185 protein-coding genes and 2 pseudogenes (2 of these 187 cut by a window edge) are annotated in these 230,686 nt (G+C 72.8%); 119 read left to right on the top strand and 68 right to left on the bottom strand.

The window, feature by feature from the left end:
- Nucleotides 1–2,170 carry the 5' portion of an ATP-binding protein gene (locus tag ACIPPS_RS08180; RefSeq protein ID WP_401428311.1) on the bottom strand. The gene continues 737 nt to the left of window position 1, outside the view, so the window shows 2,170 of its 2,907 coding nt (coding positions 1–2,170); the start codon lies at nucleotides 2,168–2,170; the stop codon falls past the left edge of the window.
- 201 nt (nucleotides 2,171–2,371) lie between these two features.
- Between ACIPPS_RS08180 and ACIPPS_RS08175 the strand changes: the two genes are divergently transcribed.
- From ACIPPS_RS08175 to ACIPPS_RS08155, 5 genes are all read left to right on the top strand, one after another.
- Nucleotides 2,372–3,265 (top strand): helix-turn-helix domain-containing protein, encoded by an 894-nt coding sequence (locus tag ACIPPS_RS08175; protein WP_401428309.1) that lies wholly within the window; start codon nucleotides 2,372–2,374, stop codon nucleotides 3,263–3,265.
- Entirely contained in the window at nucleotides 3,262–4,848 is a 1,587-nt protein-coding gene (locus tag ACIPPS_RS08170; RefSeq protein WP_401428307.1) for an AAA family ATPase, read from the top strand. The genes ACIPPS_RS08175 and ACIPPS_RS08170 overlap by 4 nt, the downstream gene beginning before the upstream one ends.
- A 168-nt stretch (nucleotides 4,849–5,016) precedes the next feature.
- Nucleotides 5,017–6,066: a helix-turn-helix domain-containing protein gene (locus ACIPPS_RS08165; RefSeq protein WP_401428304.1), complete on the top strand. Its 1,050-nt coding sequence runs from the start codon at nucleotides 5,017–5,019 to the stop codon at nucleotides 6,064–6,066.
- A 126-nt stretch (nucleotides 6,067–6,192) separates the two neighbouring features.
- The gene (locus ACIPPS_RS08160; protein ID WP_401428301.1) at nucleotides 6,193–7,086 is read left to right on the top strand and encodes an alpha/beta fold hydrolase; all 894 of its coding nucleotides are present in this window, start codon (nucleotides 6,193–6,195) and stop codon (nucleotides 7,084–7,086) included.
- A gap of 58 nt (nucleotides 7,087–7,144) precedes the next feature.
- Nucleotides 7,145–7,987 (top strand): alpha/beta hydrolase, encoded by an 843-nt coding sequence (locus tag ACIPPS_RS08155; RefSeq protein WP_401428299.1) that lies wholly within the window; start codon nucleotides 7,145–7,147, stop codon nucleotides 7,985–7,987.
- 126 nt (nucleotides 7,988–8,113) lie between these two features.
- On the opposite strand, the gene ACIPPS_RS08150 is transcribed toward ACIPPS_RS08155, so the two are convergent.
- Nucleotides 8,114–10,840 (bottom strand): BREX system ATP-binding domain-containing protein, encoded by a 2,727-nt coding sequence (locus ACIPPS_RS08150; protein ID WP_401428297.1) that lies wholly within the window; start codon nucleotides 10,838–10,840, stop codon nucleotides 8,114–8,116.
- A gap of 228 nt (nucleotides 10,841–11,068) precedes the next feature.
- Here ACIPPS_RS08150 and ACIPPS_RS08145 point away from each other — a divergent pair, with 228 nt between their 5' ends.
- The 6 genes from ACIPPS_RS08145 to ACIPPS_RS08120 all read left to right on the top strand — a co-directional run bounded on the left by ACIPPS_RS08145 (nucleotide 11,069) and on the right by ACIPPS_RS08120 (nucleotide 17,384).
- Nucleotides 11,069–12,040, top strand: a complete 972-nt coding sequence (locus ACIPPS_RS08145) for an alpha/beta hydrolase (protein ID WP_401428295.1) — start codon at nucleotides 11,069–11,071, stop codon at nucleotides 12,038–12,040.
- 33 nt (nucleotides 12,041–12,073) lie between these two features.
- Nucleotides 12,074–12,742, top strand: coding sequence for a hydrolase (locus tag ACIPPS_RS08140; RefSeq protein ID WP_401428293.1), 669 nt, complete (start codon nucleotides 12,074–12,076; stop codon nucleotides 12,740–12,742).
- A gap of 4 nt (nucleotides 12,743–12,746) precedes the next feature.
- Nucleotides 12,747–13,256, top strand: a complete 510-nt coding sequence (locus tag ACIPPS_RS08135) for a DoxX family protein (RefSeq protein ID WP_401428290.1) — start codon at nucleotides 12,747–12,749, stop codon at nucleotides 13,254–13,256.
- Between the two features lie 218 nt (nucleotides 13,257–13,474).
- Entirely contained in the window at nucleotides 13,475–14,335 is an 861-nt protein-coding gene (locus tag ACIPPS_RS08130) for an ABC transporter ATP-binding protein (RefSeq protein ID WP_401428287.1), read from the top strand.
- Nucleotides 14,332–15,312, top strand: a complete 981-nt coding sequence (locus tag ACIPPS_RS08125; RefSeq protein ID WP_401428285.1) for an iron-siderophore ABC transporter substrate-binding protein — start codon at nucleotides 14,332–14,334, stop codon at nucleotides 15,310–15,312. The genes ACIPPS_RS08130 and ACIPPS_RS08125 overlap by 4 nt, the downstream gene beginning before the upstream one ends.
- A gap of 5 nt (nucleotides 15,313–15,317) precedes the next feature.
- Complete coding sequence (locus ACIPPS_RS08120; RefSeq protein WP_401428282.1) at nucleotides 15,318–17,384, top strand: iron ABC transporter permease; 2,067 nt, start codon at nucleotides 15,318–15,320, stop codon at nucleotides 17,382–17,384.
- Nucleotides 17,385–17,477: 93 nt separating this feature from the next.
- On the opposite strand, the gene ACIPPS_RS08115 is transcribed toward ACIPPS_RS08120, so the two are convergent.
- Entirely contained in the window at nucleotides 17,478–19,868 is a 2,391-nt protein-coding gene (locus tag ACIPPS_RS08115) for an ATP-binding cassette domain-containing protein (RefSeq protein WP_401428280.1), read from the bottom strand.
- Nucleotides 19,869–20,007: 139 nt separating this feature from the next.
- Nucleotides 20,008–20,364: a VOC family protein gene (locus ACIPPS_RS08110; protein ID WP_401428278.1), complete on the bottom strand. Its 357-nt coding sequence runs from the start codon at nucleotides 20,362–20,364 to the stop codon at nucleotides 20,008–20,010.
- Between the two features lie 486 nt (nucleotides 20,365–20,850).
- Between ACIPPS_RS08110 and ACIPPS_RS08105 the strand changes: the two genes are divergently transcribed.
- The 3 genes from ACIPPS_RS08105 (at nucleotide 20,851) to ACIPPS_RS08095 (ending at nucleotide 24,093) form a co-directional block, all read left to right on the top strand.
- A complete protein-coding gene (locus ACIPPS_RS08105; protein ID WP_401428275.1) occupies nucleotides 20,851–21,939 on the top strand; it encodes a sugar ABC transporter substrate-binding protein in 1,089 nt (362 codons plus the stop codon).
- A 76-nt stretch (nucleotides 21,940–22,015) separates the two neighbouring features.
- Entirely contained in the window at nucleotides 22,016–22,795 is a 780-nt protein-coding gene (locus ACIPPS_RS08100) for an ATP-binding cassette domain-containing protein (protein WP_401428273.1), read from the top strand.
- Nucleotides 22,792–24,093, top strand: coding sequence for a sugar ABC transporter permease (locus tag ACIPPS_RS08095; protein WP_401428271.1), 1,302 nt, complete (start codon nucleotides 22,792–22,794; stop codon nucleotides 24,091–24,093). The genes ACIPPS_RS08100 and ACIPPS_RS08095 overlap by 4 nt, the downstream gene beginning before the upstream one ends.
- A gap of 3 nt (nucleotides 24,094–24,096) precedes the next feature.
- Here the strand turns inward: ACIPPS_RS08095 and ACIPPS_RS08090 are convergent, their stop codons facing one another.
- A complete protein-coding gene (locus tag ACIPPS_RS08090; protein ID WP_401428269.1) occupies nucleotides 24,097–25,005 on the bottom strand; it encodes an oxidoreductase in 909 nt (302 codons plus the stop codon).
- A 156-nt stretch (nucleotides 25,006–25,161) separates the two neighbouring features.
- On the opposite strand from ACIPPS_RS08090, the gene opcA reads away from it, so the two are divergent.
- Nucleotides 25,162–26,106 (top strand): glucose-6-phosphate dehydrogenase assembly protein OpcA, encoded by a 945-nt coding sequence (gene opcA / locus ACIPPS_RS08085; RefSeq protein ID WP_401428267.1) that lies wholly within the window; start codon nucleotides 25,162–25,164, stop codon nucleotides 26,104–26,106.
- A gap of 90 nt (nucleotides 26,107–26,196) precedes the next feature.
- Here the strand turns inward: opcA and ACIPPS_RS08080 are convergent, their stop codons facing one another.
- Complete coding sequence (locus ACIPPS_RS08080) at nucleotides 26,197–26,634, bottom strand: hydrolase (RefSeq protein ID WP_401428265.1); 438 nt, start codon at nucleotides 26,632–26,634, stop codon at nucleotides 26,197–26,199.
- Between the two features lie 178 nt (nucleotides 26,635–26,812).
- Between ACIPPS_RS08080 and ACIPPS_RS08075 the strand changes: the two genes are divergently transcribed.
- From ACIPPS_RS08075 to ACIPPS_RS08050, 6 genes are all read left to right on the top strand, one after another.
- Nucleotides 26,813–27,643, top strand: coding sequence for a glycoside hydrolase domain-containing protein (locus ACIPPS_RS08075; protein WP_401428262.1), 831 nt, complete (start codon nucleotides 26,813–26,815; stop codon nucleotides 27,641–27,643).
- A gap of 207 nt (nucleotides 27,644–27,850) precedes the next feature.
- The gene (locus ACIPPS_RS08070) at nucleotides 27,851–28,591 is read left to right on the top strand and encodes an amino acid ABC transporter ATP-binding protein (protein WP_401428259.1); all 741 of its coding nucleotides are present in this window, start codon (nucleotides 27,851–27,853) and stop codon (nucleotides 28,589–28,591) included.
- Between the two features lie 37 nt (nucleotides 28,592–28,628).
- Nucleotides 28,629–29,471 (top strand): glutamate ABC transporter substrate-binding protein, encoded by an 843-nt coding sequence (locus ACIPPS_RS08065; protein ID WP_401428257.1) that lies wholly within the window; start codon nucleotides 28,629–28,631, stop codon nucleotides 29,469–29,471.
- 10 nt (nucleotides 29,472–29,481) lie between these two features.
- Nucleotides 29,482–30,147 carry an amino acid ABC transporter permease gene (locus ACIPPS_RS08060; protein WP_401428254.1) on the top strand — a complete coding sequence of 222 codons (666 nt, stop codon included), beginning with the start codon at nucleotides 29,482–29,484 and terminating at the stop codon, nucleotides 30,145–30,147.
- A complete protein-coding gene (locus tag ACIPPS_RS08055) occupies nucleotides 30,144–31,058 on the top strand; it encodes an amino acid ABC transporter permease (RefSeq protein WP_401428252.1) in 915 nt (304 codons plus the stop codon). Before ACIPPS_RS08060 ends, ACIPPS_RS08055 begins: the two co-directional genes overlap by 4 nt.
- Nucleotides 31,059–31,110: 52 nt before the next feature.
- A complete protein-coding gene (locus ACIPPS_RS08050; RefSeq protein ID WP_401428250.1) occupies nucleotides 31,111–33,210 on the top strand; it encodes an ATP-binding protein in 2,100 nt (699 codons plus the stop codon).
- A 132-nt stretch (nucleotides 33,211–33,342) separates the two neighbouring features.
- On the opposite strand, the gene ACIPPS_RS08045 is transcribed toward ACIPPS_RS08050, so the two are convergent.
- Nucleotides 33,343–36,333 carry a carbohydrate binding domain-containing protein gene (locus ACIPPS_RS08045; protein WP_401428247.1) on the bottom strand — a complete coding sequence of 997 codons (2,991 nt, stop codon included), beginning with the start codon at nucleotides 36,331–36,333 and terminating at the stop codon, nucleotides 33,343–33,345.
- 394 nt (nucleotides 36,334–36,727) lie between these two features.
- Between ACIPPS_RS08045 and nadE the strand changes: the two genes are divergently transcribed.
- Nucleotides 36,728–37,555 (top strand): ammonia-dependent NAD(+) synthetase, encoded by an 828-nt coding sequence (gene nadE, locus ACIPPS_RS08040; protein WP_401428245.1) that lies wholly within the window; start codon nucleotides 36,728–36,730, stop codon nucleotides 37,553–37,555.
- A gap of 74 nt (nucleotides 37,556–37,629) precedes the next feature.
- On the opposite strand, the gene ACIPPS_RS08035 is transcribed toward nadE, so the two are convergent.
- Nucleotides 37,630–38,412 (bottom strand): TSUP family transporter, encoded by a 783-nt coding sequence (locus tag ACIPPS_RS08035; protein WP_401428243.1) that lies wholly within the window; start codon nucleotides 38,410–38,412, stop codon nucleotides 37,630–37,632.
- Between the two features lie 194 nt (nucleotides 38,413–38,606).
- Between ACIPPS_RS08035 and ACIPPS_RS08030 the strand changes: the two genes are divergently transcribed.
- From ACIPPS_RS08030 to ACIPPS_RS08010, 5 genes are all read left to right on the top strand, one after another.
- Entirely contained in the window at nucleotides 38,607–39,002 is a 396-nt protein-coding gene (locus ACIPPS_RS08030; protein WP_401428240.1) for a VOC family protein, read from the top strand.
- Between the two features lie 158 nt (nucleotides 39,003–39,160).
- A complete protein-coding gene (locus tag ACIPPS_RS08025; RefSeq protein ID WP_401428238.1) occupies nucleotides 39,161–39,433 on the top strand; it encodes a DUF6381 family protein in 273 nt (90 codons plus the stop codon).
- Nucleotides 39,434–39,644: 211 nt separating this feature from the next.
- Nucleotides 39,645–40,325, top strand: a complete 681-nt coding sequence (locus ACIPPS_RS08020; protein ID WP_401428236.1) for an ABC transporter permease — start codon at nucleotides 39,645–39,647, stop codon at nucleotides 40,323–40,325.
- Nucleotides 40,322–40,996 (top strand): ABC transporter permease, encoded by a 675-nt coding sequence (locus tag ACIPPS_RS08015; RefSeq protein ID WP_401428234.1) that lies wholly within the window; start codon nucleotides 40,322–40,324, stop codon nucleotides 40,994–40,996. The genes ACIPPS_RS08020 and ACIPPS_RS08015 overlap by 4 nt, the downstream gene beginning before the upstream one ends.
- Nucleotides 40,993–41,949 (top strand): ABC transporter substrate-binding protein, encoded by a 957-nt coding sequence (locus tag ACIPPS_RS08010; RefSeq protein WP_401428232.1) that lies wholly within the window; start codon nucleotides 40,993–40,995, stop codon nucleotides 41,947–41,949. Before ACIPPS_RS08015 ends, ACIPPS_RS08010 begins: the two co-directional genes overlap by 4 nt.
- Before the next feature lie 72 nt (nucleotides 41,950–42,021).
- Here the strand turns inward: ACIPPS_RS08010 and ACIPPS_RS08005 are convergent, their stop codons facing one another.
- Nucleotides 42,022–42,576, bottom strand: coding sequence for a DinB family protein (locus tag ACIPPS_RS08005; protein WP_401428230.1), 555 nt, complete (start codon nucleotides 42,574–42,576; stop codon nucleotides 42,022–42,024).
- Between the two features lie 47 nt (nucleotides 42,577–42,623).
- Between ACIPPS_RS08005 and ACIPPS_RS08000 the strand changes: the two genes are divergently transcribed.
- Nucleotides 42,624–43,169: a GNAT family N-acetyltransferase gene (locus ACIPPS_RS08000; RefSeq protein WP_401428228.1), complete on the top strand. Its 546-nt coding sequence runs from the start codon at nucleotides 42,624–42,626 to the stop codon at nucleotides 43,167–43,169.
- Nucleotides 43,170–43,289: 120 nt separating this feature from the next.
- Here ACIPPS_RS08000 and ACIPPS_RS07995 read toward each other — a convergent pair whose 3' ends face one another.
- Entirely contained in the window at nucleotides 43,290–44,453 is a 1,164-nt protein-coding gene (locus tag ACIPPS_RS07995) for an ABC transporter ATP-binding protein (protein ID WP_401428225.1), read from the bottom strand.
- 102 nt (nucleotides 44,454–44,555) lie between these two features.
- Between ACIPPS_RS07995 and ACIPPS_RS07990 the strand changes: the two genes are divergently transcribed.
- The 5 genes from ACIPPS_RS07990 (at nucleotide 44,556) to ACIPPS_RS07970 (ending at nucleotide 50,265) form a co-directional block, all read left to right on the top strand.
- Nucleotides 44,556–46,100, top strand: a complete 1,545-nt coding sequence (locus tag ACIPPS_RS07990; protein ID WP_401428223.1) for a cellulase family glycosylhydrolase — start codon at nucleotides 44,556–44,558, stop codon at nucleotides 46,098–46,100.
- Between the two features lie 71 nt (nucleotides 46,101–46,171).
- Nucleotides 46,172–47,470: an alpha/beta fold hydrolase gene (locus ACIPPS_RS07985; protein WP_401428221.1), complete on the top strand. Its 1,299-nt coding sequence runs from the start codon at nucleotides 46,172–46,174 to the stop codon at nucleotides 47,468–47,470.
- A gap of 128 nt (nucleotides 47,471–47,598) precedes the next feature.
- The gene (locus tag ACIPPS_RS07980; RefSeq protein WP_401428219.1) at nucleotides 47,599–48,498 is read left to right on the top strand and encodes an SIS domain-containing protein; all 900 of its coding nucleotides are present in this window, start codon (nucleotides 47,599–47,601) and stop codon (nucleotides 48,496–48,498) included.
- Between the two features lie 19 nt (nucleotides 48,499–48,517).
- Nucleotides 48,518–49,273 carry a PIG-L deacetylase family protein gene (locus ACIPPS_RS07975; protein ID WP_401428217.1) on the top strand — a complete coding sequence of 252 codons (756 nt, stop codon included), beginning with the start codon at nucleotides 48,518–48,520 and terminating at the stop codon, nucleotides 49,271–49,273.
- A gap of 158 nt (nucleotides 49,274–49,431) precedes the next feature.
- Nucleotides 49,432–50,265: an enoyl-CoA hydratase/isomerase family protein gene (locus tag ACIPPS_RS07970; RefSeq protein WP_401428215.1), complete on the top strand. Its 834-nt coding sequence runs from the start codon at nucleotides 49,432–49,434 to the stop codon at nucleotides 50,263–50,265.
- 18 nt (nucleotides 50,266–50,283) lie between these two features.
- Here the strand turns inward: ACIPPS_RS07970 and ACIPPS_RS07965 are convergent, their stop codons facing one another.
- The 3 genes from ACIPPS_RS07965 to ACIPPS_RS07955 all read right to left on the bottom strand — a co-directional run bounded on the left by ACIPPS_RS07965 (nucleotide 50,284) and on the right by ACIPPS_RS07955 (nucleotide 53,271).
- Nucleotides 50,284–51,063, bottom strand: a complete 780-nt coding sequence (locus ACIPPS_RS07965; RefSeq protein ID WP_401428213.1) for a VOC family protein — start codon at nucleotides 51,061–51,063, stop codon at nucleotides 50,284–50,286.
- Nucleotides 51,064–51,180: 117 nt separating this feature from the next.
- Nucleotides 51,181–52,086: an SDR family oxidoreductase gene (locus ACIPPS_RS07960; protein WP_401428211.1), complete on the bottom strand. Its 906-nt coding sequence runs from the start codon at nucleotides 52,084–52,086 to the stop codon at nucleotides 51,181–51,183.
- A gap of 219 nt (nucleotides 52,087–52,305) precedes the next feature.
- Nucleotides 52,306–53,271 (bottom strand): NAD(P)/FAD-dependent oxidoreductase, encoded by a 966-nt coding sequence (locus ACIPPS_RS07955; RefSeq protein ID WP_401428209.1) that lies wholly within the window; start codon nucleotides 53,269–53,271, stop codon nucleotides 52,306–52,308.
- A gap of 75 nt (nucleotides 53,272–53,346) precedes the next feature.
- Here ACIPPS_RS07955 and ACIPPS_RS07950 point away from each other — a divergent pair, with 75 nt between their 5' ends.
- From ACIPPS_RS07950 to ACIPPS_RS07895, 12 genes are all read left to right on the top strand, one after another.
- Nucleotides 53,347–53,952, top strand: coding sequence for a helix-turn-helix domain-containing protein (locus ACIPPS_RS07950; protein ID WP_401428207.1), 606 nt, complete (start codon nucleotides 53,347–53,349; stop codon nucleotides 53,950–53,952).
- A 132-nt stretch (nucleotides 53,953–54,084) separates the two neighbouring features.
- Nucleotides 54,085–55,050, top strand: a complete 966-nt coding sequence (locus ACIPPS_RS07945; protein ID WP_401428205.1) for an NADPH:quinone oxidoreductase family protein — start codon at nucleotides 54,085–54,087, stop codon at nucleotides 55,048–55,050.
- On the top strand, nucleotides 55,050–56,246 hold the full coding sequence (locus ACIPPS_RS07940; protein WP_401428203.1) for an acyl-CoA dehydrogenase family protein: 1,197 nt from the start codon (nucleotides 55,050–55,052) through the stop codon (nucleotides 56,244–56,246). The genes ACIPPS_RS07945 and ACIPPS_RS07940 overlap by 1 nt, the downstream gene beginning before the upstream one ends.
- Nucleotides 56,243–57,319, top strand: coding sequence for an acyl-CoA dehydrogenase family protein (locus ACIPPS_RS07935; protein ID WP_401428200.1), 1,077 nt, complete (start codon nucleotides 56,243–56,245; stop codon nucleotides 57,317–57,319). The genes ACIPPS_RS07940 and ACIPPS_RS07935 overlap by 4 nt, the downstream gene beginning before the upstream one ends.
- Nucleotides 57,320–57,418: 99 nt before the next feature.
- On the top strand, nucleotides 57,419–59,026 hold the full coding sequence (locus tag ACIPPS_RS07930; protein ID WP_401428198.1) for an ABC transporter substrate-binding protein: 1,608 nt from the start codon (nucleotides 57,419–57,421) through the stop codon (nucleotides 59,024–59,026).
- 23 nt (nucleotides 59,027–59,049) lie between these two features.
- Nucleotides 59,050–60,015, top strand: a complete 966-nt coding sequence (locus ACIPPS_RS07925) for an ABC transporter permease (RefSeq protein ID WP_401428196.1) — start codon at nucleotides 59,050–59,052, stop codon at nucleotides 60,013–60,015.
- Entirely contained in the window at nucleotides 60,008–60,844 is an 837-nt protein-coding gene (locus tag ACIPPS_RS07920; RefSeq protein WP_401428194.1) for an ABC transporter permease, read from the top strand. Before ACIPPS_RS07925 ends, ACIPPS_RS07920 begins: the two co-directional genes overlap by 8 nt.
- 101 nt (nucleotides 60,845–60,945) lie before the next feature.
- Nucleotides 60,946–61,848 carry an ABC transporter ATP-binding protein gene (locus ACIPPS_RS07915; protein ID WP_401429531.1) on the top strand — a complete coding sequence of 301 codons (903 nt, stop codon included), beginning with the start codon at nucleotides 60,946–60,948 and terminating at the stop codon, nucleotides 61,846–61,848.
- Nucleotides 61,849–62,042: 194 nt separating this feature from the next.
- On the top strand, nucleotides 62,043–62,744 hold the full coding sequence (locus tag ACIPPS_RS07910; protein ID WP_401428192.1) for an ABC transporter ATP-binding protein: 702 nt from the start codon (nucleotides 62,043–62,045) through the stop codon (nucleotides 62,742–62,744).
- A 239-nt stretch (nucleotides 62,745–62,983) separates the two neighbouring features.
- The gene (locus tag ACIPPS_RS07905; protein ID WP_401428189.1) at nucleotides 62,984–63,823 is read left to right on the top strand and encodes a phosphatidylinositol-specific phospholipase C/glycerophosphodiester phosphodiesterase family protein; all 840 of its coding nucleotides are present in this window, start codon (nucleotides 62,984–62,986) and stop codon (nucleotides 63,821–63,823) included.
- Between the two features lie 113 nt (nucleotides 63,824–63,936).
- Entirely contained in the window at nucleotides 63,937–64,131 is a 195-nt protein-coding gene (locus ACIPPS_RS07900) for a hypothetical protein (protein ID WP_137991798.1), read from the top strand.
- Between the two features lie 140 nt (nucleotides 64,132–64,271).
- Nucleotides 64,272–65,855: a hypothetical protein gene (locus ACIPPS_RS07895; protein WP_401428187.1), complete on the top strand. Its 1,584-nt coding sequence runs from the start codon at nucleotides 64,272–64,274 to the stop codon at nucleotides 65,853–65,855.
- Between the two features lie 226 nt (nucleotides 65,856–66,081).
- On the opposite strand, the gene ACIPPS_RS07890 is transcribed toward ACIPPS_RS07895, so the two are convergent.
- Complete coding sequence (locus ACIPPS_RS07890; RefSeq protein ID WP_401428185.1) at nucleotides 66,082–66,882, bottom strand: VOC family protein; 801 nt, start codon at nucleotides 66,880–66,882, stop codon at nucleotides 66,082–66,084.
- Between the two features lie 193 nt (nucleotides 66,883–67,075).
- Entirely contained in the window at nucleotides 67,076–68,233 is a 1,158-nt protein-coding gene (locus ACIPPS_RS07885; protein WP_401429528.1) for a phosphodiester glycosidase family protein, read from the bottom strand.
- A gap of 260 nt (nucleotides 68,234–68,493) precedes the next feature.
- On the opposite strand from ACIPPS_RS07885, the gene ACIPPS_RS07880 reads away from it, so the two are divergent.
- Together ACIPPS_RS07880 and ACIPPS_RS07875 are read left to right on the top strand one after the other, a co-directional pair.
- Entirely contained in the window at nucleotides 68,494–69,573 is a 1,080-nt protein-coding gene (locus tag ACIPPS_RS07880) for a dihydrodipicolinate reductase (RefSeq protein ID WP_401428183.1), read from the top strand.
- Complete coding sequence (locus ACIPPS_RS07875) at nucleotides 69,570–70,049, top strand: carboxymuconolactone decarboxylase family protein (protein ID WP_401428181.1); 480 nt, start codon at nucleotides 69,570–69,572, stop codon at nucleotides 70,047–70,049. The genes ACIPPS_RS07880 and ACIPPS_RS07875 overlap by 4 nt, the downstream gene beginning before the upstream one ends.
- Before the next feature lies 1 nt (nucleotide 70,050).
- Here ACIPPS_RS07875 and ACIPPS_RS07870 read toward each other — a convergent pair whose 3' ends face one another.
- On the bottom strand, nucleotides 70,051–71,628 hold the full coding sequence (locus ACIPPS_RS07870) for a GMC oxidoreductase (protein ID WP_401428178.1): 1,578 nt from the start codon (nucleotides 71,626–71,628) through the stop codon (nucleotides 70,051–70,053).
- 160 nt (nucleotides 71,629–71,788) lie between these two features.
- Here ACIPPS_RS07870 and ACIPPS_RS07865 point away from each other — a divergent pair, with 160 nt between their 5' ends.
- Nucleotides 71,789–72,370 (top strand): hypothetical protein, encoded by a 582-nt coding sequence (locus tag ACIPPS_RS07865; protein ID WP_401428176.1) that lies wholly within the window; start codon nucleotides 71,789–71,791, stop codon nucleotides 72,368–72,370.
- A gap of 91 nt (nucleotides 72,371–72,461) precedes the next feature.
- Here ACIPPS_RS07865 and ACIPPS_RS07860 read toward each other — a convergent pair whose 3' ends face one another.
- Complete coding sequence (locus tag ACIPPS_RS07860; protein ID WP_401428173.1) at nucleotides 72,462–73,190, bottom strand: VOC family protein; 729 nt, start codon at nucleotides 73,188–73,190, stop codon at nucleotides 72,462–72,464.
- A 192-nt stretch (nucleotides 73,191–73,382) separates the two neighbouring features.
- On the opposite strand from ACIPPS_RS07860, the gene ACIPPS_RS07855 reads away from it, so the two are divergent.
- Nucleotides 73,383–74,603: an aromatic acid exporter family protein gene (locus tag ACIPPS_RS07855; protein WP_401428171.1), complete on the top strand. Its 1,221-nt coding sequence runs from the start codon at nucleotides 73,383–73,385 to the stop codon at nucleotides 74,601–74,603.
- A 36-nt stretch (nucleotides 74,604–74,639) separates the two neighbouring features.
- Here ACIPPS_RS07855 and ACIPPS_RS07850 read toward each other — a convergent pair whose 3' ends face one another.
- On the bottom strand, nucleotides 74,640–74,831 hold the full coding sequence (locus ACIPPS_RS07850) for a hypothetical protein (RefSeq protein WP_315890115.1): 192 nt from the start codon (nucleotides 74,829–74,831) through the stop codon (nucleotides 74,640–74,642).
- A gap of 200 nt (nucleotides 74,832–75,031) precedes the next feature.
- On the opposite strand from ACIPPS_RS07850, the gene ACIPPS_RS07845 reads away from it, so the two are divergent.
- Nucleotides 75,032–75,310: a hypothetical protein gene (locus tag ACIPPS_RS07845; protein ID WP_401428168.1), complete on the top strand. Its 279-nt coding sequence runs from the start codon at nucleotides 75,032–75,034 to the stop codon at nucleotides 75,308–75,310.
- Here ACIPPS_RS07845 and ACIPPS_RS07840 read toward each other — a convergent pair.
- The 3 genes from ACIPPS_RS07840 to ACIPPS_RS07830 form a co-directional block, all read right to left on the bottom strand.
- The gene (locus ACIPPS_RS07840) at nucleotides 75,304–76,926 is read right to left on the bottom strand and encodes an alpha/beta hydrolase (protein ID WP_401428166.1); all 1,623 of its coding nucleotides are present in this window, start codon (nucleotides 76,924–76,926) and stop codon (nucleotides 75,304–75,306) included. The two genes, ACIPPS_RS07845 and ACIPPS_RS07840, sit on opposite strands and share 7 nt — an antisense overlap.
- Nucleotides 76,927–77,141: 215 nt before the next feature.
- Entirely contained in the window at nucleotides 77,142–78,338 is a 1,197-nt protein-coding gene (locus ACIPPS_RS07835; protein ID WP_401428164.1) for a sensor histidine kinase, read from the bottom strand.
- Nucleotides 78,339–78,505: 167 nt separating this feature from the next.
- Nucleotides 78,506–79,171: a winged helix-turn-helix domain-containing protein gene (locus tag ACIPPS_RS07830; protein WP_401429526.1), complete on the bottom strand. Its 666-nt coding sequence runs from the start codon at nucleotides 79,169–79,171 to the stop codon at nucleotides 78,506–78,508.
- Nucleotides 79,172–79,402: 231 nt separating this feature from the next.
- Between ACIPPS_RS07830 and ACIPPS_RS07825 the strand changes: the two genes are divergently transcribed.
- Entirely contained in the window at nucleotides 79,403–81,235 is a 1,833-nt protein-coding gene (locus ACIPPS_RS07825) for a S8 family peptidase (protein ID WP_401429524.1), read from the top strand.
- Here the strand turns inward: ACIPPS_RS07825 and ACIPPS_RS07820 are convergent.
- The 3 genes from ACIPPS_RS07820 to ACIPPS_RS07810 all read right to left on the bottom strand — a co-directional run bounded on the left by ACIPPS_RS07820 (nucleotide 81,232) and on the right by ACIPPS_RS07810 (nucleotide 82,644).
- Nucleotides 81,232–81,453, bottom strand: a complete 222-nt coding sequence (locus ACIPPS_RS07820; protein WP_401428162.1) for a hypothetical protein — start codon at nucleotides 81,451–81,453, stop codon at nucleotides 81,232–81,234. The two genes, ACIPPS_RS07825 and ACIPPS_RS07820, sit on opposite strands and share 4 nt — an antisense overlap.
- A gap of 37 nt (nucleotides 81,454–81,490) precedes the next feature.
- The gene (locus ACIPPS_RS07815) at nucleotides 81,491–82,036 is read right to left on the bottom strand and encodes an EF-hand domain-containing protein (RefSeq protein WP_401428160.1); all 546 of its coding nucleotides are present in this window, start codon (nucleotides 82,034–82,036) and stop codon (nucleotides 81,491–81,493) included.
- Nucleotides 82,037–82,182: 146 nt separating this feature from the next.
- Nucleotides 82,183–82,644 (bottom strand): RrF2 family transcriptional regulator, encoded by a 462-nt coding sequence (locus ACIPPS_RS07810; RefSeq protein WP_401428158.1) that lies wholly within the window; start codon nucleotides 82,642–82,644, stop codon nucleotides 82,183–82,185.
- A gap of 197 nt (nucleotides 82,645–82,841) precedes the next feature.
- On the opposite strand from ACIPPS_RS07810, the gene ACIPPS_RS07805 reads away from it, so the two are divergent.
- Complete coding sequence (locus ACIPPS_RS07805; protein WP_401429522.1) at nucleotides 82,842–85,511, top strand: FAD/NAD(P)-binding protein; 2,670 nt, start codon at nucleotides 82,842–82,844, stop codon at nucleotides 85,509–85,511.
- A 9-nt stretch (nucleotides 85,512–85,520) separates the two neighbouring features.
- On the opposite strand, the gene ACIPPS_RS07800 is transcribed toward ACIPPS_RS07805, so the two are convergent.
- A complete protein-coding gene (locus ACIPPS_RS07800) occupies nucleotides 85,521–86,750 on the bottom strand; it encodes a Tm-1-like ATP-binding domain-containing protein (RefSeq protein ID WP_401428156.1) in 1,230 nt (409 codons plus the stop codon).
- A gap of 106 nt (nucleotides 86,751–86,856) precedes the next feature.
- Between ACIPPS_RS07800 and ACIPPS_RS07795 the strand changes: the two genes are divergently transcribed.
- From ACIPPS_RS07795 to ACIPPS_RS07785, 3 genes are all read left to right on the top strand, one after another.
- Entirely contained in the window at nucleotides 86,857–87,435 is a 579-nt protein-coding gene (locus tag ACIPPS_RS07795) for a Type-2Aa cytolytic delta-endotoxin (RefSeq protein WP_401428154.1), read from the top strand.
- A gap of 86 nt (nucleotides 87,436–87,521) precedes the next feature.
- Nucleotides 87,522–88,142 carry an L-threonylcarbamoyladenylate synthase gene (locus ACIPPS_RS07790; protein ID WP_401428152.1) on the top strand — a complete coding sequence of 207 codons (621 nt, stop codon included), beginning with the start codon at nucleotides 87,522–87,524 and terminating at the stop codon, nucleotides 88,140–88,142.
- Nucleotides 88,143–88,172: 30 nt separating this feature from the next.
- A complete protein-coding gene (locus tag ACIPPS_RS07785; RefSeq protein WP_401428150.1) occupies nucleotides 88,173–88,826 on the top strand; it encodes a DUF4232 domain-containing protein in 654 nt (217 codons plus the stop codon).
- A 156-nt stretch (nucleotides 88,827–88,982) separates the two neighbouring features.
- On the opposite strand, the gene ACIPPS_RS07780 is transcribed toward ACIPPS_RS07785, so the two are convergent.
- On the bottom strand, nucleotides 88,983–90,668 hold the full coding sequence (locus tag ACIPPS_RS07780) for an FAD-dependent oxidoreductase (RefSeq protein WP_401428148.1): 1,686 nt from the start codon (nucleotides 90,666–90,668) through the stop codon (nucleotides 88,983–88,985).
- Nucleotides 90,669–90,826: 158 nt separating this feature from the next.
- The gene (locus ACIPPS_RS07775; protein ID WP_401428146.1) at nucleotides 90,827–91,747 is read right to left on the bottom strand and encodes a diiron oxygenase; all 921 of its coding nucleotides are present in this window, start codon (nucleotides 91,745–91,747) and stop codon (nucleotides 90,827–90,829) included.
- Between the two features lie 253 nt (nucleotides 91,748–92,000).
- On the opposite strand from ACIPPS_RS07775, the gene ACIPPS_RS07770 reads away from it, so the two are divergent.
- The 4 genes from ACIPPS_RS07770 to ACIPPS_RS07755 all read left to right on the top strand — a co-directional run bounded on the left by ACIPPS_RS07770 (nucleotide 92,001) and on the right by ACIPPS_RS07755 (nucleotide 98,885).
- Complete coding sequence (locus tag ACIPPS_RS07770; RefSeq protein ID WP_401428144.1) at nucleotides 92,001–94,841, top strand: hypothetical protein; 2,841 nt, start codon at nucleotides 92,001–92,003, stop codon at nucleotides 94,839–94,841.
- Nucleotides 94,842–94,906: 65 nt separating this feature from the next.
- On the top strand, nucleotides 94,907–95,704 hold the full coding sequence (locus ACIPPS_RS07765; RefSeq protein WP_401428142.1) for an N-formylglutamate amidohydrolase: 798 nt from the start codon (nucleotides 94,907–94,909) through the stop codon (nucleotides 95,702–95,704).
- Between the two features lie 40 nt (nucleotides 95,705–95,744).
- Entirely contained in the window at nucleotides 95,745–97,340 is a 1,596-nt protein-coding gene (locus ACIPPS_RS07760; protein ID WP_401428140.1) for a molybdopterin-dependent oxidoreductase, read from the top strand.
- A gap of 99 nt (nucleotides 97,341–97,439) precedes the next feature.
- Nucleotides 97,440–98,885, top strand: a complete 1,446-nt coding sequence (locus tag ACIPPS_RS07755) for a glyceraldehyde-3-phosphate dehydrogenase (RefSeq protein WP_401428138.1) — start codon at nucleotides 97,440–97,442, stop codon at nucleotides 98,883–98,885.
- A gap of 126 nt (nucleotides 98,886–99,011) precedes the next feature.
- On the opposite strand, the gene ACIPPS_RS07750 is transcribed toward ACIPPS_RS07755, so the two are convergent.
- The 3 genes and pseudogenes from ACIPPS_RS07750 to ACIPPS_RS07740 form a co-directional block, all read right to left on the bottom strand.
- Nucleotides 99,012–99,491 carry a hypothetical protein gene (locus ACIPPS_RS07750; RefSeq protein ID WP_401428136.1) on the bottom strand — a complete coding sequence of 160 codons (480 nt, stop codon included), beginning with the start codon at nucleotides 99,489–99,491 and terminating at the stop codon, nucleotides 99,012–99,014.
- Between the two features lie 22 nt (nucleotides 99,492–99,513).
- Nucleotides 99,514–100,296 (bottom strand): hypothetical protein, encoded by a 783-nt coding sequence (locus tag ACIPPS_RS07745; protein ID WP_401428134.1) that lies wholly within the window; start codon nucleotides 100,294–100,296, stop codon nucleotides 99,514–99,516.
- 282 nt (nucleotides 100,297–100,578) lie between these two features.
- A pseudogene (locus tag ACIPPS_RS07740) lies at nucleotides 100,579–101,628 on the bottom strand (AI-2E family transporter); the annotation flags it as partial.
- Between the two features lie 151 nt (nucleotides 101,629–101,779).
- Between ACIPPS_RS07740 and ACIPPS_RS07735 the strand changes: the two are divergent.
- Both ACIPPS_RS07735 and ACIPPS_RS07730 read left to right on the top strand, forming a co-directional pair.
- A complete protein-coding gene (locus ACIPPS_RS07735; RefSeq protein WP_401429520.1) occupies nucleotides 101,780–102,631 on the top strand; it encodes a DMT family transporter in 852 nt (283 codons plus the stop codon).
- Nucleotides 102,628–103,851 (top strand): MFS transporter, encoded by a 1,224-nt coding sequence (locus tag ACIPPS_RS07730; protein ID WP_401428132.1) that lies wholly within the window; start codon nucleotides 102,628–102,630, stop codon nucleotides 103,849–103,851. Before ACIPPS_RS07735 ends, ACIPPS_RS07730 begins: the two co-directional genes overlap by 4 nt.
- On the opposite strand, the gene ACIPPS_RS07725 is transcribed toward ACIPPS_RS07730, so the two are convergent.
- From ACIPPS_RS07725 to ACIPPS_RS07710, 4 genes are all read right to left on the bottom strand, one after another.
- Nucleotides 103,839–106,721: an NHLP bacteriocin export ABC transporter permease/ATPase subunit gene (locus tag ACIPPS_RS07725; protein WP_401428130.1), complete on the bottom strand. Its 2,883-nt coding sequence runs from the start codon at nucleotides 106,719–106,721 to the stop codon at nucleotides 103,839–103,841. The two genes, ACIPPS_RS07730 and ACIPPS_RS07725, sit on opposite strands and share 13 nt — an antisense overlap.
- A 1-nt stretch (nucleotide 106,722) precedes the next feature.
- Nucleotides 106,723–109,005, bottom strand: coding sequence for an NHLP family bacteriocin export ABC transporter peptidase/permease/ATPase subunit (locus ACIPPS_RS07720; protein ID WP_401428128.1), 2,283 nt, complete (start codon nucleotides 109,003–109,005; stop codon nucleotides 106,723–106,725).
- Nucleotides 109,002–109,808, bottom strand: a complete 807-nt coding sequence (locus tag ACIPPS_RS07715; RefSeq protein WP_401428126.1) for an HlyD family efflux transporter periplasmic adaptor subunit — start codon at nucleotides 109,806–109,808, stop codon at nucleotides 109,002–109,004. The genes ACIPPS_RS07720 and ACIPPS_RS07715 overlap by 4 nt, the downstream gene beginning before the upstream one ends.
- 97 nt (nucleotides 109,809–109,905) lie before the next feature.
- Nucleotides 109,906–110,157: a hypothetical protein gene (locus ACIPPS_RS07710; protein WP_401428124.1), complete on the bottom strand. Its 252-nt coding sequence runs from the start codon at nucleotides 110,155–110,157 to the stop codon at nucleotides 109,906–109,908.
- Nucleotides 110,158–110,518: 361 nt separating this feature from the next.
- Here ACIPPS_RS07710 and ACIPPS_RS07705 point away from each other — a divergent pair, with 361 nt between their 5' ends.
- The 11 genes from ACIPPS_RS07705 to ACIPPS_RS07655 all read left to right on the top strand — a co-directional run bounded on the left by ACIPPS_RS07705 (nucleotide 110,519) and on the right by ACIPPS_RS07655 (nucleotide 126,129).
- Complete coding sequence (locus tag ACIPPS_RS07705; protein WP_401428122.1) at nucleotides 110,519–112,561, top strand: prolyl oligopeptidase family protein; 2,043 nt, start codon at nucleotides 110,519–110,521, stop codon at nucleotides 112,559–112,561.
- A gap of 259 nt (nucleotides 112,562–112,820) precedes the next feature.
- The gene (locus ACIPPS_RS07700; RefSeq protein ID WP_401428120.1) at nucleotides 112,821–114,071 is read left to right on the top strand and encodes a globin domain-containing protein; all 1,251 of its coding nucleotides are present in this window, start codon (nucleotides 112,821–112,823) and stop codon (nucleotides 114,069–114,071) included.
- On the top strand, nucleotides 114,068–114,874 hold the full coding sequence (locus ACIPPS_RS07695; protein WP_401428118.1) for a pyridoxamine 5'-phosphate oxidase family protein: 807 nt from the start codon (nucleotides 114,068–114,070) through the stop codon (nucleotides 114,872–114,874). Before ACIPPS_RS07700 ends, ACIPPS_RS07695 begins: the two co-directional genes overlap by 4 nt.
- Before the next feature lie 287 nt (nucleotides 114,875–115,161).
- Nucleotides 115,162–115,755: a DUF998 domain-containing protein gene (locus ACIPPS_RS07690; protein ID WP_401428116.1), complete on the top strand. Its 594-nt coding sequence runs from the start codon at nucleotides 115,162–115,164 to the stop codon at nucleotides 115,753–115,755.
- A gap of 29 nt (nucleotides 115,756–115,784) precedes the next feature.
- Nucleotides 115,785–117,116 (top strand): MFS transporter, encoded by a 1,332-nt coding sequence (locus tag ACIPPS_RS07685; protein ID WP_401429518.1) that lies wholly within the window; start codon nucleotides 115,785–115,787, stop codon nucleotides 117,114–117,116.
- Between the two features lie 159 nt (nucleotides 117,117–117,275).
- Entirely contained in the window at nucleotides 117,276–118,289 is a 1,014-nt protein-coding gene (locus ACIPPS_RS07680) for a LacI family DNA-binding transcriptional regulator (RefSeq protein ID WP_401428114.1), read from the top strand.
- Between the two features lie 232 nt (nucleotides 118,290–118,521).
- Nucleotides 118,522–119,766, top strand: a complete 1,245-nt coding sequence (locus ACIPPS_RS07675) for an extracellular solute-binding protein (RefSeq protein ID WP_401429516.1) — start codon at nucleotides 118,522–118,524, stop codon at nucleotides 119,764–119,766.
- Nucleotide 119,767: 1 nt separating this feature from the next.
- Nucleotides 119,768–120,712, top strand: coding sequence for a carbohydrate ABC transporter permease (locus tag ACIPPS_RS07670; protein WP_401428112.1), 945 nt, complete (start codon nucleotides 119,768–119,770; stop codon nucleotides 120,710–120,712).
- Nucleotides 120,713–120,723: 11 nt separating this feature from the next.
- Nucleotides 120,724–121,608, top strand: coding sequence for a carbohydrate ABC transporter permease (locus ACIPPS_RS07665; protein WP_401428110.1), 885 nt, complete (start codon nucleotides 120,724–120,726; stop codon nucleotides 121,606–121,608).
- Between the two features lie 202 nt (nucleotides 121,609–121,810).
- Nucleotides 121,811–124,375 carry a carbohydrate-binding protein gene (locus ACIPPS_RS07660; protein WP_401428108.1) on the top strand — a complete coding sequence of 855 codons (2,565 nt, stop codon included), beginning with the start codon at nucleotides 121,811–121,813 and terminating at the stop codon, nucleotides 124,373–124,375.
- A gap of 140 nt (nucleotides 124,376–124,515) precedes the next feature.
- Nucleotides 124,516–126,129: an alpha-amylase family glycosyl hydrolase gene (locus tag ACIPPS_RS07655; RefSeq protein ID WP_401428106.1), complete on the top strand. Its 1,614-nt coding sequence runs from the start codon at nucleotides 124,516–124,518 to the stop codon at nucleotides 126,127–126,129.
- A 47-nt stretch (nucleotides 126,130–126,176) separates the two neighbouring features.
- Here ACIPPS_RS07655 and ACIPPS_RS07650 read toward each other — a convergent pair whose 3' ends face one another.
- The 3 genes from ACIPPS_RS07650 to ACIPPS_RS07640 all read right to left on the bottom strand — a co-directional run bounded on the left by ACIPPS_RS07650 (nucleotide 126,177) and on the right by ACIPPS_RS07640 (nucleotide 129,277).
- Entirely contained in the window at nucleotides 126,177–126,947 is a 771-nt protein-coding gene (locus tag ACIPPS_RS07650) for a hypothetical protein (protein WP_401428104.1), read from the bottom strand.
- A 123-nt stretch (nucleotides 126,948–127,070) separates the two neighbouring features.
- A complete protein-coding gene (locus tag ACIPPS_RS07645; RefSeq protein ID WP_401428101.1) occupies nucleotides 127,071–128,330 on the bottom strand; it encodes a serine hydrolase domain-containing protein in 1,260 nt (419 codons plus the stop codon).
- A 143-nt stretch (nucleotides 128,331–128,473) separates the two neighbouring features.
- Nucleotides 128,474–129,277, bottom strand: a complete 804-nt coding sequence (locus tag ACIPPS_RS07640) for an endonuclease I family protein (protein WP_401428098.1) — start codon at nucleotides 129,275–129,277, stop codon at nucleotides 128,474–128,476.
- A 326-nt stretch (nucleotides 129,278–129,603) separates the two neighbouring features.
- Here ACIPPS_RS07640 and ACIPPS_RS07635 point away from each other — a divergent pair, with 326 nt between their 5' ends.
- Nucleotides 129,604–130,941 carry a flavin-containing monooxygenase gene (locus tag ACIPPS_RS07635; RefSeq protein ID WP_401428095.1) on the top strand — a complete coding sequence of 446 codons (1,338 nt, stop codon included), beginning with the start codon at nucleotides 129,604–129,606 and terminating at the stop codon, nucleotides 130,939–130,941.
- Between the two features lie 18 nt (nucleotides 130,942–130,959).
- Here the strand turns inward: ACIPPS_RS07635 and ACIPPS_RS07630 are convergent, their stop codons facing one another.
- The 6 genes from ACIPPS_RS07630 to ACIPPS_RS07605 form a co-directional block, all read right to left on the bottom strand.
- On the bottom strand, nucleotides 130,960–132,189 hold the full coding sequence (locus ACIPPS_RS07630; protein WP_401428092.1) for a DMATS family aromatic prenyltransferase: 1,230 nt from the start codon (nucleotides 132,187–132,189) through the stop codon (nucleotides 130,960–130,962).
- A gap of 104 nt (nucleotides 132,190–132,293) precedes the next feature.
- Nucleotides 132,294–133,643 carry a cytochrome P450 gene (locus ACIPPS_RS07625; protein ID WP_401428090.1) on the bottom strand — a complete coding sequence of 450 codons (1,350 nt, stop codon included), beginning with the start codon at nucleotides 133,641–133,643 and terminating at the stop codon, nucleotides 132,294–132,296.
- Between the two features lie 8 nt (nucleotides 133,644–133,651).
- On the bottom strand, nucleotides 133,652–134,245 hold the full coding sequence (locus tag ACIPPS_RS07620) for a GTP-binding protein (RefSeq protein WP_401428088.1): 594 nt from the start codon (nucleotides 134,243–134,245) through the stop codon (nucleotides 133,652–133,654).
- Entirely contained in the window at nucleotides 134,220–134,597 is a 378-nt protein-coding gene (locus ACIPPS_RS07615; RefSeq protein ID WP_401428085.1) for a DUF742 domain-containing protein, read from the bottom strand. The genes ACIPPS_RS07620 and ACIPPS_RS07615 overlap by 26 nt, the downstream gene beginning before the upstream one ends.
- On the bottom strand, nucleotides 134,594–134,995 hold the full coding sequence (locus tag ACIPPS_RS07610) for a roadblock/LC7 domain-containing protein (RefSeq protein ID WP_362010740.1): 402 nt from the start codon (nucleotides 134,993–134,995) through the stop codon (nucleotides 134,594–134,596). Before ACIPPS_RS07610 ends, ACIPPS_RS07615 begins: the two co-directional genes overlap by 4 nt.
- Nucleotides 134,992–136,161 carry an ATP-binding protein gene (locus tag ACIPPS_RS07605; RefSeq protein ID WP_401428082.1) on the bottom strand — a complete coding sequence of 390 codons (1,170 nt, stop codon included), beginning with the start codon at nucleotides 136,159–136,161 and terminating at the stop codon, nucleotides 134,992–134,994. The genes ACIPPS_RS07610 and ACIPPS_RS07605 overlap by 4 nt, the downstream gene beginning before the upstream one ends.
- A 382-nt stretch (nucleotides 136,162–136,543) precedes the next feature.
- Here ACIPPS_RS07605 and ACIPPS_RS07600 point away from each other — a divergent pair, with 382 nt between their 5' ends.
- Both ACIPPS_RS07600 and ACIPPS_RS07595 read left to right on the top strand, forming a co-directional pair.
- Nucleotides 136,544–137,065, top strand: a complete 522-nt coding sequence (locus tag ACIPPS_RS07600) for a cupin domain-containing protein (RefSeq protein ID WP_401428080.1) — start codon at nucleotides 136,544–136,546, stop codon at nucleotides 137,063–137,065.
- A gap of 309 nt (nucleotides 137,066–137,374) precedes the next feature.
- Nucleotides 137,375–138,541 carry a Cmx/CmrA family chloramphenicol efflux MFS transporter gene (locus ACIPPS_RS07595; RefSeq protein ID WP_401428077.1) on the top strand — a complete coding sequence of 389 codons (1,167 nt, stop codon included), beginning with the start codon at nucleotides 137,375–137,377 and terminating at the stop codon, nucleotides 138,539–138,541.
- A 37-nt stretch (nucleotides 138,542–138,578) separates the two neighbouring features.
- Here the strand turns inward: ACIPPS_RS07595 and ACIPPS_RS07590 are convergent.
- A pseudogene (locus tag ACIPPS_RS07590) lies at nucleotides 138,579–138,803 on the bottom strand (ROK family protein); the annotation flags it as partial.
- Nucleotides 138,804–138,842: 39 nt separating this feature from the next.
- On the bottom strand, nucleotides 138,843–139,538 hold the full coding sequence (locus tag ACIPPS_RS07585) for a 4'-phosphopantetheinyl transferase family protein (protein ID WP_401428074.1): 696 nt from the start codon (nucleotides 139,536–139,538) through the stop codon (nucleotides 138,843–138,845).
- A 147-nt stretch (nucleotides 139,539–139,685) separates the two neighbouring features.
- Here ACIPPS_RS07585 and ACIPPS_RS07580 point away from each other — a divergent pair, with 147 nt between their 5' ends.
- From ACIPPS_RS07580 to ACIPPS_RS07570, 3 genes are read left to right on the top strand one after another with little or no spacing between them, the layout of a single operon-like run.
- Entirely contained in the window at nucleotides 139,686–141,191 is a 1,506-nt protein-coding gene (locus ACIPPS_RS07580; protein ID WP_401428072.1) for a uracil-xanthine permease family protein, read from the top strand.
- Complete coding sequence (locus tag ACIPPS_RS07575) at nucleotides 141,188–142,594, top strand: amidohydrolase family protein (protein ID WP_401428069.1); 1,407 nt, start codon at nucleotides 141,188–141,190, stop codon at nucleotides 142,592–142,594. The genes ACIPPS_RS07580 and ACIPPS_RS07575 overlap by 4 nt, the downstream gene beginning before the upstream one ends.
- Nucleotides 142,591–143,301, top strand: coding sequence for a sulfite exporter TauE/SafE family protein (locus tag ACIPPS_RS07570; protein ID WP_401428067.1), 711 nt, complete (start codon nucleotides 142,591–142,593; stop codon nucleotides 143,299–143,301). The genes ACIPPS_RS07575 and ACIPPS_RS07570 overlap by 4 nt, the downstream gene beginning before the upstream one ends.
- A 39-nt stretch (nucleotides 143,302–143,340) precedes the next feature.
- Here the strand turns inward: ACIPPS_RS07570 and ACIPPS_RS07565 are convergent, their stop codons facing one another.
- Nucleotides 143,341–144,399, bottom strand: a complete 1,059-nt coding sequence (locus tag ACIPPS_RS07565; protein WP_401428065.1) for a LacI family DNA-binding transcriptional regulator — start codon at nucleotides 144,397–144,399, stop codon at nucleotides 143,341–143,343.
- Nucleotides 144,400–144,457: 58 nt separating this feature from the next.
- Complete coding sequence (locus tag ACIPPS_RS07560; RefSeq protein WP_401428063.1) at nucleotides 144,458–145,843, bottom strand: FAD-binding protein; 1,386 nt, start codon at nucleotides 145,841–145,843, stop codon at nucleotides 144,458–144,460.
- 412 nt (nucleotides 145,844–146,255) lie between these two features.
- Here ACIPPS_RS07560 and ACIPPS_RS07555 point away from each other — a divergent pair, with 412 nt between their 5' ends.
- From ACIPPS_RS07555 to ACIPPS_RS07535, 5 genes are all read left to right on the top strand, one after another.
- Nucleotides 146,256–146,729, top strand: a complete 474-nt coding sequence (locus tag ACIPPS_RS07555; RefSeq protein ID WP_401428061.1) for a sterol desaturase family protein — start codon at nucleotides 146,256–146,258, stop codon at nucleotides 146,727–146,729.
- Between the two features lie 110 nt (nucleotides 146,730–146,839).
- Nucleotides 146,840–156,550 (top strand): amino acid adenylation domain-containing protein, encoded by a 9,711-nt coding sequence (locus tag ACIPPS_RS07550; protein WP_401428059.1) that lies wholly within the window; start codon nucleotides 146,840–146,842, stop codon nucleotides 156,548–156,550.
- Nucleotides 156,540–158,210, top strand: coding sequence for a phytoene desaturase family protein (locus tag ACIPPS_RS07545; RefSeq protein ID WP_401428056.1), 1,671 nt, complete (start codon nucleotides 156,540–156,542; stop codon nucleotides 158,208–158,210). The genes ACIPPS_RS07550 and ACIPPS_RS07545 overlap by 11 nt, the downstream gene beginning before the upstream one ends.
- A gap of 74 nt (nucleotides 158,211–158,284) precedes the next feature.
- Nucleotides 158,285–159,964: a phytoene desaturase family protein gene (locus tag ACIPPS_RS07540; RefSeq protein WP_401428054.1), complete on the top strand. Its 1,680-nt coding sequence runs from the start codon at nucleotides 158,285–158,287 to the stop codon at nucleotides 159,962–159,964.
- Entirely contained in the window at nucleotides 159,961–161,166 is a 1,206-nt protein-coding gene (locus ACIPPS_RS07535; RefSeq protein ID WP_401428052.1) for a cytochrome P450, read from the top strand. The genes ACIPPS_RS07540 and ACIPPS_RS07535 overlap by 4 nt, the downstream gene beginning before the upstream one ends.
- Before the next feature lie 45 nt (nucleotides 161,167–161,211).
- On the opposite strand, the gene ACIPPS_RS07530 is transcribed toward ACIPPS_RS07535, so the two are convergent.
- Complete coding sequence (locus tag ACIPPS_RS07530) at nucleotides 161,212–162,396, bottom strand: serine hydrolase domain-containing protein (RefSeq protein ID WP_401428050.1); 1,185 nt, start codon at nucleotides 162,394–162,396, stop codon at nucleotides 161,212–161,214.
- Nucleotides 162,397–162,613: 217 nt separating this feature from the next.
- Here ACIPPS_RS07530 and ACIPPS_RS07525 point away from each other — a divergent pair, with 217 nt between their 5' ends.
- The 3 genes from ACIPPS_RS07525 to ACIPPS_RS07515 all read left to right on the top strand — a co-directional run bounded on the left by ACIPPS_RS07525 (nucleotide 162,614) and on the right by ACIPPS_RS07515 (nucleotide 169,990).
- Nucleotides 162,614–164,452, top strand: coding sequence for a glycoside hydrolase family 15 protein (locus tag ACIPPS_RS07525; protein ID WP_401428048.1), 1,839 nt, complete (start codon nucleotides 162,614–162,616; stop codon nucleotides 164,450–164,452).
- A 208-nt stretch (nucleotides 164,453–164,660) separates the two neighbouring features.
- Nucleotides 164,661–168,566 (top strand): Pls/PosA family non-ribosomal peptide synthetase, encoded by a 3,906-nt coding sequence (locus ACIPPS_RS07520; protein WP_401428045.1) that lies wholly within the window; start codon nucleotides 164,661–164,663, stop codon nucleotides 168,564–168,566.
- Between the two features lie 44 nt (nucleotides 168,567–168,610).
- On the top strand, nucleotides 168,611–169,990 hold the full coding sequence (locus ACIPPS_RS07515; RefSeq protein ID WP_401428042.1) for a M1 family metallopeptidase: 1,380 nt from the start codon (nucleotides 168,611–168,613) through the stop codon (nucleotides 169,988–169,990).
- Nucleotides 169,991–170,006: 16 nt separating this feature from the next.
- Here ACIPPS_RS07515 and ACIPPS_RS07510 read toward each other — a convergent pair whose 3' ends face one another.
- From ACIPPS_RS07510 to ACIPPS_RS07485, 6 genes are all read right to left on the bottom strand, one after another.
- Nucleotides 170,007–170,207, bottom strand: a complete 201-nt coding sequence (locus ACIPPS_RS07510; RefSeq protein WP_401428040.1) for a DUF5988 family protein — start codon at nucleotides 170,205–170,207, stop codon at nucleotides 170,007–170,009.
- A gap of 78 nt (nucleotides 170,208–170,285) precedes the next feature.
- On the bottom strand, nucleotides 170,286–171,584 hold the full coding sequence (locus ACIPPS_RS07505) for a ricin-type beta-trefoil lectin domain protein (RefSeq protein WP_401428038.1): 1,299 nt from the start codon (nucleotides 171,582–171,584) through the stop codon (nucleotides 170,286–170,288).
- A gap of 69 nt (nucleotides 171,585–171,653) precedes the next feature.
- Nucleotides 171,654–173,033, bottom strand: coding sequence for an AMP-binding protein (locus ACIPPS_RS07500; protein ID WP_401428036.1), 1,380 nt, complete (start codon nucleotides 173,031–173,033; stop codon nucleotides 171,654–171,656).
- A gap of 305 nt (nucleotides 173,034–173,338) precedes the next feature.
- The gene (locus tag ACIPPS_RS07495) at nucleotides 173,339–174,676 is read right to left on the bottom strand and encodes an MFS transporter (protein WP_401428034.1); all 1,338 of its coding nucleotides are present in this window, start codon (nucleotides 174,674–174,676) and stop codon (nucleotides 173,339–173,341) included.
- 266 nt (nucleotides 174,677–174,942) lie between these two features.
- Nucleotides 174,943–176,604 (bottom strand): amidohydrolase, encoded by a 1,662-nt coding sequence (locus tag ACIPPS_RS07490; protein WP_401428032.1) that lies wholly within the window; start codon nucleotides 176,602–176,604, stop codon nucleotides 174,943–174,945.
- 233 nt (nucleotides 176,605–176,837) lie between these two features.
- Nucleotides 176,838–177,737: an Lrp/AsnC family transcriptional regulator gene (locus tag ACIPPS_RS07485; RefSeq protein WP_401428030.1), complete on the bottom strand. Its 900-nt coding sequence runs from the start codon at nucleotides 177,735–177,737 to the stop codon at nucleotides 176,838–176,840.
- Between the two features lie 225 nt (nucleotides 177,738–177,962).
- On the opposite strand from ACIPPS_RS07485, the gene ACIPPS_RS07480 reads away from it, so the two are divergent.
- Complete coding sequence (locus tag ACIPPS_RS07480; protein WP_401428027.1) at nucleotides 177,963–178,955, top strand: C-terminal binding protein; 993 nt, start codon at nucleotides 177,963–177,965, stop codon at nucleotides 178,953–178,955.
- Nucleotides 178,952–179,740 carry a class II aldolase/adducin family protein gene (locus tag ACIPPS_RS07475; protein ID WP_401428025.1) on the top strand — a complete coding sequence of 263 codons (789 nt, stop codon included), beginning with the start codon at nucleotides 178,952–178,954 and terminating at the stop codon, nucleotides 179,738–179,740. Before ACIPPS_RS07480 ends, ACIPPS_RS07475 begins: the two co-directional genes overlap by 4 nt.
- On the opposite strand, the gene ACIPPS_RS07470 is transcribed toward ACIPPS_RS07475, so the two are convergent.
- Nucleotides 179,728–180,906 carry a PP2C family protein-serine/threonine phosphatase gene (locus ACIPPS_RS07470; protein ID WP_401428023.1) on the bottom strand — a complete coding sequence of 393 codons (1,179 nt, stop codon included), beginning with the start codon at nucleotides 180,904–180,906 and terminating at the stop codon, nucleotides 179,728–179,730. The genes ACIPPS_RS07475 and ACIPPS_RS07470 overlap by 13 nt on opposite strands.
- A 171-nt stretch (nucleotides 180,907–181,077) precedes the next feature.
- On the opposite strand from ACIPPS_RS07470, the gene ACIPPS_RS07465 reads away from it, so the two are divergent.
- The 5 genes from ACIPPS_RS07465 to ACIPPS_RS07445 all read left to right on the top strand — a co-directional run bounded on the left by ACIPPS_RS07465 (nucleotide 181,078) and on the right by ACIPPS_RS07445 (nucleotide 185,401).
- The gene (locus ACIPPS_RS07465; RefSeq protein WP_401428022.1) at nucleotides 181,078–181,716 is read left to right on the top strand and encodes an ArsR/SmtB family transcription factor; all 639 of its coding nucleotides are present in this window, start codon (nucleotides 181,078–181,080) and stop codon (nucleotides 181,714–181,716) included.
- Nucleotides 181,713–182,459, top strand: a complete 747-nt coding sequence (locus ACIPPS_RS07460; protein WP_401428020.1) for an SRPBCC domain-containing protein — start codon at nucleotides 181,713–181,715, stop codon at nucleotides 182,457–182,459. The genes ACIPPS_RS07465 and ACIPPS_RS07460 overlap by 4 nt, the downstream gene beginning before the upstream one ends.
- A gap of 155 nt (nucleotides 182,460–182,614) precedes the next feature.
- Nucleotides 182,615–183,187 carry a dihydrofolate reductase family protein gene (locus tag ACIPPS_RS07455; RefSeq protein ID WP_401428018.1) on the top strand — a complete coding sequence of 191 codons (573 nt, stop codon included), beginning with the start codon at nucleotides 182,615–182,617 and terminating at the stop codon, nucleotides 183,185–183,187.
- A gap of 48 nt (nucleotides 183,188–183,235) precedes the next feature.
- Entirely contained in the window at nucleotides 183,236–183,481 is a 246-nt protein-coding gene (locus tag ACIPPS_RS07450; protein WP_401428016.1) for a hypothetical protein, read from the top strand.
- 111 nt (nucleotides 183,482–183,592) lie between these two features.
- Nucleotides 183,593–185,401, top strand: a complete 1,809-nt coding sequence (locus tag ACIPPS_RS07445) for a SpoIIE family protein phosphatase (RefSeq protein WP_401428014.1) — start codon at nucleotides 183,593–183,595, stop codon at nucleotides 185,399–185,401.
- A 62-nt stretch (nucleotides 185,402–185,463) separates the two neighbouring features.
- Here the strand turns inward: ACIPPS_RS07445 and ACIPPS_RS07440 are convergent, their stop codons facing one another.
- Together ACIPPS_RS07440 and ACIPPS_RS07435 are read right to left on the bottom strand one after the other, a co-directional pair.
- On the bottom strand, nucleotides 185,464–187,632 hold the full coding sequence (locus tag ACIPPS_RS07440) for an OmpL47-type beta-barrel domain-containing protein (protein WP_401429514.1): 2,169 nt from the start codon (nucleotides 187,630–187,632) through the stop codon (nucleotides 185,464–185,466).
- 53 nt (nucleotides 187,633–187,685) lie between these two features.
- Nucleotides 187,686–190,181, bottom strand: coding sequence for a ThuA domain-containing protein (locus ACIPPS_RS07435; RefSeq protein ID WP_401428012.1), 2,496 nt, complete (start codon nucleotides 190,179–190,181; stop codon nucleotides 187,686–187,688).
- Nucleotides 190,182–190,375: 194 nt separating this feature from the next.
- On the opposite strand from ACIPPS_RS07435, the gene ACIPPS_RS07430 reads away from it, so the two are divergent.
- The 16 genes from ACIPPS_RS07430 to hypE all read left to right on the top strand — a co-directional run bounded on the left by ACIPPS_RS07430 (nucleotide 190,376) and on the right by hypE (nucleotide 206,663).
- Nucleotides 190,376–191,395: a multicopper oxidase domain-containing protein gene (locus ACIPPS_RS07430; protein ID WP_401428010.1), complete on the top strand. Its 1,020-nt coding sequence runs from the start codon at nucleotides 190,376–190,378 to the stop codon at nucleotides 191,393–191,395.
- Between the two features lie 217 nt (nucleotides 191,396–191,612).
- Nucleotides 191,613–193,313: an enoyl-CoA hydratase-related protein gene (locus ACIPPS_RS07425; RefSeq protein WP_401428008.1), complete on the top strand. Its 1,701-nt coding sequence runs from the start codon at nucleotides 191,613–191,615 to the stop codon at nucleotides 193,311–193,313.
- A 54-nt stretch (nucleotides 193,314–193,367) separates the two neighbouring features.
- Nucleotides 193,368–194,450, top strand: a complete 1,083-nt coding sequence (locus ACIPPS_RS07420; RefSeq protein WP_401428006.1) for a hydrogenase expression protein HypE — start codon at nucleotides 193,368–193,370, stop codon at nucleotides 194,448–194,450.
- 105 nt (nucleotides 194,451–194,555) lie between these two features.
- Nucleotides 194,556–196,340, top strand: coding sequence for a nickel-dependent hydrogenase large subunit (locus ACIPPS_RS07415; RefSeq protein ID WP_401428004.1), 1,785 nt, complete (start codon nucleotides 194,556–194,558; stop codon nucleotides 196,338–196,340).
- Nucleotides 196,337–196,897, top strand: coding sequence for a hypothetical protein (locus ACIPPS_RS07410; protein WP_401428002.1), 561 nt, complete (start codon nucleotides 196,337–196,339; stop codon nucleotides 196,895–196,897). The genes ACIPPS_RS07415 and ACIPPS_RS07410 overlap by 4 nt, the downstream gene beginning before the upstream one ends.
- Before the next feature lie 128 nt (nucleotides 196,898–197,025).
- Complete coding sequence (locus tag ACIPPS_RS07405) at nucleotides 197,026–197,634, top strand: DUF5947 family protein (protein ID WP_401429511.1); 609 nt, start codon at nucleotides 197,026–197,028, stop codon at nucleotides 197,632–197,634.
- Nucleotides 197,631–198,269, top strand: coding sequence for a DUF6084 family protein (locus ACIPPS_RS07400; protein ID WP_401428000.1), 639 nt, complete (start codon nucleotides 197,631–197,633; stop codon nucleotides 198,267–198,269). The genes ACIPPS_RS07405 and ACIPPS_RS07400 overlap by 4 nt, the downstream gene beginning before the upstream one ends.
- Complete coding sequence (locus ACIPPS_RS07395) at nucleotides 198,266–199,669, top strand: hypothetical protein (RefSeq protein ID WP_401427998.1); 1,404 nt, start codon at nucleotides 198,266–198,268, stop codon at nucleotides 199,667–199,669. Before ACIPPS_RS07400 ends, ACIPPS_RS07395 begins: the two co-directional genes overlap by 4 nt.
- The gene (locus ACIPPS_RS07390; protein ID WP_401427996.1) at nucleotides 199,666–200,181 is read left to right on the top strand and encodes a hydrogenase maturation protease; all 516 of its coding nucleotides are present in this window, start codon (nucleotides 199,666–199,668) and stop codon (nucleotides 200,179–200,181) included. Before ACIPPS_RS07395 ends, ACIPPS_RS07390 begins: the two co-directional genes overlap by 4 nt.
- A gap of 98 nt (nucleotides 200,182–200,279) precedes the next feature.
- A complete protein-coding gene (locus ACIPPS_RS07385; protein ID WP_401427994.1) occupies nucleotides 200,280–200,399 on the top strand; it encodes a DUF6893 family small protein in 120 nt (39 codons plus the stop codon).
- A 127-nt stretch (nucleotides 200,400–200,526) separates the two neighbouring features.
- On the top strand, nucleotides 200,527–200,985 hold the full coding sequence (hypA, locus tag ACIPPS_RS07380; RefSeq protein ID WP_401427992.1) for a hydrogenase maturation nickel metallochaperone HypA: 459 nt from the start codon (nucleotides 200,527–200,529) through the stop codon (nucleotides 200,983–200,985).
- On the top strand, nucleotides 200,973–201,668 hold the full coding sequence (gene hypB / locus ACIPPS_RS07375; RefSeq protein WP_401427990.1) for a hydrogenase nickel incorporation protein HypB: 696 nt from the start codon (nucleotides 200,973–200,975) through the stop codon (nucleotides 201,666–201,668). Before hypA ends, hypB begins: the two co-directional genes overlap by 13 nt.
- Entirely contained in the window at nucleotides 201,665–204,100 is a 2,436-nt protein-coding gene (gene hypF, locus ACIPPS_RS07370; RefSeq protein WP_401427988.1) for a carbamoyltransferase HypF, read from the top strand. The genes hypB and hypF overlap by 4 nt, the downstream gene beginning before the upstream one ends.
- Before the next feature lie 10 nt (nucleotides 204,101–204,110).
- Nucleotides 204,111–204,428 (top strand): HypC/HybG/HupF family hydrogenase formation chaperone, encoded by a 318-nt coding sequence (locus tag ACIPPS_RS07365; protein WP_401427985.1) that lies wholly within the window; start codon nucleotides 204,111–204,113, stop codon nucleotides 204,426–204,428.
- Nucleotides 204,425–205,573: a hydrogenase formation protein HypD gene (gene hypD / locus ACIPPS_RS07360; protein ID WP_401427983.1), complete on the top strand. Its 1,149-nt coding sequence runs from the start codon at nucleotides 204,425–204,427 to the stop codon at nucleotides 205,571–205,573. Before ACIPPS_RS07365 ends, hypD begins: the two co-directional genes overlap by 4 nt.
- 49 nt (nucleotides 205,574–205,622) lie before the next feature.
- Nucleotides 205,623–206,663: a hydrogenase expression/formation protein HypE gene (gene hypE / locus ACIPPS_RS07355; protein ID WP_401429508.1), complete on the top strand. Its 1,041-nt coding sequence runs from the start codon at nucleotides 205,623–205,625 to the stop codon at nucleotides 206,661–206,663.
- Nucleotides 206,664–206,691: 28 nt separating this feature from the next.
- On the opposite strand, the gene ACIPPS_RS07350 is transcribed toward hypE, so the two are convergent.
- Together ACIPPS_RS07350 and ACIPPS_RS07345 are read right to left on the bottom strand one after the other, a co-directional pair.
- Nucleotides 206,692–206,919, bottom strand: a complete 228-nt coding sequence (locus ACIPPS_RS07350; RefSeq protein WP_401427981.1) for a hypothetical protein — start codon at nucleotides 206,917–206,919, stop codon at nucleotides 206,692–206,694.
- Nucleotides 206,903–207,154, bottom strand: coding sequence for a DUF6400 family protein (locus ACIPPS_RS07345; RefSeq protein ID WP_401427979.1), 252 nt, complete (start codon nucleotides 207,152–207,154; stop codon nucleotides 206,903–206,905). The genes ACIPPS_RS07350 and ACIPPS_RS07345 overlap by 17 nt, the downstream gene beginning before the upstream one ends.
- A 218-nt stretch (nucleotides 207,155–207,372) precedes the next feature.
- On the opposite strand from ACIPPS_RS07345, the gene ACIPPS_RS07340 reads away from it, so the two are divergent.
- On the top strand, nucleotides 207,373–208,326 hold the full coding sequence (locus tag ACIPPS_RS07340; RefSeq protein ID WP_401427977.1) for an aldo/keto reductase family oxidoreductase: 954 nt from the start codon (nucleotides 207,373–207,375) through the stop codon (nucleotides 208,324–208,326).
- Between the two features lie 114 nt (nucleotides 208,327–208,440).
- Here ACIPPS_RS07340 and ACIPPS_RS07335 read toward each other — a convergent pair whose 3' ends face one another.
- On the bottom strand, nucleotides 208,441–208,614 hold the full coding sequence (locus tag ACIPPS_RS07335; protein WP_401427975.1) for a CsbD family protein: 174 nt from the start codon (nucleotides 208,612–208,614) through the stop codon (nucleotides 208,441–208,443).
- Nucleotides 208,615–208,818: 204 nt separating this feature from the next.
- Between ACIPPS_RS07335 and ACIPPS_RS07330 the strand changes: the two genes are divergently transcribed.
- The 5 genes from ACIPPS_RS07330 to ACIPPS_RS07310 all read left to right on the top strand — a co-directional run bounded on the left by ACIPPS_RS07330 (nucleotide 208,819) and on the right by ACIPPS_RS07310 (nucleotide 217,755).
- Nucleotides 208,819–208,980 (top strand): hydrophobic protein, encoded by a 162-nt coding sequence (locus ACIPPS_RS07330; protein WP_355114277.1) that lies wholly within the window; start codon nucleotides 208,819–208,821, stop codon nucleotides 208,978–208,980.
- A 406-nt stretch (nucleotides 208,981–209,386) separates the two neighbouring features.
- The gene (locus tag ACIPPS_RS07325) at nucleotides 209,387–213,409 is read left to right on the top strand and encodes a HAMP domain-containing protein (RefSeq protein WP_401427973.1); all 4,023 of its coding nucleotides are present in this window, start codon (nucleotides 209,387–209,389) and stop codon (nucleotides 213,407–213,409) included.
- Between the two features lie 226 nt (nucleotides 213,410–213,635).
- Nucleotides 213,636–216,098 carry a SpoIIE family protein phosphatase gene (locus ACIPPS_RS07320; RefSeq protein WP_401429506.1) on the top strand — a complete coding sequence of 821 codons (2,463 nt, stop codon included), beginning with the start codon at nucleotides 213,636–213,638 and terminating at the stop codon, nucleotides 216,096–216,098.
- 71 nt (nucleotides 216,099–216,169) lie between these two features.
- Complete coding sequence (locus ACIPPS_RS07315; RefSeq protein ID WP_401427971.1) at nucleotides 216,170–216,538, top strand: STAS domain-containing protein; 369 nt, start codon at nucleotides 216,170–216,172, stop codon at nucleotides 216,536–216,538.
- 32 nt (nucleotides 216,539–216,570) lie between these two features.
- Nucleotides 216,571–217,755, top strand: coding sequence for a PP2C family protein-serine/threonine phosphatase (locus ACIPPS_RS07310; RefSeq protein ID WP_401427969.1), 1,185 nt, complete (start codon nucleotides 216,571–216,573; stop codon nucleotides 217,753–217,755).
- Nucleotides 217,756–217,937: 182 nt separating this feature from the next.
- Here the strand turns inward: ACIPPS_RS07310 and ACIPPS_RS07305 are convergent, their stop codons facing one another.
- On the bottom strand, nucleotides 217,938–218,444 hold the full coding sequence (locus ACIPPS_RS07305) for a MarR family winged helix-turn-helix transcriptional regulator (RefSeq protein WP_401427967.1): 507 nt from the start codon (nucleotides 218,442–218,444) through the stop codon (nucleotides 217,938–217,940).
- A gap of 111 nt (nucleotides 218,445–218,555) precedes the next feature.
- Between ACIPPS_RS07305 and ACIPPS_RS07300 the strand changes: the two genes are divergently transcribed.
- The 3 genes from ACIPPS_RS07300 to ACIPPS_RS07290 all read left to right on the top strand — a co-directional run bounded on the left by ACIPPS_RS07300 (nucleotide 218,556) and on the right by ACIPPS_RS07290 (nucleotide 221,334).
- Nucleotides 218,556–219,731, top strand: coding sequence for a PP2C family protein-serine/threonine phosphatase (locus ACIPPS_RS07300; protein WP_401427965.1), 1,176 nt, complete (start codon nucleotides 218,556–218,558; stop codon nucleotides 219,729–219,731).
- Nucleotides 219,732–219,887: 156 nt separating this feature from the next.
- A complete protein-coding gene (locus ACIPPS_RS07295) occupies nucleotides 219,888–220,331 on the top strand; it encodes an ATP-binding protein (protein ID WP_401427963.1) in 444 nt (147 codons plus the stop codon).
- Between the two features lie 157 nt (nucleotides 220,332–220,488).
- Nucleotides 220,489–221,334: an RNA polymerase sigma factor SigF gene (locus ACIPPS_RS07290; RefSeq protein WP_401427961.1), complete on the top strand. Its 846-nt coding sequence runs from the start codon at nucleotides 220,489–220,491 to the stop codon at nucleotides 221,332–221,334.
- 154 nt (nucleotides 221,335–221,488) lie between these two features.
- Here the strand turns inward: ACIPPS_RS07290 and ACIPPS_RS07285 are convergent, their stop codons facing one another.
- From ACIPPS_RS07285 to ACIPPS_RS07275, 3 genes are all read right to left on the bottom strand, one after another.
- Complete coding sequence (locus ACIPPS_RS07285) at nucleotides 221,489–221,746, bottom strand: WhiB family transcriptional regulator (protein ID WP_401429504.1); 258 nt, start codon at nucleotides 221,744–221,746, stop codon at nucleotides 221,489–221,491.
- Nucleotides 221,747–221,800: 54 nt separating this feature from the next.
- On the bottom strand, nucleotides 221,801–222,259 hold the full coding sequence (locus ACIPPS_RS07280) for an SsgA family sporulation/cell division regulator (RefSeq protein ID WP_401427958.1): 459 nt from the start codon (nucleotides 222,257–222,259) through the stop codon (nucleotides 221,801–221,803).
- Between the two features lie 163 nt (nucleotides 222,260–222,422).
- Nucleotides 222,423–223,721, bottom strand: a complete 1,299-nt coding sequence (locus tag ACIPPS_RS07275) for a DUF2254 domain-containing protein (RefSeq protein WP_401427956.1) — start codon at nucleotides 223,719–223,721, stop codon at nucleotides 222,423–222,425.
- 211 nt (nucleotides 223,722–223,932) lie between these two features.
- On the opposite strand from ACIPPS_RS07275, the gene ACIPPS_RS07270 reads away from it, so the two are divergent.
- Nucleotides 223,933–225,780 (top strand): glycoside hydrolase family 15 protein, encoded by a 1,848-nt coding sequence (locus ACIPPS_RS07270; RefSeq protein WP_401427953.1) that lies wholly within the window; start codon nucleotides 223,933–223,935, stop codon nucleotides 225,778–225,780.
- Nucleotides 225,781–225,802: 22 nt separating this feature from the next.
- Here ACIPPS_RS07270 and ACIPPS_RS07265 read toward each other — a convergent pair whose 3' ends face one another.
- From ACIPPS_RS07265 to ACIPPS_RS07250, 4 genes are all read right to left on the bottom strand, one after another.
- On the bottom strand, nucleotides 225,803–227,578 hold the full coding sequence (locus ACIPPS_RS07265; protein WP_401427951.1) for a cation:proton antiporter: 1,776 nt from the start codon (nucleotides 227,576–227,578) through the stop codon (nucleotides 225,803–225,805).
- Nucleotides 227,579–227,660: 82 nt separating this feature from the next.
- Entirely contained in the window at nucleotides 227,661–228,500 is an 840-nt protein-coding gene (locus ACIPPS_RS07260) for an SDR family oxidoreductase (protein ID WP_401427948.1), read from the bottom strand.
- A 274-nt stretch (nucleotides 228,501–228,774) separates the two neighbouring features.
- Nucleotides 228,775–230,379 (bottom strand): GMC oxidoreductase, encoded by a 1,605-nt coding sequence (locus tag ACIPPS_RS07255; RefSeq protein ID WP_401427940.1) that lies wholly within the window; start codon nucleotides 230,377–230,379, stop codon nucleotides 228,775–228,777.
- A gap of 130 nt (nucleotides 230,380–230,509) precedes the next feature.
- Nucleotides 230,510–230,686 carry the 3' portion of a cyclase family protein gene (locus ACIPPS_RS07250; RefSeq protein ID WP_401429502.1) on the bottom strand. Its footprint extends 744 nt past the window's final position, so the window shows 177 of its 921 coding nt (coding positions 745–921); the start codon falls outside the window, past its right edge — the gene reads right to left on this strand; it ends in the stop codon at nucleotides 230,510–230,512.

Below are 230,686 nucleotides of genomic sequence, written 5' to 3'. Positions count from 1 at the left end.
ACAGCCCCTGCCGCTCCGCCTCCCCGATGACGGTACGCGCGGTGTCCAGGTCCCCGAGCAACGCGGCGAACTGCGCCTTCGCGATCCGGGCGCCCGTCAGCCAGCGCGGCTGGGCGTTCTCCTCGGCGAGCCGGATCGCCTCGGCCACGCTCGGCAGGCCCGTCTCCCAGTCGACGGTACGGACCGCGGTGAACGCCAGGGAGACGAGCGTCGGGGCCAGGAGACCGAGCCGTCCCTGCGCGCGCAGCCCGGCCGCGGCGTGCTGGAGGAGGCCGCCGGCGTGGTCGTACGCGTTCGCCATCGTGGCCGCCGTGCCCAGAGTGGCGGCGGCCGGCACGTCGTACCCGCCTTCGCGTGCGAGGCGGTCCAGACGTTCCAGCACGGTCGCGCCGCGCTCCACCGGGGTCGCGGCGGCGAGGGTGTACACGAGGTCGGGGTGGAGCTCGGGCACGGGCAGCCGTTCGGCCGCGGCGACCACCCGCTCCCGCAGCGCCCGCTCGGGCGCGGACCACCAGCACCGGCGCGCGGCCGTGCGCAGCAGCCGCAGGGCGAGTTCGGGATCGCCGGCCTCGGCCGCCCGCTCCGCCGTCGCGACCAGCAGGTGCAGTCGGGGCGTGCTCGTCGCGACGTCCGTCTCCAGGCCCTCCCGCAGCAGGAGCAGCCGGGCCCGTTCGCGTACCCCGAGCTCCAGCGGTTCCGCCTGCTGGAGCAGGCCCTCCGCCCGCTCCGCCTTGCCCAGTTCGAGCGCCAGCTCGGCGGCGTCCAGCAGGCGTGCGGCCCGGCCCGCAGTGAGCTCGCTCAGGGTGGTGGCGCGCTCCAGGGCCGTGAGGGCAACGGCGATGGCGCCGCGCCCGCGCGCCCGCAGTGCGACCTGGTCCAGTTGGCGCGCGACCGACTCGTCGCGTCGGCCGATGGCCGCCGCCCTGTGCCAGGCCTGCCGGTCGGGCTGACCGTGCAGGACGTCCGCGAGCGCGCCGTGCGCGGCGAGCCGGTCGCTGAGGGAGGCCGCGCCCAGGACGGCGGAGCGCACCAGGGGGTGGGTGAAGGCGATGTGGAACGCGTCGGCGGTCACCATGCCCGCGACGACGGCCGGTTCCAGGGCCCGGGTGGAGACCTCCGTGCCGGCGAACGCCGACGCGGCGGCGAGCACCTCGGCCAGCGCGCCGCCGTCGTCGGCGGCCGTGACGAGCAGCGCCCCGCGCGTCTCGGGAGGCAGTTCGGCGAGGCGGGAGACGAAGGCGGCTTCGAGCCGGGCGGTCAGCGGCAGCGCCGCCGAGGCCGTCAGCCGGCCGGCCGACGGGTCCGCCGCGAGCGCGACCGGCAGTTCGATCAGTGCCAGCGGATTCCCGGCGGAGGCCTCCAGGACGCGGCGGCGCGGGCCGGGGTCGAGATCGGGTGCGACGGTGTCCAACAGCGCTTCGGCGGCGGCCGGTTCGAGGGGCTTCAGCCGGAGTTCGGGTATGCCGCACATCGACAGCGGGGAGACGTGGCCCTCGCGCAGGACGAGCAGCAGGCCCAGAGGCTCCGCCTGGAGCCTGCGGGCGAGGAACCCGAGCACGTCCAGGGTCGGGGCGTCCAGCCACTGCGCGTCGTCGACGGCGAGCAGCACCGGCGCCTCGGCGGCGCACTCGCCGAGCAGGCTCAGCGTGGCGAGGGCGATCATGAAGAACTGGGGCGCCACGGCACCCCGGGGCGGCGAGGCCAGCCCTTCGTACGGATCGACGGCCCCTTCGCGCGGACCTGTCACGCCCTCGTGGGGAGCGGTCATGCTCCCGTGCGGACGGGCCACCCCTTTGTACGCGCCACCCATGACCCCCGCCGGATCGGCTGCCGTTCCCTCCGGCGTGCGGGGCGGATCCGCCAGACCGAACGCGCTCCGCAGCGCCTCCGCCTGGGCGGTGGGAAGGCGCGGTACGCGATCCAGCAGCGTACGGGTCAACTGGTGCAGCCCCGCGAACGGCAGATGCGTCTCGGCCTGGACGCCCGAGGCGCGGAGCACGGAGATCCCGCCACCCCGCGCGCGGTCGACGGCGTGGTCCAGGAGGGCGGACTTCCCTATTCCCGGCGGCCCTTCGAGCAGGAGCGCCGCTCCGGTCACCGGCAGCGCGTCGACGAGACCGTCGACGATCGCCGACTCCGCCGCCCTGCCGAACAGTTCGCCGCCTGACACCTGAAGCTCCCCGCAGCGGTGATCCCATCTGACGTCGCATTCTACGTTTCGCAGTCGCGGCGCAGCGCATCGCAGTCGCATCGCAGTCATCGTGCCGACGACGTAGGTCATCCGGTGGGACACGCTGGTCGGAGGGGTGCCGGAGAACCACGGACGCGCTGTCGGAACGGGAGCGGGCACCCGTGAACGGCGGGAGAACCCATGACACTCGTGATCGACACCCAGCGCCTCGGCCCGCTCCTCCTGGCCACCACGGACGCGGCTCCGCAGGCTCTCACCGGCGGACGGCTCGGGCGCTTCCGATGGCCCGTGGGCCAGGTCGTGGTCGCCGTCGTCGGCGCCGCAACTGCCCCGGACGCCCCCGGCGCCGTGGTGCGACAGGACGGAAGGACCGCCGAGCCCGCAGCCGGCGCGCTCGTGCTCTGGGACACCACCCGCCCGCACGTGGTCGACTTCCCGTCGGGTGCGTGGGCGACGGTCTGCCTCGTACCGCGCGGCGTCCTTGCGGTCACGGACGACCAGTTGGTACGGGTCACGGCCACCGTCGTCCCGGCGGACGGCCCGGTGGCCTCCCTGGTCTGGCCGCTGCTCCTTCGGCTGGCGACGACGGCGGAGCACTGCCCCGCGCGGGTCGCCGACCAACTCGCGGGCAACGTCGTCGACCTGCTGGCCACGCTGATCGTCGAGCGGGCGGAGGAGGGTGACGGGGGCGCCGGCGAAAGCCGGGGCTCATGGGCCGCGTCCGGCGTCCCGCGCGACGCGCGGACCGTGGACATCCGGGCCTTCGTGGACCGGAACCTCGGGGACCCCGGCCTCGCCCCCGAGAACATCGCCGCCGCCCACCACATCTCCGTCCGTACCCTTCACAAGCTCTTCGAGGCGGAGGGCGTCACGGTCGCCCGGCTGATCCAGCGACGCCGCCTGGAGGAATGCGCCCAGGACCTCGCCCGGGGCGACGGTTCGGCCTACGGGGTCTCCGAGGTGGGGCGGCGGTGGGGCTTCGGCAACGCCGCCCACTTCAGCCGGGTCTTCCGCGCGGCCTACGGCGTGCCGCCGTCCGCCTGGCGCGGCTCCGCGAGCGGGACGGGACGGTGACGGAGCTCGTCGTGGGGCGGGGCGCGCAGTGGGCCGTCCTGCGCGAAGCCCTCGCCTCCGTACGGGAGTCGGGGCGTGCGCTCTGGCTGTGCGGCGAGGCCGGGAGCGGGAAGACCCTCCTGCTGGACCGCCTCGCGGAAGCGGCGGGCCCGCTCGGCCAGGGGGTGCTGCGCGTCGCCGGGACGGAGGCGGAGGAGCCGCTGCGCGTCGCCGGGGCGGAGGGGGAGGGGTCGCTGCGGGCCGCCGGGACGGAGGCGGAGGGGTCGCTGCGCGTCGCCGGGGCGGAGGCGGAGGGGTCGCCGTTCGGCGCCCTGCGGCGGCTGCTCGCACCGCTGATGGATCACGCCGGGCACCTGCCCACCGCGCACCACGCCGCGCTGCGACAGCTCCGTGGCCGCCAGACCACCGAAGGCCCGGCGACGGCGACCGGTACGCGTGCCGTCTCCTTCGCCGCCCTCGCCCTCCTCGGTCACGTCGCACAGGACCGGCCGCTGCTGGTCCTCGTCGACGACCTCCACCGGGCCGACGCGGCCAGCGCGTCGGTGCTGCACTTCCTGCAGCGCCGGCTCTCCTCCCTGCCGGTCGTCATGGTCGCGGCGGTACGGGAGGACGCCACCGGCCGCCTCGACTCCGCCGGGGCCGTGCTCCTCCGCCTCGGCCGGCTGGGCGAGGCGGATGCCGAGGACCTCCTCCGCGACCGGCACCCGGAGCTGACGGACGGGGTCCGCGCCCGGCTGCTCCGGGAGTCCGAGGGCAACCCGCTCGCGCTGGTCGACCTGCCCGCACAGCTCGACCTGGCGCAGCGGGCGGGGGAGCGGCCGCTGCCCGAGCACCTGGCCCTGGGCGCGCGGTGGGAGCGACTCCTCGACCGTCAGGTCGGCGCACTCACGCCGGCGGAGCGGTTCGCCCTGCTGCTGTGCGCCACGGCCGGGCCCGACGGCGGGTCGATCCACCTCGTGGCGGCGGCCGCGGCCGCGGCCGCCGTGTCCGGCATCGAGGACGACCTGGCCGCCGTGGAGGCGCGCGGCCTGATCGTCACCGAGGGAGAACCGCCCCGGGTACGGATCCGGCATCCGCTGCTGCGCGCGTTCCTGCTCCACCCGGCCCCGGCCGCCGCACGTCACAGCGCCGCACGTCACAGCGCCGCACGTCACCGCGCCGAGCGAGCCAGGGCCGAGCGCGCCTGGGCCGCCGTGGTGCCGCCCGCGTACCCCGTACCTCCCGCACCGCCCTCGTCTCCCGTGCCCGCCGAACAGGAGGCGGACGGCGCGCGGAAGATCGCACGGAACAGGCCCTGGCCTCCCGCGCCCGCGGAGCGCCTCGGCTCGGCGGCGCGGGGAGCGTCACGGCCCGTCGCCGAGGGGAAGTTCGCCCGCGGGGGAGAGCCGGAGCCGGCCGCAGCCCGGCTCAGTCCCGAGGAGCTGCGCATGGCCGAGCTGGTGGCCGGCGGGCTCACCAACCGGGAGATCGGGGCGCGGCTGAACCTTTCGCCCCGGAGCGTCGCGAGCCACCTCTACCGGCTCTACCCCAAGCTCGGCGTCACGGACCGGGCGGCCGTCGGAGAGGCGCTGCGCGCGCGGTAGCGGACCCGGGCGGAGCGTCGTACCCCGTGCACAGTCAGATGACCTAACCCTCTGCGTACGCGTGTCAGCAGACTCGGGCGTACGGGCCGGGAACCACACCCCGAGCCCTTCCGGCCGCCGATCGGCAGTCGGTGTTCCGCCGAACACACCTCGCACCAGGGGGCTTTCGTGAGCCTGGCGTTCACCACCATGTCGGCCGCCGGAGCGCGGTCGCACGCGTACGAGAAGCAGCTCGACGTTCCCACCGGCCTTTCTTTCGTCGGCCGCAGCACCTCGCACCGATGCGGGTTCCTGCGTGTCAGCACCACCGAGGGCGCCCCGCAGCGAGTGGTGGGCCCGCCGACCGTGTCCTCCGTACCGCTCCCGCTCGGGACGACCCCGCCGTACGACCTCGACGACGTCGTCGGGGTCGGCATCCACACCGCGGGGACCGCCCGGATCACCACGGACGACCGCGCACTCCTCTGCGGACCGGGCGACGTGTTCGTCCTCGACATGACCCGCCCGTACGCGGTCTCCGAGCTGGACGACTTCCGCCTTCACCTCTTCCGGTTCCCCCGCGTCGTCCTGGGGCTGCCCCTCGCGCGGACGGACGTGCTCTGGGGCGTCCACCCGCGGACCGGCGACGGGGTCGTCCCCCTGCTCGCGCCGCTCCTGGAGACCCTCGCCGATTCCGTCGCCTCGTACGCGCGCCCCGTCGCGCACCGACTCGCCGGCACGGTGACCGACCTGCTCGGCACACTGTCCTCGGAACTGGCCGACTTTCCCCGCCCGGGCACGGAAGCCACGGGCGACAGCGCCCCGCGCGCCGTCGCACCGCACGCCGACGCCCCGCACGGCGACGCCGTCCGCCGCGCGATGGCGCGCCGCATCCGGCACCACGTCAACGAGAACCTGGGCGATCGCACCCTCTCCCCGGAGACGATCGCGGCCCACCACCATGTGTCGGTCCGCTACCTGCACAAGGTCTTCGCCCACGAGGGCACGACCCTCAGCCGATGGATCCAGCAGCGCCGACTGGAGGAGTGCCGCCGCGAGTTGGGCGCGACCGGGCACACCTCGGTGTCCGTCTCGGCGGTCGCCAAGCGCTGGGGCTTCGTCAACTCCGCCCACTTCAGCCGCCGTTTCCGCGCCGTGTACGGCATCTCGCCCCGCGAATGGCACCGCGTCCGATCCGGCGACCAGGTCCCGTCGACGGTCCCGACCACGCCGTCCTAGACCCCGCCGCCCCCGCTCCCCAGGTGTGCGTCGTCGGGACATCCCCGTGCGCGGTCCGTCATCCGTCGCGGGCGGCTCCTTCCTAGCGTGGAGGCGACAACCCACCCACCCGAGGAGCGGAACCCCATGACCGAATCCCAGCCGGTGAGCCGCCGCGGCATCGTGGCCGCAGGAGCCGCGATGGCGGCGGGCGTCGCCACGGCAGGGCTGTCCGCCGCACCCGCAGAGGCGGCGGCGGACGGCGCATCCGCCCAGGCGGCGGCTACCGGCGCGGCCGGTAGTCCGCATCACGACAGAGCGAAGCCGACGGTCGTCCTCGTCCATGGAGCCTTCGCGGACGGCTCCAGTTGGGCGCCCGTGACCGAGCACCTCCAGCGGTGGGGGTACACCGTGCGCTCGGTCGCCAACCCGTTGCGCGGACTGGCCGCCGACGCCGCCCAGTTGCGGTCCGTCCTCGCGACCATCCCGGGGCCGGTCGTCCTGGCCGGGCACTCCTACGGCGGCGCCGTGGTCACGGAGGCGGCCGCCGGTGTCGCCCACGTCAAGGCCCTGGTCTACGTCGCCGCGTTCGTGCCGGACGCGGGCGAGGTCCTGGGGGAGCTGTCGGCGCGCTTCCCGGGCTCCCTCCTGGACCCCGCGCTCACGGCCGTGCCCGCGCCCGGTCCTGACGGGACACCCGGCCTCGATCTGTACATCCGGGCGGACCGGTTCCACCCGGTCTTCTGCCAGGACCTCCCGGCCTCCACGGCCCGCGAACTGGAGGCCGTGCAGCGGCCGGTGAGCGCGAGCGCGTTCGGAGACCGGGTCACGGCGGCGGCCTGGCGGACGATCCCGTCGTGGAACCTCGTCGCCACGCGCGACCGGGGCATCGTCCCGGAGCTCCAGCGCTTCCAGGCGAAGCGCGCCGGCTCGCGCACCGTGGAGATCCCCAGCTCGCACCTGCCGCTGCGGAGCCGACCCGGCACGGTGGCGGAACTCATCCGGACGGCCGCCCGCTCCGTCCCCGTGTCCCCGGTCTGACAGACCCAGCCCTCCCGGACCTACGCCCGCCGCACCCTTCCCAGTGAGGACATGAACCATGAGCGCATCGGCCGACCTCGAGAGCATCGAGCGGATCAACGCGGGAGACCGCACCCCTGTCGTGTTCGTCCACGGTCTCTGGCTGCTCCCCAGCAGCTGGGAGCGGTGGGCGCGGGTCTTCGAGGACGCGGGGTTCGCGCCCCTGACGCCCGGCTGGCCCGACGACCCGGAGACCGTGGCCGAGGCCCACGCCCACCCCGAGGTCTTCGCGGGCAAGAGCGTGGGTCAGGTCGCCGACCACTTCGCCGACCTGATCGGCCGTCTGGACCGCAAGCCGGTCGTCGTCGGACACTCCTTCGGCGGCCTCATCACACAGATGATCGCCGGCCGCGGTCTTTCTGCCGCCTCGGTGGCCATCGACCCCGCGCCGTTCCGGGGCGTCCTTCCGCTGCCGATCTCCTCGCTGCGCGCGGCGAGCGTGGTCCTCGGCAACCCGGCCAACTACCACCGTGCCGTACCCCTCACGTACGACCAGTTCCGCTACTCCTTCGCGAACGCGGTCGGCGAGGAGGAGGCCAAGGAGCTGTACGAGCGGTTCGCCGTCCCCGCCCCCGGTGAGCCGCTGTTCCAGGCGGCCGCGGCCAACGTCAACCCGTGGACCGAGGTGAAGGTCGACACCCTCCACCCCGAGCGGGGACCGCTGCTGGTCATCTCGGGCGAGAAGGACAACACCGTGCCCTGGGCCATCGCCCACGCCTCCTTCAAGAAGCAGGAGCGCAACGAGAGCGCGGTCACCGAGATCGTGGAGATGAAGGGCCGCGGGCACGCGCTGACCATCGACAACGGCTGGCGTGAGGTCGCCGACACGGCGCTCGCCTTCGTCCGCCGTTTCGTCGGCTGACGCGGAGGAACTCCCGGTCGGGGGTGGCGGGGTGGGGACACACCCCGCCGCCCACCCTCCGCCGCCCCCCGATCGCCTCCGAGAGTCGCCCAGCTGCCGTCAGCCGCGGCCGAGCTGCCGAGCTGCTCAGCGGCTCTTCAGCGCCTGTGCGATGGCGGCCCTGGAGGTGATCCCCAACTTGGGGAAGATCTTGTACAGATGGGCGGCGACCGTACGCGGAGAGAGCCGCAGCAGCGCGCCGATCTCCTTGTTCGACAGGCCCGTCGCCGCGAGTTCGGCGATCCGCAGCTCCTGCCCGGTCAGCACGCCCGGCCCGCTCGTCGCCGGCCCCACCGGGTGGCCGGCGGCCCGCAGCTCCTGATCGCAGCGCTCCACCCAGGGCGCGGCCCGCAGTTCGCGGAACGTACGGCGCGCCTCGCCCAGCACGTCCCTGGCCTCCGCGCGGCGCCGGCGCCGCAACCAGGAGCCGTGCGCGAGCCGCAGCCGTGCCCGTTCGAAGACCCACTGTCCGGAGCCCGGCACGGCGTATGCGTCCCGGAAGCGGGCGTCCGCCTCCTCGTCGGGGGCGGCGAGGGCGACGGCGGCGGCGAAGAGGAAGGCGTGGTGCGGCGAGATCTCCGCCATCCGGGCCTCCCGCCCGGCCGCCACGTGCGCCTCGGCCTCCCGCCGCCGGCCGGTGTGCACGGCCGCCTCGACGACGTCGAGGAACGGCAGGTGGAACCAGGGCACGCCGCGCGGCAGGACGCCGGGCGGGGTCAGGGCGCAGACGTACGACCAGGCCTCCTCGTACCGCCCGTGCGCCAGCGCGACGAGCCCGCGCAGATGGGTGAGCCGGTCCGTGACGAACCGCATCCGGGCCCGCAGCGCCTCCGGCCGGATGGCCTTCTCGGCCGCGTCCAGGCCCGCGCCGTCCCCGCGGCCGGCGAGGAAGTGCGCGTGGTGGAGCCGGAACATCAGCGCGTTGCAGTGGTAGCCCAGCTCGTCGGCGGCCTCCGCCTCCCGCAGGCAGTCCTCCGCCGTGTCCCAGCGGCCGTGCAGGAAGTCCTGGTAGCTCCTGGCCTTCGCGATCGAGCCCTGTGTGGCGTACGCGTGCTGCCCGGTGAAGCGCCGCCACAGCCCGCCCTGCGCGATGTCGACGGCCGAGGCGGTCCACAGCAGCAGCCAGGCACCGCCGGCCTCCTGCTCGGCGCTCATCCCCTCGGCCAGCGCCCACAGTTCCTCGGAGACCCCGTGGGCCGTACGGGCCGGGTCGGACCAGGCCCGGTGACAGAGCCGGGCCAGCGGGGAGACCTGGTCCCGATGGTGCTCCAGGGCGCGCCAGCCACGGGGGTCGTCGGTGTACGTGGCGGCGAGCAGCAGCTTGAAGTACACCTGTTCGGCGAGGCCGCCGAACGCCTCCGGGCCCTGCGCCGCCAGCGCGTCCAGCGCCTCCGGCAGCAGGGTGAAGGAGGAGGAGAAGTCGACCCGGTGGCTCTGGTCCACGTACACGGTCGCGTACGCGAAGAGCGGGGCGATGTCCGCGGGCACCGGGCCCCGCTTCACCTCCTCGACGAGCCGCGCGGTGTACCGCAGCCGCCCGCTGCGGGCCGCCGTGACCGCCGCCCAGGTCAGCCGCCGGGCGCGGGCGTCCGGGTCGGTGCTCAGGGCGGCGGCGCGGTCCAGGAGCAGCGCCCCCTCCGCGTCCCCGCCGCGCCGCGCGATCCGTCGGCCCGCTTCGTACAGCCGCCCGGCGAGCTCCTCGTCGGGCAGCAGGGCGGCGGACGCCTCGTGGACGAGCCGGCGCGGATCGTCCGCGGGCAGCCCGTCCGCGAGCGCCCGGTGCGCCCCCCGCTGCTGCGTGCCCGAGGCCATGGAGACGACGGCGCTGCGGACCAGCGGGTGGCGGAACGCGAGCCGGCCCGCGCCGTCCAGCCGGGCCAGACCGCTGGCCGCGATGCGTTCGAGCACCTCCTCGGAGTCCTCACCCGCGACCGCCCGCAGCCAGGTCCCGATGCTCCGGGTCGCCGCGCCGCCGCCGAGCGCGCCCAGCAGCAGGACGCGGGCGGCGTCGTCCGAGAGCGAGGCGAGCCGGTCGGCGAACATCCGCTCCAGGCGCTGCCCCAACGGCAGTCGCTCCGGCAGCGGGACGATGCCCCGGACGTGGTCCTGATGCAGTTGCAGCGGCAACTCGACCAGGGCCAGGGGGTTGCCGCCCGCCTCCGCCAGCACCCGGTCGGCCGTCACGGCCGCGAGCCGGGGGTGCGACCGCCGCAGCAGCACGTCCGCCTCCGCGTGCGCGAGCGCCTCGACGTCCACCGGGGGAGCGGGCCAGCCCTCCACGGCGGCGCCGTCCGGACGGGTCGCGCTCACGATCGCCAACGGCAGCTCGCCGACCCGGCGGTGCAGGAACGCGAAGACCGCGGCGCTGGAGGAGTCCACCCAGTGCAGGTCGTCCACGAGCAGCAGCAGGGGCCGCGCCCGTGCCGCCTCGGCGAGCAGCGCGAGCGCGGCCGCGCCGACCATGAAGCCGCCGGGCGGCAGCCCCTCGCGCAGTCCGAGGGCGCACTCCAGGGCCTCGCGCTGCCGGGGCGCGAGCGCCCGGGACCGTTCGAGCAGCGGCCACAGGATCTGGTGGAGCGCCCCGAAGGGGAGCTCGGCCTCGGCCTCGGCGCCCACGGCCCGCAGGACGGCGAATCCACGCTCCCGCGCACGGGCCTCGGCCCACTCCAGCAGGGCGGTCTTGCCGATCCCCGCCTCGCCCCTCAGCAGGGCCACCGAACCGCCGGCGCCGCTGAGGACCTCGTCCAGAGCACGCCCCAGCAGCGCCGTCTCGCGCTCCCGGCCCACCAGGCACGCTCCACCGGACAACGACACCACGGCCCCCTCATGTCCCCCCGCGCACGGGTGAATGTCCCTCAATCGGCGCGAACGTCAGATTATCGTCCGCGCGTCCGAGGGGCGGGCGCGCGAGGGGCCCGCGAAGATCACGGCTGTTCCCTGGTGGGCATGGCCCGTGCACGGACGGCACACCGCGCCGCTCTCCCGGCTCCTAGCGTGAGGTCGTCCCCCTGCCCGGGGCCCGTAGGAGAAAGGCAGTTCGTGATGGACGACGAGCAGAGCAGGAACCGGCCCGTGCTGGAGCAGGCGGCGGCGGAGTTCGCCGCGGCGACCGCCCAGCCGCCGTACCTGTACGAGATTCCGGTGAGCGAGGGCCGCAAGGCGGTCGACGAGGTGCAGGGCGGCGCCGTCGCCAAGCCGGAGATCGACGAGGAGTGGGTGACGGTCGAGGGCGGCCCGACCGGACAGGTCCGGGCGCGGATCGTGCGCCCGGCCGGCCACGAGGGACCGCTGCCCGTCGTCCTCTACATCCACGGCGCCGGCTGGGTCTTCGGCAACGCCCACACCCATGACCGTCTGGTGCGGGAACTCGCCGTCGGCGCCCGCGCGGCCGTCGTCTTCCCCGAGTACGACCTCTCGCCCGAGGTCCGCTACCCGGTCGCCATCGAGCAGAACTACCGGGTGGCCCGGTGGGTCGTGGACGAGGGCGCGGACCACGGCTTCGACGCGACCCGGATCGCGGTCGCCGGCGACTCGGTCGGCGGCAACATGTCCGCCGCGCTGACGCTGATGGCGAAGGAGCGCGGAGACGTGTCCCTGGCCGCGCAGGTGCTGTTCTACCCGGTGACGGACGCGGCCTTCGACACCGCGTCGTACCACCGGTTCGGCGAGGGCTACTTCCTCCGCCGTGACGCCATGAAGTGGTTCTGGGACCAGTACACGACGGACGAGACGGAGCGCGCGCAGATCACCGCCTCCCCGCTCCGTGCCACCACCGAGCAGCTCACCGGGCTGCCCCCGGCGCTCGTCGTCACGGCCGAGGCCGACGTGCTGCGCGACGAGGGCGAGGCGTACGCGAACAGGCTGCGGGAGGCCGGAGTCCCGGTCACCGGAGTCCGCGTCCAGGGCGTCATCCACGACTTCGTCATGCTCGACGCACTGCGCGGAACCCAGGGCGCGGAGGCCGCGATCACGCTGGCCGTCGACGCGCTCCGCAAGGCCCTCTACACGGTCTGACCACCCCTCACCCCACCCTTCTTGGAGCCACCCATGCCCGAACTCGACCTCGACCGCGTCGCCGCGGTGCCGAGCCCGGACCTGCTCACGCCCGACAACGCGATGATGCTGTTCGTCGACCACCAGCCCCAGATGTTCTTCGGCACCGGCAGCGGCGACCGCAGCGCCATCATCAACAACACGGTGGGCCTCGCCAAGGCCGCGAAGCTCTTCGACGTACCGGCCGTGATCACCACGGTGGCGGCGGACTCCTTCTCCGGCCCGGCACTGCCGCAGCTCGTCGACGTCTTCCCCGACCACAAGCTCGTCGACCGGACCTCGATGAACGCCTGGGAGGACGAGAACCTCGTCGAGGCGGTCCGCGCCACCGGACGCCGCAAGATCGTCATATCCGGTCTGTGGACCGAGGTGTGTCTCGTCCTGCCGGTGCTGTCCGCGCTGAGCCAGGGGTACGAGGTGTACGTCGTCGCCGACGCGTCCGGCGGCGTCACCCCGCAGGCCCACGAGCACGCCCTGGAGCGCATGAGCCGGGCCGGCGCCGTCACCGTCACCTGGGTCCAGGTGCTGCTGGAGCTCCAGCGGGACTGGGCGCGCACCGGGACGTACGACGGCGTCATGGAGATCGTCAAGGCGCACGCCGGCGCCTACGGCCTCGGGGTCGTCTACGCGAAGCACTTCATCGGCGCCCACGCCGCCGGCTGACCCGGTGGAGCTCGGTCTGCTGATCCTGCGCGTGGTGACCGGCCTGCTGCTGGCCGGTCACGGCGTGCAGAAGGTGAGCTTCCACCTCGGCGGCAGGGGACTGGCGGGCGGCACCGAGGAGTTCCGGCGCGACGGGTTCCGCGGGGGAGCGCTGACCGCGCTCGCCGCGGGCGCCACCCAGATCGGCTCGGGTGCGCTCCTCGCGGCCGGAGCGCTCACGCCACTCGCCGCCGCGGGCGCGATCGGCGTGATGACCGTGGCGCTGACCGTCAAACGCCCGCACGGGCTGTGGGCGCAGAACGACGGTTACGAGTACCCGCTGTTCCTGATCGTCGTCGCCGCCGTCCTGGCGTCGACCGGCCCGGGCGCCTGGTCGGCCGACCAGGTTCTCGGGCTCCTGCCCTGGCCCCCCTGGTGGCTCGGCTGCGCCCTGCTGCTCGGCGGGGGCGGCGGTCTCGCCACCCGGGCGGCCCTGCACCGCCGCCCCACCCGCCGGGCGGACGCCCCCTCCTGACCGCCCCACCCGCCCGGAGGACGCCCCCTCCTGACCGCCCCGCCCGTGCCGCGCGCGCCCGTGCCGCGCGTGTCCGCGTCGCCCGTCAGATCGCCGCCCTCGCGCGCGTCTGGCGGGCTCGCGCGCGTGGGTCCGCGCCGGGGCCCCGGGCAACCGACCGATCTTGGCCAAAGAACCCCTGGTTCAGGCCAGAATTAGGTTAGGCTAACCTGTGTCACGTGAGAGTTGGTGAAGAAAGCCCGCAGGCCACGCCCGTGCGTGGCCACGCGCTGTCGGCCACGGACGTCACCGTCGCCTACGACGGTGTCGATGTCGTGCACGGCGCGTCCGTGACCCTGCGGCCCGGCGACGTGACCGTGCTGGTCGGCCCGAACGGCAGTGGCAAGTCCACGCTCCTGCGGACGATCGCGCGGTTGCAGCGTCCCCGGAGCGCCACCCTGACGATCGACGCCGACACCGACGGCCTCGCCCTGACACCCCGCGAGTTCTCGCGGCACGTCGCCCTGCTGACGCAGGGTCGCCCCACCCCCAGCGGGCTGACCGTGCGCGACGTGGTCGACTTCGGCCGCTATCCGTACCGCGGTCGCTGGGGCAAGGCGGACCCGGGCGGCCGGGACGCCGTCGACCGCGCGCTCCGTATGACGGGCGTGGACGAGTTCGCCGAGCGCGGCGCCGAGCACCTCTCCGGAGGACAGCTCCAGCGCGTCTGGCTCGCGGGCTGCCTCGCCCAGGAGACCGGAGTGCTCCTCCTCGACGAGCCCACCACCTACCTCGACCTGCGGTACCAGGTCCAACTCCTCGACCTCGTCCGCGACCTGGCCGACGACCACGGCATCGCCGTCGGCGTCGTCCTGCACGACCTCGACCAGGCCGCGGCCGTCGCCGACCGGATCGTGCTGCTCCGCGAGGGCCGGATCATCGCCGAAGGCCGCCCCGAGGACGTCCTCACGGCGCCGCGGCTCACCGACACGTACGGCATCCGCATCGAGGTCGACACCGACCCCTCGACAGGGCGGCTGCGCACCCGCGCCGTCGGCCGCCACCACACGCGAAGCGAAAGGCTCAGCCCCACCCCATGAGACGCCTCCTGCTCACCGCCGCGGTCGCCACCGCGGCGGCGCTCACCCTGACCGCCTGCGGCACCACCGAGCCCGCCAAGGACGACGCGAAGAAGTCCGCCGAGCCCCTCACGCTCACCGACGACACCGGCGCCGAGGTGGAGCTCGACGGACCCGCCAAGAAGGTCGTCGGCACCGAGTGGAACGTGGTCGAGACCCTGATCTCCCTCGGTGTCGACCCCGTGGGCGTCGCCGACGTCAAGGGCTACAAGACCTGGGACTCCGCCGTCCCGCTGAAGAACGACCCCAAGGACATCGGCACGCGCGGTGAGCCGAGCGTGGAGACCATCGCCGGTCTCAAGCCCGACCTCATCGTCGCCACCAGCGACCTGCCGCCGGCCGCCGTGAAGCAACTGCGCGGGATCGCCCCGGTCCTGAACCTCAAGGCCGCCGACGCCGCCGACCCGATCGGCCGGATGACGAAGAACCTCGACGCCATCGCGAAGGCCACCGGCACCACGGCCCGGGCCGACACGCTCAAGAAGGGCTTCGAGGCGAAGCTCGCCGAGGGCAGGAAGGCCCTCGCCGACGCCGGTCTCGGCGGCGCGAAGTACGCCTTCGCCGACGGCTACCTCGTCTCCAACCAGGTCCAGATCCGCCCGTTCACCAGCGGCTCGCTCATCGGCGCCGTGAACGAGAAGCTCGGCCTGAAGAACGCCTGGTCGGTCAAGGGCGACCCGGCCTACGGCCTCGGCACCACCGACGTCGAGGGCCTCACCAAGCTCGGTGAGGGCGTGCACTTCGCGCACATCAGCAACAACGACGACGACAGCAGCAACCCCTTCCAGGGCGCCCTCGCCAAGGACAAGGTGTGGACCTCGCTGCCGTTCGTGAAGAAGGGCGACGTGCACCGGCTGCCCGACGGCATCTGGATGTTCGGCGGTCCCGAGTCGATGAACCAGTACGTCGACGCCCTCGTCAAGGCGCTGACGAAGTAACCCCGATGGCCGTCACCGCACCTTCCTCCGCCACCCTCCCGTCGGCGGCCGCGTCCCGGTCGGGCGCGGCCGCGGTGACGGCCCTCCTGCTCCTCCTCGTCGCGGGCCTCGCGCTCGTCGACATCACCCAGGGCACCGCCGCCGTCGGGGCCTCGGAGGTCTGGAAGGCGTTCACGGGCCGGGCCGACCCGGCCGACGCGTCCGTCGTCGTCGCCTCCCGCCTGCCCAGGATGGCCGCCGGGCTGTTCGTCGGCGCCGTCCTCGGCATGGCGGGCGCCGCCCTCCAGGCCGTCAGCCGCAACGTGCTCGCCTCGCCCGACACCCTCAGCGTCAACGCGGGCTCCTATCTGGGTCTCGGACTCGTCTCGGCGAGCGGGCTCTCCCTCCCGCTGCTCGCCTCCTCCGGAGTCGCCTTCGTCGGCGGCCTCGCGGCGGCCGCCGTCGTCCTCGGGCTCTCCGGCCTCGGCGCCGGCACCGTGCGGCTCGTCCTCGCCGGCTCCGCCCTCACCCTCGGCCTCACCGCCGTCACCGAGGGCCTGATGCTGCTCTTCCCCCAGGAGACGGAAGGACTGTTCACCTGGAACCAGGGCAGCATCGCGCAGAACGGCTTCGACGGCCTCCTGCAGATGGTGCCGATCGGACTCCTCGGCCTGGTCGGGCTGTTGCTGGTCTCCCGCAAGGTCGACGCCCTGGCCCTCGGCGACGACGCGGCCCGCGGCCTGGGCGTCCCGGTACGCGCCACCCGCGTCACGGCCGTCGTGCTCGCCGCGCTGCTCTCGGCGGCGGCGGTCACGCTCGCCGGGCCCATCGGCTTCGTCGGCCTGTGCGCCCCCGCCCTCGTCCGGCCCCTCGTCCGCCGGGTCCGCGCCCTCTCCCGCGCGCGTGCCGCGCTCCCCGTCGCCGGTCTGGCCGGCGCCGCGCTCGTGCTCGGCTCGGACGTGCTGCTGCGCGCCGTCATCCCGGCGGACACGGCGGTCGCCGTGCCGACGGGTGTGGTCACCAGCCTGGTCGGCGCCGTCTTCCTGATCGCCATGGCGACACGGGTCCGGGACACCGCCGGAGCCGCCGCCGTCGACCGGCTGCGCCTGCGCAGCCGGGCCGTCTTCCTGACCACCACCGCCGTGCTCGTCGGCGCCCTCATGGCCGTCACGATCGGCGCCGTCCTGCTCGGCGACAGCAAGCTGCTCCTCGGCGACGTCGTCAACTGGGCGCAGGGCAACGCCGGCAGGACCGTCTCCTTCGTCCTCGACACACGCGTGCCCCGGGTCCTCGCGGCGCTCCTGGCGGGCGCGGCACTCGCCCTGGCCGGCACGCTCGTACAGGCCGTGACCCGTAACCCGCTCGCCGAACCCGCGACGCTGGGCGTCTCCGGCGGAGCCGCGCTCGGCGCCGTCCTTCTCGTCACCTCGGTGCCGCTGGCCGCGTCGTGGAGCGTGGCGGGTGCCGCGTTCGCGGGCGCGGCCGTCAGCTCCCTCATCGTCTTCGGACTGGCCGCGCGGGGCGGGTTCCAGCAGAACCGGCTGGTCCTCGTCGGCTTCGGCGTCGCCACCGGCTCGGCCGCGCTGATCAGCCTGCTGATCGTCCTCACCGACCCGTTCAACGCCACCAAGGCCCTCACCTGGCTGTCCGGTTCGACCTACGGGCGGACCATGCCGGACATCGTGCCGCTCGCGCTCGTGCTCGCCGTGGGCGTGACGGCCGCCTTCGCCCGGCGTACCGAACTCGACCTGGTCTCCCTGGACGAGGACACCCCCCGGCTCCTCGGCCTCAGCCTCGGCCGGGGCCGCCTGGGCTTCCTCGCGCTGAGCGTCCTGCTGAGCGCCACCGCCGTCGCCGCCGCGGGCACGATCGGCTTCGTGGGCCTCGTCGCCCCGCACGCGGCCCGCGCCCTCGTGGGCCGGCAGCACGCGCGCGTGGTCCCGGTCGCGGTCCTCCTCGGCGCCGTACTGGTCTGCACGGCGGACCTGTTGGGCCGCACGGTCATCGCGCCGGCCCAGCTCGGCGCCGGTCTGATGACGGCCGTGATCGGCACGCCGTACTTCCTCCACCTGCTGGTGCGCAGCCGCCGCTAGCGGCGCGACCGGCGGCCACGCGCGCGTGAGCCCCGCCCCGGGAGACCTCCCAGGGGCGGGGCTCACGCGTTCTCCGTGTTCCGGCGCGGGCGTTCAGCCTCCGACGTAGGCCGCGAGGTGTTCGCCGGTGAGGGTGGAGCGGTCGGCGACGAGCTTGGCGGGCGTGCCCTCGAAGACGACCTTGCCGCCGTCGTGCCCGGCGCCGGGGCCCAGGTCGATGATCCAGTCGGCGTGCGCCATCACGGCCTGGTGGTGCTCGATGACGATCACCGACTTGCCGGAGTCCACGAGCCGGTCGAGCAGGCCGAGCAGCTGCTCCACGTCCGCGAGGTGCAGCCCGGTCGTCGGCTCGTCGAGCACGTACACGCCGCCCTTGTCGGCCATGTGGGTGGCGAGCTTGAGCCGCTGCCGCTCGCCGCCGGACAGCGTGGTGAGCGGCTGGCCGAGGGTGAGGTAGCCGAGCCCGACGTCGGAGAGCCGTTCGAGGATCTTGTGCGCGGCGGGCGTCCGCGCCTCGCCCTCGCCGAAGAACTCCACGGCCTCCGCGACCGACATCGCGAGCACCTCGCTGATGTCCCGCCCGCCGAGCTTGAATTCGAGCACCTCCGCCTGGAACCGCTTCCCCTCGCAGTCCTCGCACGGGGTGGCGACACCCGCCATCATGGCCAGGTCCGTGTAGATGACGCCCGCGCCGTTGCAGGTCGGGCAGGCGCCCTCGGAGTTGGCGCTGAAGAGCGCCGGCTTGACGCCGTTCTCCTTGGCGAAGGCCTTGCGGATCGGCTCCAGCAGACCGGTGTACGTCGCCGGGTTGCTCCGCCGCGAGCCGCGGATCGGCGTCTGGTCCACCGACACCACGGTCTCGCCCGCCGGGATCGACCCGTGGACCAGGGAGCTCTTGCCGGAGCCCGCGACCCCGGTGACGACCACCAGCGCCCCGAGCGGGATGTCCACATCGACGTCCCGCAGGTTGTTCGCCGTCGCGCCGCGGATCTCCAGGGCGCCGGAGGGCGTACGGACCGTCTCCTTCAGCGAGGCCCGGTCGTCGAGGTGACGGCCGGTGATCGTGCCGCCGGCCCGCAGCCCCGCGACGGTGCCCTCGAAGCAGACGGTGCCGCCGCCCGTACCGGCGCCCGGACCGAGGTCGACGACGTGGTCGGCGATCGCGATCGCCTCCGGCTTGTGCTCCACGACGAGCACGGTGTTGCCCTTGTCGCGCAACCGCAGCAGCAGGTCGTTCATCCGCTGGATGTCGTGGGGGTGCAGACCGATGGTCGGCTCGTCGAAGACGTACGTGACGTCGGTGAGCGAGGAGCCGAGGTGCCGGATCATCTTGACGCGCTGCGCCTCACCGCCCGACAGCGTGCCCGCCGGCCGGTCCAGGGACAGGTACCCGAGCCCGATCTCCACGAACGAGTCCAGGGTCCGCCGGAGGGCTTCCAGCAGCGGCGCCACCGACGGCTCCTCGAGACCGCGCACCCACTCGGCGAGGTCCCGGATCTCCATCGCACAGGCGTCCGCGATGGAGATCCGCTTGATCTTCGAGGACCTGGCCCCTTCGCTGAGCCGCGTGCCGTCGCACTCGGGGCAGGTGGTGAAGGTGACCGCCCGCTCGACGAACGCCCGGATGTGCGGCTGCATCGCCTCCTTGTCCTTGGACAGGAACGACTTCTGGATCTTGGGGATGAGCCCCTCGTAGGTGAGGTTGATGCCGTTGACCTTGATCTTCGTCGGCTCGCCGTAGAGGAAGGCCTGCATCTCCTTCTTGGTGAACCTGCGGATCGGCTTGTCCGGGTCGACGAAGCCGGACTGGGCGTAGAGCTGCACGGTCCACTGGCTGTCCGACTTCCAGCCCGGGATGGTGAACGCGCCCTCGGACAGCGACTTGGAGTCGTCGTAGAGCTGCGTGAGGTCGATGTCGGAGACCTTGCCCCGGCCCTCGCAGCGCGTGCACATGCCGCCGGTGCGCTGGAAGGTCGCCTTGACCGTCCTGGTCTTGTCGGCGCCCCGCTCGACGGTGATCCCGCCGCTGGCGCGGACCGACGCCGTGTTGAAGGAGTAGGCGCTCGGCGGGCCGATGTGCGGCTTGCCGAGCCGGCTGAACAGGATGCGCAGCATCGCGTGGGCGTCGGTGGCGGTGCCGACCGTCGAGCGCGGGTCGGCGCCCATCCGCTGCTGGTCGACGGTGATCACCGTCGTCAGGCCTTCGAGGACGTCGACCTCGGGGCGGGCGAGGGTCGGCATGAACCCCTGGACGAAGGTGCTGTACGTCTCGTTGATGAGCCGCTGCGACTCCGCCGCGATCGTGTTGAACACCAGCGAGCTCTTTCCGGAGCCGGACACTCCGGTGAAGACCGTCAGACGGCGCTTCGGGATCTCGATGCTGACGTCCTTGAGGTTGTTCTCCCGCGCGCCGTGCACGCGGATCACGTCGTGACTGTCGGCACCGTGCGGGGCGGGCGGCTGCGCGCTCTTCCTCGTGGCCATGCTGATCGTGCTCTCCATCCATGAGGGGGGGGCCGCGGACCCGCGGCCTCCCTCGTCCCGACATACCGTGCGTCTCTCCACCCCGGTTCTACGCCGCCGGGGTGGCCGACGGCAACGGTTCACGGCCGCGCCGCGGCGTTCACCGGTCCTGGACCAGGCCCAGTACGTTGCCGTCGACGTCCGTGAACGTGGCCACGAGACGGCCGCCGCCGACATCCTTGGCCGCGTCCTTGACGGACGCGCCGGCGGCCGTCACCTCCGCCAGCTTCGCCTCGATGTCGGGCACGTGCCAGTAGGCCACCGGCGAGGTCATGCCCTGCGGGCCGCCGTTCGGCACGAGCCCGATGTGCTGGCCCGCGACGTCGAAGCCGACGTAGTACTCGCTGTCGGCCTGCGGCTGGACGCCGAGCAGCGCGGCGTACACCTCCTTGGCCTTCGCCAGGTCGGACACGGGGTGCAGCACGGTCCTGATGCCCTCGGTGGGGGTGCCGGTCATGATCGCTCCTGAGGTCGTGGGTCGCCCGGACCCGGTCCGTGGCGTTCGGACGTCGGCCCTCCGACGTCCACGCGAGCCACGCTACGTGCGGCCACGGGACGACGCTTCTCGATTCCTGACCGGTTCGGCCGGGTCCGGATCGAGGCCGAGGACGGTGAGGAAGGCGGTGGCCGCGGGGGTGCGGCCGGCGGCGTTCCAGACGGCGTACTCGACCCGGGTCGGCGCGTCCGTGGCTCGCTCGTGGTGACGCCGGTGAGCTGGGGGACGTACGCGGCGGGGAGCAGGGCGACGGCCAGGCCCTGCCCGACCGGACGGGCCATCCCATCCCGCCTGAACTGGATAAACGTCAGGCAGCCCGGTCAGGGGCCGTTCACCCGCTTGCCGGACATGGAGTTGCCGCTAATGTCGTATTAAGGCCACATGTGCACCCCCTTGTCACCTGTGCTCTCCCGGGCAAGGGAAGGGGGCGTACGGAAGGAGCCCCCCATGACCCGCACATTGCGTGGCGCGATCGCCCTGGCCGGAGCCGCGGCCCTGTCCCTGGGTGCGGTCTCGATGAGCGCGGCCCAGCCGGGCGCGGCCGCCGCCAAGCAGGGCGAGGTGAAGATCGGCCTGCTGCTCCCCGAGAGCAAGACCACGCGCTACGAGAAGTTCGACCGGCCGTACATCGAGCAGAAGATCAAGGAGCTGGCACCGGACGCGCAGATCGACTACTACAACGCGGCCGAGAGCGCCACGACCCAGCAGCAGCAGGTCAACACCGCGCTCGCCAAGGGCGACCAGGTACTGATCCTGGACGCCGTGGACTCCAAGTCCATCCAGTCCTCCGTGCAGAAGGCCCGTGACGCGGGCGTGAAGGTCGTCGCGTACGACCGCCTCGCGCAGGGCCCCGTCGACGCCTACGTCTCGTACGACAACCGCAAGGTCGGCGAGTTGCAGGGGCAGGCGCTGCTCGACGCGCTCGGCGACAAGGCCGACAGTGGCCAGATCGTGATGCACAACGGCTCACCCACCGACCCGAACGCGGCGGAGTTCAAGGCCGGCGCGCACTCCGTCCTCGACGGCAAGGTGAAGATCGGCAAGGAGTACGACACTCCCAACTGGGACCCGAACAACGCCAACCAGCAGATGTCGGGTGCCATCAGCGCCCTGGGCAAGGACAACATCGTCGGCGTGTACTCGGCCAACGACGGCCTCGCCGCCGGTATCGCCACCGCCCTCAAGGCGTCCGGCATCAACGTGCCCTTGACCGGTCAGGACGCCCAGCTCGACGCCATCCAGCGGATTCTCCTCGGCACCCAGACCATCACGGTCGAGAAGCCGTACAAGCCGGAGGCCGACATCGCCGCCACCATGGCCGTCGATCTCGCCGAGGGCAAGGAGCTCCCCGAGTCCCTGACTCCGACCACCGTCACCAGCGGCAGCGGCGAGAAGGTCCCGGCCAACCTGCTGACCCCGATCGTGGTCGACAAGAACAACATCAAGGACACCGTCGTCAAGGACGGTCTGTACACGGTCCAGGAGATCTGCACACCCACCTACGCGGACGCCTGCAAGCAGGCCGGCCTGCAGTAGCCGGCCGTGGGCCCTGGAGCCCTGTCCGAGCATCCGCGCGCGAGCGCAACGGGGGCCGGGTAGGAGGCGGTTGACGGTGTCGGAAGCACCTGTGCTCAGTCTGCGAGGAATCTCCAAGCGGTTCGGCGCCGTGCAGGCGCTGTCGGAGTTCGACCTCGACGTCCACCCCGGTGAGGTCGTCGCCCTGGTCGGCGACAACGGCGCCGGCAAGTCGACCGCCGTCAAGGCGATCGCCGGGGTGAACCCACCGGACGAGGGCGTCATCACCTGGGAGGGCCGCCCGGTCACCGTCCACCGTCCGCACGACGCCCAGAGCCTCGGCATCGCCACCGTCTACCAGGACCTGGCGCTCTGCGACAACCTCGACGTCGTCGGCAACCTCTTCCTCGGCCGCGAACTCAAACGCTGGGGCGTGCTCGACGAGGTCGGCATGGAGCAGCGCTCGCGCGAACTGCTCGACACCCTCTCCATCCGCATCCCCAGCGTCCGCATCCCCGTCGCCTCGCTCTCCGGCGGCCAGCGCCAGACCGTGGCGATCGCCCGCTCCCTGATCGGCGAACCGAAGGTCGTCATCCTGGACGAGCCCACCGCCGCGCTCGGCGTGGAACAGACCGCCGAGGTCCTCGACCTCGTCGAACGGCTCCGCGAACAACGCCTGGGGACCATCCTGATCAGCCACAACATGGAGGACGTGATGGCGGTCGCCGACCGCGTCGCGGTCCTGCGCCTCGGCCGCAACAACGGCTTCTTCGACAGGCGCTCCACCACCACCGAGGAGATCATCTCCGCCATCACCGGGGCCAGCGACAGCGCGGTCACGCGCCGCCAGGCCCGTAAGCGCGAGGAGGAGCGATGAGGCGTGACCGAGGCCGTCACGACCCCTCCGCCCCGGGCCCCGGCAACGGCGGTGCCCAAGGGCCGGCCCACGACGCCATGCCCGCCGTGGACACCCGGCTGATCGTCCGCGAGGAGGGCATCAAGGGGTACCTCGGGGAGTTCCGTCGCAAGCTGCGCAGCGGCGAACTGGGCTCGATCCCGGTCGTCGTCGCCGTGATCATCATCTGGACCGTCTTCGGCACCCTGGACAGCGCCTTCCTCTCGGCGCAGAACCTCTCGGACCTCAGCCAGCAGATCGTCGGCACCGGGATGATCGCGATCGGCATCGTCTTCGTCCTGCTGCTCGGCGAGATCGACCTGTCCGTCGGCTCGGTCAGCGGCCTGTGCGCCGCGATCTTCGCCGTGCTCAACGTGCAGAACGGCATGAACGAATGGCTGGCCCTCCTGGTCGCCATCGCCGGCGGAGCGGCCGTCGGGCTCATCCAGGGCTTCTTCTTCGCCAGAGTGGGCGTGCCCGCGTTCGTCGTCACCCTGGCGGGCAACCTCGCCTGGAACGGCCTCATGCTGCAGGTGCTCGGCACCAGCGGCACCGTCAACATCCCGGGCGAGAGCATCGTCTCGGAGCTGTACTCGAAGATCTTCCACAGCCCGGCCGCCGCGTACATCGCGGCGGCCGTCGGCGTCGGGCTCTTCCTCGTCACGGCGCTCCTCGACGCCCGGCGCCGCCGGCGCGCCCGGGTGCCGTTCCGGCCGGTCGCCGAGATCGTGATCCGTACGGTCGTCATCGCCGCGATCGCGTTCGTCGCCGCCTACATCCTCAACCAGTACCAGGGGCTCCCGCTGGCGCTCCTGATCTTCCTGGTCGTCCTGGTCCTCATCGACTTCGTTCTGCGCCGCACCACGTACGGGCGGCAGATCTTCGCCGTCGGCGGCAACATCGAGGGCGCCCGCAGGGCGGGCATCAGCGTGCCGTTCGTCCGGATGTCCGTCTTCTCGATCGCCGGCACGATGGCGGCGGTCGGCGGCCTCTTCCTGGCCGGGCAGATCCAGTCGGCGAGCCAGACCTCCGGCGGCGGCAACCTGCTGATGAACGTGATCGCCGCCGCCGTCATCGGCGGCACCAGCCTCTTCGGCGGACGCGGCTCGGTCTGGTCGGCCCTGCTGGGCGCGCTGGTGATCGGGTCGATCCAGTCGGGCATGAACATCATGGGCGTCAGCAACGCCGTCCAGTTCATGATCACCGGCTCGGTCCTGCTGGCCGCGGTGGTCGTCGACTCCCTGTCCCGCCGGAGCCAGAAGGCCGCCGGCCGCGCGTGAACGCTACGCGCCGCGGCGGTGCAGGGCGTCCAAGGCGGCCAGTTCGTCCTCGCCCAGGCGCAGTGCGCCCGCCGCGACGTTGGCGGCCAGGTGGTCCGGGTCGCCGGTGCCGGGGATCGCCAGGACGTGCGGACCCCGGTGCAGCGTCCACGCGAGCCGGACCTGCGCCGGGCTCACGCCGTGCGCCCGGGCCACGGTGAGCACCTCGTCGTCCGCCCCACCGGTCGCGCCGCTCTCGCGGCCCGTACCCGCGATGGCGTAGAACGGCACGTACGCGATGCCCTGTTCGCCGCACTCCCGGACGAAGTCGTCGTGGTCGGGCCGTACGCCGATCCCGTACTGGTTCTGTACGCAGACCACCGGGGCGATCGCGCGGGCCTCCGCCACCTGGTGCGGGTGGACGTTGGAGAGGCCCAGGTGACGGATGAGCCCTGCCTCGCGGAGCTCGGCCAGGGCGCCGAAGCGCTCGGCGACCGAGTCGGTGCCGACGACCCGCAGGTTCACCACGTCGAGGTGGTCGCGGCCCAGCTGCCGCAGGTTCTCCTCGACCTGTCCGCGCAGCTGCTCCGCCGTCGCGTGCGGCAGCCAGCGGCCTCGCGGGTCGCGCGCCGGACCGACCTTGGTGGCGATGACCAGGTCGTCCCCGTAGGGGGCGAGGGCGCGGTTGATCAGCTCGTTGGCGGAGCGCAGCGGGGAGAAGTAGAAGGCGGCGGTGTCGATGTGGTTCACGCCGAACTCGACCGCCCGGCGCAGCACGGCGACGGCCTGCTCCCGGTCGCGCGGCACAGCGTCCTCGACGAGGGCCTCGCCCGTCTGCGGCAGGCGCATCGAGCCGAAGCCGATGCGGTGGACGGGGAGGTCGCCGAGCGTCCAGGTGCCGGAGGCGGCGGCGGTGATCGTTTCTGTGGTCATCCGGGGATGATCCCCCGCCGGGAGCCCGAACGCCAGTGCGGCTCCGCCCGCGCGGCCTGCTCGGATCCCGGGCGTCAGCGGGAACGTCGCCGCCCGCGTAGGCTCGGTGGGACAGCCACGGTGATCACGGACGGCGGAGGGAACGGGGCGCGGGTCATGAAGATCGATCTCACGGACACCACATCCAGCAAGATCAACAAGGCGATCGTCCAGGGCCGCAGGGCCGTCGGCACGCCCGCCGTCGGCATGGTGCTCACCCTCGTCATCGTCACCGACGAGGAGAACGCCTACGACGCGCTGAAGGCGGCCAACGAGGCGTCCCGCGAGCACCCCTCCCGCACGCTCGTCGTCATCAAGCGCCACGACCGTACGCCCCGGCGGCGCAACGAGGCCCGGCTCGACGCGGAGGTCCGCGTCGGCAGCGACGCGGGGTCGGGGGAGACCGTCCTGCTCCGGATGTACGGCGAACTCGGCGCCCGCGCCGACTCCGTGGTCCTCCCGCTGCTGCTGCCCGACGCCCCCGTCGTCCTCTGGTGGCCGGTCGACGCCCCCGAGGTCCCGTCGGCCGACCCGCTCGGCTCGCTCGCCCAGCGCCGCATCACCGACGCGTACGCCGTCGAGGACCCGCTGGCCGCGCTGGACGTCCGCGCCGCCTCCTACGCCCCCGGCGACACCGACCTCGCCTGGACCCGGCTCACGCCGTGGCGCTCGATGCTGGCCGCCGCCCTGGACCAGGCCGGGGCGACGGTCGTCTCGGCCGCCGTGGAGAGCGAGCCGGACAACCCGAGCGCCGAACTGCTGGCCCGCTGGTTCGAGGACCGGCTGCGGGTCCCGGTCGAGCGGGTGGACACGGCCGGTCCGGTCGTCACCGCCGTACGCCTCGGCACGCCGGACGGCGAGATCGTCATCGACCGGCCCGAGGGCCCGGTGGCGCGGCTGTCCATCCCCGGTCAGCCGAGCCGGGTCCTCGCCCTGAAGGTCCGTACGACGGCCGAGCTGATCGCCGAGGAGCTGCGCAGGCTCGACCCCGACGAGACCTACGCCTCGGCCCTGCGGGCCGGAGCGGCGCGGTCGCAGCCCGCGTCCACGACGGCGGCGTAGCCCAGGGCCACGGCTGAGCCCAGGGCGGCAACCGGCAACCGCTCGTAGCCCTCGGCCGGTTCGGCGGCCGCGTGCGGGCACGGAAGCGCGCTACCCGCCGGACGCCGGCCGGGGGAGGACCCGCTTGGCTCCGAGCCGGACGGCGTAGCGCTCCCGTGCCGCGAAGTCCGCCGCCCCCCACACCGCGGGGCGCCCGACCTCCGCGCACAGGTGGAGGATCGCGTCGTCCCCGACGTGGACGCCGACATGCGCCCCGTACGCGTCGGCCGTGCGGTTGAACAGGACCAGGTCGAGGCGGTCCGCGACCGGCACGTGGACCGTGGCCCCGGTGTCGCTCCAGAGCTCCGAGGAGCGCAGGTCCGGAGGCGTCAGACCGAAGTGCCGCAGCACCTCGTACGCGAACACCTGGCAGTTGGCACCGTCTGCGAGCCCCGGACGGGCGGCCACGGACGCGGCACCCGGGAAACGCGACCCCACGTACCGGACGGTCCAGAACTCCGCAGGGAGGCCGGTGATCATCGCCCTCATCTCCTCGTCCTTCCGCGCTGTCGTCGGACTGCTCCGCCTTCTCCATGACTGTGTCACGGGGAAGTTGGCGCCGGGCGTCCCGGCCGACCCTCGCGGTCGCGGCCCCGCCGGGTAGGGTGATCACGCTCCGGGGGGTCGGAGCCGCAATCCGTGGAACGTCGTACACAAGGGGTGGGACATGGCCAAGCACCGGCTGTCCAGAAGAGGTCGCTACATCGCACTGGCGACGACCGGCGTCGTCGTCGTGGCCGGCGCCGGCATCGCGGCGCAGACCTCGATGGCCGCCCCGGCGTGGCCGGCCCAGAAGACCTACACCGGCCGGGCGTTCGACGCCTGCACGGCGCCCTCGCTCACCGCGATGAAGGCGTGGAAGAAGGACGCCTACTACGGCGGCGTCGCGGTCTACGTCGGCGGCAAGAACCGCGGCTGTGCCCAGCCCAACCTGACCAAGTCCTGGGTGAAGTCGGTCGACACGCTCGGCTGGCGCGTCATCCCCCTGTACGTGGGCGCCCAGCCGCCCTGCCAGAAGAGCCGGAACAAGGAGAGGTTCACCGCGGCCACCGCGACCTCGGTCGGGGCGAGCAACGCCAACGACGCGATCGCCAAGGCCTCGGCGCTCGGCATGAAGGCCGGCAGCCCGATCTACCTCAACATGGAGTCGTACGACATCGCCGACAAGGCCTGCAACGACGCCACCCTCGCCTACGTGCGGTCCTTCACCAAGACGCTGCGCGCCAAGACCTACCGCGCCGGCCTCTACGGCTTCAGCAGCTCCAGCGCCAAGGCGATCGCCACCGCCAAGGACCGCAAGGACCTGCCGGGCAACCTCTGGTACGCCCTGTGGAACGGCCAGGAGACCACCACCAGGGACTGGCCCTGGGACCCGAAGCTGTACACCGACCACAGCCGCGGCCACCAGTACAAGGCCAACAGCAAGGAAACCCGCGGCGGCCACACGATCACCGTCGACCGCAACGCCTGGGACGCCCCGGTCGCCATCGTCGGCTGACCAGCGGTCGCCGAAACGGCACGATCCCGGCGTCCGGGCGGCGCGCCGCAGCGGCCTCGCCGCCCGCCCGGGCGGCCCGCCCCACCGACGGCAGCGGTCGACAACCGTTTTCATCACGGTCGCCCGCCCCCGCCCGGCGTGCAGGACATCGCCCGAGGGCGGAGCATGAACATGAGGAGGGTCGCGGGGCGGCGACAGGAGGCTGCCATGCCCGACGCGCTCGTCGTGTTGAAGGACGTCGACAAGCACTTCGGCGCGCTCCACGTGCTCCAGTCCATCGACCTGACCGTCGGCCGGGGTGAGGTCGTCGTCGTGATCGGCCCGTCCGGGGGCGGGAAGTCGACCCTGTGCCGGGCCATCAACCGGCTGGAGACCATCGACTCCGGCGAGATCGTCATCGACGGCAAGCCCCTGCCCGCCGAGGGCCGCGAGCTCGCCGCGCTCCGCGCCGACGTCGGCATGGTCTTCCAGTCGTTCAACCTCTTCGCGCACAAGACCGTGCTGGAGAACGTCACCCTCGGCCAGGTCAAGGTCCGCAAGAAGGACAAGAAGGCCGCCGAGCGGCGGGCCCGGCAGCTCCTCGACCGGGTCGGGGTCGCGAGCCAGGCCGACAAGTACCCCGCCCAGCTCTCCGGCGGCCAGCAGCAGCGCGTGGCGATCGCCCGGGCACTGGCCATGGATCCGAAGGTGATGCTCTTCGACGAGCCGACCTCCGCGCTCGACCCCGAGATGATCAACGAGGTCCTCGAGGTCATGCAGCAGCTCGCCCGTGACGGAATGACCATGGTCGTCGTCACCCACGAGATGGGCTTCGCCCGGTCCGCCGCCAACCGCGTGGTCTTCATGGCCGACGGCAGGATCGTGGAGGAGACGACACCCGAGCAGTTCTTCAGCAATCCCAGCAGCGACCGTGCCAAGGACTTCCTCTCGAAGATCCTGCACCACTGACCGCGGCCGCCGCGCCCCCAGCCCCAGGGGTGACCCCATGAACCCTCGCAAGCTCACCAAGGCCGGCGTCGCCGCGGCCGCCGCGCTCGCCCTCTCCTTCTCGCTGGCCGCCTGCGGCGACGACGGGAGCAGCGGTTCGAGCGCCGACAGCGACAGGATCACCGTCGGCATCAAGTTCGACCAGCCCGGCGTCGGGCTGAAGACGCCGGACGGCACGTACACCGGCTTCGACGTCGACGTGGCGACGTACGTGGCCGACCAGCTCGGCTACGAGCCCGGCGACATCGAGTGGAAGGAGGCCAAGAGCGCCGACCGGGAGACCCTGCTCCAGCGCGGTGACGTCGACTTCATCGCGGCCTCGTACTCGATCAACGACGAGCGGGCGCAGAAGGTCGACTTCGCCGGGCCGTACCTCCTGGCCCACCAGGACGTGCTGATCCGCGCGGACGACAACTCGATCACCAAGCCCGAGGACCTCAACAACAAGAAGCTCTGCTCGGTCACCGGTTCCACCTCCGCGCAGAACGTCAAGAGCGAGATCGCCCCGCAGGCCCAACTCCAGGAGTACGGCGGTTACTCGGAGTGCCTGACCGGCCTGGAGAACGGCGTCATCGACGCCCTGACCACCGACGACTCCATCCTCGCCGGCTACGCCTCACAGCCCGAGTTCGAGGGCAAGTTCAAGCTCGGCGGCTTCGAGCTGAGCAACGAGAACTACGGCATCGGCGTCCAGAAGGGCAGCGAACTGAAGGAGCAGATCAACGACGCCCTGGAGAAGATGGTCGCGGACGGGTCCTGGGACGCGGCCGTGAAGAAGAACTTCGGACCCGCGGAGTACCAGAACGAACCCGCACCGGAGATCGGCGTCGTCGTGAAGTGAGTGGGCCGCCGTGTTCGACTTCCTCGAAGGCTACGACCTGCTGGGAGCGTTCTGGGTGACGGTGCAGCTCACCGTCTACTCCGCGATCGGCTCCCTGATCTGGGGGACGCTGCTGGCCGCCATGCGCGTCAGCCCCGTCCCCCTGATGCGGGGCTTCGGCACCGCCTACGTCAACGTCGTCCGCAACATCCCGCTGACCGTCATCATCGTCTTCACCTCGCTCGGCCTCTTCCAGACCCTCGGCGTCGACATGGGCGCCAAGGACTTCACCACGATCAACTTCCGCCTCGCCGTCCTCGGACTGATCGCCTACACCTCCGCCTTCGTCTGCGAGGCGCTGCGCTCGGGCATCAACACCGTCCCCCTCGGCCAGGTCGAGGCCGCCCGGGCCATCGGCCTCAACTTCCCGCAGATCCTGCGCCTCATCGTGCTCCCGCAGGCCTTCCGCTCCGTGGTGGGGCCGCTGGCCAACGTCCTGATCGCCCTCACCAAGAACACCACCGTCGCCGCCGCCATCGGCGTCGCCGAGGCCGCCCTGCTGATGCGCGAGATGATCGAGAACGAGGCCCAGCTGATCCTCATCTCGGTGATCTTCGCCGTCGGCTTCATCTGTCTCACGCTGCCCACCGGGCTCTTCCTCGGCTGGCTTGCCAAGAAGGTGGCGGTGAAGCGATGAAGGAGCGCCCCACCGTCCTCTACGACGTCCCGGGCCCCCGCGCGAAGCGCCGGAACCTGCTCTACACGCTGCTCTTCCTGATCGCCTTCGCCGCCGTCGTCTGGTGGGTCCTGGTGAGCCTCGCCGGCAAGGACCAGCTGGAGGCGGACAAGTGGGAGCCCTTCGTCACCGACTCCCGCGTCTGGACCACGTACATCTTCCCGGCCCTGGAGAACACCCTGATCGCCGCCGGGCTCTCGATGGTCATCGCGCTGCCCCTCGGCGCGATCCTGGGCATCGGCCGACTCTCCGACCACCGCTGGGTGCGGGGCGTCGCCGGGACGGTCGTGGAGTTCTTCCGCGCCATCCCGGTCCTGATCCTGATGCTCTTCGCCAACGCCGCGTACTCCGAGTTCACCGACGTCAGCCCGGAGAGCCGGCCGCTGTACGCCGTCGTCACCGGCCTCGTCCTCTACAACGCCTCGGTCCTCGCCGAGGTGGTGCGGGCCGGGATCCTCTCCCTACCGAGGGGCCAGACCGACGCCGCCAAGGCGATCGGCATGCGCAAGGGCCAGACCATGTCCCACGTGCTGCTGCCCCAGTCGGTCACGGCGATGCTCCCCGCGCTCGTCAGCCAGCTCGTCGTCATCGTCAAGGACACCGCGCTCGGCGGCGCCATGCTCGGCTTCTCCGAGCTCCTCGCCTCCGTGCGCCCGATGAGCGCGAACTACGGGGCCAACACCATCGCGAGCTTCACCGTCGTCGCCGTCATCTTCGTCATCCTCAACTTCGCGCTGACCACCTTCGCCGGCCGGCTGGAGCGCCGGCTGCGGCGCGCCAAGAAGTCGACAGGCGCGGTGGTGGGCGTCGACGCGGTCGAGGACCTGAACCGCCCCGGCGAGCACCTCGGCCCGGGAGACACCACCAAGTGAGGCGGCCCGTCATCGGCGAATGACCCGTTCACGGGGTCCGTTCGGGCGCGTCATGGGGGAGACTGCTGCCGTGCGTGGACATCTACCCGACGAGAACACCAGCTTCGTGGGGCGCGGCAAGGAACGGGACCGCCTCGCCGCGGAGCTGGCGGACCACCGTCTCGTCACCGTCACCGGGGTCGGAGGCGTCGGCAAGACGCGCCTCGCCCTCCACACGGCGCGGCGCCTCGCCGACGGCTACCCGGACGGCGCGTGGTGGGCCGACCTCACCCCGCTCCAGGGGGACCGCCTGCTCGTCGCGAGCATCGCCGACGCCGTCGACCTGACCATCCACACGCCCGGGATGCCCGTCGACATCCTCGGACGCTGGCTGGCCGGAAAACGCCTGTTGCTCGTCCTCGACTCCTGCGACCACCTGGCGGACCCCTGCGCCCGGCTCGTCGGCGACCTCCTGGCCGCCGCGCCCGGCCTCACCGTGCTCGCCACCAGCCGACGCCCCCTCGGCGCGCCCCAGGAGCGGGTGCTCGCCCTGGAGCCCCTCGTGTCCCGGGGCCGTGACGCGATGGACCTGCTCCGGCAGCGCGCCGGTGTGCCCCCCAGGGGTCGCCCGCGCGTCCCCGCGCAGTGGCAGGCGGGACCCGCCACCGAGATCTGCGCCCGGATGGAAGGCATCCCCCTCGCCCTCGAACTGGCCGCCGCCCAGATCCGCCTCCAGGGCGTCGAGGCCGTCCGGGACCAGCTCGGCTCGCGCTTCGAACTCCTCGTCCACCACGAGCGCGTCTGGCCGCAGCGCCACCAGACGCTGCGCGCGGCGATCGGCTGGAGCCACGAGCTGTGCGGCCCGCTGGAACGGCTGCTGTGGGCACGGCTCACGGTCTTCCGCGGGCCCTTCGACCTCGCCTCGGCGGACTTCGTGTGCGGGGGAGGCCCGCTGACCCCGCAGACCCTGCCGACCGCCCTCGACACGCTCGTCCGCATGTCCGTGGTCCGCAGGGAGGGCGACCGCTACCGGCTCCTGGACACCATCCGCGAGTACGGCGCGGGGTGGCTGAACCGGCTGGGAGAGACCGAAGCGGTCGCCGACCGGCACGCCGCCTTCTGCCTGGACCTGGCCCGGCGTGCCGACGCCGGCTGGCTCGGCCCCGACCAACTGCACTGGTACACCACGATCGACGAGCACTACACCGACCTGTGCACCGCGCTGGACCGGCTGCTGCGCACCGACCCCGACAGCGCGCTGGCGCTCGCCGGAGCGGTCGGGTTCTTCTGGTCGTGCTGCGGCCGGCTGCGCGAGGCCCGCGACTACCTGGAGCAGGCGCTGGTGCTCAGCGAGGCCAGGGGCCCCGACCGGGCCCGGGCCCTGTGGGCCCTCGGCGTGTCTCTCACCCTCCAGGGCGACTTCGGCCCCGCCCAGGACGTGAGCGAACGCTGTGCCCGGGCCGCGCGGCACGCCGAGTACGCGGCGAGGCCCGCGGCCGGGAGAGGCGGCGCGGTGGGCCTGGGGGCGAGAACGCTGGACGCCGCCTATCTCGCGGGGCTGCTCGCCCTGATGACCGGCCGCCCCAGGGCCGCGCTCGTCGTGGTCGGCCACGTCCTCGACGCCGCCCCCGGCGGTCCGACGGACTCCGCCGAGCGCCTGCGCTGCCTCCTCGTGAGGGTCTTCGGGCTCACCGGCCTCGGCCGTCTCGACGAGGCCCGTGGGGAGGCGCTCGCCCTGCGGGACGCCTGCACCGCGCAGGGGGAGCACTGGACCCGCGCGTACCTCGACTACCAGCTGGCGCTGATCGGCCTCCTCGAAGGAGAGCCCGAGTCGGCCGTCGGCCACGCCAGGGCCATGCTGGAGGGGAAGCGGAAGCTCGGCGACGGCTTCGGGGTCGCCCTCGGCCTCGACATCCTGGCCGCCGCGCTCGCCGCCTCCGGGGACGGCGAACTCGCCGCCGACGTCTCCGGCACGGGTGAGGCGTACTGGCGGTCCACCGGCCAGCCACAGCGCGGCATGCCCGAACTGCACGCCCTGCGGGAGAAGTACGCGCACACGGCCCGCGCGACGATCGGTTCCCCCACCTACGAGGAGATCTTCCTGCGCGCCCTGTCCGGGCTCCCGCAGGAAGGCCTCGACCGTGCCCTGCGAGGCGGCTCGCGGAGCGGCTGAACCGGCTCGGCGGGGAGCGGCGGGCGAGCGGGCCGCGGCGCCGGATGCCGCGGCCCGCCCGTCGTCCCCGCACGAGGCCCGCCCGTCGTGCCCGCACGCGGCCCGCCCGTCGTCCCCGCCCGCGGTCCGCGCCTACTTCAGGTACGGGCCCGCGGTTCCGATGCGGCCCGGTCCGTTCCGTACGTACACCCGCAGGTTGCCCTTGCCCGGCGCCGCCACGGTCAGCGTGCCGTCGGTGACGACCCGCTGGTCGCCCGTGACGGCGTCGGTGTAGGTGCCGTTCGGGATGCCGGTGTACGTCGCGCCGTCGGTGACGGTGACGAGCGCGAAGCTGTCCGTGGAGCCGGAGGTCCAGCGGCGCTTGAAGGCCATCGACCCGCTGACGCCCTCGGTGGAGTACTGGCCCGTCTGCAGGGCCGGGACCGCCCGGCGGATCTGGTTGAGCCGCTGGACGTGCCGGGCCAGTGGCTGGGCGAGGGTCTGGGCGACGGCGCCGCTCGCGGACTCGACGGAGGAGAAGCCGGACGCCTTCACGTCCCCGGCGAGGTGGTCGCCGAAGTAGGCGCGGCCCGTGGTCGCCAGCGGGCAGGTGGGCCCGCAGTCGATCTTCTTCCCTTTCTGGAACTCGATCTCGGAGCCGTAGTACAGCGTCGGGATGCCGCGGAAGGTCCACATCAGCGACATGTTCTCCGCCCAGGCGTCCGTGCCGCCGGCGTACCGCTCGCTGCTCTTGTTGGGTCCGTAGTCGTGGCTGTCGACGTAGACGACGTTGTAGGTGGCGTCGTTGTAGCTGTCGTCGGAGTCCTTGCCGTTGCCGAAGGCGTTCCGCGCGTCGCCGAAGTTCATGTGCATGCGCATGTCGATGACGTGCATCCCGGAGAACCGGCTGTGGTCCGGCTCGTGGTAGTCGTTGCCGTTCAGGAAGGCGTTGGTCGACGTGGGCTGCCCGGCCGGGCCGAGTCGCTGCTCGTGCGCGTACATCTCCAGGGCGGCCCTGGTGTCGTCGGCGTCGTACTCCGCGCGCTCCTTCCAGGTGTAGAACTGGGCGGAGTGGTTGACCGAGCCGCGGTTCCACTTGTCGTTGACGAAGGCGGCGACCTCGCCGAAGACGAAGAAGTTCTTCGCGACCTCCGCTCCGAACTTCCTCGTGACGCGCTCCTGGATGGCGGGCAGGAAACGGCGGTTCCAGGTGGTGCGCGGGATGTGGACGGCCGTGTCGACGCGGAAGCCGTCGACGCCCATGTCGATGTACTTGTCGTAGGCGCCGATCAGATAGTTCTGCACGGCCGTCGACTCGGTGTTGAAGTCCGCGAGGTCGTCGTGGAGCCAGCAGGAACGGGAGTCCTCGCCCTCCCAGTTGCCGATCCAGCAGGTGTGGTAGAGCGCCTTCGGGAACATGCCGGAGGTGGGGTTCGGCCACTGGCAGTTGTAGATCCGGTACCCCTCCGGCGAGGTGTACGTGGTCGCGGTGCCCCAGTTGACGCAGGTGTTGCCGGTGGGCTCGGCCGTCGACCACAGGTCGCCGTTGTAGTACGACTTCCCGGACTTCGGCTCGACGGTCAGGCCGTCGTACTCGAAGGAGGCGTTCGGCTCGTCGTAGTGCCAGCTCCACTGGCTGTCGCGGACGCCGTACGTCCTCGGTGTGAACAGGCCCTTGGCGCCCCAGCGGGAGGAGTGGTTGTAGACGACGTCCTGGTAGATCTTCATGCCCTTGGCGTGGGCCGCGTTGATCAGGTCCTGGTACGAGGCGCCCGCCGATTCGAGGCGGGCGTCGACCTGGTAGAAGTCGTAGCCGTGGTACCCGTGGTAGTCGTAGTCGGACCGGTTGAGCACCACCGGGGTGATCCACACGGCGGAGAACCCGAGGCCCTTGATGTAGTCGAGCTTGTCCACCAGGCCCTTGAAGTCGCCTCGGAACATGGGGTCGCCGTTCGCGGCGTTGCCCGACTTCGTGTGCTGGCTGCCGCCGCGGTCGTTCGAGGGGTCGCCGTCGTGGAAACGGGCGGTCAGGACGAAGTAGATCGGGTCCTTGCGGGGGTCGGTGCCCAGTGGTCGGCCCTCGGCGGGCGCCGGGGGCGCCGTCCCCGTGGTCGCCCGGGCGGGCGCCGAGGCGGCGGAGGTGTTGCCGGCGGCGTCGAGCGCCCTGACGGTCCAGGTGTAGGCGGTGCTCTCCTCCAGGTCCGTCTCGGAGAGCACGGTGGAGCCGACATCGGTCACGGCCGTGCCGCGCGTCCCGCCGGTGCGGGTCACCTGATAGGCCGTCACTCCTCGGTCGTCCGAGGCGGGTTGCCAGCTGAGGACGGCCGAGGTGCCGTCCGCGCGCGCGGTGACCCCGGTGGGCACGGTGGGGGCCCGCGTGTCGGGGGCCTCGACGGCGCACGGGTCCGCGGCCCCCGGGGTGACGGTCCGGTCCTCGACGGTGGTGGTCCCGGCGGGCAGCGCGTAGTTCACGCCGTTGTTGTTGTCCCAGACGCCGTTGCCGTTGTTGAAGACGGCGCTCAGCGTGGTGGCGGCGCCGAGGTCGACGGAGCGGCGCCACCAGCCGGTGCAGGCCGCCTCCATGCCGACCCCCGGGACCGTGGTCCAGGCTCCGCCCGCCGGGGCGTGGTGCAGGTTGACGGTGGTCCAGCCGAGGGCGGCGGTGGAGTAGTAGACGGTCGCCCGGTTGCCCGGGGCGGGTTCGGCCGGGTCGTCGCCGCACGGGTCGGAGTGGGCCACCACACCGTCCTTGACGGTGACGGTGCCGGTCCCGAGGTCGTAGTTCCGGCCCCCGTTGTTGTCCCAGGTACCCCCGCCGTCGGTGAAGGTCGCCTGGAGCCCCTCGGCGGAGCCCAGGGTGACGGTCTTCTTCACCCAGTCCGTGCAGGCGGCCTCCATCGCCACGCCGGGGACGGCGGTCCAGGCCCCGCCGTCGGGGGCGTAGTGGAGACGGTGGGCGGACCAGTTCTTGGTCTTCGTGAAGTAGAAAACCGTCGCGGTGTTCTCGGCGGCCGCGACGGGCGCCGCCGAGGAGGCGGTGGCCGACGGGGACGGGGGTGGGGCGGAGAGCAGTCCGAGCAGGCAGGCGGCGGCCGCGGCCGCCACGGTGACCTGTCTGAACCGCCGAAGGCGGGTGCGTCGCATGCGTCTCTTCTCCGGGGCACGGGCCGCGACGGGCAGGTCGCGGCAGGGGCGGTGAAAGATCGAGCAGAAAATTGCTGCAAGCGTTTGCGCGGGCCGAAAGTTACCCGTGCATGACAGAGGCGTAAAGGAGTGTGGACGAGATCCCTCGGCGGCAGCCGCCTCACCGGGCCGGGCGCTCACCGCGCCCGCGCGCTCACCGGGCCGCGCCGTCGCCGGGCCGCGCCGTAACCGCCCCGCGCGCTCACCGGGCCCGCGCGCCCCGGCGCGAGCGGGCCGCATAGAGTCGACCCGGGCCCGGGACCCACCGTCGGACCGACGGGCGGGGGTCCAGCCAGCCCCCGTACCACCGAAGAAACCACTCCGAGAACCACGAGAGCCACCCGAGGAGCACTCCGTGACCGACGCGGCGTCCACCGCCCAGCAGCAGATCGCCCGGGACCTCGAGGTCTCCCCGCACTTCGACCCGCTCGTCGAGATCGAGCGCCGGGTGGCCTTCCTGACCGAGCGCCTCACCTCCACGGGGCTGCGCGGTCTGGTCCTCGGGATCAGCGGCGGGGTGGACTCCACCACGGCCGGCCGGCTCTGCCAGCTCGCCGTGGAACGGGCCCGCGCGGCGGGCCACGACGCCACCTTCTACGCCATGCGGCTGCCCTACGGCGTCCAGGCCGACGAGAAGGACGCCCAGCTCGCCCTGGGCTTCATCGCCGCCGACCGGGTCCTCACCGTGGACGTCAGGCCGGCGAGCGACGCCGCCCTGGAAGCCTGCCTGTCCGGCGGGGTGACCTTCCGGGACGCCCGCCACCAGGACTTCGTCCAGGGCAACATCAAGGCCCGCCAGCGCATGATCGCGCAGTACGCCGTCGCGGGCGCCCAGGACGGCCTGGTCGTCGGCACCGACCACGCGGCGGAGGCGGTCTCCGGCTTCTTCACCAAGTACGGTGACGGCGCCGCCGACGTCGTCCCGCTGACCGGCCTGACCAAGCGTCGCGTGCGGGCCTGCGCCGAAGCCCTCGGAGCCCCGTCCGAGCTGGTGTGGAAGACCCCGACGGCCGACCTGGAGACGCTCGACCCGGGCAAGCCCGACGAGGACGCGCTGGGTGTCACGTACGACGACATCGACGACTTCCTGGAGGGCAAGCCGGTGGCGGAGGCCGCGTACGACGCGATCGTCCGCCGCTACCGGCTCACCGACCACAAGCGCCGGCTGCCGATCGCGCCCTGAGTCCTGATCGGGCTCGGCCGTGGGGTCGGCGGCACAGCAGCCGTCGGCCCCGTCGGAGGGCCTGGCCGACCAGGTCAGGTGAGGGCCTGGACGGCGTAGAGGGCGCCGACCCCGACCGCGAGAGTGCCGAGGAGCAACCGTAGGAAGGTCTCGGGGAGCCGCGGCTGGAGCCGGGCGCCGAGGTAGCCGCCGCCCAGGCCGCCCAGGCCCGCGCAGCTGCCGAGGAACCAGTCGGGTGCGATGGCGCCGCTGTGGGTGAGGGAGAGCAGGGCGAAGGTCGCGGCCCCGACGAGGGAGGTGGCGAAGGTCGCGGCGAGGGCGGCAGGGGCGACGCGGGAGACCGGAACGCCGCGGCCGGCGAGGATCGGGCCGATCAGGGAGCCGCCGCCGATTCCGTAGATCCCGCCGACGACTCCCACCGTCAGGGCCAGCGCGCCCAGGGCGCGCGGAGACGGCTCCCGCACAGGCCCGGCGCTCCTCGGGCGCAGCGTGCGCGCGCACAGCCACAGGCCGAGGGGGAGGAGGAAGGCGGCGATCAGAAGGCGGAAGACGGTCGGGCCGGGGAGGGCGAAGACCCGGATGACGGCTCCGGCCACGACTCCGGGGAGGGTCCCGGCGAGCAGGCGACGGGTGAGCGGGGACCACAGACCGCCGGTGCGGTGGTGGCGCCACAGGGCGCCGGGGCCCGCGACCACGTTGTACAGCAGGTTGGTCGGGGTCACCGCCGGGTTGGGCACCGCGAACACGCTCAGCTGTACGGGCAGGAGGAACACCGCCCCCGACACCCCGACCGGCGCGGTCACCACGGCGATCAGCAATCCGGCGGCCACCGCGCCGAGTCCGAGCCACCAGTCCACCGCTGCCCCCTTGTGATCAATCCGGCCAGTATCGGACAGGCCGACGTCCGGCGGTGCCTCCGGGGGCGGTGAGGTCCCTGAGGGTGACGGGCGGCGACCATCCGGACGTGAGCCCGCGTGGAGGGTGTCCGGATGGTGGTCCGCTGGGTGTGCCCTCGGAATTCCCGAACGGCACACGCGAAGGAGACAACGGCATGTTCGGACAGTCGAAGGCGTTCAGTGGCTTCTCGGTCGACGATCTCGACCGGGCCCGTCAGTTCTACGGCGACACCCTCGGCCTCCAGGTCGACATGGTCGGCGAGGGGGAGATGCAGATGCTGACGATCAAGCTGGGGAGCGGCGCGAACGTCTTCGTCTACCCCAAGGACAACCACACGCCCGCCTCCTTCACGATCCTGAACTTCCCCGTGGACGACATCGAGGCCGCCGTCGACGAGCTGGCCAAGCGGGGTGTCTCGCTCCAGCGCTACCCGGGGTTCGAGCACGACGCCAAGGGCGTCGTGAAGGGCCCCGGCGGCGACGGTCCGGCGGGCATCGCCTGGTTCACCGACCCGGCGGGCAACGTGCTGTCCGTCCTGCAGGAGGACTGAGCCGTACGGAGACGGCCCGGCCCCCGTGCCAAGGGGCCGGGGCGTCCGCCGACGGGAGGGGTGTTCCACCTCCCGTGCCAGGGGGCCGGGCCGTCCGCCCACGGGAGGTGTGTTTCACCTCCCGGGGGGCGGGAAGCCGCACGCCGAGGAGGTGCGCGATGACCGCACGCGACGGCAGGCAACGGGACGACAGGGATCGCGACGACGGGGGCCGGGAGACCCGGCGGGAGGGCGAGGCGGCCCACGCCCACGCGCAGTACGAGCGCGACAAGGCGGAGAACCTGCTCCAGCGGGCGCGGCGGACTTCCGACCCCGAGGAGGCCGACCGCCTGCGCGAGCAGGGCGAGCGCCTCAAGGAGCGCAGCGAGGGCGCCTTGCGCGAGGAGCACGAGCCCTGGCCCGACGACCTCCACGAGCGCTACCCCGGGTGAGCTGACCCCGAGGCCCTGGCCGACAGGTCGGCCCGACGCAAGCCCCCGTCCGGTCGCCTCTGCGCAAGCCCCCGCACAAGGCCCTCGCGCCAGCCTCCCGCGCAAACCCTGCGCGCAAACCCTCCGCACCCCCCCCGTGCCGGCCCCCGCCCACGGCCCGAACGGCCCGGTCCGGCGTGCGGCGGGGCGGGTCGCCGCCTGAAATGGGGGGATGACCGCGCCTCCCGACGACTGCCTCGCGCGCAACGAATGGATCTGCGGCGCCTATCTGTCCTCCCGGAGCGAGATCCTCGGCGACGCCGTCCTCCAGCACCTCCAACTGACCCTCGTCTCGGTCGTCATCGGCCTGCTGCTCGCCGTCCCCCTCGCCGTCGCCGCCCGCCGCTGGCGCTGGGCCGCCGGGCCGGTCCTCGGGGTCACCACGATCCTGTACACGATCCCGTCCCTGGCGATGTTCTCGCTGCTCCTGCCCGTCTACGGACTGAGCGCCTCCATCGTCATCGCGGGGCTCGTGCTCTACTCCCTCACCCTGCTCGTACGGAACATCCTGGCCGGTCTCCGCGCCGTCCCCGAGGACACCCGGCAGGCCGCGCGCGGCATGGGCTACGGCCCGGTCCGGCTGCTGCTCACCGTAGAGCTTCCGCTCGCCCTGCCCGCCGCGATGGCCGGGCTGCGCATCGCCACCGTCTCCGCCGTCTCCCTCGTGACCATCGGCGCGATCGTCGGCTACGGCGGCCTCGGCAACCTCATCTACTCCGGGATGAACACCTACTTCAAGTCGCAGGTCCTCACCGCCTCCGTCCTCTGCGTGGTCATCGCCGTCGCGGCCGACCTGCTGCTGCTCGGCATCCAGCGGGTGCTCACGCCCTGGACCCGCGGGCAGGCCGCGTGAACACCCTCTCCGCAACCTGGGACTGGCTCACCACGGCCGCCCACTGGGCCGGCGACAACGGGGTCTGGAACCGGCTCGCCGAGCACCTCTACCTGACCGTCGTCTGCCTCGTGCTGAGCTGCGCCCTCGCCCTTCCGGTCGCGCTGGTCCTCGGCCACCTCGGCAAAGGCGGCGCCCTGGCCGTCAACCTCTCCAACGTCGGCCGCGCCGTGCCCACCTTCGCCGTCCTCGTCCTGCTGCTGCTCAGCCCGATCGGCGCCTACGGTGACTGGCCGACGATCATCGCGCTCGTCCTCTTCGCGATCCCGCCGCTGCTCACCAACGCGTACGTGGGGATGCGCGGGGTCGACGCCGATGTCGTACGGGCCGCACGGGGCATGGGGATGACCGGCCGCCAGATGCTCCTCGGCGTCGAGGTGCCGCTCGCGCTCCCGCTGATCCTCACCGGGGTCCGGATCGCCGCCGTGCAGCTGGTGGCCACCGCGACCGTCGCCGCGCTCGCGGGCGGCGGGGGACTCGGCCGGATCATCACCGCCGGGTTCAACCTCGCCTCCACCCCGCAGGTCGTCGCGGGCGCGGTGCTCGTCGCCCTCTTCGCCCTGGTGGTCGAGGCGGTCTTCGAGGGCGCGCAGCGCCTCGCCCCGGCCTGGGCGCGGGGGAGCGCGGGATGAAGGGACGTCGAGCGGCGGTGGCGTGGGCGGCGGGGGCCCTGCTCGCCCTCGCCGGGTGCACCACCGGCCCGTCCCTGGAGGACCAGGGCGAGGTCACCGCCCCGCCCGGCGACAGCCGCCATCTCACCATCGGCTCGGCGGGCTTCACCGAGAGCGACCTGCTGGCCCAGATGTACGCGCTGCTCCTGGAGGAGGCCGGCTACAGCACGGAGATCCTCGCGGTCACCAACCGGGAGATCTACGAACCGGCCCTGGAGAGCGGCCAGATCGACGTCGTACCGGAGTACGCGGCGACCTTCGCGGACTGGCTGAACGCCAAGGCCAACGGGGCCGAGGCGCCGGCGGTCGGCTCGCCCGACCTGACCGCCACCATGACCGCGCTGCGTGGGCTCGCCACCCCTCGGGGGCTGACCGTTCTCGACCCGGGCCGGGCCGTCGACCAGAACGCCTTCGCCGTCACGAGGGCGTTCGCCACCGAGCACGGGCTCAAGACCCTGAGCGACCTGGGCGCGGCGAAGCTGCCCGTACGGCTCGCGGCGGGCGACGAGTGCGTGAAGCGGCCGTACTGCGCGCCGGGGCTGCGCGAGACGTACGGGATCGACGTCACCGCGGTCGACCCGAAGGGCGTCGGCACCACGCAGGCCAAGCAGGCCGTGCAGAGCGGGCAGGACCAGATGGTCCTGACGACCACCACCGACGCCACCCTCGACGAGTTCGGCCTGGTGCTGCTCGCCGACGACAAGCACCTCCAGAACGCCGACTACATCGTCCCCGTGGTCAACCGCTCCCGCGCGGGCAGCGAGGGCGTCACGAAGGCCCTCGACCGGCTGAACTCGGTCCTGACCACGGCCGACCTGGCCGCCATGAACGAGCAGGTGGACAGCTGGCGGCGGCTCCCTGAGGACGTCGCGCGGACCTATCTCCAGGAGAAGGAGCTCATCCCCGCCGGCTAGGAACCGTCCGGCGGATCCTGTGACTGCCGGATCGCTCACTCGTCGCGTTCGCCCCCGCTACGACACGAGGGACTACGGCTTCGGCGGGTCCTCGCCCGTGAGCCCGTCGACGGACTCACGGATGAGGTCGGCGTGACCGGCGTGACGGGCGTACTCCTCGATGAGGTCCAGGAGAATACGGCGGAGGTTGGGGCGTTCGCCGCTACGGGTGGTGTGGGCGCCGAGTTGGTCAAGGCCGCCCGTGCTGAGCGCCTCGTCGACGACGGCACGGGAGCGGGCGACTGATTCCCGCCAGAGAGCGCGCAGTTGCTCGGGGGTGTCCTGCGCGGCGGAGCGGTAGTCCCAGTCGGGAGTGCTGTCCCAGTCGACGGTGTCCCAGGGAGCACCGACGGGGGGGCCGAGCCACAGCCGGGCGAAGTGACTGTCTTCCACGTGCGCCAGGTGCTTGAGGAGTCCGCCCAGGGTGAGGGTGGATGTGCCGAGTGTGGCGCGAAGGCCCGGGGCGTCGAGGCCGGAGCACTTCCAGGCCAGGGTGGCCCGCTGCCGTTCGAGGGCGCCGAGGACGGCCGCTGCCTCGGTGCCGGCGAGTGGAGGTTCCGGCCACGCTTCGGTTCTGCCCTCCGTCATGGCCGCAGACCCTGTCGAACAGCGGGCGTGCGGTAGGTTCCCCCGGCATGAGCGGACGCGGCTCTCTCTCCTGGCCACCTGACCCGATACCGACCGAACGGCTCACGCTGCGCGCGTCCGAGGCACGGGACCGTGCGGCGTTCGTCGAGCTGTTCGCGTCGCCTGAGGTGGGAACCTACGTGGGTGGCGCCCGACCGCGTGACGAACTCGAACGCGCGGTGCCCGAGGTGCCCGGGCGGCGCCCCGGCCTCTTCGTGGTCGATCTCGACGGAGCGATGATCGGCATGGTCACGCTCGACCGGCGCGACCCGGTGCGCCCGGGGCATGTGCGCCCCGACGCCGGGGAGACCGAGCTCGGCTACCTGTTCCTGCCGGAGGCGTGGGGACACGGGTACGCCGTCGAGGCGTGCGTCGGAGTACTCGACTGGCTCGCCGCCGCGCTCCCCGGTGAGCCGGTGGTGCTCTGCACGCAGACCGCCAACGACCGGGCGATGCGCCTCGCGGCGAAGCTGGGGTTCGAGGAGGTGGAGCGGTTCGAGGAGTACGGCGCCGAGCAGTGGTTCGGCGTACGACCCTCGCTGACGCCTCCGTGAGTGCGGCGTATGGTCCGCGCTCACGCCTCCGTTCCCGTGGGGCGTTCGGGGAGTTCGCTCACGCCTCCGTGACCGTGGGGCGTACGGCGGAGTTCGCTCGCGTCTTCCTGAGGAAGGGCCTCACGCGTCGGCGACCGAGTCGAAGTCCACCTCGTCGCGCGCCACGCCCTGCGCGTCCGCGTCCACCGAGCGGCGGAGCGCCTCGTGGAGCTTGGCCGGGGTCAGGACGCCGAGGAAGCGGGTCCCGTCGAGGACGGCCACCCAGCCCGCGTCGTGCTGGAGCATCTCGCTGAACGCGTGCTTCAGCGGGGCGCCGACCGGCACCCAGGCCTCCATGCGGCGGGCCAGGTCGCCGACCGTGCCCTCCTCGCCGGCCAGCGAGAGGGCGTCGGCCGCCACCCAGCCGTGCAGGTCGCCGTCGGTGCCGAGCACCACCGCCCAGCGGGCCCCTTCCCCGCGCAGCCGGGCCGCCGCGTCCGCCGCGCGCTCGTCGAGGCGGGCCACCGACGGCTGCTCCAGGTCGTCCGGCTCGATCTCGGTCACCGACAGCCGCTTCAAGCCCCGGTCGGCGCCGACGAACTGGGCGACGTACGGCGTGGCCGGCGTGCCGAGCACGGCCGCCGGAGTGTCGAACTGCTCGATGCGGCCCTCTCCGTACACCGCGATCCGGTCGCCCATCCGGACGGCCTCCTCGATGTCGTGGGTCACCAGCAGGACGGTCTTGCGGACGGTGGCCTGCAGGTTGAGGAACTCGTTCTGGAGCCGCTCGCGGACCACGGGGTCGACCGCGCCGAAGGGTTCGTCCATCAGCAGGACCGGCGGGTCGGCGGCGAGCGCGCGGGCGACGCCGACCCGTTGGCGCTGTCCGCCGGAGAGCTGGGACGGGTAGCGGGAGCCGTACGTCGTCGGGTCGAGGCCGACGAGGTCGAGGAGTTCGGCGGCGCGGGCGCGGGCCTTCGCCTTCTTCCAGCCGATCAGCGCGGGCACGGTCGCGGTGTTGTCGAGGATCGTCCGGTGGGGGAAGAGCCCGACCTGCTGGATCACGTAACCGATGCTCCTGCGCAGCTTGACCGGGTCGACCGAGGCGATGTCCTTCCCGTCGACGAGGATCCGGCCGGAGGTCGGCTCGATGAGCCGGTTGACCATCATCATCGTGGTCGTCTTGCCGCAGCCGGACGGACCCACCAGGGTGACCAGTTCTCCCTCGGCGACCTCGAAGCTCAGGCCGTCGACCGCCGTCGTGCCGTCCGCGTACACCTTGCTGACCTGCTCGAACCGGATCATGGATCCACGCTAGGAGGCACCGGGCCAGGGCGCACGGGGGCGGGGCCAGTCGGGGACGGGGCCGCGCCGTGGCCGTACGGGCCCCGCGGGCCCGTACTTGTCATGACCCTTGCGACGCGACCGTGGGGACTGCTATTCCTTTCGTTAGGAAAGTTTCCTTCCAATAACCCGTTCCCGGGAGCCCCCATGACATCGGCACGATCAGCACGTCCCAGGCTGCGATCCCTGGGCGCCGCGGGCACCGCCGCCGCCGCGCTCCTCCTCGGGCTGGCCACCGCGCCCCCCGCCGCGGTCGCGGCCCCCGTCACTCACGAGGCGGAGAGCGGCACCGTCGCCCAGGGCGTCGTCGAGTCCAACCACGCCGGCTTCACCGGCAGCGGGTTCGTCAACTACGACAACGTCACCGGCAGCTCCGTGCAGTGGAACGTCAAGGCGGCCCAGGCGGGCTCCGCGACCGTGACCCTCCGCTACGCCAACGGGACGAGCGCCGACCGCCCGATGGACATCACGGTCAACGGGACCGCCGTCGCGGCCGGCAAGTCCTTCGCCGGCACCGGCGCCTGGACGAGCTGGGCGACCACCACCGTCACGGCGAACCTCAAGGCGGGCGCCAACACCGTCCGGGCCACCGCCACCACCGCCGCCGGCGGCCCGAACGTCGACCACATCAAGGTCGAGGGCGCCACCACCCCGCCGCCCGTCGTCGGCACCCCCGTCGAGGTCAACGGCCAGCTGTCGGTCTGCGGCACCAAGCTCTGCAACCAGTACGGCAAGCCCGTCCAGCTGCGTGGCATGTCCAGCCACGGCACCCAGTGGTACCCGCAGTGCCTCACCGACGGATCGCTCGACGCCCTCGCCACGGACTGGAGGGCCGACATCCTGCGCGTCTCCACCTACGTCCAGGAGGACGGCTGGGAGACCGACCCGACCAGGTACACCAACCTCGCCAGCACGCTGATCGACCAGGCCACCGCGCGCGGCATGTACGTGATCGTCGACTGGCACATGCTCGACCCGGGCGACCCCCACGCCAACCTCGCGAACGCGAGGACGTTCTTCACGGACATCGCCACCCGGCACCAGGGCAAGAACAACATCTTCTACGAGGTCGCCAACGAGCCGTCCGGTGTCAGCTGGTCGAGGATCAAGAGCTACCACGAGCAGATCGTCCCGGTGATCCGGAACATCGACGGCAACGCCCCCATCCTGCTCGGCACCCGCGCCTGGTCCTCCCTGGGTGTCTCGGAAGGCGCCACCGAGACCGAGGTCGTCAGCAACCCGGTCAACGCGTCCAACGTCATGTACACGTTCCACTTCTACGCGAAGTCGCACCGTGACGCGTACCTGAACACCCTCTCCCGGGCCGCCGACCGGATCCCCGTGTTCGTCACCGAGTTCGGCACCCAGGACTACGCCGGTGAGGGCGCCAACGACTTCACCATGACGCAGAAGTACCTCGACCTCATGGCCGCCAAGAAGATCAGCTGGACCAACTGGAACTTCTCCGACGACTTCCGCTCCGGCGCCGTCTTCAAGGAGGGCACCTGCGACAGCAACGGCCCCTGGGCCGGTACCTCGTCGCTGAAGGAGGCCGGCGTCTGGATCCGTGACCGGATCAGGTCCGCCGACGACTTCCCCACCTCCTGACCCTCGACGCGCCCCCGTCCCGCCGCCTGTGATGCACTGGACGGGCGGGGGCGTATCGAACAGGAGCAGCGTTGACCAGCTACCGCCAGCCCGGCCTCGTCCTCACCGACCACCGCCTCACCGTGCCGCTCGACCACGCCGTCCCCGACGGCGAGCGGATCGAGCTGTACGGCCGTGAGGTCGTCGCGAGCGACCGGGCCGGGGACGACCTGCCGTGGCTGGTGTACCTGGAGGGCGGGCCCGGGTTCGGGGCCCGCCGCTTCATCGGCCCGCAGGCCTGGCTCGGCCGGGCCGTCCGCGAGTACCGCGTCCTCCTCCTCGACCAGCGCGGCACCGGCCACTCCACCCCCGCCACCCGCCAGACCCTCCCGCTGCGCGGCACCCCACGCCAGCAGGCCGAGTACCTCAGGCACTTTCGCGCCGACGCGATCGTCCAGGACTGCGAGACCGTCCGGAAGCACCTCACCGGCGGCGCCCCCTGGACCGTCCTCGGCCAGAGCTTCGGCGGCTTCTGCGCCACCCACTACCTCGCGGCCGCCCCCGAGGGGCTGAGCACCGCGCTCGTCACCGGCGGGCTGCCCTCCCTGCACGCGAGCGCGGACGACGTCTACCGGGCCGCCTACCCCCGCGTCCGGCGCAAGACCGAGGCCCACTACGCCCGCTACCCGCAGGACGTCGCCCGCGCCCGCCGGATCGCCGCCCACCTCCTGGAGCGCCCCGCGGCCCTGCCGAACGGCGGGCTCCTCACCGCCCGGTCCTTCCAGTCCCTCGGCATCCTGCTCGGCGGCGGCGAGGGCACCCACCAGCTGCACCTCCTCCTGGAGGACGCCTTCGTCCCCACCGCCGCGGGGCCCGCCCTCGCGGACGCCTTCCTGGAGAACGTCCAGGCCCAGCTCTCGTACGCCGGACACCCGCTCTACGCCGTGCTCCACGAGGCCATCTACGCCCAGGGGCAGGGGCCGACCGCCTGGGCCGCCGAACGGGTCCGGGCGGAGTTCCCCGAGTTCGACGCGGAGAAGACACTGGCCGGCGACGGGCCCCTGCTCTTCACCGGCGAGACCGTCCACCCCTGGCACTTCGAGACCGACCCGGCGCTGCGTCCGCTGCGCGAGACGGCCCACCTCCTGGCCGAACGGACGGACTGGGCGCCGCTCTACGACCCCGCGCGGCTCGCCGCCAACGAGGTGCCCGTCGCGGCCGCCGTCTACCACGACGACATGTACGTCGACACCGGCCACTCCCTGGAGACCGCCCGCGCCATCCGGGGCCTGCGCACCTGGGTGACCGACGAGTTCGAGCACGACGGCGTCCGGGCGGGCGGCCCCCGCGTCCTGGACCGGCTGCTCTCCCTCGCCCGCGGCGAACTCTGACAGCCCCGGCACGAGGGCCGGACTCCCCCGCCGGTAAAAGTCCAAGGAGTGCGTCCTGAATGCTCATGGTGTGCTCGTGGTGCGGGGGGATAGAACTCGTCCGGAGCGCACCAGGAGAGGACCCGGACATGACCACCCACGTCCAAGCCGAGATCGCCGCCCAGCCCGCGTGCTGGCGTCGTGCCGCCGACACGGCCGCCGACCACGCCCGGCTGCTGCCCCGCGCGGGCGAGCGGATCGCCGTCGTCGGCTGCGGGACCTCCTACTTCATGGCCCGGGCCTACGCCGCCCTGCGCGAGTCCCTCGGCGCGGGCGAGACCGACGCCTTCCCCGCCTCGGACGAGACCCCGCTCGGCCGGGGCTACGACCGGATCGTGGCCCTCACCCGCTCCGGCTCGACCACGGAGGTGGCGACCCTGCTCGCCCGTGCCTCCGGCCGGATCCCCACGCTCGTCCTCACGGGCGGCCCCGACAGCCGCGCCGCCCACCACGCGGACCAGGTGATCGGCCTCGGCTTCGCCGACGAGCGCTCCGTCGTCCAGACCCGGTTCGCCACCACCGCCCTCCAGCTGCTGCGCGCGGGCCTGGGCGTGGACCTCGGCCCGTCGATCGCCGACGCCGAACTCGCCCTCTACGAACCGCTGCCCGCCGCCTGGGAACGGCGCCGCCAGTTCACCTTCCTCGGGGCCGGATGGACCGTCGGACTCGCCGACGAGGCCGCGCACAAGCTCCGCGGGGTGGCCCGCGCGTGGGCGGAGTCGTACCCGGCGATGGAGTACCGGCACGGCCCGATCGTCATCAGCGACCGCACCAGTCTCGTGTGCTGCCTCGGTCCCGAGCCGGGCGGCCTGCGGGACGAAGTGGAGTCCACCGGGGCGCTGTTCGCCGCCGACGCGATCGACCCGGTGGCCGCCCTGGTCCGCGCCCAGCGCCTCGCGGTCACGCTCGCCGGGCGGCGCGGCCTGAACCCCGACCGCCCCCGGCACGCCTCGCGTTCGGTGATCCTCTCCGGGGCGATCCGGGGGTGAGCGGCCGTATCCTGCGCCCATGATCGAGGACACGAGCACCACGCACCTGGCCGACATGCCCGACGACTGGCAGCGCGCGCTCGCCGTCGTCGCCCACCCGGACGACCTGGAGTACGGCTGCGCCGCCGCCATCGCGGCCTGGACGGACGCCGGCAAGGAGGTCGTCTACGTCCTCGCCACCCGGGGCGAGGCCGGCATCGACACGCTCGACCCCGCCACCTGCGGCCCGCTGCGCGAGCGGGAGCAGCGGGCGAGCGCGGAGGTGGTCGGGGTGTCGGCGGTGGAGTTCCTCGACCACCGGGACGGCGTGATCACTTACGGACTCGGGCTGCGCCGCGACATCGCGGCGGCCCTGCGCCGCCACCGCCCCGAACTGGTCATCACGCTCAACCACCGTGACACCTGGGGGCCGGCCGTCGGCGGTTTCTGGAACACCCCCGACCACGTCGCCGTCGGCCGGGCCACGCTCGACGCGGCGGGCGACGCGGGCAACCGCTGGATCTTCCCCGAACTGACCGAGCAGGGCCTGGAGCCGTGGAACGGGGTCCGCTGGGTGGCGGTCGCCGGATCGAACACCCCCACCCACGCCGTCGACGCCACCCCCGGTCAGGAGCGCTCCGTCCGGTCGCTGCTCGCCCACCGCGCCTACATCGAGGCTCTGACGGACGAGGACCCCGAGGAGTACGTCCGTACCTTCCTGGCCCAGAACAACGAGCGCTTCGCGTCCCGTTACGGCGACCGCCCGACCGTCGCCTTCGAGCTCTTTCCCCGGTGAACAGCGCCCGCCTCCGCCCGTGCCTCCGTCCGTGCCTCCGCCCGCGCCTCCGTCCGTGCCTTCGGGTGCGGCGGATGTCGGCGGGCGGCTTCCTTCCGTACCCCCAGACGCCCTAGCCTGGCCCGGTAACTGACGTAGCGTCAGAAGGGGGGCGGGCCGTGATCGACACGCTCGACAGGGAGATCCCGGAGGGGGAGGCCCGGCTCACCCTCGTCGTCGAGGACGGCGTCGGGGTGCTCACGCTCTGCCGGCCGGAGAAGCTCAACGGCTGGAGCTGGGAGGCCAGTCGGCAGCTCGGGGTGATGGCCGACCGGATCCGCTTCGACGAGAGCGTGCGGGCGGTGCTGCTGCGGGCCGAGGGGCGGGCGTTCTGCGCGGGCATCGACGTCACCGCGCCCGGTGGCGGGATCACCGGCCGCACGACCGCCGAGAAGATCCAGCGGTACGACGAGGGCATCCGCTGGGTCCACGAGCGCTTCGCCGTCCTCGCCCGGCTGCCCCAGCCGGTGGTGGCCGCCGTGCAGGGCTACTGCCTGGGCTTCGGCTTCGAGCTGGCCCTCATGGCGGACATCCGGATCGCCGCCGTCGACGCCGTCTTCGCCCTCCCCGAGGCGGGCATCGGCGTCGCCGTCGACGCGGGCGGCGATCTGCGGATCGCCCGCGAGGCGGGCGCGGGCTGGGCCAAGTACCTCGCCCTCACCGGCCGCCGGATCGACGCGCCGACCGCCGAACGGCTCGGCCTCGTCCAGCTCGTCACGCCACGCGACGAGCTGGACGACACCGCCCGCGAGACGGCGGCCGCCATCGCGGCCGCCGCGCCGCTCGCGGTCCGGGCGATCAAGCGGAATATCGACGCCTACGCCGACCAGGGCCTGGCCGCCGCTCTCGACCGCGCGGCCTCTGCCGCCGCCCTGACCCTCTCCTCCGACGACGCCCGCGAGGGCTACGCGGCGAAGGCGCAGCGCCGGGCCCCGCGCTTCGAGGGCGGCTGACCCCTGGCCGGCGTGGCCCTACTGCTGCGGTGCCGGCTTCAGTACGGCGAACGGGGCCCCGTAGGGGTCGGCCAGCCAGGCGATCCGGCCGACGTCGGGGATGTCCGCCGCCGGCATGACGACCGACCCGCCGTTGCCCTGGACGCGGGCGACGATCTCGTCCGCGTCGCCGACCGCGAAGTACGGGATCCACCGGGCGTGGTCCGCGCCCTCCTGGAGCTCGGCCACCCCGCCGAAGGTGGTGTCCTGGAGGTCCCCCTCGGCGGTGGAGATCACCCGGTACGTCATGCCCGGGGCCTCCATCTCCTGCGAGCGCCAGCCGAACAGCTTCCCGTAGAAGCCGAGCGCCGCCTGGGGGTCGGGCACGTGCAGCTCCGCCCAGCACAGCGTGTGGTTCTCGGACGTCCTCTGCAGCCCCTTCGTCGTCCCCGGCTGCCACACCGCGAACCGCGCGCCCGCCGGGTCCGTCAGCTGCGCCATCCGCCCCGCGTCCATCACGTCCATCGGCTCGGCGCGCACCGTCCCGCCCGCGCTCTGTGCGGCCTCCACGGTGGCGTCGGCGTCGGGGCTCTGGAAGTACAGCGTCCACGCACTGCTCGCCCCCTCCTCGGTCAGCGTCCCGAGAGCGGCGACCGTCTGCCCGTCCTGCTGGAAGAAGCCGTAGCCGCCGGCGTCCGGACCGGCCGACGCGAACTCCCACCCGAAGACGGCGGTGTAGAACGCGGCCGCGCCCTCCGTGTCGGGGCTGCCGAGGTCGACCCAGTTGGGCGATCCCTTGGTGAAGTCCGTACCGAGCATGTGCTGTGCCCTGCCTTTCCGTGGGGGAGTCGTCCGGCCACCCTCGCCGATCCTCGCCGCTCTCCACCGCCCCCGCCGCGGCAGTCGCGCGGGTTCATCCGCGTGGACCAGCGCCCGTCACTCCGCGAACGGTCCTCGCCCCAGCTGCTCGCGGACCGGCACCACCGGGTCGTTGACGAGGACACGGCGCTGCCAGTTCGCGCCGTCGACGACCAGCGTGTGCCCGGAGACGAACCGGGCGTACGGCGACGCCAGGAACGTCGCCGCCCAGCCCAGCTCACGCGGGTGACCGACGCGGAGCGCCGGCTGCCGGGCGTCATGGAGCGGCGCCCGGGCCAGTGCGCCGCGGATGTCGGCCGTCATGTCCTCGTGCGGCATCAGCCCCGGCACCAGCCCGTTCACCTGGATCCCGTACGGTCCCCACTCCACCGCCAGCGTCTCCACCAGGTTCTTCACCCCGGCCTTCGCCGCCGCGGAGTGGACGAAGCCGGGGCCGCCGGTCCAGGCGTAGGACGCGCCGACGTTGACGACGGAGCCGGGGGTGCGTGCGGCGAGGTGGCGGCGGGCGAACTCCCGGGTCATGAACCAGGTCCCGGTGAGCGTGCTGTCGACCACCGCGCGCCAGCCGTTCGGCGACAACTCCTCCGCCGCCACGGGGAAGTTGGCCGCAGCGTTGTTCACCAGGACGTCCGGCCGGCCGCCGAGCGCCGCCTCGCAGGCGTCGAAGGCACCGGCGACCGCCCCGGGGTCGCGGATGTCGCAGACGGCGGTCGCCACCCGCGTCCCGGCGATGTCCGTCAGCTCCCGCCGCGCCGCCTCCAGCCGGGCGGCCGTCCGGCCGACGATCATCAGCTCCGCCCCGAGCCGGGCGAACTCCGCCCCGATCGCCTTCCCGAGTCCCGTCCCGCCGCCCGTCACCAGGACCACCCGCCCGTCGTACGTCCCCGCCGGCAGCGCGCTCGTGCCGAGCGGGGGAGGGGCGGGAAGTCCGGGCGGATCCTGCTCCGTCTCCGCATGCGTCATGCCGCATCGATAGCCGGTCGCGCGTGAGAACAGAAGGCCCGGCCGCGCGCGAGTGACCGAAGCCCCTTCGGCCGGAGCCCCCTCGGCCGAAGCCTCCCTCGGCCGGAGCCACCACGCGGGAGCCCCCTCGGCCGGAGCCCCCTCGGCCGGAGCCACCACGCGGGAGCCCCTCTCGGCCGAAGCCCCCCTCAGCAGAAGCCCCCTCAGCCCACGCCTCTCTCAGCCGGTCGCCGCGACCTTGCGGTCCAGCTCCTCCATGATCAGCTCCATGTTGATGGCGACCCCGGCCCGGTAGCCGCCGCTCGCGGCGTTGATCACCTGCTCCTGGGCGCCGATCGCGTTGCCCGCCGCCCACACGCCCGGCACGCTCGTCCGGCCGGTCTCGTCCACGGCGACGAACGGGCCGAACGGCGTCTCCCTGGTCGCGGCGCCCAGCGCCGTCAGCAGGCCGTCCCGGGGCGTCATCCGCGTACCGACGAAGAGCACGTCACGCGCCACGACCCGGCCGTCGGCCATCGCGACGCCGGTGAGCCGGTCGTCCTCGACGGCGAGGCCCGCCACCTCGCCCGTCACCACCTCGATGCCGGCCGCCGCCACCTGGGCACCCTGCTCCTCGGGGAGAGGTCCGGCCGTGTGCAGGAAGAGGGTCACGTCCGGGGACCAGTGCGCGACGATCAGCGCCTGATGGGCGCCGAGGACGGGATGGGCGAGCACGCCGAAGGCCTGGTCCCGGACCTCCCAGCCGTGGCAGTACGGGCAGTGCAGCACGTCCCGGCCCCACCGCTCGGCCATCCCGTCGACGGCGGGGAGTTCGTCGAGGAGGCCGGTGGTGACGACGAGCCGACGGGCGCGGACCAGTCGGCCGTCGTTCACGGTCACCACGAAGCCGTCGGCGCCGCCGATCTCCCGCACCGCCCCCGTCACCTGCCCGGTCGTCCACTCCACCCCGTACGCGGCGATCTCGCGCCGCCCCGCCTGAAGGAACTCCGCCGGGTCCATCCCGTCCCGGGAGAGGTAGCCGTGCATATGGGCGGCCGGGGCGTTGCGCGGCTCGCCCGCGTCGACCACCAGGGTCCGCCGCCGCGACCGGCCGAGGATCAGGGCGGCGCTCAGCCCCGCCGCGCCACCGCCGACCACCACGACGTCGTACTGGGGCGGTTCGCCTGTGCTCGTGTGTTCGCTCATACCGCAAGCGTTGCCCGGAGGAGGCAGGTCGACAAACATTCTTGCCGTTTCCGCAAGGCGAGGCATGATGGAGTCATGACTGAACCAGGGGCATCCGGAACCGGGGACGACCGCATCGACGCCGTGCTGAACGAGGTCGGTCCACGCCTGCGCCGGATCCGCCGCGAGCGCGGCGCGACCCTGGGTGACCTCTCCGCCTCCACGGGCATCTCCGTCAGCACCCTCTCCCGGCTGGAGTCCGGGCAGCGCAGACCCAGCCTGGAGCTGCTGCTCCCCATCGCCCGCGCCCACCAGGTGCCACTGGACGAGCTGGTCGGCGCGCCGCCGGTCGGCGATCCCCGGGTGCGGGCCAAGCCGATCGTGCGCCACGGCCGCACGATGTTCCCGCTCACCCGCCAGCCGGGCGGCCTCCAGGCGTACAAGGTCCTGCAGGAGAAGGCGCAGGAGGAGCCCGACCCGCGGGTCCACGAGGGGTACGAATGGCTGTACGTGCTCTCCGGGAGGCTCCGGCTCGTCCTCGGTGAGCACGACGTCGTCCTGGGGGCGGGGGAGGCGGCCGAGTTCGACACCCGCGTACCGCACTGGTTCGGGCCCACGCCCGATGGGCCGGTGGAGTTCCTGAGCCTCTTCGGGCCGCAGGGCGAGCGGATGCACGTACGCGCCCGCCCGAAGCAACCCTGAGGGAAGGCGGCGCGCGGGGTGAGGGCCCCGCCCGGGCCCAAGAAGTCCGCCGCGCATGGTTCCACCGGCACAAGCGACCGCTTAGTATGCGACCGACCGCGCAGTACGGACGACGGCTGGTGGAGGACCGCGATGCAGGCATGGCGAGTGCACGAGAACGGCGAGCCGGGCGAGGTGATGCAGCGCGACGAGGTGGACACGCCCACGCCCGGTGAGGGGCAGCTCCTCCTGCGCGTGCGCGCCGCCAACGTCAACTTCCCCGACGCGCTGCTCTGCCGGGGCCAGTACCAGGTGCGGCCGCCGCTGCCCTTCACCCCCGGCGTGGAGATCTGCGGCGAGACCGAGGACGGCCGGCGGGTCATCGCCACCCCCGCCCTGCCGTACGGCGGCTTCGCCGACTACGCGCTGGCGGACGCGGCGGCCGTGCTCCCGGCCCCCGAGGCCCTCGACGACGCCGAGGCCGCCGCGCTCCACATCGGCTACCAGACCGGCTGGTTCGGCCTGCACCGCCGCGCCGCCCTCAAGGAGGGCGAGACACTGCTCGTGCACGCGGCCGCCGGGGGTGTCGGCAGCGCCGCCGTCCAGCTCGGCAAGGCGGCCGGCGCGACCGTCATCGGTGTCGTCGGGGGCGCCGAGAAGGCCGAGGCCGCCCGCGCGCTCGGCTGTGACGTCGTGGTCGACCGGCGGTCCGAGGACGTCGTCGCCGCCGTCAAGGCGGCCACCGGCGGTCGGGGGGCCGACGTGATCTACGACCCCGTCGGCGGCGAGGCCTACGCCCAGTCCGCGAAGGTCGTCGCCTTCGAGGGCCGGATCGTGGTGGTCGGCTTCGCGAGCGGGGCGATCCCCTCGCCCGCCCTCAACCACGCCCTCGTCAAGAACTACTCGATCGTCGGACTCCACTGGGGCCTCTACAACCTCAAGGACCCCGCGGCCGTCCTGCGCTGTCACGAGACCCTCACCGAGTACGCCGCCAAGGGCCTCATCAGGCCCCTGGTCAGCGAGCGCGTCCCGTTCGACGGCGCTGCCGACGCCGTACAGCGCGTCAGCGAAGGTGTCACCACCGGCCGGCTCGTCGTCCTCCCGGCAGGGGCCGCGTGATGGCCATCGCGATCGACGCCGACGAACTGCGCACCCGTACCCGCCGGTTGCTCACCGAGCACCCGCCCGCCGACACGGACCGCACCGACTTCCTGCGCGCCCGCTTCGACGCCGGGCTCGCCTGGGTCCACTACCCCGAGGGCCTCGGCGGGCTCGACGCCCCGCGCTCCCTCCAGGCCGTCGTGGACGCCGAACTGGCCGCCGCCGACGCCCCCGACAACGACCCGCGCCGGATCGGCATCGGCCTCGGCATGGCCGCCCCGACCCTCCTCGCGTACGGCTCCGACGAGGTCAAGCGACGCTTCCTCCGGCCGCTCTGGGTCGGTGAGGAAGTCTGGTGCCAGCTCTTCTCCGAGCCCGGCGCCGGCTCCGACCTCGCGGCGCTGGGCACCCGCGCCGTCCGCGACGAGGCCACCGGCGACTGGATCGTCAACGGCCAGAAGGTGTGGACGTCCAGCGCCCACGTCGCCCGCTGGGCCATCCTCATCGCCCGTACCGACCCCGGGCTGCCCAAGCACAAGGGCATCACCTACCTCGTCTGCGACATGACCGACCCCGGCGTCGAGGTACGGCCGCTGCGCCAGATCACCGGCGAGGCCGAGTTCAACGAGGTCTTCCTCACCGACGTCCGCATCCCCGACGCCCACCGGCTCGGCGAGACCGGCGACGGCTGGCGGGTCGCCCAGACGACGCTGATGAACGAGCGCGTCTCGATCGGCGGCGCCCGCATCCCGCGCGAGGGCGGCATGATCGGGCCGGTCGCCGCGACCTGGCGGGTCCGACCCGAGCTGCGCACCCACGACCTCCACCGTCGGCTGCTCGACCTCTGGGTGGACTCCGAGGTGGCCCGGCTCACCGGCGAGCGGCTGCGCCAGCAGCTCGTCGCCGGACAGCCCGGCCCCGAGGGCAGCGCCATGAAGCTGGGCTTCGCCCGCCTCAACCAGGCCATCAGCGGCCTGGAGGTCGAACTCCTCGGTGAGGAAGGCCTGCTGTACGGGGACTGGACGATGCGCCGCCCCGAACGGGTCGACTTCACCGGCCGCGACGCCGGGTACCGCTATCTGCGCTCCAAGGGCAACTCGATCGAGGGCGGTACGACCGAGGTCCTGCTCAACATCGTCGCCGAACGCGTCCTCGGCCTGCCCTCCGAGCCCCGCAACGACAAGGACGTCGCCTGGAAGGACCTCGCGCGATGACTGACCTCCTCTACTCCGAGACCGAGGACGACCTGCGGGCCGCCGTCCGCTCCCTGCTCACCGACCGGGCCGGCACCGACGTGCTCCTCGGCCGGATCGAGAGCGGCGAACCGTACGTCCCCGGTCTCTGGAAGTCCCTCGCGGGCGAGATCGGCGCGGCGGGGCTCCTCGTCCCCGAGGAGCTGGGCGGCCAGGGCGCGAGCCACCGCGAGGCGGCCGTGGTCCTGGAGGAGCTCGGCCGCGCGGTGACCCCGGCGCCGTACCTCACCAGCTCCGTCGTGGCGACCGAGACCCTGCTCGCCCTGGACACCGCGAGCGCCCCGGTCGCCGAGCTGCTCGCCGCTCTCGCCGACGGCCGTACGGTCGCGGTGCTGGCGCTGCCGCTGTCCACGGGCCCGGGCACCGAGCCGTCCCCGGCCGGCACGGTGGCCGGTGTGGCCGACGCCGTCGCCGCCGACGTGTTCCTCGTGCCGCGATCCGACGGCCTCCACGCGGTCACGGCCGCCGAGGCCACCGTCGCGCCGCAGACCCCGCTCGACCTGACCCGCCCGCTCGCGGCGGTGACCACGGCCGCCGCCTCCGGCATCCGCCTCGCGGACGCGGGCGCCACCCGCGCGGCCGTCGAGCGGGGTCTGCTCGCCGGCGCCGGGCTGCTCGCCTCCGAACAGCTCGGGCTCGCCGAGTGGTGTCTGGAGGAGACCGTCCGCCACACCCGAGGCCGGTTCCAGTTCAACCGGCCCGTCGGCTCCTTCCAGGCGCTCAAGCACCGCATGGCGCAGCTCTGGCTGGAGATCGTCAACGCCCGGGCGGCGGCCCGCGCCGCCGCCGACGCGCTGGCCACCGGCAGTCCCGACGCGCCGCTGACCGTCGCCGTCGCCCAGGCGTACTGCGCGAAGGTCGCCGTCCACGCGGCCGAGGAGTGTGTGCAACTCCACGGCGGTATCGGGATGACCTGGGAGCACCCCGCTCATCTGGCCCTGAAGCGGGCCAAGTCGGATCAGATCGCCCTGGGTTCGGTGGGACGTCACCAGGACGCCATCGCCGCGCTGGTCGGTCTCCCGGCCCCCGCCTGACGGCGACGTAAGGGGCCCTCGTGCCCACCCCCCTTTACATACTGTTTAATTGCGAGTCGTTCGCAACAACGGTTGATCTTGAAGAGGGGTGTGGGCACGATGACCGCCCGATCCATACGCGGCGTGGCCGCCGTGACGCTGGCAGGAGCGGTGGCCCTCACCGCGGCCGCCTGCTCGAACCCCGGCGGCACCGCCGCGGGCTCCGGCCGTGCGAAGGACTCCGCGGTCGTCGGCATCGCCTACGAGCCGGAGACCCTGAGCCCCCTCCTCGGCTACGGCAAGGACGGCAACTCCAAGATCTTCGACGGGCTCCTCGCCTTCGACGCCGACCTCAAGCTGCGCCCGGCCCTCGCCGCCGAGCTGCCCCGGGTCAGTGCGGACGGGCTGACGTACACCTACAAGCTCCGCAAAGGCGTGACGTTCAGCGACGGCAAGCCCTTCTCGGCCAAGGACGTCGTCTTCACCTACAAGACCGTGCTCGACCCGAAGACCAACAACCCCTCCAAGACCGAGCTGGACGCCCTCAAGGACGTCAGGGCCGTCGGCGAGGACACCGTCGTCTTCACCCTGAAGTACCCCTACGCGCCCTTCGCCGAGCGCACCGTCCTCGCCATCGCCCCCGAGCACGTCGCGGGGAAGCAGGACGTCAACACCGGCGCCTTCACCACCCGGCCCGTCGGCAGCGGACCGTACGTCCTGACCGGCTGGTCCAAGGGCGAGAAGCTCAGCTTCAAGGCCAACCCCACCTACTGGGGCGGCGCGCCGCAGGTGAAGAAGTTCACCATGGCGATCATCAAGGACGACGACGTCCGCGCCACCCGGCTGCGCTCCGGCGACCTCGACGGCGCCATCCTGCCGCCCAATCTCGCCGCCGGCTTCAAGGGCGACAAGGCGCGGAAGACGTACGCCGCGAAGACGTACGACTACCGCACGGTCACCCTCCCCACCCACAACAAGGTCACCGGGGACACCGCCGTCCGCCGCGCCCTCGACGTGGCCGTCGACCGGCAGGCCATGGTCGACAAGATCCTCGAAGGCGCCGGAAAGCCCGCCTACGGGCCGGTGCCCACCGACAGCGAGTGGTTCGCCAAGGGCACCGAGCGCCGCCACGACCTCGACGCGGCCCAGAAGATCCTCGACGAGGCCGGCTGGAAGCCCGGCGCCGACGGCGTCCGCGTGAAGGACGGCGTCCGCGCCGAGTTCCCGCTCTGGTACCTCTCCGGCGACAAACTCCGCCAGGACCACGCCCTCGCCTACGCCTCCGACGCCAAGAAGGCCGGCATCGCCGTCAAGACCCAGGGCGGCACCTGGGAGGTCATCGAGCCCCGGATGAAGACCGACGCGGTCCTCGCCGGCGGCGGCTCGCCCGGCGACCCGGACTTCGACCAGTACCTGCTGCTGACCTCCGGCCTCGGCGGCGACGGCTTCAACAACATGGCCTGGTACGACAACAAGACCGTCGACAAGGCCCTCCTCGAGGGCCGCCGCACCGACGACCCGGTCAAGCGGCGCGCCGCCTACGACACCGTCCAGCGCGAACTGGTGAAGGACCCCGGCTACACCTTCCTCACCCACATCGACCACCTCTACGTGGTGAACGACAGCTGGGACGGCCTGAACACCCAGACCGAGCCGCACGACCACGGCCTCGCGTCCGGCCCCTGGTGGAACGTCGAGGCGTGGAAGCCCAAGGGCACCGCGAAGTGAGCCGCCGCCTCCCCTGGGGGGCCATGGCCAGGATGACGGGACGACGGGCGCTGTTCGCCGTCCCCGTCCTCCTCGCGGTCACCTTCGCCGTCTTCGCCGTCGCCGAAGCCTCCCCCTTCGACCCCGTCAAGGCCTACGCCGGCACCGCCGGACTGACCTCCTCGCAGGAGAACCTGGACCAGCTGCGCGCCAACCTCGGCGTCGACCAGCCGCTCGCCACCCGTTGGTGGGAGTGGCTGACCTCGGCACTCCACGGCGACCTCGGCGACTCCAGCGTCATGCGACAGCCCGTCGCCGACGTCATCGCCGAGCGGATCGGCTGGTCGGTGCTGCTCGCCGCCACCGCCTTCCTGCTCGCCATCGCGCTCGGCACCGCACTCGGCGTCCTCGCCGGGCGCCGCATGGGCGGCATGCTCGACCGGGCCGTCAGCTCCGCCGCGTACACCCTGGAAGCCGCCCCCGCCTTCTGGCTCGGGCTGCTCGCCATCTGGTTCTTCGCCCTGAAGCTCGGCGCCCTGCCCGCCGGCGGCCTCACCGACACCGCGAGCGACACCGTCACCTTCGACCAGGTCGCGAGCCACCTCGTGCTGCCCGCCCTCGTCCTCGGCGTCTCCCAGCTGCCCTGGTTCTTCCTCTACGTCCGCCAGGGCGTCGGGGACGCCCTCGAAGAGGATCCCGTCCGCGGGGCACGCGCGCGTGGGCTGCGGGACCGGACCGTCCTGCTCGGCCACGCCCTGCGCTCCGGAATGCTCCCGATGCTCACCCTCGTCGGCTCCCGCGTCCCCGAACTCATCACCGGAGCGCTGCTGGTGGAGACCGTCTTCAGCTGGCCCGGCATCGCCGCCGCGACCGTGCAGGCCGCCATCTCCGTGGACTTCCCGCTGCTCGCCGCGCTCACCGTGCTGGCGACCGCCGCCGTCCTCCTCGGCAACCTCCTCTCCGACCTGCTGTACGGGCTCGCCGACCCGAGGGTGGGCTTCGATGGCTGAACCGCGCACCAGGCGACTGCGGGTCTGGTCCTCGGCCGGGATCGTCGGCGCGGTCCTCCTCGCCGTTCTTCTCGTCCCCCCGATCGTCCAGCTCGACGAACAGGCCGTCGACCTCTCCCTGAAGCTGCTGCCGCCGTCCTCGCAGCACCCCTTCGGAACCGACGACGTCGGCCGCGACCTGCTCCTGCGCTGTGTCTACGGACTGCGGATCTCGCTCCTCGTCGGGGTGGTCGCCGCGCTCGTCGCGACCGTCATCGGCACCGCCGTCGGCGCCGCCGCCGCCTCTCTGGGCGGCTGGACCGACCGGGTCGTGATGCGCGTCGTCGACGCCTTCTCCTCCGTACCGCACCTGCTGCTGGGCATCTTCATCGTCGCCATGTTCCGGCCGGGCGTGTGGCCCGTCATCGTCTCCGTGGCCCTCACCCACTGGCTGTCGACCGCCCGGATCGTCCGCTCCGAGGTCCTCTCGCTGCGCTCCCGTCCCTTCGTGGACGCGGCGATCTCGGGCGGCGCCTCGCGGTGGCGGGTCACCGTGCGCCATCTGCTGCCCGCCGTCCTGCCGCAGGCCGGGCTCGCGGCCGTCCTGATGGTGCCGCACGCCATGTGGCACGAGTCCGCGCTCTCCTTCCTCGGCCTGGGTCTCCCCAGCCACCAGGCGAGCATCGGCAACCTCGTCCAGTCCGCGCGCTCCTCGCTGCTCGCCGGCGACTGGTGGCCGACGCTCTTCCCCGGTCTGCTGCTCATCGTGCCGACCCTGGCCGTCGCCGGGCTCGCCGGAGCGTGGCGGGACCGCCTCAACCCGCGCCGCCGATCGGAGCTGATGCTGTGACCACCCCGGACTCCCGCGTGGTGCGTGCCCTCGGCGCCGTCACCGCCGAACGGGCCGACGACGCCGTCCTCAGCGTGCGGGGGCTCTCCGTCCGCTTCCGGATGCGCGGCGGACGGCACGTCGCCGCCGTCACCGACGCCGACTTCGACCTGGCGGCGGGGGAGTGCCTCGCCCTCGTCGGCGAGAGCGGCTGCGGCAAGTCGGTCCTCGCCTCCGCGCTCCTCGGTCTGCTGCCCGGCAACGCCGAGACCTCCGGCACGGCCCGGCTCGACGGCGTCGACCTGCTCGCCGCCGACGAGAAGACCCTGGCCCGTACGGTACGAGGACGGCGCGTCGGCCTCGTACCGCAGAGCCCCGCCGCCCACCTCACCCCCGTGCGGACCGTCCGCGCCCAGCTGGAGGAGTCCGTCCGCGAACTGACGGGCGTCCCGCGGCGGGAGCGGCGCGCGGCGGCCGAGAAGGCGGCGGAACGGGCCGCCTTCCCGACCGGGCACCTCGACCGCTACCCCCACGAACTCTCCGGCGGTCTCGCGCAGCGCGCCGCGACCGCGCTCGCCCTCATCGGCGACGCCCCGCTTCTCCTCGCCGACGAACCGACCACCGGCCTCGACCGTGACCTCGTCGAACGGACCGTCGACGAACTGCGCCACCACGCCGACGACGGCCGGGCGCTGCTCCTGATCACCCACGACCTGGCGGCGGCGGAGCGGATCGCCGACCGGGTGGCGGTGATGTACGCCGGCCGGATCGTGGAGTCGACGCCCGCCCACCGGTTCTTCGGCGAGCCCGGTCCGCGCCACCCCTATGCCCGGGGCCTCCTGAACGCCCTGCCCGACCGCGCCTTCACCCCGATCCCCGGCATGCCCCCCGAGCTGACCGCCCTGCCGCCCGGCTGCGCGTTCGCCCCGCGCTGCACGCGGGCGACCGACGCGTGCGACACCCTGCCGCAGTCGCCGGCGGGGGTGGCCTGTCATCACCCGGAGGGGCGGCGCGGCGATGCGTGACACCGCCGCCAGGCCGTCGGCGCCCCGGCCCCGCCCCGTCGACCACGCCCTCGCGTCCCTCGCGCCTGTCGTTCCCGTCGCGCCTGTCGCGCCCCTCGCGCCTGTCGCGCCCCTCGCGCCTGTCGCTCCCGTCGCTCCCCGCGCGCCCGTCGCGCCCCGCGCATCCGTCGCGCCCGTCGCACCAGGAGTGCCCCGTGCTTGAACTCGATGCCGTCACCGCCGGCTACGACCGCCGCGACCCGGTCTTCCGGGGCGCCTCGCTCACGGTGGCCCCCGGCGAGTCCGTCGGGCTCCTGGGCCCCAGCGGCTGCGGCAAGTCCACACTCGCCAGGGTCGCCGCGCTGCTGCACCGCCCGGACGCGGGGCGCGTCGCGATCGACGGCGAGGTCGTCAGGGGCTGGCGCCACCGGGCGCCCCGGTCGCTGCGGACGGCGGTCGGCGTGGTGTTCCAGCAGCCCCGGATGTCCGCCGACCCGCGCCTGCGGCTGCGCGACCTCATCGCCGAACCGCTGCGCGCCACCGGCCGACGCGAGGAGACCGGCACGCGTCTCGCCGAACTCGCCCCGATCGTGGGCCTCACCGAGGACCTGCTCGCCCGACGCCCCCACGAGGTCAGCGACGGACAGCTCCAACGCGCCTGTCTGGCGCGCGCGTTGGTGCTCCGACCGCGCTGGCTGATCTGCGACGAGATGACCGCGATGCTCGACGCGTCGACGACGGCGGCGCTCGTGGCGGCCGTGGAGACCTACCGCGCGGAGTCCGGCGCTGGCCTCCTCGCCGTCGCACACGACCGCGTCCTGCTGACCCGCTGGTGCGACCGCACGGTCGAGTGGTCCGACTGCGTGACCGGCACGGCGGACAAGCTCCCCGTCTCCTCGGGGAGGGCGGCGGGTTAGAGCGGCACGGGGGTGGTCCGCGCCGCCGCCCGGCGAGCCCCCGGGGGCGGGGGCCGGCCCGGCATCCGGACGAACTCCGCAAGGGCGGGGCGGTCCGGCCGCCCGGCGAACCCCCGGCGGCGGTCCGGTCGCCGGGCGGCGTCCAGGCGGCCAACTCTTGTTCCTGATGGGCCTGTTGGGGTGTCGAGGCGTCCATACTCGTACGAGTCCCCCCTCCCGACACCCCCCCGGAGCCCCCCATGGCGTCCCTGCCCCGGCGTACCGCCGTCCTCGCTCTCGCCGCCGGAGCCGCCGGTATCGCGCTGCCCGGTACCGCCGTCGCCGCGCGTGTCCGGCCCCTGCCCCAGGCGCACGCGCACAACGACTACCTGCACCCGCGGCCCCTCCACGACGCCCTCGACCACGGGTTCACCAGCGTCGAGGCCGACGTCTTCCTCGTCGACGGGGAGCTGCTCGTCGCCCACGAGCCCGCCGAGCTCGACCCGAGCCGTACGCTGCGCTCCCTCTACCTCGACCCGCTGCTCGCCCGCGTCCGGGCCAACAACGGTGCCGTCTATCCGGGTTACCGCCACCCCGTGCAGCTGCTCATCGACATCAAGGCGGACGGCGTCGCCGCGTACACCGAGCTCCACCGCCAACTCCGTCCGTACCGAAGCATGTTGTCCTCCTACGCCGCCGGGCACGTCCGGCCCGGCGCGGTGACGCCCGTCATATCCGGCGACCGGGCCGCCCGCGCCCCGATGGAGGCCCAGCGCTTCCGGCACGCCTTCTACGACGGCCGGCTCGACGACCTCGCCGCCGAGGCTCCCGCGCCCGCCTCCCTCATCCCGCTCATCAGCTCCAACTGGACCCAGTCCTTCGGCTGGACCGGCGTGGGTCCCTTCCCCGCCGAGGAGCGCGCCCGGCTCCGCTCCCTCGTCCGGACCGCCCACGCACGCGGGCAACGGGTCCGCTTCTGGGCCACCCCCGATGTGCCCGGGCCTGCCCGCGACGCCCTCTGGAGCGAACTGCGCGCCGCCCGCGTGGATCACCTCAACACCGACGACCTCGCCGGTCTCCGGGCCTTCTTGAACCGCTGACGGCGAATCCCACCCGTTCGGCGGACATGCCGTACGGCCGGACGGCGCTCCCGCTGCGCCACACTGGCCGCCGAACGCCGCGATTCCGGCGCGGCGCAAGGAGGGTGTGGGCGATGGCCGTGTCCGTTTCTGTCGTACTTCTACTGCTCGTCCTCGCGGTGATCTTCCTTCGCAGCGGCGGCCTCAAGTTCTCCCACGCGCTGGTCTGCGCCCTGCTCGGCTTCTTCCTCGCCGGCACGAGCATGGCGCCGACCATCCAGAACGGGGTCGCCGCCACCGCCAACGTCGTCAGCAGCCTCAAGCCGTAACGTTTCGCGGGACCGCCGCGGGGGTTCGTTTCACGACCATGAAGGGGCCGTGAAACCAACGGCAGTTCCATGTACATCTCACGGACTCGGGCCTAACGTCGGCCGCCGGCGCGACCGACGCACGCATCCGAGGAGCCGCATTGACCACCCCCACACGACGGGCCCGCGCGTTCGCCCTGATCGTCGTGGCGAGCGCGATCACCCTGGCGTTCGCCACCCCCGCCGCCCTCGCCGACGACATACCCCTGGCCCCCGGCCACCGGCTCGTCGCCTCCTACGACGGAGCCCCCGCGCCCGCCCGGCCCGTGCCGGGCGAGGCGCCCGACCAGCATCCGTACCTCGCACCCAACGGGCGCAGCGGCATGCACGCCGACGGCGCCGGCAGCGGCACCCACCCCTTCCCGGGCCCGCTCGGGCGCGATCCGCGGGTGTCCAGCGCCCAGATGGCCGCCGTCGGCGGAGAGTGCGCCACCGCCACCTTCGACGCGGGCGGCCGGCTCGTCACCGTCTGCGGAACGTTCTCCGGCTTCCTGCTCAAGCTGCTCGATCCCCGCACGCTGGACACCCTCGCCGAGTACAAGCTGCCGCAGCGCTCCTCGACCGTCGAGGCGATCACCCGGCTCGACTTCGCGAGGATCTTCAAGGACACCTCCGGCGGCGCCTACTTCTACCTCGACAACCAGGACCGGGTGGTCCTCGCCGACTCCCGCCAGCACGTGCTGCGTATCGCACACCGTCAGAAGGGCGACGGCGCGTGGGAGTTCGTGGTCGAGGACGACTGGGACCTCACCCCGCTCGTCCCGCACGACTGCGTCACCTGGACCAACCTCTTCCCGAGCGGCGTCTGCGACCCCGTCACCTCCGTCATGCCGGACTACGACGGCCGCGTCTGGTGGGTGACCCGGCTCGGCAGGGTCGGCACGGTCGACCCCGCCACCGGGACGCTCCGCTCGATCCGGCTGGCCGGCGAGGAGATCCAGAACTCCTTCTCCGTGGCCCGGGACGGTGTCTCCATCGTCTCCGACCACGCCCTCTACAGCTTCCGCGCCGAGCCCGACGGCACCCCGCGCATCCAGTGGCGGCAGACGTACGACCGGGGGACCGGCACCAAACCCGGTTCGGTGAACCAGGGTTCGGGCACCACCCCCGACCTCTTCGGCATCGAGGACGACTACGTGGCGATCACCGACAACGCCGACGACCGGATGAACGTCCTGGTCTACCGGCGCGGCGCCGACGTCCCGGCCGCCGACCGGCTGGTCTGCACGGTGCCGGTCTTCGGATCCGGCGCCTCCACCACCGACAACTCCCTGATCAGCTGGGGCAACAGCCTCGTCGTCGAGAACAACTACGGCTACGAGAACCCGACCACGCTCACCTTCGGCCGCAGCGTGGTGGGCGGCGCCGCCCGGATCGACGTCCGGCCCGACGGCAGCGGCTGCGACACCGTCTGGGAGAGCGACGTCCGCTCGCCCTCCACCGTCCCCAAGCTCTCCACCGCCAACGGACTGCTCTACTTCTACGAGAAGCGCCCGAACCCCCTCGGCATCGACGCCTGGTACCTGACGGCCGTCGACTTCCGCACCGGCGCGCGCGCCTGGAGCCGGCTCACCGGCACCGGCCCGGCGTACGACAACAACTGGGCGCCGATCACCATCGGCCCCGACGGCACGGCGTACATCGGCGTCTTCAACGGGCTGGTCGCCGTCCGCGACGGCGGCTGAGGGCGGGAGCGCGGTGGTGGGGGGGGCCCCCGCCCCCCCGCCCCCCCCCCCCCCCCCCCCCCCCCCCCCGCCCAACGCGGGGGGCGCCCCCCCCCGGGGCCGCGCCCCGGCGAAACTCCGGCATTTCCTCGGGGGTGGCCCCCGCCCGGCCGGCGGGCTGGGGGCGGCGGGGGGGGGGGGCCGGGGGCCCCCCGCCCCGGGCCACCACCGCGCGTACCGCTCCCGCTCAGACGATGTCGGGCATCTCGCCCTCGGTGGTCCGCGTGTCGATCACCGCGAAGGCCGCGCCCTGCGGGTCGACGACGGCCGCGAACCGTCCGAAGGGGCTGTCCATCGGGCCGAACAACGTCCGGCCGCCGAGCTTCACGGCCCGGTCGACCGCCTGGTCGCAGTTGTCGACGGCGAAGTAGATCTGGATGTACGACGGGACCTCGGGCGGGAACTCCTCGTCGGACATCTCCATCCGGCCCAGGACCGGCATGTCGCCGCCCAGGTCGAAGACCTTGTAGTCCATGGTCTCGTCGGCCATCTTCTTCGCGTTGTAGCCGAACACCGAGGTGAGGAAGGAGTCCGACTTCGCCGCGTCCCGGGTGAAGACCTCGGCCCACGCGTAGGAGCCCGTCTCGCCCTCCAGCTCGAAGCCCTCGTGGACCCCGGGCTGCCAGACGCCGAACGCGACGCCGGCCGGGTCCTTCGCCAGGCACATGGTGCCGAATTCGCCGACGGTCATCGGCTCCATGAGGACCGTGCCGCCGCTGCTCCTGATCTTCTCGGCCGTGGCGGCGGCATCGGGCGAGGAGAAGTACAGACACCAGGCCGACTGCGGCGGGCCGTCCTGGCTCGGCATCGGCGGGACGACGGCCGCGACCGCCTTGCCGTCGCGGTAGGCCTGGGTGTAGTTGCCGAATTCCGTGGAGGACTCACCGAAGGTCCAGCCCAGCACGTCGCCGTAGAAGGTCTTGGCTCCTTCGACGTCGGTGAACATCGCGTCGGTCCAGATCGGGGTGCCCTCAGGTCGTGCGGCCATGACGGGACTCTCTCTTCCGATGGAGGGGGTTCGAAGACGGGTCTCGATGGAGGTTGTCGACTCCCACGCTAGCCACGGCGCCCACCCCTCGCTCGGTGACGGAGCGTGGCAGCGACCGGACCAGGTGGAGTGTCCCTCGGTCCGCGTCGGGTGTCCGCCGGTCCGCGTCGGGTGTCCGGCGGTCCGTGCCGGGTCAGCGGTGGGCGAAGATCCCCACGCCGTTCGGGACGGGACGCTCGGCGCCCTCGGAGGGGTGGTTGCGCACGGTGACCGATGGGGCGCCCGGGTCCCGGGTGACGAGCGTGGCGGAGCCCCCGCCGTCGAGGTTGAAGCCGTCGACCGCCCCCACCTGGTCGAGCACCGCCGCCACCTCGGCGACCGTCAGGCCGGTCCGGAAGTCGGGGCCGCCGTCAAGGGCCAGCAGCAACAGGCGCCGACCGCCGTCCGCGATGCCCGCCGCCGAGCGGACGGCGGAGATCCTGCCGTCGAGGCCGGCCGGCGGCTCGCCCGCCCGCAGCACCGGATGGCCGCCCACCGCGAAGACGTAGGGGACACGGGACCCCTCCGCCACCAGCCGGTGCCGTACCCCGACCCGGTCGCCCACCTCCAGCGCGCGCAGCCGCTCGGCTCCCGCCTCCCGGCCGACCAGGACCTCGGAGCCCTCCGGGATCGGGCCGCGCCCGGGCGTGTCGGCCACGGCCACGACCCGCCCCTCGCGCACCGTCACCTCGTACGTCTCCGTGGCGCAGGGCGCGGCCCGGTCGGTGTCCGTCCCGCAGGTCGCGCGGACCCGGGAGGCGGTTCCCCAGGCGGCGGTGAACACGCCGACCGAGCCGACCGGCAGCGCGTACTGGTCGAGACCGCCCAGCGGAAGCCGGCCGCCGGGGGTGGACACCGTGCCGTCCAGGGCGAGCCGGCCCAGCCGCGCCCGGCGGTCGACGCCGACGCCCAGCACCTCACGGGTGTCCAGGCCCGGCGGCAGCGTCGGCCCGAACCGCTGGCCGGTGGGCACGGCCGCCTTCAGCGGCCGCCCGCCGGCGATCGCCGGGCCGACCGGGGCTCCGGTCGCCTCGACGCCCGGGTGCTGGTTCTCGAGGAGGTGGAAGAAGTCCCCGTTGACGCCGGCGACCGCGCCGCGCGCGTCCGCCAGCCGGGAGAGCGGGGCGCGCGCCGCGACCGCCCCGGGCGTGAGCAGGTCCACGCCGACCCCCGGCGCGCGCAGATCCACCGAGAGCAGGTGGACCCGGGCCGGGCCCCCGGCCCCCGTGACGTCGAAGGTGCGGTACGCGACGCCCCGGGCGACCTCCGTCCAGACGGCGTCGGCCGTGCCGGGCGTGCCGCCGGCGATCAGGGCGCACCACGCGAGCAGGACGACGCACAGCGCGCGGGCGCGCGAACCCGGAACCGGCACGGCTGCCCCCTGGCGTCCCGTCACTTCTCCGCAGTGTCCTCAGAGCTGATCAGAGGTCGGTGACAAGGAGTCGATCAGGAGTCGACCGGTCGGGAACGGCTGGGGAAACGGATGCCTTCCGGTGCCGCCGGCGAGGGTCGCGTCGGTCGAAGTCGTTCCCGGCTCTAGGAACTGACGGCCCGTCAGGTTACGCTCCCCGCATGATTCCGACCGTTGTCTGGGGTACCGGAAATGTCGGCCGCGCGGCCATCAGGGCCGTCGACGCCCACCCGGCGCTCGCCCTCGCCGCCGTCCTCGTCCACGACCCCGCCAAGGTCGGCCGTGACGCGGGCGCACTCGCCGGGCTCGACCGCCCCCTCGGAGTGGCGGCCACCGACGACGTCGACGCCGTGCTCGACGCCCGCCCGCGAGCGGTGGTGTACGCCGCCTCCGGCGACATCCGGCCCGACGAGGCGCTCGCCGACGTCGCCCGGGCCGTCCGCGGCGGCGCCGTGGTCGTCACCCCCGCGCTGTATCCGCTCTACGACCAGCGGAGCGCCCCGCCCGAGTTCCGCGACCCGGTGCTCGCCGCCGTCGCCGAGGGCGGCGGCTCGCTCTTCGTCTCCGGTGTCGACCCCGGCTGGGGCAACGACGTGCTGCCGCTGCTGATCAGCGGCCTCGGCACCACCGTCGACGTCGTCCGCTGCCAGGAGATCTTCGACTACTCGACGTACGAGCAGGAGGACTCGGTCCGCCATCTCATCGGCATGGGGCACCCCATGGAGTACGAACCGCTGATGCTCGCCCCGTCCGTACCGACGATGGTGTGGGGCGGCCAGATCCGGCTGATGGCCCGGGCGCTCGGCGTCGAACTGGACGAGATCCGCGAGACCATGGCCCGTCGCCCGCTCGCCACCACCGTGACCACCCGCACGATGGGCGTCTTCGAGGCGGGCACGCAGGGCGCCGTACGCTTCGAGGTCCAGGGCGTCGTCGCGGGCGAACCCCGCATCGTCATCGAGCACGTCACCCGGATCCACCCCTCCTGCGCCCCCGACTGGCCGGCCCCGCCCGACGGCGTGGGCGCCCACCGGGTGGTCATCGAGGGCCGCCCGCGCATCGAGGTCACGGTCGAGGCCACCGACGAGGGCGAGAACCGCTCCGCGGGCGGCAACGCCACGGCTGTCGGCCGGCTGGTGAACGCCGTCGACTGGCTCGTGGACGCGAAGCCCGGCCTCTACGACGCGCTCGACGTCCCGCTGCGCCCCGCGGTGGGCAGACTCGGAAGGAAGCGGCCATGAGAATCGACGTCCCCGAGGGCAGGCACCCGATCGAGTACGTGTGGGGCGAGATCGTCCCCGAGATCGGGACGGCCGCCGCGAACTTCTCCCTCTCCGTCTACGCCCACACGACCCTCGGGCTGCGCGAGTTCGAGGCGGCGCGACTGCGGGTCGCGCAGATCAACGGCTGTCTGTTCTGCCTCGACTGGCGGACCGACCGCGACGGCGAGAAGGTCGAGGAGTCGTTCGCGGACGCCGTCACCCAGTGGCGCACCACCGATGCCTTCGACGACCGGACGCGGCTGGCCGCGGAGTACGCCGAGCGGTACGCCCTGGATCACCACGGTCTCGACGAGGAGTTCTGGACTCGTATGACCGCGCACTACAGCCAGCCCGAGATCGTGGAGCTGACGATGAGCATCGGTTCCTGGTTGTCGTTCGGGCGCCTCAACCGGGTGCTCGGCCTCGACGCGGCGTGTGTGCTGCCCACCCGGTGACTCAGAAGTCGGTGGCGATGATCTTCTCGATGTTGCGTTCGGCGAGCGCGGTGATGGTGACGAACGGGTTGACGCTGGCGTTGCCCGGGATCAGCGCGCCGTCGATCACATAGAGGCCCGGATGCCCGTGCAGGCGGCCGTAGTTGTCAGTGGCCCGGCCGAGGACCGCGCCGCCGAGCGGGTGGTACGTGAGGTGGTCGCCCCAGATCTTGTGCGCGCCGAACAGGTCCGTGCGGTAGATCGTCCCCTCCTTCGCGTTGATCTTGTCGAAGATGGTCTTGGCGGCGTTGATGGACGGCTGCTTCCAGGCGGTCTGCCAGTTGAGGTCGACCCGGCCCGTCGTCGGGTTCCAGGAGAACTCGGCGCGGTTCGGGTTCTTGGTGATCGAGAGGTAGAACGAGGCGTACGTCTCGATGCCCGTGGGCAGCGGCGCCACCTCGGCGAAGGCGCCGCCGGCGTCCCAGTTGTCGATGCCGGCGGTGGGCATGGACGACTGGAGCTTCCCGGTCGCGTCCCACATGTGGTTGGCGCGGCCGCACATGACGTTGCCGTTGTCGCCCCAGCCCTTGCCGATCTCGCCGTTGAGGCCGGGCAGCGCGCCGGTGGCTCTCAGCATGGTGAGCAGCTTGCTGGTGCCGACGCTGCCGGCCGCGAAGAAGACCCGGTCCGCGAGGACGGTCTCGGTGGACGTGGTGTTCCCCGCGGTGTCCAGCCGGTCGATGGCGACCGTGTAGCCGCCGCCGGAGGCGGGGGAGACGGACACGACCCTGTGCAGCGGTGAGACGGTGACCCGTCCGGTCGCCCGGGCCCGCGCCAGATAGGTCTTCTGGAGCGACTTCTTGCCGTGGTTGTTGCCGTACAGGACCTCGCCGGCCAGGGCCGACGTGGGGACGGCGCCGGCCGCCTCCTGCTTCATGTACTCCCAGTCGTAGACGTTGGGCACGAAGACGAAGGGGAAGCCGGAGCGCTGGGCGTGCTTGCGGCCGACCCGCGCGTACTGGTAGCAGGCGGCGCTCTCCCACCAGGCCGGGTCGACGTGATTGACGCCGAGCCCCGCGTTGGCGCGCGGGTAGTAGACGCCGTACATCTCGTCGGCGTTCACGGTCGGGAGGATCGCGCCGAAGTTCTCCCGGCGCGGGGTGACCGCCATGCCGCCGTTGACCAGGGAGCCGCCGCCGACGCCCCGGCCCTGGTAGACGGTGATGCCGCCGAACTCCTCGGCGTCGAGGATGCCGGTGTGCCGGGGCACGTCCTTGTCGAGCGGGAAGCCGAGGAACTGGCTGAGCGGCTGCTTGGTGCGCGTGCGCAGCCAGAAGGAGCGGTAGTCCGGCGTGGTCGTCTTCGCGAAGATGTTTCCGTCGGGGCCGGGGGTGTCCCAGGCCATCCCCATCTCGACCATGCGGACGTCGATGCCCGCCTGGGCGAGCCGCAGGGCGGCGACGGAGCCGCCGTATCCGGTGCCGATGACCAGAGCGGGGATGCGGGCCTGGGAGGTCGAGGCGTAGGCGTGAACCGGGAGCGCCAGCGTGCCGAGAATAGAACCTGTTCCCGTGATGAATCCACGGCGCGTAACAGCCATGAGAAGCCCTCACTGTCGGTGGAATGGGAACGAGTTCTACTGCCGCCGTCCTGGGAAGTCACGGCATACCTCTGGGTAACTTTTGGCTGGATCGCTCAAGGATGTTCGGAACAAAGCCGACATTCTGATGAGAGAGAGATCCGCCGAGTACGGAGCGCGCATGCCCCTGCCGACCCTCGCCCCCGACGAGCTCGACCGCGTCGCCGTCGACCTGCACGACACCGCCGCGTGGCAGGAGATCGTCCGTCACTGGGACGCGCCGGCCTCCGAGGACTGGCGCCTGCTGCTCTCCGTCCCCGTCGACCAGCTCGTGGCCACCGCGCTCGGCGCCCTCGCCCCGCCCCCGCCGGCCGAGCGCCCGCTGCCCGGGCGGATCGGCGCGATCCTGCCCGACCGGCTGCACGCCTGGCGCCGCCTCGGACAGCCCGACGTACGCCCCTCCACCCACCTGGCCCACGCCCGCCGGGTCCTGGTCGCATGGGGCTGGCAGAACCAGCCCTACCGGCTCCGCGACGCCCGGGGCGCCCGCTGCCTCTGCGGCGCCCTGCTCACCGCGCACCGCCTCGGCCACGGCAGCGCCGACACCATGAACCGCTCCGCCGCCTGGATCGTCACCGAACTGCGCGCCCAGGGCTGGACCGGGCTCATCGGCCCCTGGAACCGCGCCCCGGGACGTACCGCCGAAGAGGCGCTCGCCCTCGTCGACGCGACGATCCGGCGCGCCGCCCACGCGGGGGAGTAGCCGGCGCGGGCGCCGCCCGCGCCCGCCCGGCCCCGGGTTCGCCGGCCCGCCTGGCCCCGGGCGCGCCGCCCCGCCTGGCCCCGCCCGGCCGTCACTCCACGCTGTCGGCCACCGTGAAGAGTCCGCCGTCGGGATCGCGCAGCGTCACGCACCGGCCGTTGCCCGACGGCTGGACCGTCGACGTGGTCGTGCCGCCCAGCCGGAGGGCCGCCGCCACCGCCTCGTCGACGTCCGGCACCCGGAAGTGCACGTGCCAGCGGGGCCTGACCTGCGGGTCGGGAGCGGCCTCCACCGCGCCCCCGTAGAGCCGCGCGACGGTGTTGCCGCCGTGACTCAGCACGACATGGTCGTCCTCGTAGCTCACCTGGCAGCAGCCGGGCCGCTCACCCGCCCAGTCCAGCACCTCGGCGTAGAAGATCGCCGCGTCGAAGGCGTTCCTGGTCCGCAGCTCCAGCCAGGCCGGGGCGCCGCCCCTGCCGACGCTCCAGTTGGGCAGGAGCTCGCCCTCCCAGATGCCGAAGACGGCGCCCTCGCGGTCCGAGGCGAGCGCCGCGCGCCCCATCCCGAACCGCAGCGGCCCCACGGCCACCGTGGCGCTGCGCTCCCGGATCCGCGCCGCCGTCACATCGGCGTCCTCCACGGCGAAGTACGGCGTCCAGGCGACGGCCACCGCGAGGCGCGGCGCCAGAGCGCCGATCCCGGCGACCGGAGCGCCGTCGCGCAGGGCCACGGAGAACTCCTCACCCAGCCGGGTGGGCCGGAACTCCCAGCCGAAGACCCCTCCGTAGAAGGTCTCGGCGGCGCGGAGGTCGCGGGTCATCAGACTGACCCAGCACGGGGCGCCGGTCACCGTATGGCTCGAGGTCGACACAACCTTCATCCATCCGTCGAGGACGCGTGATCGCTCTCATCCCACCGTACCCCCGGCGAGATCGCCATTCCGGCACGCCCGTCCTGGCGCGTGACCGCCGTACGGCCGCGCGCACGGCATAGGAAGAGCCCTCCCGGGGGAATGCGTGACAGGGTGAGGGACGTGCGCGCTGTGCTGCGAAGAACCGTGACCGAGCTGTGGGCGCGGCGCCGGGAACCGGCGGTGGTCCAGACCGTGCGATCGACCGCCGCGGCCACGATCGCCTATGTCGTCGCGCTCCAGCTGAGCTCCGAGCCCGCCCCGCTGACGGCACCGCTCACCGCGCTGCTCGTCGTGCAGGTCACCCTGTACTCGACGCTCACCACCGGCATCCGACGGGTCAACTCGGTGGTCGTCGGCGTCATCATCGCGATCGCGTTCAGCGCCCTGGTCGGCCTCACCTGGTGGAGCCTCGGGCTGATCATCCTGGCCTCGCTGGTGGTGGGGCGGTTCGTGCGCGTCCACGAGTTCGTCCCCGAGGTCGCCATCAGCGCGATGCTCGTCCTCGGCGTCACCCAGGTCACCAGCGGCGCCTGGGACCGGGTCCTGGAGACCCTCATCGGCGCCGTGGTCGGCCTGCTGTTCAACACCGTGCTCGTGCCGCCGGTCTGGGTCGGCACGGCGGGGGAGTCCATCGAGGACCTGGCCCGCCGCATGCGCCGGCTGCTCCTCGGCATGGGCGAGGAGCTGACCACCCCCACCCCGGTCGAGCGCGCCGCCGCCCGGCTGCACGAGGCCCGCCGGCTCGACAACGAGGTGGCGGACGTCGACGCGGCCCTGCGCCAGGCGGAGGACAGCCTGCGCTTCAACCCCCGGGTCAAGGAAGGGGTCCTGCACCGCATCGTGCTGCGGACCGGCCTCGACACCCTGGAGATCTGCATCGTCGTCCTCCGTGTCCTGGCCCGGACCCTCACCGACCTCGCCAAGGAGCGCCGGGGCACCGACCTCTTCCCCAAGGACGTCGCGGTCGCGCTCGAGGACCTCCTGGCCCGCGTCGCCGACACCCTCGTGAGCTTCGCCGTCCTCGTCTCCACCCACGTCAGCGCGGACGCCGACGCCGCCGAGGACCGCCTCGCCGGCGAGCTGCGCGCCGCCCGCGCCGTCCGTGACCACGTGGCGGAGCTGTTGCTGCGGACCGTCCAGGAGGACCCGAGCCAGTGGCAGCTGTACGGAGCGGTTCTCGCCGACATCGACCGCATCCTCGACGAGTTGGACCTCGAACACCGCGGCCGCCGGCTGATGGAAGAACTCGACCGCCACTCGCGGGAACGCGCCGAGCGGCGGCCGAGACTGTCGGCGTTCTACGACCGACTGGGGGTCTGAGGGGTGGGGGATCGGGCACATCGGAAAGTCCGGCAGTCACCGCCGGTCGTTCATCAGCTCCTGGAAAGAACTCATACAAGGGGTGCAGTGACGGTCGGTCCTCTCGCGCTCCTCGAGCGGTTCCTCGTGGAGCGACTGCCCGCAGAGGGCGGTCGCCTTACCGATGGCGGCCACGTGCCAGACGAAGACCCCGTCCCGGGGTGCTATGCCGACGTGCATTTCGTACATGGTCGTCTCCATGCTCGGCGGACGCTTGCTCCTCCCAGTGCACCCGACCGAGGGCGGGTTGCACGCCCGGAGGGCGGCTGTTCGGGTGATGCGGCCCGTGTCGCCCGGGCCGCCGCGCCGTCGGCCGGGAAGGCCGCACGGGGGCCGCATGGCTACGCTGGAGCGAGGGCGTGACGGAGAACCCGGTCGGAGGCGACCCCATGAGACGACGCCACCACTTCCACATCGACCACGCGGGGCACTCGGTCAGCGTCACGGTCCAGACCGGCCACAAGGCCGTCGTCGAGGTCCTCGTCGACGGCAAGGAGACGGGGCACGCCACCACGGGCGCCGACCGGCCGGTCACCGTCCACATCGAACTGCCGACCGAGCCGCCGACCCCGGCGACGATCCGGGCCGCGGCCGGGCCGGGGATCCCCCGCTGCGTCCTCGAAGTGCCGGGCGCCGAACCGCAGGTCATGTCCCCGCGGCTCTACTGACAGGTCGCCCCCGGACGCACCGGCTTCAGCGAGACGAGGTACGCGTCGACGGCGTCCGCCACACAGGAGCCACCGCGGCCGTACGCGGTGTGCCCCACGCCCTCGTACGTGAGCAGCATGCCGCCGGGGAACTGCGCCGCCAGGCTCTCCGCCTCCTCGTACGGCGTCGCCGGGTCGCCCGTGGTGCCCACCACGAGGACGGGCGGCACGCCCTCCGCACGGACCCGGTGCGGCCGCGCCTCGCTCGCCGGCAGCTCCTTGCAGGTCATGGCGTCGAGGACGCTCGTGGTGCCGTACCGCCCCGCGGCCCTCTCGGCCGGGGCGAAGGCGTCCCAGTACGGCTGGGCGGCCCGGGGGTGCGGGGTGTCGGCGCAGCTCACGGCGAGGAGCGCGGCGTCCTCGTTGTCGGCGGGCACGGACGACCCGCCCGCCGCGTCCGCCGTCTCCTCCTCGGGAGTCTCCACCTCGGGCGCTTCCTCGCCGTCGGCCAGCGCCGCGAGCTGCGTGCCGTCGCCGCCGTCGGCCTCCGTCAGCGCCTTCGAAAGACCCTTCCACTGCTCCTCCGGCGTGTACATCGCCATCGACAGCGCGTCGACCACCATCCGCTCGTCGACCCCGAACTCCGACCCGTCGACCGGGAGCGGGGTGCGCGCGGCGCGTGTGAAGAGCCGGTCGAACACCGCGCGTATGCCGTCCGGTGTCGCGCCGGGGCAGGCATCGGCGCCGACGACCTCGGCGCAGTACGTGGCGTAGTCGTCGACGGCCCGGTGGAAGCCCACGGCCTGGCTCCGGGCGCGGGCGCGCCAGTCGAGCGCGGGATCGATCGCGCCGTCGAGGACCGCCGCCCGGACCCGGCGCGGGAACTGCTCGGCGTACGAGGTGCCCAGGCTCGTCCCGTACGACCAGCCGAGGTAGGTGAGCCGGGTCTCCCCGAGCGCCGCCCGGAGGACGTCCATGTCACGCGCCGCGTCCCGGGTCCCGACATGCCGCAGCAGCGGGCCGCTCCGGGCGGCGCACTCGGCCGCCGCCTCCCGGGCCAGGGCGAGGGCGCCCGCGCGGTCGGCGTCGGTGCGCGGGCTCAGCGAGGGCGGCTGCTCCGCGTCCGGCGCGTCCGGCGCCGCCTCGGACTCTTCCTCCTGACCGTCGTCGCAGGTCAGGGCGGGGAGGGAGGCCCCCACGCCGCGCGGGTCGAAGGAGACGATGTCGAAGTGCTCGCGGACCGGGGCGCCGAAGGAGTCGGCGGCGCCTTCCTCGAGGTGGTCGATCCCGGAGCCCCCGGGGCCGCCGGGGTTGAAGACGAGGGAGCCGATGCGCCGCCGCGGGTCGGCGGTGGTCGCCTTCGCCACCGGCAGCACGAACGTGCGGCCGTCCGCCGGGTCGTCGTAGTCCATCGGGACGGTGAGGCGCGCGCACCGGAGCGCGCCACAGGCGGTCCACGTCAGCTTCTGCGTGTAGAACGCCCGCAACTCCGGGCGTGTGGCCGGGTCCACGGCGGCGGTACGCCCGTCACTCCGCTCCGAGGGCGACGCCGACGAGGTGCACGCGGAGAGGGTGGTGGCGCCGAGGACGGCGAGGGTCAGAAGGAGGGCGGGGCGGGGACGGACGGCGCGCTGCACGCGAGTACTCCTGGAGGCCGGGGGCGGTACGCCTCAGCTTGCCGGGGCGATGCTGAGGATTTCCTGAGGAGCGGCTCCCGGCAGGCCTCAGCGCCGTCCGCGGGCAGACGCAGCACGAACCGCGCCTGGTCGGAGCGGCTTCCGGCGGGTCTCAGCCGCCGTCCGAGGGCAGACGCAGCACGACCGCGTCCGGTCGGAGCGGCTTCCGGCGGGTCTCAGTCGCCGTCCGAGGGCAGGCGCAGCACGAACCGCGCCCCGGCGGAGCCGCTCTCGGCGGTGAGGCTTCCGCCGTGCGCGTGGGCGACCCAGGAGGCGATGGACAGACCGAGGCCCGTCGACCCCGACCCGCTCCGGAAGCGCTCGAACAGCGCGTCCGCCACCCCCGGAGGCAGTCCGGGACCGGCGTCCGCCACCGTCACGGCCGCCTCCCGCCCCGCGCGGGCGACCTCGATCGTCACGTCGGCCGCCTCGCCCGGCGCGTGCCCGTGGGCGAGCGCGTTGCCGAGCAGGTTCGTCACCGCCCGGCGCAGGAGATCGGGGTCGGCCACGACGACCGTCTCCTCGGCCCGTACCGTCACGCGGTGTCCTTCGGCCGGCGTGTCGTCCACCACCGCCTCCACCAGCTGGTCGAGCCGCAGCGGCTCCCGCGCGAGCGTCTGCACCCCGGTCATCAGCCGGGCCCGGGTGAGCAGCCCGTCCACCAGCCCGCCCATGCCGTCCGCGAGCCGCATCGTCCGGCGGAGCACCTCCGTGCTGTCCGTGTCGCCGCGCACCGCGGTCTCGGCGAGCATCCGCAGCGAGGCGACCGGGGTGCGCAGATCGTGCGCCGCGTCGGCGAGGAAGGCCTCCTGCTGCCCGAGCGCCGTCAGCGCCGGGCGGATCGCCCGCCCGGACAGCACATGGCCGACCGCCGCCGACAGCACCACCAGGACCGCGCAGCCGGCCGTGAGCAGCCAGGTCGTCCGCCGGTGGTCCGCCAGCGCCTCGGTGGTCTCGTAGAGGGTGACGACCACGCCGTCCCGGCCCGCGTCGCCCTCGGCGTCGGGCGCGAAGAACGGCTCCGCGAAGAGCCGTACCGGCCGCCCGTCCACGGCCCTTGCGCCGACGGCGACGGCTTCCTCCCGGCGTAGGGCGGTCTCGGCCACCGCCAGGACGTCGGCGGTACGGGCGGCCAGGCAGGGCCGCTCCCCGGCGAAGTCGACGACCGGGCCGGAGGAGCCGTCCCGGGGGACGGAGAGCACGGTCAGCCGCGGGCAGCCGGTGTCGACGGTCCCGACGAGGTCGCCGGTGTCGAGCCGGTCGTCCTCGTCGTACGTGAGGAGGCTGATCGCCTGCGTGGTGTCGAGGTTCATCGCCTGGTCGAGCTGCTCGCGCCAGCGCGCGTCGTCGCTGCGCACGGCGAGAGCGGCCATCGTGACGAGTCCGACCGCACTGGTGAGCGCGAACAGGGCCGTGATCCGTCTGCGGAGCCGCCGGACCCGACCGGTGGGCGTGAGGTCACCGCCGCGGACCGGCGCTCCTCGCTTCCGGCCTCCCCGGACCGGCGCCCCTCGCGTCCGGCCGCTGCGCGGGGGCCCGCTCACTCGGGGCCCGGCGGGGCGAGCCGGTAGCCGACGCCCCGCACCGTACGGATCAGGACGGGGTCCCCGAGCTTGCGGCGCAGCTGGGAGACCAGGACCTCCAGGACGTTCGAGCGCGGCTCCGCCATCTCGTCCCAGCAGCTCTCGATCAGCTCGGCCCGGGACACCGCCTGGTCGGCGCGGGTCGCCAGGACCTCCAGGACGGCGAACTCCCGCGCGGTCAGGCCCAGCAGGAGACCGGCCCGCCGGACCTGGCGCCGGGCGAAGTCGATCTCCAGATCGGCGACGTGCTGGACGGGCGGCCGTACGACGGCGGTCCGGCGGCACAGACTGCCCACCCGGGCGACGAGTTCGGGCACGGCGAACGGCTTGACCAGATAGTCGTCGCCGCCACCGGCGAACCCGTCGACCCGGTCGGCGACGGTGTCGCGGGCGGTCAGGAAGAGCACCGGCACCGCATCGCCCCGGCGGCGCAGCCGCGCGACGTACCCGACCGCGTCCCCGGAGGGCAGCATCCGGTCGAAGACCGCGCAGGCGTAGGCGTGGACGAAGAGCGCTTCGTCCGCCTGAGGGAGGTCCGCGACCTCGTCGACGGCGAACCCGGCGGCGCGCAGCGCGGCGGCCACCCCGAAACGCAGATCCCCGTCGTCCTCGACCAGCAGCACCCGCACGGCCCCCACCCTAACGAACCTGCCCAACCGCGCAGAAACCGTCCCCGACCGGCGACCCGTCAGGTCAACACTGTGTAACGCCAACGGGCTTGTCGGGCTGAAGACTTCCTTCCGCCCACGGCCTCTGGGATCTTGCCTCCACCCCACACATCACAGGGCACGGTCGACGCCACCAGCGTCACCGGGCCATCGGAGGACGCATTGTTTTCCCAGATATCAAGCAGGCTGAGACTCCCGGCCACGGCCGCCACCGCCCTCGGGGCGGTCGTCGCGCTCGCCGCGCCCGTCGGAGCCGCCCCGGCCGCCCCGGCGGGAATCCCGGAGCCCAGGTCCGCCTCGGCGGCGCCCCTGACCACCGCGGCGTCCGCCGCGTCGGCGGCAGCCGCGGCGACGCGCCGTGCCGCCACGGGTCCCACCGCTTCGGCGGCGTGGGCGGCCGGCACCCGCGCCTACCTGGTGATCGCCGCTCCCGGTGACACCACCGCCGTGCGCACGGCGGTCACGAACAACGGCGGCACGGTCTTCTCCTCCTTCGACGCCATCGGCGTCGTCGTCGCGCACTCCACCTCCGCCACCTTCGCCGCGACCATGCGCGCCGTCTCCGGCGTCCAGCAGGTCGGCGCCACCCGCACCTCCGACGTCCCGGCCGACGCCTACAACCCGGCGCTGCCGACCAACCCGTCGCAGTCCGCGGCCCCCTCCACCGAGCCCGTCCGCTCGGACATGACGCAGATCAAGGCCGACCAGGCCTGGGCCGTCAGCACCGGCTCGCCCACCGTCAAGGTCGGCATCCTGGACACCGGCGTCGACGACCAGCACCAGGACCTGGCGCCGAACTTCAACGCGGCCGACTCGGTCTCCTGCGCCTACGGCAAGGCGGACACCCGGACCGGGGCCTGGCGGGACGTCGACTCGCACGGCACGCACGTGGCCGGTACGGTCGCGGCGGCCAAGAACGGCAAGGGCGCCATCGGCGTCGCGCCGAGTGTGAAGATCTCCTCGGTCCGCATCGCCGAGCCGGGCAGCACGCTCTTCTTCGCGGAGAACACCATCTGCGGCCTCGTCTGGTCCGGTGACCACGGCTTCAAGGTCACCAACAACAGCTACTACACGGACCCGTGGCAGTTCAACTGCCCGAACAACCTGGACCAGGCGGCCATCCTGGAGGGTGTCGGCCGGGCCCAGAAGTACGCGGAGGGCAAGGGCTCGCTCCAGGTCGCGGCGGCCGGCAACTCCAACGTCGACCTGGCCAACAAGACCACGGACACCTCCTCCCCCAACGACTCCACCCCGGTGAGCCGGACCATCACCAACGACTGCCTGGACATCCCGGCCGAGCTGCCGGGCGTGGTCACGGTCGCGGCGAACGGCACCAACGGCTCGTCCAAGGCGTCCTTCTCCAACTTCGGACGGAACGTCATCGAGGTCTCGGCGCCCGGCGAGTCGGTCTACAGCACCGTCCCCGGCGGCAAGTACTCGTCGCTGAGCGGCACCTCCATGGCCTCCCCGCACGTGGCCGGCGTGGCCGCGCTGCTGGCGAGCGCCAACCCCGGCGCCACCCCCGCCGACATCCGTACGAAGCTGGGCGTGCAGGCCACCGACCTGGCCTGCCCGTCGGACAGCCGCTGCACCGGCACCACCGCCAACAACAGCTTCTTCGGCGAGGGCCGCGTCGACGCGCTGAAGGCGGTCGGCGGCGGCACCACCCCGCCTCCCGGCGCGTACTTCGAGAGCCTCACCGACGTCGCGATCGCGGACAACGCCACCGTCGAGAGCCCGATCACGGTCAGCGGGGTGACGGGCAACGCCCCGGCCACCCTGAAGGTCGGCGTGGACATCAAGCACACCTACATCGGTGACCTCAAGGTCGACCTGGTGGCCCCCGACGGCACGGTGTACACCGTGCACAACCGGACGGGCAGCGGCACGGACAACATCGTCCAGACCTTCACCGTCAACGCCTCCGCCGAGGTCGCGGGCGGCGTCTGGAAGCTCCGTGTGAACGACAACGCGAACCAGGACACCGGAAAGATCGACGCCTGGAACCTGACCTTCTAGGCCTTCCCCGGGCGCCCCTCGCCGCCCCGGCGGGGGCGCCCGGACTCCGGACCGGAGTAGAGATGGTCGACCTCGGGCCGCAGATCGAGTATGTCCAGGAACTCCGCGAGCTCGGCCGGATCGGCCGTCCGGTTCGCCACGGCCCGCCGTGCGGCCCGACGCCGTTCCCCGGGGCCCTGCGGCCCCGGCGCACCGTCGTTCGCCTCTGTGACGTCCATGCGCCGATCCGACCACACCCCGCCACCGGGCGCACGGTCAGTACACGCCGAGGAAGATCCCTCCCGGGGTGTTCAGGTCGTCGTTGTGGAGATGGAACGCGCGCAGCGACCGGGCGATCTCCCGGTGCGAGAGGTAGGCGTCCCGGTCCAGGTCGAGCCGTTCGAAGGCCTGGGCGCCCTCGTCCCCCGAGACGCCCCACACGGCGAGGTACGCGGCGAACTCCTCCCCGCTGACGCGCTTGTCACCCTTGGTGTCCATGATGCGGAAGACGGCCGCCGCGAGGTTCTCCAGGATCTCGGGCCGGTCGGTGTCGTAGCCCACCGCGCGGTGGGCCGCGACGAACCCGTCCTGTTCGAGCCGCTCCCGCCCCGGCTCCGACTGGGTGAGCAGTCCGAGCCACTGCGCCCAGTACGCCCGCTCCAGGGCCCTGATCCGGGGATCGTCCGTGGTGAGCCCGTACGCGGCGGCGTACGCCTCCACCACGCGCCGGTGGTCGGACCAGGTGACGTACCCGTCGCCGTCGGCGTCCAGGACCGCGAAGAGCCGCCGGAGCCGCCGGGTGACCGGATCGAGCGTCGCCATGCCGGGTTCCTTCCGTGGGAGGGGATCGTACGGAGAGGGACGGCGAAACCCCCGCGCAGGTTGCTCCGGCCCGGCCCGGCCCGTTCACGCCGATCTCCCGCGGCCCGGCCCGTTCCGGTCGTCGCCCCGGTCTCACCCGGTGGGGGTCACGGATACGTCCGTACGTCGTCGGTGTACTCGCGCGCCCGCTCCTGGACGAGCTCCGGCAGCGCCCCCGACACCAGGTCGGCGAGGGTGGTGCCCTCCAGGACCTGGCGCAGACTCGCCCGCACCGCACGCCACACGTCCGGCAGGGGCGCCGCGGAGCCCTGGTACTCCAGACCGGTCAGCTTCAGGTCGCGCACGCTCACCAGAGGTCCGTCCATCGCCCGCAGCACGTCGGCGAGGGTGATCTCGGCGGCCGGCCTGGCGAGCGTGTAGCCGCCGTCCGGGCCGCGCACCGACCGGACCAGCCGGGCCTGCCGCAACTCGCTGAGGACGACGAAGAGGAAGCGCACCGGGATGTCCTGCCGGCCGGCGACGTCCTCCGCCTTCAACGGCCGGTCGGGGGAGGAGGCCAGCTCCGCCATGGCCCTGACCGCGTAGTCCGTTCGTGCTGAGATCCTCACCGCCTCAATGTCTCACGGTTGGCGCGAAACCGATCCGGACCTCGGGTGAAAGGACGGTGCGGTCTTGTCCCTCCATATTGTTCATCGACATAGTGAACAACGTCGTCCCTGTGCTCGCCCCCGGCCGGAGGTCCCTCGTGCCCACGCCCCAGACCGCGCCCAAGACCCCGACCGCGTCCGTACGCCCCCGACCGACCGTGGCCGTCGTCGGCACCGGCGCGGCCGGAGCGCTGGTCGCCGTCCAGCTGTGCGAGACGGCCGCCCGGCGGCGGACCCCGCTCGACCTCGTCCTGATCGACCCGGCCGCCGAGGCGGGACGCGGTACCGCCTACGCCACCGAGGTACCCGAGCACCGGCTCAACGTGCCCGTGGGCGGCATGAGTTGCTACCCCGACGACGCCGGCCACTTCCGGCGCTGGCTCTGCCGGCACGGCGAATCCACCGTCACCGCCGCCGACTTCGCCTCCCGGCACCGCTTCGGCTCCTACCTCGCCGACACCCTCGGCCGGGCCGTCATCGCCGCCCACGGCACCGTCGCCGTCCGCCGGCTGCGGACCCGGGCGACCGGCTGCGCCGACACCGCCGACGGGCGGTTCGTCCTGCGGCTCGCCGACGGCGGGACGGTGACGGCCGACGGCGTCGTGCTGGCCACCGGACCCGCCACGGGCACCGCGCGCTGGGCACCGGCCGACCTGCGCGACTCCGCGCGGTTCATCGCCGCCCCCTGGGCCCCCGGCGCGCTCGACCCGGTCGGCGCCGACGACGACGTGCTGCTCGTCGGGACCGGGCTGACCGCCGTCGACCTCGCGCTCGTCCTCGACCGGCCCGGCCGCACCGTGCACGCCCTCTCCCGCAGCGGTCTGCTGCCCCGGCCGCACGCCGTCGCCCCGCTGCCGCCCGTGCCGCCGCCCCCCGGGCTCACCGCCCTCCCGCTGCACCGGCTGCGCACCGCGCTGCGGCGGCACGTCGCCGCATCCCTGCGCGACCACGGCGACTGGCGCCCCGCCCTCGACGGGCTGCGCCCCGCGATCGGCGCGCTCTGGCAGGGGCTCACCGACGAGGAGCGGGCCGCCTTCCTCGACCGCGACGCGACCCGCTGGAACGTCCACCGCCACCGCATGGCCCCCGCCACCGCCGAGACCGTCGCCCGGGCGCGCGCCGCCCACCGGCTGCGGGTCCACGCGGGCCGGATCACCGCCGCCCGGCCGGTGGACGACGGCCGGATCGCCGTCGACCTCGCCGACGGCAGGGAGCTGACCGTGGCGTGGGTGGTGGACTGCACCGGACCCGGGCTCCGGGTCGACGCCACCACCGATCCGCTCTGGTCCACCCTGCTCACCGACGGTCTCGCCGTGCCCGGCCCGCTCGGCATCGGCGTCGCCACCGACGCCGGCCGACTGCGCGACGCCCGGGGCGCCACCTCCCGGGCGCTCTTCACGCTCGGCGCGCCCCGGCGCGGCGAACTGTGGGAGACGACCGCCATCCCCGAGATCAGGGCCCAGGCCCGGGAGATCGCCGAGGCCGTGCTCGCCCCGCTCACCCGCGCCCCGCACCCCGCCCGCCGCCGGCCCACCGACCAGTTCGGGCTGCCGCTCTCCACCCACGCCGCCGCGGCCGCCGCCTACCGCAGCGGCCTCGCCCGGGTGGTCACCGTACGGGCGAAGGCCGCCGAGGCGTTCGCCCGGTCCACCGCGCTCGACCCCGGCTTCGCCCTCGGCCACGCCGCCCTCGCCCTCCTCGGCCACGAGTGCGGCGTCGACGTCGACGTCCACCGCGAACTGGCCGACGCCCAGCGCGGGGTGGCTGAGCGCGGCGACGAGCGGGAGCGCTCGTTCGTGGACGTGGTCACCCGCAGGATCGAGCAGACCGGCCCCACCGCCGGAGCCGACGGCGACCGGGCGCTCGTCGACCACCTCGACCGCCACCCGGTCGACGCCTTCGCCCTGAGCATCGCCGTTCCCACGATCGCCTTCTCCGGCGTCGGCGACCTCGACGGGACGCTCGCCCAGCGCCTCGTGGAGCACACCGCGCCCGCCTACGACGGCCACTGGTTCCCCACCTCGCTGCTGGCCTTCCTCCGCCAGGAGCAGGGGCGCGTCGACGAGGCGGGCTTCCTCGCCACGGCCGCCCTGGCCGCCGAACCCGCCTCCGGCCACGCCGCCCACGCTCTCGCCCACGTCCACTACGAGTCCGGCGCCCACCGCGCCGGTCGCGACTGGCTCGACGGCTGGATCGGCGGCCAGGGCCGAGGAGCCGTGCACCGGGCCCACTTCTCCTGGCACGTGGCCCTGCACGAACTCGCCCTGGACGACACCGAGGCGGTACGCCGACGCTGGTTCGCCCAGCTCGCCCCACGCCAGGTCAACGGCGTACGGGCCCTGGTCGACTCCGGCTCGCTCCTGTGGCGGGCCCGGATGACCCGGAACTGGACGGGCGCCGTACCCGTGGACGGCGTCCTCGACGCCGTCGCCCGCGACCTCCTCGAACGCCCCGCCACCGCGTTCACCGCCCTGCACAGCGCCGTCGCGCTCACCGCCGCGGGCGACCTGCCCGCGCTCCGGCGGCTGCGCGCCCACGCCGCCGGGGCGGACGCCGTCCAGCGCGAGGTCATCGCCCCGCTCTGCCACGCGCTGGAAGCCGTCCTGGAGGAGCGGTGGCCGGCGGCGGTGGACGGACTGCGCGGCCTGCTGCCCACCCTGCGCCGGGTGGGCGGCAGCGCCGCGCAGCGCGAGGTCGTCGAGGAGACCCTGCTCCACGCGCTCCTGGAGGCGGGCCAGTGCGACGCGGCCCGTCACCTCCTGGAAGAGCGGCTCGACCGCCGCTCCTCCCCGCTCGACCGCCGACGCCTGGCGGACCTGCCCAGCTGACCACGGTGATCAGGCGGAGCTCTGTCCGATCAGCCGGTGCAGCAGCTCCGCCGCCGCACGCCCGAACGACGGGTCGTTGAGATGGGTGTCGTACTCCACCACGTCGACCCGGCTGCCCCTCAGCCCGTCCCGCACCGCACCGAACACCGCCTCGTCCAGCACCGGATCGTGGTACGGCCCGCCCGGCGCCCCCAGCGTGGAGAGCCCGCGCAGCGGCAGGCACACCGCCGTGGGGCCGGTCGCGGAGCGCAGCTTCGCCGCGACCCGCGCGCCGAGCTCCGCGCACTCCCCGGCCGTCGTCCGCACCACCGAGATCGACGGGTTGTGCACCCGCACGTCGCGGTCGCGCACCCGCTCCGGCACCGTGTCGAGCGGGCCGAACTTCACCATGTCGAGCGCGCCCGGGCTCACCACCTGCGGGATCCCCGCCCGCCCGGCGGCGAGCAGCCGGTCGGGACCGGCCGTCAGGACACCCCCGCAGAGATCGTCCGCCAGCTCGCAGAGCGTCAGGTCCAGCACCCCCGCGAACAGCCGCTGCTCCGCGAGCGACTCCAGCGTCCGGCCCCCGGCCCCGCTCGCGTGGAAGACCAGCACCTCGTAGCCGAGTTCGGTCAGCCGCGCCCGGGCCGCGTCGACACCGGGGGTCGTCACCCCCGCCATGCTCGCGGCGACGAGCGGGCGCTCGTCCCGTACCGGAGGCGCGGCGGCCTCGAAGCCCCGCGCCATGCCCGCCACCGCTTCGACGGCGTTCGCCAGGATCGGCGCCGAGAGCCGGTTGACCCCCGCGATGTCCACCACGCTGTACATCAGGGTGATGTCCGACGAGCCGACATAGGGCGCGACATCGCCGGAGGCCATCGAGGAGACCATCACCTTCGGCACCCCCAGCGGCAGCGCCCGCATCGCCCGCGTCGCGATCGACGTACCGCCGCTGCCGCCGAGCGCGAGCACCCCGTGCAGCCTGCCCTCCGCGTGCAACCGCCGGACGACCTCGGCCGCCCCGCGCGCCATCACGGTCACCGCCGCGCCCCGGTCACCCTCGCTCCGTAACGTGTCGAGCTCCGCGCCCGCCGCCCGCGCCACGTCGGCGCGGGGGACGTCGGCGGGTATCCGCGGGGCCCCGATCACCCCGGTGTCCACCACGATGACCTCGACCCCGCGGCTCTCCAGCCGCGCGCGCAGCCATCCGTACTCCAGTCCTTTGGTGTCCAGCGTGCCCACCAGTACGACGATCGCCATCCCCGTACTGTCCGTCGAAGTCGACATGACGACAAGACTGTGGCGGCCGGACGCCAGACGGCATACTGACCCCTCTTGATCACCACCACGCACCAGGAGGAGTTTCATGGCCGCCAGTTTCAAGACCGTCATCGAGGTGGGCCCGGACCATCTCGGCCAGGCCCGGGCCATCGACCGGCTGTTCCAGCAGGCGATCGCGCCGGCCACCGTCAACTTCGACTTCGAGAACATCCACCGGGCCGCCGCCGCGATCCCGGACAGCGCCGTCGTCAAGATGGTCCGCGGCTGGGGGCTCCAGGAGCACGCCCCGGTCATGGTCATGGTGCTCTCGCTCAAGGAGGCGGTGCGCCAGGCGCTGCCCGGCGCGTTCGCGGACGCCTCGTTCTGGGACACCGTCGAGCGGGAACTCGCCGGCGCCTTCACGGGCCTCGCCGCGCAGGAGGGTGAGCCGGGACTCTCGTACTACGACGAGGGGCCGGACCGCACCAGCTACTACCGTGACCTGTTCTTCGCCCTCCAGGACGAGGAGACCGGGGACCACATGTACGCGATCGCCTTCTGCATCGACGTGACCGTCGGCCTGGAGAAGGAGAAGGCCGCCGCCCTGGAGCTCATGGACGTCGCGCCGTACACGATCCGGCTCAACGCGATCGTCCTGCGGCAGGAGTTGCGCCTCGCGGCCTGACGGCCCCCTGCCGGATCCCGCACGTGCGGAGAACCGCACCGGCCCGCCGTCCCGGGCCGCACCCGCCGGGAACCTAGACTGCCCGCATGGCCAAGTACTTCGACGTGCACCCCGAGAACCCGCAGCGGCGCACCATCAGCAGTGTGGCGGACAGCATCCGCTCCGGCGCGCTCATCGCGTACCCGACGGATTCCTGCTACGCGCTGGGATGCAGGATCGGCAGCCGCGACGGCATCGGCCGGATCCGCACGATCCGCGAACTCGACGACCGGCACCACTTCACCCTGGTGTGCCAGAACTTCGCGCAGCTCGGCCAGTTCGTGCACGTCGACAACGACGTGTTCCGCGCCGTGAAGGCCGCGACGCCGGGCAGCTACACCTTCATCCTGCCGGCGACCAAGGAAGTCCCGCGGCAGCTGCTGCACCCCAAGAAGAAGACGGTCGGCGTCCGCATCCCCGACCATGTCGTCACCCAGGCGCTCCTGGAGGAACTCGGTGAACCGCTGCTCTCCAGCACCCTGCTCCTGCCCGGCGAGGCCGAACCACTGACCCAGGGCTGGGAGATCAAGGAGCGGCTGGACCACTCCGTGGACGCGGTGCTCGACTCCGGCGACTGCGGGACGGAACCCACCACCGTGATCGACTTCTCGGAGGGCGAGCCGGAGATCGTACGCCGGGGCGCCGGCGACACCTCGCGGTTCGAGTAGCCGCGCGGGCCGACGTGTGATGATCGCGCCATGACCGTCATATCCGCGCGGCGGGGCCTGCCCCTTGCGGCCGTCGCCGTCCTCACCGCCGCCCTGACCACCGGGTGCGGCCTCGGGGCCGAACTCGACCGCGAGGCCGACCCCGAGCGCACCGGGGCCCAGGCGCGCGCGACCCCGCCCGCCGGCCCGACGGACGCCCCGCTCCTCGGGACGCGGCCGGGCGCCGGAGACGCGTCCCCGACCGCCGCGCGGGGCTGCCCCGCCACGGGCGTGAAGGTGACGACCGGCATGGTCAGCGCCACCATGGGCCTGCGCGCCATGCCGGTGACCCTCACCAACTGCGGGGCGGGGGAGCGGCGCGTCGACGGCTATCCGGACGTACGGGTACGGGACGTGGACCGGGAGCCGATGGACGTCACCGTGCTCAAGGGCCCGGGCCCCATCACCCAGCTCGACGACCCGGGGCCGCACCCCGTGACGCTGAAGCCCGGTGAGTCCGCGCGCAGTGTCTTCGTCTGGCGCTACTCGGCCGTCGACGCGGCGACCCTGCGGGGCAGCGGCGTCTACGTGGAGATCGCCCCTGCCCCCGGTGCGGCCCGCGAGACCGTGGAGCCGGAGGGCGGCCTGGACATCGGCGACACGGGCCTGCTCGGCACGACGGCCTGGCAGAAGGTCACGGACTGACCCGGGCGTCGGTCCGGAGCCCGGGGGTCGGTCCGTGAATTCGGTGGTCGGTCCGTGATCCCGGTGGTCGGTCCGGGGCCCTGGCGGTCGGTCCGGGGCCCCGGTGGTCGGTCCGGGACCCCGGCGGTCGGTCCGGGCCCGTCCGGGCCCTGACTGTCAGTCCGGGCGGCGCGGGCGGCTGCCCCCCGCCGTCGCCAGCAGGGCGGCCACCGTGGTCAGTTTGACCCGCGGGCGGCCGGACGCGTGGCCCTGGGATCGCTCGGCGCGGTCGATCGCGGCCAGCCCCCGGGCGTCGACGACCTGCGCCCCGCGTCTGCGCACCAGGCGCCGGAACGCCTGGGACGTACGCGACGGAACCGGCAGGGCGCCCGCCACGGCGTCCGCCAGGAGCGTGCCGATCGTCTCGGCCGCGCAGGTCCGGTTGGCGCCGATCCCGCCCGACGGACCGCGCTTGATCCAGCCGACGACGTACGTTCCCGGCATCCCGGCCACCCGGCCCCGCTCGTGCGGCACGGTGCCGGTCGCCTCGTCGAAGGGCAGCCCAGGCACCGGCAGGCCCCGGTAGCCGACCGCCCGCAGGGCCAGCCCGGCCGGGATCTCCCGCTCGCCCGGACCCTCCGTCACCCGCACCGCCCGCACCGCGCTGTCGCCGTCCATCGCCACCGGCGCGGAGTGGAAGCGGAGCACGATGCGCCGGCCCGCGGCCGGCGGCCGCGACCAGTCGACGGTCTCCCGCGCCACGTCCCGCAGCAGCGCCGCCTTGCCGTCCCCCGGCACGCCGCCGTCGACCCCGGCGCCCCCGCCGGTCGCCGCGTCGATCGCCGCGCCGGTTCGCGGGTCGTGGTCGTCGACGACCAGCCGTACCCCGGGCAGATGGGTCAGGGCGCGCAGTTCGGAGGCGGTGTACGCGGCGTCCTCCGGCCCGCGCCGCCCGAGCAGGACCACCTCGCGCACCCGGGAGCCGCGCAGGGCCGCGAGCGCGTGGTCGGCGATGTCGGTGCCGGCCAGGGCCTCGGGATCCATGACGAGGATCCGGGCGACGTCCAGCGCCACGTTGCCGTTGCCGACCACCACGACCCGTTCGGCGCCGGTCAGGTCGATCGCGTCCGGGGCGGCCTCCGGGTGCGCGTTGTACCAGGAGACGAACGCCGTCGCCGAGACGCTGCCGGGCAGCTCCTCGCCCGGGATGCCGAGCCTGCGGTCGGCGGAGGCGCCGACGGCGTACACCACCGCGTCGTGGTGCGCGGCGAGTTCCTCGGCGGTGACGTCCTTGCCGACCTCGACGCCCAGCCGTACCCGGACCCGGGGGTGGGTGTGGAAACGGGCGAAGGTGTCCCCGACCTTCTTGGTCGCGGGGTGGTCGGGCGCCACCCCGTACCGGACGAGACCGCCGGCCACGGGGAGCCGGTCGACCAGGGTCACCTCGGCGTTGGTGTGCAGCAGCAGGTCCTCCGCCGCGTACATCCCGGCCGGGCCGGTGCCGACGACCGCGACGCGGATCGGCGCGAAGTCGGAGGGCAGGCTCCGCTCGAAGGTCGGGGCACCCCAGGGGTGGAAGTTCGGGCCGGGCGCCGCCTCCAGCGGCGCCTTGTCGGCGAAGTACGCGGCGTTGACGGCCGCGTACCCGGCCTGCGCGGGGGAGAGGCTGTCCACCGGGAAGATCGCGTCGACCGGGCAGGCGTCGGCGCACGCGCCGCAGTCGATACAGGTCGCCGGGTCGATGTGGAGCATCTCCGTACGGCCGAAATCCCGCTCCTGCGGCGTCGGGCGGATGCAGTTGACGGGGCACACGGCGACACAGGTCGCGTCGTTGCAGCACGTCTGGGTGATGGCGTAGGTCATGTCGTCGGCTCAGCTCGGGTCGAGTCGGGTCGGGTCGGGTCGGTTCGTCGTGCTGCGGGGTGGCTCAGGCCGGGGGTGGCCCGGGCTGCGGGGTGGCTCAGGCCGGGGGTGGCCCGGGCTGGGGGGTGGCTCGGGCTGGGGGGTGGCTCGGGCTGGGGTCAGATCAGGTGCGCGCGCTTGTAGAAGGCCAACGCGGGCCGGGTGAGCAGCCCGGCCGAGGCCAGGAACTCCATCAACCCCGCGCAACTGGACCGCATCAGGGACTTGTGGTGCTCGTTCGCCCGCGCCTCCGCGACGGCGCGTTCGACGTCGAGGCCCGCGCTCTCGTAGACCCGCCGGCCCACCATGCTGGTGACGATGACGTACGAGGCGATGGCGATCACCAGCGCGTGGAACTGGCGGCGCGCTCGGCTCGCGCCGCGCAGGCGCCGACGCGTCTCGTCGCGCGCGAACTTCATGTGCCGTGATTCCTCGACGACATGGATGTTGTTGATCGTGCGGACGAAGGGCACGACCCGCTCGTCGCGCATCCAGTCGCGCTGCATCACGTCGAGGACCTCCTCGGCGACCAGGATCGCCGCGTAGGCCGCCTCGCCGAAGGCGACGGTCTTGAAGGCCCGGCCCAGTTCGATCGCGAGCCGGCGCGGCCGGTAGGCCGGGGCGCCGAGCTTCGCGGCGCCCCGCGCGAACATGATCGAGTGCCGGCACTCGTCGGCGACCTCGGTGAGCGCCCACTGGAAGCGCGGGTCGGTGGGGTCCTTGGCGTACATGTCGCGCAGCACCATCTGCTGCAGGATCATCTCGAACCAGATGCCCGTGCTGGCCACCGACGCGGCCTCCTGGCGCGTCAGCTCCTTGCGCTGCGCGTCGCTCAACTCGGCCCAGTACGCGGTGGAGTAGAGGGTGCTCCACTCCGGGCTCGCGCCGTGGAAGTCCTTGTCCAGCGGGGTGTCCCAGTCGACCTCGGTGGCGGGGTCGTACGAGAGCTTCGCGGCCGAGTCGAGCAGCCGCCGGGCGACCTCCTGCTCCTCCTCGACGTGCCGGTCCTCGCTCTCCGGGCGGACGGTGCTGCGCGCCATGTGCGGCTCCTTGGATCGAGACGTCGCACGCTTGTTAGATGCGACGTCTAGCAAGCTGTTAGACGGAACGTATAACAAGGGGGTCCCGTGGGCCTACCCCCGTGCGGCGATTTCCCGCCGATCTCCTCACATGCCCGGCCTTCTCCCGCCCCATGAGGCAACCCACGCCCACCGGTTGCCGTCCTCCGGACACGTGAGGGGCACCCGGGGGTCCCCGAGGTGGCCGACAGAACCGATCGTGAGGAAGACCGCTTTGATACGTGTCACACGTGTGGTGACCACGGCCGTGGCGCTGGTCGCCCTGGCCGCGGCGGCGCCCCTGCCGGCGTTCGCCGCACCGCCCCCGGGGTCCCTGTCCCGAGCGGGCGGCGAGAGAGGCGACGGGGCCGAAGCCCTGCCGGCGGGCTGGCGTCTCATCGGCGAAGGCGCCGACCGGGAGCTCGTCTGGACCTCCCCCGACCCCGTGCCCATGGGCGACGCCCGTGTCGAGTTCTACGCGGGCGAGCGGCTCCTCGGCCGCCCCGCACCGGCCGCCGACGGCCACGCGTTCCGGCTGAAGGCCGACGGCGTACGGCTGGGCTCCGCCAAGGAGCTGCGGGTGATGGCCGCCGGACGCCGCCTCGACGCCGGCACCCCGGGCGACGCCGACGCCGCGAGCAGGGCGCCCCGCACCACCCGCCCCGCCGCCCCCTCCCCGCGCGCGGAAGCCCCCCTGCCGGTCAACCCGGTCGACCCGGGCACGCCCGGCGCCTACCGCACCGTCAGCGGCGCGTACGACCTGCCGTCCGTCCGGCTGCCCGGATACGCCGAACCGATCGAGATGCGCGCCGAAGTCGTCGGGCCGGCCGGCGCCCCCGGGAAGCGGCCGCTCGCGCTCTTCCTGCACGGCCGCCACGGCACCTGCTACGCCGGCGAGGAGGAGGTGACCGGCGACTGGCCCTGCGCCCCCGGCACCAAGCCGATCCCGAGCCACAAGGGCTATCTGCGCGCGCAGCGACTCCTCGCCTCCCAGGGCTATGTGACCGTCTCCATCTCCGCCAACGGCATCAACGGCCAGGACCACGCGGCGGAGGACGGCGGCGCGCAGGCCCGCTCCTCGCTCGTCCGCCGGCATCTGTCCCACTGGGCGGACTGGTCCGCGGCGCCCTCCGGCGCTCCGGCCGCCGTGCGCGCCACCGCACCCGCCGACCTCTCCCGCGTCCTGCTCGTCGGCCACTCGCGCGGTGGCGAGGGCGTGAACCGCGCGGCGCTCGACAGCCTCCACCGGCCCCCGGCCGACCAGGACGGAGCCCCGGGCCCGGCGTGCTGGACCATTCGCGGCAACGTCCTCATCGGCCCCACGATCTTCGGCCAGAACCCGGCCCCGGACGTGCCCTCGATGACCGTGCTGCCCGGCTGCGACGGTGACGTCTCGGACCTGCAGGGCCAGATCTACGTCGACGGCACACGCGGCGTCGGCAGCGGCTCCGCTCTGCAGAGCGCGGTGTACATGGTCGGCGCCAACCACAACTTCTTCAACAGCGAGTGGACCCCGGGCCAGGCCGAGGCGCCCGCCTTCGACGACTTCTGGTCGGACGAGGTGCCGGACCCGGTGTGCTCACCCGGCGCCGCGACCCGGCTGACCGCCACCCAGCAGCAGGCCGCCGGCGCCACCTACATCGCCGCCGCCGCCCAGCTGTTCGTCGGGGGCGACGACCGGGTCCGCCCGCTGCTCGACGGCACCGGCCGCCGCGCCCCCTCGGCCGGCCCCGCGCGCGTCCTCAGCCACGCCGTCGGCGCGCACCGCGCCCCCGGCTTCCTGCCCGGCCCCGGACTCACCGTCTCCGGCGGCGGGCGACTGTGCGCGCAGATCGACCCGGACCCGGCCCGCGCCTGCCTGCCGCAGACCGAGGGGCAGGCCGGCGGCCAGTCCCCGCACTTCGCGTTCTGGGAGACCTCGCCCGAGCCGGGCCGTGACGCCGTCCGCATGACGTGGTCGGGTACGGGGAAGCCGGTCACCCTCCGCTCCGCGCGACCGGTCTCCCTCAAGGGCTCCGGCTCCCTGGCGCTGCGCGTCATCGTGCCGCCCAACACCACCGGCACGCGCCTGGAGATCGGGCTCGTCGACGCCTCCGGCCGCCGCGCCCAGCTCGGCCGCGCCCAGCTCGACGGGCTCCCCGGCAGCGACCGGACCGCCTCCCACTGGGGCCGGGAGGTCCGCGTGCCGCTGGCGATGGCCCTCCGCGACAAGCTGGACCTGACCCGGATCACCACCCTCGAACTGACCCCGCGCGGCGGCTCCGGCCAGGCATGGCTGATGGACGCCTGGGGCTGGCGCCCCGGCACTCCGGCGGCCGTGCCGGGCGCGATGCCGCGCGTCGACATCGGCCGGCTGACCGTGGACGAGGGCGACTCCGGCGTGCGGACCTACCGCGTTCCGGTCCAGGTCTCCGGCGAGGGCAGCGGCCAGGTCCGCGTCTTCGTCACCCAGCCCGACTCGGAGGAGGTCATCTCCCGGATCGTGACGGTCCGTCCGGGCAGCCAGAGCCTCGACGTGCCCGTCGAGGTGACGGGCAACACCCGCTACGGCTACGACCTCTCACGGGACGTGTCCGTGAAGGCGGTCAAGGGGGTCGCCGTCGGCTCCCACCGTGGCGGGGTGACCGCGCGGAACGACGACGAGCGGCCCACGGTCACCCTGACCCCGGTCGCCCACGACGTCACCGAGGGCGCGCCGCTGACCTGGCGGCTGACGCTGTCCGAGGCCGCCGACGTGGAGGTCGGCGGCGTGCTCGAGATCCTGCCGGTCACCGGCGGCCAGGAACTGTCCACGGCGGACGTGGCGCCGAGTTGGCTGGAGGAGAACTTCGGCAGCGTGCCGGACCCGGCCGTGCCGCTCTCCCGGCTCGGCTGGGAAGGGGAGAACACGGCCGTCTGGGCGGACGTGCCGCCGGGCAGGACCAGCCTCGACGTGACGATCCCGACCGTCAGGGACACGGTCGCCGAGCCCACCGAGACCCTGCGGGCCCGGCTGACCACGTACGACGACGACGGGGAGCCGCACCACGGGCCCGAGTTCACGGGCACCGTGCGGGACGCCGCGGCACCGATGTGACGATACGGACCGGACGGCGCGCGCCGTCCGGTCCGCCACCCACGCCGTCCAGCGAGGCCAGTTCCATGACTCCGTCCTTCCGACTCCACCCCGGAGCCCCCGGCTCCCCGGTCCTCCTCCATGTGCCGCACTCCTCCCGGGAGGTGCCTCCGGACGTGCGCGAGGGCATCGTGCTCGGGGACGACGAGCTCGCGCGCGAACTGGACCACATCACCGACTCCCACACCGCCGCCCTCGCCGACACCGCCGCGCGGGCAGCGGCCGTCACCCCCTGGCGGTTCGTCAACCTGCTCTCCCGGCTGGTCGTCGACCCCGAGCGCTTCCCGGACGAGCGGGAGGAGATGCGCGCGGTCGGCATGGGCGCCGTGTACACCCGGACCACGCACCGCGCCGCCCTGCGGCCCGAGGAGTTCGACGCGGGCCCGCTCCTCGACCGCTACTTCACGCCGTACGCCCGGGCCATGACGGACGCCGTCGACGCGCGCCTCGCGGCGGCCGGCCGCGCCGTCGTCGTCGACGTGCACTCGTACCCGACCGAGGCGCTGCCCTACGAGCTGCACGGCACCGGCCCGCGGCCGCCGATCTGCCTCGGTACCGACCCCTTCCACACACCGCCCGCCCTGGTGGACGCGGCGCGCAGGGCGTTCGCGTCGTTCGGCGGCATCGGGACGGACAGCCCCTTCGCCGGGACGTACGTACCGCTGGCGCACCACGGCCGTGATCCGCGCGTCTCCGCCCTGATGATCGAGATCCGGCGCGACGTCTACATGAGCGAGCCCGGCGGCCCCGCCGGACCGGGCCTCGACGCCCTGGGCGCGGCGCTGGCGGCCCTCGTCGACGAAGCGGCGGCGCCGCTCGGCTGAAATCCCCCCGTGACGGCCCCTTCGTGCCGATGCTGGGACCATGAACGCCACCCGCCCCGCCCACCGCCGGCCCACCCGGACCGACCGGCTGCTCGCCCTCGTCGCCGGGGTGCTCTCCGGCTATGTCGCCCTGGCCGTCGCCGACATCCTCGCCGGACTGATCCGCCACGAGTCGGGCCCCGTGACGGCCGTCGGCGACGCGGTCGTCGACCGGACCCCGGTCGCGATCGAGCAATGGGCGATCCGTACGTTCGGAACGAACGACAAGGTCGTCCTCCTGCTGGGCATCGTGGTCGTCCTCGGCCTGATCGCCGCCGCCCTTGGGCTGCTCGCCCTGCGCCACCCCACGGCGGGGGCCGCCGGGGTCCTCGGCTTCGGTGTCGTCGGCGCGCTCGCGGCCGTCACCCGGCCCGACTCCGACTCCGCGCTCGACGCCCTCCCCTCGCTGGTCGGAGCGGTGGCGGGAGCCGTCCTGCTGTACGTCCTGGTCCGCAGGCTGCTCGCCTCGGACGCCGACGAACCGGCGCGGGCGGCCGCCCGCGCCGACCGGCGAGGGTTCCTCGTCGTCGCCGCCGCCACGGGCCTCACGGCGACCGTCGGCGCCGCGCTCGGCCGGGCGATCGGCCCGCCCGCCCAGGCGGGCGCCACCGCCTCCCGCAACGCCCTGCGGCTGCCCCGGCCGCAATCGGCGGCGCCGGCCGTGCCGCGCGGAGCGCAGCTCGACGTGCCCGGAATCAGCCGCTTCATCACCCCGAACGCGGATTTCTACCGGATCGACACCGCGCTCCTGGTGCCCCAGGTCGACGCCGACGAGTGGCGCCTGCGCGTCCACGGCGCGGGAGTGCGCCGCGAGCTCACCCTCGACCTGCGCGAGCTGATGAGCCGTGAGGTGGTGGAACGGGACATCACCCTCGCCTGTGTCTCCAACGAGGTCGGGGGCCCTCTCGTCGGCAACGCCCGCTGGCTCGGCGTACGCCTCGCGGACCTGCTCCGTGAGGCCGGGGTGCGCCCGCCGTCCGAGGGCGGCCCCGCCGATCAGCTCGTCGCCCGGTCCGTCGACGGCATGACCATCGGCACCCCCGTGGAGGCCGTCATGGACGGCCGTGACGCCCTGCTCGCCTTCGGCATGAACGGCGAGCCGCTGCCCTTCGACCACGGCTTCCCGGTCCGCATGCTCGTCCCCGGGCTCTACGGCTACGTCTCCGCCTGCAAGTGGCTGGAGTCCCTCGAACTGACCACCTTCGACGCCTACGACGCCTACTGGGTCCCGCGCGGCTGGGCGGCCGAGGCCCCGGTCAAGACCCAGTCCCGGATCGACACGCCCCGCGGCCTGGCCCGCCCGGCCGCGGGGACCGTCATGGTGGCCGGGGTCGCCTGGGCCCAGCACCGGGGCATCTCGCGGGTGGAGGTCAGGGTCGACGACGGCCCCTGGCGGGAGGCCCGGCTCGGCACCGAGGACAGTCGGGACACCTGGCGCCAGTGGGTCCACCCCTGGCAGGCCGAGCCGGGCCGCCACACCCTCACGGTCCGGGCCACCGACGGCACCGGTGCGACCCAGCCCGAGCGGCGCACCGACACCATGCCGGACGGGGCCGCCGGCTGGCACTCGGTCGTCGTGACGGTGGAGGCGCCCTGAGGCGAGCGGGGCGGGACGGGCGGCCGGGAAGGGCCCGGGGAAAGATCAAATGTTCGACGGGTTAGCATATGAGCACCGCCTAGCTCGAAAGATGAACTCGTGACTGTCAATGACGACTCGTTCACCAGCTGGAAGAACCGCGAGGAGATCGCGGAGTCGATGATCCCGATCATCGGGAAGTTGCACCGGGAGCGGGACGTCACGGTCCTGGTCCACAGCCGATCCTTGGTGAACAAGTCGGTTGTCAGCATCCTCAAGACCCACCGGTTCGCCCGTCAGATCGCCGGCGAGGAGCTCTCGGTCACCGAGACCCTGCCCTTCCTCCAGGCGCTGACCACGCTCGACCTCGGCCCGTCGCAGATCGACATCGCGCTGCTCGCCGAGGCCTACAAGAGCGACGACCAGGGCCTGTCGGTGGAGGAGTTCACCGCCGACGCCGTCGCCGGCGCCACGGGCGCCAACAAGATCGAGTGCCGCGACGGCCGCGACGTCGTCCTCTACGGGTTCGGCCGCATCGGCCGCCTCGTCGCGCGCCTGCTCATCGAGAAGGCCGGCTCCGGCAACGGCCTGCGGCTGCGGGCCATCGTCGTGCGGGGCGGCGGCGAGCAGGACCTGGTCAAGCGCGCCTCGCTGCTGCGCCGCGACTCGATCCACGGCCAGTTCCAGGGCACGATCACCGTCGACGAGGCGACCAGCACGATCGTCGCCAACGGCAACACCATCAAGGTGATCTACGCCAACGACCCCTCCGAGGTCGACTACACGGCGTACGGCATCAAGGACGCCATCCTCGTCGACAACACGGGCAAGTGGCGGGACCGCGAGGGCCTTTCGAAGCACCTGCGCCCCGGCATCGACAAGGTCGTCCTGACCGCTCCGGGCAAGGGCGACGTCCCGAACATCGTCCACGGCGTCAACCACGACACGATCAAGCCGGACGAGCAGATCCTGTCCTGCGCGTCCTGCACCACGAACGCGATCGTGCCGCCGCTGAAGGCGATGGACGACGAGTACGGCGTCCTGCGCGGCCACGTGGAGACCGTCCACTCGTTCACCAACGACCAGAACCTGCTGGACAACTACCACAAGGCCGACCGCCGCGGCCGCTCCGCGCCGCTCAACATGGTGATCACGGAGACCGGCGCCGCCTCGGCCGTCGCCAAGGCGCTTCCCGAGCTGAAGGCGCCGATCACCGGCAGCTCGATCCGCGTCCCCGTGCCGGACGTCTCGATCGCCATCCTGAGCCTGCGCCTGGGCCGCGAGACCACCCGTGAGGAGGTCCTCGACCACCTCCGCGACGTCTCGCTGCACTCGCCGCTGAAGCGCCAGATCGACTTCACCACGGCGCCCGACGCGGTCTCCATGGACTTCGTGGGCTCGCGCCACGCCTCGATCGTCGACGCGGGCGCCACCAAGGTCGACGGCGACAACGCGATCCTCTACCTCTGGTACGACAACGAGTTCGGCTACTCGTGCCAGGTCATCCGGGTCGTCCAGCACGTCTCCGGCGTCGAGTACCCGACGTACCCGGCCCCGGCGGTCTGACCCCCGGCGCGTACGTACCGCGAGCGAGGCCCCCGCCCACCCGGCGGGGGCCTCGCTCCGTCCTCGGCCCTGCTCGCCGACCCGGAGCGGGAACCCTCCGCCGTGCTCGCCCGCACCGCCGTCGCGTCAGCCGGGCGCCCGCTCGCTCACCCGCGCGTTGTCGACGTACAGGTGCAGCCCGCCGTCCTCCGGGCAGCGCAGCCCGACCGAGACGGACCGCGCCGCCGCGTCCCCGTCCAGGACCAGCGCCACAGCGACCTGGAACACCACGTGCCCCTCGGGACACGTGACCTGGTCCGGCCGCCCCGTCATGTGCGTGAGACGCCACGGGAGACTGCCCGGCCGCTGGAAGGCGCGGGCCAGGACGTCCCCGTCGCGCACCCCGATCGGGAGGAGGCAACCCACGCAGTAGCACTCACCGAGCCTCACCTCGAACTCCGCCGTGGCGAAGTCCCCCGACCCGCACAGCTCGCACACGGCGGCCGCCGTCACCACCTGCTCGTCGGGGAGCCCACGGGCTCCCTGCTCCACCAGTGCCAGCAATGCGTCGCGTCCGGTGTCCCCGTCGCCGACGGGTCCCGCCGCCCAGGCGCCTTCGCGTTTCATGATCCACATGGTGGCACGGCCGTCACGCCTGGTCGGCGCGGGCCTCCTCGGCCCGTGCGCGGGCCTGCCGGGCCGCCTTGCCGGCCGCCGTCGCCGCCGCCCGCGCCTCGCGCCGCTCGGACGTGGCCCGGCGAAGCTCCTCCTCCAGACGGGTCACCTCGGCGTCCGCCTCGTCCGCGCGGGACTTCGCCGCGTCCCACTCCTCGTCCGCGCGCCGCGCCTCGGCCTCCGCCTTCTCGGCGGCGGCGCGGGCCCGTTCGGCGACGCGGGTGTCGGCCTCGGGCGGGGCAGGGGGAGCCGCCGAACGCGCCGGCAGGCTCTCCGGCGTGACCGCGCCGAACCCCACCGGGGCCTCCGGAGGCTTGGTCAGCCGGCCCGCCGACCACTCCGCGGCGATGTCGGGGTCGGCCAGCACCGCACGGAGGAGCTGTTCCACCTCCTGCTGGACCGAGGCGCTCAGTGGATGGCCCGCCTCCGCGGCGAGCGCCGCCGTCGCGCGGACCTCCGCGGCGATCACCTTGTGCTGCTGACCGGCGGCCTCGCGGAACGTCGTCGGGTCCAGCAGCCGGTGGGCCTCCTGGAGCGTCTCGCCGAGCGCCAGCAGCCGCCGGACGTCCTCCGGCCGTTCCCGTACGAAGCGGTTCGAGGCCCAGGCGGCGAGGGTGGGCCGGCGCAGGCCCGCGATGCGCTTCGCGGCGGCCTGGTCCTCGGCGCTCCGCGCCTCGGCCGCCCGGGCGTCCCTGGCCGCGACGAACTCGCCCGGCTCCACCCCGTACAGCTCATCGATGACCCGCTCGACGTCCATGACCTCACTGTGCACGACCGCGCCGCCGCGAGCGGGGAACGGCCCCGCGACGGCGCGGTCACGAGGTCCGCGGTGACCGGCTCACACCACCGGCGGCGCCGCCTCGCCGGTGTCTCCGCCTCGGCCCGCGCCCCTGCCCCCGCGCGCGTCCCGGTGCGCGCCCCCGCCCGTCTCCGTGTCCGTGTCCGGGTCCCCGGCCTTGCCCTCGTCGCCGTCGCCGTCGTCGTCGTCGCCGTCGCCGTCGCCATCCCCGCCCCCGCCGTCGCCCGCGGCCGTGCGCCCGCCGCCGGAGTCCCGTAGCGCCGTCCACACCGACCAGACGACCGACACCAGCGGCACCGCCACCACCGCCCCCACCACCCCCGCGGCGATCGCCCCCGCGATCACCGAGATCGCCACCACCAGCGGGTGCAGCCGCACCGCCCAGCTCATGACGAGCGGGTGCAGCAGGTGTCCCTCGATCTGACCGATGATCACGATGAGGCCGACCACGATCGCCGCCACCCAGGGACCCTGCGACGCCAGGGCCACGACGGCGGCGACCGCCAGCGCGATCGGCGAGCCGATCAGCGGCACGAACGCGGCGACGAACTCCAGGAGCGCCAGCGGGACCGCGAGCGGCACCCCGAGCAGCCACAGGGCGAGCCCCACGAGGATCGCGTTCACCGCCGCGACCAGGACGATCCCGTGGGTGTAGCCGGTGAACGTGCTCCAGGCCGCCCGGCCGCCGACGTCCATCCGGTCGCGCACGCCCCTCGGCAGCTGCTCCCGCAGCCATGTCCACTGCCGGTCTCCCGAGTGGATGAAGAACACCGAGCAGAACAGCGCGAGGGCCAGCGTCGTGAGCACCTCCACCAGCCGGTGCGCCCCGCTCACCGCCTCGCTGACCAGGGCCGACCGGTGGCTCGACAGGAACTGGCCGATCCTGCTCTGCACATCGGAGAGCGCCTCCGGGTTCAGCCGGAACGGCGGCCGCTCCAGCCAGTCCTCGATCCGGCCGATGCCGTCCCGGAACTCCCGTACCAGCGTCGTCCGCTCGCCGTCCACCGCCTCACCGACCAGCGCCAGGACGCCCAGGACCAGCGCGAGGCTGCCGAGGAGGGTGAGGGCGACCGCCGGCGGGCGGGGCAGCCCCCGGGCGACCACGTCGGCCACCGGACGCAGCAGCGCGGTGATCACCAGACCGAGGAAGACGGCCACCCCGATCTCGTGGAAGCGCCCGAGCAGGGCGAACAGGCTGTACACCAGCGCGCCGACGACGAGCAGACGCCAGGCGTAGGCGGCGGCGGTACGGAGGAACGGGATCACCGACGGCGGTGTGCCAGGCTGCATGTCCGACGACGTACCACCACGGGCCCGGCGGGCCACGCGCACGGCCCGGTATTCGGCCGACCGGCCGCAGGACGGGCGCGTACGGGGTGAACCGCGCCCCCGCGCCGGTGTCGGCGACCGGCGGTCCCGCGACGCCGGTGACCATCGGGAGGTGGGTGTCGTCCTGCCGGTCCTCTTCGCCGTGTGCGCCGCGTTCAGCAACGCGCTCGCCACGGTGCTGCAGCGCCGTGCCGCGCTCACCGTCCGTCAGACCGACTCCTTCCGGCCCGGTCTGATCCTCGATCTGCTGCGGCGCCCGCTCTGGATCGCCGGCATCCTCGCCGTGATCGTCGCCGGAGTCGGGCAGGCGGCGGCCCTGGCGACCGGCCCGCTGGCGCTGGTACAGCCGCTCTTCGTGCTGGAGCTGCCCCTCGCGCTGCTGATCGCCTCCCTGATGACACGGGAGCGGTTGCCGACGGCGCAGTGGGGGGCGGTGGCGGCGGTCGTGGTCGGCCTCGGAGTGGCGCTGATGGCCGCCTCGCCCGACGGGAACCGCACGCACGTGGCGCTCGACCGCTGGATCCCGGCGCTCGTGGTCGCCGCCGCCGTGGTCGTGGCCCTGACGGCGGCCGGGCTGCGCAGGCCGCCCGGCCGCGCCCGCGCCGGATGCCTCGGCGCCGCGACCGCGATCTGTTACGCCCTGACCGCGGGCCTGATGAAGACGTCCATGCACATCCTGGACGACGGTGGCCTGACCGCCTTCCTGACCGCCTGGCAGACGTACGCCTTCGGTGCGGCCGGGATCGCGGCGCTCCTGCTGCTGGAGCACGCCATGCAGGGCGGGCCGCTGGTCGCCTCGCAGCCCGCGCTCACGCTGGGCGACGCCACGGCGAGCCTGATGCTGGGCATCCTGATCTACGAGGAGGACGTACGCGTGGGCTGGTGGCTGGTGCCGGAGGTGCTGGGGGTCGGACTGGTCGTGGTCGGGGTGCTCGCCCTGTCCCGGGCGGAGGGAGCCCCATGACCCGCGCGACCGCGCCGTCCTCCGCGACCGACTCCCGCCGCCGGCACCTGGGCTACCTCGCCGCGGCCGTCGTCTTCGCCATCGGCATGGCCGGTACGACGCTGCCCACGCCGCTCTACGGTCTCTACCGCGAGGAGCTGGGCTTCTCCGAGCTGATGGTGACCGTCATCTTCGCCAGCTACGCCGTCGGCGTCATCGCCACCCTCCTCCTCGTCGGCAACCACTCCGACCGGGTGGGGCGCCGCCCCGTCCTGTGGGCGGCGCTGGCCCTGGCCGCCGGCAGCGCGCTCTGCTTCCTCTTCGAGGGCGGACTGCCGCTGCTGTTCGCCGGCCGCCTGCTGTCGGGCTTCTCGGCCGGGCTGCTGAGCGGCGCCGGCACGGTCACCGTGCTCGAACTGGCGCGGCCGGAACACACGTCCCGCGCGGGCTTCGCCGCCACCGCCGCCAACATGGGCGGCCTCGGCTGCGGCCCGCTGCTCGCCGGTCTCCTCGCGGAGTACGCCCCGAAGCCGCTGTCGCTGCCGTTCCTCGTCCACCTCGGGCTGGTCGCCGTCGCCTGCGTCGTCGTGCTGTTCCTGCCGGAGACCGTCGAGCATCCGCGGCTCCTGACCCGGCCGAGCCCGCCGGGCCTCTACGTACCGCCGGAGGTCCGCGGCGTCTTCGCGCCCTCGGCGCTCGCCGCGTTCGCGGGATTCGCACTCCTCGGCCTGTTCACCGCCGTGGCGCCGAGCTTCGTCGCGCAGACCCTGGACATCACCAACCACGCCGTCTCGGGTCTCGTGGTCTTCTCGGTGTTCCTCTCCTCGACCGTGGGCCAGTCGTGGACGGCCCGGATGCCCGGGCGAGTCGCCCTGCCGCTCGGCTGTGGGGTGCTCGTGCTCGGCCTGCTCCTCGTCGGCGCGTCCCTCTGGGCGGAGACGCTGCCGCTCCTGGTGGCCGGCGCGGTCTGCGGCGGGATCGGCCAGGGGCTCGCCTTCCGCGCCGGACTGACCGCCGTCGGCGAAGCGGCCCCGCCCGCGCACCGGGCGGCGACGGTCTCCTCGTTCTTCGTCGTCGCCTACACCGGCATCTCCCTGCCCGTCGTGGGCGTCGGCGCGCTGACGATGTGGCTGGGCCTGGACGCCGCCGGGCTGGTCTTCACCGGCTGCGTGACCCTGCTCGCCGCGACCACCGGCCTCTACCTGGCCCGCGCCGCGGGGGGCCGGGATCAGCGGAGCTGACGGCGGACCAGTTCGTGGAAGAGCCCGGTCGTGTCCGCGAGCAGCTCGGCCGGTGACCCCTCCTGGACGATCCGGCCGTCCGCCATCGCGATCACCCGGTCGGCGTCCATGATCGTGGACAGCCGGTGGGCGATCACCACCCGGGTCGCGTTCAGGGCCCGGGTGGACTCGATCACCACCCGCTGCGCCTCGTTGTCGAGCGCGCTCGTGGCCTCGTCGAAGAAGAGGATCCGGGGCCTGCGGATCAACGCCTGGGCGATCATCAGGCGCTGCCGCTGCCCGCCCGAGATCGTGCCGCCGCCGTCGGACAGCATCGTGTGCATCCCCATCGGCATGGCCTTGATGTCCTCGGCCAGGCCCGCCATCGCGGCCGCCGCCCAGGCGTCTTCGAGCGGGAAGGTCTCCGCCCCGCAGATGCAGTCGAGGATCGTGCCGGAGAACGGCTGGGCGTTCTGCAGCACCACACCGCACTGCCGGCGCACCGCCGCCTGGTCGAGCGCCGCCAGGTCCTGCCCGTCGTAGCGGACACTCCCGGACGACGGCCGGTCGAAGCCGATGAGCAGCCGCAGCAGCGTCGACTTGCCGCAGCCGCTGGCCCCGACGACCGCGACGAAATCGCCCGCACGGACCCGGAAGTCGACCCCGTCGAGGACCAGAGGGCCGTCGTCGGTGTACCGGAAGGAGAGGTTCTCGGCCTCGATCGCCCCGCTCAGCTCACCCGGCTGCGCGCTGGAGCCCCGTACCTCCGGCGTCTCCCGGAACACCGGCCTGACCTGCTCGAACATCGGCTGGACGGCGGCGGCCGACAGGAGCGCGCCGGTCAGCTGGGTGACCGACGACAGCAGCATGGTCACGGCGGTGCTGAAGGTGAGGAACTCACTGGCGGACATCGACCCCCGCGCCGGTCCGGCGAGGAGCATGAACATCACGAGCGTGCACAGCGGCAGACAGACCGCGCCGAGCACCGTGAGGACGTTCGTGATCCGGCCGACCCGCCGCTGCAGCTCCCGGGTCCGGGCGAACTCGCCCGCCCAGGCGGCGTACGCGAAGCTCTCGGCGGCCGCGACCCGCAGCTTGGGGAGCCCGCGCAGGGTCTGGAACGCCTGGTTGTTGAGCTTGTTGCCGAGTCGGATCAACTGCCGCTGATACCGCAGCTGCCACAGTCCCAGGCTCAGGAACACCACCGCGACGACCACCAGCATGGCGAGCGCCGTCAGCGCCAGGGGCACGCTGTACACCAGCAGCAGGACCAGGTTCATCGCGCCGACCGTGCCGGCCTGCACGATCACCGGGCCGATGCCGGAGAGCACCCGGCGGATGGCGCTGATGCCCATGGCCGCACTGGCCAGCTCCCCGGTGGAGCGGCCCGCGAAGAACCGGGTCGGCAGCCGGAGCAGCCGGTCCCAGACGGCGGGTTGGAGGGTGGCCTCGATCCGGCCCTCGAGACGCAGGATGGAGACGTTCTGCAGCAGCATGAAGGAGGCCGCGACGACGCTGGTCGCGAGGATCGCCAGCGCCGTCTGCACGATGAGCCCGGTCTCGCCCCGGGGCACGTACGCGCCGAGCACCTTGCCGGTCGCGATGGGCACCAGCGCGCCCAGGCCGACCGCCACCAGACCGGAGAGCAGCAGCGTGCGCAGCTCCGCGCGCGTGCCGCGCACGCTGAAGCGGAGCAGGGGCAGCAGGCCCAACGGCCGGTCGGGCAGCGGGCGGTAGAACATGACGGCGCGCGGCGCGACGGTGGCCGCGGTGGCCTTCCCGATGCGCTCGCGCGCGCCGGTGGCGGGGTCGACGGCCTCGTACCGGCCGCGCCGCCACACCAGCGCGACCGGGGCGTCGTCCGCCTCGCGCCGGCCCACCAACGGCCCGCTGTGCTCCCGCCACCAGCGGCCGTCCAGCCGGACGACCCGGGTACGGATCCGGGAGGCGAGCGCGACGCGTTCGACGGGGTCGAGGCGTCCGGGCAGAGCGCTCGCCTCCGCCGCCCCGGCGAGCGTGATCCGGGCCTCCGTGGCGACCAGTCGGCACACGGCGTACGTCGCGTCGTCGCTCGCCCGCCCCCGGGCGCCCCGGCCGGACGCGCCCGAGCCGCCCGACGGTCCGATGGAGGCGACGAGCGCCTGGTCCGCCCGGGTGCGGGCGTCCAGGCCGGCCGCGATCCCGGCCGCCGTCCGGTCCTCGTGGGCGCGCTCCAGCTCCTCGATCCAGCCGTCCAGGGCGTACAGCAGCCGGTACTGCTGGTCGACCATCCCCTGCCACATCGCCGTGTCGACGAGGAGCGTGCCGGCCGCGTCGTCCCCGTACCCCTCGTACGCGGCCCCGTACCGCACGCTTCCGGGGGCGATCCGCATCCACAGGACGTCGTCGTCCGCCGCGCCGGGGTCGCCGCCCGCGCCACCGTCCAACGGCGCCTGGTACAGCACCCGCAGGCCCCGTCCGATGCCGAGGGCGAAGGCGTGTTCCAGGGGGCTCGGCTGCGGTTCGACGGCGCCGTAGGGCTCCGGGTCGGCGTACCACTGGCCCTCGTACCACTGCCCGCCGTACGCCGGCAGCTCCCGCAGCTCCACGCGGCGCAGCAGGCAACCCGCCAGGGGCCGCCCGACCAGCGTGTGTCCGGGGCCCTCCACCGGTCCGAGGAGCAGGGTGCCCGCCTCCAGGCGGCCCAGGAAGTGCCAGGGGCCGAGCCGGGCGGCGTCCACGGCGAAGAGGTCCACGGCGCCGTCGACGACCAGCCACAGCACGTGCGGGCCTTCGAGCGGGACGCTGCTCAGGCCGGCGCAGTCGACCACCGTGCCGAGCCCGCCGAGGGCCGCGACGACGGGATCCACCGCGGGGTCCGTGAGGACGGCGGGCTGGTGAGGGAAGGTCACCTCAGTGCTCCTTGACGAGTTCGGCGTACGCGCCCCCGGCGGCGACCAGCTGGGCGTGCCGCCCGCGCTCCACGACCGTGCCCCGGTCGAGCACCAGGATCTCGTCGCTGTCGCGCACCGTGCTCAGCCGGTGCGCGATGACCACGCAGGCACAGCCGCGGCGCCGCAGGTTGTCGATGATGACCTGCTCGGTCGCCGCGTCCAGGGCGCTGGTCACCTCGTCGAGGACCATCACGCTGGGGCGGCGCACCAGCGCCCGGGCGATCTCCAGGCGCTGGCGCTGCCCGCCGGAGAAGTTGCGGCCGTCCTGCTCCACGCGGCTGTGGATGGAGCCGGGCCGCCGGGCGACCACGTCGTAGACGGCCGCGTCCTCCAGGGCGGCGACGACGGCCTCGTCCGGGACGGAGGGGTCCCAGAGCGCGATGTTGTCGCGGACGGTCCCCTCGAAGAGGAAGACGTCCTGGTCGACGAAGGAGACGGAGGCGGCGAGCGCGCCGCGCGGGATGTCCTCCAGACGCATGCCGTCGATCCGGATCGCCCCCTCCCACGGGGCGTACAGGCCCGAGATCAGCCGGGAGACGGTCGACTTGCCGCTGCCGGAACCGCCCACGAGGGCGACCTGCTGTCCGGGGCCCACGGCGAGCGAGAAGCCCTTCAGGAGCGGGGGGTCCAGCGGGCTGTAGCCGAAGGTGACGCCGTCCAGCTCCACATGGCCCTTGAGCCGGCGGGTCCTGGCGGGTGGCTCGCGCCGGGTGTACACCGGGTCGACGGGGAAGTTCTCGACGTCCCTGAGACGCGCCACGTCGGCCGCGAAGTCCTGGATCCGGCCGGCCACGCCGTTGAGGCGGGTGATCGGTGCGGTGAAGCTTGTCACCAGTGCCTGGAAGGCGACGAGCAGACCGACGGTGAGGTGGCCCTCCACCGCCCGCAGGCCGCCGATCATCAGGATCAGCCCGCTGTTGAGCGCGGCCAGCGTGGGCGCGACGACCGCGAGCCAGGCGCTGGGCACACCGAGCCGCTGCTGGACGTCGAGGGTGGTCGCGTGCTGCCCGGCCCAGCGGCGGAAGAAGCCGTTCTCGCCGCCGGTCGCCTTCATCGTCTCGATGAGCTGGAGCCCGCTGTACGCGGTGTTGGTCAGCCGGGCGCTCTCGGCCCGCAGCTTCTGCGTGCCGGTGGCCCGCAGGTGGATCACGATCCGCATGGCCACCACGTTGAGCAGCGCGATCGACACGCCGACGACGGTGAGCTGGGGGTCGTACGTCCACAGCAGCACGGCGTAGAGCAGCACCACGACGGCGTCCACGCCCGCGGCGGCCAGGTCGCGGGCGAGGGTCTCGGCGACCGCGTCGTTGGACTGCAGGCGCTGGACCAGGTCGGCCGGATTGCGCTGGGCGTAGAAGGTCAGCGGGAGTCTGAGCAGGTGCCGAAGGAAGCGGGCGCTGCCCAGGGTGGAGGTGATGATCCGGCCCCGCAGCAGATTGGCCTGTTGGAGCGCGGTGAGCGTGGCGGTGAGGACGAGCGTGGTGGCCATCGCGGCGAAGAGCACGCCGAGCAGCGAGGTCTGGTTCCCGATGAGGAACATGTCGATGTACGTACGGCTCAGCGCGGGCACCCAGGCGCCGACGACCACCAGCAGGAGGCTGGAGACGACGGCGGCGGCCATGGTGCCGGACGTGCCGCGCAGCCGGGCCGGCAGACCGCCCATGACGCCGGGCTTGCGCCCGCCGCGCCGGAATCCGGGGCCGGGCTCGAAGGTGAGCACGATCCCGGTGAAGCTCGTGTCGAACTCCTCCATGGGGACGAACCGGCGCCCCTTGCCCGGGTCGTTGATCCACACGCCCCTGCGGCCGAAGCGGCGCCCCATGCCGTCGTAGACGACGTAGTGGTTGAACTCCCAGAACAGCACGGCCGGGGCGGCCACGTCGGCGAGGGCGGCCAGGTCCATCTGCATGCCCTTGGCCTGCAGACCGTAACCGCGCGCCGCCTTCAGCAGGTTGCTCGCCCGGGAGCCGTCGCGCGAGACGCCGCAGGCGATGCGCAGCTCCTCCAGCGCGACGAAGCGGCCGTAGTGACCGAGCACCATCGCCAGGGCGGCCGCGCCGCACTCGACGGCCTCCATCTGGAGCACGGTGGGCGTCCGCACGGTCCGGGTGCCGCGCCCGGTGGGAACGGGCGCCCGACGGCGCCGGGCGGGCGGGAGCCGGCGCGCCGAGGCGCGGGCCCCGGACCTGGCCGCGGAGCGGGACCGCGCCCGGCCCTGCGGGGACTCCGGCGGCGCGCTCACGGCAGCAGCCAGTCGACGGGCCGCTGGGCGGCGAGGCGGACCGAGCCCGTGACGGGCGTACCGGACTCGATCGTGTGCGGTGGGCCGTCCGCGGAGGACCAGGCGTAGCCGGAGGCGGTCGCGGCGGAGCGGTCGAGGGCGACCAGGACCGCGACCGGGTTGCCCTGACCGGAGAGCTGCGCGGCGAGCCCGCTGTCGCCGAGGAAGGAGGCGATCTGGGCCCGGGTCTGGGGGGTGCGGCTCACCGCCTTGACCGTGCCCCGCAGTACGCCGAAGCGGTCACGCGGGACGGACTGGACGCCGAGGTCGACCGAGGCGCCCACCCGGACCGTGGCGGCGCTCTCGCCCGGGAGATAGAGGACGGCGAGCAGCGGGGCCTCCTGGTCGGTCACGCGCTCCACCGTCGCCACGTCCGCCCCGGTGGTGACGACCTGTCCCATCCGGGCGAAGAGCGTGGTCACCCGGCCGCCGGCCACCGCGCGCACGGGCCGGTCGCCCTGGTCCGTACGGACGGTCAGCACCGGGGCGCCGGGGGAGACGGGCCGGCCCTCCTCGACGAGGACCTCGGTGATCTGACCGGCGACCGGGCTCTGCAGGAGGTAGCTGCCCTCGGCGTGGGTGAGGACGCCGGGCGCGCTCAGCTTGGTCGCCACGGTGCCGGTGAGGGCCCAGTAGCCGGCGACGGCCATGACGACGACCGTGACGGCCAGCACCAGACGCCCCTGCGGGCGCGCGAATCGCACGGGCACGTCGAGCTCTTCGGGCGATTGCAGCTTGGAAAGCGCCTTCTGGCGGAACTGCACGGACTATTCCCTCGACTGCATTCGGACGGGGCGGGAACGGGGGCGCCCACAAACCCCGGAACGGGGAAGGTTCCGGGGTTTGTGGGCGGTATTCGGCTCAGAGGCCGGCGAGACCGGTGATGCCGGAGGCGTTCACCGAGACGCCGGTGAGGCCCTGGGCCAGGCCGGGAACGCCGGAGGCGATGGCCTCGACGCCCTGGACCGTCTGGAGCGAACCGACGGTGCCGAGCAGGCCCGTGACGTCGCTGGTCGCGGCGCCGGCGAGACCGCCGGAGACGGAGACGAGACCGCCGGACACGGCGTCCAGGTCGGCGTCGGAGATCTCCACGGTCTCAAGGTCGTGACGCATGATGCGCACCTTTCATTCGGTGGGTGGGGGGGGAATCCGTTTCTGCGGCCGCAGCGGGCCGATCAAAGCACGCGAACGGGTGGCCGTACCAATTCAGTTGACGCCGCCACGTGAACGGTTGTGTCTCTGCGGAAACGACCGTGCAGTCAATTTCACCGAACGCCGACATCTTCTCCGCAGGATCGAGTAACACATTCCGGGACTCCGGAGCGGGCGGGGAACCTAACGGACAGATCCGTGCCGACCGGACGGCCCGCGCACGGCCCGGGTCGAGGAACGGTGAAGGCGGCCGACCGCAACACACGCACGTTGTGCAGGTTTTCGGCAGCTGCCGGGGGGTGAACGCCTGCACAATGCGGGGATGACCGAAGAAGACCCGTACCTGTGGCTCGAAGACGTCGAGGGCGAGGCCGCGCTGGCGTGGGTGGCCGAGCGGAACGCCGAGACCGCGGCCGAACTGGCCGCCGACGACGGCTTCGCCGCCCTCAAGGAGCGGCTGCGGGAGGCCCTGGACGCCTCGGACCGCATTCCGTACACCACCCGGCGCGGTGCCTTCCTCTACAACTTCTGGCGCGACGCCGAGCATGTGCGCGGCCTGTGGCGGCGCACCACACTGGAGCGGTACCGCAAGGACGACCCCGAGTGGGAGGTCCTCCTCGACGTCGACGCGCTCGCTGCCGCCGAGGGCGAGAAGTGGGTGTGGGCCGGAGCCCGGGTGCGCCGCCCGGAGGACGACCTCGCGCTGGTGTGCCTCTCGCGCGACGGCGGGGACGCCATGGAGGTCCGCGAGTTCGACCTCGCCGCCCGCGCCTTCGTCGAGGGCGGCTTCCGGGTGCCGGAGGCGAAGACGCGGATCGGGTGGATCGACGCCGACACCGTCTTCGTCGGCACGGACCTCGGGCCGGGCTCACTTACCGACTCCGGCTATCCCCGCACGGTCCGCAGATGGCGCCGGGGCACCCCCCTGGAGAGCGCCGACGTGGTCTTCGAGGCCGGGCAGGGGGACGTGTCGGCCTGGGGACTGCGCGACACCACCCCCGGTTTCGAGCGGGACTTCGTCGGCCGCGCACGCGACTTCTACCGCAGCGAGACCTACCTCCTGACCGCCGACGACGGCCTGGTGAGGATCGACGTCCCGGACGACGCCCGGGCGTACGCCCACCGACGGCATCTGATCGTCACCCTGAAGTCCGACTGGCTCGGGCAGCGGGCCGGCTCCCTGCTCGCCTTCGACTTCGACGCCTTCCTGGCGGGCGACCGCACCCCGCAGGTGCTCTTCACCCCCGACGAGCGGACCGCGCTCGCCGGGCACTCGTGGACCCGCCACCACCTCCTCCTGGAGACGATGCGCGACGTCAGCACCCGCATCGAGATCCTCACCCCCGCCCCGGCGGGCGGCGCCTGGGCGCGCCGGCCCCTCACCGACGTACCGCCGCTGTCCGCCGTCACCGTCGTGGACACCGACCCCGACGTCTCCGACGAGTACTTCCTGGACGTCTCCGGGTTCCTCCAGCCCTCCACGCTCCACCGGGGACAGATCGGCGGCGACACCGAGATCCTCAAGCAGGCCCCCGCGCGCTTCGACGCGACCGGCCTCGCGGTGGAGCAGTTCTTCGCCCTCTCCCCGGACGGCACACGGGTGCCGTACTTCGTCATCGGCCCCGACCGCGCACGCCGTGACGGCCCCGGCCCCACGCTCCTCTACGGCTACGGCGGCTTCGAGGTCTCCCTCACCCCCGGCTACGGATCGGTGCGCGGCCGTGCCTGGCTGGAGCGGGGCGGCACCTACGTGCTCGCGAACATCCGGGGCGGCGGGGAGTACGGACCCGACTGGCACCAGGCCGCTCTGGGGGCGAACCGGCCGCGCGCCTTCGAGGACTTCGCCGCCGTCGCCGAGGACCTCGTCGCCCGCGGCATCACCACCCCGGCGATGCTCGGAGCCGCCGGAGGCAGCAACGGCGGCCTCCTCATGGGCGCGATGCTCACCCGTCGCCCCGAGCTGTTCGGCGCGATCGTCGCGCAGGTGCCGCTGCTCGACATGACCCGCTTCCACCGGCTCCTCGCGGGCGCGTCCTGGATCGCCGAGTACGGCGACCCGGACGACGAGGCCGACCTGCCCCACCTCCGCGCGCTCTCCCCCTACCACCGGCTCGCCGCGGACCGCGCCTACCCGCCGGTCCTGCTGATGACCTCCACCCGCGACGACCGCGTCCACCCCGGCCACGCCCGCAAGACGGCCGCACGGCTGCGCGAGCTCGGCCACCGGGTGCTGCTCCACGAGAACACCGGCGGCGGCCACGCGGGCGCCAGCGACAACGAACAGGCCGCGCACAACAGCGCCCTGATGCACACGTTCCTGTGGCAGCGGCTCACGAGAGGTGAAGAAACCGCGAACGACCTGTGAGAATTCCCGCCCCACATAGCGCGTCGGGAGGAGTTTGCGTCGTGGAACGGGGGCGAGGAGTGCCTTTATGGAAACCCGCCCCCGGGGTATGGTCGAGCCCATTCGCACACCCGTGCCCTTGTCGCGAGCGGCGTATGGCAGCAGCTTCGAACGGCCGGGGTGTGATTGCCAGGAATTCCGAAAGGGAGAGGGAAATCGGGGCACACTCGGACCCCACGAGCGAAGACCGACCGAAAGACGTTCGAGGCGAGGCAAACCGATGGATGGTCCGACCCACACGTCGGCCGACAACGAGAGCTCAGGCGACACGGGCAGCAACGGCGGCTGGTTCGCACGGAGCCCCGGCGGCACGCCGGGCCGCACGGCCCCCGAACCGCCCCAGGACACGTCGGACGCCGCACTGCTGCGCCGGACGCTCGCAGAGATCGAGCCGATCGCCGACACCGTCACCGGGTACTTCTACGCTCTGCTCTTCCTCAAGCACCCGGACCTGCGCGCCCTGTTCCCGGCCGCGATGGACACCCAGCGCGACCGCCTCTTCACCGCGCTGCTCACGGCCGCGACCCACGTGGACGACACGGACACGCTGACCGCGTACCTCTCCCGGCTCGGCCGTGGCCACCGGAAGTACGGCACCCGGCCCGAGCACTATCCGGCGGTCGGCGAGTGCCTCATCGGCGCCCTCTCCCACTACGCCCCACGCACCTGGGGACCACGGACCGAAGCGGCCTGGGTCGCCGCCTACACCGCGATCTCCCAGATCATGATCGACGCGGCGGCCGAGGACGAAGTGCGCGCCCCCGCCTGGTGGCAGGCGGAGGTGGTCGCCCACGAGATGCGCACCTCGGACGTCGCCGTCGTGACGGTCAGACCCGACCAGCCCTACCCCTTCCTCGCCGGGCAGTACACCGCCCTGGAGACCCCCTGGTGGCCGCGCGTCTGGCGGCACTACTCCTTCGCCTCCGCGCCGCGCTCCGACGGGCTGCTCTCCTTCCACGTCAAGGCCGTCCCGGCGGGCTGGGTCTCCAACGCCCTCGTGCACCGGGCCCGTCCGGGGCACGTGATCCGCCTGGGGGCGCCCACGGGATCGATGACCGTGGACCACACCACCGACAACGGCCTGCTCTGCCTCGGCGGCGGCACCGGCATCGCGCCCATCAAGGCCCTCGTCGAGGACGTGGCCCAGCACGGCCGACGGCGCGCCGTCCAGGTCTTCTACGGGGCGAGACGGGACCACGACCTCTACGACATCGACACCATGCTCCGGCTGCAGCAGTCCCACCCGTGGCTCTCGGTCCGCCCGGTCGTGGACCACGGCCTCGAAGGGCAGCTGTGCGGCACGCTCCCCGACGCCGTCAGCCAGTACGGCCCCTGGCACACCTTCGACGCCTATCTCTCGGGCCCGCCCGGCATGATCCGGAGCGGCCTCGACACCCTGGTCGGGATCGGTATCCCCACCCACCGCATACGGCACGACTCCATCGAGGAACTGGTCGGGGCACGGAATTGAGCACCTTCGAACACACCGGGTACCGGCAGCCGACGCCGGCCCGCACCGTACGCCCCGGCAGCGACGGCGAGCACCAGGTCCAACGACGCATGGGGACCACCGACCGCGCCGACAAGTTCTACGACGAGCAGGTCCTCGACCGGCTCAACCCGCGCATGCGGGAGTTCGTGGCCCGCCAGGAGATGTTCTTCCTGGCCACCGCCGACCGGCACGGCGAGTGCGACAACACCTTCCGGGCAGGACCGCCCGGCTTCCTGCACGTCCTGGACGACCGGACCCTCGCCTACCCGGAGTACCGCGGCAACGGCGTCCATGCCAGCCTCGGCAACATCGAGGAGAACGCCCACGTCGGCATCCTCATGATGGACTTCCTGCGGGACCGCATCGGCCTCCACGTCAACGGCCGGGCCCGGATCGTCCCGGACGACGCCATGCGCCGCGTCCACGCCGAGCTCCCCGGCGACCCCGTCCCGGGCCGCCGCGCCCAGGCGTGGGTGGAGGTCACCGTCGAGGAGGCGTACATCCACTGCGCCAAGCACATCCCGCACCTGCGGAAGGTGGACCGGAGCGGCCCCGGGCGGGCGTGGGGGACGGACGACGTACGGCGCAAGGGCGGTGACTTCTTCGGCGCCGCCGCCGACGCGCAGGACCGGGGCCCGTACGTGCCTCCGCCGCGCGCGGACGCGCAGACCTGGCGGGCGGAGGCGGAGAAGGCCCTGGAGCGGGCCGCGCCGCGCACGGCGGACGCCGGGGCCGAGGAGCGGGAGTTCCACGGCTGGTTCCACAGAAACGTGACGGCCTGACGGTCGCCGGCTGGGGGCTCGCCGGCGGGAACCCTCGACGGCTCGACGGCTCGACGGCTCGACGGCTCGACGGCTCGACGGCTGGGGGGCTCGTCGGCTCGAACCCTCGACGGCTCAAGTGCTCGACGGCTGGGCGCTCGACAGCTCGACCGCTCGGCGGCTCGCGGGGCCGGGGGCGCGGACACCCCGCCCCCGGCCCCGCGGGCGGGGTGTCCGCGCCACCCGTTCGGACTCGGGCCCGCCCGCGCCCGCGTGGCGACGGACGCCGGTCGGCTTACGGTGGGCCGATGCGACCTGTTCCACGGTGGGCCCTGGTCTCCTCCGGGTGCGCCCCGCTCCTGCTGGCCGGGGGCTGGGTGACCGCGGCTCGGCTGGAGGGGGCCGCCTACGATCCCGCCACCCAGACGATCAGCGTCCTCGGCGCCTACGGGGCCGAGGGGTTCTGGGTGATGTCCACCGCCCTGCTCGCGCTGGGCGTCTGCCATCTGCTGACCGCCTGGGGCCTGCGCCCCGCCGCCCGCGCCGGACGGGTGGCCCTCGCCCTCGGCGGCGTGGCGGCCTTCGCGGTGGTCCTGCTGCCGGCACCCAGCAGCGGAGGGTCCCTGCGCCACAGCTCGGTCGCCGTGGTCGGCTTCGCCGTCCTCGCTCTGTGGCCCGTGCTGGCCGCCCACCGCCAGGGAGCCGCCCCCTGGGGCCTGCGGCCCGTGCCGGCGTTCCTCGCGACCGCCCTGATGGCCCTCGGCGCGGTCTGGTTCCTGATCGAGATCCACCGCCAGGGCACCCCGGGCGCCGCCGAACGCCTCGTGACCTGGATGCAGTCGGTGTGGCCGTTCGTGGTCGTCGCCTCCTGTCTCCGCTTCTCCGCCGACGAGCGGCCCTGACCTGCCCCTGAACCTTCCCTGACCCGTCCCTGACGTCCGGGGGGAAGACCCGAAGGAGCTCTGAAGGAGCCCTGAACAACGACCCGGCTGCCTCCACCCATCCCTTCCGGGCCCTGCGCGTCCGTAACTTCCGCCTCTTCGCCACCGGGCAGGTCGTCTCCGTCGCCGGCACCTGGATGTCCGTCGTGGCGCAGGACTGGCTGGTCCTGGAGCTGACCGACGACTCCGCGACCGCCCTCGGCACCGTCACCGCGCTGCAGTTCGCCCCGATGCTCCTCCTCACGCTGTACGGCGGCAGGCTCGCCGACCGCTACGACAAACGGGCCCTGCTGACCGGCGCCAACATCGCCTCCGCGCTGCTCGCGTTCCTCCTGGCCACCCTCGTCCTCGGCGGCGCCGCCGGCCTCGCACACCTCTATGTCTTCGCGTGCGCCCTCGGCCTCGTCAACGCGGTCGAGGTACCCACCCGCATGTCCTTCGTCGGCGAACTCGTCGGCCCCGAACTCCTGCCCAACGCGTCGGCGTTGAGCGCCGCCTACGTCAACGTCGCCCGGGTCGCCGGCCCCGCCGTCGCCGGACTCCTCATCACCGCGGTCGGCACCGGCTGGGTCCTGCTGGTCAACGCGGTCAGCTACGCCGCGACCGTCCTCGCGCTGCGGCGGATGCGCACCGAGGAGATCCAGCGCTCCGCCGGGCCGCCCGGCCGCGCCCGGGTCGTCGACGGCCTGCGCCATGTGCGGGGCCGCCCCGATCTGTCGGTGCCGCTCGCCCTGGTCGCGGGGGTGAGCCTGTTCGGGCTGAACTTCCAGCTCACCCTGCCGCTCCTCGCGAAGACCGTGTTCCATGCCGACGCGACCTCCTTCGGCCTGCTGACCACGGCCTTCGCCGCCGGTTCGCTGGCCGCCGCGTTCCTCACCACCGCCCGCAGGTCGCGGCCCTCGGGGCGGCTCGTCACGGGCTCGGCCGTCCTCTTCGCGGTCCTGGAGACGGCGGCCGGGTGGGCACCGGGCTACCCGGCCGCCGTGGTCCTGCTCTTTCTCACCGGCGGCGCCTCGATCTTCTTCGCCCAGGCCGCCAACCACCGCGTCCAGCTCGGCAGCGACCCCCGCTACCGGGGCCGGGTCCTCGCCCTCTACACCCTCATCCTCCAGGGCTCCACGCCCATCGGCGCGTTGATCGTCGGCTCCGTCGGCGCGCAGTGGGGCGCCCGGGCCTGCTTCGTCGTCGGCGGCCTCGCCTCCCTCGCCGCCGCGCTCGCCGCGCTCGCCCACCGCTCCGGCCGCTCGGGCCCCGAGCCCGCGGCGGCCGGCCACGCGGCGACCCCCGAGCGGCCGGCCCGGAACCGGAACATACGGACCTAGGCGGAACCCGCCGTAGGGCTTCAAGGCCACCCCATGGCCCGAGCAGCGGGTCCTCGCCTCTTTCGCGTCCATGCCCGTGCGCCCCGAACCAGGGTCTGCGCCAAGCAAATAATTGCGCAATTCTGATCGGATTTTGCTCCGCTGCTATATCGTGCAGACATGAAGAAGAGGTTGATCGAAGTCGCGGAGTTCGCGGGTGTCAGCGAGGTGACGGCGCGGCGGGTGCTCAGTGGCAACCCTGTGGTGGCGCCGGCGACTCGGGAGCGGGTGCTCAGGGCGCTTGACGTCCTCGGGCTGCCCAGGCCGGCCGCGGAGGAGAAGGGGCGCAGTCCCCTGATCGGCGTGGTGGTGCCCGATCTGCGCAACCCCGTCTTCCCTGCGTTCGCGGAGGCGGTGGCTGGTCGCCTCAACAAGCGGGGCTTGGTGCCCGTCCTTTGCACTCGCACTTCTGATGGGGTGTCCGAGGCCAATTACATCGAGATGCTGCTGGCTCAGAACATCGGCGGGATCATTTTCATCGGGTCCAGCTACGCCGACGCCGGGGCGGAGCAGGGGGCGGCCCTCAAGGCTCGCGAGGTGCCGTTGGTGCTGGTGAATCCGGCCGATGAGAACGTGGACGCGGTACGGATCAGCGCGGACGACGCCGACGCCGTGAAGCAGTCGCTCACGCACCTGAGCGGGATGGGGCACGACCGGATCGGGCTTCTGGTCGGGCCGGTGGGGCATGTGCCGTCCGCCCGGAAGCTCGCGGCCTACGCCGCGTTCTGGAAAGACCGCCAGGTGCCGTCCGAGGACTGGATGCCGCTGGTCGGGCACGCCTTGTTCTCGATGGAGGCGGGAGTCGCCACGGCCGGCGGACTCCTACGGAACGGGGCTACGGCAATTGTTTGCGGAAGCGACGAAATGGCGCTGGGTGCTATTCGCGGAGCCCGCAGAGAAGGTCTGGACGTACCGGGTGATGTCTCCGTCGTCGGGTTCGACGACTCGCCGTTCATGGGGGCGGTCGATCCGCCGCTGACGACATGCCGGCAGCCGGTGACCCGCATGGCCGACGCCGCGGTGGAGGCGCTGGCCATGCGGATGCAGGGGCATCGGGTGGAGCCCGGCGTAACGCTGTTCCAGACGCAGCTGATCGTACGGAACTCGACCGGAAGACCCGGGCGCCGCCTGTGAACAAGATTTTGCGAGCTGTCATTGACTTTTTACGTGATCGACTCCTACCTTCTGCGTGTCAGCTGACGCCCTCCTGGCACGGGACCCGGGAAGCGCGGCGCATCTCAGGAAGGGCCGATCCGTCATGGCAGGTATGCAGAGCCGTCGTGGGCTCATAGCCGCAGGTATCGCCTGCGCTCTCGTCGGGGGGCTGGCCGGTTGCGGCGGCTCCCCGGCCGCGTCCAAGGACGGCGTGGTCACCATCACGGTGAACAACATGCCGCCCAAGACGCAGCCGGTGGACCGCAAGTACTTCGAGGAGGACGTCAAGGCCTTCGAGAAGGAGCACCCGAAGATCAAGATTGATGCCCGTGAAGGGCAGATGGACCCCAAGACGTTCTCCGCCAAGCTCGCCGGCGGACAGCTCGAGGACGTCTACTACGTCTACTTCACCGATCCCGCGGGTCTCATCGCGCGCCGTCAGGGCGCGGAGATCACCGAGTACGTCAAGGACATGCCGTACTACGACGACATCAAGGCCGACTACCTCAAGGTCTTCACCGGCCCTGACGGCGGCCTGTACGGCTTGCCGAACGGACAGTACTCCCTCGGTCTGGTCTACAACCGTGACCTGTTCAAGAAGGCCGGCCTCGACCCCGACAAGCCGCCGGCCACCTGGGAAGACGTCCGCGCGGCCGCGAAGAGGATCAGCGACCTGGGCGACGGCACGGTCGGCTACGCCGACTACAGCAAGAACAACCAAGGCGGCTGGCACTTCACTTCGTGGGTCTACTCCCTGGGTGGGGACATCGCGGTCAAGGGCGGCAAGGGCTGGAAGGCGTCCTTCAACGGCCCAGAGGGCCGCAAGGCCCTGCAGATGCTCCACGACATGCGCTGGACCGACGACTCCATGGGAACGCGCCAGCTCCTGCAGATCGAGGACGCCCAGAAGATGATGGGCGCCGGCAAGCTGGGTATGTACATGGCCGGCCCCGACAACATCCCGACCATCGTCAAGCAGTTCGAGCGCAAGTACGAGGAGTTCGGTGTCGCCGCGATGCCGGGCACGGCGACCCTCGGCGGCGGGAACGGCTTCATGTTCAACCCCAAGGCGTCCCCGGAGAAGATCAAGGCCGGCATCGAGTGGGTCCAGTGGAAGTACCTCAACCCTGACCGCACCGAGTTCGAGGACAAGCGCGCCTCGGGCAACGACGTGCCGATCGGTCTCCCGCTCGACCGGTTGTTCACCGGCCCGGCCCAGGCCAAGCAGGACGCCGCGCACAGCAAGTACGCCAACGTCCCGCAGAAGAACTACAAGCCCTTCGTCGAGGGCAACGCCAAGATCGCACAGAAGGTCGAGCCGCCGAACGCCCAGCAGATCTACACCGTCCTGGACGGTGTGATGCAGGCCGTCCTGACCGACGAGGACGCCGACCTCGACAAGCTGCTCGCCGATGCCGCCAAGAAGGTCGACGGCATCCTCGCGACGGTCAAGTGACATGGCGGCACCGACCCTCACCCGGACACCGAAGGCCCCTGCGAAGCAGCGGAAGCCCACCACGAGACAACCCCAGAGGCATCGGCGCCGCATCCGCGAGAACCTGACCGCCTACGCGTTCCTCGGCGCCGGGCTGATCTGCTTCGTCCTCTTCTCCTGGTACCCGATCGTCCGGGGCCTGCTCCTCGGCTTCCAGGAAGTCACCTTCTCCCAGCCCGCAACCTGGGTGGGCTGGGAGAACTACCAGCGCCTCTTCGACGACCCGCTGTTCGCCACCGCGTGGAGGAACACCGGCTACTTCACCCTCCTGGCCCTCGCCTTCGGCTTCGCCGCCCCCTTCGTCACCGCGGTGATCCTCAACGAGTTCCGCCACGCCCGCGGATACCTGCGCATGACGGTGTACCTGCCGGTGATGCTGCCGCCGATCGTCACGATGCTGCTGTGGCGCTGGTTCTACGACCCGGGTCCAGGCCTGTTCAACAGCGTCCTCGAGATCCTGCACCTGCCGGCCCAGCAGTGGCTGGAGTCGGAGAACCTCGCCATGGTCTCCCTGGTCCTCGTCTCCACCTGGGCCAACATGGGCACCACCACCCTGATCTACCTCGCGGCCCTGGGATCCATCCCGGGCGAGCTGTACGAGGCGGCCGAACTGGACGGGGCGTCCATCCGCCAGCGGCTGTGGCATGTGACCATCCCGCAGATGCGGATCATCCTCCTGATCACTCTGCTGCTCCAGGTCATCGGCACCATGCAGGTGTTCGTCGAACCGTTCGTCCTCACCGGAGGCGGACCCAACGACGCCACCGTCACGGTCCTGCTGCTGCTGTACCGGTACGCGTTCGTCTACAACGACTTCGGCATGGCCAGCGCCATGAGCACCGTGCTGTTCATCGTCCTGGGCCTGTTCGCCGCGGTGTACCTGCGCCTGACCCGCAGCAAGGACTGAAAGGAAGCACCATGTCCGCCCCTGCGGAACGCACCCTCATCGCACCCGCCGAGATGAACCGCCGCACCGGCCGGTACCTGTACCGCTTCGTGCTCACCCTGACCGTGGTCGGCTTCACCCTCGCGTTCGTCTTCCCGCTCTACTGGATGGCCGGCGGAGCACTCAAATCGTCCGACGAACTGGTCGACCCCGACCCCACCCTGTGGCCGCAGACGTGGCATCCGGAGTCGTACAGCGAGGCATGGACCAACGTCGGCCTGGCCCAGTACTTCCTCAACACCCTGCTGCTGGCCGCCGGAGCCTGGCTCACCCAGCTCGTCGTCGACGTCGCCGCCGCCTATGCCCTGTCCCGGCTGCGCCCGGTCCTGGGCAACGTCGTCCTGGGCATGATGCTGGCCACGCTCATGCTGCCGGTGTCCGCCCTGCTCGTCCCCACCTACCTGACGGTCACCGACGTCCCGCTCCTCCACGTCAACCTGATCAACACGCCCTGGGCGGTCTGGTTGCCGGCCTGCGCGAACGCCTTCAACATCTTCATCCTCAAACGGTTCTTCGACCAGATCCCGGCCGAACTCCTGGAGTCGGCCCGCCTCGACGGCGCCGGTCCCCTGCGGGTCCTCGTCTCCGTCGTGCTCCCCCTCTCGCGCCCGGTGCTCGCCGTCGTGTCGATCTTCGCGGTCGTCGGCGTCTGGAAGGACTTCCTCTGGCCACTGCTGGTCCTGCCCGACCCCGCGCGCCAGCCCATCACCGTCGCCCTCAACCGCCTGGCCGAGTTCATGCCCGCCAACCAGCTCCTCGCGGGCATGGTCATGGCCTCCATCCCGCTGCTGGTCATCTTCCTGGTCTTCCAGAGGCACATCATCGCCGGTCTGACCGCAGGCAGCCTCAAGGGCTGACCCTCGCACCCTGCCAGGTCAGCGCTCCTGGCACGCACACCCGCCCCGACCGGCCGTCGCTCTCCCCGCACGCCCCCTCCGCGCCGGTCATCCCCTCCTGCCGCAAGGCGAGCTGTCACCTGCCGAGCGGCATCCATGACACCGGCGCCCCGCCGGTACCCCCAAGGGCCGAGCCGCCCCTGCACCGGAAGGACACACCGCTGTGTCGATCCACCGCACCCCCCCGCGCCTCAGGAACTCCGCCGCTTCAGCCGCCCTCCTCCTCGCTCTCACCGGCGCCGCCTCATACGGCCTCGCGACCCCGACGCCGGCCCACGCCGCCACCGCCGTCCTGCAGTCCGAAACCTCCGTCCTCGCCGGGGGCGCCAAGGTGGAGAGCGAACACGCCGGGTACACCGGAACCGGTTACGTCGGCGGTTACACCGACGCGAACAAGGGCACGGCGTCCACGTCGCACACCGTCTCCTCCGCTCACGCGGGCACCGGATCGGCAAAGATCCGCTACGCCAACGGCACCGGCTCAGCCAAGACGCTGACCCTGTCCGTCAACGGCGCCGCCTCCCGCCAGGTGACCCTGCCGGCCACCAGCGGCTGGACGGGCTGGGGCACGGTGGACGTGCCGGTCACCTTCGCCCAGGGCGTCAACACGCTCACGCTCGCCTTCACCGCCAACGACAGCGGCAACATCAACCTCGACCACGTCACCGCCACCACCCCCGACGCCCCCGGTTCCACCGACCCCTCCCTGCGAGAGGCGGAGTCCGCCACGCTGACCGGCGGCGCGGTCGTCGAACGTGAGCACGCCGGATACACCGGCACCGGGTACGTCGGCGGTCTCACCGACGGCAACAAGGGCCGTGCCTCCCTGGCCACCAGCGTCTCCTCCACCTATGCCGGCGCCGGCAGCGTCACCATCCGCTACGCCAACGGCACCGGCTCAGCCAAGACGCTGACCCTGACCGCGGGCGGGACCGCCACGCAGGTCACCCTGTCGGCCACCAGCGGCTGGACGGGCTGGAGCACGGTGGACGTGCCGGTCACCTTCGCCCAGGGCGTCAACACGCTCACGCTCGCCTTCACCGCCAACGACAGCGGCAACGTCAACGTCGACCACCTCAAGGCGACCACTCCTACCGGTCCGAGCGACCCGGGCGGCCCGGGGACTCCGGACCCGAGCGGCGTGGGAGCCACGCTCCCGTTCACCACCTACGAGGCGGAAGCCGGCACCGCCAGGGGAGCGGCCGTCGGTCCCGACCGCACCTACCTCACCGTGGCCTCGGAGGCGTCAGGCCGCCAGGCCGTCAAGCTGTCCCAGACCGGTGACTACGTCGAGGTCACGCTGACCAAGCCCGCCAACGCCGTCAACCTGCGCTACTCCCTGCCCGACAGCAGTGACGGCCGGGGTATCGACGCCACCCTCAGCGCCTACGCCGACGGCAAGGCCCTGCCCGACCTCCGGCTGACCTCCCGCTACGCCTGGGTCTACGGCGCGTACCCGTACACCAACAACCCCGGCGAGGGCCAGGGCCACCGCTTCTTCGACGAGACCCGCACCGACTTCGGCCAGACCCTGCCGGCCGGCACCGTCCTGCGTCTGCAGAAGGACGCCGGGGACACCGCCTCCTCCTACACCATCGACCTGATCGAGGCGGAGGAGACCGGAGCGGCCGGCACCCTGCCCAGCGGTTACGTGTCCGCCAGGGATCTCGGCGTCGCGCCGAACGACAACCAGGACGACACCACCGCCCTGAGCACCGCCCTGAACACGGCGAAGAGCCAGGGCAAGGGCCTGTTCCTCCCGGCCGGCACCTACAACATCTCCGACCACGTCAACCTCACCGGCGTGAAGCTGCGCGGCGCGGGAGTGTGGCACACGGTGCTGCGCGGCACCGGCCTCAAGGGCGGCCTGTTCGGCCGGGGCGGCACCAGCATCGTCGAGGACCTCATGATCGACGGCCAGAACACCGTCCGCGACGACGCCGGCGGACACGCCGCCATCGAGGGAGACTTCGGCACCGGATCAGTCATCAGGAACATCTGGATCCAGCACACCAAGGTCGGCCTGTGGATCTCCGGCCCGACCACCGGTCTCAAGGCGAGCGACCTGCGCATCCGCGACACCTACGCCGACGGTGTCAACCTGCACGGTGCGGTGAGGGACACCACCGTCTCCCACAGCAGCATCCGCGGCACCGGGGACGACGCCCTGGCCATGTGGTCGGACGGAGCGGCGGTGACCGGCAGTGCCTTCCGCAACAACACCGTGCAGCTGCCCACCCTCGCCAACGGCGCCGCCGTCTACGGCGGCAGCGGCAACAGCGTCGAGAACAACCTCATCTCCGACACCGTCGTCGCCGCCGCCGGCATCACCGTCTCCACCCGCTTCGGCGAGCCCTTCAGCGGCACCACCACCGTTTCGGGCAACCTCCTGCGCCGTACCGGCAGCATGGAGGTGAACTGGAACTCCAAGCTCGGCGCCCTGTGGGTCTACGCCGACCGGTACGACATCACCCAGCCCGTCGTCCTGACCGACAACACCGTCGAGGACTCCACCTACAGTGGACTCCTCCTCTCCTGGCAGAAGCAGGTCTCCGACCTGCGCGTGGACGGCCTGACGATCAACAGGACCGGCCACCACGGCATCGAGGGCAACGTCGCCGGCAAGGGCACCTTCTCCGACACCAAGGTCACCGCGACCGCGAGCGCCCCCCTGAACATCACCGGCGGCTTCACCGTCCAGCGCGGGAGCGGCAACTCCGGCTGGTAGGTCCTGACCGACCGCGGGCCCGGCTTGCCTCCCTGACCGGCCGGGCCCGCGGTCCACCCCTCCAAGTCCCGCGGGCCCGGCCCCGGTCCCCGCCGGCCGGGCCCGCGTACTGCTCCACCCCACTCACGAAAGCAGGACCCATGACCCCGCGCACCACCGACTGGTGGCGTCACGCAGCCATCTACCAGGTCTACCCGCGCAGCTTCGCCGACGGCAACGGCGACGGCATCGGCGACCTGGCCGGCGTGCGCTCCAGACTGGACTACCTCCATCAGCTGGGCATCGAGGCCATCTGGTTCTCCCCCTGGTACCTGACCCCGATGGCGGACGCCGGCTACGACGTCACCGACTTCCGCCGGATCGACCCCCGCTTCGGCACCCTCGCCGAAGCCGAGAAACTCATCGGCGAGGCCCACGAGCGCGGCATACGCATCATCATCGACGTCGTTCCCAACCACGTCTCCAACGAACACGCCTGGTTCACCGCCGCCCTGAAGGCCGCTCCCGGCTCACCGGAACGCGACCTGTTCTGGTTCCGTGACGGCCGCGGCGAGAACGGCGAACTGCCCCCCAACGCATGGCAGTCCATCTTCGGCGGCTCCGCCTGGACCCGCGTACCCGACGGCCAGTGGTACCTGCACCTGTTCGCCCCCGAACAGCCCGATCTCAACTGGCGCGACCCCCTCGTGCGCGCCGAGTACGAGGACATCCTGCGGTTCTGGTTCGACCGCGGAGTCGACGGCATCCGCGTCGACTCCGCCGCCATGTGCAGCAAGGACCCCGACCTCCCCGACTACGACCACTCCGTCCTCCCCAGCCCGCACCCCTACGTCGACCTCGACGAGAACCACGACATCTACCGAGGCTGGCGCGCCGTCGCCGACTCCTACAGCGAGCCCCGCGCCCTGATCGGCGAAGTCTGGCTCGCCGATCCCGCCCGCTTCGCCCAGTACCTGCGCGCCGACGAACTCCACTCCGCCTTCAACTTCGACTTCCTCGGCTGCAGCTGGAACGCCGACGCCCTGCGCACGGTCATCGACCAGACGCTCGCCGCACACGCCGGCGTCGACGCCCCCAGCACCTGGGTCCTGTCCAACCACGACGTCACCCGGCACGTCACCCGCTACGGCAGGCCCGACACCAGCACCGCGGCGGGCATCCGCCAGTACAACCCCGTCGTCGACGAGGACCTCGGCCGACGGCGCGCCCGCGCGGCCGCACTGCTCACCATGGCCCTGCCCGGTGCCGTGTACATCTACCAGGGCGAGGAACTCGGCCTCCCGGACGTCGAGGACATCCCCGCCGACCGTCGTGACGACCCCGTCTACCACCGCACCGGAGGGGAAGACCCGGGCCGGGACGGTTGCCGTGTCCCCCTTCCCTGGAACGAGGAGTCGGAGTCGTACGGGTTCAGCCCCGCCGGTGCCACCCGCCCCTGGCTGCCGCAGCCGGCTACCTGGGCGCGGGTGACCATGGCCGCCCAGGACACGGATCCCCGGTCCATGCTCAACCTCTACCGCGAGACTCTTGCGCTTCGCGCAGCAGAGCCCGCCCTGGGGGACGGGCCGATGCAGTGGCTCGACTTCCCGCAAGATGTCCTCGCCTTCACCCGCGGCGACCATTTCACCTGCGTCGTCAACCTCTCTGACGCCCCGGTCCGGATTCCGGACCACCATCGGGTCCTCGTTTCCTCCCAGCCACTGAGGCAGGGACTGCTGCTGTCCGACAGCGCCGTCTGGCTCCGCACCGGCTGACCTATGCACCGGACTTTCGTACATCCAGGTCGCGTGCGGTGCGGGGGTCAGTCGCCCGGTGTCGCGTCCCAGGCCTTCGCGAGCCCCTCCAGCCAGACCGGGGGCAGTTCCACGCGGTCCCACTCCTCCCGGAGCGCGGACGGCGCCGCGACGAGCCGTTCGAGCACGGCGACGCTGCTGGGGGAGTGCAGGAGGGAGTACCGGCCGTGGATGGAGACGTCGCTGCCGGGGCCGTACTCCCCGTACAGGCGGCCGAGCCGTGCGCGCCGCTCCTCGGCGAACTCGTCGAGTCGGCCCGCGTACCCGGCCCGCTCGGCGCTGCTCATCGTGGCCAGGACGGCGACGAGGACGTCGTCCGCCACCTCGGGGTCCAGGTCCGAGACGTGCGTGAACCCGAGGTAGAGCGGGGTCACCGCCACCTTCGCCCGCTCCACGTCCACCCCGCCGACCGGAGGGTGGGCATGCGCCGTGTCGGGGACGGGCACGTCCGGGCCGAGCGCCTCCCGCACCGCGTGGTCGGCCCGCCGGAGCAGCGCGTCACCGGCCGTCCGGGCGCCGTCGAGCCACCCGGAGGCGTAGCGCTGCCCCTGCCCCGGCGGGCCGTCCGCCCCGATCCCCACGACCTCGCCGTACGCCTCCGTGAGAGCGCCCGCCTCGACGAGCGCGAGAAGCTGCCCGGCCTCGTCCGCGGGCACGCCGATGCGCCCGAGGAGTTCGAGGAGGGTCGTCTTCGCGTTCTTCACGTCGGCCGAGTGCAACAGGGTGGCCGGGTGGGCGACGTTCACTTCGTGAGGAGGCGGCTGCTGCTGCGAGTTCATGGTTCCCATGCTGCCTGACGGGACCGTCCGCCCGGTGAACGCCGCCGGACACGGACATGCGCCGGCTCCGCGGAGCGGGAGCCGGAGTCGGAGCCGGCGCACGAGCTTCGGTGTCCCTCGCGGTCAGTCGAGCGACAGGGGGTTGGCCGGGGAGAGCTTCGCCGAGATGCGCTCGGCGATCACCTCGGCGGTGTTGCCCGCGGGCGTGGTCGCGGTCTTGGTGGTGGAGACGGCGATGGCAAGACGCTTCGACGGCAGGTACGCCTGGATCGCCGCGTACCCCGAGAACGACGGGTTCTGCACCACCCATCCGTTGACCACGAGGACGCCGAGGCCGAAGTGCGCGGCCTCGGTCTGCGGCAGGCAGATCGTGGCGGGGCAGGTGTCGGTCGGGTGACCGAGGCCGACCGTGCCCGGGTCGAGCAGGGTGCGGTACGAGGGGGGCGAGAGGAGTTCGCCGCTGCCGATGGCCTGCGCGGAGCGGGCCAGGTCGCAGACGTCGGTGGTGATGACCGCGCCGGGCGCCGTGGTCCACGACGGGTTCCAGAAGGTGGACTCCTCGTAGAGGCCACGCTCGGACGTGAAGGCGTGCAGGACCGGGCGCGGGATGTCCGGGGTGACGTTGTTCCGCGTGTCACGCAGGCCCAGCGGCTTCCAGACCCGCTCCTTCATGAAGGTGTCGATCCCGGCGCCGGTGATCTTCTCCAGGGCCTGGGACAGCAGCAGGTAGTTGGCGTGCGAGTAGCTCCAGTTGGTCCCCGGCTCGTACCAGAACGGGTGGCTGAGCGGGAACGCGAGCAGCTCGTCCGGCGTCCAGTGGCGGAAGGGGTGGGCCTCCAGCTCGGCAAGGAACGCCGGGTCGGTGACGTAGTCGTGGAGGCCGGTGGTGTTGGTGGCCAGCATCCGCAGGGTGATCTTGTCGGCCTTGGGCAGGTCGGGAAGCCAGCGCTCCACGGTGTCGTCGAGCCGGACCGTGCCCTCCTCGACCAGCTGCAGGAGGCCCGTGGCGATGTGGGCGAACGCCACCGAACCGGCGCGGAAGTGCATGTCCGGCTCCGCCGGGACACCGGTCATGGACTCGCCGAGCGCGTCGGTGAGGACCTCGCGCCCGTCGACGGTGACGCGCACCTCGACGGAGTTCAGGTCGAGGTCGTCCTTGGCCCTGCGGGTGATGTCCAGGACCTGGCGGGAGCGCGCGTCGAGCGGGCGCTCGGTCCGCGCGCAGTCGCGTCCGCCGGGGCCGCCGGGGCCGCCGGGGCCCTCGGCGGACGCGGGGGCGGCGACGGTGGTGGGGGCCGTGAGACCGAGGAGGGCGGCGCAGAGGAGGACGGTGCGGACGCCCGCACGAGCGCGCCCGCGTCTCGGGGTGGGGGTGAGTGTCATGCCCCGCACTATGGCCGGAACGTCCATACGAACCGTATGAACACTCCGCGAAGGGGATCAGACGCGTCCATGTGGGGCAGGGCTCTTCCGCCAGGGGACTGAGCCCCGCCCGGACGCGCGGGGCCCAGCCTGCCGAGGGCGCTCTACCAGATCGCCTCGACCCACTCCGGGTGGTCGATGAACGGGTTCCGGTTGCCCTGGTAGGTGCCGTGGATGATGTCGTTGCGGCGCTCCTCGAAGGCGCTCGGCGGGTCCTGCTCGTTCCACTGCTTGAGGACCGAGAGCCGGCCGTGCAGCGGGACGCTGCCGTTGGAGACCGACTCGTTCGGCTCCAGGTCGGCCCAGGCGTCGTCCCCCTCGTAGCGGACGGCCATGTAGAGGATCATCCGGGCCACGTCGCCCTTGTCCGCGTCCCGCGGCTCGAAGGAGTTGGCGTCCGTGTAGCTGCCGGGCGCGCCGCTGACCGCGCTGCCGCCGTTCTCGAAGTCCTTGTTACCCCGGATGCTGTTGACCTGTACGTCGGCGGGGCGCAGGTGGTGCAGGTCGGTGCCGGGGCCGGCCGAGGTGCCGAAGTTGCCGTGCGACTGGGCCCACACGTGCTCACGGTTCCAGTCGCCGACGGCTCCGCCGTTCAGGGACTTGCTGCGCGAGGTGCCGCTGTAGAGGAGGATCACGTTGGCGCTGTTGTTCGGGTCCTGGTCGGTGACCTTGAGCGCGTTCCAGACGGCGTCGTACGAGATCTTCGTCTGGCTCTTGATGATCGTGTGCAGCGAGGACTTCAGGCTCGGGCCGGTCTTGCCGATCGCGTTCTTGTAGTACGTGCTGTCGTACGCGGTGGTGGTGGCACTCGCCGGAGTCGCGGCGACCGTCGGGAGGGTGAGGCCGACGAGGACGGCGGATATCGCCGCGGCCACGGCCTTCCGTCTGCCGATGTGCACAAGGGACATGGGGGGACCTTTCGCGGGGGACGGCACGCGCCGGTGCGCGGCGACCGCTCAACGCCGCCGCGTTCTACGCGTGTTGACATCGTGCAAGCGGGAGCGTCGCACGCAGGAGGCAGCGGCCGTGTAACTCGCAGAAGGCTTTTCCATGACGTTCTCGCATACGGCACCACCGAGAGCGGTGGGCGCCGGTGCTGCCCGGGCCACGGCCACCGCGCCAACTCCCCCCGGGAGCCTGGTCGGTATCGTGATCTCGCCGGGCGCCCGCCCGGAGGACGGCGGCGGTCACCGCTGCCCGGTGCGAGGACGGATGGTGTTCTGTGGAGGGATCCTTGGGCGGCACACGGACCGAGGGCGCTCCGCGCGCCGCGCGCGTGTGCGTCATCGGCGCGGGCCTGTCGGGACTGGCGACGGGGCACGCCCTGGCCGCCCGCTCCATCGACTTCGTCTGCCTGGAGAAGGCGCCGGACGTCGGTGGGATCTGGCGTCAACCGGGAGCCGGCGAGCGGGGTCCCGCCTATCTCTCCCTGCACCTGAACAGCGCCCGGCAGCTCACCGCCTACGCCGACTACCCGATGCGGGACGACCTGCCCCTCTACCCCGGTCACGCCGATGTCGCCGCCTACCTGCGGTCGTTCGCCGAATGGGCCGGACTCCTGCCGCACGTGGAGCTGCGTACCGAGGTGCTCGCCGTACGGCAGGACGGCGACGGGGCCTGGACGGTCACCAGCCGGGACGCGCGGGGCGAGGTGCGGGAGCGGCGGTTCGACCAGGTCGTCGTCGCCTCGGGGCACAACACCGAGCCCGAGCTGCCGCATCCGCTTCCGCCGGGGAGCGACTCCTTCACCGGGACGGTCCTCCACTCGATGGACTACCGAGACGGCAGCGACTTCGCCGGGCGACGGGTCGTCGTCGTGGGGATGGGCGCGTCGGGCGTCGACATCGCCGCCGACCTCTCCCGGCACGCCGCACGCACCGTGCTGTCCGTCCGCCGGGGGCTGCACGTCGTGCCCAAGCAGCTCTTCGGGATGTCGGTGGACATGATCGCCGACGCGCCGTGGTGGAACGAGATGTCCTTCCCCGAGCGGCGCAGCTTCATCGAGCAGGCGCTGCTCGTGGCGCGGGGGCGGCTCTCGGACTACGGACTGCCCGAGCCCGACCACCCGGTCTTCTCCTCCGCCGTGACCATCTCGGACGAGATCCTCAGCCGGATACGGCACGGCGGGGTGGTCCCCAGGCCCGCCCTCGCCTCCCTGGAGACCGACCGGGTCGTCTTCGCCGACGGGACCGTGGAGGAGGCCGACGCGATCGTCTACTGCACCGGGTTCCGCATGGCCTTCCCCTTCCTGCCGCCGGACTGCCCGCTCAGCGGTGAGCAGGGGACGGTCGAGCTGTACCGGCGGGTGGCCGCACCCGGCCGGCCCGGCCTGTACTTCGTCGGCCTGATCCGTCCCGTGGGCTCGATCACCCGCCTCGTGGAGGCCCAGGCGCAGTGGGTCGCGCGGATCCTCGACGGCGACGTCGCCCTGCCGGCCGCGGACGTCATGCGCGAGGAGATCGCCACGTACCTGGACGGCATCGCGCAACGCTACGGCCGGACCCAGGGCGCCTCCGTCCAGGTGGACGTCGGCGCCTACCTGCGGGAGCTGAAGGAGCTGCAGGACGCGTAGGGGACGGCTTCCCGGGGATCAGGCCCCGGCACGCGCCCTCGCGCGCGGTGCCGCCGGGGTGGCCGGCGGCCTGACCTCGTAGGCCTCCGATGAGAGGTACGTCGTCACCCGCGGGGGCCTGCCCTCCTGGTGCGCCAGCCCCAGGTACGCGATGAGGCCCACGCCGTCACGCAGCCGCCGCGAGGTCACCGCGGCCAGCGAGCGCCGCAGCGGGGCGGGGTCCATGCCGTGCCGGCGCAGTACGGCCACCGCCCGGTCGAGGGACTCGCCGTCGTGCCGGGCGTAGTCGCGGACCGGGACGTAGAGCGTGAAGCCGCTCGGCCGGCCGGACGCCGTCTCGGTGAAGGCGTGGCAGGACTGGACGGGGCGCCGGTCGAGCCGCGGGTCCGGCCCCGCCGCGGCCCCGGCGCCCTCGACGTCGTGGCCGGCCGCCATGCGGAAGAACGACGCGATCTCCGCCGGACCGGGACCGCCGTCCACCCGGGAGAGGCGCGCCGCCTCCGCGGCCGACAGATCGTGGTGGGCCAGGTAGACCTTCACCCGGGGCTCGTCCCAGTCGCCCAGGTCCAGGGCGAAGAAGAGATGGCGGTCTCCCTCGGGCAGCGAGGCGAACGCCCGCCGGTGCCCGAGCCGGCGCAGGGCCTCCCGTACCGTGGCGGCGGAACGTTCCTGCCCCGAGGCCGCCGGGTTCAGATACACCTTCACCTTGGGCACCCCGCCCGGGACCAGCTCCAGGGCGCACCAGAGCGCCAGCGGGCCCTGCGGGTCCGGCGGGAGGAACAGGTCCTCCAGCTCGTCGAGGCGGGAGGTGTCGAATCCCCAGCGCCGCGCCATCGCGCGGACCGCCCGCAGCCCCGTCCGGCCGTTCGCCGCGAGGTCCGCGGCGCCGCAGCCAGGCTCCAGGAGCACCCGCAGCGTCGGCCTCCCGTCCGGCGTGCAGGCGAGCGAGAACTCCACCGGAGTGTGGTCGTCCGAGAGGAACGACGCGTCCGGGGGCGGCAGCCGGAGCGACCGCTCGCCGACCGGCCCCAGCGCCGCGAGCAGGGTCCGCGCGTACTCCGCGGAGTCGGCCCCGCTCAACTCCGCGGCTTCGCACAGCCGCAGGGCCTGTCTCGCCGTGTGAGCGCCCAGTGTCTCCCCGTCCCGCGCGAGCGCCCAAGAAGATACCCGCCCGGAGGGGCGGGTATCGAGGGGGCCGGCCGCGGGGGACCGGGGGACAAGACCGGCATCGGTGGATATGGAGCCCACGACACTTCCTTCGCCTCAAGAGCACGCCTGAACAACGCCGTGCTCACTACCCCTCGCGGAGAGCGATCATGCGAGGGCGGAGAAGAAGAGGGGAGTCGCGTCCGTCACTTCGCCAGCCAGTTGAGGAACTGGCTCCACATTCCCCCGCGTTCGCGCTTGCGACCCGCCTCGGCCGCCTCGGGGCGCGCGGCCGCCTGGTGGTCCTGGTGAGACGTTGACCGGCGCGGGGTGTCGACCGGGGTGAACCGGGCGGGCAGCGTGGCGAGGCCGCGGTTGAACGGGCCCGGCCGCCAGACGAGGCTGTCCTCCGGCACCGCGAGTTCGACGTCGGGGAGCCGGTTGAGGAGGTTCTCGATGGCGGCGACGGTGATCTGCCGGGCGGGGTCCTTGGACGGGCACGCGTGCGGGCCCGCGCTCCACGCCAGATGGGCCCGGTTGCTGCCGGACTGGCGCGAGGCCATCAGCGTCGGCCCGGTGTTGGCGGCCGCGAAGCTGACCAGCACGAGATCGCCGGCGCGCAGCTTCTGCCCGCCGAACTCCATGTCGGCCGCCGGGTAGTGGGGGGCGAGATTCTGCATGGGAGGGTTCTCCCACAGGGTGTCGTCGATGGCCTCGTCGATCAGCCCGCCCTTGTGGGCGTACGCGTCATGGGTGAGCAGCCGGTGCAGGGTGTTGCCGATGAGGTTGCGCAGCGGCTCGTTGCCCGCCACCAGCAGCAGCGCGAGCTGATGGACCATCTCCTCGTCGCTCAGCTTCGCCTGGTGCTGCATCAGCCAGGTCGTGACGTCCTCGCCCGGCCTGGCGCGCTTCAGCGCCACCAGTTCGCCGACGGCGCCGAACAGCACCTCGACCGCCCGCTCGGCGTTGATGCCGTCGAACATGCCGCCGATGCCGAACAGGACGCGGTCACCGATGTCGGCCGGGCAGCCGAAGAGTTCGTTGAAGACGAACAGCGGCAACTGCTTGGCGTAGTCCCCGAGCAGGTCCGCGGAGCCCCGCGCACCGAACTGGGAGATGAGGTACTCGGAGACCTGCTCCGTGGTCCGGTTCAGCTTGCGCGTGTCGACACGGGCCATGCTGTCCGTGACCGCCTGCCGCAGCCGCAGGTGCTCGGCGCCGTCGCTGAACATGCAGTTGGGCCGGTACGCGAGCACGGGCACGACCGGGTTGTCCGGGCTGATGTGGCCCTCGTTGAGGTCCCGCCAGCGGCGCGCGTCCTTGCGGAAGGAGCCCGAGTCCTGGAGGAGCTGCAGCGCCGTCGCGTAGTCCGTGACGAGGGTGGCCTCCACCCCCGGAGCGAGCTCCACGGGCGCGGTCGGACCGAAGTGGCGCAGATACGCGTAGTACGCCTGCGGATCCGCCTGGAACTCCGGCCCGTGCAGCGGTACCCGACCGCCGTCGGCGTGGGCGGGGCAGCCGGGCGGAGGTACGGGGGTGGTGGGTCGAGCTTCCATGTCTCTTCCTAGTGAGCGCGTTCGAGCAGATGGCGGACGAGGGTGATCAGCGCGTCCGCGGACGACTTCTCGTCCCGTGCGTCGCAGGTGACGACCGGCGTGTCGTCGAGCAGGTCCAGCGCCTCGCGCAGGGCCCGTTCCTCGCGGTCCTGCGTGCCGTCGAAGTGGTTGACGGCGATCGCGTAGTCGAGGCCGTACTGCTCGATCAGGTCGATCACGCCGAACGAGTCCGCCAGCCGTTCGGGGTCGACGAGCACGAGCGCGCCGAGCGCGCCACGGGCCATGTCCTCCCACATCTGGACGAAGCGCTGCTGACCGGGCGTCCCGAACAGGTAGAGCACGACCCGCTCGCTGATGGTCAGCCGGCCGAAGTCCATCGCCACCGTGGTGGTGGTCTTGCTCCGGACCCCCTTGAGGTCGTCGAACGACTCGCCCGCGCGGGTCATCGTCTCCTCGGTGGTCAGCGGAGGGATCTCCGAGATCGCACCGATGAACGTGGTCTTGCCGACGGCGAAGTGGCCGACGACGAGGATCTTGACGGCGGTCTGCGTGGCGCCGTCGCGCACGTACGCCTGCTCACCCAAACTTGGCGCGGAGACCATTCAGTACCTCCTCGAGGATGTCTCGGTCCGCGAGCGCGGCACGCTGCACGGGAGGGCGGGTGATGAGGTAGCCGCCCTCGGTGAGGGCGGAGAGGAGGATCCTCACCACGCCGATGGGGAGCCTGGTGTGCCCCGCGACCTCGGCGACCGAGAGATAGCCGGCGGTGCACAGCTCCAACATGCCCTGCTCCTCGGGAGAGAGCCGGGTCGGACGCTGCTGGTGGTCGGCCGACGCGGTGACGAGGGTGACCAGCGACAGCTGCTCCTTGTCGGGCAGACCGCGCCCCTTGGTGATGACGTACGGGCGGACTAACTCGGCCGCCTCGGGCTCCCGTTCGTCGAATCGGCTCATGAGCGGGCGCCGAGGTTCTCGCGCGGCGGAGTCGTCAGCGCCTTGCCCAGCTGGCCGACGAGCTGCTGCATCCTGAAGGTGATGTCCTGCATGTCGACGTCGGGCGAGGCCGAGACGCCGAGGTAGGCACCCTCGCCCGCGGAGATCAGGAAGACCCAGCCGCCGTCGAACTCGACCAGCGTCTGGCGCCACTGCAGCCGCCCGGGCTCCACGAAGAAGCCGAGGGAGCGGCTGAGCGACTGCATGCCGCTCATCGCGGCGGCGACCGTGTCCGCGTTGTCCTTGCCGAACTCCTTCGTCCGGGCCATCAGCAGACCGTCCGCGGAGACCAGGACCGCGTGCAGGGCCCCGGGTATCTCCAAGGCGCTGTCAAGCATCCATGACAGATCGTCGTTCACGAGACCTCATGCCCTTCGCTGCTCGCATCACGTGTGCTGCTCGATTGGTCCGCCGAGGCCGGACGCGCGGCCCGCCCGGACTGCGTGCCCCGCTGGAAGGCCCCCATGATCGCGGCGGTCTCCGCGCCGGAGCGCGCGGAAGCGGGCGCGGACTGCTCGCCGCCGTTCACGATGGTCATCGGACGCTTGCGGCGGCGTCGCGGCAGACCGTCGTCGGTGGTGGCCGTGACCATCGCGGGCGCGGGACCGCTCGGGTCCGTCACCGCGGCGGCCGGGACGACCGGCGCCGGGGCCTTCCTCTCCGGCATGCCGGTCAGCAGGTCGTGCGGCAGCAGGAGCACGGCACGGACGCCTCCGTACGGCGAACTGGAATCCACGGACACCTCGAATCCGAAGCGCTCACAGAGCACCCCGATCACGGCGAAACCGAACTGCGGCGGGCTGCCGAGCCCGGAGACCCCCGAGACCCGGTCGGTGGCGAGGAGTTTCTCCGCCCTGACCCGTTCCTCGTCGTTCATACCGACACCGGCGTCGTCGACGACGATGCAGATGCCCTTGGGCACCGTACGGATGTTGATCTCGACCACGGTGTCCGGGCTGGAGTAGCTCGTGGCGTTGTCGAGCAGCTCGGCGAGTGCGAGCGCAACGGGTTCGACGGCGCGGCTGGTGATGCCGAAGTCGACCTGGGAGAGGATCTCCACCCGCCGGAAATGCCGGATCCGGCCCTGCGCGCTGCGGACCACGTCGTACACCGAGGCGATCTCGCGGTGCCGTCCGAGCCAGCCGTCGCAGAGCACGGCGATGGACTGGGCGCGCCGCCCGAACTGCGAGTTGGTGTGGTCGATCTCCAGGAGGTCCCGAAGAATGACCGAGTCACCGTACTTGTTCTGCAGTCCGGAGATGACCAACTGCTGCTCGGCGGCCAGGCCTTGGAGCGTCCGCATGGCGGACTTGAGGACTGACTTGGTCGACTCCTGCGCCCGGTCCTTCTCGTCCTCGACGGACTGCGTGTAGCTGTTCTCCAACTCGGAGTAGTGCGCCTTGAGCTCCTGGGTCTCCTGCCGTAAAGTCCGTATCGCTTTGCGCTGGCGAACAATGACGGCGACGGCGCCCAAGGTGGCGGCCAGGAGGACCCAGAGGACTGGGTTCTGTGCGTAATACGTCATAAGACTCTCTTCAGGCGACTGACGGTCCGTTGCTGAATTCCGTCAATGCGGGTGGACCGGCGGGCCTTCCGTGGCCGGGGGTACCGTCCGGAGGGTCGCCGTGGTCGGAGATGTCGTCGTGCATCCATCCACCGCTCCGCAAGCGTAGTGATCTTAGCACCGGGCACGAACAGGTGACCGATCGTCAGTGTGCGCCCCTCGTGCGCCCCTTGAGTGCGCGGGTGCGCGCCTGACGTCCATCCCGGGTTCACGCCCGCGCAACCATCTCGGCCCCGCGCGCGACGAGTTGACCGGTCCGTGCCCCGGGCCCCACGGGCCGGGAGAGTCGCCGACCGACGACTACCCTGGTCGGGGGCCTGTTCATGATCGTAGAGTCCGGCTCATGACTCAGAACGCGCCCCACGACACGTCGTCCGCCGCTCCCTTCCCGCCGGTGCTCACCCGGCACGCGGAGGCCGAGACCTGCGCCGACCCCAGCAGCGTGATGACGCTGCTCGCCGACTCGGGCAGCACGGCGGACGGCTTCACCACCTACCGGTCCACCTTCACGAAGGGCGCCGTGGGCGCGCCGGCGCACTTCCACACCAAGGCGACCGAACTCTTCTTCGTGATCAGCGGCTCCCTCCAGGTCCTGGTGGGGGAGGAGATCACCGTGCTGGGCGCGGGCGACTTCCTGGCCGTTCCACCCCGTACGCCGCACGCCTTCGCCGCCGCGTCCGGCTGCGAGGCGGACGTCCTGTTCGTCTTCACCCCGGGCATGGGCCGCTTCGACTACCTCCGCCTGCTGGGCCGGGTGACCCGCGGCGAGGCCGACCCGAAGGAGATCGCGGCGTCGGCGGAGCGGTACGACAACCACTACGTCGACAGCCCCGTCTGGCGCGCCGCGCTGGAGGCGTCCGCGTGATCGACGCCTCGGCGCACGTCCGCGTGGCCCGAAGTCGGCCCCTGGGCGTAGCGGGACGACGTCGGTGACACGGGCCGATGCCGGTGAAACCAAGGTGTCTCGACGGGTGTCGGTCGGGTACCGTGCGGGCCATGTCGAGTCCTGAGTCAGACAGGGTGGGGGCTTTCGGTCACGCCGTCAGCCCCCTGAACCACTGAGCTCGTAGCCCTGATGCCGCGCCGCGTTCCGCGGCCGGGCGAGTGTGCCTCCGGGGTTGGCCGCGGTGACGAGATGACCTTCTCTCGTTTCTGCTCACCTCGGAGCCATTCGATGCCTCTCCCGCTGTATCTGCTTGCCATGGCCGTCTTCGCCATGGGCACCTCGGAGTTCATGCTCGCCGGCCTCCTGCCGGACATCTCCTCAGATCTCGACGTCACCGTCGGGACAGCAGCCACACTCACCTCGGCCTTCGCGGTCGGCATGGCCGTCGGTGCTCCCCTTGTGGCCGCGCTTGCCCGCCATTGGCCCAGGCGTTCCAGCCTTCTCGGATTCATCCTCACTTTCGCGGCAGCTCACGCCGCGGGTGCCGTCACCACCAGCTTTCCGGTCCTGCTCGCCATCCGGGTGGTCGCCGCGCTCGCAAACGCGGGATTCCTCGCCGTCGCGCTGACGGCCGCCGCCACGCTTGTCTCACCCGACAGGAAGGGACGTGCGCTGGCCGTGCTGCTGTCAGGCACGACGGTGGCCACGATCGCCGGTGTCCCCGGCGGGTCGCTACTCGGCACGGTGCTCGGCTGGCAGGCGACGTTCTGGGCCGTCGCCGCTCTCTGCCTGCCGGCCGCTCTGGGCATCCTGAAGGCAATCCCGGCGGGACGTGTGCGGCAAGAGGCGACCGGCGGGCCGGCCCTGCGGACGGAGCTCGCCGAGCTCGCCAGGCGGCCCTTGATCCTGGTGATGCTGCTCGGCGCGCTCGTGAACGCGGCCACGTCGGCAAGCTTCACCTTCCTCGCCCCCGTCGTGACCGACACCGCCGGGCTGGGCGAAAGGTGGATCTCTGTCGTTCTGGTGCTTTTCGGCGCCGGTTCCTTCGCCGGGGTCACCATCGCCGGCCGACTGTCCGACCAACGCCCCGGACCGGTCTTCGCGGTCGGCGGTTCGCTGCTGCTCATCGGCTGGCCGACGCTGGCGGTGCTGGCCGACGAGCCGGTCGCTCTGTTCGCTCTCGTTCTCGTGCAGGGCGCCCTGTCGTTCACGCTGGGCAGTACCTTGATCACACGCGTCCTCTACGAAGCCGCGAAGGCCCCCACCATGGCCGGGTCGTATGCGACCGCGGCACTCAACGTCGGCGCTGCCGTCGGCCCCCTCATCGCCGCGACCACCCTCCATGCCGGGCTCGGGAACCTCGGGCCGATGTGGGCGAGCGGGCTCCTGGTCGCCATCACCCTGCTCATCGCGTTCCCCTTCCGCACGGTGGTCACGGCCGGCCCGAGTGCCTAGGTGCTCCAGTGACACATGCGCACGCTCCCGTACGAGCGACCCCCGCGTCACCGGAGACGAGCCCCTCCAGGGGGCCCCTGCCCGGGCCCTGGCGCTCCGGCCATGGCAGGAAGCCGTTCTCGCCCGCGCGGCCGTGGGCGCCGGTGGAGAGGCGGCCCTCGCTGACGACGCCCATGCCGAGACCGGTGCCGATCATCACGTGGACGAAGAGCCTGCTCCCCGCCCCGACGCCGACGGTGTACTCGCCCAGCGCCGCCAGGTTGTCGAGGTGAGAGGAGACGGCGCGGGTGGAGACCGCCGCTCAGGTGCGTACAGCCACGGCGCCCGCGTGCGTGGGGTCGACGGGGACGTCGGCGATCCGCCAGTCCGGCAGCCGGGCCCCGCACGGCTCGGCCGAGCCGACGTAGTCGAGGGCGAGCCCGCGCCCGAGCCCCGTGCCGAGGCCCTTCAGATACGCCTCCTTGCGCGCCCAGGTCCGCGCGAAGGCGGGCGGGCGGTCGGCCGGTGACAGCGCCGCCAACTCCTCCACCTCACGCGGGTGCAGCATCGGGGCGACCTCGGCGACCGTCTCCGGTGTCGGAAGCCGCTCGACGTCCACCCCGACCGGGCTCGCCGCGAACGCGAGCAGGCCGAGACCGTCGCTGTGCGACAGCGAGAAGTGAACGGGGTCCCCCTCGACGGCGGGCCGGCCGTGCGCCTCCCCGCACTGGGGGCAGGGTCGCCGCACGAGCGGTACGTCCCTGGGGTTCCCGCCGAGGTAGACCCCCAGCACTTCACGCAGCGCGACGTGCACGGCGGCGTACGTACGCCGGTCCGCGGCGCTCCGGAATCCGCGCACGGTCTCCAGCTCCCGGGCGTCGAGCACCCCGAGGCGTTCGGCGGGCACGTCCACCTCGGGCGCCCGGACGAGCCACACGTGGGGCGCCTCGCCGGGAGCGGGTGGCGACAGCGGCTCCCGACCGGGGACGCGGGGGAGCGGGCGCGGCGCGATCTTCATGAAGACAGTCTAGAAGTCTTGACGCTGGGCGAAGGCCCTCGGATACTCGGGGCCAAATCGATTTGGCCAAATCGATTTGGCTCTCCGTCCAGGGCCGGATCGCGGCTGAAATCCGAGCGTGCAGCGACGCCCGAACGGAGCCCGAACGTGTCCCGTCCCCGCCAGCACCTTCCCGGCACGGAACGACTGTCCCCCACCACCCCTGAGGCCCCCGCCTCCGATGCCCCCGTCTCCGAACCGCCCGTCTCCGAGGCCTCCCAGGAGCCTCACCCCGTCGACCAGTCCCGACCGATCGGCAGGATCCTGCTCTTCGGGATCCAGCACGTGCTCGTCATGGCCGCCACTCCCATCTCGGCGATCTTCCTGATGAGCGCGACCCTCCGCCTCGACCCCGGACTGACCGTCAACCTGCTCTCCGCGGCCTTCGTGCTCTCCGGGGCCGGGTCCCTGATCCAGTCGCTCGGCCCCTGGAAGTTCGGGCCCCGGCTGCCCTTCGTGATGCTGCCGGGAGGCGCGCCCCTCATCCTCTTCCTCGCCATCGCCGACCAGCACGGCCTGCGCACGGCCACCGGCGCGGTGATCCTCACCGCCGGCTTCTACTTCCTCGTGCTGCCCGTCTTCGCCCGGTTGCTGGCCTTCTTCCCGGCCCTCGTCATCGGCACGATGATCGTCATCGTCGGGGTCAACCTGGTGAAGGTCGGCGCGCTCCTCGTCACCGGGCGCCCCGGCACGCCGGGCTTCGCCGACCCCCTCAACCTCGGCCTCGGCCTGGCCACCATCGGCTTCACCGTAGCCTTCTACCTGCTCTTCAGCGGCGTCCTGCGCCAACTCGCCGTCATGCTCGGCCTCCTCGCCGGCACCGCACTCGCCGTCGTCCTCGGCACGGTCGACCTCGGCCGCGCCGCCGACGGGGGACTGCTCACCCTGCCGGAGCTGATGCCGTTCGGCTCGCCCCAGTTCAACCTGGTCGCCGCGCTGCCGCTGATGCTCTACAGCCTCGCCTCCATGGCGGAGGCCACCGGACAGACCGTCATCAACGCGGAGGCCGTCGGCAAAGAGATCGACCCCCGCGCCGACGTCCCCAAGACCGTCCGGGGCGACGCGCTCACCTCGCTCTTCGGCGGCTTCCTCGGGCTGCCCCTCATGGTGACCAGCGGCGAGAACATCGGCATCGTCCGCGTCACCGGTGTCCGCAGCCGGTACGTGACCGCCGCGGCCGGTGTCGTCCTCATCGCCATCGGCTTCCTGGCCCCCGTGACCCGGGCGATCAGCGTCATCCCGTCCGCCGTCGTCGGCGGCACGGCGATGGTCGTCTTCGCCGTGATCACCGTTCTCGGCGTCCAGATGCTCGGCCGCTCCGACCTCGGCTCCCACACGAACACGTTCATCTGCGCCGTCGCCCTCGCGCTCGGGCTGCTCCCGATCCTCGTCCCCGGCGTGTACGGAGGCTTCCCGCCGAACCTCCGCATCCTCCTCGAAAGCGGCGTCGCCGTCGGCGCGTTCGTCGCCGCCGTGCTCAACATCCTCTTCCACCACATCAGGCCGAACCTCGCCGCCCGCCTGGCCGCCGCACGCCTCGCCGCCGGCCGCCCGACCACAGCCACCCCCGCAGGAGCCCACCCGGGCACCCCTCGTACGGAAAGCGACCGATGAACCAGCTCACCCGCGACGCCCTGACCCGCTCGGGCCGTCCCCTCCTCCTCGTACCCGATGCCGTCCTGCTGCCGGAGGGGCCCGCCGACGGTCTCGCGGTCGTCGTCGCCGACGGGTCCTTCCAGCGGGTGGCGCCCGCCGCCGAACTCACCCGCAGCCACGCCCACCTCGAACCGGTCCGGCTCCCCGGGCACCTCCTGATGCCCGGCTTCGTCGACGCCCACCACCACCTCACCCAGAGCTTCGGCGCCGCGCTCGCCTTCGGGGAGCCGTCGGAGATCTTCCGCCGGGTGTGGGTGCCGCTGGAAGGCGCCCTGGACGAGGAATCGGCTTACATCGCCGCCAAGTTGGCCGCGTTCGAAGCCCTGCGCGGCGGGTTCACCACCGTCGCCGACGCGGGGACCCGGGCCGACGTCGACATCGACGTGGTGGCCTCGGCCGCACGCGACGCCGGCATCCGGTGCGTCCTGGGTCTGGTCTGCAACGACGCCGAGAACGAGACCCCGTCCGTCGCGACCGGCGCCGAGAAGCACCTCGCGCGCTACGCCGGCGATCCGCTCGTCCACCCCTCCCTCGCCGTCTCGATCCCCGAGGCCGCCACCGAGGAGACCCTCCGACTCACCGCCCGGCTCGCGGCCGAGTCCGGGGCGGTGCTCCAGATCCATGTCAACGAGCACCTCGCGGGTGTCGAACGCTCCCTCGTACGACACGGACTACGCCCCCTGGAGCACCTCCACCGCATCGGCGTCCTCGGCCCGCACCTGCTCGCCGCGCACGCCACCCTCCTCACCCCGCGCGAGCTGACGCTGCTCGCGGAGTCCGGGACCGCCGTCAGCTACAACCCCGTCGCCAGCGCCTGGAAGGGCAACGCCGTCGCGCCCGCCACCGCCATGGCCGAACGGGGGATCCGCTTCGGCCTCGGTACCGACGGCACGCGCGGCGACGGTTTCCGGCTCGCCGACGCGGCCGAGTTCGCCCAGCGCCTGGCGTACGGGCTCGCCACCGGCGACTCCTCCTGCGGCGCGGGATGGACCTGGCTGGAGCACGCCACGCGCGGCGGAGCCGACGCCGTCGGCCTCGGTGCGCGCACCGGCACGATCGCCGAGGGCCTGGCCGCCGACTTCCTCCTCGTCGACGTCACCAACCCCGAGCTCGCGCTCTCCTGGGACCTGCCGTGGGAGCTGGTACGGCGCGGCAACCGCGACCAGATCACCGCGGTTTTCGTCGCGGGCGGACTGCGCCTGTGGCGGGGCGACCCCGTCGGCTGGGACGGTCCCGCTCTCGTCCGCCGGGCCGCCGAACTGGCCCGTACGGCGGTGGGAGACGCCGCCATCACCCGCGTCCATCCGACATCGACGGCCGCGCGGGCCCGCAGCGCGCACGCGGGGAGCACGGACAGGTGACCGGCGAGACACTGGCGGTCCTCGCCGTCACGGTGGCGGCCGCCGCGTTCGTCCAGGGCAGCAGCGGTCTCGGCTTCGCCCTGATCGTCGCGCCCGTGGCCGGACTGCTCGACCCTCGCCTGCTTCCGGTGTTCGTCCTGGCGTCGATGGTGCCGCTCAACCTGTACGTCGCCTGGCGCGAACGGTCCTCGCTCGATCTGCGCGGCGCGGGCTGGATCACCGCGGCCCGCCTCGCGGCGACCCCGGCCGGGCTCGCCCTGCTGTGGCTGATTCCGGAACGCAGCCTCGGTCTCTTCGTGGGCCTCGCGACCGTGCTCGCCGCCTTCGTGAGCCTGGCGGCGCCCGCGTTCACGCCGGGACGGGCCGCCTACGTGGGCGCGGGCGCGGTGACGGGCCTGACGGAGACGGCGACCGGGATCGGCGGCCCGCCGCTCGCGCTCGTCTACCAGCACCGGCCGCCGGCGGAACTGCGGTCCACCGTCGCCGTCTGCTTCCTCGTCGGCGAAGTCGCCTCGCTGCTTCTGCTCTTCGCGACGGGGGAGGGGCACCCGGCCGACCTCGGGTGGGCGCTCGCCCTGACCCCCGCGATCGCGGCGGGGGCGTGGCTGAGCCGGCTGGTGCACCAGCGCATCGACGCGCGGCGGATGCGCCTGTTCGTACTGGTCTTCGCGCTCGTCTCGGGGGTGTTGCTGATGGTGGGCCTCTGACTCGTACCGTCGCCGACCGCTACCGGCCGCCCCGACGACTCACGCCCGCGCCGCACCCCTGAGGGAGGAGGCGCGGGCGACGATCCGGGGTTCGGGCACCGTCGTCACGGGCGGGGCGGCGCCCAGGTCGCCGCCCCCGCGCAGCCGCCCCAGGAGCAGCGTCACCGCGTCGGCGGCCGCCCGGTCCAGGTGCAGGTCGACGGCGGTCAGCGGGGGTTCGCAGGTCCGGGCGCGCAGTCCGTCGTACCGGGTGACGACCATGACGTCGTCCGGCACGGCGCGCCCGCTGTCCCGGACCGCCCGGACGGCGCCCACCGCGAAGGCGTCCACCAGCGCGCAGACCGCGTCGATCCCGGGGTGCTCGGCGAGCAGCGCCGCGCACACGTCGTACCCGGCCTGTTCACCGCCGGCCTCGGGCGCGGTCGCCACGAGCGGTTCCCAGCCGTGCTCCCGGGCGAACCGCTCGTAGGCGGCGCGCGCGTCCACGGCCGAGTGCCGCCGCCCGGCGCCGACGAGCAGGGCGGGCCTGCGGGCCCCCTGCTCGTGCAGGTGGGCGAGGAGCAGCTCGGCGACGAGCCCGCCGCGCAGGTCGACGTACGGCACGTCCTCGGCGGGTGCCACGGGCCTGCCGAGCGCCACGTACGGCAGGCCGCGCTCCTTCAGCGCGGCGACCGCCGGATCCTCGGCGTCCGGCTCCACGACGATGGCGCCGTCGATGTCGACGGAGTACAGCGCGGACCCGGACTGCACGGGCGGTACGAGCACCAGCGCGTAGTCGTGCAGCAGGGCGCTCTCGGCGGCCGCGGCCGCGACCTCCATGTAGAACCCCAGCCGGGACGGACCCCCGGCCACCGCGAACGGCATCGACGAGGCGAGCGCGATGGCCTTGGCCTCCCCGCGCCGCAACCGCTGGGCCCGCAGGTTGGGCCGGTACCCGAGGTCGGCGGCGACCTGCTTGATGCGCTCCCGGGTCCGGGGATCGACCTTGCCGAGCCCGTTGAGGGCGTGCGAGACCGTCGTCCGCGACACACCGGCGACCCGGGCGACATCGGCGATCGTCGGCGGCCTCGAACCGGGACCGGAACCGGTGGTGGACATCAGCGGGGACGCTCCTCGCCTGCTGCGGACGGATGAACCCCACCATCTTCGCCGACGGTCAGAAGATCCGCTGGCCGGGTGTCAGGATGCCGTCGGGGTCGTAGCGGTGGCGGGCGGACGCGAACTCGGGCCAGAAGGGGCCGAAGTGGCGGGCCCAGTCGTCGGTGGTGAGGGGGACCGAGCCGATCGGGTACCAGCGACCGCCGGCCTCGACCGTGGTGTCGTACTGGGCGCGGTTCGCGGCGACCATGTCCTCGGCCGAGTCCGCTCCGGGGGACGCGGTCTTGAGGAGGGAGAAGAGGTAGGCCAGTTCCTCGTCCGGCATGACCGGGAGCGGGGTGCGGCACTTGGTGGTGAGCACGGGGTACAGCAGGACGACCGCGCTCGCGCCGAGCGCGCCGGGCTTCAGGGCGGCGAGCGTCCGCGTGACGACGGCGTTCACGGTGGAGGCGGGGAGCAGGCTGTCGTACCACGGGTGAGGTCGCTGCCACTCGCCGTTGGCCCGGAACAGGTCCAGCAGCGGCGCGATCCGGTTGAGGAAGTCGAAGTAGGCCACGTCCTGTGCCGCCACCGAGAGGTGGTCCAGGCCGTCGGTGAGCCGGGCGTCGTCGGCGGCGGTCCCGTCGTGGGCGGCGGCCTCGATGAAGTAGGTCCAGCCGTCCGGGGTGGGCATGGCCTGCCCGACGAGGTAGTCGAAGCGCCCCTCCGTGACGAGTTGGGCCTGCGCCGCGGTGAGCGCGGCGACGCTCGGGTACGTCAGGGTGTAGAGCCGTACGGAGTGGGGGGCGGGGACCAGCGCGAGCGTGGCGCGGGTGATGATCGCGCACTGGCCGAGGCCGCCGAGGACGGCGTGGAACAGGTCCGGACGCACGGTGGGCGAACAGGTCGTGAGCTCGCCCTCACCGGTGACCACCTCCAGTTCGAGGACGTTGTCGACCTGCGCGCCGTGGTGACCGATCTGGCCGCCGAGACCTCCGGCGGACAGCGTGCCGCCCACGGACAGCTCCAGGTAGTCGGTGAAGACGGGCGGGGTGAGCCCCGCCGGCAGCGTCGCCCGGACGAGGGTGCTCCACCGCACGCCGCTCTGCACGACGGCCGTGTGGTCGCGGATCTCGACGGAGTCGAGGGAGCCGAGGTCGACGACGAGCCCGGCGGGCGCCTGGGCCTGTCCGTACGTGGAGTGCCCCTGGCCCCGCCCCGCGACCTTCAGCCCGCGCCCCCGGCAGTGGCGGACCATCGCGGCGACGTCCTCGGCCGAACCGGGCCGGAGGACCGCGGCGGGTGACCGGTGGATCAGGCGGCCGAAGTCGGTGGACGCCGCGTCGAGGGCGGCGGCGTCGAAGCACAGCTCCCCGTCCAGTGCGGGAACGCCGGCGAAGGCGTCGGCCACGGCCGAGTCGACGGCCGGATCCGGCTGCGGGGCGGGAACGGGGGAAGACGTCACGCTGACTCCAGGTCGACTCGGTCTGCACAATTCCTTCATATTGTGATCGTTTCTGGTGCGGGGTGCCCACCGAATCCCCAACTCGGCGCCGCGGGGCGCGAACGCGCGGCGGCTCCCTCGTGCGGCCGTTGGTAAATCGATCCGCCAGTCGGGGTGATCAACTCCCGCTGGGAATAAGCCTGATTGAGACGATCTTCGGGGGTGCGCACGGGGGGTGCGTGGATCACTGGGACCGGCGCGCGTGACACCGTGCGCCCGTCGACGGCCGTTGCGGTACGTAGTCACGCGAATTCATACTGTCATCAAGCTCCCCGGTGCCTCCTCCTCCGTCGGGGAGCGCTCCCGCGTCTGTGGTCGTCCATGTCACGTCCCGTCTCCCGCAGTGCAGTTCCGTCCCAAGAAGTGGAGAGCCATGTACCGGTTATCGGTGCGCGACGCCCTGGCCGTGACCGCCCAGCCGGTCCTGCTCTTCCAGTTCACGGTGCTCGGCTGGCTCGTCCAGCTCGAATTCCTCATCCCGTACGACCGCTCCTGGCAGCCCGACCGCCGGGAGTGGGGGTGGTACGGCGTGTACCACGTCCTCACCGCCGTCGGCGGCACCGTCGGCCAGGGGTACGTCGCGCACGCCAACATCCGTGTACGGCTGGGGCCGCTCGACCACGTCCTCTCCGGGCCCGAGCAACACCGGCTGCACCACAGCACCGACCTCTCCGAAGCGGGGCACTACGGCTCGGACCTCTCCGTCTGGGACCGGGTGTTCTCCACGTTCACCTGGCGTCCCGGCCGTGAGCCGGAATCCGTCGGCCTGACCGACCCGGACTCCTTCCCCGCCACCGGCGCCGTGCTCGCCACCCTCGTCCACCCCTGGCGGCGCTCCGTCGGCTGACGGCGACCCGCTCCCGGGACGTCCCCGGGCACCGCCCGGACCTTCCGGAGTCGTCGGGCCCCCCACGCCTGCCGTTCTCCGTCTCTCTCTCGCGAATCAAGGGACCGCTCATGCCTGAATCGCTTCGCCATGCCCCTGTCGCCTCGGTCGCCGTCCCCGCAGGCACCGAGAAGATCGCGATCATCGGGATCGGCTGCCGCTTCCCCGGCGGCGCCAACGACCACCGCGGCTTCTGGCGCAACCTGGTCGAGGGGAAGGACTGCATCACGCCCACCCCGCCCGACCGGTACGACGTCGCCTCACTGGGCAGCCGTGACACGTCCAAACCCGGTCGGCTCGTCGGCGGGCGCGGCGGATACATCGACGGCTTCGACGAGTTCGACCCGGAGTTCTTCGGGATCAGCCCCCGCGAGGCGCACTCCATGGACCCGCAGCAGCGCAAGCTCCTGGAGGTGAGCTGGGAGGCCCTGGAGGACGGCGGACAGAAGCCGGCCGAGCTGGCCGGGCGGGACGTCGGGGTGTTCGTCGGCGCGTTCACCCTCGACTACAAGATCCTCCAATTCGCCGACCTGCGCTTCGACACCCTCGGCGCGCACACCGCGACCGGCACGATGATGACGATGGTGTCGAACCGGCTCTCGCACTGCTTCGACTTCCGCGGGCCCAGCCTCTCCGTCGACTCCGCGTGCAGCTCCTCCCTCGTCGCCGTCCACCTCGCCTGCGAGAGCCTGCGGCGCGGCGAGAGCTCACTCGCCCTGGCGGGCGGCACACTCCTGCACCTGACACCGCAGTACACGATCGCCGAGACGAAGGGCGGTTTCCTCTCCCCGAAGGGCCGCTCCCGCACGTTCGACGCCGACGCCGACGGCTACGTCCGCGCCGAGGGCGTCGGGATCGTCGTCCTGAAGCGGCTCCGCGACGCGCTACGGGACGGGGACCGGATCCACGCCGTCGTCACGGAGACCGGAGTCAACCAGGACGGCCGCACCAACGGCATCACCGTCCCCAGCGCCGACGCCCAGGTCGCCCTGATCGAGCAGGTCTGCGCGCGGGCCGGCATCACGCCCGGGGACCTCCAGTACGTGGAGGCCCACGGCACCTCCACACCGGTCGGCGACCCCGTGGAGGCGGGCGCGCTCGCCCGGGTCCTCGCCATCGGGCGCAAGGCCGGGGACGCCTGCTTCGTCGGATCGGTCAAGACGAACATCGGGCACACCGAGTCCGCCGCCGGCATCGCCGGGCTCATCAAGACCGCGCTCAGCCTCAAGCACCGCCTCATCCCGCCCCACATCAACCTGGAGCGGGTCAACCCGGCCATCGACCTCGACGCCGCGCCGTTCGAGATCCCCGACCGGCTCACCCCCTGGCCGGCCCACGACGGACCCGCCCGGGCCGGGGTCAACTCCTTCGGCTTCGGCGGCACCAACGCCCACGTCCTGCTCGAAGCCCCGCCCGCCCCCGTCACCCCGCCCGCCCCCGTCGCCACAGCCGTCACCGCCACCGCCGTCGCCCCCGAGCCGTCGACCGCCGAGGGCGTGACCGCAGCCCCCGTCCCGTCCGTGCTGCCCCTCAGCACGCGCGACGTCGACGTCCTGCCCGCGCTCGCCGCGTCCGTACGCGCCGAACTGGCCGCCCCGGACGAGTCGGGAGCCGACGAAGGCGCGCCCCTCCCGGACCTGGCGTACTCCCTCGCCCACCGCCGCCAGCACCACGACGTCCGGCTCGCCGTCGTGTACGGCTCGCCCGAGGAGCTCGACGAGGCCCTCGCCGCGTACGGCCGGGGCGAGGAGCACCCCTGGGTGCTGCGTGGCAGGCGGCGCGAGGGCCGACCGGCCGAACCGGTCTGGGTGTTCACCGGCATGGGTCCCCAGTGGTGGGCCATGGGACGCCAGTTGTACGCGACCCGGGCCGTCTACCGCGAGGCCGTCGAGGCCGTCGACCGGGAGATCGTCGCCCAGGCCGGCTGGTCCCTCGTCGCCGAGCTGAACGCGGCCGAGGGCGCCTCCCGGATGGCGGAGACCTGGCTCGCCCAGCCCGCCAACTTCGCCGTCCAGGTCGGCCTGGCCGCACTCTGGCGTGCCCACGGCGTGCGGCCCGCCGCCGTCGTCGGCCACAGCACGGGCGAGATCGCGGCGTTCTACGAGGCAGGGGTGTACAGCCTCCGCGACGCCGTACGGATCGCCCTGCACCGCAGCCGCCTCCAGCACCGGCTCGCCGGCGCGGGCACCATGCTCGCCGTGGGCCTGCCCGAGGAGGAGGCGCTGCGCCGCGCCGCGCCCTTCGGCGACCGGCTGTCCGTCGCCGCCGTGAACAGCCCCGGCGCCCTGACTCTGGCCGGCGAGGAGGCCGCACTCGCCGCGTACGCCACGTCCCTGCGCGCCGACGGCGTGTTCGCCAAGCTCCTCGACGTCCGCGTGCCGTACCACTCCGCCGCGATGGAGGCGATCAAGGACGAACTGCTCGCCGCACTCACCGACATCGAGCCGCTCCCGGCCCGCCTGCCGCTCTACCTCACAGGGAAGGAGGGGCGGGCCGAGGGCCCCGAGCTCGACGCGCGGTACTGGTGGCACAACGTCCGCGACACCGTACGGTTCCGCGCGGCCGTCGACGCCCTCGCCGCCGACGGGTACCGCACCTTCCTGGAGATCGGGCCCCATCCCGTCCTCGGCCACTCCATCAGGGAGTGCTTCGACCACGCGGACCCAAAAGGCGGCTCCGCAGGCCCCGCAAGCTCCGCAGGCCCCACCGGGCCTGGCGGCTCCAGCGGTGAGACCGCCGTGACCACCCTGCCCTCCCTCCGCCGCGCCGAGGACGAGGCCCTCCGCTTCACCACCTCCCTCGCCGCGCTGCACACCCTCGGCTGCCCGGTCGACTGGCACGCCCTCCACCCCCGGGGCCGGTCCGTACCCGTGCCGCGCTACCCCTGGCGGCGGGACCGCTACTGGGCCGAGCCCGAACCCGTCGCGCAGGTACGCCTCGGGCGGCAGGACCACCCCCTGCTCGGCCGGCGCCTCGCCACCGCCGAGCCCACCTGGGAGGTGGCGCTCGACGTCGAGACGCAGCCCTACCTCGCCGACCACCGCATCCAGGGACGCACCCTGTTCCCCGCCGCCGGATACATCGAGATGGCCACCCAGGCGGTCCGGACGACGACCGGCGCCGAGAACGTCGTGCTCGGTGCCATCGAGCTCCGTAAGGCCCTCTTCCTGCCCGACGACGCCCCCAAGGCCGTCCAGCTCTCGCTCTCCGCCCGGTCCGGCGCCTTCACGGTGGCGACCGGCGTCGGCGACACCCCCACCGTCCACGCCGTCGGGGTCGTCCGCGGAGGCCAACCCGCGACCCGTCGGACGGCGGCGGACCTGGAGGCGATCCGCGAGCGCGGGCAGCAGGTCCTCGACTCCACCACCTGCTACGAGACCCTCTCCGCCCGCGGCTACCACTACGGCCCCGCCTTCCAGGGCATCGCCGACGTGTGGCGCGGGCCCGGAGAACACGGGCGGGGGGAGGCGCTCGCGCTGATCCGGCCGCCCGCGAGCGTCGGCGGCGGCGCGGCGGGCCACCAGCTCCACCCGGTGCTCCTCGACGCCTGCTTCCAGGCCCTGCTCGTGGCCGGGCTCGCGGACCAGGACGACGCGGGTACGGGCATCCTGCTGCCGCTCTCCATCGACGAGGTGCGCACGACACCGGTCGGCGACCGACCCCTCTGGGCCCATGCCACGATCACCCGGCGCGTGGACGACGAACTCGTCGGCGACATCGCCCTCTACACCGAGGCAGGCGAACCCGTCGGCCATGTCCAGGGCTTCCGCGCCGCCGACGTCGAGCAGGCGTCGACCACGGTCGGACTCGCCACGATCGACGGCTGGCTCGCCGAACTCGCCTGGGTCGAGGACCCGTTGGACGAACCTTCGACGCGGGGCCCCGGCAGCTGGCTGCTGTTCGCCGACCGCCCCGGGGGAGTGGGGGACGCCCTGGAGCGGCTCGTCGCCGCGCGCGGCGAGGCCTGCCACCTCGTCCGGCCGGGCGCCGCGTACACCTTCGGCGCGGACGCCGGCCGCTGCTCCGTGGTGGCGCCCGGGAGCGCCGACGACCTGCGCCGCCTCCTCGCCGACCTGGCCGCGCGCGACGGCCGCCCCGTCGGCGCGGTCGTGCACCTGTGGAACCTGGACCTCCCCACACTCGACGCCGCCTCCCGCGACCACCTCGACGAGTGCGGCGCCCTCGGCGCCTACTCCGTCGTCGCGCTCGCCCAGGCCCTCAAGGACGACCCGGGCCAACGCGCCGCGCCCGCGGCCCTGCATCTGGTCACCCGGGCCACCCAGGCGGCGGCACCGGCGGACCGGGTCGAGCCTCTCGGCGCCCCGGCCTGGGGCATCGGCCGCGTGCTGCGGCACCAGGAACTGACCGCCCACCACGGAAAGCTGATCGACCTCCAGGGGGAGGGGCCGGAGACCACCCCCGAAGCCGACGCCCACGGCGTCCTCCGTGAGGTCCTCGCACCGACCGTCCCCGACCGCCCCCAGGACGAGGTCGCCCTGCGCGCCGGCCGTCGCCTGGTCAGCCGGCTCGTCCGGCCCGAGGGGCTCACCCGCCCCCTGCCGACCCGGCTCCGCCCGGACGGCTCCTACCTGGTCACCGGCGCCTTCGGCGCACTCGGCCGGCTGCTCTGCCGCCACCTCGTCCGCCAGGGCGCCCGGCACCTGATCCTCGTGGGCCGCACCGAGCTCCCCGACCGCGCCGACTGGCGGGCCCTCGACCCGGACTCCCCGGCGGGCTCGGCGGCGCGCTTCGTCAAGGAGTTGGAGGCCCTCGGCGCCCACCCCGTGCACGCGGCCCTCGACATCGCCGACGAACGCGCGCTCACCGCGTGGCTCGCCGCCCACCGGGACCGGGACGCCCCGCCCGTACGCGGGGTGTTCCATCTCGCCGGGCACGTACGGGACATCCCCGTCCAGGACATGGACCGCGCCTCGTTCGACGCCGTCCTCGCACCCAAGGCCGCCGGCGCCTGGCTCCTCCACCACCACCTGCGCGACGAGCCGCTCGACCACTTCGTGCTCTTCTCCTCGGTCGCCGCGCTCCTGACCACCACCGGCCAGACCAACTACGCGGCGGGCAACGCCTTCCTCGACGCCCTCGCCCACCACCGCAGGGCCCGCGGTCTGCCCGCGCTCAGCCTGAACTGGGGCCCGTGGGCGACCGGCATGATCGAGGAACTGAGCCTGGTCGAGCACTACCGCGCGGTCCGTGGCATGAGCTCGCTCTCCCCGGCCGCCGGGACGGCCGTCCTGGAGCGGGTCTTCGGCCAGGACCGGGCGCAACTGCTGATCGCCACCATCAGCGACTGGAAGACCTTCCTCGCCTGGTACCCGTCGCCGCCGCCACTCGTCACCGGCCTCGCCGCCGAGGCCGCGGCCGTCGCCGGCTCCGGCGGAGGCGACGAACACGGCGACTACCTCGCCCGGTTCCGTACCGCCGCCGACGAGGACGAGCGCAGCCGACTCGTCGCCGACCACTTCCGCCGGCCCGCCGCCACCGTCCTCCGCGTCGGTGTCGACCGGATCGACCCGGACACCGGACTCGGCGAACTGGGCCTGGACTCGCTCCTCGCCATGGAACTGCGGGCCCGGATCCAGGCCGAGACCGGGATCGCGCTGCCCGTCGTCGCCCTGCTCAGCGGCGCCCCGGCGCGCGAGCTGATCGCCCAGCTGCGTGCCGCCACCGAGACGCTCGCGGCGCGTGGGGAGGGGGACGCGGACGGCGGGGCGGCGATCGAGCGGTACGAGGATCCGGGCCGCCACCCCCTCACCCAGAACCAGAAGGCGCTCTGGTTCCTCAAGCAGCTCAACCCCGACGGATTCGCGTACAACATCGGCGGCGCCGTCGAGGTCCGCACGGTGATCGAGCCCGAGCTGATGGCGGCGGCCGTCCGGGCGCTGGTCGCCCGCCACCCCGCCCTGCGCGCCCGCTTCGTCCTGGAGGACGGCCGTCCGGTGCAGACCGTCTCCGACGCCATGGACCCGGACGTCGAGGTCTTCGACGTCGAGGGCATGGCCTGGGACGAGATCCGTGAGCTGATCGTCGCGGAGTACCGAAGGCCGTACGACCTCGCCCACGACCCGCTGATGCGGTTCCGGCTGTTCCGGCGCGGCCCCGACCGCTGGGTGCTCATGAAGGCGGTCCACCACATCGTCTCGGACGCCATCTCCACCTTCACCTTCATCGAGGAGCTGCTCGCGCTCTACGAGGGCATGCGCGCGGGCCGGCCGGTCGAGCTGCCGCCCGTACCGGCCCGTTACCTCGACTTCCTCAACCGGCAGAACCGCTTCCTGGCCTCACCCGACGCCGACCGCATGCTGGAGTACTGGCGCGGCGCCCTGCCCGCCGAGATCCCGCCGCTCACCCTGCCCACCGACGGGCCCCGGCCGCCGGTGCAGACGCACAACGGCGCCTCGGAGTTCTTCGTCCTCGACGAGGAGCTGAGCGCCCGGGTGCACGCCCTGGCCCGTGAGCACGGCGTCACCGCCTTCATGGTGCTGCTGTGCGCGTACTACCTCCTGCTGCACCGCCACTCCGGACAGGACGACCTGATCGTCGGCAGCCCGGTGACCGGCCGCACCGACGAGGAGTTCGCCTCCGTCTACGGGTACTTCGTCAACCCGCTGCCGCTGCACGTGAACCTGGCCGGCGACCCGACGGTCGGCGACCTGCTCGCCCAGGTGCGCCGGACCGTCCTCGGGGGCCTCGACCACCAGGAGTACCCGTTCGTGCTGCTCGTCGAGAAGCTGGGCCTCCAGCACGACCCGAGCCGCTCGGCGGTCTTCCAGGCCATGTTCATCCTGCTGGCCCACAAGGTCTCCTCGCAGCAGTACGGATACCACCTCGACTACATCGAACTCCCCGAAGAAGAAGGACAGTTCGACGTCACCCTCTCCGCGTACGAGGACGAAAGCGAGCGCCGCTTCCACTGTGTCCTGAAGTACAACACCGACCTCTTCCGGCCCGCGACCGTCCGCCGGATGGCCGACCACTACCGCACGCTCCTGGACGCCCTCACCCGCGCCCCGGGCGACCGGCCGGTGGCCGCGCTCGACATGCTCGGCGCGGACGAACGCCACGAGATCCTGCACGGCCGGGGCGCCCGGGGCCCGGTGGTCGCCCAGGACCGTCCCGTCCACCACCTGGTCGCCGAGGCGGCGGCCCGCACCCCGGACGCGGTAGCGGTCACCGTGCCGGGCGCCGCGACCGGGGGAGCGGCCCGCCATCTGACGTACGGCGAGCTGGAGCGGGCTTCCCGAGCGCTGGCCGGACGGCTCCGGGCACGCGGGGTGGGCGCCGGTGACGTGGTCGGTGTCTGCCTGCCGAAGTCGCCCGAGCTGATCGTCGCGCTGCTCGCGGTCTGGCGCGCCGGGGCCGCCTACCTGCCGCTGGACCCGGGCCACCCGGTCGAGCGCCTCGCGGCCGTCACCGCCCACACCGAGGTCCGTCTGGTCGTCACCGACGCCGACGGCCCGGCCCGGCTCGCGGCGCTCTCCACGGAGTTCTGCACCGACGTCCTCGCGGAGGACGCCGAGGGCCCCCTCCTCGCGGGGGACGCCGAAAGCCCCGTTCTCGCGGAGGGCGCCGAAGGCCCGGACGAGGCGCTCGGCATGCCGGCCCGCGACCTCGACTCGCCCGCGTACGTCCTGCACACCTCCGGCTCGACCGGCCGCCCCAAGGCGGTCCGTGTCTCCCACCGCGGACTCGCCGCCGTGCACGGCGCCTGGCGCGAGGAGTACGGCCTCGCCGCCGAGCCCGGTGTCCATCTCCAGCTCGCCGCCGTCTCCTTCGACGTGTTCACCGGCGACCTCGTCCGCGCCCTCTGCTCCGGCGGCCGGCTGGTCCTCGCCGACCGCGAGCTGCTGCTCAACACGGCGCGGCTGTACGAGGCGATGAGGGCCGAGCGGGTCGACTGCGCCGAGTTCGTGCCCGCCACCGCCCGCGCGCTGATGGTCCACTGCGAGGAGGGCGGGCACCGGCTCGACCTCATGCGCCTGATGATCGTCGGCTCCGACACGTGGAAGGTCGCGGAGTACGAGCGGCTGCGGCGGCTCTGCGGCCCCGAAACCCGCGTCGTCAACTCGTACGGCCTGACGGAGGCCACCGTCGACAGCGCCTGCTTCGACGGCCCCACCGACGGCCTCGACCCCCACGGCCCCGTCCCCATCGGCGCCCCCCTGCCCAACTGCGTCCTGCACGTCCTGGACAGCCGCCACGAACCCGTACCGCCCGGTGTCGTCGGCGAGCTGTGGGTCGGCGGCCCCGGCCTCGCCCTCGACTACGCGGGAGACCCCGAGCAGACCGCCCGCCGCTTCGTCACCCTCGCCCTCGACCGCGGACCGGCCGCCGTCCCCGAGCGGCTCTACCGCACCGGGGACCTCGCCCGCCGGGACGACCGGGGCCGTCTCCACCTGCTCGGTCGCGCCGACGCCCAGATCAAGCTGCGCGGCCACCGCATCGAACCGGGCGAGATCGAGTCCCTGCTCCACGACGTCCCCGGCATCGCCCAGGCGTTCGTGACGGTCCGCACCGGAGCGGCCGGCGAACCGGCGCTCTGCGCGTACGTCGTCGGCACGGCCGACCCGGGTGAGGAGCGGCCGGACCCGCTCGCCCTGCGCCGCCACCTGGCCGCCCACCTGCCCACGTATCTCATCCCGGCCCATCTCACGGTCCTGGACGCGCTGCCCCTGACCCCGAACGGCAAGGTCGACCCGGCGGCGCTCCCCGCGCCCTCGGCCGACGCCGCCGAGGAGGACCACGAACCCCCCGTGACGCTCTACGAGGAGCGGGTCGCCGCCCACTGGACGGCGGTGCTCGGGATCGAACGGATCGGCCTGCGCACCGACTTCTTCGCCGCGGGCGGCAGCTCCATCACCCTCATCGAACTCATCCACCACCTCCAGAAGGAGTTCGGCATCGACATCCCGGTCGGCCTGCTCTTCAAGGTCACCACGCTGCACGGCATGGCCCACACGGTCGAGTCCATCGTCACCGGCCGCGTCTCCGGCAGCCTGCCCCAACTGACGTTCAACGCGGGCGCGGGCCCCGCCCTGTTCTGCTTCCCGCCGGCCGGCGGCCACGGCCTCGTCTACCGCCACTTCGCCGCGCATCTGCCCGCGTACGAACTGATCGCCTTCAACCACGTCGACGGCGACAAGACCGGCCGCTACGCCGATCTCGTCGAGGAGCTCCGGCCCACCGGGCCCTGCCTGCTGCTCGGCTACTCCCTGGGCGGCAACCTCGCCTTCGAGGTCGCCAAGGAGCTGGAACGGCGGGGCCGCGAGGTCTCCCACGTCGTGATCGTCGACTCGTACCGGATCACGGAGGCCTACGGCATCGCCGCCGAACACGTCGAGGCGTTCGAGCACGAACTCCGCGACCACCTGCGCCGCCACACCGGCTCCGAGACGGTCACCGCGCAGACGCTCCGACAGGCCAGGGACTTCCTGGAGTTCTGCGGACGGACCCCGAACCTCGGGACGGTCCACGCGACCGTCACCGTGATCGCCGACGAGGCCAAGGCCGAGCTGTACGCGGCGGGGGAGCGCGGAAGTTGGGCCGGTGCCTCCACCACCGGGGACCGACTGGTGCGCGGCTCCGGGCTGCACGCCGAGATGCTCGACGAGAAGCCGGCGGCGGCCAACGCCGCGCTCGCCCGGGCCGCGCTCGACGACGACATCGCCGCCGCCGCGCGCGAAGGCGTCGCCTTCCTCACGGGGCCGTCCGCCCCAGTGGCGACGGGCCCCGCGTCCACCACCGAGGGGGAGACCGATGTCGCCTGAGAAGAGGCCCGTGTGGGAGCGGCGGGAGTCCCGGGCACCGGGCGAGGCGCCCCGGGTGATCATCATCGGCGGCGGCATCGGTGGGCTCTCCACCGGTGTGTACGCGCAGATGAGCGGCGCCGAGACGCGGATCTTCGAGCGGCACGTGCTGCCCGGCGGCTGCTGCACGGCCTGGTCGCGCCAGGACTACGTCTTCGACTACTGCATCGAGTGGCTCACCGGCACCGGCCGGGGCAACGACGCGGCGCGGCTCTGGCGGGAGTTGGGCGCGCTCGACGGCAAGACCATCGCGAACTTCGAGATGTTCAACACCGTCACCGACGAGACCGGCCGCTCGGTCACCTTCTACAACGACCCCGACCGGCTGGAGGCGCACCTCCTGGAACTCTCGCCGGCCGACGCCCGCCCGATCCGGGCCTTCTGCCGGGACCTGCGGCGCTTCACCCGGATCAACCTCTACCCGTTCATGACCCCGGCGCCGCTCCAGACCCCGCGCGAACGCCTCGCGACGCTCCGTCAGGTCCTGCCCTCCTTCGTCCTGCTGTGGCGGACGGCCGTGACGCGGATGGAGACCTTCTGCGAACGGTTCCAGGACCCGCTGCTGCGCCGCGCGTTCCCGTTCATCTTCTTCCAGGACCACGAGGTCTTCCCGCTGCTGCCCTACCTGTTCAACATGGCCAGCGCCTACCACCTCAACGCCGGTTTCCCGCAGGGCGGTTCGCTGGGTCTGGCCCGCTCGGTCGAGGACCGCTACACCGGGCTCGGCGGCCGGATCGACTACCGGGCCCGGGCCGAACGCATCCTGGTGGAGAACGACCGCGCGGTCGGTGTCGAACTGCGGGGCGGGGAACGGCACTTCGCGGATCACGTGGTGGCTGCCTGCGACGGCGCCACGACCCTCCACGGCCTGCTCGACGGCCGCTACACCAGCCCGCGGGTCGAGGAGCTGTTCGCGCAGATGACCACGAGCCCGGACGTCCTCTACCCGGGGGTGGTCTCCGCCTTCGTCGGCCTGAGGGACGAGCTGGACGCCGCCGCCCGGCACAGCACCACCTATCTGCTCTCCGACGAGGACAGCAAGGCCCTGCCGGGCGTCCTGCAGAACAGCCTCGTCGTGCAGATGCGCTCCCGCTACTCCGACGGCTTCGCCCCGCCGGGCAAGTCCGTCGTCCACTGCACGTACTTCAGCGACTACGACTCCTGGAAGGAGCTGCGGCGCACCGACCGGCGGGCGTACTGGGCCCGCAAGCAGGAGGTCGCCGACTTCGTCCGGTCCTTCCTGGAACGCCACCACCCGGGCATCGGCGGCGCGATCGAGGTCGTGGACGTGGCGTCCCCGGTGACGACCGAGCGGTACACCGGGGTGCGCGGCGGCAGCATCCTCGGCTGGAAGTCCTTCACCCCGGCCGACGACGTCATCACCGACCTGATCAACAAGGACCGGATGCGGCTGCCCGGCCTGGCCGGGCTCTCGCTCGCGGGCCAGTGGTTCGGCGGCGGCAGCCTGATCCGCGCCGCGGCGAGCGGCCGCTTCGTCACCCAGTACCTGTGCCGGGACCTCGGCCTCCAGTTCCGGGCCTGGGAGTCCACCGACACCACGCCCTGGCACCCGGACCGGCTCGGCCGGCTGCCCCAGCTCGAATCCCGCAGGGTCAGGTGACCGCCGTGACGACCACGCGACCGCAGCGACCGGGGCGCCCGCGGCGACCGGCAGGACCGCAGCGCCGAGAGTCCATGATCATCATCGGTGGGGGCCTCGGCGGCCTCTCCACCGGCGCGTACGCCCGGATGAACGGCTACCGCACCCGGATCTTCGAGATGCACGAGATCCCGGGCGGCTGCTGCACCGGCTGGGACCGCGGCTCCTACACCTTCGACGCCTGCGTCAGCTGGCTCCTCGGCAACGGCCCCGGCAACGAGATGCACCGGATCTGGCTCGAACTCGGCGCGCTCCAGGGCAAGGAGATGCGCCACTTCGACGTCTTCAACGTGGTGCGCGGCGCGGACGGCCGGGCCGTCTACTTCTACTGCGACCCCGACCGGCTCGAAGCACACCTGCTGGAGCTGTCGCCCGCCGACGCCCGCCCCGTCAAGGCCTTCTGCGCGGGCCTGCGCAGGTTCATCACCTGCCTGCCCGCCTACCCCTTCCTCAAGCCGGTGCCGCTGATGACCCGCCGGGAGCGGTGGCGCATGCTGGCCGGCTTCGTGCCGTACTTCAACCTCTTCCGCACGTCGATGTCCACCCTGATGACGGAGTACTCCACCCGCTTCGAGGACCCGCTGCTGAGGGAGGCGTTCAACTACATCCTGTACGAGAAGCACCCCGGCTTCCCGGTCCTGCCGTTCTACTTCCAGATGGCCGCGCAGGCCCACCGGTCGGCAGGCGTCCCCGAGGGCGGCTCGCTGGGTCTGGCCCGCTCCATCGAGCAGCGCTACCTGCGGCTCGGCGGGGAGATCACGTACAACGCGCTGGTCGAGGAGATCCTCGTCAAGGACGACCGCGCGATCGGCGTCCGGCTCGCCGACGGCCAGGAGCACTACGCCGACATCGTCGTCTCCGCGTGCGACGGCCCCACCACGCTCCTGAAGCTCCTGGACGGCCGCCACCTCGACGCGGACTACGCGAAGCTGTACCGGGAGACCCTGCACCGGCCCGGCATGGTCTTCCCCGGCTACGTCAGCGTCTTCCTGGGGCTGCGCCGCGCCTTCCCGGACGCCGACCCCACCACCACCCACCTCCTCGACGAGGAGACCGCCGCCCGGCTCACCGGCATCCGCCACCCGAGCCTCAACATCCAGTTCCGCAGCCGGTTCTACCCCGAGCTGTCGCCCCAGGACACCAGCGTCGTCTACGCCACGTACTTCTCCGACACCGCGCCCTGGCGGGAGCTCGCCGAGGGCCCCGAGCGCCTCAGCCGCCCGCGCCGGGGCACGGAGCTGCACACGCTGCCGGTGCGGCGCGGCAAGGCGTACGCCGTGGCCAAGCGCCGGACGCGGGACGCCGTCGTCGACTTCCTCGACGCCCGCCACCCCGGCCTGAAGGACTCCATCGCCGTACGGGACACCAGCACCCCGCTCACCCAGATCCGCTACACGGGCAGCTACGAGGGCACCTTCCTCGGCTGGCAGCCCTTCGTGGAGAGCGGCGAGACGATGGAGGAGCTGATCAAGAAGAACGGCCCCGTCCTGCCGGGTCTGCGGAACTTCTACCTCTCCGGGGTGTGGGCCACCACCGGCGGCCTGATCCGGGCCGCCGCCGCCGGACGGCAGGTCATGCAGTTCGTCTGCCGGGACGACGGCCTCGACTTCACCGCCGACATCGACACCAGCGCGCCGCCGCCCACCCATGTCCTCGTCCCCGTGGGCCCGGCCGGCCCGCAGACCCCTGTCAGCCGAGAAAGGCAGCTCCCATGACCGCGACCCCTCTTCCGTACCCCTTCTGGACCGACGAAGGGCTCGGCGTCTCCACCGGGTACGCGCCCCTGCGCGGGGGGCCGTTGACCCGGGTCCGCCTGCCGTACGGCGACGAGGCCTGGCTCGCCACCGACTACGAGGACGTGCGCGCCGTCCTCTCCGACGGCCGGTTCTCCCTCGCCGAGGCGCTTCGGCGCGACCATCCCCGCATCGACCCGATGCCCCGGGCCGGCGGCGGTCTGATCGCCCTCGACGCGCCCCGGCACACCCCGCTGCGCACCCTGCTGGCCAGGGAGTTCACCGCCCGCCGGATGGAGGGCCTGCGCGTGCGCATCGGCGAGGTGGCCGACGCGCTGCTCGACCGGATCGAGGACGCGGGTCCGCCGGCCGACCTGGTCGAGGACCTCTCCTTCCCGCTGCCCATGACCCTCATCTGCGAACTGGTCGGCGTCCCCGCCGCCGACGTGCCCGCCGTCCGGGCGTGGGCCGACGTCATCTGCTCCGGCAGCGAGACGCCCGAGGCCCTCGAACAGCGCGGGAAGGACTTCTTCACCCGCATGCACGGCTGGATCGACGAGCGCCGCCGGGCCCCGGCCGAGGACCTCCTCACCCTCCTCGTCCGCGCCCACGACGACGGGGGCCTCACCGAGGAGGAGCTGACGGGCCTGCTCGGCGAGCTGCTCATCGCGGGCTTCGTGACGACCACCAACCAGATCGCGAACTTCTTCGCGGTCCTCCTGCTCCCCGGCGAGGCCCGGGGCGACGGCGCCGCGTGGCTGACCACCCTGCGCTCCCGGCCCGAACTCATCCCCCGGGCGGTGGAGGAGCTCCTGCGCTACGTCCCCCTGCTCAACGGCCTCACCCTGCCCCGCTACGCCCGGGAGGACGTGCGGGTGGGCGGCACCCTCGTGCGCGCGGGCGAGGCCGTGGTGGTCTCCCAGGCGGCCGCCAACCACGACCCCGCGGTCTTCCCGCACCCCGACCGCCTGGTCCTGGACCGCCCCGGCGCCGCGCACATCAGCTTCGGCCACGGCATCCACTACTGCCTGGGCGCCCACCTGGCCCGCCTGGAACTCCAGATCACCCTCGAACGCGTCCTCACCCGCCTCCCCGGGCTGCGCCTGGCCACTCCGGAACAGCAACTGCACTGGCGTTCCCGGGAGTTCTTCAGCGGCCTGAAGGCGCTGCCGGTCACCTGGTGAGCGGGCCGGGCCCGCGACCTCGTGCGGGGGCGGGCCCGGACTGCGTCACAGCGACGCGTACGCGGCCTCGACCAGGGCCATCTTGCGCGGGTCGTCCGCGATGCGCGGGCCCATGCGGTTCATGACGTACCCGAGGGAGAGTCCCGCCTCCGGGTCCGCCATGCCGCACGAACCCCCGAAGCCGTCGTGGCCGAAGGCGCGCGGGTTGGGGCCGTAGGAGGCATGGGGGCCGCTGAGCCAGAAGCCGAGGGCGCACTCCGTCTCGTGGCCGAAGCCCGCTCCCAGGACCAGGTCCCGGCACCGGCCCTGCCCCTCGCGGGCCCGTTCGGCGGCCCGTTCGGAGAGGACCACACGCCCCTCGGACCGGCCGCGCCCGGCGAACACGCCGTACAGCCGGGCGACCGCGCGGGCCGTGCCGTGGCCGTTGGCCGCCGGGAGTTCGGCGGCACGCCACGCGTCGCTGTTGGCCTGGGTGGCGCCGACCGAGGGGTTGGCCAGGGCGGCCTGCGCGGCCGGCGCCAACTGGGCGAAGGCGGCGGCATGGTCGCTCGACGACGTGATCCGGGGGTGCACCAGCTCGGCGGCGCGGGCCGCCTCCTTCTCCGGCAGGCCGATGGTGAAGTCGATGCCGAGCGGACCTGTGATCTCCTCCCGGAGGAACGCGCCGGGCAGCTGTCCGGTGACGCGCCGGATCACCTCGCCGACCAGGAAGCCGTAGGTCAGGGCGTGGTAGCCCGAGCGCGTGCCCGGCTCCCACCACGGCTCCGTCGCCGCGAGCCGGGCGGTCGTCAGCCCCCAGTCGTAGAACTCCGCGAGGGAGAGCGGCTCGCGGAGCCCGGAGAGCCCGGCGCGGTGGGAGAGGAGGAAACGCACCGGGAGCCTCTCCTTGCCCGCCGCGCCGAACTCGGGCCAGTACGAGGCCACCGGCGCGTCCAGGTCGAGCAGTCCGCGGTCGGCGAGGACATGGGCGCAGAGCGCGGTCACGCCCTTGGTGGTCGACCAGACGTTGACGACGGTGTCGTGCTCCCAGCGACGCGTACGGGCGGAGTCCGCCCAGCCTCCCCACAGGTCGACCACGGTCTCGCCGTGGACCTGGACCGTCACGGCGGCGCCGAGCTCGTCCCGCGTACGGAAGTTGGCCTCGAAGGCGTCCCGTACGGCGGCGAAACGGGGGTCGCAGTGCCCCTCGATCGAGGGGACCGGCGCACCCGCCGGGTCGGGCTCGGACATCAGCGCCTCCAGGGCGGCTCGACAGTCCCCGCAACATACCGACTGGTCGGATCGGCGGGAAGGGGGCGTACAGGGGCAGCGGCACGGCGCCGCCGGTGCTCCCGTTCGCCCGGTCGGTCGTCCCGTGTTGCCGAAGCCCGCGGCGGCGGGTTGCGTGGGGCGGAGACGAAGAGCCCCTCCGGCCCCGGAGGCGGCGGGCGGCGGAAGCGAGGCCTTCGTGTCCGGCTACCCACCCATCGCGGACCACGGACTGGTCGGCGACCTCCAGTGCGCGGCCCTGATCTCCGCGGGCGGCGCGGTCGACTGGTTCTGCGCGCCCCGCTTCGACTCGCCGAGCATCTTCGCCGCCCTCCTCGACCAGGAACGCGGCGGCCACTTCACCATCGCCCCGGCCGCCGCCGACGTGACGGTCCGCCAGCTCTACCTGCCCGACACCGCCGTCCTGATCACCCGCTTCCTCACCCCGGACGGGGTCGGCGAGGTGGTCGACTTCATGCCGGTGGCCGAGCGGCCCGACGCGGCCACCGACCGGCACCGCATCGTCCGCGTCCTGCGCGTGGTCCGCGGGACCCTCACCTTCGAGATCCGCTGCCGGCCACGCTTCGACTACGGCCGCGCCCCGCACACCCTCACCCTCGACGGCCCCGCCGCCACCTTCCACGGCCCCGGCCTCGACGTGCACCTGCGCAGCTCCGTCCCCCTGGAGGCCGACGGCCAGGACGTCCGCGCCACCGTCACCCTCCGCCAGGGCGAACGCGCCGGGATCGTCCTGGAGACCTCCGCCGCCGGAGCCGCCGGCCCCGACCCCGTCACCGCGCCCGCGCTGGAGAAGCACCTGCGGGAGACCCACGCCTTCTGGCACGGATGGGTCCACCGCTGCCGGTACCGGGGCCGCTGGCAGAGCATGGTCAACCGCTCGGCCATCACCCTGAAACTGCTCATCTACGCGCCGACCGGCGCCCCGATCGCCGCCGCCACGATGGGCCTCCCGGAACAGGTCGGCGGCGAGCGGAACTGGGACTACCGCTACACCTGGATCCGCGACGCGTCCCTCTCCGTACGCGTCCTGATCGACCTCGGCTATGTCGAGGAGGCCAACGCCTTCGCCCGCTGGCTCGGGGGCCGCTTCCGCGCGCCCCGCCCGCCCGGCGGCGAGCCGATGCAGATCATGTACCGGATCGACGGCGACCCCGAGCTGCCCGAGGAGATCCTGGACCACCTGTCCGGCTACCGCGACTCCGCTCCCGTACGCGCCGGGAACGGCGCCGCCGACCAGCTCCAGCTCGACATCTACGGCGAGTTCGCCTACGCGATGACCCACTCCCCGGATCTCGCCGAGCTCGCCGGGTACCAGGCGTGGAAGGGGTTCGCGGCGCTCCTCGACTGGCTCGCCGACAACTGGGACCGCCCCGACGAGGGTATCTGGGAGACCCGGGGCGGCCGGAAGGACTTCACGTACAGCCGCGTGATGTGCTGGGTGGCCCTCGACCGGGGCATCCGGCTCGCCACCCAGTACGCCCGGCCCGCCGACCTGCCCCGCTGGACCGCGCAGCGGGACGCGATCCTCACGCAGGTGATGGAGCGCGGCTGGAACGCCGAACGGCAGGCGTTCGTGCAGCACTACGGCAGCGAGGTGCTCGACGCGTCCCTGCTGCTCATGCCCCTGGTCGGCTTCATCTCGCCGAAGGCCCCCTCGTGGCTGGCCACCCTGGACGCGATGGACCGGGAACTGGTCACGGACAGCCTCGTCTACCGCTACAACCCCGAGGCGTCCCCCGACGGCCTGCGCGGCTCCGAGGGCACCTTCTCCCTCTGCAGCTTCTTCTGGGTCGAGGCGACGGCCCGGGCCGGCCGGCTGGACCAGGCGCGGTACGCGATGGACAAGATGCTCACGTACGCCAACCATGTCGGGCTCTTCGCCGAGGAGATCGGCCCGACCGGCGAGCAACTCGGGAACTTCCCCCAGGCCTTCACCCACCTCGCCCTGATCACCGCGGCCATGGCCCTCGACGAGGAACTCGACAAGGCGGCCGCCGCCTGGAACCCGCCGCGATGACCACCCCCACCGCGGCCCCGACCGGCTCGACGGAGGAGACGGGACACCTCCATTACCGCCCTGTCCCGGCCACGCGCAAGACGTCGACGCGAATTTCATCCCTGACGGACTAGACTGGCGGGCTGTTTGGCGTCGGACCGGAACAACCTGGGCAGACCCGGGCTCCGCCGACGACCCGGATGACGCCGGGAACGAAACGCGAGGGCCGATGGCAGCCACACCCCTGAGCGGTGACCTCACCCTCCTCGACGACGCGGACCCGCGCGAGGACGACGGCAAGCACGCCCGGTTCTCGGCCGGCCCCGCCGCGCCCCCGCGCACCCTGATCGACATCTTCGAGGAGTCCGTCCGGGCCCACCCCGACGAGCTGGCCCTGGACGACGGCAGCACCCGGCTGACCTACCGGGCCCTCGCCGCGGAGGTCGAGCGCGGGCGCCGCGCCCTGGCGGCCGCCGGAGTGGGCCTCGGCGACCGCGTCGGCATCCGCGTCCCCTCCGGGACCAACGAGCTCTACGTGGCGATCCTCGCCGTCCTCGCCACCGGCGCCGCCTACGTGCCGGTCGACGCCGAGGACCCCGACGAGCGCGCCGAGCTGGTCTTCGGCGAGGCCGGGGTCCGCGCCGTGCTCGGCGCCGGCCGGTCTGTCGACGTCACCGGGGGAGCGCGGGACCGGGCCCCCGCCGCGCGGCCCGGGCCCGACCAGGACGCCTGGATCATCTTCACCTCCGGCTCCACCGGCAAGCCCAAGGGCGTCGCCGTCACCCATCGCGGCGCCGCCGCCTTCGTGGACGCCGAGGCCGCCCTCTTCCTCGTCGAGGAGCCGATCGGCCCCGGCGACCGGGTCATGGCCGGACTCTCCGTCGCGTTCGACGCCTCCTGCGAGGAGATGTGGCTGGCCTGGCGCTACGGCGCCTGCCTCGTGCCGGTACCCCGCTCCCAGGTCCGCAGCGGCGCCGATCTCGGCCCCTGGCTGGTGGAGCAGGAGATCACCGTCGTCTCGACCGTGCCGACCCTGGCCGCGCTCTGGGAGCCGGAGACCCTCGACGAGGTCCGGCTGCTGATCTTCGGCGGCGAGGCGTGCCCGCCCGAACTGACCCAACGCCTTGTCACCGAGGGCCGCGAGGTCTGGAACACCTACGGCCCCACCGAGGCCACCGTCGTCGCCTGTGCCTCCCTCATGACCGGCGAGGAACCGATCAGGATCGGCCTCCCGCTCAACGGCTGGGAGCTGGCCGTCGTCGACGAGTCCGGCGAACCGGTACCCATGGGCGGCAGTGGCCAGCTCGTGATCGGCGGCGTCGGCCTGGCCCGCTACCTCGACCCGGCCAAGGACGCCGAGAAGTACGCCCCGCTGGAATCCCTCGGCTGGGAGCGCGCCTACCGCAGCGGCGACCTGGTCCGCGCCGAACCCGAAGGCCTGGTCTTCCTCGGCCGCGGCGACGAGCAGATCAAGCTCGGCGGCCGCCGCATCGAACTCGGCGAGGTCGACTCCGCCCTCCAGGCCCTGCCCGGCGTCGCCGGCGCGGCCGCCGCCGTCCGCACCGCCCGCAGCGGCAACCAGCTGCTCGTCGGCTACCTGGTCACCCAGGACGGCTGGGACCAGGCGGCGGCCGTCGAGCGGCTGCGCGCCGAGCTGCCCGCCGCCCTCGTCCCGCTGCTCGCCCCGGTCGCCGAGCTGCCGACCCGTACCTCCGGCAAGGTGGACCGGGACGCGCTGCCCTGGCCGCTGCCGGAGGTGGAGGGCACCGGCCCCGTCGAGCAGCTCTACGGCACCGAGGCCTGGCTCGCCGAACAGTGGAGCGAGACCCTCGGCGTGACCGTCTCCGGCGCCGCCGACGACTTCTTCGCCATCGGCGGCAACAGCCTCGCCGCCGCCCAGCTCACCACCCGGCTGCGCACCCGCTACCCGAGCGCCGCCGTCCTCGACATCTACCAGCAGCCCACCCTGCGCAAGCTCGCCCGGCGCCTGGAGAAGTCCGTCCAGGACGACGGCGCGGCCCGGACCGTCCTCCCGGTCCCGCTCCGCGCCAAGGTCGCGCAGTCGCTCCTGCTGCTCCCCCTCTTCACCGTCGTCGGCCTGCGCTGGACGGTCGCGCTGCTGGCCCTCGGCAATGTGCTGCACCTGTTCGGGCCCTACCCGTGGGCGCCGACCGCCTCCTGGTGGCTCCTCGCCGCCGGCGCGGCCCTGCTCTTCAGCCCGCCCGGCCGGCTGGCGATCGCCGCCGGCGGCGCACGGCTGCTGCTGCGCGGCGTCACGGCGGGCCGCCACCCCCGCGGCGGCAGCGTCCACCTGCGGCTGTGGACGGCCGAGCGGCTCGCCGAGTGCGTCGGCGCGACCTCCCTCACCGGCTCCTGGCTGGAACGGTACGCCCGCGCCCTGGGCGCCAAGGTCGGTCCCGACGTCGACCTGCACGCGCTGCCGCCGGTGACCGGCATGCTCAAGCTCGGCCGCGGCTGCGCCGTCGAGTCCGAGGTGGACCTCTCCGGCTACTGGCTCGACGGCGACCGGCTGGAGATCGGCCCGGTCAAGGTCGGCGCGGGCGCCGTCGTCGGCACCCGCAGCCTCCTCTTCCCCGGCGCCCGGGTCGGCAAGCGCTCCGAGGTGGCCCCCGGCTCCGCGGTCGCCGGCACCATCCCCACCGGCCAGCGCTGGGCCGGCGCCCCCGCCGTCAAGCTCGGCAAGGCCAAGCGCAACTGGCCCAAGGAACGGCCACCGCGCACGGTCCGCTGGCGGGCCGTCTACGGAGCGACCGGCTTCGCCCTCAGCGCCCTGCCCGTGCTCGCCGCCGTGCCCGCGCTCCTCGTCGTCAGCCGCTTCGTGCCCGCCGACGCCGGACTCGCCGAGGCCCTGCGAGGAGCCCTGCTCGCCGTGGTCCCCGGCGCGCTCGCCCACGGCCTCGCGTTCGCGGCGCTCGTCCTGGTCTCCGTACGGCTGCTCAGTCTCGGGCTGCGCACCGGCAGCCACCCGACGCACAGCCGGGTCGCCTGGCAGGCCTGGACCGTCACCCAGCTCATGGACCGGGCGCGGGAGACCCTCTTCCCGCTCTACGCCGGGCTCATCACGCCCGTCTGGCTGCGTCTGCTCGGCATGAAGATCGGCCGCGGCGCCGAGGTGTCCACGGTGCTCGCGCTGCCGAGCCTCACCACCGTCGGCGAGGGCGCGTTCCTCGCCGACGACACCCTGACCGCCCCCTACGAACTGGGCGGCGGGTGGGTCCGCGTCGGCCACTCCGAGATCGGCCGCCGCGCCTTCCTCGGCAACTCCGGCATGACCGCCCCCGGCCGCACGGTGCCGGACGACGGCCTGGTCGGGGTGTTGTCCGCGACGCCGAAGAAGGCCAAGAAGGGCAGCTCCTACCTGGGCCTGCCGCCGGTCAGACTGCCGCGCTCCGCCGCCGACGCCGATCAGAGCCGCACGTACGACCCGCCCGCCCGGCTGCTGTGGGCGCGCGGCCTCGTGGAGCTCTGCCGACTCCTCCCGGTCTTCTGCTCGGCCGCGTTCGCCGTCCTGACCGTCGCGGCGTTCTGCGCCCTGGCCGCCACGAGCGGCCTCGGGGTCCTCGGCACCGCGCTGCTGTCCGGGGCGGTCCTCCTCGCCGCCGGGGCCGCCGCCTGCCTGGTCTCGGTCGCCGCGAAGTGGCTGCTCGTCGGCCGGCACCGGACCGGCGAGCACCCGCTGTGGAGCGGCTTCGTCTGGCGCAACGAGCTGGCCGACACCTTCGTCGAGGTGCTGGCCGTGCCCTGGCTGATCGGCTCGGTGCCCGGCACACCCGTGATGTCCCTGTGGCTGCGCGGGCTCGGTGCGCGGATCGGCCGGGGCGTCTGGTGCGAGAGCTACTGGCTGCCCGAGACGGACCTCGTGGTCCTCGGCGACGCGGTCAGCGTGAACAGGGGCTGCGTCCTGCAGACGCACCTCTTCCACGACCGGATCTTGAGGACGGATACTGTGGTCCTCCGCGAGGGCGCCACCCTGGGCCCGGGCGGAATCGTCCTGCCCGGCAGCTCGGTCGGGGCCCGCAGCACGCTGGGGCCGGCCTCTCTCGTGATGGCGGGGGAATCGGTCCCCGCCGACACCCGCTGGCTGGGCAATCCGATCGAGGCGTGGCGGCCCTGAACGGGCGGTACCAGCACAGCACAGGGCAGGGAGCGTAAGCGGCAGTGAGCGGCCAGCAGACAACGGCGTCGGACCCGTACTTTCCGGCCAACGGCGACTCCCGGTACCGCGTGCACCGGTACGAACTCGCGCTGGACTACCGTCCCGGCCCCAACCGGCTGGCCGGGACGGCCCGGATCAGCGCGATAGCGGGCCGGGCCCCGCTCACCGAGTTCCATCTGAACCTCGGCGAGTTCAAGGTCGGCCGGATCCTCGTCGACGGCCGGGCCCCGCACTACGCCCACCGCGCGGGCAAGCTCCGCCTCCGGCCCGCCAAGCCGCTGCCCGCCGGCGCCGCCTTCACCGTCGAGGTGCACTACGCGGGCAACCCCAAGCCGGTGCGCAGCCCCTGGGGCGGCCTGGGCTGGGAGGAGCTGACCGACGGCGCGCTGGTGGCGAGCCAGCCCGTGGGGGCGCCCTCCTGGTTCCCCTGCAACGACCGCCCGGCCGACAAGGCCTCGTACCAGATCTCGGTCAACACCCCCTCCGCGTACACCGTGGTGGCGGGCGGCCGACTGCTCACCCGCACCACCAAGGCCTCGACGACCACCTGGGTGTACGAGCAGTCCGCGCCGACCTCCAGCTACCTCGTCGGTCTGTCCATCGGCATGTACCAGACGGTGCTGCTCGGGGACCCCGGGCTCGGCGGTGTGCCGCAGAGCGCCCACGTGCCGGCGCACCTGCTGCCGCGCTTCTCCCGTGACTTCGCCCGCCAGCCCGCGATGATGCGACTGTTCGAGGAGGTCTTCGGCCCGTATCCCTTCGGCGAGTACGCGGTCGTCGTCGCCGACGAGGAGCTCGACGTCCCCGTGGAGGCCCAGGGGCTCTCCCTCTTCGGCGCCAACCACGTCGACGGCGGGCGCGGATCGGAGCGCCTGGTCGCCCACGAGCTCGCGCACCAGTGGTTCGGCAACAGCGTGACCATCGCCGACTGGCGGCACATCTGGCTGAACGAGGGCCTCGCCAAGTACGCCGAGTGGCTCTGGTCGGAGCGCTCCGGCGGCCGCCCGGCGCAGCAGCTCGCCGCCACCGCGCACCGGCTGCTCTCCACCCTGCCGCAGGACCTGATCCTCGCCGACCCCGGCCGCAAGCTGATGTTCGACGACCGCCTCTACGAGCGCGGCGGCCTCGCGGTGCACGCGGTCCGCTGCGCCCTGGGCGACGGCGCGTTCTTCCGCATGCTCCGCGACTGGGCCACCGTCCACCGCCACGGCGTGGTCACCACGGGCGGCTTCACCGCCCACGTGGCCCGCTACGCGAGCGAGCCCGTGGACGACCTGCTGAAGGCCTGGCTGCACGAGCCGGCGCTTCCGCCGCTGCCCGCCCCGAACGGCGCCGCTCCGATCCCGGCCCGCCCCGGCTACCCGCCGACGAACGGCAGCTAGCGGCCCGGGGGCCCGGTTACTCCGCGATCTCCGTGCGCTCCCACCACTCGTACACCCGAAGGGTGCCCTCCGCGGTGTCCTCCCTGCGGGGGGTCTCCCGGTAGTGCTCGTAGCCGCCGCGGTGCCGGATCTTCAGGTCCTGGCCCGGGGTGTCGATCAGGACGACCTGCGTCGCGAGGTCGGCGGGGCCGCCCTCCAGGAATGCCTTGTGCGCCATGGAACCCAGTCTCCCGACTTCCCTCGCGCCCCGCATGCCGGGGGAGGCCGCCCGGCCGACGCGCGGGGCTCCCCGGGATCAGCCGGTGAAGGTCCACTTCTGGTTCGGGTTGCCGCTGCACCACCACGTCTGGACGGGGGTCCCGTCCGCCGGGTTCTGGTCGCGGACGTCCACGCACTTGTCGGCCGGGATGTTCACCAGGTCCCGGGTGGTGGCGTTGTGGTCGAAGCGTTGCGCGCCGCTGCCGTTGCAGTCCCAGAGCTGGACCTTGGCGCCGGGCTCCGTGGAGGCCGCGTTGACGTCGAGGCACTTGCCGAGGGCCCGCACCGTGCCGTCGCCCGGCCGGGTCCAGCGCTGCGCGGCGGAGCCGTTGCAGGTGTGGAGCTGGACCTGGGTGCCGTTCGCGGTCTGCCCGTTCGCCACGTCGAGGCACTTGCCGGCGAGACCGACGAAGGTCCCGGTGGGGCCGCCTCCGCCACCGTCGGAGGTGGTGACGCGGACGTGGTCGACGACGAGGCGGTTCGGGAACGGGGTGGAGCCGTCCGGGTTGCCCGGCCAGTCGCCGCCCACGGCGAGGTTGAGGATCAGGAAGAACGGCTTGTCGAACACCCACTGCCTGCCACCCAGATCGGCGGGCGTGCGGCGCTGGTAGACCTGCCCGTCCACGGTCCAGGTGATGGAGCCGGGCGCCCAGTCGACGGCGAAGGTGTGGAAGTCGTCGGCGAAGGCGCGGCCGCCGGAGAGGGTGTACGCGCCGCCGATGCCGCCGGCGCCCGAGTAGCCCGGGCCGTGGAGGGTCCCGTGCACGGTGGAGGGCTCGTAGCCGACGTTCTCCATGACGTCGATCTCGCCGCTGTTCGGCCAACCGACCTGGCCGATGTCCTGGCCGAGCATCCAGAACGCGGGCCACATGCCCTGCCCGCGCGGCACCTTCATCCGGGCCTCCACATGCCCGTACGTCTGGGTGAAGCGGCCGGAGGTGTTCAGCCTGGCCGAGGTGTACTCGCACCGGCCGTACCAGCACTGGTAGTTGCCGGGGTTCTCGCGGCGGGCGGTGATCACCAGGTTGCCCTGGCCGTCGAGCGCGGCGTTGGCGGCGCCGGGGGTGTACCACTGTCGCTCGTGGTTGTTGACGTTGTCGCCGGTCTCGATCTGCCATTTGCCGGAGTTGACGGCGGAGCCGGCCGGGCCGTCGAAGGTGTCCTCGAAGGTGACGGCCTGGACGCCGGCCGCCGGGGCGAGGCGCTCGGCGGTCTGGGGCGCGGCGGAGGTGACGGGCCCCCAGCCGAGGGCGAGGGTCATCGTGGCGGTGGCGAGCGCCGCCAGCCTTAAGAGGCGGGTACGGGCGCGGGGGCGGGCGCGCGAGGGCAGGGACATGGGGCCTCGATTCGAGTGCTGGTCTGGACCTGCATCGTGGAGGAGTGAACCGCTTATGTCGTGTTCCGGTCAAGAGTGGAGCCGGCCGGTCACCACCAGGTCGCCGTCCGCGGTCCGCCGGGCGAGGTGACCGGTGCGGAAGTAGCCGTCGGCGGTGAACGCGCGGGCGTTCCGCTCGGGCGCCCGGTAGTAGCCGCGCAGCGTGTACGGGCCGCGGGCGAGCAGCTCGCCGGCCTCTCCGTCGGGCACGTTCCTCCCGTCGGCGTCGACGATCCGGATCTGGTCGTCGGGCGAGAGCGGGCGGCCCTGCGTGGCGAGCGCGGACGCGTCCGGGGCGGCGGGCCCGGTGAGCGTGAACACTCCCTCGGCCATGCCGAAGACCTGCTGGAGACGGCAGCCGAACGCGGCGCCGATCCGCTCGGCGACGGCGCGCTGCGGGGACACGTCGTGCGGGGACACGTCGTGCGGGGGCGGGCCGCCGAGCTGGACGAGGCGCAGGCTGCTCACGTCGGCCTGGACGGTGGGGAGCGCGTCCAGCCAGAGCCGGGCGACGTCGGGCACGAGCGAGGTGACGGTGACCCGCTCCCGCTCGACTGCCGGAAGGCACCCGGCGGGATCCGGGCTCTCGGCCAGCACCACGGTGCCGCCGACGGACAGGGTGCCGACGATTCCGGGGCCGCCGAGCGCGAAGGGCGACGCGCCGGGCAGCGCGGCGAGATAGACGTCGTCCTCCGTGAGCGCCACCGACTCGGCGGCGGCCCGCGCCTGATAGGCGACGTCGTCGTGGGTGCGCGGAACGAGCCGGGGCTCGGCGGCGTCGCCGTCGGCGAGCAGGAAGAACGCCACCTGGTCGGCGCTCTGCGCGAGCGCGGGCTCGGGCGCGGCGTCGATGGACCCCAGCGGGCTGTACTGGCAGCCCGACGGGTCGGTCGACAGCCCGCCGTACGGGGAGGAGGCACCCGGCGCCTCCAGGGTGAACACCCGCCGGAGGAAGGGCCATCGAGCCGCCACGTCGGCGGCGAGGGCCGTGTGGTCGAACGCTTCGTGGGCCGAGGAGGCGACGTAACCCACGGCCTGCGTGACCCGCACGAGCTCGGCCACACCGGACGCGGGGTGCGCGAGCGGGCAGAACACCGCGACCGCGCCCGCGCGCATCAACGCGAACGCGGTGACGACGAACTCGGGCACGTTCGGCAGCTGGACGACCACGCGTTGCCCCGGCCGCAGGCCGCGCAGCCGGAAGCCGGCGGCCATGCGGTCCACCCGCCGGTTCAGGGCCGCGTACGTCAGACGGGTCTCACCGTGGACGAGCGCGGTCCGGGGCCCGTACTGCAGGGCCCAGCCGCGCATGAGGTTGTCGAGCGTGTTGCCGCGCCAGTGCCCGACCGCCCAATAGCGGTCGACGAATTCCTCGGGCCAGGGCGTGCAGCCGTCGAGCATGGATGCCATTCGCTTCTTTCCGTGCCTGCCTCGGTCCGCACCGGAGTTCCGTGCGGCTTCCGTCGTCCCGGCCATCCAAACGGGGCAGCCGGTGGCGGGCAAGGCGCGGTCCCGACCAGGGCGGCCGATCTCCCTCGGTGGAAGATCCAACGCGCGCCGCTGACCAGGACGGACGGCCGGGCCCATGCTCGGCACGGGTGTGGCCCGGGGCTGCTCCGAGGTGTGTGGCCCGGGGCCGCTCGGCGGTGTGTGGCCCGGGGGCCGCCGGGGCCACCGGCACGTGTGCCGTGGCCCCGGCGGAAGGGACGTTCCGGTCACACCGCCGACGCGGTCTCCTTCACCGACCGAGGAGCCGAGGTGTCCGCCTCGGGGGTGCCGAGCCGGCGCAGGCGCAGGGTGCAGAAGATGCCGACGGCGGAGATGGCCATGAGCAGGGCGGCGGCGGGCCAGTAGTGTCCGCCCGCCAGCGCGGTGAGCGAGACCGCGGCCAGCGGGGCGAAGCCGCCGAAGATCATGTTGCAGATCTGGTAGGAGAGCGAGATGCCGGTGTAGCGCACCCGCGGCTCGAACCCCTCGGCGAGGATCGCCGCGATCGGACCGTACAGCGCGGACATCACGAGTCGCATCGCCAGCATGCTGAGGTAGATCAGGACCACGCTGCCGGTCCCGAGCGCCAGGAACTGGGGGACGGACAGGACGATGACGCCCACCAGGCCCGCGACCACGACCTTGTGCGCTCCGATGCGGTCGCCGAGCCAGGACAGGCCGGGGGTGACGACGAGTTCCAGGAAGGCCGCCAGGGAGAGGCCGTTGAGGAGCATCGACTCGGAGAGCTCCAGTTCCCCCGTCCCGTAGGCGAGGAGGTAGCTGGTCACCACGTAGTAGCCGCCGGTCGCGGTGGCGAGCGCGAAGACGCCGACGAGGACGGTGCGCCAGGAGGTCTGGAGGACCTCGACGAGCGGGAGCTTGGTGTCGGCGGTGTTCTGCGCCCGGATCTCCTCCATGACCGGGGCCTCCTCCAGCTTGAGCCGGATCACGAGACCGATGACGACGAGGACGGCGGAGGCGAGGAACGGCACGCGCCACCCCCAGCTGTCGAAGGCCTCGTCGCCGAAGAGGTTCATCAGGGAGAAGGCGCCGGTCGACAGCAGGGCGCCGACCGAGGAGCCGAGTTGGGCGAAGGAGCCGAAGAACGTGGCCCTGCCCTTCGGCGCGTTCTCCACGGCGACGAGGACCGCGCCGCCCCACTCGCCGCCGATCGCGATGCCCTGGACGAGCCGGAGCACGATGAGCAGGATCGGGGCGAGGACACCGACCTGGGCGTACGTCGGGAGCAGCCCGATCGCGAAGGAGGCGACGCCCATCATCAGCAGGGTGATGACGAGGGTCTTCTTGCGGCCGACCCGGTCACCGATGTGCCCGAAGACGATGCCGCCGAGGGGACGCAGCAGGAAGCCGACGGCGAACGTGCCGAAGGCGGACAGGGTCCGCAGCGCCGGGGGCATGTCGGCGGGGAAGAAGACGTCGTCGAAGACGATCGCGGCGGCGGTGGCGAACGCGTAGAAGTCGTACCACTCGATGGACGTGCCGACGAGCGCGGCGAGCGCGGCTCTCATCGGGTTCTGCGGGGGTGCCGCTGGGGACTGGGACACGAGGGCCTCCGGCAGGAGCGGGGTGCGGGGACGGGGGGCGGGGACGGCGGGTGAGACGGGGTGCGGGGGCGGTGGACGGGGGGCAGGCAGGGGGGACGGGGACGCGGGGGCGGAGCTGCGGGAGTGCGGGAGGGAAGGGGTTCCGGGAGTACGGGGACGGGGGCGCTGGGACCCGGCGAGGAGGACGGCGTACGGCGGTACGCCCCGCGTACGGCGGGGGCGGGGCGGCGCGAAGGGGTGGGGCAGCCGCCCCGAACCAGCAGTCGTCAGCGGCCCGGCGCGGCCCAGGCGCGTTCGCCGCCGATCCAGGTCTCGCGGACACCGATCGAGGCGAGCGCGGCCGGGTCGGCGAGGAGCGGATCGGCGTCGAGGACGACGAAGTCGGCGAGCATCCCGGGCGCCAGGGCCCCCACGGCGTGCTCGCGGTGCAGGGCGGCGGCCGCGGCGCCGGTGTGGGCGTGCAGGCCGTCGGCGACCGACAGGCGCAGCGACGCGTCGCCGAGGACCGTGCCGAGGACGGTACGGCGGGTCGCCGCCGCGGAGACCGCCTCCAGCGGGGCGGGCGGGGCGACGGGCGCGTCGGAGCTGAAGACGACCGGGACGCCTGCGGGCAGGCAGCGGCCGGCCGGGTTGTAGCGGTGCCCGAGGTCGCCGACCGCCGTGAGCGTGCCGTCGCCGGTACGGAGGTGGTGCTGCGGCTGCATGACGGGGACGACGCCGAGCTCGCCCATGCGCGCGATCTGCTCGTCGGTCGGCAGGCCGCAGTGCTCGATGCGGTGGCGCATGTCGGCGCGCGGGACGTCCGCCTGGGCCTTCTCGATCGCGTCGAGGACCATGCCGATCGCGAACGGGGACTGCGCGTGGGTGGCGGTCTGGAGGCCGGCCCGGTGCGCCTTCGCGACGATCTCCGCGTACTCCTCGGTCGAGTGGTAGAGCTGCCCGTGGTGGCAGCAGTCGGCGGCGTACCCCTCGGGGAAGTACGCGGTCCAGCCGCCGAGGGTGCCGTCGGCGTAGAACTTCACGCCCTGGACGCGGAACAGGTCGTCCCCGAAGCCCCGCACCGCGCCGAGGTCGAGGGCGGTGTCGAGCAGGGCGGAGGTGAGGTACGCGGAGACCCGCATACGCAGCGAGCCGTCGGCGCGGGCGCGCAGATAGGTCTCCATCTCCCGGCGCGAGGCCTGGGCGTCGCCGACCGTCGTCACACCGGCGGCGAGGAAGGTCTCCTGCGCCCGCATCAGATGGTCGGCCATGATGGCGTCGGGCTCGGCGAGGTGGAAGTTCGGGCCGTGGTTGCCGATCTTCACCCCGCCCGGACCGGTGAGCATGTCGCAGGCGGCGTCCCAGAGCTGACCGTCCGGCTCCCCGGAGGCGAACCTCCCGATGGAGCCGCCCTCGGGGTCCGGGGTGCCGGCCGTGATGGAGCACGTGCGCAGGGTGTGGGAGTTGACGACACCGCCGTGGCCGGAGGCGTTCATGACGTACACCTCGCGGTCGGTGGCGATCCGGTCGAGGTCGTGACAGGTGGGGTGGCGGCGCTCGGCCAGTCGGCGGTGTTCGTAGCCGAAACCCCGGACGGGCACGCCGGCGGGCAACTCGCGGGCGGCCTCGCTCAGAACGGCGACGAGGGTGTCGATGTCCGGGACGCGCTCGGGGCGGCAGTCGACCCAGGCGAGCGCCTGGCCGTACATCACGGGGTGGCAGTGGGCGTCCACGAACCCCGGGTGGACCAGGCCGCCGTCGAGCTCCAGGTTCAGATCGGCGTCGCCGCCGAGCGCGGCGCGGGCGTCGGCGGCCGTGCCGACGTGGACGACACGGTCGCCGCGGACGGCGAGGGCCTCGGCCCGTACGTCGGTGCCCGGCACGGCGACGGCCGCACCGGTGACGAGGAGGGTGCGCTCGGCACGGGTCCGGGGGAGGAGGTGGTGCATGAGGGAAGCCTGCTTTCGGCCAAGGTTGCCAGAACGGCTGAATCGTTCGTCAGGACGATAGAGAACGAACGACGCGTTGGCCAGGGATGAGCGAAAGAATTCTGTTCGTAAGTGGAATCCCGTTCTGCCTACGGATCGTCTGCGGCGAGGGTGTCGTGGCGGACCGTACCGCTACGGGGTGGGGGTGGGCGCCCGGAGGTCGTACCACGGGGCGGGGCGCCGAGGTCGTACCGCTACGGGGTGGGGGTGCCGAGGTCGTACCGCTCCTTGACGAGTTCCAGGTGGACCCAGCTCTCCACCCCGCGGACGCCCGGCAGGGCGCGTGCCGCGTCGAGCGTCGCCCGTGCCGACCCGAGCGACTCGGCGGTGACGGTGCCGACCAGCTCGGCCCGGCCGACGCAGGCGGAGAGGAAGGAGACCTGGTCCCAGGCCGCCAGCGCCCGGGCGACGGGCTCGCGCGCGCCCTCGACCCGGACGGCGAACCCGCAGAGGTAGCCGAGCCCCAGCACCTCGGGGCGGATCAGCGCGAGGACCTTGACCACGCCGCCCTCCAGGAGCCGGAGCGTGCGGGCGCGGGTGGCGCCGGGGGAGAGGCCGACGCGCTCGGCGAGGTCGGCGAACGGCAGCCGGCCGTCCTGTTCGAGGGCGTCGAGGATGCGCAGGTCGGTGTCGTCGAGGTCCGAGACGGTCGGATCGTCCGCCATCAGGTAGGGGTCCTTGAGGTGGCGGGTGCTGATCAGCGGCTCGACCGCGGCGACGTTCGGCACCGACCGCACCGCCTCGATCGTCCGGTCGAGCGCGTCGAAGCCGGGGGTGCGCAGCTCGGCCATGATGGCGCGCTGACCTGCCGTGAGCGTGACGAAGGGGGCCTGCGGCATCGCGGCGATCGCGCGCGCCACGGGCTCCGCCGCGCCGTGTACGTCGATCGACAGGTGCGCGGAGGCGGTCAGCCCGCGCACCGCGGGATGGACGACGGCGACGACCCGTACGGTCCCCGGCTCCAGGAGGCGCTGCACCCGGGCGCGGGTCGCGGGCCGGGACAGCCCGACCCGCTGGGCGAGCGCCTCGTAGGTGAGGCGTCCGTCGGTCTGCAGCTCGCGCACGACCGCCAGGTCGATCCGGTCCAGGTCCACAGGGCGTTCTCCTCTGCTCGGGGCTCGGGGCTCGGGGCTCGGGGCTCGGGCTCGGGGGCTCGGGCTCGGAGGTCATTCTCGGCTACGGGTCACGGGGGCGGCATCGATCGTGACCTGCGTCACGAGTATGCGGTATCGGTAGCCCTGGACAACTGAAACGGCAGAAACGTAGGTTGTTGGCGATCCAAGCGAACGAATCGTCTACCTGTAGGGGAGGGGAGTCCGGTGAGCCGTCCCGTAGCCGTTTTCACCGACACCGAAGACCTGGATCCGCGGCCGGGGGTCCGGCTGCTCGCGGACGCCGGATTCGAGGTGCGCGTCGCCGGAACCCGGGACCCGGACGTCATCGCCGAGACCGCCCGGGACGCCGACGCGCTGATCGTCGGCTATGCCCCGGTCGACGCGGCCCTGCTCGACCGGCTGCCCCGGGTACGGATCCTGGCCACGATGTCCGCCGGGTACGACATGGTCGACACCGAGGAGGCCCGCCGCAGGGGCCTGTGGGTGACGAACCTGCCCGACGCCGCGACCGAGGACGTGGCCGTCCACGCGCTCGCCTCCGCGCTCTCGCTGCTGCGGCGCCTCCCGCAGGCCGACGCCGTCGTCCGCTCCGGCGGCTGGAACGCGGAGTTCGCCGCGCAGCGTCACGGGCCACGCCGCGCGAGCGAACAGACGCTGGGCCTCGTCGGGCTCGGCCGGATCGCCCGCACCTTCGCGGCGCTGGCCGCCCCCGTCTTCGGCCGCGTCGCCGCCTACGACCCGCACGCCGGCTCCGCCCACTGGCCGGCCGGGGTCGAGCGGTACGAGGACCTCGGCGCCCTCGCCGCCGCCTCCGACGTCCTCTCCCTGCACGTCCCGCTGACCCCCGGCACGCACCGCCTCGTCGACGCGGCGCTCCTGGGGCGGATGCGCCCCGGCGGCTTCCTCGTGAACGTCGCACGAGGTGAACTCGTCGACGCCGAGGCGCTGGTGGCGGCCCTCGACTCCGGGCACCTGGCCGGTGCGGCCCTCGACGTCTTCCCGGTGGAACCGCCCCCGGCCGACGACCCGCTGCGCGGTCACCCCCGAGTCCAGCTGTCCCCGCACAGCGCCTATCTGACCGACACCTCGCGCCGCGCCTACGTGTGTCGCCCCGCCGAGAACATCGTCGCCTGGCACCGCACCGGGCGCCCCCTCACGCCCGTCGTCGACCCCACCACCGCAGGAGCCCCCGCATGACCGTCGCCGCACCGCTGCCGTCGCCCAGCACCGTCCCGGCGGCGGAGGAGGAGGCGAGGCTGCGCCGCGAACTCGCCGCCGTGTACCGGCTCGTCGCGCACTTCCGGATGACCGACCTGATCTTCACCCACATCTCGCTGCGCCTGCCCGGCCCCGACCACCACTTCCTGATCAACCCCTACGGGCTCCTCTTCGAGGAGATCACCGCCTCGAACCTGGTGAAGATCGACCTCGACGGGAACCCGGTCGAGCCGACGCCGTACCCCGTCAACCCGGCCGGGTTCGTGATCCACAGCGCCATCCACGCGGCCCGCCCCGACGCCCACTGCGTGCTCCACACCCACACCAGGGCGGGCTGCGCCGTCGCCGCTCAGCGGGGCGGACTGCTCCCGCTGAACCAGATGTCGATGGAGTTCTACGACCGCGTCGGCTACCACGACTACGAGGGCGTCGCGCTCAACCTCGACGAACAGCGCCGTCTGGTCGCCGACATCGGCGGCCACCCGGCCCTGATCCTGCGCAACCACGGCCTCCTGACGGTCGGTGAGAGCGCCGCCCAGGCGTTCCTGCGCATGTACTACCTGGAGCGGGCCTGCGAGATCCAGGTCACGGCGCAGGCGGGCGGCGGACCCCTGGTCGTCCCGCCGGCCGAGATCTGCGCGTACACGGCCCGGCAACTGGCCGGCGAGGCCTCGGCGGACTTCCAGGACGACGCGGCGTACGACCTCGCCTGGGCGGCGATGCTGCGCCTGCTCGACCGCACCTGCCCGGACTACAAGGACTGACGGGGCGACGCGTCCCTTCGTGCGGGGAGCTGCGAGGGCCGCGCGGGCCGCTGCACGGCGAGCAGGGCCATGTCGTCGGTGGCCGCCCCCTCGGCGTGGCGCCGCACGTCGGCCACGAGCGCGCTGAGCAGCCGCTCGGGCGAGGAGAAGCTGCGGCCGCGCAGCCGCTCGGCCGGCTCGTACATGGCTCCGGCGGCGTCACGGGCCTCCGAGAGGCCGTCCGTGTAGAGCAGCAGCGTGGCCTCGGGCGGGAACGGCCAGACGTCGGCGGTGGCCGACCCGCCGTCGGCGTCCCCGAGTCCGAGCGGAAGGGCGAACTCCCGGGGTGTGAGCCCGGTGACGCCCCCGTCGGCCAGGAGCAGCGGCTCCGGATGCCCGTGGTTGACCACGCGCACCACCTCGTGACCCGCCGGTATCTCCACGAGGACGCAGGTGGCGAAGGACTCCAGGTCGTCGATGCCGCTGCGGCGCGCGCCCTCCCGGGCCAGGGCGCGCTCCAGGCTCTCCATCACGGCGGGGAGCTCCCGCTCCCGGTCCACCGCCTCCCAGAAGGCGCCCAGGAGCACCGAGACGGTCTCGATCGCGCCCAGCCCCTTGCCCCGGACGTCGCCCACCAGCAGCCGCACGCCGTGGGGCGTCAGGCGCGCGGCGTAGAGGTCCCCGCCGATCAGCGTGTCCTCCTGCGCGGCCTCGTAACGGGCTCCCAGGCGCAGTCCGTCGACGCGGCTCGGCGGCGTGGGCAGGACGGCCCGCTGGGCCGCCTCGGCCACGCCCCGGGCGGTGGCGAGCCGCTCGCGGCTACGCCGGACGACCCGGTTGAGGAGAACGGCGATCGCCGTGGCGAAAGCGACCGTCGCGACCTCCGTGAACAGGGCGTGGGTGGCGTTGGCGCGGCCCGACACGCCCATCGACGTCTGGAGCAGCACGACGGCCACGACACCCGCGCCACCGAAGAGCGCCGTCGTCCACCAGGCGAAGAGCGGCGCCGCGATGAGGGGCGACGAGACGAAGAGCGGTGTGCCGGTCAGCTCCCTCGGGGTGGCGAGATGGAACGCGATCCCGAGGACCAGCAGGAGCGCGGGAAGCGCGCGTACGAGCCACCATGCGGCGCCGTCAGGCGCGTCGCCCGAGGAGCGGATGGAGTCGCCTCCGGGTCTCTGGTCCACAGGCCCTCCTGACGGGGAGGATTCCCGTCCCAGTATGCGGGCGCCGAGGCACCCCTGCGAGAAGGGACCTGCCTCCCGTCCCGCGGACACCGGGCCCGACGGAAACCGACCCCGCCCACCGACAGTGATCCTTTCCTTGACAAAAAAATTTGTCGGCTGCATCCTGGAGGGGTGCTGGACGTCGCTGTGATCGAAGAACCCGCCGCGGCCGAGGCTTCCTTGGACCCGACACGGTCCCGGATCCTCGCCGCCCTGGCCGAGCCCGGCTCGGCCACCATGCTGGCCGCCCGCCTCGGGCTGCCCCGGCAGAAGGTCAACTACCACCTGAAGGAACTGGAGCGGCACGGTCTGGTCGAGCTGGCCGAGGAGCGGCGCAGGGGCAATGTGACGGAGCGGATCTTCCGTGCCGTCGCGGCGTCCTACGTGATCTCCCCGACCGCCCTGGCCGCGGTCAGTCCCGACCCCTCCCGGTCCCCGGACCAGCTCTCCGCGCGCTGGCTGCTGGCCCTCGGGGCCCGGCTGGTGCAGGAGGTCGGCTCGCTGCTGACCGGTGCCTCCCGGGCGGGACAGCGGATCGCCACCTTCGGGATCGACGCCGAGGTGCGCTTCGCCTCCGCGGCCGACCGCACGGCGTTCGCCGACGAACTGGCCCACGCCGTCTCGGCCCTCGTCGGCCGCTACCACGACGAGTTCGCCCCCGGAGGCCGTACGCACCGCGTGGTCGCCGGGCTGCACCAGATCCCCGCCGCACCCTCCGCCGCCCCCACGAGCGGGGCCGGCACGGAAGCCCGACAGGAGCAACCACGATGACGCACCCCTTCGAGATCGAGCTGGAGGCGACGCTGCCGGCGACCCCGGAGCAGGTCTGGCAGGCGATCGCCACCGGACCGGGCATCGACTCCTGGTTCATGGGCCGCAACGAGGTGGAGCCGCGCGAGGGCGGCACGGCGGCCATGGAGACCGGCGGTCACCGGGAGGAGTCGGTCGTCACGGCCCACGAGCCCGGCAAGCGCTTCGCCCTGCGCACACCGGAGGCCGAGGACGGCCGGTTCATGGCCTTCGAGTACCTCATCGAGGGGCGCGACGGCGGCAGTACGGTGCTCCGCGTCGTCCACAGCGGGCTGCTCGGTGACGACTGGCAGGACGAGTACGACGCGCTGCGCCGCGGCTGGCCGTTCCACCTGCACACGCTCGGCGAGTACCTGGCCCACTTCCCGGGCCGTACCGCGGTTCCGGTCTTCGCCCTGGCACCGTCGGGCGACCGGCCGGCGCGGGAGGTCCGGCAGGTCCTGGCCCGCGCGCTGTCGCTGGAGACCCCGGTGGCCGTCGGCGCGCGGGCGCACGCCGAGCCGGCCGAACTGTCGCCGCTGGACGGCGAGGTGACCTGGTCGGACGACGAGCGCTTCGAGATCCGCGGGGCCGACGGGATCTACACCTTCCACCACGGCCGCGGCGTCGTGGTGATGTTCCACCACCTCTTCGCCGCGGAGGCGGACGGTGCGGACGGCGCGGAAGCCGGGTGGCAGCGCTGGCTGACCGGCCTCGTCGCCTGAACCACCGGCCTCCGCCCACGGCTAGCCACCGCGCGAACCCCACGCCCACGGCTCGCCGCCCCCGACCACGACGCCCGACCCGCGCCGCCGCGCGGCCACCACGCACACCCCCCCCGCACACCCCCCCCGCACACCACGACACCAAGGGACATCTCATGCGTACGCTGATCAGCACGGCCTTCATCTCGCTCGACGGCGTCGTGGAGGCCCCGGGCGGCGAGCCCGGTTACCGCAACTCCGGCTGGACCTTCAAGCACACCGAGTTCGTCCCCGAGGCCTTCGAGATCAAGGGCCGCGAGCAGGGCGAGGTCGGCGCGATGCTGCTGGGCCGGGTCAGCTACGAGGCGTTCAGCCCGGTGTGGCCGGCCATGGAGGACTTCGCCGGCTACAAGGAGATGCCGAAGTACGTCGTCTCCACCACCCTCACCGACGACCAGCTGGTCTCCGACTGGGGCGACACCACGATCCTGCGCTCCCTCGACGACGTGGCCGAGCTCAAGAAGACCGAGGGCAGCCCGATCATCGTCCACGGCAGTGCCTCGCTGAATCAGGCCCTGTCGGACGCGGGCCTGATCGACCGTTACCACCTGCTCGTCTTCCCGCTTCTGCTCGGCGCCGGCAAGCGCCTGTTCAGCACCACCGACAAGGACGCCCAGAAGCTGAAGCTCGTCGAGCACGAGGTCTACAGCAACGGACTGCAGAAGCAGATCCTCGACGTCGTCCACTGACCTCCCGCCCCCGGACCTGCCCTCCGGCCCGCACGAGCGCGCCCGTCCATGCGACGACCCGCACGGGTGACACCCGTGCGGGTCGAGCGGCCGGCGGGCGGGCGGGCCGGGGGCCCCGGCCGATACTCCCGCCATGACTTCCCCCGTCACACCTCGCGGTCGCGCCGTGCCCTCGTCGCCGCGCTCACCGCACTCCAGGGCCCCTCCGCCACGGACGGCCACGGGGCCCATCCGATCGCCCAGCGCGTCGCCGCCGCACTCGCCCCCGGACACCCCAGCCCCGACGTCGGCTGACCCGCACGTCCCGTTACCGGCGTTCTCCCGGCCAAGATCGCCCCAAACGGCCGAGAAGAGGTGCATGCTGGGCACCAACAGCGGTCGCATCCCTGTCTGGAGGCCGAAAAAGTGAACGGCGGCAACGGGAGACGGCGCCTGACGCGCCGCGCCTCGGCCGGAAACGGCGCCGGGGCGCGCCGCTCGGCCCGGGCCCGCGGACGGCTCGGACGTGGCGCCGACGAGGTCCCTCTCGACCGGATCACCACGCGTGCCCGGCTCGCCTGGCTGAACTCGGCGGGCTCCAGGATCGGCACCACCCTGGACCTGGAGCGCACAGCCCAGGAGCTCGCCGAGTTCACCGTGCCCGGCTTCGCCGACGGGGCCGCCGTCGACATCCTGGAGAGCGTCCTGCGGGGCGACGAGGGCACCCGGTGGACGGGGACGGGCATCCCGCTCATGCGAGCGACCGCCCTGAGCGCCGTCGAGAGGCTGTCCTCCCTGGAACCCACCCCGGTGGGCGAGACCTTCGTCCGCAGCGAGGAGGCCCACGAGACGCTGCTCCACCGGTACTGCCTGCGCCAGGGCAAGGCCGTGCTCGTGAGCCGGATGGGGGAGGCCGACTACACCAGGGTCGCCCCGACGGAGAGCGCCGCCGCGAAGATGCGCGCCGCCGGCGTGCACAGCTACCTGGCCGTGCCGCTGATCGCCCGCGGGCTGCTGCTCGGCAGCGCCGACTTCGTCCGCGGTCCCGGCACCCCGCCGTTCTCCGCCACGGACCTCGCCCTCGCCGAGCAACTGGCCTCGCAGGCCGCGGTCTACATCGACAACGCCCGGCTGTACGGGCGCGAGCGCGAGCACGTCGTCTCCCTGCAGCGCAGCCTCCTGCCCCGGGCGACGCCGGTGACACCCGGACTGCGGGTCCACGCCGAGTACGCCCCCTCGACGGCCCACCGCGGCGTCGGCGGCGACTGGTACGACGTCATGGCGCTGCCCGGCGGACGGACCGCCCTCATGGTGGGCGACGTCATGGGCCACGGGCTGCCCGCCGCGGCCACCATGGGCCGCCTGCGGGCGGTCGCCCGCACCCTGATGACCCTGGACATGGCCCCCGAGCGCGTCCTGGCCCGGCTCGACCTGGCCACCCGCGACCTGGAGGACGAGCAGGTCGCCACCTTCCTCTGCGCGGTCTTCGACCCGGCCGACTCCACCTACACCCTGGCGAGCGCCGGGCACCTGCCACCGCTCCTGCTCGACCGAGGCGGCGGCGCCACGTTCGTCGACGTACCGATCGGTGCGCCGCTCGGCGCGGGGGTGATCCCGTACGACCCGGTCCGGCTGGAGGTCCCCGAGGGCGGCCGCCTGGTCATGTACACCGACGGACTCATCAAGTCCCGGCGTGCGGACCTGGACCACCAGCTGGCGCTCCTGTGCGCGGCGGCGCGTGGCCTGAGCCCCGAGGCGCTCGAACACGGCGGCCTGACGGAGGCCGCCCCCGCCGACGCCCCCCGCTTCGACGAGGCCGCGCTCCTCGTCGCGACGACCGACCCGGCCACCCCCGGCACCCCGGCCGAACTGCGTGAATGGCTCCTGCCGCAGGAAGGCCGAGCCGCCTCCGTCGCTCGGAAACTGGTCACCGACCAGCTGGCCGCGTGGGACCTGACGGACCTCGCCGACGTCTGCGAACTGGTCGTCTCCGAACTGGTGGGCAACGCCCTGCGCTACGGCAACGGCCCCGGCCGCCTCCGGCTCCTGCGCGGCGAACGTCTCGTCGTGGAGGTGTCGGACACCGGCCCCGACCTGCCCCAGATCCAGCACGCGGACCTCAGCGACGAAGGCGGCCGGGGCCTCCAGCTCATCAACATGCTCTGCCGCAGATGGGGTTCCTGCCGCACGGTGACCGGCAAGGTGGTCTGGGCGGAACAGAACCTGCCCACCTGAGCACGACCGAGGCCCCTCCCCCCTGGGACGGGGGAGAGGGGCCTCGTCGCGGGCCGGAGCGGCTACAGCTCCTTCACCCGGATGTTGCGGTACGAGATGACGTCCGTCGTGCCGTGGACCTGGAGGCCGATGTAGCCCGACGCGTAGCGCCGCCCGTCGGTGCCCGGGTCGTCGGCACGCGGCGGCTGGAAGAGCTGCCCTCCGGTGTTGTCGAACTCGTTGATCAGCTTCCCGTTGCGGAAGACCGAGTAGTGCTGGCCCTCCACCCGGATCTCGTAGTCGTTCCAGGTGCCCTTCGGGGTCACCCCGGCGCCGGCGAGGCCGACGCGGTCGAAGCCGTAGACGGAGCCCGTCTTGTACATGTCGCCGTCGGGCCGGTCGAGGACCTGGATCTCATGGCCGTACTTGATGGCGACCCACTCCGGACGCGTCTCCTCCGGGTTGTCGTGGACGTACGGGAAGCGTACGAAGACACCACCGTTGGCGTTGCCCGCGCCCGGGGCGTCGTCGCGCCACTGGAGCTTGAGCGAGAAGTCGCCGTACTGCCGTTGCGGGAACCACAGCATGCCCATGCCCGGCACCGTGGTGCTGCTGGTCATGGCCCCGTCCGCGCCCAGCGCGAACTTCCCGCCGCCGACGTGCTGCCACTTCGCGAAGGACGCGGCCGTGCCGTCGAACAGGTCGCGGTACCCCTCGGTCTGACCCGGCCTGCCGATGCCCGACTGCTTGGCGGCGCGGTAGATCGCGCGGTGCTCACGGGTGTCGATGACCCCGTCGGCGAGCAGCCGGTCGACCACCGTGTCGACGTGCTTGAGGAACAGCGCGTGCGAGGACCAGTCCTTCTCGTCCTCGATGAGCTCGTTGACGGTGCAGCGGCTGTTCGTCATCCGGTTCGGCACGCCGGTGTCGACGGTCCCGACGATGACGGTCGCCCGCTCGTCGAACTCGGGGCAGTCGGGCGCGGGCACCCCGCCGCCCTCGGCGACGGTGAAGGACGTGCTCCGGGCGGTGGAGGTGTTCCCCGCCTTGTCCGTCGCCCGGTACAGCACCGTGTGATGGCCGACGCGGTCGACGATCACGGGGGTGGTGTACGCGAGGTACGGGCCGGCGTCGAGCGAGTACTCGATCCGGTCCACGCCCGAGTCCGCGTCCGTCGCCGAGAGCGTGACCGTGGCGCTGGTGATGTACGCGCCGTCGGAGTTGCGCGTGCCCGCGACCGCGGCGGCGGCCTCCGGGGCGGTCGTGTCCGGATCCGGCTGCGTCACCACCGTGAAGGCGACGGACTTCTCGGCGGCGGCGTTCCCGGCCTTGTCGCTCGCCCGGTAGCGGACGGTGTGGGCACCGGCCTGGTGGACCATCACGGGAGCGGTGTACGGCTGCCAGGCACCGTCGCCGATCGCGTACTCGATGGTGTTGACGCCCGAGCCGGTGTCGGAGGCGGTCACCGTCACCGTGGCCATGTCGAGATAGCGGCCCTGGTCGTCCTGCTCGCCCGTCACGGTCGCCGAGGTCTCCGGCGCCGTCGTGTCGTCGGTGGGCGGCGCGACGACCGTGAACGAGGCGGTCTTCTCGGCGGCGGTGTTGCCCGCCTTGTCGCTCGCCCGGTAGCGGACCGTGTGCGCCCCGACCTGGTCGACGACGACCGGGACGGTGTACGGCTGCCAGGGGCCGTCGGGGCCGACCGCGTACTCGACCTTGTCGACGCCCGACCCGGCGTCCGTCGCGCCGAGCGTGACCGTCGCCTGGCCGACGTACGCGCCGTCGGCGTTGCGGTCACCCTCCACCTTCGCGGTCGTCTCCGGCGCGGTGGTGTCCTCGCTGCCTCCTTCGGTGACCGTGAGGATGCCCTGCATCTGACCGTGGCCCGGGATCGTGCACTTGAAGAGGTACCGGCCCGGGGTCAGCGTCACCGCGGCCGTGTGCCGGCCGCCGTTCGCGTCGCTCGGATTGGCCAGGATGTTGAGCGGGACGTCGTTGTTGTACTCGGGGTCGGAGACGTCGAAGGTCAGGGTGTGCGGCATGCCGGTCGTGTTGCCGCTCGCCGTGCTGTTCTCGAAGACGATGGTCGTCGGACCGGCGACCGCCGTGGTGGGGAACTCCAGATAGCGGTCGATCGGATCGCCCGCCTTCCAGGTCAGCACCTGGGCCGCGGCCGCCCGCCGCCCGTCCCCGTCCGGACGTCCGTCCTCGGTCCTGCCGTAGGCCGTGGCCGACGTCAGGCCCACGACCATCGCCACGGCGGCCACCAGGGCCGCCCACAGGCTCGGGCCTCTGTGTCTCGTGGTCACCGCGCCGCCTTCCTCGCGAGCTGATCCGCGGCCGGGGTGAGCCCGCCGCCCTTGTAGGTCACGCGCCACAGCGCGGAGTCGGTGTGCGAGGTGAAGAAGCCCCGCCCGTAGTCGAGGACGTACAGCGAACCGTCCGGGGCGAACTTCCAGTCCATCAGGTTGCGGATGCCGCCCTGCCCGACCGGGATGATCTTCTTCAGGGACTCTGCGTGCACCGGCAGACCGCCCTTGCCGACGGTCCTGGGGTCGGTCAGCACGGCGTGCCGCGGCTGGTCCCCGTCGTAGAAGTCGCCGACGAACCACTTCCCGTCCCAGTACGAAGGCCACTTGACCGTCGAGTCGCTCGCCGCGTCGTAACGGTAGAGCGGACCGTTCATGGTCGCCTGCCCGCCGCCCTTCAGCCACGGAAGAAGCAGCTTCTGCTCCTCCTGCTGGTAGCTCGGGACGCCGTTCGCGTCCCTCGGGTAGTCGACGCCGCCGCCCTGGGGCGAGTACCAGATCGTGTTCGCCGTCACCGGCGGCAGGTTCACGAGACCGTCGTTGTTCGGCGACTCGTTCTTCGGCGCGTCGCAGTCGTACCAGCCGAGCGGCACGTTCGGGTCGGGCAGATTGCGGTCCCGGTAGGGCTGCTTGTTGCCCATGCAGTACGGCCAGCCGTGGTTCCCCGCCGTGGTGATCGCGGCGAACGTGTCGTACTTGGCGGGGCCCCAGGTCGTCGACGGCGCGCCCGCGTCGGGGCCGACCCAGCCCGCGTAGAGGATGTCGGTCTTCTGGTCGACGGAGATGCGCGCGGGGTTGCGTACGCCCATCACGTAGATCTCGCCGCGGGTCTTGCCGCCGCCCTCGTCGGCCTCCTCGCCGGTGAAGAGGTTGCCGTCGGGAAGGGTGTAGGTGCCGTCGTCCTCGGGGTGGATCCGCAGGATCTTGCCGTTGAGGTTGTTGGTGTTGCCCGCCGTGCGGCGCGCGTCCGCGAAGGAGACGCCCTTGAAGTTCGGCGCGGGGTTGTTGCCCGAATAACCCCCGCTGGAGCCGGAGGAGTTGGTGTCTCCGGTGGCGATGTAGAGGTTGCCCCGGGAGTCCCAGGCCATCCCGCCGCCCGCGTGGCAGCAGCTGTGGATCTGCACCGGCCAGCTCAGCAGCACCTTCTCGCTGGCCAGGTCGAGCCTGTTCGTCGCGAGGTCGAGCGTGAAGCGGGAGACCCTGCGCTCGCCCATGTGCGCGTCGCGGTCGATCCGGGAGTGCGGCGTGTAGTGCAGATAGACCCAGCCGTTGGTCATGAAGTCGGGGTCGAGCTCGATGCCGAGCAACCCCTCCTCGTTCTTGACCAGTTCGTCCCCGCCGCCCTTGTTGCCGAAGACGGTGAGCACGCCGGCCCTGGTGACCTGCCCGGTCTTCGGGTCGTAGACGTGGATCTCGCCCTCGCCCTTGCCGATGTCCGGGTTGTTCCAGTCGGTGACCACGGGCACGCTCGCGTCGGCGCCGCCGCGGCCGATGTACAGGACGCGTCCGTCGGGTGCGGCGACCAGGCCGTGCGGCTCGCCGATCTGGTCGTTGCGGCCGGGCTGGTTGGGCTTGGTGACGCGCTCGGCCGTGTAGTTGGCGTCGATCGTCGCCTTGCAGTCCGCCTGCGAGATACGGGCGGTCCACGCGATCGCGCCGCGCAGGTGGTCGCGGAAGTCCGCCTCCGCGTAGCTGTCGACGGTGCCGCCCATCGCGGTGTAGAAGGACCGGCCGCCGTCGTAGTCACGGCACCAGGACACCGGGTGGTCCCAGCCGTTCGGCTTGGCCGCGGGCTGGTACGAGGCCTCCCGGACCCGTGCCACGGTGTGCACGGTGCCGGACGGGTTGCGGTCCCAGTTGAACCACCTGTCGGGCCGCTTCCACTCCAGCGGCAGGGACGCGGTGGCCGGGTGCTGCCGGTCGCCGACCTCCACCACGGCACGCTGCGTGCTGCTCGCGGCGCCGGTGGGCCGGGCCCCGACCAGGCCGGTGAACCAGGAGGAGTACGGCTCGGTGCGCGCGGCCTCGTGGACGCCGACGAACCCGCCGCCCGCCTCCATGAAGGCCTCGAGCCCCGCCTCCTGCGCCGGGTCGAGCACATCGCCGCCGCCGGTCAGGAAGACCACCGCGTTGAACCGACCGAGCCGCCTCTCGTCGGTGAAGACGGCCGGGTCGTCGGTGGCCTCGGTACGGAACCGCCCGGCGGTCGGCCCGGTCAGCCCGATGTTCTCGACGGCCGCGATGCCCGCGTCGACCGTCGGCGACTCGGCCGTCGACGATCCGTGGAAGACGAGCACCCGGACGTTCGCGCCGCCGGGCGGCGACGGGAGAGACAACGTTGTCGAAGGCATGCTCGACGGCGGCGGATCCGGATACGGCCGAGCGGCGGCGGGCTCGCCGGCGAGCAGGGAGGCGGTCAGCACGCTCGCCCCAAGTGCCGCCACGGCGAGGCCTGTTCTTGATCTTGACCGGCGATGTGGTGTTCGGTTCATGGGTCACCCATCCCTCTGAGGTCACAACAACAGCCGTTGAAGCTAGACCTCTTTGCACGGTTCGCCAAGAGCTATGACCGCAACCGGACCGACTTTGTCCTGGATGTGGATAAACGACGGTCACCCCGCTACGGTGTGGGCCGTCCCAGGGGCTCCGCACCCGTCAATCTCCACCGAAGACCGGAGAGTTCGACATGGACCGACGCAGTTTCAACCGTCGCCTGCTCGCGGGCGGGGCGGTCGCCGCGACCGGCGTGACATCGTTGTCTCTCGCCTCCTCCTCCAGCGCCGCACCCGGCGCGGCGGCCGCCACGCCCAGAACTGCCCCGGCAGGCGGACAGATACGCCATCTCAAGCTGTACGCAGAGAAGTTGGCCGACGGACGCATGGCGTACGGCCTGGAGAAGGGCAAGGCCACCGTGCCGGGCCCGCTCATCGAGCTCAACGAGGGCGACACGCTCCACATCGAGTTCGAGAACCTGATGGACGTCCCCGTGAGCCTCCACGCGCACGGCGTGGACTACGACATCGACAACGACGGTACCCGGATGAGCGGCAGCCACGTCGAACCCGGCGCGACCCGCACGTACACCTGGCGGACGCACGCCCCCGGCCGCCGCCCGGACGGCACCTGGCGCCCCGGCAGCGCCGGGTACTGGCACTACCACGACCACGTCGTGGGCACGGACCACGGCACCGGGGGCATCCGCAAGGGGCTGTACGGCGGCCTGGTGGTGCGCCGCAAGGGCGACATCCTGCCGGACAAGCAGTTCACGATCGTCTTCAACGACATGACGATCAACAACCGGCCGGCGGCGGACCCGCCCAACTTCCGGGCGACGGTGGGCGACCGGGTGGAGGTCGTCATGATCACGCACGGCGAGTACTACCACACGTTCCACATGCACGGTCACCGCTGGGCGGACAACCGCACGGGGCTGCTCGCGGGCCCGGAGGACGTGAGCCGGGTCATCGACAACAAGATCACCGGTCCCGCGGACTCGTTCGGCTTCCAGATCATCGCGGGCGAGCACGTGGGGGCCGGTGCGTGGATGTACCACTGCCATGTCCAGAGCCACTCGGACATGGGCATGGCCGGCCTCTTCCTGGTGGCCAAGCCGGACGGCACGGTCCCGGGCCACGGGGACCACGGCGACCACGGGGCCGCGGCGGCGTCGACGGAGCAGGCCCCGGGCGGCGCCCACCACCACTGAGGCGGGTGGCGACGACGGCGCGGTCGCGCACGGGCGCGCCGCGTCGCTCCCGGCCGGTCGCGGGCCGGGGTCACCGCCAGGTGGTCGGACGCGTGGCTCGAACGAGTGAGGCGTGAGAGGTGTCTCCGGTGTCTCCGGCCAGGTGTGGCGGACGATCGCCGGGGCGGCGGATCGACCCGGCCGCCCGGTGGCGGCTTTCACGGTCCGGAGGGGCCTCATGCGCATTCTGCTCATCGCAGGCAGCGACAACAGTCTCACCCAACGGGTCCGGGTGGAGCTGCAGGACCGGGGGCACACCGTCTCCGTGGAGGTGACGCCCGACGGGGACGCGGTGCGGGACGCCGTCGCGCTCCACGCGCCCGAACTGGTCGTCGCGCCCATGCTGAAGGCGGTCGTGCCCCGGGACGTGTGGTCACGTCACCTCTGCCTGATCGTTCACCCGGGACCGGTGGGAGACCGTGGGCCGTCGTCCCTGGACTGGGCGATCCACGAGGGCGTCACCGAGTGGGGGGTGACCGTCCTTCAGGCCGACGAGGAGATGGACGCCGGTGACGTCTGGGCCACCGCGACCTTCCCCGTCCCGGCCGTGGGCAAGAGCGACCTGTACCGAAACGAGCTGGCCGACGCCGCCCTGTCCGCCGTCCACCTCGCCGTCGACCGGGTCGCCGCCGGGGCGACACCGACCCCGCAGACGGGCCCGGTCCGGGTCCGGCCCGTCTTCCGCCAGGAGCGGCGCCGGATCGACTGGGACGAGGACGACACGGCGACGGTCCTGCGCGCCCTGCGGGCCGCCGACTCGCAGCCCGGCGTCCGGGACGAGCTGCTCGGCGCGGAGTGGTTCCTGCACGGCGGCCACGCGGAGGACGGCCTGCGCGGCCGGCCGGGCGAACTGCTGGCCACCCGGGCCGGCGCCGTCTGCCGCGCCACGGTGGACGGCGCCGTCTGGATCCCCGAGCTGCGCGCGCGGACCACCCCGGGAGAGGCGCGTGCCTGCAAGCTGCCGGCCACCCTCGCCCTCGCGGGGCGGCTGCCGGAGCTCCCCGAACTCCCCCCGCCGCCCCGCGAGGGCGAGGGTGGGCGGACCTGGTCCGACATCCGCTACCGGGAGCACGGCCCGGTCGGGGTGCTGTCCTTCGCCTTCCCCGGCGGAGCGATGAGCACCGACCACTGCCGCCGGCTGCGGCAGGCCTACGAGACCGCCCGCACGCGCCCCACCTCCGTCCTGGTGCTCGGCGGACAGCGCGACTTCTTCTCCAACGGCATCCACCTGCACGTCATCGAGGCCGCGGCCGACCCGGCCGCCGAGTCCTGGGCCAACATCAACGCCATGAACGACCTGGTCGAGTCGGTCCTCACCACGACCGACCGGCTCGTCGTCAGCGCGGTCGGCGGCAACGCCGCCGCCGGCGGGGTGATGCTGGCGCTGGCCGCCGACGAGGTCTGGTGCCGTTCCGGCGCCGTCCTCAACCCCCACTACCGGCGCATGGGCCTGTACGGGTCGGAGTACTGGACCCACACCCTGCCCCGCAAGGTGGGCCCGGCCATGGCCGAGCGCCTCGTCGAGCAGGCCCGGCCGGTCTCCGCGGCGGCCGCCCAGAGCATGGGGCTCGTCGACCGGGTCGTCGACTGCGGACCGGGGGAGTTCTCGGCCGAAATCACCCGGTTGGCCGCACGGCTGGCGTCACACCCCGGCGTGGCCTCCCGGGTGGCGGCGAAGAAGGCGGAGCACGAGCGCCGGGAGTCCACGACCCCCCTCGCCGCCCACCGCGAGCAGGAGCTCTCGCGCATGTGGGGGATCTTCACGGACCCCACCGCGCCGTACCACGCGCTGCGTCGGGCCTTCGTCCGTAAGACCGCTCCCCCCACCGGTTCCCCGGACGCCCCGGGTGCGCGGGCGGCCGGTCCGACCGACCGTTGACACGTACGGAGGCCCGACGACGGCCTCTGCCCCACCCTCCCCAGGAGGCGACGCATGAACGCAACCCAGCAGGCCCCGGTCGAAGATCAGGGCGCCGCCCCCGGCAGCGACGAGAAACCGATCCACATCCTCTGGATCAACGCGGGTCTGAGCTGCGACGGAGACTCGGTGGCCCTGACCGCCGCCATGCAGCCCAGCATCGAGGAGATCGCCCTCGCCGGGCTGCCGGGACTGCCCAAGATCGCGGTGCACTGGCCGCTGATCGACTTCGAGTGCGGCCCGGTGGGCGGCGCCGACACGTTCATCGAGTGGTTCTTCAAGGGGGAGCGGGGCGAGATCGACCCGTTCGTGCTGGTGGTCGAGGGGTCGATCCCGAACGAGGACATCAAGCAGGAGGGGTACTGGTGCGGCTTCGGCGACAACCCGGAGACCGGCCAGCCCATCACCACCAGCGAGTGGATCGACCGGCTGGCGCCCAAGGCGCTCGCCGTGGTCGCGATCGGCACCTGTGCCACGTACGGCGGCATCCACGCCATGGCCGGCAACCCGACCGGCGCGATGGGCGTGCCGGACTACCTCGGGTGGGACTGGAAGTCCTCCGCGGGGATCCCCATCGTCTGCGTGCCCGGCTGCCCCATCCAGCCGGACAACTTCGCGGAGACCCTCACGTACCTCCTCTACCAGGCCGTGGGCTCCGCGCCGATGATCCCGCTGGACGACAAGCTCCGTCCCACGTGGCTCTTCGGGGCGACCGTGCACGAGGGCTGCGACCGCGCGGGCTACTACGAGCAGGGCCAGTTCGCCGAGACGTACGACTCGCCCAAGTGCCTGGTGAAGCTGGGCTGCTGGGGGCCGGTCGTCAAGTGCAACGTCCCCAAGCGGGGCTGGATGAACGGCATCGGCGGCTGCCCGAACGTCGGCGGCATCTGCATCGCCTGCACGATGCCCGGCTTCCCGGACAAGTTCATGCCGTTCATGGACGAACCTCCCGGCGGCAAGGTCTCCAGCGCCGCCAGCGGCGTGTACGGCTCCGTCATCCGCCGACTGCGGACCATCACGGCCAGGACCGTGGACAAGGAGCCGAAGTGGCGGCACACCGGCGATCGCATCACCACCGGCTACCGGCCGCCGTGGTGACGAGGCGCCCCACGCGGCCCCCACGGGATCCCTCGCGCGATCCCGCCCCCACCCCCACCCACTGTTCGTGAAGTCGAAGAACTGACGAAGGGCACCGTACAGACAATGGCACCTCCGACGAAGACGACGGGTGACGGCAGCGGCCTGGTCGAGATGGCCTGGGACCCGATCACCCGGATCGTGGGCAGCCTCGGCATCCACACCAAGATCGATTTCAAGCAGAAGCGGGTAGCCGAGTGCTACAGCACGTCCTCCGTCTTCCGCGGCTACAGCGTCTTCATGCGCGGCAAGGACCCGCGTGACGCGCACTTCATCACCAGCCGCATCTGCGGCATCTGCGGCGACAACCACGCCACCTGTTCGGTGTACGCGCAGAACATGGCGTACGGCGTGAAGCCCCCGCACCTGGGCGAGTGGATCATCAACCTCGGCGAGTCCGCCGAGTACATGTTCGACCACAACATCTTCCAGGAGAACCTGGTCGGGGTCGACTACTGCGAGAAGATGGTCCGCGAGACCAACCCGGGGGTCCTGGAACTCGCCGAGCGCACCGAGGCCCCGCACGCGGGGGACCACGGCTACCGCACGATCGCCGACATCATGCGGTCCCTCAACCCCCTCGAGGGCGAGTTCTACCGTGAGGCGCTGCAAGTCAGCCGCTACACGCGGGAGATGTTCTGCCTGATGGAGGGGCGCCACGTGCACCCCTCCACGCTCTACCCCGGCGGCGTCGGCACCATCGCCTCGGTCCAGCTCTTCACGGACTACATGAGCCGGCTCATGCGCTACGTGGAGTTCATGAAGCGCGTCGTCCCGCTCCACGACGACCTCTTCGACTTCTTCTACGAGGCACTGCCCGGCTACGAGGAGGTCGGCCGACGCCGCGTCCTGCTCGGCTGCTGGGGAGCGCTCAACGACCCGGAGCACTGCGACTTCACGTACGCCAACATGACCGACTGGGGCCGGCGGATGTTCGTCACCCCCGGTGTCGTCGTCGACGGCAAGCTCGTGACCAACGACCTCACCGAGATCAACCTCGGCATCCGGATCCTGCTCGGCAGCTCGTACTACGAGGACTGGCAGGGCCAGGAGCAGTTCGTCACCCACGACCCGCTCGGCAACCCGGTCGACCCGCGCCACCCGTGGAACCAGCACACCATCCCCGCCCCGCAGAAGCGGAACTTCGACGACAAGTACAGCTGGGTGATGTCCCCCCGGTGGTTCGACGGCAAGGACCACCTGGCGCTCGACACCGGCGGCGGCCCCATCGCCCGCCTGTGGTCCACCGCGCTCTCCGGACTCGTCGACATCGGCTACGTCAAGGCCACCGGGCACAGCGTCGTCATCAACCTGCCCCGGACCATGACCAAGCCGGAGACCACCTTCGAGTGGAAGATCCCGCAGTGGAGCAACGCCCTGGAGCGCAACCGCGCCCGGACCTACTTCCAGGCGTACGCGGCGGCCGTGGCCCTGCACTGCGCGGAGAAGGGCCTGGAGGAGGTCCGCGCCGGACGCACCCAGACCTGGGAGAAGTTCGAGGTGCCGGACGAGTCCATCGGCGTGGGCTTCACCGAGGCCGTCCGGGGCGTCCTCTCCCACCACATGGTCATCCGGGACGGCAAGATCGCCAACTACCACCCGTACCCGCCGACCCCGTGGAACGCCTCCACCCGGGACACCTTCGGCACCCCCGGCCCCTACGAGGACGCGGTGCAGAACACCCCGATCTTCGAGGAGAACACGCCCGAGAACTTCAAGGGCATCGACATCATGCGCGCCGTGCGCAGCTTCGACCCCTGCCTGCCGTGCGGTGTGCACATGTACACCGGCAACGGCCGGACGGTGAAGCAGATGCACGTGCCCACCGGCCTGAGCGGGCTCGGCGGATGAGCGCCGTCAACGCCGAGACGGCGGGCCGCCGCGTCGAGGAGGTGCTCGACCGGCTCGCCGAGAAGGGCGACGCCGACGCCAGCGCCGCGGCCGAGGACGTCGTCCGCGTCCTCATGGAGTTCTACGGCAGTGGCCTCGGCCGCGTCGTCGACCTCCTCGGCCGCCCCGGCGCCCGCCCGCCCGCCGATCCGTGGGCGGCGCTGCTCGGCGACGACCTCGTCGCGAGCCTGCTCAACCTGCACGGACTCCACCCCGAAGAGCTGGAAGCCCGCGTCGAACGCGCCCTGTCCGCCCTGCCGCACCCCGTCGAGCAGGCCGGGTTCGACCCGGCCGACGGGGTGCTGCGGCTGCGGGTCACCGGCTCGTCCGGCTGCGGCTGCCCCAGCACGCAGGAGTCCGTACGGCAGGCGGCGGCCGACGCCCTCGCCTGCCACGCCCCCGAAGTGACCCGCGTCGAGCTGGAACCGGCCGGCGCACGCGAGCCGGCGCTGCTCCAGATCGGGTCCGGCCCGCCGAGCACCGGCGCCGCACGTCTCACCCCGGCCGATGCCTCGTGACCGGGGTCCCGACCCGCGTCGCCGGGCACGCGCCGGGGCCCCCGGGCTTCGGCCACGCGCCGGGGCCCACGGGTACAGGTCACGCGCCGGGGCACACGGGTCCCGGTCATGCGCCGGGGCCCACCGGGCTGCGCCGGTTCACCGCCCCGCGGCCGCCCCAGGAGGAACGGTGCGAGCTGTGCGGGCAGCAGCTCGCCGGTGAGCGCCACCGCCACCTCGCCGACACCGACCGCCGGACCCTGGCCTGCGCCTGCGGCCCGTGCGCCCAGCTCATGGACCGCGGCGGCGGGCCGGGAGGCCGCTTCCGCGCGGTGCCCGCGCGGTTCCTGAGCGACGCCGACCACCGCGTCGACGACCGGGTGTGGGAGTCGCTGCGGATCCCCGTCTCGGTCGCGTACCTCTTCCGCAACTCCGCCCTAGACCGAACGGTGGCGCTCTACCCGAGCCCCGCCGGAGCCACCGAGAGCGAGCTGGAGGAACCCGCGTGGACGTGCGTCCTCGACGCCACCCGGCTCGCCACCCTGCTCGAACCCGACGTGGAGGCCCTGCTGCTGCGCCGGCACGAGGGCCGTCCCGAGTGCTACCTGGTGCCGATCGACCTCTGCTACGAACTGGTGGGCCGTATGCGACTGCACTGGCAGGGCTTCGACGGGGGCGCGGAGGCGCGGGCCGACCTCGACGCCCTCTTCGCCCACGTGCGCGAGCAGGCACGTGAGGCACCGGGGAGCCGACCGTGACCGAGTTCTCGTTCGCCTGCACCGACGTCCGCGCCGACGGTTACGCGGCGGGCCCGACGCTCGTCTTCCGGCTGCGGATCACCGCCACCCCGGGCACCCGTGTGCACGCCCTGGCACTGCGCTGCCAGATGCGTGTCGAACCCGCCCGGCGCGGCTACGACGACACCGAGGCGGAGGCGCTGGGCGACCTGTTCGGGGAACGCTCCCGGTGGGGCAGCAGCCTCAACCCGGTGCAGTTCGCCCAGGTCTCCACCATGGTCCCCGGCTTCACCGGCGAGATCGAGACCGACCTCGTCGTGCCCTGCACCTACGACACCGACATCGCGGCGTCCCGTTACCTCCGCTCGCTCTCCGGCGGCGAGGTACCGCTCCTCCTGCTGTTCTCCGGCACCGCCTTCACGGGCGCCGGCGGCTTCCACGTCGAGCCCGTGCCCTGGGACAAGGAGGTCGTGCACCGGATGCCCGTGAAGGTCTGGCACGAGATGATCGACCAGCACTTCCCGGGCTGCGGGTGGATCAGGCTCCCCGCCGACGCGATGGACGCCCTGCTCGCCTACCGGTCCCGCCGGGCCCTCCCCTCCTGGCAGGCCACCGTCGAGACCCTGCTCGCCGAGGCGGGGGAGAGGACACGATGACCACCGCAGTCTTCACCTCCGGCACCGAGGCGAGACTCGCCGTCGCCCGGCAGGTCGCCGACGCCGTCCTCTTCGAGGGGTACGTGCTCTACCCGTACCGCGCGTCGGCGGCCAAGAACAGGTTCCGCTGGCAGTTCGGCGTCCTCGTGCCGCCGTCCTGGGCGAGCGACGCCGCCGGAGAACACCACGACCAGCGCACCGTGTGCCTGATGGAGCCGAGGCCCGGCGCCGAACTCGCCGTCGAGCTGCGCTTCCTGCACGTCCAGCGGCGGACCGTCGAGGAACGGACCCCGGACGGCACCTTCGTACCGGTCGGCGAACTGCGCCTGGAGGACCGGGTCCTGACGACGTGGGACGAAGGTGTCGAGGAGAAGGTCGCCCTCGTCCTCCCCGTCGAGGCCCTGGACGCGGACGGCACGGCACTGCCCTTCTCCCGCCCCGCCACCGAAGAGGTGGAACAGATCACCGGAACCGACGGGCAGGTCCTCGGCCGGCTGGTCCGGCGCCGGGAGGAGATCAGCGGCGTCCTCCGGATCTCCACGACCGCGCTCGAGGGGCCGTACCGGGTCGAACGCCTGACCGTCCAGGTGGAGAACACCAGCGACTGGGCCGCCCGTCCGGGAGGCGACCGGAACGCCGCGCTGCCGTACGCCCTCGTCGCGACGCACACCCTGCTCCACCTCGACGCCGGATCGTTCCTGTCCATGACCGACCCGCCCGAGTGGGCGCGCGGCGCCGTCGCCGGCTGCGAGAACCTGCGCACCTGGCCCGTGCTGGCCGGTGAACCCGGCCGCGCCGACCTGGTGCTCTCCTCGCCGATCATCCTCGACGACCACCCGGCGATCGCCCCCGAGAGCCCGGGCGCCCTCTACGACGCCACCGAGATCGACGAGATCCTCGCCCTGCGCACCGCGGCCCTCACCGACGAGGAGAAGCGCGAGGCAAGGGGGACCGACGCCCGCGCCGCGGCCGTGATCGACCTGGCCGACACCATGCCGCCGGAGGTGCTGGAGCGCCTGCACGGAGCCGTACGGAGCCTGCGGGAGGTCACCGGCCCCAAGGAGCCCTCGACCACCGACCTGCTCGCACCGGACACCCCCTGGTGGGACCCGGCCGGCGACACGTCCGTCGACCCCGCCCGGGACCACGTCCTCGTCGACGGGCACCCGGTCCGCGCCGGCAGCCGGGTCCTCCTGCGCCCGCGGCTGCGCCGTACCGACGCGCAGGACCTGTTCCTCGACGGCCGCAGCGCCCTCGTCGAGGCCGTCCTGCACGACGTCGACGGCGGCGTGCACATCGCCGTCACCGTCGAGGACGACCCGGGCGCCGACATCCGCCGCGAACAGGGGCGGTTCCTCTACTTCCAGCCCGACGAGGTCGACGTCCTGGAGGACAGATGAACGCTCCCGCACCCGGCACCGCCCGGACCCTGGTGGCCGGGGTCGGCAACATCTTCCTCGGGGACGACGGCTTCGGCGTCGAGACCGTACGCAGGCTCACGCCGGACCGGCTGCCGCCGCACGTCGACGTCGCCGACGTCGGCATCCGCGGGGTCCACCTCGCCTACCAACTGCTCGACGGCTGGGACACCCTCGTCCTCGTCGACGTCACCGCGCGCGGGGGCGAACCCGGAACGTTGTACGTCATCGACGCCTCGGAGCCCGCCGAGCGGGCCGCCACCACGGGGACCCCGCCGCTCGACGGCCACCGGATGACGCCCGACGCCGTCCTCGCCCTGCTCGACACCCTGTGCGCGGGCACGGGCGCCACGCCGCCGCGCCGGATCCTGCTCGTCGGCTGCGAACCGGCCTGCCTCGACGAGGGCATCGGACTCAGCCCGCAGGTCGCCGCAGCGGTCCCCGAGGCCGTCCGCACGGTGACCGAACTGGTCCGCCAGGAAGCCGTCGTATGAGACCCGGCGCCACCGTGGCCCGCCGCCCGTAGCCCGCCGTCCCCAGCCCGTCGTCCGAAACCCGACCCGGAGCGCCTCACCCCGACACGGAGAACACCATGAAGAAGAGCTCCCTCGGCGCCGTCGCCGCCGTCACCGCCGCCGCCCTGACCGCCGTGGCCCTCGTCAGGGGCCTCCTCCCGGACGTCCGGCGCTACCTCCGCATCAGCCGCATGTGACCCGACGCCGCCCCGGCTGCACCGAACGGACGACACCACCGTGCCGTCACGGCGCGCCGGGCGGCGACCCACCGCCCGCCCGTCCTGTAATGGCGGCCGAGACACCCGCCGGCCAGGACGGAGAGCGATGCACGAGATGTCCGTCGCGATGGCCGTCGTCGACCAGGTCGAGACGGCCGCGCGGTCCCGAGGGGCCACCGGCGTCACCAGCATCCGACTGGACGTGGGCGAACTGGCGGGAGTCGTCGCCGACGCGCTCGCCTTCTGCTTCGAACTCGCCTGCGCGGGGACCGTCGTCGAGGGCGCCGAGCTCATCACCCGGACCGTCCAGGGCACCGCCCGCTGCGAGCCCTGCGCCGAGGTCTGGAACGTCGGCATGCCGCCCCGGCTGCTCTGCCCCGGTTGCGGCGGGGCCGCCGTCGAACTCGTCGCCGGGCGCGAACTGCGGATCCGCGAGGTCCGCTGGACCGACCTCGCCGACAGCGGCTCGACCGACCCCGTCGAGAGCGGCTCGACCGACCCCGTCGAGAACCGCGCACCACGCCGTGAACCCCGTACCGAGGAGAGCCGAGCATGTGCCGAGTAGTCGACCTCCAGCGCGCGGTCCTCGCAAGGAACGACGCCGCCGCGGGCATCCTGCGTACCGAACTCACCGCCCGTGGCACCACGGTCGTCAACCTGCTCTCCAGCCCCGGCAGCGGAAAGACGGCTCTGCTGGAGCGCGAGCTGCGCCTGTCCACCGAACGGGGCGTCAGCACCGCCGCGCTCACCGCCGACCTCGCCACCGAGAACGACGCCGAACGCCTCGCCCGGGCGGGCGTCCCGGTCAAGCAGGTGCACACCGACGGGCTGTGCCACCTGGAGGCCGACATGGTCGCCCGGCACCTGCACGACTGGCTGCCCGAGGAGACCCGGCTGCTCTTCGTGGAGAACGTGGGCAACCTCGTCTGCCCCGCCGGCTACGACCTCGGCGAAACGCTCCGGGTCGTCCTCGCCTCGGTCACCGAGGGCGAGGACAAGCCCCTGAAGTACCCGACCGCCTTCGGCCTCGCCCAGCTGGTGGTCGTCACCAAGACCGACATGGCCGAGGCGGCGCAGTTCGACGAGGGCGCCTTCCGCCGTAACGTGCAGCAGGTCAACCCCGGAGTCGAGATCGTCCTCACCTCGGTGCGCGACGGCCGGGGTGCCGGTGTGCTGCTCGACCGTGCCCTGGCCGCGACCGAGGGCGACCCGGTCCACACCCCGGTGATGGCCCGGGCCGGCGCGTGACCGCGGAGCCGTCCGCCGCCGCCCTCACCACCGTCCCCACACGCAGCCGCGTGCTGGTCACGGGTGTGGTGCAGGGCGTGGGCTTCCGCCCCCACGTCTACGCCCTCGCGACCGCGCTACGCCTGTCCGGCCACGTCACCAACACGGCGGACGGCGTCGTGGCCGAGGTCGAGGGCGCCCCCGACGACGTGGCGGCCTTCTGCGCCCGCATCGCCTCCGAGGCACCGCCCCTGGCCCGGGTGGAATCCGTCGAGGCGACCGAGGTGGCCGCGAGCGGAGGCGGCGGCTTCACCATCGTGCCCTCCCGCCGGGGCGGCGCCGTGCACACGCTCGTGCCGCCGGACACGGCCACCTGCGACGCCTGCCTCGCCGAACTCGCCGACCCCGCCGACCGGCGCCACCTGCACCCCTTCATCACCTGCACGCACTGCGGCCCGCGCTTCACCATCGTCACCGGCGTCCCCTACGACCGCGACCACACGACGATGGCCGGCTTCCCGATGTGCCCCGACTGCGCCCGGGAGTACCAGGACCCGGCCGATCGGCGCTTCCACGCCCAGCCCGTCGCCTGCCCGTCCTGCGGCCCCCGCCTGCGCCTGGTCACCGCCCCGGGCGCGCCGCCCCCGCCCACTGATCCCGGCGCCCGCCAGCACGCCGACCCGGTCACCGCCGCCCGCCGGCTGCTCGCGGCCGGCGGGATCCTCGCCGTCAAGGGGCTGGGCGGCTACCACCTGGCCTGCGACGCCACCAACCCCACGGCCGTCGCCGAACTGCGCCGCCGCAAGGCGCGCGGGGACAAGCCGTTCGCGTTGATGGCCGCCGACCTCGACGACATCGAACCCCTGGCCCACCTCGGGCCCCTGGAGCGGGAACTCCTCGGCGGCCGCGTCCGCCCCGTCGTCCTCCTCCGGCGCCGCGCGGACCCCCGCCCACGCCCCGGAGCAGCCCCGGCTCCCGAGGTGGCCCCCGGCAGTCCGGACCTCGGCGTCATGCTGCCCTACACCCCGGTGCACCACCTGCTCCTCGGCCTCGGCGCCCCGGACCCGTACACCCCCAGGCTGCTGGTCATGACCAGCGGCAACCTCTCGGGCGAACCCATCGTCACCGACGACGCGGACGCGCTCACCCGGCTCGCCGGCCTGGCGGACGCCTGGCTGCTGCACGACCGCCCCATCCACGTGCCCTGCGACGACTCCGTCGTACGCGTCTGTGACGGCGAACCCCTCGTCCTGCGCCGCTCCCGTGGCTACGCCCCCCTGCCGGTCACCCTGCCCGTCGAGGTCGTGCCCGCCCTCGCCGTCGGCGGGGACCTGAAGAACGCCTTCTGCCTCGGCCGGGGCGACAAGGCGTGGCTGTCCGCCCACATCGGCGACATGGACGACCTCGCGACACAGCTGGCCCTCGCCTCGGCCGAGCGGCAGCTCGAATCCGTCACGGGGGTACGGCCCGGCCTGCTGGCGACGGACCGTCACCCCTCCTACCGGTCCACCCGCTGGGCGGCCCGGCACGCGGCGGGACGCCCGGTCGTCGCCGTGCAGCACCACCACGCGCACGTCGCCGCCGCCATGGCCGAGAACGGCCTCGACGGCACCCACCCCGTCCTGGGCGTCGCCTTCGACGGCACCGGCTACGGGCTCGACGGCGCCGTATGGGGCGGCGAGTTCCTCCTCGCGGACTACGCCGGATTCTCGCGGTTCGCGCACCTGTCCTACGTACCGCTGCCCGGTGGTGACACCGCCGTACGACGCCCCTACCGCATGGCGCTGGCCCATCTGCACGCCGCCGGACTCGACGCCGACCCCGACCTGCCGTGCGTGCGGGCCTGTCCGGCCGACGAACTTCCGGTGCTGCGCCGGCAGTTGGCGAGCGGCCTCAACTGCGTGCCCACGTCCAGCATGGGCCGCCTCTTCGACGCCGTCGCCTCCCTCACGGGCATCTGCCACCACGCCGGATACGAGGCCCAGGCGGCGATCGAGCTGGAGGCCGCGGCACTGCGCGCCCCGGCCGTGCGGGACGACAGGCGCTACACCTTCCGCCTGGTGACGCCGCCGGCCGGCCCCGGTCCCACCGGTCCGCTCACCGCCGACCCCGCCCCGCTGCTGGCCGCCGTCGCCGACGACGTGCGCCTCGGCACCGCGGCGGCCGTCGTCGCCGACCGGTTCCACCGGGCCGTCGCGGACCTCGTGCACACGGTCTGCGCCGCCGCGCGCCGCGAACTCGGGGTGGAGACCGTCGCGCTGACCGGGGGAGTGTTCGCCAACACGGTGCTCTCCTCGGCCTGCGCCGGCGCCCTGGGCCGGGACGGCTTCACCGTCCTCCGCCACCGCCTGGTCCCGCCCAACGACGGAGGGCTGGCGCTCGGCCAGCTCGTCGTGGCCGCCCGCGCCACCGCCGAGGCGGCTGCCGACGGCGGACCACGACAGCGACAGTGAGGAGACGCACATGTGCTTGGCGGTACCCGGAAGGGTGCTCGACGTCGAGGACCGGGACGGCACACGGATGGCCACGGTCGACTTCGGCGGAGTGGTCAAGGAGGTCTGCCTGGAGTACCTGCCGGACCTGAAGGTCGGCGAGTACGCCATCGTCCACGTCGGCTTCGCCCTGCAACGTCTGGACGAGGAGTCGGCCAGGAGGACGCTGGAGCTCTTCGAGACCCTCGGCATGCTCCAGGAGGAGTTCGGCGACCCATGGGAGGCCGCCGAGATGGCCGGAAGCGAACGGCCGGCGCCCGAGGGCGTCGCCGGAGAGGTGCAGTCGTGAAGTACATCGACGAGTTCCAGGACCCCGAGCTGGCCCGCCGGCTGCTCGCGGAGATCCACGCCACCGTGACCCGGCCCTGGGCGCTGATGGAGGTCTGCGGTGGGCAGACCCACAGCATCATCCGGCACGGCATCGATCAACTCCTGCCGAAGGAGGTGGAGTTGATCCACGGGCCCGGCTGTCCCGTGTGCGTGACGCCACTGGAGGTCATCGACAAGGCCCTGGAGATCGCCTCCCGCCCCGGCGTGATCTTCTGCTCGTTCGGGGACATGCTGAGGGTGCCCGGCACCGGCCGCGACCTGTTCCAGGTGCGCGGACAGGGCGGCGACGTCCGGGTCGTCTACTCGCCGCTCGACGCGCTGCGGATCGCCGAGCAGAACCCGGACCGCGAGGTGGTGTTCTTCGGCATCGGCTTCGAGACCACGGCGCCGCCCAACGCGATGACGGTCCACCAGGCGCGCAAGCTCGGCATCCGGAACTTCAGCCTGCTCGTCTCCCACGTCCGCGTGCCCCCCGCGATCGAGGCGATCATGCAGTCCCCTGACTGCCGCGTCCAGGGCTTCCTCGCCGCGGGCCACGTGTGCAGCGTGATGGGCACCGAGGAGTACCCCGCACTCGCCGCCCGCCATCGGGTGCCGATCGTGGTGACCGGCTTCGAGCCCCTGGACATCCTCGAAGGCGTACGACGGACCGTGCTCCAGCTGGAACGCGGGGAGCACACCGTCGAGAACGCCTATCCGCGCGCCGTGCTCGACGAGGGCAACGCGGCCGCCCGGGCGATGCTGGACGACGTCTTCGAGGTCACCGACCGTGCGTGGCGCGGCATCGGCATCATCCCGGACAGCGGCTGGCGGCTGTCGGAACGCTACCGGGACTACGACGCGGAGATCCGCTTCTCCGTCGAGGGCATCGACACCCGCGAACCCGCCGAATGCCGCAGCGGTGAGGTGCTGCAGGGCCTGCTCAAGCCGCACGAGTGCGAGGCCTTCGGCACGATCTGCACGCCCCGCTCGCCGCTGGGCGCCACGATGGTCTCCAGCGAGGGCGCCTGCGCGGCGTACTACCTCTACCGCCGGCTCGACCTCGGCACGACGGCCGCCCCGTCCGCCGCCGCCTCGGCTCTGGAGGGCAGTTCCGTTGTCTGACACCACCCTCGGCGTCGGCGGCGCCACCGCCGCGGAACAGACCCCGGACATGCTCGCCTGGACCTGCCCCGCGCCGCTGCGCGACGAGTCCCGGATCGTGATGGGCCACGGCGGGGGCGGCGCGCTCTCCGCCGAACTGGTCGAGCGGGTCTTCGCGCCCGCCTTCGGCGGTCCGGCGCTCTCCGCCACGACGGACGCGGCCGCGCTGGAACTCGGCGGCGCCCGACTCGCCTTCTCCACCGACTCGTTCGTGGTGCGTCCGCTGTTCTTCCCCGGCGGCAGCATCGGCGATCTGGCCGTCAACGGAACCGTGAACGACCTCGCGATGAGCGGCGCCCGGGCCGCGTACCTCTCCTGCGGGTTCATTCTGGAGGAGGGCGTGGAGACCGACGTCGTCGTCCGGGTGGCGAACGCCCTCGGCGCGGCGGCCCGGACGGCCGGCGTCGAGGTGGTCACCGGGGACACCAAGGTCGTGGAGGCCGGCCACGGGGACGGCGTCTACATCAACACCTCGGGGATCGGCCTGATCCCGCACGGCGTGGACCTGCGCCCGCAGCGGGTGGTCCCCGGCGACGTCGTGATCGTCAGCGGCCCCATCGGCCTCCACGGCGTGGCGATCATGAGCGTGCGCGAGGGCCTGGAGTTCGGCGTCGAGATCGAGAGCGACTGTGCGGCGCTCGGCGGCCTCGTCGAGGCGATGCTCGCGGTGACCCCGGACCTGCACGTGCTGCGCGACCCCACCCGCGGGGGCCTGGCGGCCTCGCTCAACGAGATCGCCACCGCGTCCGGCACGGGCGTCGTCCTCCAGGAGCGGGCGGTCCCCGTGCCCGCCCCGGTGGCGAGCGCCTGCGCGATGCTGGGGCTCGACCCGATGTACGTGGCGAACGAGGGCAAACTGGTCGCCTTCGTCCCCCGCGAGCACGCCGACGCCGTGCTGGCCGCGATGCGCGCGCACCCGCTCGGCGCCGGCGCGACGATCATCGGGGAGACGGTCGAGGCGCATCCGGGCATGGTCGTCGCCCGTACCGGCCTCGGCGGCACGCGGGTGGTGGACATGCCGCTCGGGGAGCAGCTGCCGCGCATCTGCTGAGCGCGTCCGAGCCGCGGCGTACGAAGGCTCAGGCGCCGCGGCTGCGGCCGCGGCTGGTGTCGAGGGTCCAGGTGTGGGTGCAGTTCGGGCACTGCAGATGGACCCGGGGCCCCTGGTTGGCGATCAGGTAGCGCCAGTGCTCCGCACAGTTGCGGCGCTGCTCGCAGCTCCCGCAGCCGCGGGCGTCGTCGCATCCGGGACAGGCGACCCAGGCCCGGCGGGCCCGGTCGGCCTGGGGATCAATGGGCAGGCGCACGGCCGGGCCCCTCACCGGGCAGCACGCCCGCGTCGACCAGCATCGCGTGGACGCGCTGCTGCTCGGCGTCCAGCCCCGAGTACAGCAGCGCGTGCGCCGCCTCCTCCTCACGCAGGACCGCCACCGGATCCCAGGCGGGACCGAGCGCCGCCACCACCTCGGCTCGCCGCCGGGCCTCCTCGGCGGTGAGGTCGATGGTGAAGCTGAGGTGGTCGGGATCGGGGCCCTGGTTCATGGGGGTGCCTTCGGGGAAATCGAACAGTTTCAGCCACGTCTACCAGAGCGGCCGAGGGGCGCGGAAGGGTCGCGAGCTGTGACGCTCTTCATGCAAGGGGGAGAGCGTGGCCGAAAAACCTCCCTCCGAAGAGCTGACGACGGTGGCGCCGACCGGCGGCCCGGCGGTGGCTCCTCCCCCGACGATCCCGTCGGCCGTCGGTGTGCGAAGGTAGCCCCGTGATCACGCCTGACAAGACCGAACACCGCCTCCTCTTCGGCTGCATGGGCCTCGGCGGCGACTGGGACGCGAGCGCCCACACGGCCGCCGACATCGACGCCGCGGAAGCGGCTGTCGAGGCGGCCCTCGACAGCGGCATCACCGCCTTCGACCATGCCGACATCTACCGGCGGGGTAAGTCCGAGGCGGTCTTCGGTGAGGTGCTCGCCCGCTCGGCCGGACTGCGCGAGCGGATCACCCTGCAGTCCAAGTGCGGCATCCGCCTTGCCGAGGGGGACCGTCCCGGCACCTACGACCTGCGGGGCTCCACCATCGTCCGCAGGGTCGAGGAGAGTCTGGAGCGACTGCGCACCGACGCACTCGACGTCCTCCTCCTGCACCGCCCCGATCCGCTGGCGGACCCCGCCGACATCGCCGACGCCCTGACCTCGCTCCACCGGCAGGGGCTCGTCGGCCGTTTCGGCGTCTCGAACATGAACGCCGCGCAGATCGCCCGGCTCCAGGCCCACCTGGACCTGCCGCTCGTCGCCGACCAACTGGAGATGAGCCTGCACAGCCGTGCCTGGCTGGAGGACGCCGTCCTCGTCAACACCCCCGAGTCCGCCGCCAACGGGTTCCCGGCCGGGACCGTCGAGCACTGTCTGACCCACGGCATCGAGCTCCAGGCGTGGGGTGCGCTCGCCCAGGGACGCTTCACCGGAGCGCAGTCGACGCCGCGGGAGACGGCCACGGCCGCGCTCGTGGCGTCGCTCGCCGAGGCGAAGGGGACCACGCCGGAGACGATCGTGCTCTGGTGGCTCAGGCGGCATCCGGCCCGCGTCGTCCCCGTCATCGGCACGTCGAACCCGGCGCGCGTCCGCGCCTGCCGGGACGCCGCGTCCCGCGAGCCCGACCTGAGTCACGACGAGTGGTACGCGTTGTGGGTGTCCGCCCGAGGTGTCGCTCTTCCCTGACCGCGATCGACTTCCGCGCGGAGGGCAGGGGCGTGCACCACGGAAGAGCGGAGAATGGGGCGACCCCGCACCTGGCGGGGTCGCCCCATTCTCCGCTCTGACGAGACCGGTGCGTCAGTGCTTGAAGGTGTCCTTGGCCTTCTCCTTGGCCTGACGGGCATCGCCCTTGGCCTGATCGGCCCGGCCCTCCGCCTCCAGGCGCTCGTCACCGGTCGTGCGCCCGGTCGCTTCCTTGAGCTTGCCCTTGGCCTGCTCGCCCTTGGCCTTCATCTTCTCTTCACCGGACACGGTCGATCACTTCCCGTTCGCTCGACATGTCTGACATCGAGGCGCCTGACCGCGATCCGCGACGGTAAACCCCAGAAAACCTCAGAAGGAAAGATCGACGGCCAAAACCCGTTTCAATTCCCCGAATTCGCCGTGAAAAACTCGCACATTCGAAGGGATGGAGGTCGAGTCGCCGGGTAAGCGATGCCCTGGAGGTTGATAAGAATGGTTCCCCTTCTGTTGGTTCTACTGCTCGCACTGATCCTTTTCGGCGCCGGATTCGCGGTGAAGGCGCTGTGGTGGATCGCGGTGATCGTGCTCGTCGTGTGGCTCCTGGGCTTCGTCGCCCGGCCGAAGGGCGGCACAGGCCGCTGGTACCGCTGGTAGCGCGCCCACCCGTACATACGGCACGCACGGGAGCCGGCCCGCCCCCCAGGGGGTGGGCCGGCTCCCGTGCGCCCCGATCCGGTACGCAGCGATCAGGCCGTCGACACCGCGTCGTCCTCGGGTTCGCGCGCCCCGGAGCCGCCGGCCGCTCGGCGTGCACCTCCGGTTACCCCCGGTGTCCGGTTGTAGGTGAGGCCGGCTCGGAGGAGTGTCCGCATCACGCCGGAGAGGTCTGTTCATGCGCCACCGTCTCCCGGGAGTCGATCACGGGAGGGTAGTCTCGTCTTCATTGCCGTACGGCAACGGTCCCGGACCGGCGTCGTACGGGGGGCGGTGTCCTAGGGAGGACACGGCGCCGGGCGCCGGGCCCCTGGGCGAGTGTCGGTGAAGCCAGCGAGGATGGATCATGTCCGAGACGACGATCGACAGTTCCTCCACGACACGGCGGCCCGGACCGGCCGCCGTGGGGGAGCCGGAACTGCGGCAGCTGCTGGCGGGCCTCACCGCGGTGCGGGACGGGGACTTCGGCACGCGGCTGCCGGACGACGCGAACGGGCTGATGGGCGAGATCTCCGCCGTCTTCAACGGCATGGTCGACCAGCTCTCCCTCTTCACCTCGGAAGTGACCCGCGTCTCACGCGAGGTCGGCACCGAAGGGACGCTGGGCGGCCAGGCCGTGGTGCCCGGTGTCTCGGGCACCTGGGCGGACCTGACCGACTCCGTCAACGCGATGGCCGGCAACCTCACCAGGCAGGTCCGTGACATCGCCCAGGTCGCCACCGCCGTGGCCAAGGGAGATCTCTCACAGAAGATCGACGTGGACGCGCGCGGCGAGATCCTGGAGCTGAAGAACACCATCAACACGATGGTCGACCAGCTCTCGTCCTTCGCGGACGAGGTCACCAGGATGGCCCGTGAGGTGGGTACGGAGGGCATCCTGGGCGGCCAGGCGGACGTCAAGGGCGTCTCCGGCACCTGGCGCGACCTGACCGACTCCGTCAACTCCATGGCCGGGAACCTCACCGCCCAGGTCCGTTCCATCGCCCAGGTCGCCACCGCGGTCGCCGAGGGAGACCTCTCGCAGAAGGTGAGCGTGGACGCCCGGGGCGAGATCCGGGAGCTGAAGGAGACCATCAACACGATGGTCGACCAGCTGTCGGCCTTCGCCGACGAGGTGACCCGGGTCGCCCGCGAGGTCGGCACCGAGGGGAACCTCGGCGGCCAGGCCACCGTGCGCGGGGCGTCCGGCACCTGGAAGGACCTCACCGACAACGTCAACGTGATGGCGTCCAACCTCACCGGGCAGGTGCGTTCGATCGCCCAGGTCGCCACCGCGGTGGCCCGGGGAGACCTGTCGCGCCGGATCACGGTGGAGGCGAAGGGCGAGGTCGCCGCGCTCGCCGACACCATCAACACCATGGTCGACACGCTGTCGGCCTTCGCCGACGAGGTCACCCGGGTCGCCCGCGAGGTCGGCACCGAGGGCCGCCTCGGCGGCCAGGCGCGGGTGCCGAACGTGGCGGGTACGTGGAAGGACCTCACGGACAACGTCAACTCCATGGCCAACAACCTCACCGGTCAGGTCCGCAACATCGCCCAGGTCACGACCGCCGTCGCCAACGGCGACCTGTCCCGGAAGATCGATGTCGACGCCCGGGGCGAGATCCTGGAGCTGAAGACGACCATCAACACGATGGTCGACCAGCTGTCCTCGTTCGCCGCCGAGGTCACCCGCGTGGCCCGGGAGGTCGGCAGCGAGGGCCGCCTCGGCGGCCAGGCGGAGGTCGAGGGGGTCTCCGGGACCTGGAAGCGGCTCACGGAGAACGTCAACGAACTCGCGGGGAACCTGACCCGGCAGGTCCGCGCCATCGCCGAGGTCGCGAGCGCGGTCGCCGAGGGCGACCTGACCCGCTCGATCACCGTCGACGCGTCCGGCGAGGTCGCCGAACTCAAGGACAACATCAACTCGATGGTCGGCTCGCTGCGGGAGACCACGCGCGCCAACCAGGAGCAGGACTGGCTGAAGTCCAGCCTCGCCCAGATCTCCGCGCTGATGCAGGGCCACCGTGACCTGGCCGTCGTCGCCGAACTCGTCATGGACGAGCTCACGCCCCTCGTGCGCGCCCAGTACGGTGCCTTCTACCTGGCAGAGGAAGGCTCCCACGGCCTCGAACTCGGACTCGTCGGCTCCTACGGTCGCCCCGCGGGCAGCCCCGAGGACCGCAGGTTCCGGCTGGGCGAGTCCCTCGTGGGACAGGCCGCCCGAAGCCGCCGCGTCATCGCCACCGACGACGTGCCCGGCGACTACGTGTCCATCTCCTCCGGCCTCGGCCAGACCACCCGAGGCAGCATGATCGTGCTGCCCATCGTGGTCGAGGACCAGGTCCTCGGCGCGATCGAGCTCCTCTCCTTCGCCCCGTTCACCTCCGTGCACCGGGACTTCCTGGAGCAGCTCATGGAGAACCTGGGCGTCAACGTCAGCACGATCGTCGCCAACGCCCGAACCGACGAACTCCTCGACGAGTCGCAGCGGCTGGCCGACGAACTGCGCGCCCGCTCCGAGGAACTCCAGGTGCAGCAGGACGAACTCCAGCGTTCCAACGCCGAACTGGAGGACAAGGCGGCCCTGCTGGCGACCCAGAACCGCGACATCGAGGCGAAGAACCTGGAGATCGAGCAGGCCAGGCAGGAGCTGGAGGACCGCGCCCAGCAGCTGTCGCTCGCCTCCAAGTACAAGTCCGAGTTCCTGGCCAACATGAGCCACGAGCTGCGCACCCCGCTCAACAGCCTCCTGATCCTGGCCCAGCTGCTCGCGCAGAACCCGACCCGGAACCTCACCGCGAAGCAGGTCGAGTACGCGGGCATCATCCACTCGGCCGGATCCGACCTGCTCCAGCTGATCAACGACATCCTCGACCTGTCGAAGGTCGAGGCCGGAAAGATGGACCTCAACCCGGAGCGCGTCGCGCTGCGTCAGCTCCTCGACTACGTCGAAGCGACGTTCCAGCCGCTCACCTCGCAGAAGAACCTCGCCTTCACCATCTCCACCGCGGCCGGCGTGCCGGTCGACCTCGTCACCGACGACTCCCGGCTCCGGCAGGTCCTGCGCAACCTCCTCTCCAACGCCGTCAAGTTCACCGAACGCGGCAGCGTGGAGCTGCGCATCGAGCCGGCCGCGGACGACGAGCTGCCGGGCACCGTGCACCGCGGCGGCGCCGTGGTCGCCTTCCGGGTCAAGGACACCGGCATCGGCATCGCCTCCCAGCACCTGGAGGCCATCTTCGGCGCCTTCCAGCAGGCGGACGGGACGACCAACCGCAAGTACGGCGGTACGGGCCTCGGCCTGTCCATCAGCCGCGAGATCGCCTACCTCCTCGGCGGCGCGCTGACGGCCGACAGCGAGCCGGGCGCCGGCTCCACCTTCACCCTCTATCTGCCGGTCGCCCGGGCCGACTTCCAGCCGCAGACCGTGCTCGAGACCGGGGCCCCGGTCGTCCAGGGAGAGCAGGGGGAGACCATCGACCGCGCCGGCGCGTCGCGTCCCGCCCTGCCGGCCGTCCCGCAGCCACGACAGCCCCGGCGCCTGCTGGTGATAGAGGAGCGCTCCGGCGGACTGCTCTCGCTGGTGGCGGAGAACGCCGTGGCGGAACTGAGCGAGAGCCGGGACCTGACCGACCGTACGGGCATCGAGGTGATCGCGGCCGTCGGGCCGCAGGAGGCCGCGACCGTCCTCGCCACCCAGCCGTTCCACTGCGTCGTCCTCGAACTCGACATGGCCGACAACGAGGCCCTGAACTTCCTCGACGCCATGGACGGGGACACCGCCCTGCGGACCGTCCCGGTGCTCGCCCACAACAACCGCAGGCTCGCCGTCGAACGCGAACACGCCCTGCAGGCGCGCGCCCGCCAGCGGCCCCTGGAGCTGCTGTCCAGCCTCGACGAACTCCGTGAGCGGATCGCCCTGCACCTGCTCGCCGACCAGCCGGGCGACGTGGTGCCCCTGCTCCGCGGAGAGCAGCGCCAGCCCGCCCCGCACACCGTCGACACCGCCCTGCGCGGCCGTACGGTGCTCGTCGTCGACGACGACGCCCGCAACCTGTACGCCCTCAGCGGCATCCTGGAGCTGCACGGCATCGAGGTCCTGCACGCGGAGAACGGCCGCAAGGGTATCGAGGTGCTCGCCGCGCACCCGGCGATCGACCTGATCCTGATGGACGTGATGATGCCCGAGATGGACGGCTACACCGCCACCGCCGCCATCCGGCAGATGCCCGCCCACGCGGGACTGCCGATCGTCGCGGTGACCGCGAAGGCCATGCCGGGGGACCGGGAGAAGAGCCTGGCCTCAGGAGCCAGCGACTACGTCACCAAGCCCGTCGACGCCGACGACCTGATCGCCTGCATCCGGCGGTGGCTCCGCGACGGGTAGACCGCCGCGGGCGGAGGCGGCAGCCCCGTCCCGCCCGCCTCCCGTACGCGCTCCCACCCGTCCGTGCCCGTCCCCGGCCCCAGGCCTTCGCTCCCGAGGAGTCCCCAGCATGACCGCTCCCCCCGACCACGGCGGAGACGCCGTCGGTGGTCCCCTCGGGGACGGAACGTCGCCGGCCGCGTCCGGCGCCGTCCCAGGGACGTTCCGTCCCGCCGCCGGGGCGGACATGGTCCCGGCGCCCAGGAACGCCGCGGGCGACGGCGCGTACGCCGTCGCCACCGGCACCACCGTCCCCTTCGATGACCTGCCCGGTGAGTACCTCCGGCACGAGGACCCGGCCGTCGAGTCCGGCGCCGGGGACCACTCGACCGTCGGCCGGCTGGCCGCGATGGTGGAACGTCTCCGCGGGGAGGTACGGGCGGCACACGCCGCGGCCGACGGACGCGCCCTCATCGAACTCGCCAAGGGCATCATGGTCGAGCGGTTGAGGTGCGGCCCGGTGCAGGCGGCCCGCCAGCTCGCCGAACTGGGCGCGCAGACCGGGCTCTCGCCGCTGGAGCTGGCCGCCGACATCATCAACCAGGCCGCCCACGACCAGGTCGCCGAGGTGACCGAGGACTTCGTCCGGCGAGCCGTGGACGAGTCGGCGGGGGACCACGAGGACGAGCCGTCCGTCGGGGTGCGGTTGCGCACGGCCGAGAGCGGCGCGCTGAACGCGGGCGACACCCAGGCGGTGGCCGAGTCCCTCCTGGAACACGCCCTCGCGCCGCTGGGAGCCACGGGCGTCGCCGTCTGGACCGCCGGATCCGACGCCTCGCTCACCCTGCGCGGCCACGCGGGCTTCGGCACCGACGAGCCCGTCCGCTGGCGCTACGTACCGCCGGGGGTGTCCACCGTCGCGCGGCAGGCCCTCACCGAGCGGCGCACCGTGTGGTTCTCCTCGCTGGGCGCCACCGGTATTCCCACCATCGGGCACACCCGGAATCCCGACGGCGGCCGCGTGGCGGTGCCCGCGGGTACCGGTGGGCGTATCCACGGCGTCCTGGAGATCTGCTGGTCCCAGCCGCTGGAGCCGCAGCCCCAGGCGGTGGAGCGTCAGATCGAGGCCCTGGCGGAGCTGTGCGCGCACACCATCGACCACCCTGGCGCCGACCCCACGCAGCTGCGGGAGCCGCCGGGCGTCACCGAGCTCGTGGACCTCTCCGACGGGCTCTACGACCCCGCGCTCGTCCTCACCCCGTGCCTCGACGGGGACGGCCGGCTCCACGACTTCCGTATCCGGCACGCCAACGACCACTTCCAGGACCCGGCGGGGCGCCCCCGCAGCGCCGTCGACGGCGCCCTGCTCCTGGAGGCGTACCCCACGGCCGCCGCCGAGGGGGAGCTCTTCGACCGGATCGAGCGGGTCTACGCCACCGGCGAACCCTTCCGCGCCCACCGCGCGCCGCTGACCGCGCTCGTGGACCAGGTGGCGCTGGCGTCCACCGCCGACCTCAGCATCAGCCGGCACGGCGGCGGAGTCCTGCTCATCTGGCGCATCGAGGACGAGGCGGCCCGGCTCGCGAACCTGCTGCAGCACGCCCAGCGCCTCGGCCGCATCGGCGGCTTCGAGGAGAACGTCCTGACGGGTGAGATCACCTGGAACGGCCAGCTCTTCGACCTGTACGGCAGGGAGCCCGCCGACGCCCCGGTCTCCCTGCGGGACCTGGCCGCCCACGCACACCCGGACGACGCCGTCGCCATCGGCCGTTTCCTCCAGGCCGTGCTGGGCCACCGGCGGGCCACCTCGACCGCCTTCCGGCTGATGCGCCCGAACGGCGTGGCCCGGCACATGCGGGTGATCGCCGAACCCGTCCTCGCGGCCGACGGCCGGCTCCTGGCCGTCCGGGGGGCGTACCAGGACATCTCCTCGCAGCACTGGACGGAGGTCGCCCTGGCGGCGACCCGCGACCAACTGGCCTTCACCGAACAGGAGTCGGCGGAGCGCAACCGGCTGACGCTCCAGCTGCAGCACGCGATCATGCCCCCCACCAACGGGCCGCTCGACGCGCCGGGGCTTCAGATCGCGGTGCGCTACCGTCCGGCGGAGACGGAGTCCCTGGTCGGCGGAGACTGGTACGACGCCGTGGTGCTGCCGTCCAAGAAGATACTGCTGTGCGTCGGGGACGTGGCGGGCCACGGCATCGAGGCCGCCACCGGAATGGTCGTCCTGCGCAACGCGATGCGCGGACTCGCCATCACCGGAGCCGGCCCCGCGCAACTGCTCTCCTGGCTGAACATCGTGGCGTACCACCTCACCGAGCGTGTGACGGCCACCGCCGTCTGCGGCATCTTCGACCCCGAGAACCGCACCCTGCGCTGGGCCCGGGCCGGACACCTGCCCCCCGTCCTCGTGCGCGGCCCGAAGGCCACCACGCTGCCGATGCTGGGCGGGCTGTTGCTCGGCGCGCTCTCCGAGGCCGAGTACGAGGAGTCGGAGGTCCAGCTCGAAGCGCAGGACACCGTGCTCATGTACACCGACGGCCTGGTGGAGCGCCGGGACACCGCCGTGCACGACTCGCTGGCCCAGTTCCTCACCACGGCCCAGGTCCCGGCCGCGACCCTCGAAGGCCGCCTCGACACCCTGCTGACGCAGAGCAAGTCCGACACCGACGACGACACCTGTCTGATCGGCGTACGGGTCGGCTGACCAGGCCGCCCCTCCCGGAATTCCGGAACACCCTTCCCGACCCCGAACACGACCGCGAAATGAGGATCAGCATGTCCCAGTCCCTGCCGAACCTGGACGTCGAGGTGGAGATCCGCGACGACGCCACGGCGGTGCTGTCCGTGGGCGGCGAGCTCGACATGGAGACCGCCACCCTGCTCCACCACCACCTGGCCAACCAGTTCCTGCACGGCCGCCGCCACCTCGTCCTGGACCTGTCCAGCCTGTCGTTCATGGACTCCTCCGGCCTGAACGTCCTGATCAGGGCGGCGCGGGACGCCCGCGAGGCCCGGGGTGACCTCCATCTCGTAGCGCCGACCCCGGCCGTACGACGCATCCTGGAGATCACCGGTCTGACCATGACGACGCCGCTGCACGCGGATGTGGCGGAGGCGCTGACCGCCGCCGGCCAGGCCGGATAGCACCCGGCCGGACGGAAGAGAAGCAGGGGCACGTGGACGAGATCGCCGTTGTCGAGCAGGCGCTGCGCAGGGCCGACCCGCACATGCTGCTGAGCGTCGTGGACGAGGCGCTGCGCACGTACTACGGCGCTCGGCGGGCCGAACTCAGGCTGGCCGATTACGGCCTGCGCTCCCTCCAACTGGTGGGGAGCAGTGCGGACGCCGTCCAGCCGCTGTCGATCCACAGCAGTCCGCAGGGGCGGGTGTTCGGCTCCCAGGAGCCGTACATCACCCGGACGGCCGACTCGGTCGAGGCGCATCTGCCGGTCACGGTCCGAGGGGACCGCCTGGGCGTCCTGACGGTGACGATGCCGGCGGAGCAGGACCTCCCGCCGCTGCTGCCGGATCTGCTCCACCTCTGCGAGGCGCTCGGCCACGAGATCCTGGTCGCCGAGCGCGACACCGATCTGTACGTCCTCGCCCGGCGGGCCGCCCGGCTGACGCTGGCGGCCGAGATGCAGTGGCAGCTGCTGCCGGGGCGTTCCTGCTCCCGCCCCGAGTTCTCGCTCGGCGCGCACCTGGAGCCCGCGTACGCGATCTTCGGGGACAACTACGACTGGTCCGCCTCGGACGACCATCTGACCCTGACGGTCACCAACGGCATGGGGGAGGGCATCGAGGCCGCCCTGCTGACCAATCTCGCCATCAACGCGCTCCGCAACGCCCGCCGGGCGGGCCTCGGCCTCGCGGACCAGGCGACGCTGGCGGACCAGGCCGTCTACGCGCAGTACCGCGGCAGCGCCCATGTCTCCGTCCTCCTGTTGCGCTTCGACTTCACCACGGGTGAGGTCGAAGCCGTGGACGCCGGTTCGCCGCGCCTGTGGCGGCTGCGCGACCGCACGGTCGAGCCGGTCGCCTTCGACGCCCAGCTGCCCCTGGGGATGTTCGAGGACACGGTGTACGCGACGGAGCACTTCACGGTCCGCCCGGGCGATCGGCTGCTCTTCGGCAGCGACGGGGTGTACGACGCGTCGTCGCCCGAGGGGGAGAGCTACGGCGACAAGGCGCTCGCCCGGGCGCTCACCTCGACGAGGCTGTTGCCCCCCGCCCAGGTCCCCGGCGCGGTCCTGCGCCGGCTCGCGGAGTACCACGGGGACACGCCCCTGGAGGACGACGCGCTCGTCGTGTGCCTCGACTGGCGGGGACGGGAGCAGCCGTCGGAGAACGCTCACCCCTGACGGCCCCGTTCTCCCACCGGAGCAGGTCAGCCTGACCAGGTGTCAACAGTTGCCGCACGGCAACTGTATCCTTGGGGCAACACGCCTGGCTCGTGCTCGGGGGTGAGCGCGTTGGCGGCGATCAGAGGGTGGCAAGTGGGGCAAGGGGTGTGTGACCGGGCGGCGATCACGGTGCGCGGAGGTCAGGCGGACCGGGCGTTCCCCAACGGCGGACTGCGGCGTGGCGAGGGATTCGCCTTGTCCAACGCGTCGTGGAATCCCGTCAGCCCACGCAGCAGTGCCTTGCGGGTCGTCGGGGTCATGGCGTCGATGACGGCCAGCAGGGCCCTCTCGCGCTGGGCCCGAAGGTCCCGCAGGTACGCCTTGCCCCGGACGGTCAGGTGCAGTTCGAGCTGGCGACGGCTCACCGGGCTGGGCAGCCGCTGCACGAAGCCCAGGGCTTCCAGCCGGTCGCACATCCGGCTCACCGACGGCGGTGCGGAGCCGAGCGTCTCGCCCAGGGCGCGGAGGTTGATGCCCTCCTCCCGATCGAGGCTGTACAGCACGCGGAGCTGAGAGGCCGACACGGGCGTGGAGGACACCATGTCCCGGCCGCGCTCCCACATCACCTCCAGGAGCTCGATGAGCTCCCTCGCTGCCTCCGTCGTCTCTCGCGGCTCCCGCTCAGAGGGGTCGGGGTCCGTGTCCATGGCTACTGACACTCCTCAGGCGTCCGGGGCCGCGGGCGTCGGTCTCGCGACGCGCCGGTCATCTACATCTCTCCAGAAGGCGGTACGGATTCGGTGGATCGACGCTCGCCGGTGGGACGCGCTCTGCGTGAAGCGCCGGCACACCGCCTCCTGGACCCCCTCCGTATCGATCTCGTGCAGCAGTTCGGCGCTGTCTCCGCCGACCTCCTGCTCGTCGACTACGGGCAGACGGAGCTGCGCCCGGTCGAGCCCGTACAGGGTCCGGTCGAGCCCCAGCCCATGGAATCAGGGCCGGCGGGTCGCGCCTTCGCCACACAGCAACCATATCTTTCCGGGGAAGACGGCCCCACGGCGACCGCGTTCCTTCCTGTGTCGGTTCGCGGCGATCGCTGTGGCGTTCTTGTGGTCGTCCTCCCCGCCGAGCGTCTCGCGCCGGGGACGACGTCGGAGCTCGCGGACCTCGCGGAGATGCTCGGACACGCGCTGCGCGTCGCCGACCGGCACACGGACGTCTACCGGCGGACGCGCCGGGCGCGCGCCCTCAGCGTCCCCGGCGAGATGCAGTGGGACCTGCTGCCCGGGCGTGCCTGCGTGAGCGAGGAGTTCGATCTGCACGCCCACTGGGAGCCGGCGTACACCTCCGCCGGTCACGTCCTCGACTGGTCGGTGACGGGGCACGGTCTCACCCTGGTCGTCGCCGACGGCACGGGCCCCGGGGCCGAGGACGTCCTCGTGAGCAACCTCGCCCTGAACGCCATCCGCAACGCCCGCAGGGCCGGACTCGACGTCGTCGGCCAGGCGAGCCTGACGGACCAGGCGCTCTACGGCCAGTACGGAGGCGAGCGGCCGCTCTCCGCCCTCCTGATGAGCCTCGCCCGGCACAGCGGCGAGGTGCAGGTGGTCGACGCGGGCTCGCCCACCGTCTGGCGCAGCCGCGGCGCCGTCGTCGAACGGTTCGATCTGGAGCGTCAGCTTCCGCTCGGCATGTTCGAGGACACGGTCTACGTGGCCCAGCGACTGCGGATCCTCCCCGGCGACCGGTTGGTCTTCCTCGCCTGTGACCGCTTCGAGCCGACCGAGGGGGGACAGGGCCGGGCGCCGGATCGTACGATGCACCGGGTGATCGAGTCGACGCGTCATCTGAGTGCCGCGAACCTGCCCCGGGAGGTCGTGCGCGCGCTACGGTCCCAGGGAGGCCCCACACCCGAGGGTCTCCTGGTCCTCTGCCTGGACTGGCACGGAGACCGAACGGCCGACCGGACGGATGGGGCGCACGAGGAGGGGTAGTACACCTGTGCGCAACCGTCCTCGACCCTGTCGCGTCCCTCACTTTCGGGGCCCGGCGATCAGATTTCTCGGCTGCGGACGGTATGAGAAGGCCGTACAGGGGATACGCGATGAACAGGGCGTGGAGTGCGGCCGTCACGCGAGGGAGGAAGAACGATGGGCGAGGTGATCGCCAGGAGGAGCGCGGTGCGTCGGCCCTCGCTGTCCGCGAGCGTGGCCTACGACAGCGCGGACGCGGGGGACAGCGTGATCGCGTCCGCTCGGGACTTCACCGCCGACTTCCTGACCGCCGCACCGGCGGCGGGAGGCGCGCCGGTGTCCCAGGAGCGCATCGATCTGGCGCGGCTGGTGGTCAGCGAACTGGTGACCAATGCGGTGCGGCACGCCCCGGGGCCCTGCCGCGTGCTGCTCGAACTGTTCGAGGACGCGGTCGACATCTCGGTCTTCGACCGGCTCGACGCCTCGCCGGTGCCGCGGCCGCACGACCCCCAGCGCATCGGACAGCACGGGGTCGAGATCGTCATGGCGGTCTGCGAGAGCGTCAGCGTGGAGCCGAGGCGGTCGGGCAAGCGCGTCCGGGCCCGGCTGTCCCTGGCGTGAGCTGACCCCGCCGGGCGGACGGAGCCGGCCGGAGTCGTCGGCCGAGATATTTCCCCGAGAACTTTCTGACATGCCTCGCGAAAGTCGGGGTAAGCGAGCCCCGCACGGGGGTAACAGCAGCCGACGACGAGAGAAGGTCATCAGAGTGCCGACTGCGGTGACGACGGATACGAGGACCGGTGTCGAGACGGGGAGGGAGGACCTTCCCGTCATCGAGTCTCCCCGCAAGGTCGCTCCGAAGGACGCGCGTCAGCTGTCGAAGGTCTTCTTCGACAAGCTGGCGGTACTGGAGGAGGGCACCCACGAGTACCAGTACGCACGCAACACCCTGATCGAGATGAACATGTCCCTCGTGCGCTACGCGGCCGGCCGGTTCCGGGCCCGCGGCGACGAGATGGAGGACATCGTCCAGGTCGGGACCATCGGTCTGATCAAGGCGATCGACCGGTTCGACCTCTCCCGGGAGGTGGAGTTCACCAGCTTCGCCGTCCCCTACATCGTCGGCGAGATCAAGCGCTTCTTCCGTGACACCTCCTGGGCGGTCCACGTACCCCGCCGGCTGCAGGAGGCCAGGGTCGAGCTGGCCAAGGCGACCGAGGAGCTGAGCACCCGGCTCGGGCGCGCGCCGAGCGTCGCGGAGCTGGCGACCCTGATGAACCTCTCGGAGGACGAGGTCATCGAGGCGCGGATAGCGGCCAACGGATACAACTCCACGTCGCTCGACGCCGCCGTGGGTTCGGACGGCGAGGACAGCGACGCGGCTCTCGCCGACTTCATCGGGGTCGAGGACCCGGCGCTCGAACTGTTCGAGAACTTCCATACGCTCGCCCCGCTGCTCGTCGAGCTCGACGACCGCAGCCGCACGATCCTCCATCTGCGCTTCGTGGAGGAGCGGACGCAGTCGGAGATCGGCAAGGAGCTCGGCATCTCCCAGATGCACGTCTCGCGTCTGCTCTCCCGGAACCTGGAACGCCTGCGCAAGGGCATGCTCGACCAGGCGTAGTCGGGCAGAGCCCCAGACCAGCGGAACGGCCGCACCAACCCCCTTCGGGTGCGGCCGTTCCGTGCTGTCGGCTTCTCTCGCAGGTCGTCTCGCGGGTGGTCCGGGCGGCCCGGCCGGCCCGTCAGGAGACGCGCCGGTCCGCCGTGACGGAGCCTCACTCCGACTTGCTCGCCTTGCGGCGCGACCGCCGCTTCAGCGACTGCCGCTCGTCCTCACGCAGGCCACCCCAGACGCCCGTCACCTGGCGGGAGTCGTCCATGGCCCAGCGCAGGCATTCCTCGCGGACGGGGCAGCCCATGCAGACCTCCTTGGCCTCCTCGGCCTGGATCAGCGCCGGTGCGCCGGTCCCCACCGGGAAGAAGAGGTCGGGGTCGACGTCCTGGCAGGCTGCGCGTGCTCGCCAGCTCTCCACCATCAGTTCCTCCTGTCCAATCAGAGTTGTCTGTCCGTGTTCGCGGAGCGTGTGCTACGGCTGCCCGAACAGGTGAGGGGTCTCGGCCGCCCAGTCGATCCGCGCGGCCTCGCTTCCGTCGGGCACGGCGACGTACGTCTCAGCCAGCCAGGTCCGCAGGCGCTCGCGGTCGACGTCGACCACGGCGAACGCCCCGGCCGGACCCAGCCGCATGCGGACGCGGCCTTCCCTCCCGCCACCCCGCAGCGGCCACAGCCGCACGTCGCCCGCGCCGCTCAGGACCCGGGCCCCGGAGCGCAGCAGCTCCCGCGAGAGGGTCCAGACGACGACCCGGCCCAGCGGCGCGCGAAAGGTGACGCGCACGGCCCACGGGTCGTCGGGGTCGTAGTCGAAGGTGGCGTCCACGGGCAGGTCGATCCCGCCCTGCACCTGTTGGGCGGTGGTGTGCCAGGACCGCACCGCGGGTGCAGGGGGCCGCTGCTGCGCGGTCTCGTGCCGGTTCGATTCGGACATCGTCGCCCAATCCGTCGGAGGCATCGCGCCGCTGGCTGAGCAGCAAACGCCGGTTCTCCCCCTCGTAACCGCCGACACGGATTTCACGCACGCTCACGCCGAGAGGGGCGAGAAAACTCGCCGATGGCCGAAAAACCTCGGGCAGGAGCCAGGCGTTTCGGGGTCAGGGGGTGGGTGGGGGGTGGCCGCCGATGCCCTGGAGGTCGGGTTGGTGGGCCAGGGATCGGCGGGCCGGGTCGGTGAACGCGCGCTCCACCGACGCGTGCAGCAGGTCCAACTGGGTGTGCACCGAGGGGTGGTGCTGCGGTGGCAGGGCTTCGAGGAGGCCGTCGAGCATGGCGCGGAGCCTGCGGCAGATCTGTGTGGACGAGCCTCCGTAGTCGCGGATCTCGCAGACCGCGAGCTGGAGGTAGTCGTCCCAGGTGCGTCCCGGGAGCACGAGCCGGGGATCTCCCTGGGCGTCGGCCAGGACGTAGCGGCCGGGGAGGGGCGACCTGCCGACCGTGTGGAGGAACCACTCGATGTAGTTGATCACCTGCACGGCGGTCGTCGGGTCGTTCACCGCGGGGGACAGCGCTCGGATGGCGATGTCGACCAGGATCCGCAGCGCGAAGGCGGGATCCTGCTCGATCGTGCGCTCGGGCCCCAGGGCGATGCGGTCAGTCACCCGCGCCGGATCCGGCGCGGACCTGCCCCCGTGGACCTGGACCAGCACGGTGCCGGGCGGCACGAAGTCCCCGATCAGCCGCGTCGCGACGAACACGCAGTCGTGGCGGGCCGCCTCCGCGACCAGGCCGGGCGCGTCGAAGGCCTGGACGGCCCCTCCCCGTACGGTACGGACGGGCGTCACCGGTCCGCCGGACGGCACGGCTCCGGTTCCGTCCGCGCGGGGCGCGGCGCCCCGGATCGCCGCCGCGCCGGCGGTGAGGACGGCCTCTCCCAGGCGCGTGACCAACTCCGCGATGGCCACCGGGCGGAGGCTGTGGGTGAACCGGTTGAGATAGATGAGCAGGAGCACCAGACTGACCGCCACCGCGGCACCGGCCAGGGTGACCCCGAGGTCCGGGACCGACGCGGACTCGACGCTCCGCAACAGCGAGAAGGCGAACGCGAACGTCCCCGTGAAGGTCGCCAGGACCGCCTTCTGCAGCCGGTCCCGGTACCAGAGGCGCATGTACCGGGGGGAGAGCGTGCCCGTCGCCTGCTGCACCACCAGCACCCCGATGGTGACGACGAACCCGAGCAGCGCCACCATCGCGCCCACGATCGCGGTGAGCACGCCGCTCGCCGTCGTCGCGGAGTAGTGCCAGCCGCTCGGCGGCCAGTCCGCGCTGTCGACGGCGAGGGCGGCCTCGGCGAGCAGCGCGCCGAGGACGAGCCCGAGCATCGGCACGATCCACAGGCTGGCCTTGACGTACTGCCGCAGCCTGAAGCGGGCCCCCCAGGACGTCATGCCACCCATGCACCGCCCCTTCACCGACGGGACCACCGTCACCTCACGGTAGGGCGGTTCCCCGGCCCCCGCAGCGGGAGCACCCCCCTCACCGCGTGCCGTTCGCTCGTCAGGACGGAAGCGATCCCCTCGGCCTAAGCTGATCGGGGTGACGCCCGGTCCCTCGTCCTGGCGTGACGGTGCCCCGGATGCGGTCGGCCGGGGCTGAAAGGGGTCGACGATGGACGACTATCCCCTGATCGAGGACCACGGCCTGATCGGTGACCTGCAGACCGCGGCGCTCGTGACGACCGACGCGACGATCGACTGGTTCTGCTGTCCACGGTTCGATTCCCCCAGTGTCTTCGGCGCCCTGCTCGACCGGCGCAAGGGCGGCCATTTCACCGTGCGGCCGGCCGCCGAGACGTACACCACCAAGCAGCTCTACTTCCCGGACACGGCCGCCCTGGTGACGCGCTTCATGACCGAGGCGGGGGCCGGGGAGGTCGTCGACTTCATGCCGGTGACCGGGGCCACCGCGACGGACCGGCACCGGCTCGTCCGTACGCTCCGCTGCGTACGCGGCACCATGACGTTCGAAGGGGAGATCGCCCCGCGCTTCGACTACGGCCGCACGCCGCACGACCTGCACATCACGGAGAACGGCGCCCTCTTCACCTCGCGGGACATGGACCTCGCCGTCCACGCCGTCCGCGCGCCGCGGGACGAGCGGCTGCTGAGCGTCCAGTCGGGCGACGGCGACTACCGCTTCTCCCTGACCCTGCGCGCGGGGGAGCAGCGCGGCATGGTCATGGAGTCCGCCCCCGACGGGCCTCCGCGCGTGATCGGCCTGGAGGAGTTCCAGGGGCTCTTCGACCAGACGGTCCGGTTCTGGCGTTCCTGGCTGGGGCAGTCCACCTACTCCGGCCGCTGGCGCGAGGCGGTGGAACGTTCGGCGGTGACGCTGAAGCTCATGACCTACGCCCCGACCGGCGCCCTCGTCGCCGCGCCCACCACGGGGCTCCCCGAGCAACTGGGCGGTGAGCGCAACTGGGACTACCGGTTCACCTGGATCCGTGACGCCTCGTTCTCGGTGTACGCCCTGCTGGGGCTGGGATTCACCGAGGAGGCGTCCGCCTTCATCAACTGGCTGCACAACCGGGTGAAGCAGAAGGCGGGCGAGGGGAACGGCTCCGGACCGCTGAACATCATGTACCGGGTCGACGGCTCCGCCGACCTGGTCGAGGAGACGCTGGACCACTGGGAGGGCTACCGCGGCTCCGCCCCGGTCCGGATCGGCAACGGAGCGGCGAACCAGCTCCAGCTGGACATCTACGGCGAGGCCCTCGACAGCATCTACTTCGCCCACGAGCACGGCATGCACCTCGACACCGGAGGCTGGAAGGCACTGCACACGCTGCTCGACTGGCTGGTCGACCACTGGGACCAGCCCGGAGAAGGGCTCTGGGAGACCCGAGGAGGCCGTAAGGACTTCACCTACGGGCGGGTGATGTCCTGGGTGGCCTTCGACCGGGCCCTGCGCATCGCCTACGACGACGGCCGTCCCGCGGCCGGCGGACGCTGGGTGGACGCGCGGGACGCGATCTACACACAGGTGCTCGACCGGGGGTGGGACCCCGGGAAGCGGGCCTTCGTGCAGCACTACGGTGACGATGTGCTCGACTCGGCGCTGCTGCGCATGCCGACGGTCGGTTTCATCACCCCGGACGATCCGATGTGGAAGTCCACCCTGGACGCGATGGAACGCGAGCTGGTCAGCGACAGCCTCGTCTACCGCTACAACCCCGAGGCCTCTCCCGACGGGCTGCGCGGTTCGGAGGGGACGTTCTCCCTGTGCACGTTCATGTACGTCGACGCCCTGGCCCGGGCCGGCCGCACCGACCTGGCCCGCCTGGTCCTGGAGAAGATGCTCACGTACGCCAACCACCTGGGCCTGTACTCCGAGGAGATCGACCTGACCGGGCGCCAGTTGGGCAACTTCCCGCAGGCCTTCACCCATCTGGCCCTGATCGACGCCGCGATCACCCTGGACTCGATGCTCCGGGACCCGCGGCGGACCAGACGGTAGGACGCGGCGCCCCGCCCGCCTCTCAGCGCGGTGCGGTGGGGGAGGGGGCCCCGAGCAGGACGACGGTGTCCCCCTCCCGCGGGACGGCCTCCCGCCGCTCCGTGACCGGGTCCAGCCGGTGGTCGGCCCGTACCACGAAGAGCGTGTCGGCCTCCGGCGGCACCGGGACGGCGGCCGGCTGCACCAGGAACCGGGAGCCCCGCTCGTAGCGCTCGGCGAGGGCGTGCCGGACCAGGGAGCGGCCGAAGAGGATGTCGCCGCCGGTGTACGGGGCGACCACGCCGTGGCCGTCGTGCGGCGGCCCCACCCGGTAGACGGGGCCTTCGACGTTGTCCTGCATCACGATCGAGCCGAGCGCGTTGAAGTCGTCGTCGTCGGTCGCCAGGAAGACGGCCGTGACACCCTCCAGCCGGGCCCCGGGGTTGATGGCGGTGGCCAGCAGGTCACCCTTGGCCAGAGCGAGGCCCGCGCCCTTGATCCGCTCCCGTTCCTCGTCGAGTCCCGCCCACATCAGGACGTCGAGGCCGGCGGAGCGCAGGGCCCTGCCCAGGTCGACCACCCACGGCTCGCCGCCCACCAGGAGGACGCGCGTGCCCTCCGTCCTGACGACCCCCAGCCGTCGGGCCACGGGCGCCGCCGTCAGCGCGTACAGCAGAACGGTTGCCACGATCACGAGGAAGGTGACGGGCAGGATCTTCGCCGCCCCGGGCACGCCCCGTTCCACCAGGCCGGAGGAGAAGGCCGACGCCGTCGCCGCCGCGACGATGCCGCGCGGGGCCATCCAGCCGACGAAGGCGCGCTCACCGCGGGAGAGATCCGTGCGCGCCGCCGCGCCGAAGGCCACGACCGGTCTGACCACCAGGACGAGGATCGCGATCAGTCCGAGGGCGGGGAGGAGCACCGGCACCAGGGACGCCGGGGTGACGGTGGAGGAGATGGAGATGAACAGCAGCCCGATGATCAGGTGGACCAGAGTCTCCAGGAACGGCCGGCGCGCGGGCATGTCGAAGCCGCGGATGTGGGAGACGGCAAGGCCGGCCACGATGGCGGCGATGAGGCCGGTGTCGTCCCGCACGACGTCGCAGCCCGCCGACACGCCGATCACGATGGCGAGCTGTGCAAGCGTTCCCAGGGTCTCGCCGAGCCGCAGGGTGCGCAGGGTGAACCACAGCAGCGCCGTCGCCACGACCCCGCCCGCCAGCCCGAGGGCGAGGCTGAGGGCGAACTGGCCCAGCTGGTAACCCCGGCCGATGTCGACCTGGTGCGACGAGGCGACCGCGTGGAAGGTGAGGGCGCCGAGGATCGCGCCGATCGGGTCGGTCAGCGTCCCTTCCCAGATCAGGATGCGCCGCATCCTGTCGCTCGGCCGCACGAAGTCGAGGATCGGGCCCACGACCGTGGGTCCCGAGACGACGAGGATCATGCCGAGCATCGCGGCGACGCGCAGCGGCATGTCGAACATCGCGGGCGCCACCGTTCCGGTGACGAGGAAGGTGAGCAGCACCCCGTACACGAGCAGCCTGCCCACGATCCCGCGCGTGTGGTGGGCGAGCTTGCGCAGGTCGAGTCCCAGACCGGCGTCGTAGAGGATGACCGCGACGGACAGCGACACCAGGGCCGAGAAGTCCGGCCCCAGCAGACGGTCCGGGTGGATGACGTCCGTCGTCGCGCCGACCGCGAACCCGACCGGCAGCAGGATGATCAGGGCGGGGACACGCAGCTTGTTCGCGAGGATCTGCGAACCGGTGGCGAGCACCACCGTCAGGGCGAGCCCGAGAAGGATCTCGTCGTCGGTCACCGCGGTGCCTCTCCTCGCAGCTCGGAGTCGAGGTGGGCATACGCGCCTGCGCCGATCGTGGTGGGGAGAGGCCGGACCGGGTTCATCCGCCGGTGGCGAAGCCCGGGAAGAGGGTCATGCCGCCGTCGACGTACAGCGTGGTGCCCACCACGTAGTCCATGAGGTCGGAGGCGAGCGCGACCACGGCGCGCGCGATGTCCTCGGGGTCACCGATCCGGTCGTACGGGATCAGCGTCAGCAGGTCCTCCCGCGCTTCCGGTGTCTCCCAGGCCGAGCGGTTGATCGGAGTTCTGATCGCCCCCGGGGCGACCGCGTTCACGCGGATCTTCTCCGGCGCGAGCTCCTGGGCGAGGGTCTGCATCATCATCTGCACCCCGCCCTTGGAGGAGGCGTAGTTCACGTGCCCCGACCAGGGGATGAGCTGGTGCACCGAACTCATGCAGATGATCTTGCCCGCGGCGCGGGACACCTCGGGGACCACGCCCCGGCGCCGGAACTCCCTGGTCGCCTCCCGCGCGCACAGGAACTGACCGGTGAGATTGACGTCGAGGACCTTCTGCCACTGGGCGAGGGTCATGTCCGTGAGCCGGGCGTCCCGCTGGAGTCCCGCGTTGGCGACCAGGATGTCGATCGTCCCGAACTCCTCGACCATCCGGTCCGTCATGGCGACGACCTGGTCCTCCTGGGACACGTCGGCCTGGTACGCCGCCGCGCGCACACCGAACGAGGTGATCTCGTCGACCACCTCCCGGGCGGCCTCGGGCCCCGCCACGTAGTTCACGACCACGTCGGCGCCGGCCCGGCCCAGACCGATGGCCGTGGCCTTGCCGATGCCCGAGTTGGCGCCGGTCACCAGGGCCTTCTGACCGTGCAGCAGACGCGCCGGGATCACATCCCGCGGCGTTCCCGTCGTGGAGTCCATGTGCGCCCTGCCCTCTCGCTGCGCGCGGCTGCGATGCGCCCGGCGGCAGCTCGGCCGGGCAGGGTCACGCAACCACCCGGAGGGGCGGACGGCACCCTACGTGCGACGCCGTTGGGCCATTGGGCCGAGCAGCTTCGCCCCGATGGGCCAGAGCCCGATCGGAGCTTCGTCGGCGGACCCGCGGTCGGCGGACCCGCGGCCGACCGGAGCTTCGGGCGCCGGTCGCGGTCGGCCGGAGCTTCGGGCGCCGGAGCCGCGGCCGGGCCGGTCGCGGTCAGCCGAGACGCGTCAACAGGTGATCGCCGACCCGCAGCGCGTTGGCGATCGCCGTCAATGAGGGGTTGACCGCGCCGATGCTCGGAAAGAAGCTCGTGTCGACGACGTACAGGTTGTCGAGATCGTGGGCCTTGCAGTTCACGTCCAGCGCGGAGTGGGCGGGATCGGTGCCGAAGCGCACGGTGCCCGCCTGGTGCGCCGTCGCACCGATCGGCATGCCTTTGTGCAGATAGATGCTGTGCGACAGCAGATGGTGCTCGTGCATGCCCAAGTGGCCGAGCATGCCCTGCAGTTTGTGCCGCAGGCGACGTAGGCCCTCGACGTTGTTCTTCTCGTCGAGAACCAGCCGGATCCGCGCGTCGCCGTCGAGGGTGACCCGGTTCCCCGCCAGCGGCAGGTCCTCACCGCACAGCCAGAAGTCGACGGCGTGATGGGCCAGCACCTCGAACGGCATGTCGGGTGTCACCGCGCCGGCCCACCGGGGGGCCTCGCCATGGATCTGCTCGGCGTCCGACTTGCCCAGCATCTGGATGCCGCCCAGCGGGAAGTCCCAGTCGTCCGCACCGAGATACCAGTCGTGGAGGGCGAGGGTCTTCTGGAAGGTGGTGTCGTTGGGCTCCTTCGAGATCGCCATCAGGGCGAGGTTGTTGTGCCGCATGTAGAACCGGCCCACCACGTCCGAGCTGTTGGCGAGTCCTCGGGGATGGTGCTCGTTCGCCGAGGCCAGCAGCAGGGCCGCGGAGTTGACCGCCCCGCAGGAGACGACCACCACGTCCGCCGTGTACCGCACCTCGGAACCGTCCGCCAGACGGCCGACGACCGCGCTGACACGGCGACCTCCGGCATCGGTCTCCAGGCGGACCACCTGGGTGTGCGTGACCATCTCGACGTTCGGGTGCTCCAGAGCCGGCCCGACGCAGATCACCTCGGCGTCGGACTTGCCGCGCACCGCGCACGGGAAGCCGTCGACCCGGTCGCACCGGATGCAGACACTGGAGTGGGCGGCCCGTCCGCCGTTCTCCTGCGTGAGATCGACACCGATCGGCAGGTGGAACGGGTGCAGGCCACGCCTGACCAGATCGTCGCTCAGCTGCTGGATGCGGGGCTCGTGCTCCACCGGCGGACGGGCGTACTGCGCGCTCACCGGGCCCTCGCCGGGATCCTCGCCGTGCCGCCCGTGCACCAGGTAGAGGTGCTCGGCCTGCGTGTAGTACGGCTCCAGCTCCTCGTAGCGGATCGGCCAGGCGGGCGAGAGACCGCCGTGGTGCCGGAGCTCGCCGAAGTCCTCGGGCCGCAGCCGGAAGAGGGCGGCTCCGTAGAACTTGGTGTTCCCGCCGACGTAGTAGTTGACCTCGGGCGGGAACTCGGTGCCGTCCTTGTCCAGCCAGAACTCCGGGGCCCGGTACTTGGCCTTGACGAACACGGCCGTCGAGTCCCAGTTGTCTCGCTCGCGCGGCAGGTACCCGCCGCGTTCCACGAGGAGGACGCGTCTGCCCGACGGGGCGAGGCGATGGGCGAGCGTGCCTCCGCCGGCACCGGTGCCGATGATGATGACGTCGTGATGAGACGCGTCGCCCACGGCGACCACCGTCCTAGAGGTCATGGCCCCGACCTGGTGTCAGGCACCTGGCGCCCGGCCTGGGCGCGGGCCCTGCGGTCCTCCCCTCCGAAGGTATCGGCGCGCTCCGTCATCGGCGACCGCAGTGGCCGTCACGGGCGTGGGCCGGCGCTGGTCACAGCAGCGCGATCGGGTTCACGGGGGACCCCGTGGCGCCCGGCAGCCGCAGCGGGGCGACCACGCACAGGAAGCTCCAGCGCCCCGCCCGCGCGCAGACCGGCACGAGGTCCTCGAACCGCAGGTAGTCCATGAGGAGAACGCCCAGGGCGTGGATGGCCAGGACGTGTACGGG

The organism is Streptomyces sp. NPDC090127 (assembly GCF_044746945.1).
Classification (GTDB): domain Bacteria; phylum Actinomycetota; class Actinomycetes; order Streptomycetales; family Streptomycetaceae; genus Streptomyces.
Note: the sequence above shows the minus strand (reverse complement) of the source record. Positions and strands in the feature narration are given on the sequence as shown.

Coding starts and splice junctions, on each gene's coding strand:
- ACIPPS_RS07585 (WP_401428074.1), bottom strand. CDS start 139,538: ATGAAGATCGCGCCGCGCCCGCTCCCCCGCGTCCCCGGTCGGGAGCCG.
- ACIPPS_RS07925 (WP_401428196.1), top strand. CDS start 59,050: ATGGCCAGGATGACGGGACGACGGGCGCTGTTCGCCGTCCCCGTCCTC.
- ACIPPS_RS07505 (WP_401428038.1), bottom strand. CDS start 171,584: ATGTCCCTGCCCTCGCGCGCCCGCCCCCGCGCCCGTACCCGCCTCTTA.
- ACIPPS_RS08025 (WP_401428238.1), top strand. CDS start 39,161: ATGACCGCACGCGACGGCAGGCAACGGGACGACAGGGATCGCGACGAC.
- ACIPPS_RS07905 (WP_401428189.1), top strand. CDS start 62,984: ATGGCGTCCCTGCCCCGGCGTACCGCCGTCCTCGCTCTCGCCGCCGGA.
- ACIPPS_RS07330 (WP_355114277.1), top strand. CDS start 208,819: ATGGTTCCCCTTCTGTTGGTTCTACTGCTCGCACTGATCCTTTTCGGC.
- ACIPPS_RS07795 (WP_401428154.1), top strand. CDS start 86,857: ATGGCCGCCAGTTTCAAGACCGTCATCGAGGTGGGCCCGGACCATCTC.
- ACIPPS_RS07325 (WP_401427973.1), top strand. CDS start 209,387: ATGTCCGAGACGACGATCGACAGTTCCTCCACGACACGGCGGCCCGGA.
- ACIPPS_RS07540 (WP_401428054.1), top strand. CDS start 158,285: ATGATCATCATCGGTGGGGGCCTCGGCGGCCTCTCCACCGGCGCGTAC.
- ACIPPS_RS08175 (WP_401428309.1), top strand. CDS start 2,372: ATGACACTCGTGATCGACACCCAGCGCCTCGGCCCGCTCCTCCTGGCC.
- ACIPPS_RS07680 (WP_401428114.1), top strand. CDS start 117,276: ATGAAGAAGAGGTTGATCGAAGTCGCGGAGTTCGCGGGTGTCAGCGAG.
- ACIPPS_RS07410 (WP_401428002.1), top strand. CDS start 196,337: ATGAGCGCCGTCAACGCCGAGACGGCGGGCCGCCGCGTCGAGGAGGTG.
- ACIPPS_RS07995 (WP_401428225.1), bottom strand. CDS start 44,453: ATGATCCGGTTCGAGCAGGTCAGCAAGGTGTACGCGGACGGCACGACG.
- ACIPPS_RS07855 (WP_401428171.1), top strand. CDS start 73,383: ATGCGTGACAGGGTGAGGGACGTGCGCGCTGTGCTGCGAAGAACCGTG.
- ACIPPS_RS07390 (WP_401427996.1), top strand. CDS start 199,666: ATGAACGCTCCCGCACCCGGCACCGCCCGGACCCTGGTGGCCGGGGTC.
- ACIPPS_RS07640 (WP_401428098.1), bottom strand. CDS start 129,277: ATGTCCCTTGTGCACATCGGCAGACGGAAGGCCGTGGCCGCGGCGATA.
- ACIPPS_RS07745 (WP_401428134.1), bottom strand. CDS start 100,296: ATGGACGTCGAGCGGGTCATCGATGAGCTGTACGGGGTGGAGCCGGGC.
- ACIPPS_RS07415 (WP_401428004.1), top strand. CDS start 194,556: ATGGCACCTCCGACGAAGACGACGGGTGACGGCAGCGGCCTGGTCGAG.
- ACIPPS_RS07365 (WP_401427985.1), top strand. CDS start 204,111: ATGTGCTTGGCGGTACCCGGAAGGGTGCTCGACGTCGAGGACCGGGAC.
- ACIPPS_RS07530 (WP_401428050.1), bottom strand. CDS start 162,396: ATGTCCGAGCCCGACCCGGCGGGTGCGCCGGTCCCCTCGATCGAGGGG.
- ACIPPS_RS08095 (WP_401428271.1), top strand. CDS start 22,792: ATGAGGCGTGACCGAGGCCGTCACGACCCCTCCGCCCCGGGCCCCGGC.
- ACIPPS_RS08050 (WP_401428250.1), top strand. CDS start 31,111: ATGGGGGAGACTGCTGCCGTGCGTGGACATCTACCCGACGAGAACACC.
- ACIPPS_RS07645 (WP_401428101.1), bottom strand. CDS start 128,330: ATGACACTCACCCCCACCCCGAGACGCGGGCGCGCTCGTGCGGGCGTC.
- ACIPPS_RS07615 (WP_401428085.1), bottom strand. CDS start 134,597: ATGAGCCGATTCGACGAACGGGAGCCCGAGGCGGCCGAGTTAGTCCGC.
- ACIPPS_RS08070 (WP_401428259.1), top strand. CDS start 27,851: ATGCCCGACGCGCTCGTCGTGTTGAAGGACGTCGACAAGCACTTCGGC.
- ACIPPS_RS07835 (WP_401428164.1), bottom strand. CDS start 78,338: ATGGCCGCTCTCGCCGTGCGCAGCGACGACGCGCGCTGGCGCGAGCAG.
- ACIPPS_RS08115 (WP_401428280.1), bottom strand. CDS start 19,868: ATGGCCACGAGGAAGAGCGCGCAGCCGCCCGCCCCGCACGGTGCCGAC.
- ACIPPS_RS07670 (WP_401428112.1), top strand. CDS start 119,768: ATGGCGGCACCGACCCTCACCCGGACACCGAAGGCCCCTGCGAAGCAG.
- ACIPPS_RS07780 (WP_401428148.1), bottom strand. CDS start 90,668: ATGACCTACGCCATCACCCAGACGTGCTGCAACGACGCGACCTGTGTC.
- ACIPPS_RS07765 (WP_401428142.1), top strand. CDS start 94,907: ATGACTCCGTCCTTCCGACTCCACCCCGGAGCCCCCGGCTCCCCGGTC.
- ACIPPS_RS08030 (WP_401428240.1), top strand. CDS start 38,607: ATGTTCGGACAGTCGAAGGCGTTCAGTGGCTTCTCGGTCGACGATCTC.
- ACIPPS_RS07275 (WP_401427956.1), bottom strand. CDS start 223,721: ATGGGTGGCATGACGTCCTGGGGGGCCCGCTTCAGGCTGCGGCAGTAC.
- ACIPPS_RS07595 (WP_401428077.1), top strand. CDS start 137,375: ATGCCTCTCCCGCTGTATCTGCTTGCCATGGCCGTCTTCGCCATGGGC.
- ACIPPS_RS08105 (WP_401428275.1), top strand. CDS start 20,851: ATGACCCGCACATTGCGTGGCGCGATCGCCCTGGCCGGAGCCGCGGCC.
- ACIPPS_RS07990 (WP_401428223.1), top strand. CDS start 44,556: ATGACCCTTGCGACGCGACCGTGGGGACTGCTATTCCTTTCGTTAGGA.
- ACIPPS_RS07915 (WP_401429531.1), top strand. CDS start 60,946: ATGCGCGGCGGACGGCACGTCGCCGCCGTCACCGACGCCGACTTCGAC.
- ACIPPS_RS07510 (WP_401428040.1), bottom strand. CDS start 170,207: ATGGCGCACAAGGCATTCCTGGAGGGCGGCCCCGCCGACCTCGCGACG.
- ACIPPS_RS07665 (WP_401428110.1), top strand. CDS start 120,724: ATGTCCGCCCCTGCGGAACGCACCCTCATCGCACCCGCCGAGATGAAC.
- ACIPPS_RS07545 (WP_401428056.1), top strand. CDS start 156,540: ATGTCGCCTGAGAAGAGGCCCGTGTGGGAGCGGCGGGAGTCCCGGGCA.
- hypE (WP_401429508.1), top strand. CDS start 205,623: ATGCTCGCCTGGACCTGCCCCGCGCCGCTGCGCGACGAGTCCCGGATC.
- ACIPPS_RS07475 (WP_401428025.1), top strand. CDS start 178,952: ATGACCGTCGCCGCACCGCTGCCGTCGCCCAGCACCGTCCCGGCGGCG.
- ACIPPS_RS07460 (WP_401428020.1), top strand. CDS start 181,713: ATGACGCACCCCTTCGAGATCGAGCTGGAGGCGACGCTGCCGGCGACC.
- ACIPPS_RS08145 (WP_401428295.1), top strand. CDS start 11,069: ATGGACGACGAGCAGAGCAGGAACCGGCCCGTGCTGGAGCAGGCGGCG.
- ACIPPS_RS07385 (WP_401427994.1), top strand. CDS start 200,280: ATGAAGAAGAGCTCCCTCGGCGCCGTCGCCGCCGTCACCGCCGCCGCC.
- ACIPPS_RS08125 (WP_401428285.1), top strand. CDS start 14,332: ATGAGACGCCTCCTGCTCACCGCCGCGGTCGCCACCGCGGCGGCGCTC.
- ACIPPS_RS07785 (WP_401428150.1), top strand. CDS start 88,173: ATGACCGTCATATCCGCGCGGCGGGGCCTGCCCCTTGCGGCCGTCGCC.
- ACIPPS_RS07455 (WP_401428018.1), top strand. CDS start 182,615: ATGCGTACGCTGATCAGCACGGCCTTCATCTCGCTCGACGGCGTCGTG.
- ACIPPS_RS07280 (WP_401427958.1), bottom strand. CDS start 222,259: ATGTCCGAATCGAACCGGCACGAGACCGCGCAGCAGCGGCCCCCTGCA.
- ACIPPS_RS07605 (WP_401428082.1), bottom strand. CDS start 136,161: ATGACGTATTACGCACAGAACCCAGTCCTCTGGGTCCTCCTGGCCGCC.
- ACIPPS_RS07965 (WP_401428213.1), bottom strand. CDS start 51,063: ATGCTCGGTACGGACTTCACCAAGGGATCGCCCAACTGGGTCGACCTC.
- ACIPPS_RS07255 (WP_401427940.1), bottom strand. CDS start 230,379: ATGACCTCTAGGACGGTGGTCGCCGTGGGCGACGCGTCTCATCACGAC.
- ACIPPS_RS07440 (WP_401429514.1), bottom strand. CDS start 187,632: ATGGTCGTGGGCCTGACGTCGGCCACGGCCTACGGCAGGACCGAGGAC.
- ACIPPS_RS07860 (WP_401428173.1), bottom strand. CDS start 73,190: ATGACCCGCGACCTCCGCGCCGCCGAGACCTTCTACGGAGGGGTCTTC.
- ACIPPS_RS07875 (WP_401428181.1), top strand. CDS start 69,570: ATGAGAATCGACGTCCCCGAGGGCAGGCACCCGATCGAGTACGTGTGG.
- ACIPPS_RS07930 (WP_401428198.1), top strand. CDS start 57,419: ATGACCGCCCGATCCATACGCGGCGTGGCCGCCGTGACGCTGGCAGGA.
- ACIPPS_RS07850 (WP_315890115.1), bottom strand. CDS start 74,831: ATGTACGAAATGCACGTCGGCATAGCACCCCGGGACGGGGTCTTCGTC.
- ACIPPS_RS08045 (WP_401428247.1), bottom strand. CDS start 36,333: ATGCGACGCACCCGCCTTCGGCGGTTCAGACAGGTCACCGTGGCGGCC.
- ACIPPS_RS08020 (WP_401428236.1), top strand. CDS start 39,645: ATGACCGCGCCTCCCGACGACTGCCTCGCGCGCAACGAATGGATCTGC.
- ACIPPS_RS07550 (WP_401428059.1), top strand. CDS start 146,840: ATGCCTGAATCGCTTCGCCATGCCCCTGTCGCCTCGGTCGCCGTCCCC.
- ACIPPS_RS07260 (WP_401427948.1), bottom strand. CDS start 228,500: ATGGACTCCACGACGGGAACGCCGCGGGATGTGATCCCGGCGCGTCTG.
- ACIPPS_RS07700 (WP_401428120.1), top strand. CDS start 112,821: ATGGATGGTCCGACCCACACGTCGGCCGACAACGAGAGCTCAGGCGAC.
- ACIPPS_RS08000 (WP_401428228.1), top strand. CDS start 42,624: ATGAGCGGACGCGGCTCTCTCTCCTGGCCACCTGACCCGATACCGACC.
- ACIPPS_RS07655 (WP_401428106.1), top strand. CDS start 124,516: ATGACCCCGCGCACCACCGACTGGTGGCGTCACGCAGCCATCTACCAG.
- ACIPPS_RS07900 (WP_137991798.1), top strand. CDS start 63,937: ATGGCCGTGTCCGTTTCTGTCGTACTTCTACTGCTCGTCCTCGCGGTG.
- ACIPPS_RS07500 (WP_401428036.1), bottom strand. CDS start 173,033: ATGGCATCCATGCTCGACGGCTGCACGCCCTGGCCCGAGGAATTCGTC.
- ACIPPS_RS07750 (WP_401428136.1), bottom strand. CDS start 99,491: ATGAAACGCGAAGGCGCCTGGGCGGCGGGACCCGTCGGCGACGGGGAC.
- ACIPPS_RS07775 (WP_401428146.1), bottom strand. CDS start 91,747: ATGGCGCGCAGCACCGTCCGCCCGGAGAGCGAGGACCGGCACGTCGAG.
- ACIPPS_RS08090 (WP_401428269.1), bottom strand. CDS start 25,005: ATGACCACAGAAACGATCACCGCCGCCGCCTCCGGCACCTGGACGCTC.
- ACIPPS_RS07420 (WP_401428006.1), top strand. CDS start 193,368: ATGAACGCAACCCAGCAGGCCCCGGTCGAAGATCAGGGCGCCGCCCCC.
- ACIPPS_RS07730 (WP_401428132.1), top strand. CDS start 102,628: ATGACCCGCGCGACCGCGCCGTCCTCCGCGACCGACTCCCGCCGCCGG.
- ACIPPS_RS07975 (WP_401428217.1), top strand. CDS start 48,518: ATGATCGAGGACACGAGCACCACGCACCTGGCCGACATGCCCGACGAC.
- ACIPPS_RS07950 (WP_401428207.1), top strand. CDS start 53,347: ATGACTGAACCAGGGGCATCCGGAACCGGGGACGACCGCATCGACGCC.
- hypB (WP_401427990.1), top strand. CDS start 200,973: ATGTGCCGAGTAGTCGACCTCCAGCGCGCGGTCCTCGCAAGGAACGAC.
- ACIPPS_RS08065 (WP_401428257.1), top strand. CDS start 28,629: ATGAACCCTCGCAAGCTCACCAAGGCCGGCGTCGCCGCGGCCGCCGCG.
- ACIPPS_RS07800 (WP_401428156.1), bottom strand. CDS start 86,750: ATGGCGATCGTCGTACTGGTGGGCACGCTGGACACCAAAGGACTGGAG.
- ACIPPS_RS07880 (WP_401428183.1), top strand. CDS start 68,494: ATGATTCCGACCGTTGTCTGGGGTACCGGAAATGTCGGCCGCGCGGCC.
- ACIPPS_RS07535 (WP_401428052.1), top strand. CDS start 159,961: ATGACCGCGACCCCTCTTCCGTACCCCTTCTGGACCGACGAAGGGCTC.
- ACIPPS_RS08160 (WP_401428301.1), top strand. CDS start 6,193: ATGACCGAATCCCAGCCGGTGAGCCGCCGCGGCATCGTGGCCGCAGGA.
- ACIPPS_RS07760 (WP_401428140.1), top strand. CDS start 95,745: ATGAACGCCACCCGCCCCGCCCACCGCCGGCCCACCCGGACCGACCGG.
- ACIPPS_RS07980 (WP_401428219.1), top strand. CDS start 47,599: ATGACCACCCACGTCCAAGCCGAGATCGCCGCCCAGCCCGCGTGCTGG.
- ACIPPS_RS07940 (WP_401428203.1), top strand. CDS start 55,050: ATGGCCATCGCGATCGACGCCGACGAACTGCGCACCCGTACCCGCCGG.
- ACIPPS_RS07920 (WP_401428194.1), top strand. CDS start 60,008: ATGGCTGAACCGCGCACCAGGCGACTGCGGGTCTGGTCCTCGGCCGGG.
- ACIPPS_RS07945 (WP_401428205.1), top strand. CDS start 54,085: ATGCAGGCATGGCGAGTGCACGAGAACGGCGAGCCGGGCGAGGTGATG.
- ACIPPS_RS07600 (WP_401428080.1), top strand. CDS start 136,544: ATGACTCAGAACGCGCCCCACGACACGTCGTCCGCCGCTCCCTTCCCG.
- ACIPPS_RS07870 (WP_401428178.1), bottom strand. CDS start 71,628: ATGGCTGTTACGCGCCGTGGATTCATCACGGGAACAGGTTCTATTCTC.
- ACIPPS_RS07790 (WP_401428152.1), top strand. CDS start 87,522: ATGGCCAAGTACTTCGACGTGCACCCCGAGAACCCGCAGCGGCGCACC.
- ACIPPS_RS08005 (WP_401428230.1), bottom strand. CDS start 42,576: ATGACGGAGGGCAGAACCGAAGCGTGGCCGGAACCTCCACTCGCCGGC.
- ACIPPS_RS07865 (WP_401428176.1), top strand. CDS start 71,789: ATGCCCCTGCCGACCCTCGCCCCCGACGAGCTCGACCGCGTCGCCGTC.
- ACIPPS_RS08140 (WP_401428293.1), top strand. CDS start 12,074: ATGCCCGAACTCGACCTCGACCGCGTCGCCGCGGTGCCGAGCCCGGAC.
- hypA (WP_401427992.1), top strand. CDS start 200,527: ATGCACGAGATGTCCGTCGCGATGGCCGTCGTCGACCAGGTCGAGACG.
- ACIPPS_RS08080 (WP_401428265.1), bottom strand. CDS start 26,634: ATGAGGGCGATGATCACCGGCCTCCCTGCGGAGTTCTGGACCGTCCGG.
- ACIPPS_RS07520 (WP_401428045.1), top strand. CDS start 164,661: ATGGCAGCCACACCCCTGAGCGGTGACCTCACCCTCCTCGACGACGCG.
- ACIPPS_RS07625 (WP_401428090.1), bottom strand. CDS start 133,643: ATGGAAGCTCGACCCACCACCCCCGTACCTCCGCCCGGCTGCCCCGCC.
- ACIPPS_RS08055 (WP_401428252.1), top strand. CDS start 30,144: ATGAAGGAGCGCCCCACCGTCCTCTACGACGTCCCGGGCCCCCGCGCG.
- ACIPPS_RS07690 (WP_401428116.1), top strand. CDS start 115,162: ATGCGACCTGTTCCACGGTGGGCCCTGGTCTCCTCCGGGTGCGCCCCG.
- ACIPPS_RS07575 (WP_401428069.1), top strand. CDS start 141,188: ATGAACCAGCTCACCCGCGACGCCCTGACCCGCTCGGGCCGTCCCCTC.
- ACIPPS_RS07315 (WP_401427971.1), top strand. CDS start 216,170: ATGTCCCAGTCCCTGCCGAACCTGGACGTCGAGGTGGAGATCCGCGAC.
- ACIPPS_RS08155 (WP_401428299.1), top strand. CDS start 7,145: ATGAGCGCATCGGCCGACCTCGAGAGCATCGAGCGGATCAACGCGGGA.
- ACIPPS_RS08110 (WP_401428278.1), bottom strand. CDS start 20,364: ATGACCGGCACCCCCACCGAGGGCATCAGGACCGTGCTGCACCCCGTG.
- ACIPPS_RS07490 (WP_401428032.1), bottom strand. CDS start 176,604: ATGCACCACCTCCTCCCCCGGACCCGTGCCGAGCGCACCCTCCTCGTC.
- ACIPPS_RS07890 (WP_401428185.1), bottom strand. CDS start 66,882: ATGGCCGCACGACCTGAGGGCACCCCGATCTGGACCGACGCGATGTTC.
- ACIPPS_RS07565 (WP_401428065.1), bottom strand. CDS start 144,399: ATGTCCACCACCGGTTCCGGTCCCGGTTCGAGGCCGCCGACGATCGCC.
- ACIPPS_RS07320 (WP_401429506.1), top strand. CDS start 213,636: ATGGTCCCGGCGCCCAGGAACGCCGCGGGCGACGGCGCGTACGCCGTC.
- ACIPPS_RS07395 (WP_401427998.1), top strand. CDS start 198,266: ATGACCACCGCAGTCTTCACCTCCGGCACCGAGGCGAGACTCGCCGTC.
- ACIPPS_RS07345 (WP_401427979.1), bottom strand. CDS start 207,154: ATGAACCAGGGCCCCGATCCCGACCACCTCAGCTTCACCATCGACCTC.
- ACIPPS_RS08120 (WP_401428282.1), top strand. CDS start 15,318: ATGGCCGTCACCGCACCTTCCTCCGCCACCCTCCCGTCGGCGGCCGCG.
- ACIPPS_RS07305 (WP_401427967.1), bottom strand. CDS start 218,444: ATGGACACGGACCCCGACCCCTCTGAGCGGGAGCCGCGAGAGACGACG.
- ACIPPS_RS07650 (WP_401428104.1), bottom strand. CDS start 126,947: ATGAACTCGCAGCAGCAGCCGCCTCCTCACGAAGTGAACGTCGCCCAC.
- ACIPPS_RS07450 (WP_401428016.1), top strand. CDS start 183,236: ATGCGACGACCCGCACGGGTGACACCCGTGCGGGTCGAGCGGCCGGCG.
- ACIPPS_RS07620 (WP_401428088.1), bottom strand. CDS start 134,245: ATGGTCTCCGCGCCAAGTTTGGGTGAGCAGGCGTACGTGCGCGACGGC.
- ACIPPS_RS07710 (WP_401428124.1), bottom strand. CDS start 110,157: ATGCGTCACGACCTTGAGACCGTGGAGATCTCCGACGCCGACCTGGAC.
- ACIPPS_RS07425 (WP_401428008.1), top strand. CDS start 191,613: ATGCGCATTCTGCTCATCGCAGGCAGCGACAACAGTCTCACCCAACGG.
- ACIPPS_RS07820 (WP_401428162.1), bottom strand. CDS start 81,453: ATGGACGTCACAGAGGCGAACGACGGTGCGCCGGGGCCGCAGGGCCCC.
- ACIPPS_RS07960 (WP_401428211.1), bottom strand. CDS start 52,086: ATGACGCATGCGGAGACGGAGCAGGATCCGCCCGGACTTCCCGCCCCT.
- ACIPPS_RS08075 (WP_401428262.1), top strand. CDS start 26,813: ATGGCCAAGCACCGGCTGTCCAGAAGAGGTCGCTACATCGCACTGGCG.
- ACIPPS_RS07815 (WP_401428160.1), bottom strand. CDS start 82,036: ATGGCGACGCTCGATCCGGTCACCCGGCGGCTCCGGCGGCTCTTCGCG.
- ACIPPS_RS07935 (WP_401428200.1), top strand. CDS start 56,243: ATGACTGACCTCCTCTACTCCGAGACCGAGGACGACCTGCGGGCCGCC.
- ACIPPS_RS07955 (WP_401428209.1), bottom strand. CDS start 53,271: ATGAGCGAACACACGAGCACAGGCGAACCGCCCCAGTACGACGTCGTG.
- ACIPPS_RS07270 (WP_401427953.1), top strand. CDS start 223,933: ATGGACGACTATCCCCTGATCGAGGACCACGGCCTGATCGGTGACCTG.
- ACIPPS_RS07705 (WP_401428122.1), top strand. CDS start 110,519: ATGACCGAAGAAGACCCGTACCTGTGGCTCGAAGACGTCGAGGGCGAG.
- ACIPPS_RS07430 (WP_401428010.1), top strand. CDS start 190,376: ATGGACCGACGCAGTTTCAACCGTCGCCTGCTCGCGGGCGGGGCGGTC.
- ACIPPS_RS07295 (WP_401427963.1), top strand. CDS start 219,888: ATGGGCGAGGTGATCGCCAGGAGGAGCGCGGTGCGTCGGCCCTCGCTG.
- ACIPPS_RS08010 (WP_401428232.1), top strand. CDS start 40,993: ATGAAGGGACGTCGAGCGGCGGTGGCGTGGGCGGCGGGGGCCCTGCTC.
- opcA (WP_401428267.1), top strand. CDS start 25,162: ATGAAGATCGATCTCACGGACACCACATCCAGCAAGATCAACAAGGCG.
- ACIPPS_RS07845 (WP_401428168.1), top strand. CDS start 75,032: ATGAGACGACGCCACCACTTCCACATCGACCACGCGGGGCACTCGGTC.
- ACIPPS_RS07435 (WP_401428012.1), bottom strand. CDS start 190,181: ATGAACCGAACACCACATCGCCGGTCAAGATCAAGAACAGGCCTCGCC.
- ACIPPS_RS07555 (WP_401428061.1), top strand. CDS start 146,256: ATGTACCGGTTATCGGTGCGCGACGCCCTGGCCGTGACCGCCCAGCCG.